The organism is Paenibacillus sp. FSL R7-0297, assembly GCF_038009025.1.
In the GTDB taxonomy this organism is placed as follows: Bacteria; Bacillota; Bacilli; order Paenibacillales; family Paenibacillaceae; genus Paenibacillus_AQ.
The window spans coordinates 1552784-1783469 of record NZ_JBBPAQ010000001.1 but is presented as its reverse complement, the minus strand read 5'-3'; the positions used below and the strand labels follow the sequence as shown (position 1 = coordinate 1783469).

Below are 230686 nucleotides of genomic sequence, written 5' to 3'. Positions count from 1 at the left end.
TGACGGATGCCAATATCAGGATCATCCTTCCCTGTACTCGTATCAAGTGTGTATCCCTCCTAAGATTTGAACAAAGCGAGCGGATGCATCCGGTACATCCGGAATGCCGGCCCCAGTGAGGACAGCAGACCAATGGCAATGGCGCCAAGGACGATATACCAATGCTCCGGCGTCCAATGGAAAGACTCTATTTGAATACCTGCCTGCGAGAATAACATATCCTTCAGCAGGTAGGCTCCGAGATGACCCAGCAACAGACCGGTGATCAGTCCGGTTACCGTCACGAGCAGGCCTTCAGTGGTTAACGTCAGCCATACATAAACCCTTGATTTTCCGAGAAGTCGTAAAATCCCCACATCCTTGGTCCGCTCTGAGGCAGCTGCAATCATGGATAATAAAATGGCAATGCCGGCGAGCAGCACGCAAATAGCCGTCAATACACCGAGCAGCCGGGAGCCCTGATCTACCGCATTCAGCACATCGGAGACCGCCTTGCTTGTATAAGCCGCCTGAACACCATTGCTGCCGTCAAGCGCCTGTTTCAGATCATGAGCTCCAAGCAAGCTGGACGGTTTGACCAGCACAGCAGTAATCTCCCGCTCCTCAGGTGCCAGCCCATGCACAGCCCAGGCGTAGTCCACGGTCGTAAACACCGCACGGTCATCCGGGGTGTGAAGTTCAGGGAGAATGCCTGCAACGGTGTATTGGAAGCTCTCGTGCGCATGCTCCTCGTCATGTTCTCCTCCATGCTCTTCGTCCTCCACATGTCCAGCTGCTTCCTCAGTCCCATGATCCTCCTCATGCTCCGTTTCTGCCCCCGCATGACCTTCGTCCTGCACAAGCCCGTGTGCCCCCGTAAAGGTATCTCCTACTTTCAGTCCCAGGGCCCGGGCCACATACGAACCTATAATCGTCTCTCCGGTATGTCCATACATCGTGCCTTCCTGAAGCTTGCTTTCACCATACCGGGTAAAGAAATAACCGGAATCCAGCCCGACAATCGGATAACCTTTGAAGTTATCTCCTGTTGTCATCGCAAAGGCTACATCGACAGACAGATCCTGCTTCGCTTGATCCAGAACTGCAAGCGGAATGTTCCCCGTGGGCGCACCGATATGATAAAAAGTATTGAGCACCAGCTGAGTCTCGCTGCCTGCCGCTCCTATAACAAGGTCGAATGGCCCATAGCCTTTCTTCGCCCCCTGCTCCACGCTCTCGCGGGATAGTGTCAGCAGAACGATAAAACCAACAGTGATGGCCACTGCACATACGGTAAGTAAGGACAGGAACCGCCGGTGCAGCACGTTGCGGAGGGTCAGTCTAAACAGACTCATAACGTCACCTTTTCCCGTTTCCCAAGAGGGACCTGCTGCTTAGGCAGTGCATCCCGGTGCACTTTATTAATCTCCTGAATGTTCAGACAGCGCGGGAAACGGTCCGCCATATTGAGATCATGTGTTACAACGATTAGAGTATGGCCGTGAGTCCTACTAAGGTCCAGCAAAAGCGAGGAAATCTCATCTGCAGTCTCCCAATCCAAGCTGCCCGTAGGCTCATCAGCCAACAGCAGCGGCGGCTGATTCACTAATGCCCTTACAATCGCAACCCGCTGTTGTTGTCCGCGCGACAGCTGGGAAGGAAGATGCTTGCTGCGGTCCGCCAGGCCCACCTGTTCCAGCAAGCTGTCAACAATCTGCTTCCTCTCCTTATGCGGAAGCCGCGAGGTCATAGCAATCTCGACATTCTGCCTGGCTGTCAGCGAAGGAAGCAGATGAAAGTCCTGCAGCACATAGCCGATAGCAGAAGCCCGGAAAGCATCCCGCTTCGACTCTGTCATATTGTGAAGCGGTTGGCCGTCCACAACAATCCCGCCGCTGTCCGCACTCATCATTCCGCTAATTAAATGCAGGAACGTGCTTTTACCGGACCCGCTGGGTCCGGTAATGGCTACGTGTTCTCCTTTTTCAACATACCACTGGGGGATATCGAGAATCGGCACAAATCTTCCGTCCACTTTGAACTGTTTTTTCAAATCCCGAATTTGGAGCAATAAGGCCACTCCTATCTCAATAGAATACGTTCAGACAAAGCATCCCAAGTTAAGGTTGTTCCCTTCAGCTGGTTGAATGCACTAAGCGGCAGGTACAGCACGCCATTATCAATATCTACTGTGTACGATGCTGCCTTGCCGTTCAGCTTGGCTGTCTTATCCGTCAGGTTAACATCAATCGTATTCTTCGCAAAAGTCAGCTTAGCAGCGGCTGTATCCCCTTTATAGGTTCCTCCAAGCGCTTTGGCCAGAGCCTCTGCCGGGTAGAGCACCTCATTGTCACGGCTGATCTTAAACTTCGGATACACATATTTGGACTGCAGCTCTGCCGAACGCTTATTCAAATCGATACCCAGTATACCTGCGCCTGCCGTTGCGATTTGAGTGTTGTCCACCTGACCCTTCACCTTGTCCGCAATTGGACCATACGCCCAGACTCCAACATCCACTGCGGAGTGCCCATGACCGGACCAGCCTACCAGTAGACGCTTGGAAATCACCGCATTATACGCCCCCTCACGTTTGTAAGAAGAACCGTCGCCATTCATGATCTGAGTAACTTCCTCTTCAGAGAGATCCGTAATCCATGTATTCGCTGTTACAATACTGCGGATCTCTTCGGGTGTCTGCGCTGCTTCAAGATCTGCTGCCAGGCTCTCGGAGGAATGTTTCTGCTTGTTCCACAGATCAATGTTGATTTCGTAAATATTGTCGCGCGAGAGTGACAGGCCGCCTGTTTCATGGTCAGCAGTGACTACCACCGAAGTGTTGCCATTTTTCTTCGCAAAATCAATGGCTGTCTTGAATGCAGCATCAAAGTCGAGCGTTTCCTGAACAAGCGTCGGCAGATCGTTGGCATGACCGGCATGGTCGATACGCCCGCCTTCAATCATCATGACAAATCCGTCTTTATCCGTAGACAAAATATTCAGCGCTTTAGAGGTCATCGCCGCCAGACTCGGAATTTCTGCAGTCCGGTCCGGGACATAGGCAACATGCGAGCTGCCGAACAAGCCCAGCACCTTGGTGTTTTTGGAGGTGAGCGCATTTAAGGCCGAAGTATTCTCAACCACAGTGTATCCTTTGGCTTTGAAATCAGGGAGGATGTTCTTGTCTGTGCGTTTACCCTTCTCATCTTTGGTTACAAAAAACTGCTTGCCGCCGCCCAAAAGAACATCTACGCCGCTCTCCAGATATTGCGAGGCAATCGCCGATTCATTATCACGGCTGCGGACATGAGAAGCATAAACGGCTGGTGTAGCATGAGTAATCCGTGCGGTGGTTACAAGGCCGGTGGCTTTGCCGCTGCTCTCAGCTGCTTCTATAATAGAAGCAAACGGTTTAGATACGTCCTCGTTAGAGACGCTGATGCCTGCATTGTAAGTTTTATGGCCTGTAGCAAATGCCGTACCGGCTGAAGCCGAGTCTGTGACGATCCCGGACACGATTTTCCCGCCGTCCTCACCGCGGTCTGCATATGTAGTTGCTTGTCCAACGTAGTAAGGATCGAGGTTCAGATGATTGACGCTTTTGGTGTATTGTTGAAAATATCTGGCCGCAGAAATTTGGGCCGGACCCATGCCGTCGCCAATCAGAACGATAAGATTTTTGGACTGGGCTTTTGCAGCTCCCGCTGTACCTGTCGCACTCTGCGCTGCTCCAGCGAGCGTCGCCCCCGAAACTACTGCTGCCGCCAATCCTCCAAAGACAATGCCCTTCATTAGCTTTTTCATCATATACCCCTTCCTCATTATGGTGATTCTTACCCAAGCATACCTTGGGAAGGTTATCCAATTGTCAAAATAACTACGGTATTGTATTAAATTATCAGTTACTCATATATTGCTATAACGTTTATCCGGAATTCTTTCACACAGAAAAAGCCCTGCAACCTTCGCTGCAAAGCGAATGATTACAGGACTCTATGGGTTTAACTGGTTATTTGGGAATGTCTGCTTACCTACATCTCCAAAAGCCGGATCAGTTCATCTTCATCCTCAATGACCTGAATGCCGAGTTGCTGCGCTTTAGCCAGCTTGCTGCCTGCCTTCTCGCCGGCAATGACCAGATCGGTTTTCTTGGAGACACTGCCGGACACCTTAGCCCCGAGAGCCTCCAGACGCTCGGCCGCTTCCTCGCGGGTCATTTTCTGCAGAGAACCGGTCAACACAACGGTTTTGCCGCTAAAGAAAGTATTCGTACTGACTACACGCGGAGCTTCGGGCGCCTTAGCCTCTACACCCAGCGCCAGCATGCGGTTAATGCTTACAACCACAAACGGGTCGGCAAAATAATTCACGATGCTCTCCGCCACAATCCCGCCGATATCCGGCAGACCCGCCAGCTCCTCCGCCGTTGCGGACATTACAGCTTCCAGACTGCGGTAGTGGTCAGCCAGCATTCTGGTGGTAGCCTTTCCGGTATTCGGGATACCGAGGGCATATAAGAAGGAAGCGAGATCCCGCCCTTTGCTCTCTTCCAGTGCTTGGAGCAGATTATCCGCCTTCTTCTCCCCGAAACGGTCCAGCTTCACCAGTTGCTCGAAGGTCAATTCATATAGATCGGCCGGCTCACGTACACTAAGCTCTTCATGCAGCTGAGCAGCCGTCTTCTCACTGAATGTCTCAATATCCATGGCATCGCGTGACGCGAAATGCGTGATCCGGCTAACAATCTGAGGTTTACAGTCCAGCTTGTTGTTGCAGAACAGATGCGCACCGCGCATCTCCAGCGGGAACCCGCAGGCCGGACAATTCTCAGGGAAAATAATCTCCCCGCCGTCACTCTCTTCCGTCACCTTGCCCAGAATCTCCGGAATAACATCATTGGAGCGGCGGATGAATACCCGTGTGCCCAGCGCGAACTTCAGGTTCTTGCGTTCAATGTCTCCCACGTTGTTAAGTGTGCAATTCTGCACAGTAACACCTGCCAGCTCCACAGCCTCTACCCGTGCCAGTGGCGTCACTTTGCCAGTACGGCCTACGTTCCAGCTGACCGACTCCAGGATTGTCGTGGTTTCTTCCGCCTCGAATTTATAGGCAACCGCCCAGCGGGGGAACTTATCTGTATAGCCTAGTGCTTCACGGATCCGGAAATCTGTCACCTTGATGACTGCCCCGTCAATCAGATAATCAAGGCCGGAACGGCTCTCTTCGATCTCAGCCAGCTGCTCGGTAACGTCATCGAAATTACTGAAGTAATTGAGATACGGGTTGACCTTGAACCGGTTGCTGCGAAGGAAATCCATCATTTCCTGGTGATCGGCAAACTGCACACCCTCCGAGTACCCCACATTATAAAAGAAGGCATTCAATCTGCGGTCTGCAGTCATCTTCGGATTCAGGTTGCGCAGTGCGCCGGCTGCACCGTTACGTGCATTCTTCAGCGGCTCCGCCGCACGTGTATTATAGTCAGCCAGAACAGACAGGTTCATGATCCCCTCGCCCTGCACTTCGATCAGCCCTTCCTTGAACGGGATGTTCAAAGGAACGGATTTGATCGTCTTCACCTGAGCAAGGATACCTTCGCCTGTTACGCCGTTGCCCCGTGTTGCCGCCTGGACAAGTACGCCGTCACGGTAGGTCAGGTTCAGCGTTAAGCCGTCAAACTTCAGCTCCACCGCATAACACGGGTCAGGCAGAGGATTCTCCGGATTCTTGGTATTGTAGTCATTCACCAGCTTCAGCACACGGGCGTTCCAGGTACGCAGCTGTTCAATGTTCTGCGCCTTGTCAAGACTCCACAATGGTGCCAGATGGCGGTGTGGCGTGAAGCCCTTCAGCAGTTCCCCGCCCACCCGCTGGGTTGGAGAATGCGGCAGTACAATTCCGCTCTCCGCTTCCAGCGCCACCAGCTTGTCGTAGAGCGCATCATATTCCTTGTCGCTGATCTGCGGCGCATCCATTGTATAGTAATGATAGTTATATTGATTCAGCTCGGCTACGAGCTCTTCCATCGTGAACATCATATCCATCCGGCACATCCCTCCGTCAAATAGGTTTCCTACGGTTAGCGTGATCCAAAAACACAATCGTTAATCGCAGCTTGCTTTATTCAACTTTGGTGATCGGTGCAAAGCCGGCCAGCAGCCGCTTCACGCCCACCGGCGCCGGGAAGGCAATCTGCAGCTCCGTATCGTTGCCGCTGCCCTTCACGGCCACAACGGTGCCTATGCCCCATTTGCCGTGGGAGACCTTGTCGCCCGCCTTGAAGCCGGCGGACGCTGCGGCCCCTGCTCCCGGAGCGCTCTGCGCGCCTCCGGTCGTCACTACGACACGGCCCGCGCCGGGCACCGCGCTCGCCGAGCTGCCGCTGCCGAAGCTGGCGGCCCCGCCGCCTGCCGGCGCATTCCCGGCAGCAGCGGTGCGGCTGCCGAAGTTCCCGCGGCTGCCTCCGCCGAAGCCGCGGCCGCCGTAAGCACCGCCAACCTCCGCGCCTCCGCGCCGGAAGCGGTCTGATTCCTTAACGGTGTCTTCCTTCAGCTCCTCCGGAATCTCCTCCAGGAAGCGGGACGGCGCATTCGCGGTCGTCCGCCCGAACAGCGTGCGCATCCGTGCACAGCTGAGGAACAGCTGCTTCTCCGCACGGGTAATGCCCACATACGCCAGCCGGCGCTCCTCTTCCAGTTCATCATTGTCCTGGAAAGCACGGCTGTGCGGGAACACGCCCTCTTCCATCCCAATAATGAAGACGGTCGGGAACTCCAGCCCCTTCGCGCTGTGCATCGTCATCAGCACGACAGCATCGCTGCGCTCTTCTTCGTCATTCACGCTGTCAATGTCAGCGATCAGCGCCAGATCCGTCAGGAAGGAGACCAGCGACTTATCCTCGTTGTTCTTCTCGAATTCCATCGTTACGGACAGGAATTCATCGATATTCTCCAGACGGGAACGGGATTCAAGAGTATTCTCATTCTGCAGCTCCAGTCGGTACTGGGACAGTTCAAGAATCTTCTCTGTCAGCTCCGTTACCGAGAGGAATTCCACCATCCGGTGCAGGGCTTCGATCATATCATAGAACTCCACCAGCGTATTACGCGTCCGGCCGGCAAAGCCCAGATCATCCACCGTCTGCAGTGCCCGGAAGATCGATACTCCCTGGGAAGCCGCTGCTGCCGCCAATTTACCGACAGTCGTATCCCCGAGGCCACGCTTAGGAACATTGATAATCCGCGTCAGGCTGATATCATCATCAGGATTGGAGAGCAGGCGCAGATACGCCAGCAGATCCTTGATTTCTTTGCGGTCATAGAACTTGATCCCGCCGACGATCTGATAAGGAATATCCGATTTGATCAGAATTTCTTCTATTACACGGGACTGGGCGTTCGTACGGTATAGAATCGCATGATTCTGGTACGCCTGGCCCTGCTTCACATTCTTGCTGATCTCTCCGGTGACGAAGTATCCTTCATCATGCTCGGAGTCCCCGCGGAACACCTTGATCTTCGCGCCTTCGTCCGAATCGGTCCACAGCTTCTTCGGCTTGCGTCCGGTATTCAGTGCGATAACACCATTGGCTGCGTTCAGAATATTGGAGGTTGAGCGGTAATTCTGCTCCAGCATAATGGTTTTGGCTTCCGGATAGTCTTCTTCGAAATTAAGGATGTTCGAAATATCCGCCCCGCGCCAGCGGTAGATCGACTGGTCACTGTCCCCGACAACGCAGATCCGGTGATGACCCTCGGCCAGCATCCGGCAGAGCATATACTGCGCCCGGTTCGTATCCTGATACTCATCGACATGAATGTATTTGAACTTCTTCTGATAGAAATCCAATACCTCAGGAACTTCCTTGAACAATTGGATCGTCTTCATGATGAGGTCATCAAAATCCAGCGAGTTATTGCTTCTCAGGCGTTGCTGGTACTTGGTATACACTTTGGCCACAAGGCCTTCGAAATAATCGCCGATCTTCTGTTCATACTGCGCCGGTGTAATCAGCTCATTCTTGTTTGTACTGATCACAGCCTGAATGGCCTTCGGCTCGAATTTCTTGGTATCAATGTCCAGATCCTTCATACAATTGCGGATAACGGATAATTGGTCCGTCGAATCCAGAATGGAGAAGTTCGAAGTGAAGCCGATCCGCTCAATATCCTTCCGCAGGATCCGCACACACATCGAGTGGAAGGTGGATACCCAAATATCCCGGCCCTCCGGCCCTACCAGCTTGGAGACACGATCCTGCATCTCCCGGGCGGCCTTATTCGTAAAAGTAATCGCCAGAATCGCCCAAGGCGGTGCCTTGCGGTTCGCAATCAGCCAGGCGATCCGGTGGGTAAGCACGCGGGTCTTACCGCTGCCCGCTCCGGCCATAATCAATAAAGGCCCTTCAGTAGCTTCTACAGCCTGCCGCTGCGGGGGGTTCAGCCGGCTTACGGCGTCGTGTATGTTAACAAGTTGCATGTGTGACATGCTCCTTTCTGAATATAAGCTTGTATAAACTGAGTTAAGATGTTTACTTAGCCTTAGTCGTCACTGCGGTGAATATTTGGACTTCCGGCCGCTGTTGTCTCCAGATTTCTTGATTGAATACCGCTTATTGCGGTTGAAATCCGGTGACAAAGGCGGTCGCTACCGCTCCTACAGTTCCAAATTCCCCCTCTGTTCCTTTCGGCTTTTATTAGTTTATAACCAGTCCAGCTGCGGCGTATTTCTCACTGCCTGAACGGTCAGCAGCGCCTGCTCCAGATCATAGTAAATAATATTGCCGACCACTACTGTATCACATAGAGCAGCTGCCTGCATGGCTTCTTCCTCACCTGTAATACCGCCTCCATAAAAAAGCTGGCTGTGCTCGACCATTGCCCTGACCTCACGCACAGTCTCCATATCTCCGAACCTTCCGCTATACTCCAGATAAACCACCGGCAGATTCATCAGCTTGTCCGCAATCTGTGCATAAGCCGCTGCCCCGTCTGCGCTAAGCGAGTGGTCTGCCCCTGTAAGCCGCGCTACGGATGAATCGCCATTGAGTACAATATAGCCCTCAGTCAGCAGCAATTCCCATGGAATCAGACTGCCGAACCGTTCAATTGCCCGGCGGTGATGGCCAAGAATCCATGAAGTATCGGCAGTGTTGAGCACCATGGGAATCATATACAGATCAAAACCGGGCACAGCGGCTTCCAGATCCGACACCTCCAGCGCACAAGGCAGATCATACTGCCGGATTCTCGAGAGAAGACTCACCGTATTCTCATAAGTCACGCCAGTGGAGCCGCCTACCAGTATTGCATCGGTTCCCGAGAGACAGACAGCCGCAAGTTCCCTATCAGCAAGCTCCCGGTCCGGGTCCAGCTTGAACACATGCCGCCACGGCTTGATCATTTGCCGCATTCCATTCATTATCGTCCATCCTCAATGTTCATCTAAGTAAATACTCTATTTCCCAGTATTTCAAAACAACAAATATACTCCTGCACACGCAAAAGCCGTATCTCTAGTCTAAGTCAGTACGAAGGCGGGTGTCAATTTAAAGCGAACAAAAATGCGAACATTTTTTCGTATTTTTAGAGTATAAGCTTTTGATGTACAGAAGCTTCACGTTCAACTGCTAGCGTATACCCTTGATCCGGCTTAAGTCGTCCTCAGAGACAAAATCGGTATAGAATCCGTCGACTCCCATCCGGGACAGACCCGAAATTTCCTTCTCGTCATTCACTGTATGCACATAGACTCTTGCACCTACTTTTTTCAGATTGCGTACGAAGCTCTTGGTAGCTCTTACCGTCGGCATCGTGATATCCACTCCGGCTTGCTTGGCGAATTCGATGACCACCTCGTCGCTGTCCTGCGTCTGATAAAGTGTAAAAATCACTTCAGGAAAAGCATACACCCGGTTCACTACATCCAGCATATCTCTGCTGTATATCTGCGGAACGATCCGCTTGAGCAGAGCAGGGTCCCGCTTCTCCGCCGCTTCCACGATAAGCTGAAACTGCTTCGTTACCCGTTCCGGTTCAAGCTCCTTCGTGTCCGTTACAATATAGGCATCCGGGTAGATCACCATCAGGTTCATTATCTTCTCAATATCCAGCGGAGAGTAGATCTCCAGAACCGGACTGTTCATGACATCCTCATAATTTAGCACGATCCCTTGCTTAGCGGCAGGAAGAACAGCCTGCTGGCCCAGCAGCTTGCTCATATTGGCAGTCCATTCATGGCGGGCAACCAGCTTGTCATCGCTTGTCAGCAGCAGGTCCGCCTCAAAAACCCGGGTTCCCTGCTCATAGTTAGCGATAAAAGCATCCAGAGTATTCGTATACGTATAGTTATGAATCCCTCCCATAGCATGAGCTACAATTCTATGGGCTGCAAAGCCGGTAGCCGGCTGTTTCTCTTTTCCCCCAAGAGTGAGTACAAGCAGGAGTGCGATAGCTACGATCATAATGACGGAAGCGATAATCTTTTTTCTATCCATGATGGCAGGTTTCCTTTGCAAGTGTTAGAGTAGTTGGCCTGAAAACAAGAAGAAACGGCTGTGTCGTCCTCAGGGGGGCAGCAACCGTTTCTATGGAATAATATAGTATGAGACCCGTCTATTAATAAGCGTTCTTGAAGCCGTTGCGGATGGTTTTGGCGATGATCCGGATGTCGAACAATAGTGACCAGTTCTCGATATAGAAAATGTCGTGTTTGATCCGGTCCTCAATCGACGTGTCCCCGCGCAGACCGTTGCTCTGAGCCCAGCCGGTAATCCCCGGACGCACATGGTGCTTCACCATATACTTCGGAATCTCACCGCGGAACTGCTCTACAAAGTACGGGCGCTCCGGACGCGGACCAACCACACTCATCTGGCCAAACAGCACATTAAAAAATTGCGGCAGCTCATCCAGACTGGTCCGGCGGATAAATGTCCCAAAACGTGTACGGCGTGGATCTTCACGCGTACTCCAGCCCGTATCCACTTCGCCGTCTGTCTGCATCTTCATCGAACGGAACTTGTACATCATGAAGTTACGGCGGTTAAGTCCTACACGCTCCTGCTTGAAAATAATAGGTCCGGGCGAGGTTAGGCGCACACCCAGCGCTACAATCAGCATTACAGGAGAAAGCATAATAATGGCGAACAGTGAAAATACCAGATCAAACACCCGCTTAGCCATTTTGTTCCCGGCCATATCCAGCGGAATGTCGCGTACGTTAATCATCGGCATCCCCGCAAAGTTATCGAAGTAAGGACGGGCCGGCAGGTAGTCGAAGAAGTCAGGGATAATCAGCGTCCGTACACCTGCCTTCTCGCACGTAGCGATAATGGTCGGATATTTCGAATGGGCATCCAGCGGAAGCGCCAGAATGACCTCATCGACCGGCAGCATCTCCAGCATGCCTTCCAGCTGATCCACGGTGCCTAGAATCGGCTTATACCGTTGCTCCTCAAGACCATCCCATTCATGGAAGTCATCCAGGAAGCCTATAGCCTCGTATCCCAGCTCAGGATACTGCTCCAGATTGTTATAGAATCTTTTGCCCAGCGTACCTGCACCGAGAATCAGTACAAACTGGCGGTTGAAGCCTTTTTCACGCAGCGATTTCAGCATCTTCTTCAGCACATAACGGTACAGCATAATGGAAAGAATATTGAAGCCCATATATATAGCGAGATATTGACGGGAGACGTCAATCTCCTTCAGGAAGAACATCAGGCCGAGCAGAATGAAGATACCCATGGCGTGAACCTGAAAGATTTTGATGAATTCGTCAATGAACCGTTTCTTGCGCTTCGGCAAATACAACTGAAGCACAATTCCGATCAGAATAGCGATGGCTCCATAGATAATACTCCAGTAAGCATAGGACTCTACAGGAAGGGTCCTGTAGGATTCCAACAAACCGCTTTTGAACTTCAGCCACCAGGCAGCCAGAAAGGCCACTTGAATGACCAGGAAATCGGCAACCATATATAACTGTGTTAGAAACTTTTGATTACGGCGGATCATAATCTCACCTCAGCATTCGATTCATTGCGTAAACCGGCTTCCCCGGGGACTGTCAGACTCTGTGCTGGTGTTGGAACCTTGCGTGGAGCAATCAGCGCATTGCGCAGCAGCGAAAGCGTGAACTTGACGCCGACTCCCGCATATACTGCTCCGTTTATCATACTGTTGTACCGCCTGCTATAATGCTTCTTATGGAATAAAATCATCGCCCGGTGGAATTCGTACACGATCTTAAACGGTCTGCGGCGCGCACTGCCACCTTTGAGATGCACGATCGATGTCTGCGGATAGTAATAAATCCCCCAGCCGGCCGCTTTGATCCGGTAACACCAGTCCAGATCCTCTCCATACATAAAGAACGTCTCATCCAGGCCGCCCACCTGCTCAATGGTCTCCCGCCGCAGCAGCATGAACGCTCCCACCAGACAATCTACCGGGTAGGAGTCATCCGGGTCCAGATAACCCAGCTGATAGCCGTTGAACCTTGGACGGTCCGGGAACAGCTTACTGAAACCAAAAGCATAATAGAAGGAGGCGGATGGCGTCGGGAATCCTCTTTTACAGGCCTTATCCAGCGAACCATCCGGCAGTATCACCTTACAGCCAGAAGCCCCCAGATCCGGACGGCTGTCCATAAAAGCAACCATCGTCTCCAGCGTATCCTTGCGGATCACTGTATCTGAATTCAGCAATAATACATATCGCCCGGAGGCAGCCTCCATCCCCTGATTATTACCCTTGGCAAACCCTACATTCTCTGAATTCGCAATCAGCAGCACATCCGGAAATTCCTTGCTGATGGTCTCTACCGAGTGATCGTGGGAGTTATTATCTATTAAAATAATTTCATAGGAGTAGCGGGTCTCGGAGTCATATACCGACCTCAGACAGTCCATCGTCAGGCGGCATGTGTTGTAATTAAGAATGATTATGCTAACATCTACATTCACTGCTATACTCTCCTGACAAATATAGTAATCTATCGACAATTATTATAACACAAAAACCTCCTTGATAGGCGGAGCCTGTTTAGGGAGGTTTTTACAGGTGTGAGGATAATGTAGGAGGAACAGTGCTAGCTGGCGGAAATCTGGAGAACAGGTGAGTTCATTTCAAAATATGCTGAGCCCTTTCTCTCGTTTCGCTTCATAATCCCTGACGCTTAGCCTTCTCCTGAATATAACGGCGCTTGCGTTTCAGATTAGCTCTCTGTGCGAAGAAGGATGACCATGCCCCCAGCAGCTTGGGTTCCTTTAACAGTGAATAGCCATGTGCAGCGAACTCGTAAGGCAGAGAATAGAGGAGGGTAAGCAGCAGCCTGCCGGAGGACTCGTTCTTGTAGATCATTTTATAACGGTTGATATATGAGATCCGCTTGATGAACATCGCCTTGCCGCTCCGTCCGGATGTTTTCCAGCCCCGTTCGTGGTAGCCTATAGCTTCCGCATCATAATAAGCTTGCCAACCAAACAATCCCGCGCGCCATGCCACATCCACATCTTCCTTATAGGCAAAAAAGTCCGCATCAAAAAACTCGCCTTCGACGCTAATATCCTCAATCATCCGCCGGGAGTACATCGCCGCCGCGCCGGATACGCCGAATACCACACCAGACTCGTTCCACAGATCAGCGGACTCTCCCGCTCCACGGTCAAACGCCCTGCGGGCTCTATTCATCCGCAGTCCCGTGCTGTCAACGAGTGAATGATCTGCCTTCAGCAGCAGTTTGCCTGTGGCACTGCCGATCTGGGGATTGGCTTCAAAGCAGGCGACTAGTCTGGATATATAATCCGGAGCCAATGTAAGATCGGGATTCAGCACCAGTACATAATCTGTATTAGTACCGGCAATAGCCTGATTGTGTGCGGGGGCAAAGCCGGTGTTATGTTCATTCTCAAGTAAGACAAGTGAAGGCGTCCGGGTACTGCTACCTGCAGAGCTGGGTGCCTGAGAGTCCGCTGTGTCTACTTTAGTTGAGTATGAATGTGGCTGGTTATAAAACGCTCTGACTTTATCCGCCGAACCATCTGTTGAGGCGTTGTCCACTATGACAATTTTTTTGACTGGATAATCCTGAGCTAATACAGCCGATAAGCATTCAACGATGTCATCTGCGCTGTTATAGGTAACGATATGTACACTGACTGTTTTAGGGTTCATAGGTGACCTCGAATTCCTGGTTTCATTATTGGAAAATCCATACCTAATTATAGCGAAAAGAAGAGTGATGGGCTATGGCAGGTTGTTGGAACCATGTAGCTTTTAAAGTATCCAACATTTTATGAGGAATATATCTGTGTTTCAATTCACAATAAAAACCTCCTATCCTGCTTCGGGCAGATTAGGAGTTCCGATTGGTGTCTCAGTTATTTTTAGCCAACCAGGCAGATCGCATTTGTATTGAGGACTGGACCAGAATCTCTCCAGGTCGTTTAGATTTACCATAGATACACTTAAGATTGGTATTATCATATCAATGGCAAGGCTGAAACCCTATACCATCGAATACATAATCCATGCTCATATGTACCTTGTTAATTAGAATTCACATCATTCCGGCTTACGCAGATATCTGTCTCTACCGGGTCTATTTCCCTGTAAGTAACTCAATCGGTAACCACATAAAGGACAGAGTCTCTAATTATCACATTTAGTATGTTTCTAATTTTGGTTGCATTCCATTACTTTAAATACTCGCTCTGTAGAATAAACCTCAAAAATCTTACTATTGAATTCATTTTAACAACGTTCTATATAGAACGTTATTAAGAAACTAACAAAGTCTCTCCAGTCGCCAAATCGGGTAATACATAGTAAATGAATCCGAGGCGGCGATGAAAATGAGCAACGAAGAGATTGCACGGTTGAATACAGCAATGAAACAAATCTCAGACAAACGGCTTTACGAAAGATATCTAGCGGTTCGCCTTCGTCTCGAAGGATACACCTTTGACGAAATCGGTGAGTTACTCAGCCGTGCGCGTCAAAACCATCAGTATTTATTGGCAAACCTACCAAACCCAAGGGCTAACCGGTCTGGAGATGGATCATTCTCCTGGACAACCGACAAAACTTACGGATAAAGAGCGTCATCGGTTAGCCGCGATGCTTGAGCAACACGCACCGGCCGATGTGGGTTTTGAGGCCCGGTATACCTGGACACTGCCGCTGGTGGCGGAATGGATTAAACGAGAATTTGACGTCACCATGAGCGTGCGTGGAATTAGCGCGATGCTGAAACGGATGAACTTTAGCTTTACTAAAGCCACTTATACGCTTGCTAATGCCGACGAAGAGGCTCAAGCCTTCTTCATAAAGCATACTTTTGCACAGCTCAAGAAGCAGGTGGAGGCTGAAAAAATCGACCATCTGCTGTTCGAAGACGAGTCCATGATTCGCTCGTATCAAGCCCTTCAATACAACTGGTTTCCTCGTGGTAAACAACGCAAGGTGCCAACGTACGGCAAACACGAAGGGGCCAAATTATTTGGTGCCATTAACTATGAAACCGGTCAGGTTCATCACCGAGAAGAAGAAAAAGCGGACACTGCAGCCTTTATTCGATTTCTACAGGACCTTCTCTCTGCCTATCCAAGCGGAAAAATTGCATTAATTTTGGATAACAGTCGTATTCATCACGCTACGGAGTTACAGCCGTTTTTAAAGGAACATCCGCGTCTGCAGTTGGTCTTTCTGCCACCTTACAGTCCAAACTTGAATCCGGTGGAAGGGTTATGGCTGTGGCTCAAAGCCGATGTGGTGAACAACATCTTTTTTGAAAAATTCTATAAAATCAGACTTCATGTGAGTCAACTTATGAATCGAATTAACAACCAACCGATGGAAACGATAGATCGTCTCCTCGTCAGATTATAGACTTAATTGCGGTTTATATAATTACTTAATAAGAGTTATAGCCCCGCATATAATAACAAAAATACCAAGAACCTTTTTAAAACTGATTTTTTCTGACAATAAGAAATATGAAATTACAATAGTCCATACATATGTAAATGAGGAAAGAGGATATAGCTGGGTATACGGAAGATATCGCAACAAAATAATATTAAATACTGCTCCTGCAACATATAAGCTCCCGCCCAAAAAAAAGAAAATAATAAATCCCTTATTGAGCCCTAGTTTATAGTAAGATAATCGCTTAAAACAATACCCTCCAAATGCTCCGAAAAGTGTCATCAAACAGAATAGGATCGCAATTAACATTATGTTAATTATCTCCACCCCCGATTAATAAAACTCCACATAGAATGATAAAAGTTCCTATTAGCTCCTTATAAGTAATCATTTCATGAAGTATAAATACTCCAAAGAAAAGGCCAAATAGGTAGCCTACACTAAGGAGAGGATGTAAAACAGATAACGAACCATAACGAAAAGCGATAATCATTAACAAAGCTCCAAGTGCATAAAGAGCAAAACCTAACAAAAGATATAGATATTGGTGATCATCGTACAATTTCCAAAGCATCTGACCAAATGAGGTACACAAAGCAGAAAAAAGGATGAACGTTATTCCCTTTTTGTTTTTTTTCATAGATTGAAGCATCTGATTAATCAAATCCCCACCCACTATCATTAACTTATCTAGAATTGCGCTACTGTTAATACGTTTGCTCCGCTTTTTATAGCAGCTTCAATCCCCGCATCCGAGTCCTCAAATATAATAGTTTGAGAAGGTAGCATATTAAAATGATTCATCGCCTTCAAGAAACCCTCTGGATCAGGTTTTACTTTATTCACATCATTATGTGTCAGTATTAGCTCAAAAATTTCTTTTTTTTCGAAAAACTCTAAAATATCTGTCGAATTTTTTCTTGAAGCAGTAGTTACTAATGCTACATAATATTCAAGTTTAATTAAGTCAATCAAACTGAATAAATGCTCATTTTCAGTAGCCGATCCAAGGTTATCGGGATATATCCTTTTTTTCAGATCATGAATTTCTTCCATTAATTCCTCACTTGGATTAGGAATCAGTAAAGGCAAATAGTCCTTATAGTATTTCCCATTACACTCTTGCGTGTAAAAATCATAGTCAAGAGAGTAGCCTTTTTGAGCAAGGGCCTGTCTGTAGGACAAATAATTTACTTTTTCTGTATTGAACAAAGTGCCATCTAAATCGAATATCGCTAATTTCTGTTTCATTTTCTAGTTTCATTCCCCGCTCTGTGTAGTTAAAGCTTATTGCTTATTTAGATCAGTTCCGTTGTGGAGGCAACAAATTCTTCAACTCTGTCTATAGTACTTGTATGGTTAGCACTAGCGTTTTCATACCAGTTAATAACATCATTTATTACCATGACCAACCCAGCATAGAAGAGGATTGCTCTTTTTCCGTTTTTTTCGATTTTATAAGGCAACAGACGTAACCAGTGTACAACTTCATGGAAGAATATGCTCTTTACTTGTTTTTTTGTAAACCTCTCATTCAGGTATGTCACGTAGAAAGAGAACATTTCATTATACGACTGAGAACGGGTAAGTAAGAAGTCAATACGATTTTTTGTAACTGTTACATTCTGTGTCTTCATTAAAAACTCGTATCCCCCATGTAGAGATTGCAGCAACTTTGCATAATCCAAGTAAGGTGAGTCATGCACATTTCCAGTATTAGGATCAATCAGGTAAAAACCCCTTTCCGACTCAACATCATCGACGCAGATAATATTTTCTATCGTCAAGTCCCCATGAATTTCAGAGTAAATATCATCCTTGAAAACATTATACAAATATTCTTCTTCAAGATAGCTTTCAAGGACAGAAAGATTCATATATTCTTGTCCATTAATTAACAGAGTTTGAAATTCATATATAGATTTTATTTCTCGAGCATTTTTAATTTTCTCAAGGTTCGCACTCACTTTGCCTCTAATATATTTAGATATCAATGCCGGTTCAGCAGGACGTTGATTACCTTTATAGAGATTGTCTGCCAAACTATCTAATGCTCTACGAATAATTTCTCGACTTTTTGCAATAGGTCTGGAGTGAATATAATTAAAAAAACCAACTGAAGTAGTACTATATTCCATATCAAAGCTACAATACCCATCTCCATGTTGTTCATTTAGAATCAGTGGTAAAGGTAGTACTCCTTCATACTGGCGCAACCACTGAACTTGTTGATAAAGCTTGTCTCCATCTTCCCCAAAAGCATACTTTCTATAAAAACTGCGGTTTTCATCCATACAAAGCATAACAGTAGCATTTGAACCCGCAGAATAATCCTGAATAATGCTGATCCTTTGATTAATCTCAAGATATTTCTCCAAATAAGCTCTTCCATTACCTGAAAAGTAGGCCTCTAAAAAATTAAGCCTATCGTCTTCGTTGACCTGGGGAAGCAAGTTCAAAGCCTTGCTTGGATTAGTTCCGTTATTTGTATATTGAAGTACAGCTTTCTTGAAACGATAAGGTAAAAAAGATAATAACCATAGAGCTAGCAGTGGAACAATCAGATATACAGCGAGTAAGGTTTGCGGCTTTATCGACATTGCTTGAATGCTATATGTTAAATCCACAGTACCAGAATCCAGGCTCCCATGTGAAAAAAGAGTAGTGAAAATGTCTGAGAAACCAGAAACATTCATTTCGCCCGAGAGGAACATTCCTAAAGTATAATAGGAAGCAAGATATGCTCCCCAGATACAAACGGTATACAAAGTTAGTCTTCGTTTGTCGATTTTACGAAAGATATCCTTGAATGAAGTGATAATTGACCAGCAGACAAATAACATCTTCAACTCTATACGTATATTAAAGATTGAACAAACTTTCTTAACAGCTATTTTTAAGAGCCTGCTATATTTCATAGCTAATGCTGATAATACTATTAGCACAACTGCCAAAACAACATAAAAAATAGTAGAGTCTAGTATTAAGGGATTATTAATTCCGATTAATGTAAATAAAGAGAAGATAATACTGACCACAAGAACATCCAAATATCTATCAACAAAAACTGTAGAAAGAGAAAAAGCGACCCCATTCTTCATCTTTCGTCCAGAGAAAATAATTCTAATTAAATCCCCTAATCGAAAGGGCAAACAAAAATTGACCATATAACCAAGTGAAAGTGACCGCAAGAGAACCCCCTCACTTGGTGTCTCATAGATCTCTACAAATTGTTTCCAACGAAGCATTTTGAAATAATGTCCAAGCATTAGTAAAATAATGGCTGATAAAAATAACAGAATACTCATTTATATAATCTCCTCAAACAATTCCGAGTCTTTAGCAATTTCATATTCTTCAGGAGTCCCGAAAGCTAAGTGACTATCAACTCTAAATCCTTTAATAATCTTGCCTTCTTCAGCCATAATATTATATACACCACTCATGAAAAACTCTTTATATTCACAGACCTTTAAATATTCAGCCGCAGCTTGTTCCAAAATCGCTCTATTCTTAAAGTAGTATGCTCCGCATATAGCATCATTACTAATTGCTTGCTTTTCCACAGTCTTAATAACATTTCCGACTTGATCGTAAAGCAAGAAACTAAATTTAGGATCATTAGACTCAAAAGTCAACAGTGCACCATCGACCGATTTATAATCTCCGTCATTACTATAATTGTAGAAAGAACTGCATTTAAACAAATGATCACAATCATTAAACACAATGGGCGCTTCATCTTCTATGTTTTTGACTCCTTCTAAAGAAGTAAGGAGCGCTCCATTTAGGACCTTTTCCAGCACTATAATCCGAGCGTCCGGAAAGTATTTCAAAATATGACGATCAATCCCAAAACAATCAATGTGCTCCCTAATAACCACAAAAGTCAAGCTTTTTAGAGTAGCAAACTTACGAATAGATTCTGTTGCCCAAAAGAAAAAAGGCCGTCCTTTTATTTCAATTAATGGTTTGGGAATGCTGTAGCCTTGATTATAAAACCTGGAGCCACTTCCCGCCATTGGCATAACTAGATGAATTCCTTTACTCATTTCTTCTCCTCCAATTATCTATTCCAATCTTGTGAATTCATGGTCTAATATAAAAGTCTCCTCCGATTATAGATACATATTGATGGGTGTGCAGTGGTGGATCTATCCACATAGAATCCATTCAGTTGTATCTATTCTGGCCAAAGTATCTCTCATTACTATGTATGCTCTCACTCTGCACTGTTAATTTTCTTAGCAGTATATTCGGATACCATAGTTACCCTAAACTCAGAATTCATATATTTTTTTTTATCCTTAGAAAAAAAATACCCGCTCGCAATCTTTAGTGTTCGCATAGCTTGGCTAAACATCCTCACGTTTGATACTTGGTCATCTTCCCTCCAGGATATCGGGAAAAACTTAACATTAAAATTCATTAATGCATTTGCAAGAAGCATGTAACAATTAAACATTAAATTATCAGAGAATTTCTGGTAGAATCTACTGTTCAATATATCAACTCTGTACATATTTAATCCCGAGCCTAGATCAAAGATTCGCCTACCAGTAGAAATAGAAAATAAAATATTGTATACTCTATTACCAAATGTTCTGAATTTAGAATATCCTTTAAGCCTAGAATCTTTCATAAACCGTGCCCCTAAACAACAATCAAATAATTTGTATTCTCCTGATTTAAGTATTGGCATAATATCATGAATATCACCCTGATCATCACCATGAAGAACTATAATATAATTAAATCCATTACTTTGCGCATAGTCAAAAGCAACCTTGTGAGATCCACCCAAACCATAATTTTCATCATTTCTCAATAATACAAGAGGCAACTTTACCTTAGAAACATAATTCAAAACCGCTTGCTCAGTATGGTCTGTGCTGCGATTATTCACAACGATCACTTCAGATATATATCGCAACATTTCATGATCAAGCTGACTCAATACTCTTGTAATTTGCCGTTCACAGTTGTATCCAGGAATAAAAAGTAGAATTCTATCCAAAGTTACACTTCCTCTTTTATAAGATATCATTTGTATAAGATTCACCTTGAGATTATAAGCACAATAATCCTTAACGTGTTCTCAAAATTCAAATACACCATTTTTTCTTTGATAATATAAACACACTTTGAAATACTTTGCTCTATCATCTTATTATATAGTAAACAGAGAGGATTCGGCTACACGCCTGTACATTAAACCTCTGAAACGTCAGTTCGCCCCAGAGGTTTAATTGTTGCCCTACTTTAATTCACGCAAGAAATCTCTCAGCCCTTCGCGCCAATGACGGAGATCTAGAAACCCATTCGTGTTGATGAACAGGTGTTCCATCACTGAATAGCGTGGGCGCGGTGCCGGACGCGGATATTTCTCGGTTGAACAAGGCTCGAGTATAGCGGTAATGTTTAAGCCCAAAATATCCTCCGCTTCTTCAAATATCGCCTGTGCGAACTCATACCATGTACAGAATCCACTGTTCGAGGCATGGTAGATACCATATTTCTCAGTTTGAATCAGCTCAAGTAAAAAGCGTGCTAAATCCACAGTGTACGTAGGCGATCCTTTTTGATCATTTACTACTTGTAGAAATGGCTTTTCCTGGCCCTGCTTCAAAATCGTTTTCACAAAATTATTACCATATTTACCGTATACCCAGGAGGTTCGGACGATAAAGTATTGGGAGGATAGCGACTGTACTAAAATTTCTCCGGCTCGTTTTGACTTTCCATAGATGCTCTGCGGATCGGTATTATCATATTCGTGATAAGGCTTCATACCCAAACCGTCAAACACATAATCTGTGCTGATATACACTAATTTCGCACCAATTCTTTCCGCAGATATCGCTACATTCCGGCTTCCTGTAGCATTAACTAGATAGGCTGATTGGATTTCAGTCTCCGCAATATCAACTGCTGTATGGGCCGCACAATGGATAACCACATCGGGGGCAAAGGTGCCAACAACCACTTTTGTCCGCTCAAGATCGGTAATATCCATCTCTTGGCGATCGCAACCCATTACCTCATGTCCCTGCTTCTTAAGTAGAAGCACTAGATCATGACCTAACTGCCCTGCCGAACCTGTGACAAGCACCCTCATGATTGACATTACAGTGAATCCCCCAAACGGCTACCATATTGCCGCGCAGCGTAGTTCTGGTATTCACTAGATTGATTGCGGGCCCACCAATCCTTGTTATCCAGATACCATTTTATCGTTTCCTTGATACCTGTTTCAAAAGAATGCTTAGGTTTCCAACCTAGTTCTGTGGTAATCTTGGTCGGATCAATGCCATAGCGAAGGTCATGTCCAGGGCGGTCCTGCACATAGGAAATCAATGACTCCGGCTTACCAAGCTCCTGTAGAATAGTTTTGACGATATGAATATTGGTACGTTCGTTATTCCCCCCGATGTTGTACACCTCACCATTAACCCCTTCATGAATGACCAGATCAATCGCAGTGCAGTGGTCTTCAACATATAACCAGTCACGTATATTTAATCCATCTCCATAAACAGGAAGTGACTGATCCGCGAGTGCACAGGAGATTATCAAAGGTATCAACTTCTCAGGGAACTGGTATGGGCCATAATTGTTAGAGCAGCGGGTGATATTCACCGGTAAACCGAAAGTTTCATGGTAAGCGCGCACGAGCAAATCTCCGCCAGCTTTGCTAGCAGAGTATGGACTATTCGGCATCAGCGGTGTTTCTTCAGTAAAAAGACCAGAAACGTCTAGCGATCCATAGACTTCATCCGTGGAAACTTGCACATATTTGGTCAAACTATACTTTTTTGCTGCATCCAACAGCACCTGTGTACCTAACACGTTCGTCTTCACAAACACATCCGGTTCCAAGATACTCCGGTCCACGTGCGACTCCGCCGCAAAATTCACAACAACATCCACACCCTTACTAAACACCTCATCCATCGCAGTTACGTCTCTAATGTCCGCTTTGATGAACGTGTAGTTCGGATGATTTTCGATCGATTCCAGATTCTTCAGATTACCAGCGTAAGTCAATGCGTCAACATTGATGATCTGGTACTCCGGATGCTGCTGCAGCATGTGTGTTACAAAGTTGCTGCCGATGAACCCGGCTCCGCCGGTGATGAGAAGTTTCATTATCTTCACCTTATCCATTCATAATAAGTATTTCTGCATATACTATTCTATGGATGAATAATTGGTGAATCATAATTATGAACCGTAAAAAAAAATGAGCCATATAGCCTCAGCCCACTTTTTAAAATGAAATTAAAGAACTGACCTATATTCCCGGCCCACCTTTGAAAATCTAATTATAGCAAAGATAAACACAAATACATATGTGAACAGATAAATTGGTTGATAATACATAAAGTATGGCGCTGGTGCGGTAATGAAAATAATAGGTAATGAACCTGAGATCAATATAATAGTAGAAGCCATGCCCCAGTTACGTTTGAAAAGATAATAGAAGAAAAAATAAATCGTCATTAAAATAGATGGCACAACATTATAAAATACATAATAGAACGGAGTCGGTAGGTAGTAGTTATCTATACTTCTAAACTCTAAAATTTTAATAACTCTTTCCCTTAATGATGCATTGATTGGTCCGTTTGATGGAAGTTCTACAAACTCTTTATACATAGGATTTTGATCATAAGGAGCAACAAGCTTTGTTAACTCAGATGAATTAAGAATAGTAGAGTTCGGAATTTTTTTCATTCCCGATGCCTCTTTAAAATTTTGTATTCTATTATCTAACATAGGTCCTATATTATGTAGAGTAAGATAAATATATGACTTCATCATGTTTCTATAATCTTTTTCGTTAAACCCTTCTCTGATACCATCATGGTAAAACAATGCAACCGCTCCTGATGAGTAATTTCTCATCAACTCTACATTGATAACCCTATCTATCTTTGCTAGATGTTCATCAACATTCTTACCGGCTAAAGGCTGCTTAAGTAATGCTGCCATTGGTTCTGCTATCGCTGTTAGTTTATATTTAAACTTATTATTCGTTTGCTTTTTAATCCCCTTTTCTTGAAAACCATTCATTAAACTAGTCATTGCTATAGATATTACAAGAAGAATAATCACTTTTCTGTAGCTTACTTTTTTGGAAAAAAGAAATAAAATTACAAAAGGAGCTAAATATGCATAGTATATTGCTTCACTTCTCCACGTCGCTAGTACAGAAATAAGAAAACTCCAAAGCACAATCCTACGCCAAGTTATCTTTCTTTGTTGTAGACGCATGTAGTATAGTTCAAATATAAATAAAAGGAGTATAAAGGAATATAGTCCTAGACGTAAGGGGAATAAATTACTATCAATAATAACCGGTGAAAGTAAAGGTACATATATTAAATATAGTAGCTTAGATTTAGAAAAGATTAACTGACCTTTAGTAATAATATATGCAACAATATTAGAAATTAAAAATATCTGCATTACTACAATACCAGCAGGAAAAGGTAAAATCATTAATGAAAAAACGTCAAAAACCGTTGTAATAAAATGTTGCCAATATTCAATCTGAAGATTCTTAGCTGAATTAAAAACAGCAATGTCATCACTTCTCCAAACACCAGGCCACACAAGTAATAAAAAAACAAACATGACAGTAAAATAAATAAAGAAATGCTTTGTATATAGCGCATATATCACATTTTTATCTTTTAACTGTTTTATAAACCAACCTACAGTTTGCCAAAATATAAATAGCGCTATAATTACCATAAATTTGATAACATAGAATTCTAGATTATTAAAAACTTTTGACCCATTAAAAATATATGAATCTCCAATTAAGGTAACTATACTATGAACAATCCAAACATAAAAAAACCTAATATCAAAATATATACCAAAACTTCTTATCCATGACTTCATATTTTAGCTATTCCTCCTTTACTTACATGTAATACTCACTGCGGTGTTAGCACCGCCATGTACGTTATCCTCTATCTACTTGTAAATAAGGATATGTTCATTAGACATGCAATTTCGCAGCCCGTTCACCTTTCTTTTTTGTATTAGAATCAATTAGAGGATACTTCATATTCAATAGGCGTGTATTGGTATTCTTTATCTTTTGAAACCACTATCAAGCTGAATTCCCCATACTTAAGCAACTCCGAAGTAGGTATATTACAAACAAATCCTGAATTAGTATATTCATCTTTTCCATATACTTCTGCGACACTAGTACGTGGTAGGCCATAAATGCCTGGATAATAATGATCACCCAATTTTACATAAACAGATCCAGCCACACTATTAGCACGAGGGTCTAGTGCCCAACCAACCAATGATGTCGAATCCCCTTTAGATGCGTGTAATGTAATATTATTTTGATCTTGGACCAAATCATTACCAATATAGTCCAGCCACACAAGTCCGTTTCTTTCATTAGTAACTTTAGGAAGAGCAGACAGATCTAATTCATTAAAATATTTTTCATCATAGGTAATAGAGTCCATGAACTGTCCAATTGCTGGTTCCATAAATTCTAAAAGAAATAAGTCTGGATTAAATAGATTTACAAAATCCTTTACTTGTCCCATGTTACTCCAATGAAGAAAGGTAACCTCTGAAAAACTTTCAGCTATGTTAGGTAACATAAATAAATAAATATAGCTATCACCCATTATTAATAGTTTAGGAAGATTTTCATTTTTTTCATTAATATACCTAAACGCTAAATGGCTATTACTTATATTCAATTTATCTAATAAACTACGATCCATAACACTAGCATATGGCGTTTTCAAAGTGAAATTATAATCAGTTTCCACAAATGGTAATACGCCGTATAAACCAGAAAACCTATCATAAGGAGAGATATTGAAATCTTCTAAATTTAACATTTGAATATCAGGTAGATAGGTTTTCATTTTTTTCATTAGTTCTTGGTAAGCAACGAATGCACCATAGTTATTCCAGTGCGATAAATCGTAATTTTGAGAATATAACACAGCATCATCTTTAGCCTTTAGCAGAGAATCCTTCGTTGAGAAAATATCCATGCTCCCATTTTTAGATAGATAACTCACCAAAAGATCTGTTCTGGAATTTGGATTAGCTTTTAAAATCGATTTTGGCATAAATTCTGGATATACAGTTTCCTTATCTGGATTAACCATCGTTACCATTGGTATATTTATATTCTTAAAATAATTATTTAGCTTACTAAATCTAGCAAGTTCATCTTGAAACTTATTATCTGAGGGAACATCTAGATTTTGGTAAGCCTTAAGCATCTCAGGTGTCATTAAATACAACCAGTTATCATTACCCATAATTGTGTCACTTCTTGTAAGTTTACCAAAAATGTTGTACTGCAGTTTAGTATTAGTCATTACAAGCTTATCTCTTAAGCCCATATTATCACTAAACCAATTTTCAAAATCTTTAATAAAATGAGTATTCAGAGTCCCCGCGGCTGTTTTAAAGTCAGGGTAGCCAGCCAGTGCTCTATTCTCAGCAACTGATATCTTCCCCGAGGTTTTGTTAACAGCGATTAACGGAACAGCAATGGCTGCAACAAAGATTACAGCGATTGTTATATTAAAAAACTTAGATGCTTTCATGTAAAGAACCCCTTTAGAATCGGAAATATATAAATGGGTTATATGTCGAGGTTGCCAAGAACATCATACATAGAACTAAAAGTATAATAATATAAAGATTTTGGATTACTATACTGAAAACAGTATGTTCTTCATACTGTCCAACGTTATCTCTTATATATTTTGAAATTGGAATCGACGCAATACATGCCAGTAACAAGATCGTTATAACCATAGGATTCAAATAGTATCCAACACTAAATCCGACATCATACGACTTCTGAACCCCAAACATTACTTTCAGATAATCTAAGGCCTCGGATAAATTGGAGGCTCTAAATAATACCCACCCTATAAGCACAATTACTGAAGTGTACATCCATGATATGAATTTTGGAATTGAAAATTTCATCTTCTTTTTGAAGAAACGTTCCAGAATAAGAAACATCCCGTGCCATAGTCCCCAAATAACAAAATTCAATGCTGCGCCATGCCATAAACCGGTAACCATAAATACAATTAGCAAATTAACATATAGATTCCCCTTGCGATTACCACCCAGTGGGATATATAGATAATCTCTGAACCATGATGAGAGGGATATGTGCCATCTTCTCCAGAACTCAGTTACTGATTTGGATATATAGGGAAAATCAAAATTCTCTTTAAATTTAAACCCAAACATCCTTGCCAGTCCGATTGCCATATCCGAGTAACCTGAGAAATCAAAGTAGATTTGAAAGGCATAGCAAATCGCTCCAATCCAGGCAGTGGCTAATGTATTTTGGTGAGGCGGCAGATTGAAAATATTGTCTGCCACCTGTCCCAAAGTGTTTGCAATAATCACTTTTTTCCCAAGCCCCATCACAAAACGTCTGATGCCATATGCAAAATCATCTATTGTGGTGACACGCTCATCTATTTGATCATGTACATCAACATACCTAACAATAGGACCAGCAATAAGTTGTGGAAAAAAGGCTTTAAATAAAGCAAACTTTAACAGATTGGTTTGAACTTCAACTTTACCAAGGTAAACATCAATTACATAGGAAAGTCCTTGAAAGGTAAAAAAAGAAATTCCTATTGGCAAGATGATGTGTTTTAAAGCCAAATCAGCTCCTGAAAGTTCATTTATACTCACAATAAAAAAGTCGAGATATTTGAAGTAAAATAAAAGCCCACAGTTTGCTGCAACGCCAACCAACATCACTATCTTGCTAAAAGTATTGTTGAGAGAGCGAGAATAATGAATGGCTATACCAAAAATATAATTTATTAGTATAGACAAGATTATAACAAAGACAAACTTCGGTTCTCCCCAAGCATAAAATGCTAAACTCGCTAACAATAAAAAGGTGTTTCTGTATTCAATTTTCAGTAAATAATAGACCAACAATACAATTGGCAGAAAGAAAAATAAAAATATGGATGAGCTAAAAACCATTCGATTGCCTCTTTCCGTTTATGCAACTGTAATATCGTTTCCAAACCTTACTTTATGAATGTTACTTCCTCATCAATCTAAACTTCACATTTTTCAATAGATCTATAATGGATTTTGGTAATGTTCTCTTCATTTTCATTTTTAATTTCTGTAAATATGATAGCCTTATTACCATATTACTTTTCATATTGGTAACCATGGAATAATGAATAGTTGGTCCACATTTTTCGAAATACACTTTGTTAATTTCTCTTATCATATAGTATAGATTTGTTATTTCGATTCTCGCAAATGTATCTGCAAGAACCCATCCAGAATAGTATCCTTCATGTTGAGCGACAATAGGGTAGATACGCTCAACCGCATGAAGGATTGAACCATCATTATGATTTGGCTCTTTCGGGAAATCTTCATATTTCCAGTCATGTTCTATGAGTGTTTTTAGAGCAGCCGGTCTGAACCAAAACATAGTTCCTAAGGGAGCAGTAGGCTCATCATTAGGATTAAGACTTACTTTGATTTTCAGCTTCTTGGCCAGATCTACAGTGTTTTGGAAATTGCCGCCCCATTCTGAACCAATGGTTGAATAGAAATGTGCATGATTAGGAGGCGGTGGAGTTAACAATCCTAATCTAGGGTTTTCTTCAAACGTATCAATAATATTGACTACTAATTCCTTGTTATGCAGAATATTCTCGAAACATTTGTAAGAGAATGATTCCCCCACTGAATTTGGTTCTACTTGTGTTGTTTTCTTGTCATGGGCAAAACAGACATAGTCATAATCAAGCAAGAATTTTTTGCTAGCCACCAATAAGGAACTAACATCTCTTCCTCTGTTTTCGATAACGATGACTTCCAATTTAGCACAATCAAGTTTTGCGAACACTTCCTGAATAGCTTTTTTCTTTTTCTCGCTATTAGTTGTTATATATACATCTGCATAAGTTGGCATAGATTGTGCGTAATTGTAGCAATAATCTATCAGATCCTCAAAATAGATATGCATAATCAATGCAATTTTTTTGTTCTTAGAAGATACATCAACAGGTTTGACCATATTTGTTGGAAGAATATAATTATGATGGAGGGTTCTTTTAATATCCGCTTGGTTATTCACACGTAGTATATTATCCCAGATCATATTCACATCGTAATCTAGGTTATTTTTTATATACTCAAAAATATCAATTGATTGCTCACCAGTAGTGTAATTCAGGAAATCGGCATAATGATGTATAAACGATCTTCTTTTAACAATTGGACATCTTTTGTTCTTTACTAAATCCAAAGCAGCCATTAATATTGGCGCATGAGAATGTTTCAACATATCAGTTGTATCTACATAAGCCTTCCACTTAAAACCTTTATCGTTAAATGTCTTGGTAAATATCGCTTCGTGATAACAAATAGCTTCCTCATATGAGGTTATCGGCCCCATGTCATCCCAATATTTTTTAAATTCATAACTAATTAACATATCATTTCTAACCACTATAAAGTGGGATTGAATATGTTCAGGTAAATAGCCATATTTTATTTTGCCAAAAGGATCATAAGGAGCTCCATGATACGTTGTTATCCCCCAGAAATCCAAATCCTTTTGATCCATCTCGTCGAACATTTCTTTGAATGGGTATAAAGGGCCGAAGATAGTGAAATTAAAAAAGATAACTTCATCATATTTACTGAGCTTCTCCCAACCATAATACTGCATCCCTTCTTTATATGCCCAAACATCAAATCCAGTATTATCACGAACGAAGATATCGCTAGTGACTTCCTGTAGCTTTTGTCTGCTTTCAGGAGTAACTTTTCCATTGCAAACAACCAACAAGTCCGAGACATTCTTCTTCATGTCTTGTAGCATATAAGTTATATAGTCATCAACAATTCCATCTTTATCGTAAAAGAAAAAAATCCCAAGTCTATTAATACTTTTCTTGTTTGCTAGTAACAAACCTCTTCCCCCATCCAAATTCAAAATAATTATTGTGCTTTATAGTTTTTTAGTATCTTTTGTATTTTGACATTATTCCCCCAAATGGCAGGCGAATCATACGGTCGATCAGGATAAGCACCGTATTCTAGCTTTATTGAAAACCCATTACGTTTAATAAAATCTTCAGCCATCTCTCCCAGTGAAATAGCATTACCAGAACAGCAATTTATGGTCCCAGTAACTTCAGTTTGAATTGCACTTAATGCTATTTGTTTAGAAAGTTCATCAACAGTTATAAAATCATACTTGTTCTTTCCAGTAGTAAACGGGAAAGATTCTTTCCCTGCATTCGCACTTTCAATAATCTTTGAAAAGATCGATTTGTTATTTAAATCGTCCCCATAAATATAGAATGCACGCAGCCATTGAAATACGACGTCTTTATCTTTCAGTAAAATCTCAAGCGACTGGCGCAGACTGTTTTTGGCAATACCATATAAAGAATGCGGATTAGTAGGAGTATCTGCATTGATTTCCCCCTCGTAATAACCTACCTCATGCATAGTTCCCATTACTACAATTTGTTTCAGTCCCCCGTCTACCATTCTTTTAACAAAGTTATAGTGGGAATACAAAAACTGCAGGTGAGCTTCGGAGTTATGCACGAACCCATCCCTCCAAGCCATATGCAAACAACAGTCCGGACTTCCTAATTCTTCAAATATTTTTTCATTATCAGAGAATATATTCACTTCCATCTTGTTGGCTCTAGCATCTATATTCTCCGTGTTGAAATCAACGGCCGTAACATTCACACCCATGTCTAGTAAACATCTGACAACATAACGACCGATATAGCCTCCCGCCCCAGTTACAACAATAGTCTTATTATTTGACAATATATACACTCCTTATCATTCTTTTTCATAATTTTTTTTAATGCTTACTGTACATTTCACAGACTTCTTCAACTGGACCTACACTCATTAATTCACCTTTGTTTATCCAAGCTGCGTTCTTGCATACTTTTTTCACTTGGTCGATTGAATGGGAGACCAGTATTAGTGTAGCTCCGCCTGCTGTAAGTTCACTCATTCGTCTTTCACACTTTTCCTGGAATGCTTGATCGCCTACCGAAAGTATCTCATCCACAATTAGAATATCAGGCTTTACAATAGTTGCAATCGAAAAACCTAAACGAGCAGTCATACCTGAAGAGAAATTTTTAAGCGGCACATCTTGAAAAGTATGCAGTTCTGAGAATTCTATAATCTCATCGTAGTTCTCCAGTATAAATTTCCTAGAGTATCCCAGCAATGCCCCGTTTAGAAAAACATTTTCTTTTGCAGTCAATTCCATATCAAAACCGGCGCCTAACTCAATTAATGGAGAAACACTTCCATGAACATCTGCGTTCCCTGTTGTTGGTTTATAGATACCTGATATAATTTTAAGTAATGTGCTTTTCCCTGAACCATTACTCCCCATTATCGCAAAGGAATCTCCTCTTTCAATATTGAATGTAACGTTCTTTAAGGCGTAGAACTCATCCCGGGTAATATCCTTTTTCAAAAGTCTAATCATATATTCTTTCAGACTAGTTATATTTTCCCGGCCTAGGTTAAAGCGCATTGATACATCATTAATTTCCACTGCATAATGTGACATGTTTTTACCCTTTCACAGCAAAGTTTAAATATGCAATACAAATTTATTCTGATTTTTATAAAATACTAGCAGTCCAATTAAGAAGGCTGAAAGCGAAAACACAATGCACATTAAATTAGTTTGCGTACTCGGTAGTTGATTGTACAATATTAAATCTCTAAATGATTCTACAAAGTAATACATCGGATTAGCATAAATTATACCCTTTACATAATCGGGAACTATGCTTATAGGATATATAATAGGTGTGAGATACATCCATACTGACAATAACACTGAATACAGATGTAGCATATCCCTAAAATAGACAGCAAGCACTGACATAATTAATCCTATTCCTGTAGCAAATATAAATATATATATAAGAGGAAGTGGAAATAGAAGAACATGTGGTGTCAGTTTCACATTAGTCGCGATAACAACAATAATTATGGCAACTAAAGAGAATAATAATGTTACGAAGGACGAAATCACGCGCGAAAGAGGAAATATATATTTGGGAACATATACCTTCTTTATCAATCCTCCGCTCCCAATAATTGAACTCATTGCCACGGTGGTTGCTTCCGAGAAAAAGTTGAAAAGAATCTGACCCGAAAGAAGATATATCGGAAAGTTAGGAATATCAAATTTGAATATACTTGAAAAAACTGCAGTCATAACAATCATCATTAATAAAGGATTTAATAAACTCCATAAATATCCCAAAACAGATCGACGATACTTTATTTTCAAATCCCTTACTACAAATTCCTTCAGTAAGCCTTTGTATTTCCAAAAATTATTAAAATATCCCATTTTTATCTTCCCTAAAATTTATTTTATTCTTTCCTGATTCCAATCTCAATCAAATAACGTTTTAAAGCATCCTTCCACTCTGGCAGCGGCTGAAAACGCCCCTCGTAGAGGCTTTTTTTTGACAGTATCGAGTTTTTAGGTCTTTTGACCACTGAAGGAAATTTATCAGAAGTTATGAAATTCACTTTTGTCTTAAGTCCGGATTGTTTGAATATTTCAACAGCAAATTCAGCCCAGCTACAGTATCCTTCATTAGTCACATGATAAGTTCCATAGTTTGTTGTTCCAATCATTTCAACAATACTTTTAGCTAAATCAATCGTATATGTAGGTGATCCCACCTGATCACATACTACATCTATCGATTCTTTTTCCCTCCCAAGACGTAACATTGTATTCACAAAGTTACTGCCATTTGTCCCAAAGGACCACGATGTTCTGACTACAAAATGTTCTAATATATTATTTCTGATCGATTCTTCACCTAATAATTTAGTTTTGCCATAGACAGATAGAGGTTCCGCACCACTATCTGTTTCATAAGGTTCCAAACTTTCACCAGAGAAGATATAATCAGTACTAATATATACTAATTTCGAACCAACTTTTTTGCATTGAATCGCGATATTAGTAGTAGCTTCAACATTTAACGCATAACATTTCTCAATCTCACTTTCAGCCAGATCAACATTCGTGAAGGCAGCACAATGAATCATAACATCAGGTTTGTACTCTTGAATAAATTGTGCTGTCAATTTTAAATCCGTTAAATCAAAATCCACCCTATCCACGCCCAAGCAATCAATATTTTGACTACTCAGACATATAAGTACATCATGCCCAAGTTGACCGTTAGATCCGGTTACAAGCACTCTCATATATTTTCTCCTAAATGGTATTACATTGAAATACCCAAGTGTTATTTTTCGCTATACATTTTAGAGTAATAATCCTTGTAATTCCCACATTTAACATTTTCCAACCATTCCTTATTATCCAAATACCATTTTATAGTTTTCAGTATACCCTCATCAAACATAACCTCAGGTTCCCAGCCTAATTCACGTTTAATTTTACTTGCATCGATGGCATACCTTCTATCATGTCCAGCTCTATCTTTGACATATTTAATTAATTCCTCGGATTTCCCTAGTTCTTTTAAAACAAGTTTTACGATATCAATGTTACCTTTCTCATTATGACCGCCAACATTATAAACCTCTCCGGCTCCACCTTTGTGTAATACCAGATCTATCGCTCTGCAGTGGTCCTCTACATACAGCCAATCACGAATATTCATACCGTCACCATAAACCGGAATTTCTTTATCCTCTAGTGCATTTGAAATAATTAAGGGGATCAATTTTTCCGGAAAGTGATAAGGTCCGTAATTATTTGAACATCGTGTAATCGAAGTATTTAATCCGAAAGTCTCATGATAAGCTCTCACAAACATATCCGCTGAAGCTTTACTTGCAGAATACGGGCTATTAGGTGCTAGAGGAGTGGTTTCTTCAAAGTAACCTGTTTCCCCTAAAGAACCATACACCTCATCAGTGGATACTTGAACATATTTTGCATCAGGTTTAGAACCCCAATGATTCTTTGCAGCGTCCAGTAGTGTCTGTGTACCTAGAATATTTGTTCTCAGAAAAACCTGAGGATCTAGTATACTGCGATCCACATGAGACTCAGCAGCAAAATTCACTACTGCATCAGGCTGGTATTCATCAAAAAGACTATTTACAAACTGGGCATCACAAATATCCCCCTTAACAAATACATGAGACTGGTTTCCTTCAATGCTTTTGAGGTTATCCAAATTCCCTGCATATGTTAAAGAGTCCAGATTAATTATCTTGTACTGTGGATATTTAGATACCATGTGAAGCACAAAATTACTACCAATAAACCCAGCGCCACCTGTAACCAATATAGTCTTGAAAGTTCCACTTTCTTGATTACCGTTCACCATTTGATCTTTGTTCATATTCAATTCATTCTTCCCCTTATTATTAAAATATTGAAACTCCTTAAGAACCCGTAGGTTTAAAACCCTAATTCTTTCAACGTTTTTAGTCCTTTATCTTTCTCAGAAAGAAGTACATCCTTAATATCATTTAGGTGCCAATCAATGTTTAACTCCGGGTCATTCCACAGTATGCCACTTTCAAATTCAGGACGGTAGTAATTAGTACACTTATACACGAATTCCGCTTCTTCAGATAAGACTACAAATCCGTGTGCAAATCCTTCGGGTACATAGAACTGCTTTTTATTATCTCCCGAAAGTAATACTCCATGCCACTGTTTGTACGTAGAAGATCCTTTCCGTAAATCGACAGCAACATCAAATACTTCCCCGGATAAGACTCTTACTAATTTACCCTGGGGATATTGGGTCTGGAAATGCAAGCCCCGGAGAACACCTTTTTTTGATTTCGACTGATTATCCTGAACAAAAATCATATTTAAACCTTCGGTTTTAAAATCATTATAATTATAAGTTTCCATAAAATATCCTCGATCATCCCCAAAAATCCGGGGTTCGATAACTACTAGATCTTCAATATGCGTTTTAACAAAAGTGAACTGTCCCATAATACCTCCTAAAATAACAGCTTATTCTTATTATAATGAGCAATATAAAATCTCAAATGAAATCTTCAGCAACTTGCACTAAATATTTGCCATAGTCGGTTTTCAAAAGTGGTTTCGCCAAAGTTAATAACTGATCCTTCGAAATATATTTTTTCTTGAATGCTATCTCCTCTAAACAAGCGACGTATAAGCCCTGCCTTTTTTGAATTGCTTCAACAAAATTGCTTGCTTCCAGCATAGCATCATGAGTCCCTGTATCCATCCAAGCCATGCCTCTTCCCAACAGTTTAACGTTCAGCATACCTCTGCGCAAATATTCATTGTTAATTTCAGTAATTTCAAGTTCTCCGCGTGCTGAAGGTTTAATCCCCTTGGCAATCTCTACTACCTGATTATCATAAAAGTATAGACCAGGAACTGCATAATTAGACTTGGGATTTAGCGGTTTTTCTTCTATTGATATTACTTTACCTTTCTCATCCGATTCAATTACTCCGTATGCCTCTGGGTTCTTAACAAAGTAGCCGAAAATTGTACCACCAGTTTGTATTTCAGCAGCTTCTTTAAGAAATTTACCAAAGCTCTGTCCATAAAAAATATTATCTCCGAGTATCAGTGAGACAGGTTCCCCTCCAATAAACTCTTCACCTATAATGAAAGCTTCTGCTAAGCCCCTAGGTTCATCTTGTATTGCATAAGAAATCTGCAATCCTAGATGGGATCCATCTCCAAACAACTCTTTAAAACCCTTGATGTCTCTGGGAGTCGAAATAATCAAAATTTCTTGAATTCCAGCAAGCATCAATACCGACATTGGGTAATAAATCATGGGCTTATCATAAACTGGAATAATTTGTTTGGATATGGCAATTGTTAGAGGATAGAGTCTTGTCCCTGAGCCTCCAGCTAATATAATTCCCTTCATAACAAAATAGACCCCTTTCGACAATCTAATATTTTTATGTATTTCCTCATTCTGTAAAAATCATATTTATACTAACTCTGAGCGCTTGCATATGTTAAAATATCCACGTACCTACAGGAAAAGGAGATTAAAACGTGTCGAAACCAGTATACGGTAAAAATGCTGTACAGTCGAGAAATGTTGAAAAGATATCCAGTTACATATGGGCTTTGGTTATTGGTTTCATTGTGTTTTTGGTTTGGACCCCGTTTCAAGTGGGCTTGTTTAATGGGCAGCAGGTCGACTTCGAGAAGCCGATCTATATGTCTTCGCTGCTGAGCAGCCTCTTGCTGCTGGTATGGATAGGCTTGTACTTCACAAAGTTCAAGCTGGAAGGACAGCGTGACTTGCTGGCTGTGGCCTCGCTGCTGCTTCCCGCTACGTACGCGTTGTCGCTTATTGGCGCTGTTTCGCATTATATGGCGATGAACCTGCTGTTTATACAGAGCATGTATGTCGCAATATTCATTATAGCGTTATATCTGCTCCAGCAAAAGCAACTAAATGTTGTCATTCAGAATGCCATTCTGGCGATTGCGTATTTCATTGTGGGCTTTGGGCTGTTAAACTGGCTCGGCAGCTCGAAATTCGCTGGCAGTCTGGTAGGCTGGTTCTCCAACACAGTACGCAGTGGTAAATATTTGGACGCCGTGATGACAGACTCCAACGGCCTGCGTCTGACTTCTATTTTCCAGTATGCCAACACTTACGCTGCGTTCCTCATGGCTTTCTTGTTTGTTGCAGTGTTTGCGCTCGTCCGCTCTAAGAAATGGTACGGCACATTGACTCACGGTTTCATGCTTGTACCGATTATTGTATCTCTGCTGCTGACCTTATCCCGTGGCGGGCTCGTAATGCTGCCGGTAGTTTTTATTCTGCTGTTGCTCTTCCTTAAACCTGCCCAGCAGATTCTCTGGATTATTCATCTTGCGATTTCTGGTATCGCTGCTCTGCTGGTTACCAACCCGCTAACCACGCTTGGAACTGAGCTGAATACTACCTTCACTTCGTCATCTGCGTTAAAAGCCTGGGCTTACCTGCTTGTGGCTTCAGCCGTTGTTGCAGCTCTTGGCTGGGCGATTCAGCGTTTCATGGCTCCATGGCTGCAAGAGAAGCTGGAAAGCTGGGAAACACGTAAAATGACTGGGCTGTGGATTCCACTCGGCTCGATTGTTCTTGTAGCGATTGTTGCTTTCCTGCTTATTGGAACAAGCGTACGTAGTATATTACCTGATAATATCGAAACCCGTCTGGAGAACATTAACTTCAAACAGCATAGTGTACTGGAGCGCATCACTTTTTATAAGGATGCTATGAAGGTTGTGAAGGATTATCCGATCATTGGATCCGGTGGTGGAGGCTGGGCTTCCCTTTATGAACATTATCAGAACAACCCTTATGTAAGCCGTCAGGTTCACAATTTCTTCCTGCAGTATTTGATTGAGGTTGGAATTGTCGGATTTATCGTGTTTATGGGCTTTATTGGATATATCTTCTATAAATATATCCGTGCTTACCTGAAACGGGACAAGGACGAGTTCAATAATGGATTTTTCTTCTACATTATCGCTCTATCCATTCTTGTTCACAGTCTGTTGGACTTTAACATGAGTTACGCGTTTATGGGGATTCTAGTTTTCATTGGTTTGGCAGGTATGGGAGCAGTTATGGACAACAAGCCTCTGCGCCAGAGCTGGAACAAGGCTGGACTGCGCTTCGGGTACTCTGCTGTGCTGGCCATCAGCTCTGTGTTCCTGCTCTTCCTGTCCATCAGCTATATCGGATCCAGTAATGCCGCACTTAAGGGCAAGAACCTGGTTAACGTCAGCCAATCCTATGAAGAGATTAAGACTCCGCTGGTCGAAGCACTGCAGAGTCGTCCTTTCCATCCGGAAGCGGCAATCTACCTTGCTTCCCTTGACCTGACGGTCTTTAAACAAACACAAGATGAGCAGTATCTGGCTGAAGCTTATAATGTTCTGAGCCGTGCACTCAAGGATGAGCCTTACAATAAAGATCTACTGAAACAATTGATTAGTTACTACGATCTCAAAGGACAAAGTGATCTGGGCTTCAATGTCTACCGCGACAATGCAGATAAATTCAATTGGGATATCGATTGGTATGAGGCATTGATTAGCCGTGCACAGGCTTTTGCAGCTGCAGCCAATGTGCAAAAAGACGAAGCTAAGAAACAGGAGTACCTGACTGCCGGTATTGAAGCATACCAGCATGTGGTTGACGGTGTAGAGCACCTGAAGACTTTGCCGCCTGAACAGCTGCAGGGCCGTCCGTTCTCAATCACGCCAACAATTGCATTGAATGCCGGCAAGCTGCAAATGCTGTCTGGACAAGCCGACCAAGCTGCTGCTACGTTGAAGCTCGGTTTTGCAGACAATTATGCAGATATCGTCAGTAGCACAACACTATGGGACACTAACTGGTATAGCTCTCTGATTACCCGTGCCTTCGAAATGGCTCAACAATCCTTCGCTCAGCAGGATGAGGCTAACAAAATCATTCATCTCAACATTGGACTCGATGCCTACAATCAAGTGGCATCTGATCTGCAAGGCCAGCCTCTTCCTTCGTCAATCAACTTGAACGCAGGAAAACTTCAGTATATGGCAGGTCAGATACAGGCAGCCGCAGCGACTTTAAAGCTTGCCTTGAGCGATGATTACAGTGATGCAGCCAACCGTGAAGCAGCCCGCTGGTATTTAGCTGCACTGAAGAAATCTGAGTCCGCGCAGGACCAGACAGTCTATGATAAGCTCATTGCCGCTGATCCTGCAGAGGCTGCAGAGATTGACATCATTGTGAATACACAGTACTAATCGTTCAAAGGAAACATCATAAGCACACATAGAGAAAAGCGGTCCACTGTCTGGGTACAGTGGGCCGCTTTTCTAAGAATAAATGATTATATTTCGCGCAAGAATTGTAGTTAATAATGATTCAACCTGCTACCTGCTGTACAGCTTCTCTTCATTCTCGATTACTTCTTTGAGATACTGCAACAGCCCTTCTTTGAGCTCCTCATGCTGAAGCGCATAATGGATACTTGTCTGGATGAATCCCATCTTCTCGCCGACATCATGACGTTTGCCTTCGAAATCATACGCAATAATCCGCTCCACTTCACTTAAGCGGGAGATAGCATCCGTAAGCTGAATCTCTCCGCCTACACCCACCTGCTGTTCGCCAAGCATGTCGAAGATACGCGGAGTCAGGATATACCGTCCCAGGATCGCCAGGTTGGAAGGAGCATCTTCTCTCTTCGGCTTTTCGACTAGGCGGTTGGCCTTGTAGACACGTTCTGCTAATTCAATTCCATCCACCAGTCCATACCGGGAAACTTCTTCCCACGGCACCTGTTGAACTCCCACAATAGAGGATTTGTACTGATCGTATACATCAATCATCTGCTTCAGACATGGCTTATCCGACTCTACAATGTCATCCCCAAGCAGAACAGCAAAAGGTTCATTGCCGATGAATTTACGTGCGCACCAGATGGCATGTCCGAGGCCGCGCGGTTCTTTTTGACGGATGTAGTGGATATCGGCCATTTCCGAGGATTTACGTACCGATTCCAGCAGCTCCCACTTCTGCTTCTCAGCCAGGTTAAACTCCAGTTCGAATGAGTTGTCGAAGTGGTCCTCAATTGCACGCTTGCCTTTCCCCGTCACAATAATGATATCTTCAATCCCGGAAGCTACTGCTTCTTCAACAATATATTGGATCGTCGGTTTGTCTACAATCGGCAGCATTTCTTTGGGCATCGCTTTGGTTGCGGGCAGAAATCGGGTACCCAGACCAGCCGCGGGAATAATGGCTTTACGGATCTTCATGACATAGCTCCTTCTGGCTTCTTGTTTTCACCACTAATTTCTTATAGAAAAATGGCATATTTGATTCAATTATAGCAGTTATAGCAGAATATTGGCAGACTGATTGTGTTGCAGCTTCGAACAGATGTAGAAAAAGCAAAGGCCAGATGTCCTGAGAGTGTATTTCTCCTCAAAGGCAGTCTGGCCTAGCATGTATTTATTAGATCCTGCATCAGTACATATACGTCTGAAGATTACACAAATTGCTTACTTCGCATTAACCAACTGCCCGCGTGTAACCCCAAGCTGGTTGGTGGCCTTCAGGCTTTTCCAAACCTGCGTTCCGGAGATTTCACCACGCAAAGCGCGGCTGTACAGGCTGATGACTTCAGCGACCTGTTCTGGTGTCTCCTCCAGAAACTCAACGCGGAAAGAAGATACGCCAAGCTCACGGAAGTGATTCAGGTATTCTGCGCCTGACTGCTCAACGGCGTTATAGACAGTGTTGCGGCAGCCTTCATCCACACGGACGGGATGGGACATGCCGATCCGGTCCTGCAGAGAAGCGCGGTGCTCCTCACAAGGGCGCCCACAGTTGGTATAGTCGGTGCCTTCACTCATGAAGGTACAGTATACACAGTGCTCGGTGTGGAACATCGGCAGATGCTGGTGGATAACAACCTCCATCCGCGAAGTATCACTGTGCCCGAGCAGATCGACCATCTGCTGGATGTTCAGGTCATACGACGGTGTGACTACGTCACAGCCGGCATCCAGGAACAGATCAACTGCTCTGTGGTTGGCGATATTCAGCGAGAAATCGCCGATCAGCCGGGGATGCACAGCATCCGGATGCTCCATCCGGTGGCGCAGGTAATAATACAGCGCGCCGGTATTGCGCACCAGCACAGCATCCGGCTGCAACCGCAGGATGTTGGCATGGTAGCCGTTCTCGCTGGGCATATGGATGCGTGGTGTGGCCAGCGTGATGCTGGCCCCTGCAGCCCGCACAGCGTCTACTGCCGCCGGGAACTGCTTGATGAACTCGAAATCGGCGTAAATGCTCGTCACGCCGGCTTCGAGCGCAGCCTGCACTTGCGGCAGGCTGCGGCACAGCGCGGTGAGCTCCGCTTCACCGCGCGCCTCTGCGGCGCCCCTACGGGAGGCGCCGCCGTAGACCTCCACCTCCCGTTTCACATACACGGGAGGCTTCGGGCGCTCGCCTGCAAGCAGCGCCACCGCCTGGCGGCGGATGCTGTTCAGCTCGCGCATAGGCACGATCACGTCGCCTTGCAGATGCGACTCCAGCGCTTCAAGCTGGAACACGGTTCCGCCCAGGCGGCCGAATTGTTCTTCCAGCAGCGCGGTGTCCATCGGACGCTTCTGCGCTGTCTCCAGCGCGAGCTCCGAGTCCACACGGACGGTTACCTTCTTCTGAATGTCCGTCCACCAAGTCGTCAGCTTCTCACCGGCGCAGCCTTGCACTCTCACATGAACCGGGAATACCCGGTACGGCTTCTCGGTCTCGAACGACTGGCGCAGCGCCTTGTCGAGTGCCGGATCATTCGTCTTCCAGATGCGGTCGCCAACATGGAGACGACGCAGATCCACGTCATTGCGGCCGGGCACGATGTCGATAACCCAGCCTTCGCCGGCTTCACCTTCCAGCTTGACGCCTTTACGGCGCAAATCGTAGACGCGACCGCCTTCTTCCTTCTTCGTCGGGTCTCCAGCATCGAACACAATCCCGTCACCGCGCTTAAGCGGAGCATGAATGCGGCAGACCACACCATCGCGCAGAATCTGTTCGACGGTTCCCATGAATACACCCCTGCTTTTCGGGAAGGTGCCATCTACTAATTTCTTATTGTTAGTTCCGTCCAGGAAACCATGAGTGAAGCCGCGCGAGAAGCTCTGCTGCAGCTCACGCATGTCCTCCTTCGAGGTCGGTGTCCAGTTACCGTCAAAATACTTATCAATCGCTTTGCGGTATTTACTAACCACATTCGCAACGTATTCGGGAGTCTTGAGCCGGCCTTCAATTTTGAAAGAGGTCACTCCTGCTTCAATCAGTTCAGGCATCAGATCAATAGCGGCAAGATCTTTCGGGGACAGCAGGTAGGTTACATCCCCCATCGGCTTCACTTCTCCGTCTACCACCAGGTCATATGGCAGGCGACAGGCCTGAGCACATTCTCCGCGGTTCGCAGAGCGTCCGCCCCACATTTCGGAAGTCAGACATTGTCCGGAATAGGATACACATAGTGCACCATGCACGAAGACTTCCATCGGCAGGCGGGCTTGTTCGCCAATCGTGCGGATCTGCTTCAGATTATTTTCACGGCCTAGTACCACACGCTCCAGCCCCCAAGGCTTCGTGAATTCCACCGCTTCCGGTGAAGTAATTGTCATTTGTGTAGAGCCGTGAATCGGGAAATCCGGAGAGATCTCACGAATCATCTGGACCAGACCCAAGTCCTGTACAATTACCGCATCCACACCGGCATCCACGCAGGCATCAATCAGTTCTTTGGCATCCGGCAGCTCATTCTCAAACACAAGTATATTAAAGGTCAGAAACCCCTTCACTCCATAGCTGTGCAGAAAGGCCATAATCTCCGGCAGCTCATCCATGCGGAAGTTGTTGGCTCTGGCCCGTGCATTGAATTTCTCTACGCCAAAAAAGACAGCATCCGCCCCGTTCGCCACTGCTGCACGCATGCAGTCCCAGTCTCCCGCCGGAGCCAGCAGCTCCACGTCTTCTCTGCGTAATCCTTGCTCTTTCATTTATATCCTCCTAAACCGCCTGTACGGCGGGTCATTTACAGCTTTTTAACTTATTAATTGTATCAAATATCACACCTCTGTGCCATCGAAATGGCAAGAATTATATGAATAATAGGAGGACAGAAGCATCCATGCTGCTTTTTTTCTTTTACATCGCAATTCTCCAGTGTACGAAATACTGTCCGGCTGTATTAAATTATATCTTTCCCAGAGTAAATACACCTTCCTCAAGCTCTTTCCCTTACATAAAAAAGAACGCCCCGCTGCCTACCGGCAACTGAGACGTCCTTAGTCATTGCTAATTTTACGCTGACATTAAACTATGAGGATTCCCCCCACCCAAACGACCCCAGCACCCTCTCCAACACCGCCTGCAGGCTGGCTGTTGCATTGGCATCGTTCAGCGTGACGGTGATCGTGTAGACCACATCATTTTTGCCGAAAATGATGTTTCGCGTGCTCACAGGGATACTGTTCTTGGTCTGCTGTACGGTGAGAATTGTGGCAGGCACTCCCGCAAAGGTGGTTTCCTCCACACTTTTCACCTGCGGCCCTTTCGGGTCTTTTTTGGTATTCTGGTAATAGCTCTGCAGCTGGCTGACGGCATATTCCATGGTAACATCCGGACTGGCGTAGATCTGGAACCGTCCGCCGGTGAAGCGGTATTCCACGGTCTGGCTCTCAAAAAGATCCTGATATGGCGTCCATAGGCGCGGAATATCAATGCTGTAACCGTAAGCTTTGGAGCTCTTAGGGATCGACTTTGTGCTGAGCAGTGCGTAATCATCGGTTTCCAGACGGCCAAAGTTCTCCTTGATCTGCCCAAAATCAATATCGATGGAGTTTAGCACATCTGTGAACCGCGCCTTGTCGTCATCCTGTCCCGATGCTGTCCGGTATTCAAAATAATAGCGATAGCCGTTCTTCAGCAGCAGAATTTGATATTCCGTACTCCAGCCGTTGCCTGGATTGAGTCCGATTTCATTAATCAATACCGGCTCACCGGAGACTTTGCCTGCAATGCCGTTCTTAAGGGTATAGGCTTCGGTCACATAGGTGTCACGCAGCTGCGACTCCAGTTCCCGGCTCCAGCTCTCAAGCGTTGAGCCCGCAGGGGCGGAGCTCACTTTTACACGCAGATAACTTCCCTGTTTGCTCTCATACAATAAATGCTGGTCATCCACACTCCAGTCTGCCGGCACCAGCAGCGAGATTCCGTAGTCTTCGTTATATCCTTCGCGCAGCCCGTTTGTGACTGTGGAGAGATCGCGGATGCTTTTGTCGGAAGAATTATAGGAAGGTTGGAAGGAGTCCAGCAGCACGGCATACTGATCCAGATCTTTATAGTTCACTGCGTTATCGTCCGTCAGATAAATTTCATACAGCCTGCCGTCAGCATAATATTGCCTGCCTTCCCATAGCGCTCCGCTGGAATCCTTGCTGACTATCCGGGCGTAAGGAACCTTGGCTTCAGGCACAACCTCCCGGTCCAGTACAGTCTCTCCGCCCTCCTCCGATGACCGCACCAGATTCTCCAGCAGCCCTTCCGGATCAAGCAGCACCTCCTGCGGTGAAGCATGGACCTCCAGATAATAATCATTCTCTGCACTCATAAAAGTCGCTACATTCTCATTCCCACCGCTGTCACCCACGACAAGTCCGGGAGGATAATTCATGCTCCATTCAAAATAACTGTTGCCGATCCGGGTCTTGCCGACATCACTGTCGATGCCGCTCTCCGGTTCTGCTGCCGCCTCCTTCTCCGAAGGAGTAAGTGTCACCAGTAATCCCCCGCCATCTGCCGCAGTAATCCGCGCACCGAGCACTCCGGTCACGAACCGTAGGGGCACCATCAGCACACCGGAAACCATCCGCGGCGGCGCAGCAAGCTTAATTTTGACGCCATCCTTCCAGGCAGTGGTACTGCCTATCGTCATCGCTCCGGTATGCGGACCGTACATCAGCTTCACTACATTGTTACCTTCAAGAGAGACTGTGCTGCCGAATGCTTTTTTGAAAATCCCCAGCGGTACCATGACCGCCCCGCTCTCCGTAAAAGGTTTCTGAATCAATATCGGTTCGCCGTTAACCTTTGCAGATGTACTGCCTACTTTGAGGCTTAGCTTTAGAATCGGAGTTTCTGCCGCATAGGCATTCATACCAGGAAATACAGCTAGCAGCAAAAGCACTACCAGCATGACAGACAGTCCACGGAGTATATAACCCATCCCCAATCGCGGCGTTCCTGCTTCTGCAAGCCTTCTACTCTTCCGCCTGATCATCGCCATCCCCCTCCGCCTCTTCCGTATTCACCAATGGATCACCTTGGCCCAGAACAAGGCTTCTGGCGACGATATCGCCGTCACTTTGCATGAGCAGCTTGACCACTGCACCCGGCTTGTATTGCTTGAACCATTCATTAATGTCCACAAGCGACGTGACCCGGTGGCCGTCTATCGCATACAGCACATCTCCCTCGGCAATTCCTGCCTTTCGTGCTTCTGCAGTGACCACCTTCGTAACCGTTAAAGGCTCCTGCGTAGGCAGCCCCACAATGACGGGCCAGCTCTCCTCCAGCTCCACCCCGAGACTCGGACGCCGGACCTCCCCGTATTTAAGGAGCTGATTCATAATGTACTGTACCGTATCTGCGGGGATGGAGAACCCCATATTCTCTACACCTACTGCTGCGTATTTTAAGCTGTTGATTCCAAGGACCTCACCCTTCATGCTGACCAGCGGCCCCCCGCTATTGCCTGGGTTAATCGCCGTATCGCTCTGAATAAGCCGGTAAGCCGCATCCACCGAACGATTGAGACCGCTGATCACGCCCACGGTAGCCGAATTTCTGAGTGAGAAGGATATCGGTGTCCCAATTGCTATAACCTTGTCTCCCACCTGCAGACCCGCTGAGGTACTGGCGAATGTTGCAGGCTTCAGGGATTTGGCCTTGATTTTGATCAGTGCAAGATCACTGAACTCATCCATATATGTATCTGTGATGTTATAGCTTGTACCGTCAGAGGTAACCACTACCGCATTTTGCAGCCCCGTCATGACATGCGCATTGGTAATGATCCACCCGTCCGCTTTGACAATAATTCCTGAGCCGTGTGTCAGATTGTAACGGTCATCCGGGCCGCTGGCATCCCCGCTTGCTTTACCGATAATGCCCACAACGGACGGCGAGACCGCCCGGATAATTTGTGGAACCGGATCTGCTACGGGCTTAGCCACTTGCTCCTTGTTCACAGGTTTAACTCCGCCTACTTGTCCAGCCGTTACAGGACCTGTCCCTCCGTACACTGCACCAAATGCTGACAGCGGATTACCCGTGAATCCCGATAATAACAACCCGCACAACAGCACAACCCCACTCCGGGCAACTGCATTCTTTCCCCCGTTCATCGCCTTCCCCCTTTCTCCTGTAGAGCTGATTCCTTTATCATTTAAAAAAAGACGCCTTTAGGCTCGCCGGGTGGCGGATAAAGGTGTCTTTGAAAGACCTTGCTTCTGAAGTTAGTTGTGCCTGAACTTAGCTGAACCAATTCATAATCATTGCATAATCAGAGACTGCAAAAACCAGCAGGCTCACCACTCCGAAGCCGATGGCAAATTTGTTCTTCTGCGGAGCTTTCAATAGCCGGACCACACCGATAAGAATCAGGATCGTGAATAGAATCATAAATACATCGAAGGTATGAAATGTAGACGGTTCTTGCGCGGCAGCTTCTGCAAGCAGCATGGCAATCCCTCCCTGAAAGTGTTGTCAAGCAAGTTCATCTAATCCATATCACCTTCTATGTTATCGCTACCATTTCAGTGACGCAATAGAAATTGTCTAAAAATTATGTATTTGTCATAAAAAATATTTCCAAAGCCGGAAATCAGCTGAAATACAGAGATATTTATCATTGACCGTTTGTTGTGATATGTGATTTTCAAGGAGCTGATTCCTATTGCAACGCAAACAGCCTCTGCTATCTATTCAACGCAAAACCCTCTCTTTGAATCTTACTGCGGACATGCTGTAGTTATGCCTGTTCTGCTTCGCTGCCGCCAGCTTAATTTTTGTCTGCACACATGAAATCGCATGCCACAACCCTCACTGTAAAACTCCGGACGACGATGTTATGATCAGTCATGCAGAACTGGAGGTGCCCGCCGGCTTGAAATACATCGAATTCGGATTAGGAAACACATGGTTTGTACGAACGGAGACTGAGCAGCCTGATGGTACAGAGACCGAATCAAGGGGAATTATCGGGCCTGTTAAATGCCGTTCCCTGTATATAAGAGTCTGGATCAGAAGAACGGTATGGATTCTGGATTCACAGGACGGCTTCAAGAAAACCACAAAACCGCGCAATCAATTCAAAGTGATCATTGGTATCCGTAGTGAGTTGTAGTAAAAAACAGCCCATGCCCCACCTCGCAGTGGACCATGGGCTATTTAAGCTTGTAGCTTCCTCCGGTTACACCGTATCAGAGGTCTGAAGTTCAAGCGCCTGAGTGCGTTCGGTGTCGCGGATGAGGACTGGCTTCAGATACCGGCCTGTGTAGGATTCCTCGACCGTAATCAGCTTTTCCGGCGTTCCGGTCGCAAGCACTGTTCCTCCTCCGCTTCCGCCTTCCGGCCCCATATCAATAATATAGTCAGCAGTCTTGATTACATCGAGGTTATGCTCAATGACCAGGACCGATTCACCAGAATCCACCAGACGGTGCAGCACCTCAAGCAGACGGCCAATGTCATCTACATGCAGGCCGGTTGTCGGCTCATCCAGAATGTACAGCGTCTTGCCGGTACTCCGGCGGTACAGCTCGGAAGCCAGCTTCACGCGCTGCGCTTCACCACCGGACAGGGTTGTCCCCGGCTGGCCGATGTTGATATAGCCCAGACCCACATCAAGCAGCGTCTGCATTTTGCGGTGGATACGCGGGATATTCTTGAAGAATTCCGTTGCATCCTCGACGGTCATCTCCAATACATCGGAGATACTCTTGCCTTTATATTTCACTTCCAGCGTTTCGCGGTTATACCGTTTGCCCTTGCAGACTTCACAAGGCACATACACATCCGGCAGGAAGTGCATCTCAATCTTGATAATCCCGTCTCCCCGGCAAGCCTCACAGCGGCCGCCCTTCACATTGAAGCTGAAGCGCCCCTTCTGAAAGCCGCGTACCTTAGCCTCATTGGTCTTGGAGAACAAATCGCGGATATCATCGAACACGCCTGTATACGTGGCCGGATTGGAGCGTGGTGTACGTCCGATCGGGGACTGGTCAATCTCAATTACTTTATCCAGATTCTCCAGACCGCGGATTTCTTTATGCACACCGGGACGGACCTTGACGGCCTTGTTGAGCTGGCGTGCCAGGCTCTTATAGAGAATTTCGTTAATAAGCGAAGATTTGCCGGAACCGGATACTCCGGTTACTGCTGTAAAGACACCAAGCGGAATCTTCACATTTACATTCTTCAGATTATTCTCTTTAGCCCCGCGAATCTCTATCCAGCGCTCATTATCGGTAGGCCGGCGTGTCGAGGTAACAGGGATGAATTTGCGTCCGCTTAAGTATTCACCAGTCAGGGAGTTCGGATCATCCATAATCTCCTGAGGTGTACCTTGAGCAATTACCTGTCCGCCATGTATTCCGGCACCGGGACCAATATCGATAATATAGTCGGCAGCCATCATAGTATCCTCATCATGCTCAACGACGATCAGAGTGTTGCCCAGGTCGCGCATATGAGCCAGCGTAGCAATCAGCCGGTCATTATCCCGCTGATGAAGCCCTATGCTCGGCTCATCCAGAATATACAGGACACCCATCAGACTGGAGCCAATCTGTGTAGCCAGCCTGATCCGCTGCGCTTCACCGCCGGATAACGAGCCCGCTGCGCGGCTAAGGGTCAGATAGTTCAGCCCTACATTTACAAGGAATCCTAAGCGGCTGCTGATTTCCTTAAGAATCAGGTTAGCGATGGCCGTTTCTTTCTCACTGAGCTTGAGATTCTCGAAGAAGTCCAGACAATCTCCGATCGAAAGATCCGTAACATCGGCAACATTCTGCTGATTAATCGTCACAGCCAGAATCTCTTTCTTGAGTCTTTTGCCTTTGCAGACATGGCATGGCTTGGCGCTCATGAAGCCTTCGATAAACTCACGGATGCCTTCGGAGGCAGTATCGCGGTAACGGCGCTCCAGATTCGGGATGATCCCTTCAAAAGCAACAAGTGCATCCTTGCGCTGGCCAAAGTCGTTCTCATAACGGAAGCGGATCTTCTCGCTGCCCGTTCCGTGCAGCAGCTTGGCCATATGCTCCGGCGACAGGCTGCTGACAGGAACATTCTGCGGAATTTTGAAATGCTCACATACCGACTTCAGGAACTGCGGATAGTAGTTCGATGTACTGCCTGTCCAGGCTAAGAATGCACCTTCTTCGATGGACTTCTCCGCATCCGGGATCAACAGATCCGGATCGACTACCATCTTCACACCAAGCCCGTCACATTCCGTGCAGGCACCAAACGGGCTGTTGAACGAGAACATACGCGGAGCAAGCTCTTCTATACTGAACCCGCAGATTGGGCAGGCAAAGCTTGCGCTGAATAAAAGCTCTTCCTGGCCCATCACATCGACCAGAATCTGACCGCCCGACAGCTTCAGTGCAGTCTCCAATGAATCGGTAAGACGGGTCTCTATATCATCCTTAATGACAATCCGGTCAACAACGACTTCAATTGTATGCTTCTTATTCTTCTCCAGTACAATATCTTCCGTAACTTCGCGAAGCTCACCGTCAACACGCACACGAACGAAGCCTTGCTTGGAGATATCCGTGAACAAGCCTTTATGTTCACCCTTACGGCCGGAAATCACAGGGGCCAGAATCTGCAGGCGGGTCTTCTCCGGGTATTGCATAATCCGGTCCACCATCTGTTCAACAGTCTGTGATGTAATCTCTATACCATGATCCGGACAATGGGGATGCCCTACCCGGGCAAACAGCAGCCGCAGATAGTCATAAATTTCTGTAACCGTACCTACGGTCGAACGCGGGTTACGGCTTGTGGTCTTCTGGTCAATCGATATTGCCGGGGATAGCCCGTCAATGGAATCCACATCCGGCTTCTCCATCTGACCCAGGAACTGGCGGGCATAGGCAGACAGCGATTCAACGTAACGGCGCTGGCCCTCAGCATAAATCGTGTCAAATGCCAAAGATGATTTACCCGAGCCGCTCAGTCCCGTCAGCACGACGAAGCGGTCACGCGGAATCGTTACGTCGATGTTCTTGAGATTATGTGCCCTTGCACCCTTGATTATTATACTTTCGTTCGCCAACGGTACCTCTCCTTTATAAAAACCTATTAAAATGGAAAAACATTTAGCAAAATATTTTCGATCCCTCCCAAACCCTCCCTTCCAAGGGAGGGCCCCAAGGGTTGCACCCTCTGGACACCCGCAAGCTCGGCGGAAAGAGTTAGGACTGGGATGGAATCGGCTACTGGGGCAATAGGAGCGCTAGTCCCTACGGGACCGCTATACTATAGGCGCAGGATAGGGCTCGCGGCATGCTGCAGCGGGCCGACAACCGCTGTTCCTGCGGAATGCGCGAACTGCAGCTGTCCCTACGGGATGCGCAAACTGCAGCTGTTCCTTCGGAATGTGCTAAGTGCGTAACTGCAAGCTGTCCCTACGGGATGCGCAAACTGCAGCTGTTCCTTCGGAATGTGCTAAGAGCGTAACTGCAGGCTGTCCCTACGGGATGCGCAAACTGCAGCTGTTCCTTCGGAATGCGCTAAGTGCTTAACTACAAGCTGTCCCTACGGGATGCGCAAACTGCAGCTGTTCCTTCGGAATGCGCTAAGTGCGTAACCGCGGCTGTCCCTGGAGGATGCGCGAAGGGCAATCTATCTTCAAAAAGAACGGCCAGTGAAGCGCCGTTCCGTGATCATTAAGTGTAAGTGCTGGCGGGGCCAGCTTACTCGGCCCTCAGTTCAAGCAACGCATCGCGCAGCTCGGCGGCGCGTTCGAATTGCAGGTTCTTGGCCGCGTCCTTCATCTCAGCCTCCAGACGCTGCATCAGGCTCTGCTTCTCTTTCTTATTCAGCTTGCCGCCGGCGCCGGTGAGGTAATCGGCCTTGGACTCGGCCACCTTGGTGGCCTCGATGATGTCACGCACTTTCTTATTGATTGTCGTTGGCGTGATGCCGTGCTTCTCATTATGGGCAATCTGAATTTCACGGCGGCGCTGGGTTTCGCTCATCGCCTTCTCCATGGAATCCGTAATACGGTCGCCGTACAGAATGACACGTCCATCAGAGTTACGGGCCGCCCGGCCGATCGTCTGAATGAGCGAACGCTCGGAGCGGAGGAAGCCTTCCTTGTCAGCATCGAGGATGGCGACAAGGGAGACCTCCGGCAGGTCAAGACCTTCTCTTAACAAGTTAATACCCACCAGTACATGGAACGTACCGAGCCGGAGATCCCGCAGGATGGCCATCCGCTCCAACGTCTTGATATCGGAGTGCATATAACGCACCTTAATCCCGATTTCCTTGAAGTAATCGGTCAGATCCTCAGACATCTTCTTCGTAAGTGTTGTAACGAGTACACGCTCATCACGCTCTACACGGTCACGGATTTCACTAATCAGGTCATCGATCTGACCCTCTGTAGGGCGTACTTCGATGATCGGGTCCAGCAGGCCGGTAGGACGGATAATCTGCTGCACCATAGTATCGCAGTGCTCCATTTCGTATGGTCCCGGTGTAGCAGACACATATACAATCTGGTTCACTTTCTCTTCGAATTCCTCGAACTGCAGCGGACGGTTATCCAGCGCGGACGGCAGGCGGAAGCCATGCTCCACCAATACTGTCTTACGCGCACGGTCACCATTGTACATAGCCCGGATCTGCGGCAGCGTTGCATGGGACTCATCAATAACAATCAGCATATCATCCGGGAAGTAATCCATTAAGGTATATGGAGTCGCTCCCGGCTCACGGAAGGTAAGCGGGCCGGAATAGTTCTCGATACCGGAGCAGAAGCCTACTTCCTTCATCATCTCAATATCATACCGCGTCCGCTGCTCCAGGCGCTGGGCTTCCAGCAGCTTGCCCGCATCACGAAGCACGGCCAGCCGTTCCTCAAGCTCCCGCTCAATGTTGATAATAGCTACACGCATTGTCTCTTCCTGGGTGACAAAGTGCGAAGCCGGGAAGATCGCGATATGATCGCGCTCGCCAATCAGCTCTCCTGTGAGAACATCAATCTCCGTAATGCGCTCTATCTCATCCCCGAACAGCTCCACACGAATCGCATGCTCCCCCTGTGAAGCCGGGAAGATCTCGACCACATCGCCGCGTACCCGGAACGTCCCGCGTACAAAGTTAATGTCATTGCGCTGGTACTGGATCTCCACGAGCCTGCTCAGAATCTGATTGCGCGGCTTCTCCATCCCTACCCGCAGTGTCAGCAGCATACTTCCGTATTCCTGCGGCGAACCGAGACCGTAAATGCAGGACACACTCGCAACAATAATAACGTCACGCCGTTCGAACAGCGAACTGGTGGCGGAGTGCCGGAGCTTGTCAATTTCTTCATTTATGCTGGAATCTTTCTCTATGAAGGTATCGGAGGAAGGAATGTACGCCTCAGGCTGGTAGTAATCGTAGTAACTGACGAAGTAGTCAACGGAGTTGCTTGGAAAAAATTCTTTGAACTCACTTGCCAGCTGCGCAGCAAGCGTCTTGTTGTGCGCAATGACTAGCGTCGGGCGGTTCAGTTTGGAAATCACTTGTGCGATGGTAAAGGTCTTGCCTGTACCTGTCGCTCCCAGCAGCGTCTGGTGCTTCTTGCCCTGCCGGATGCCGTCCAATAATTCTTCTATGGCATGAGGCTGATCGCCCTGGGGTGTATACTCGGACTCCAGTTCAAATGTCTTTGTACTGACGACAATATCACTCATTTGCCCGTCTCCCCTCTATCGTCTAAAATATGAATATATTATAATTGTGGCCCTAATGATTCCCCATCCATACCGTACTGAAAAATATGGAAGATAGGAATACACGTTCCCGTTTATTATACAGCGTTGACCAGATTGATGCAAACCATAATATATAGAAATTTAAGGAGCCTGAACTTATGGATATCACTTCAATTATCGGCCTGCTGGCAGGCATTGCCGCAATGATTGGCGGCTTTCTCTGGGAGGGAGGAAGCTTATCGGGCCTGCTGCAGCTGAATGCCGCGCTTATCGTATTTGGAGGTACGCTTGCCGCTGTACTCATCAGTTTCCCGGCCTCCAGATTACGCAGTGTCCCGGCGGCTCTGCGCCTGGCATTCGGCAGACATCCCGATACCACCCAGAAGAAGGCCGAAGAGCTGATCTCCATGGCTGCAATTACTCGGCGCGGGGGTGTGCTCGCACTGGAGAAGAGAGCGGAGGAGCACCCCGATACCTTTACCCGCGAAGGGCTGTTTCTTATTGTTGACGGCACCGATCCTGATCAGGTCCGGCAAATTCTTGAACTGGAGATGGACGCCAAGGAACTGAAGTATGAAGGTTATGCCAAAATTTTCGAAGCCGCCGGCGGCTATGCTCCCACTATGGGCATCATCGGCACCGTAATGGGGTTGATACGGGTACTCAGCAATCTGACGGACCCTTCTAATCTGGGGGCCTCGATCGCCGTAGCTTTTACAGCAACGCTCTATGGTGTAGCCAGTGCTAATCTTATATTTTTACCCATCGCTTCCAAAATCAAATCCCGCAGCCAAAGCGAACTGGGCAGCATGGAGATGCTGCTTGTCGGTATCCTGTCCCTGCAGAATGGGGATCATCCGCACCTGGTCCGCAAAAAACTGACCGCCTTTATTCCCGATGTCTCTCCGGGGCGCAGCAGCAAAAACAACCAGGGAGAGCCGCTATGAGACAAAGAAACCGCCGCCAGCGGCGTAATGGAGGTAAGGAGAGCAGGGACCGCTGGATGATTACCTATGCGGATCTGATTACGCTTCTGCTCATTTTTTTCATCATCCTATACGCCATGAGCAGTCTGGATACGCAAAAATATGCGATCGTTACCGGTTCATTATCTGATACCTTTAAGAGCGGCAGTTCTGTGCTTGAAGGCGGAAATGGAGTGCTGGATGGTAGTCAGGGGAACACCGGGGCAGCAGTCTCGAATGAACAAGAAGCAGGCGGAAGAACCGGTGGCGGTCTTTCTTCCGGGGGCAATGTGAAGGAGAATGGTTCGAACGGAACCGGGACAGGCACGGATACGTCCGGTCAAGAGGGGGAAACTGCAGAACACCAGCCTTCGGCGCGTGAGCTCGCTTTTCGTGAGCAGGAGGCCAAACTGGCCGCGCTTATGGGTGTAATCACCAAATACGTGGAAGATAATAACCTTGGCGAGCAGATCTTTGTAGCGGATAAACCGCAGGGCATTGCCATCACGCTTAGCGACCGTTTCCTGTTCGATGCCGGCAAAGCCGAGCTGAAATCACCTGCCCTACCGGCACTGCGCCAGCTCTCCGGCCTGTTCCGCGGAATCGGTGCCACGATCAGCATCGAAGGCCATACCGACAATGTTCCGGTAACCGCTGCTTCAGATTACACGGATAACTGGGAGCTATCCGGCGCCCGCGCACTCTCTGTACTGCGCTTCTTCCTGGATAACGAGGGGCTTAGCCCCGATACTTTTCAGTATGCCGGTTACGCGGATACCAGACCTGCCTACGATAACGCTACCGTTGAAGGGCGGCAGAAGAACCGCCGGGTTGAACTCATTGTCCTGCGGCAGCTTCAGGAGGAAGAATAACACGTATCTGCAAGCGAATCAGCTCAGAAATCTGCAGATGAGAAGGCACGGCAACCATTTGCTAGTATAAGGAGATTGAACGCTATGCAGACTACAAACGGAACGACACCGGATGCCACCCGTTTTCTCTATTTTCTGCGGCAGCTGGTTTCGCTGATCATGATTGTTTTTGCCCAGGGAATCATCACCTTCTTCATTGGTTTATTATCTGTATTTATGATGTTCTTCTCCTCCGATTACTTCTGGGGCGACCTAGCCCATGTGTATCCACCCGATAAACTGATGTATATAGGCATAGACTTCCTTATTGCCGGCGCAGCCTTTGCCCTGCCCTGGCTCGGGGTCTGGTGGATGCTCTACGGGCTGTCCGAGGATGGACGCATCCGCTGTTTCCCACTTCTTTTACTCTTTGCCTATCTGACATTTGTGATCCTCTTTCTGCAGATCAATCCGGTCTATAACCCGGAAGCCATGATCCCTTCCTCCGCCGGGGAATCCACCTTTCTGGTCTGTATGGGCATGTCTGCCGTGGTGCTTTTCCCGTTATATTCGGCCGGTGTGTATTACTTCGTACTTAAACCCAATACCCGTCCCAGAAAAAGATACCGGTTCCTATTGCTGTGCCTTATCTTTGCCGTTGCCGGTCTGGCTCTGCTGCCCGCCCTTTGGCACTTGGCGCCCAGTATTTATCCGGGGCTGCTTAGCTTTCCGGAGTGATACAGAAACGCAAAAAGACAGACCTCTCACATTAGTGACATCTAATGTAATAAGAGAAGCCTGCCATGTTCATCTGTTCGTAAAAACTATTCCCCAACCAATTCCTTATAAGCAGCCGCATCCAGCAGGCCCGATACTGCATCCGCGAACTCACCATCAAGCTCCAGCTCAAAAATCCAACCGCCGCCGTATGGCTGATCATTGATCAGCTCCGGGCTGGATTCGAGTGCGTCGTTGATCTTGGTTACCTTGCCGGATACCGGCGAGTACAGCTCCGACACCGTCTTGACAGACTCGATACTGCCTACGCTATCGCCCGCGGAAATGGCTGCGCCGACTTCAGGAAACTCAACAAACACGATGTCGCCCAATAAATGCTGCGCATGATCCGTAATTCCCACACGTACTACGCGTCCTTCACCCTGCTGTGCCCATTCATGCTCTTCGCTGTATAGCAGGTTGTTAAGCACTTCACTCATTTCCAAGCCGCCTCTTTTCCACATTTGGAGTTCTAAATTTAGTTATAGCCTAAGTTATCACCTTGCCTAATGTCAATATAACTGACAGGAAAATTAAATTTGTCATCTTTTTGACGTTTTTTGATTGACAGCGTGCTTGTAAACCCGGTTTAATGGAGTCAGTAGAAAAACATATAGTTTGCGAATGATGGCATAGGGAGAGACTGACCCTCAGGGGCAGCGCCGAAGGAGTAAGCCCGGGATGGGTGAATCTCTCAGGCAAAAGGACCTTTGCCGGACGCATCTCTGGAGAGCATCCACAGCCTGGACAACAGGAAACGGATCACCAACGGGGAAACCTGCGGGCAGGATAGCAGGGTAACTCTCAGGTACAAAGGACAGAGCGAAAGTCAATTTATGCGTTAGTGCATAATGGCTTTCGCCTGTCCTTTTTTATATTTTTAGCTGAAACAGATACTGCGCTTATAAGGCGGCATTACCGTTTCTGCTTACATGTAAACAGACTAAGGGGTGACACGATGGAGTCTTTGAGAAGAACGCCTTTTTATGATCTCTATGCCGCTTATGCGGAGTCCAGATGCATTGATTTCGGCGGCTGGGAGCTGCCGGTGCAGTTTACTGGCATCGTTAAGGAACATGAAGCAGTCCGCCAGCAGGCCGGACTGTTCGATGTATCGCATATGGGTGAATTCATGGTTGACGGCAGCGGCGCTGAAGCCTTCCTGCAGCAGATGACCACCAATGATGTCAGCCGCCTAGCAGACGGCGCTGCGCAGTATACCCTGATGCTCTATCCGAGCGGCGGAGTGGTTGACGATCTGTTGGTGTACCGCCTGGGCCATGAGCGCTACATGCTCGTCGTGAACGCCTCCAATATCGATAAGGACTTCCAGTGGCTTGCGGAGCATCTCACCGCTGAATTCAGCGGTGTCAGCCTGAAGAATGTCTCTGATGAGACGCTGCTGCTCGCTCTGCAGGGTCCGCTGGCTGAGACGATTCTGGCCGAAGTTACCTCTGCCCCGCTTGCAGAGCTGAAGCCCTTCCACTTCATCGAACACGCCGAGGTCTGCGGCGTAACTGTACTGCTCTCCCGTACCGGCTATACCGGTGAGGACGGCTTTGAGCTGTACGCCCCTGTCGATACAGCTGCCGCCCTCTGGAACGGCCTGCTGGCCGCAGGTGCTGCGCATGGACTGACTCCCGCCGGACTCGGCGCACGCGACACGCTCCGCTTCGAGGCCAAGCTGCCGCTGTACGGCCAGGAGCTCTCGGCGGATATTACTCCGCTCGAGGCGGGAGTCCAGTTCTTCGTGAAGCTGGACAAAGCCGATTTTCTAGGCCGCGATGCCTTGCTGAAGCAGAAGGAAGCCGGCCTGCCGCGCCGCCTGGTGGGACTTGAAATGATCGACCGCGGCATTCCCCGCTCCCACTATCCCGTGTATGCGGACGGTGTGAAGATCGGTGAAGTGACTACCGGTACACAATCGCCGACACTGAAACGGAATCTCGGACTTGCCCTGCTGGATGCTGCCTATACGGATATAGGCACAGAGGTGTATGTGGAGATCCGCGGCAAGCAGCTTAAGGCTGCCGTGATCAAAGCCCCATTCTACAAAAAGAGCCAAGGAGTGAAGCCGTAATGAAGCACCGCTATTTGCCTATGACGGAGCAAGACCGCGCTGAAATGATGGAGACTGTAGGAATCCAGTCCATCGACGAGCTGTTCTCCGATATCCCGCAGGCCGTCCGTTACCAGGGAACAATGCCGATGTCCGGCCCGCTGGATGAGTATGCGCTGCTGCGCCATATGAAGGGTCTGGCGGACAAGAATGCCGACTTTGATACCCATGCGAGCTTCCTTGGCGCCGGATTATATGATCACCACGTTCCGGTTGTTATTAACCATGTTATTTCCCGTTCGGAATTCTATACCGCCTACACCCCTTATCAGCCGGAGATCAGCCAGGGCGAGCTTCAGGCGATCTTCGAATTCCAGTCCTACATTTGCGAGCTGACCGGCATGAAGGTTGCCAATGCCAGTATGTATGACGGCGCAACTGCCTTCTCCGAAGCAGCCGTTCTTGCCGCGGGTGCCACCAAACGCAAGAAGCTGATTGTCTCGCGTACAGTTCATCCTGAAGCCCGCCAGGTGCTGCGCACTTCCGCCAATGCCTGGGGCCTGCAGATCGTGGAAATCGATTATGCAGACGGTGTAACTGACCTCGGAAAGCTGGCGGAAGCGATCGACAGCGATACTGCCGCCGTCCTGGTCCAGTCCCCTAACTTCTTCGGCGGCATCGAGGATCTGCGCCAGATTGAGCCACTGATCCATGCGGTCAAGGGCCTCCTCGTGGTCAGCGCGAATCCCATTGCACTCGGCGTGCTGGAAACCCCAGGCAAGCTGGGCGCCGACATCGTAGTCGGCGACGCACAGCCGCTGGGGATCGCCGCATCGCTCGGAGGACCAACCTGCGGATTCTTCGCGGTTGCTGAACCGCTGATGCGCCGCATGCCGGGCCGGATCGTCGGCCAGACCGTTGACCGTAACGGCAAACGCGGCTTCGTCTTGACTCTGCAGGCACGTGAGCAGCATATCCGCCGCGAGAAGGCGACATCGAATATCTGCTCCAACCAGGCGCTGCTGGCGTTATGCGCTTCCGTCTACTTGTCCGTGATGGGCAAGGAGGGCATGCGTGAGGTTGGCGAGCTGAACATCCGCAAGAGTCATTATGCCGCAGGAAGGCTGGCTGAAATCACCGGTGCAGAACGCGTCTTCACAGCCCCGTTCTTCAATGAATTTGTCCTGAAGCTCCCGGAAGGGAGCAGCGTCAGTGAAGTGAACTCCAAGCTGCTGAAGGCAGGTTATCTGGGCGGCTATGATCTGGGCCGCGAGTATCCCGAGCTGACCGGACATATGCTGGTTGCCGTGACTGAGAAAAGAAGCAAGACCGAAATTGACGAATTCGCCACTGCACTGGAGGGCTGTATATGAAACCGGAACAAACCCTGATCTTTGAATTAAGCCGTCCTGGCCGCTCGGCTTACTCATTGCCGCTATGTGATGTGCCTCAGGAAGAGAGCATCAGCTCACTGATTCCTGAGGGCTTGCTCCGCAGCGAGCCCGTAGTGCTTCCGGAGGTATCCGAAGTGGATGTTATCCGCCACTATACCGCCCTGTCCCGGCGTAATTTCGGGGTCGATAACGGCTTCTATCCGCTAGGCTCCTGCACGATGAAATATAATCCGAAGATCAATGAAGATGTCGCCCGCTTCCCGGGACTCGCCAAGATCCATCCGTACCAGCCGGAAGAGAGCATCCAGGGTGCGCTTGAGCTGATGTATACGCTGCAAAAGGATCTCGCCGGCCTGACAGGCATGGATGCCGTCTCCCTGCAGCCTGCAGCTGGTGCCCATGGCGAATGGACCGGCCTGATGATGATCCGTGCCTACCATGAGAGCCGCGGCGAAGTCCGCACCAAGGTCATCGTGCCGGATTCCTCGCACGGTACCAACCCGGCCAGCGCCGCAGCCGCCGGACTCGACACCGTCACCATCCCTTCCAATGATAAGGGAATGGTCGACCTCGAAGCACTGAAGGCTGCGGTCGGCAGCGACACCGCCGCGCTGATGCTCACGAACCCGAGTACACTCGGACTGTTCGAGACGCAGATTGTAGAGATCGCCGCGATTGTCCATGAAGCCGGCGGACTGCTCTATTATGACGGAGCGAACTCCAACGCCATCATGGGCATCACCCGCCCGGGCGATATGGGCTTCGATGTGGTCCATCTCAACCTGCACAAGACAATGAGTACTCCGCACGGCGGCGGCGGCCCGGGAGCCGGACCGGTCGGCGTGAAGGCGAAGCTGATTCCTTTCCTGCCCCAGCCGTCGGTTGTGCAGAACGAAGACGGCAGCTTCTCGCTTGACTCCGGCGGGCCGCAATCTATTGGCCGCGTCAAAGCCTTTTATGGCAACTTCGGGATTCTCGTCCGCGCTTACGCCTATATCCGTACCTACGGTCCGGACGGGCTGCGTGAGGTATCCGAGAATGCTGTGCTGAACGCCAATTACATGATGCACCGTCTCGCGCCTTATTTCGAAATTCCATTCCCGGGTGTCTGCAAGCATGAATTCGTCATGTCCGGCAGAAACCTCAAGCAGTATGGTGTTCGTACCCTGGATGTAGCGAAACGGCTGCTCGACTTCGGCTACCACCCGCCGACTGTGTACTTCCCGCTGACTGTTGAGGAATGTATGATGATCGAGCCGACTGAAACCGAAAGCAAGGAAACACTGGACGGCTTCATTGAGACGATGATTCAGATCGTTAAGGAAGCGCAGGAGACACCTGAGGTCGTTATTAATGCACCGCATACCACGGAGATCAGCCGTCTGGATGAGACCCAGGCCGCGCGGAAGCCGGTACTGAACTGCTCCTGCGGCTAAACCCCACTGACGGCAACGCGCAGGCGAAATAACTTCACCGCAAATAAATAGCCGGGCAAGCGATACGCTAGTATCACTGCCCGGCTATTCTTATGTATATATAGGCTTTGCGCGCCTTCTATGGCGTAAGCCGTTTGACGAACTGGAAGCGGTCATTCACCCGCATTTTACTGTAGATACTCTTCAGCATATTCCGAACCGTGCCTTCACTGATGCCCAGATCACTCCCGATGTGCAGCGCGCTTTTCTCAAGTAACCATAGCCGTGCTACATCCTGCTCCCGCGCTGTCAGCTTATATTCCTGTAAAGTCGCTTCCAGGCGGTATTGCTGCATCTCCGGGTTCTTCTCCATCCACTTCTCCATAATATTCTCGGCAATCTGCTGCACGAACGGAATCGCGAATTCAATCGGTTCTCCTCTATTAAAAGAAATGTCCACATATCCGAAGACAGTATCCTCATTCTGCAGCGGAGCACACACACAGTTCCAGTTCTGGAAGGCCTGGTCGGAATGCTCCGCTCCCCGCACTACCCCGATGCAATTCATCTCCATGGCCAAGGATACGGCATTCATGCCCGAGCGCTGCCTGCATAAGCTAACCCCCGGACGCAGCTCCGCCTGTTCCATCTCCTCCCGGGTAACCGGAGAAGAACAGACCAGCTCCAGAATGGTACCCGCCTTGTCCGTCAGGAATACAACATAAGGAATAGAGAGCAGCTGGCTTAATTTATTCATTTCACTGCGGATGGAAGATATCATGGCTCTATGATAGATGTGCTCTTTCGATTCTTCTGGAAAAGAAACCCCGGACTGCCCGCTATGTAATTCGATTTGCTGTGCATCAAGCGGCCGGAAAGCTTCAAGCTGCTGTGCTTCCAAATCTCCGGGCACGCTCCATGCTCTCGATTGTTCAAAGATTCTCACGACGATCAGCCTCCATTATTACCCTATCCTACTACAACCGATTTTAAAATAATGTATTATAACATACAATCACGGAATAAAGAACATTCAGCATTGGACCTGTAAATGAATCTGCAAGCGCTGTAAAATAGAAAAATCTGCAATCAAAATTCACAAGTGAAGACGGCTATATTGTCCTGTAATAAGGACCTTACCGTTTCAGTAAGGAGGTTCTACATGCTTCGCATCGGCTATATCTCGGTATTCCTGAATCTGGCAACCGCTATGGTATCGTTCATGCGCTTCGGCAATAATGATGCGCTGGCGATCATGATCAGCTACACACTAATGTTCTTCCTGGGTTACAGGCTGCTCCGCTCCAAAAGCAATCTGGCCCTAATCCCGCTGCTAACAGTCAGCTGCTCCTTCCTGATGTACAACGTGGTCTATGTTCTATTGAAGCAATTACAACTCATAGACCTGTACGCTATAGACTGGAGACTTGAAGTTCAGCTGGTACTGCCACTGTTCATAGGGTACCTCCTCAAAGCCATCCTCGAGCGAAGCGGCAAATCCCGGTTAGTATGATCAACACGGGTAGCCGCTTTTTTGCAGCATCATTCGCCATAATAATCTAAATAAATATATTCATTCGATGGATTGTGATAGTTTTCGACATTGCCGCAGTGATATATTTATTCATACGTCTTTTACATAGATTGGGATTCATCAATTTATATGCTGCAAACAAGCGAACGCGCTTTCAAAGTAACTTTCAGGAGGGTTAGCCTTGAGTATTATCGAAGCCAGAGGGCTGAGCAAGTCCTTTATGCAGGCAGTGAAGGAGCCGGGCCTCACGGGAGCGGTTAAGCACCTGTTCCTGCCCCGGCATATCGAGAAGATGGCGGTTAAACCGCTGAATCTGCGTGTGGAAGCAGGCGAGACGGTAGCTTATGTGGGCCCGAACGGCGCCGGCAAATCCACCACCATCAAAATGCTGACTGGAATCCTCATGCCCTCAGCCGGCACTGTTTCTGTAAACGGTATCAATCCGTACAAAAAAAGAATGGACAATGCCGCCCAGATTGGCGCCGTGTTCGGCCAGCGTACCCAGCTGTGGTGGGATATCCCGATTGTGGAGTCTTTCTCGCTGCTGAAGGATATTTATCAGATTCCGGACGTCGTCTATAGGGCGAATATGGAGCTGTTCACTGAAATGCTTGGAATGAGCGAGTTCATCCATCTCTCTGCCCGGAAGCTCTCCCTGGGTCAGCGGATGCGCGCCGATCTGGCCGCAGCCCTGCTGCATAACCCGCCGATTCTGTATCTGGATGAGCCGACGATCGGCCTTGACGTATCCGTGAAGCAGAAAATCCGCGAGTTCATCAAACAGATCAACCAGGAGCAGAACACTACAGTGATGCTGACCACCCATGATCTGGGGGATATTGAGGATCTGTGCAAACGGCTGATTATCATCGACCATGGGGCGATTATTTATGACGGCAGCCTGAGCGAGGTTAAGGCCCGTTTTGCCAAAAACCGTGTCATCTTCTTTCAGGTCGGATCACCGATGCCGGAGTTATACGCGCAGCTCGCGCAGACACCGGGAATGAAGCTTGCGCAGCAGAGCGCACAGGAATTCTCGGTCTCTTTTGACCGGTATGAATATACCGCCAGTGAAGTGGTGGGCCGGGTGATGAGATATGGCGAGGTTGTCGACTTCCGGATGGAAGATACGAATATTGAGCAGGTCATCAAGGCCGTCTATGACGGCAATCTGGATCTGACCGGAACCGGGGAATAAGGAGGCTAACACACGATGATGACTGCTGCCCAGTTTAAAATGTACAGGAGTATCGCGAACCGCTCCCTGCAGCATGTTTTGGCCTACCGGATTTCTTACATCATTACCTTTCTGGCGAACTCTATCAATCTGCTGGCCATTTACTTCCTGTGGCAGGGCATTTACAGCGGGCGGGAAGTGGTAGGCAGCTATACCTGGGACCAGATGAAAACCTATCTGCTGGTTACCTTTCTGGCCAACTCCGTGTTGTCCTGGTATTCGGAATCGGCTATTTCCGGCAAAATCCTTGACGGCAGCGTTGCTGTCGACCTGCTGAAGCCGATCGATTTCCAGACCGCAAGGTTCGCGGAAACCTTGGGCTCGAGCCTGCTTGAAGGCGGCATGAGTACGGTCCTGCTGATCCTGTTCGCCACCTTCCTGACCGGAGTCACCTTTCCGGGTTCGCTCTCTGTCTATATTTTGTTCGCAGTCAGTCTGCTTGGTGCAATCGTGGTGAAATTCGGCGTTGTCTATCTGGCGGCACTTTTATGCTTCTGGTCCACCGGATCGATGGGCATCGTCTGGACACGGATTGCTCTGACCAATCTCCTGTCCGGAGCTTTGGTGCCCCTGGCCTTCTTCCCGGACTGGCTGGAAAAGCTGGCGCTCCTGCTGCCCTTCCAGGCCATCATCCACACGCCGTCGATGATCTTTCTGCAGCAGGCCGATACCGGGGAGAGTCTGCGCCTGATCGGTATCCAACTTTTCTGGGGGGCAGCACTCTGGATTGCCGGCAAGGCAATGTGGAGCTGGGCGGTACGCCAGGTGACCATCCATGGAGGCTAAGGCTGGAGGAGGCCGCAGAATGAAAATGTCCCAGATGCTCTACCTCTACAAACGGCTGTATGTGCAGCAGCTTAAAGCGATTTTGGAATATAATAAGGACTTCTATATTTTGATGTGCTCTGCCGCCTTGACACAGATTCTGGGGTTTGTCTTCCTCTGGGTGATCTATGACCGGATTCCGGATATTAACGGCTGGAGGTTCTGGGAAGTTACATTTATGTACGCCATGATCTTTCTGACGGAGGGCATCGGCTCTTTGTTCTTCGAAGGCACCTGGCGTCTGGGCAGACTGGTCAACATGGGCGAGCTGGACCGTTATTTGCTGCGGCCGGTGCCCGTTGTCCTTCAGGTATTCTGCACCGGGATCGGCATCAACGGACTTGGCAATCTGCTGATCGGCGGAGTGATCGTCTGGCAGTCGCTCATTCATAGCCCGGTTCACTGGACGCTGGGCAAAGCGGCCATTCTAATCCTGCTGTTTATTACTGCAGTCATCATCCGGGTATCGATCAACCTCGCGGGGAATTCCGCCGCCTTCTGGATCCGCAATGCGGGCAACGCGTTTCCGCTGATGGTGCATAACCTGTCCGATCTGGCCAAATACCCGATTACCCTGTTTCCGCAGGCGATCCGCATCTTTATTTCTACTGCGCTGCCCTATGCGTTCATCAGCTTTTATCCGGCAACCTATATTTTCGGCAAAAGCGGATGGTCCGGCTGGTGGCTGCTCGCTCCTGTTGCGGCAATAGGAAGCGCGGCTGCGGCTTATGGTATCTTCCGGTATGGATTGTCTAAGTATGAGAGTACGGGGAATTGAACGTCCGTTAAGTTATAAAAAGTCTAGTTTTGGAGTAGGATCAGTGGTAGTTCATTGGTGAACGCTCCGCAAACGGAACGTTGTTCCAATCGCTGTTGTGTCCAGATTTTTTGATTTTACCTTATCGGTGAAAATCCGGACACAAAGGCGACCGCTAACGCTTTTACACAATCGTTCCGTCCGCTCCGCTGTTTAAGCGGGAATCGGGTTTACACCTTTAAACACATAAATGCCTGAACACCTGAACACTGTAAAAAAAGAGACCTCCCTATAAAACTGGAAGTGCTGGCATCCAGTTCAATAGGGAGGTTTCTTTGTGCATACTGATTGTATTTCTGCTTTGCCTACTGTGCAGTAAATTGTCGCTTACCCAGATCTAACTCATATACATGTGGCTCCGGTTCAGGATCACCGCCAGCGCCAACCGGCGGGTACACATCCGCTTCCTTGAAGCTGATCTTATCGAACTCCAGAACATGATCGGATAGCCGCACGAATAAGAATGCAGGCAGCTCCAATTTTAACTGATCCAGAGCTCTCCCCTGTAGATGGTGTCGTAGCAGACAACCTGCAATTCAAGCAAGGTATCCCGCTGCTGAAGTCGTATTTCCTGAAAATCCTGCCCAAAATACAACAATCTCCTCATCAAAACGGCTGTAATCCAAAATTGTTGTACAAAAGACAACAATCCTCTTCATCCCGACGCCTTATCGGGACAATTCTTGCATTTCATACAACAATCGTCATGATTACCCTGAAATCTATGGAGCCAAGTTGTAATACGTACAACATTTTTGCATACACAGTGTGATCTTGTGATTCTTCATCTCGCCAGCACCAGATCTGGTATGCATAATGAAGGATTCCACTGGTCAGACCCCCTTAGCGCAGGATCAGTTACTTGCTTCAAGTGGGGCTGTTTTGGACGAAGCTGACGAAGAAGACTCCACTGCCGCATCGCAGACGGCGAAGAGCAGTGCGGACAATCCCGCACTGCTCTGATTAATGCTCTCACTACTGCTACCAATTCCCATTGCTGTCCCAATAACTACTTTCCGCTACTACTTTCCGCTACTACTTTCCACTACTATTTTCATCAACTACTACTTCCAGCTATGTCCATCCCGTTCTCTTCTTGCAGCTACTTCCCCAATCAGCTAGGCAGATCCGTTGACGCCACAGTTCCGGCTGCGGCAGCCTTCTTGCGTTCTTTGGAGGATTTGCGGAAATAGAGCAGCTCATAGATTGCCGGAACTACGAGCAGCGTCAACAAGGTTGCCGCAGTCAGGCCGCCGATAACTACAATGGCCAGACTCTGCGAGACGATGCTGCCCTGCTCGGACTGCCCGAACAGGAGCGGCAGCATGGCGCAGACGGTAGCAATGGCCGTCATCAGAATCGGACGCATCCGCGTCCCGGCCGCTTCAAGAATAGCTTCGCGGACCGTCATATGCTCCTCATTATGCTTAATGCGGTCGATCAACACAATCGCATTGGTGACCACGATGCCGATGAGCATTAATGCGCCGAACAATGCGGTGAAGTCAGGGGTCACACCCGAGATCAGCAGGGCTACGATGGCACCGATTGCTGCGAGCGGCAGGGAGAACATGATCGCCAGAGGCGCACGCAGCGTCTTGAAGGTCAAAACCATGATCAGGTATACCAGACCAATCGAGATCAATGCGGTCATGCCCAGGTCGCTGAAATCTCCGGCCTGATCGGCCGAGGCACCGCCTGCGAACAAGGTTACTCCCTCTGGCAAGGTAATGCTGTCAGTCTCTGCTTTAATATCTGCACCGATCTCCGAGACCCGCTTCGGATCTGCCTCTGCGGTAATCCGTACATAAGGCTTGCCGTCTTTATGATACAGCATTGCCGGCTGGTCGGTGACCGTAAGCTCTGCCACTTGTGACAGCGGCTGCGGGCCGGCGGATGTCATAAGCGTAATCTTCTGCAGATCCTGCTGCGATGCAGGCTGGACCACTGGCTCCAGCACTACTGCGGCAGGGGAACCATCCAGCTCAATCTGGCCCAGCGGAACCGGGTTCAGCATCGCACTAAGCTGCATGGAGATTTCCTGGGCATTCGCCACAGCCGGATCTACTTTGAACGCAAACACCGGCTTGGTATCCTCCATGTTGCTGGCTACTTTCCCTACGCCTTCGATTGTTTTCACTTTGGCAGCGACTTCCTTGGCAACCGCATTAATGGCCGGAAGATCATCGCCCACAATATCAATGTATTCATTGGTTGAGCTGGAGCCCATCATACTGGCTGCTCCCACGGTCAATGTTGCTCCGTCATAGGAAGACTGCATACTGCGGACATGATCCATGAACGCCTGGGCATCGGTATCTTCCTTCATCATGACGGTATAATCCACTTGGGTCAGCGACACCACACTGCCCCATTGTGCCGAATCCGCGCTGTTGCCGGATTGCATAATGACGACCTCCGCCTGCGGCTGCTTCATCAGCTCAGCTTCCAGCTGCTTGCCGTTCTCCAGCACCTCTGAGACCGGAACATTATTCGGATAGACCAGTTGAACGGTTACTGTGCTGGCATCTGTAGCATCGAGCGCGCCTTTGGGCATCGTGACATAGGCGCCGATGGAACCCACGAGCAGCAGCAGTCCGAGGGATAACGTAATCCACTTCCGCTGCAAATTCCACTCCAGGAAGCGTCTGAACTTGCGGGAAGGCTCATGCTCCTTCAAAGAGGAGCCTTTCAGCAGCAAGGAGCTGAGCAGCGGTACTACCGTTAAGGCAACTATAAGCGAGGTCAGCAGTGAGTAGGTGACCGTCAGGGCAAACGGCAGCAGGAAGGCTTGCAGCCCACCGCGCAACAGGCCCATCGGCAGGAATACTGCCACCGTTGCAATCGTCGAGGTAGTAATCGCCCGGGCAACCTCCCCGGTTGCGCTGATTACCATCTCACGGGACAAGCTCTCTTTTTGCATCCGCCGGTAAATGTTCTCGATCACCACGATACTGTCATCGACCAGCCGTCCAACCGCAACGGCAACGCCGCCCAGCGTAACTATATTCAGCGTGATCCCGGACACCTTCAGCAGGTACAAGGTAACCGCCAGTGATAACGGAATGGAGATAGCCGTAATCAGCGTTGCCCGTACATTGCGAAGGAAGATCAGGATCACAATCGTGGCGAATAAAGCGCCGAGCAGCACCTCACGCAGCATGCTGTTTACCGAAGTCACGACCATATCCGAAGTGCTGAAGATCATGGATACCTCGGCATTTTTGACGCTGGTGCTAAGCTCCTCTGCTGTACTACGCACCTTGTCACCCACATCCACCGCGTTGGCACTTGCTTCTTTGGTGATAATGAGGAACAGGACATCCTTGCCGTTCGAGCGGCTCACACTCTCTTGGTCCAGCTTGGGCTCGACAGCAGCAATATCTCCTAGCGTTACTCCCGCTGCCACCGGCAGCTTTTGAAGTGTATCGACGCTCTCAATGGATGAAACCACGTTCACATTGCCCGTTTGGCCGCCAATCGTCTGCTCACCCACAGATGCCGATACGCTGCGGCCCTGAAGCAATCCCATAACCTGCGCCGTGTTTACTCCCTTCGCCGCCATTGCTGCCGGATCAAGCTTCACCCGGACCTGCGGAGAAGTTTTGCCGTAGAGGGCGACGCTCGCTACACCATCAATTTTTTGCATCTCGGGGAGGATCTTGTTCTCGGCAATCTCCAGATTCTCCTTGGTGAGCCCTTCATCGAACGATACAGTGACCTGCGACACAGGAATCATCGAGGTATTCAGCTGAATGATGAACGGGTCCATCACGCCTTGCGGGAATTTCAGGGCATGAACTGCCTTCTCAACCTCCTGCGCTGCTTCCTTCATATTGGTTTTGCCGTCAAAATAAATATCCACCTTGGCATAGCCGTCAGCGGAGGTGGACATCTGCTCCGTCTTGCCTTTCACCAGTGAGGTCGCAGCCTCAATCGGCTTCGTCACTTGTGTCTCCATCGCATGCGCATCCTGGCCCGGACCCAGGACCGCCACGGTCACCTGAGGATTATCTGCCTCCGGCATGAATTCCATCGGCAGCGAGGTATAACTCATGATACCGACCACAAGCGCCATAACCACCAGCAGCCCGACTGCCCCCTTATTGCCAAACGACCATTTCGTAAGCCATGTCATTTCTTTTACCCCTTCCATCTCATCAAATGTATTGAACTCTTTATGTCTGTTCTCTTATGTATGAGCTGCAGATTCTTGCTTAAGTGTAGAAGCTTTGGGCTGATGCCAAAACGGTCCGGCGGAGGGTTTCGTTCTCGGTCTTAAGGCGGGTGCCGGCTCCTCCCAGAGGTACAACGCACAAAAGCTGCCCTGCAGAGGACAGCCTGTTAAAGAATAACCTGGTAATCGCCGCATAGCAATTAAGGCGATTTCCGTACCGCTTCTTCCTGGAACACACTCTTTAGCAGCGGCGGTGTCACCAGTGTGCTGATAATTACAGCAATGATAACATCGGTGAAATATTGTGGCAGCAGCCCGTGCTCAAGCCCCGTGGCCGATAATTCCGGCCCCCCAATAACACTTAAAACCACGAAACATGTTAAAGCTCAAGCACTGATCCCCGCTTCATTCGGTCGCAGTATGGTGGAGCCAATCGTCAGCAGGACTGCCGCCATCAGACCTAATATCGCAAAAGGCAGCCACAGCTCGTTCCAGCCTCCGCCCGTTGCGGCGATATCTACCGCCTGGATGGCCCATTTCTGCGGTGTGAAATTAGCCAGCTTCTGCATATAATCCGGCATAATCGAGATTGGCCAGAAGCAGCCGCCCAGCATACAGGTCGGTGTAAGGATCAGCGAATTGAGCATGCCGGCATTACGCGGATTGCGGATCAGTCCTGCTACGGTGCTGGCAATGCCCATGGATACCAGCATGAATGCGGCCAGAACCAGGAAGTAGAGAAACATCGGCATCTCATAATCGTAGCGCAGCACCCATTTGCCCAGCGAGAGCACCACAATGATCTGAATAATCCCTACGAGAAAGCTGCCGAGGAAATTGCCGAGGGCAATTTCGTAAGAACGTACCGGGGCGCTGAACATCCGCATCATCGTGCGCCCCCGGCGGTCATCGTTGATCAGGGACACGGAGCTTGTCACCAGTGCCATCAGGAACATGAGCGTCAGACCGGTAATCACACCCAGCGTCTCCCGGGGATATAAATCATAATCCGTACGTATGCTGCCCACATGATGCTGCTCCGCTTGCTTCAGCACAGCAGCGAACTGCGTCTGCTGATCTGCTGCTGTGCCGCCGCTGAGCGCAGCAACGGCATGCGCAGCTTCAGCCATATTCCCGGCAATCGCATTGACCTTCATCTTGACGATAATGGAGCTCTCGCTCGCCCGAAGCTCAAAGATGCTAATCTGCGGCTCCTGCCCGGCAATCAGGGCGGTTGAATACCCCTCTGGAATCCATATTCCTGCCGTCCCCTCCTGCCCGATCACAGCTTCCTTCAATGCCGCCTCATCACTGCGCTGCTCAAACTTGTAATCGCCGGTCTGCTCCAGTTCGGAGAGCAGATGCTTTCCGGCAGCACCCGTATCCATATTGGCGTATAATACGGTCGCCGGACCATCGCCAACGCCCCCAGTGAGCGAAATAATTCCTGCAACTACAATACTGGGCAGCAGAATAAATATCAGCACCCCTTTGACAGTGCCAATACTGCGCCGGATCATATTCCAGGCAATGGTTATTATTTTATTCATGGTAGCCCACCTTCCGGTATGAGACAGTCATTACGCACAGCAGAACCGCACAAATCAGACACATCACCCATAAGTTCGGCAGAATCTGCTTCAGACCGGAATGGAGCATCATGCGGATAATCGCCTGCTGTGCCCAGTGGTTGACCGTGAATGCACCGATGCTGTTCACCCAGGAATCAGGAAGCGGAGCCATCCCCCCACTGACGAAGGTCATCACTACGGTCAGAACAGTAATAACATTCGTTGCGCTGGCCGCTGTTTTGCTGAACAGGCAGATCACCATGGAGAACGTCATGGATGCGATGATCATCAGCAGGCAGAACAACAACAGAAGTCCCGGCCGGTTGCCCCAGTAGACACCGAACAGCCAGTCTGACAGCACAATGATCGCCAGACACTGAAGGATGCTGACCAGGCCTACCCCCAGCATTTTGCCGATAAACAGCTGGGAGCCCTTGACCGGCATCGAATTGATCCGAAAAAGCGTATGGTTCTCTTTATCACTGAAGAGAGAGCCCGTCACCGTCAGCCCGCTGTACAGAAGAAACATCAGCAGCATGGAAGCCGCGTAGAATTGGGAGGCTGTATAGGTTTTACCCCCATTATTCAGATCACCCATCACCACTGCCCCTGTCTCTGCCGGTACCGGGGGAACGGCAAGTGCTTCCGGCCCAAGCGCTACCGCTGCCGACTGCTTGTAATTGATCGTACTGAGAAAATTGTCAAAAGCCGTTCCCGCCACCAGATTATCGGTATGATCCTTGCCGAGAATAAACTCCAGCCGGGCGCGCTCTCCGTGCTGCACCTCTTCATCGAAGCCGGAAGGAACAATGACTGCATAGGCGTATTTGCCCGTACGAAGCCCGCTTTCAGCCGCCTCCCGGCTCTCTGTCTTGTCGGCGATGATGAGATCCTTCACTTCCGGCGCCTCCAGAAAAGCGGTTATCATCGCAGAAGTCTCTGCTTCTCCGCCTGCGGCATTCACAACAGCTACCCGTACAGGATCGATTTCATCGGCTTCTTTCACGCCCACCACCCCGGAGAGCGAAGCCCCCAGCAGAAAGATCAGCACCAGCGGCAGCAGAAACATATTAAGCAGCATCGAACGTGAGCGGAACAATCTGCGCAGTTCATAGTTCATAATGGTCCAGGTATTCATCTTACTGTCCTCCCCTCTAATCCCGTAATGTCCGCCCGGTCAGACTGAGGAACAACGTCTCCAGATCCGGCTCTTCAATGTTAAGGGAGGCGATCACCCCTTCATGCTTGGCGAAAATAAACAGAATGTCCTGCAGCTCACTTTGTGAGGAAGGCAGATACAGCTCCACAGCATCCTGCACAGCCTCCACCCGGCTGATCCGGGGATGCCGGCTAAGCTCGTTAATTAGAGCTGGAGTGATATTCGCCGCCTTAACTACGATTTTCTCCTCATGGGCTACCCGCTCCCGCAGCTCGCTTTCCGTGCCGCAGGCTATAATATGACCTTTATCCATAATCGCCACCCGGTCACAGACCGCTGCTACCTCCTCCATATAGTGGCTGGTATAGATAATCGTTGAGCCCAGCTTATTCAGTGTTTTGACCGATTCCAGAATGTGATTGCGGGACTGCGGATCAATGCCGACGGTCGGCTCATCCATAATAATCAGGCGCGGCCGGTGCATGATGGCACAGGCGATATTGAGTCGCCGTTTCATCCCCCCCGAGAAGGTGGACGGCTTCTCCCTGGCCCGGTCGCTAAGACCTGTGAATTCGAGCGCTTCCTGGATCCGTTCCTTCAGCAGCTTCCCGCGCAGGCCATACAGCTTCCCGAAAAAGCTTACATTCTCTGCCGCCGACATATTCTCGTATAAGGCCAGCTCCTGGGGGACAAGCCCTATACGCTTCTTAACCTCCAGCGGCTTCTCCCTTACGGACAGACCATCGATCAGAATCTCGCCGCTGTCCGCCTTAAGCAGACCGCAAATCATGCTGATTGTTGTGCTTTTCCCGGCACCATTAGGGCCGAGCAGGCCGAATATTTCGCCTTCCTGCAGACTGAAATTCACATGATCCACGATCAGTTTGCTGTCATACCTTTTCACCACATCGGTTAATACCGCAAGTGCCATTTGCCATCGCTCCTGTTCCCTTAGTTCTCGTATTCTCATTGTAGCAAAGTAGGGGCGTGGCCGAAGGTACAGAAGGTCATCCTCTGGAGGTGACCAAAGTCATCTCCTGAACGATAGCACTCTTATGATAAGATGGAGATAGCTGAGAAGTAATTGATGGATAACTTATCGAGTAAATCATATAAATTCATATATTCTATAAAAAGGATGACCCTAATTGACCAGAGAACTGAATATGCTGCGTTACGGTCTCATTATCATTCCTGCAGTACTATCTATCTATGTCTATGAGTACGCCGACTATGAACAGTTCACTCTTCATTTCCTCTTGCTGCTCCTGATCGCGACGCTTGGCACAAAACTGCCGAAGCCCTTCCCTCTGCTCACCGGAGGCATTGAACTGATCTACACAGCCTGGCTGTGTTACCCGTACAGCACATTGATGATTTTCCCGGCCCTGTCGGCGGTACTGTCCTACTCCTGGCTGCAGCGTAAGAACATGGCAATTGCCTTCTTCTGTATTCATCTGGTGCTGCTCAATGTTGCCTTCCGCGATGCTGCCCCGGCTGTGCAGGCGTTCACGAACCTCACCTTCCTGCTGGCCGCCGCACTGAATATACAGCTGATCCGGACGGGACGCGGCCGCGCAGATACCTTGTTTCTCTACGATGAGCTGCGCAAGAAGCATTTCGAGCTTGAGGAAGCACGCTCGCGTCTGCTCCAGTTCACCACGCAGGTAGAGGTTGCCGCGCAAGCGGAGGAACGGGTGCGGATCGCACGCCAGCTGCATGATGATATCGGACACCGGCTAATCCGGGTCAAAATGATGACCGAAGCCGCCATCCATACGCTGCCGGCAGCTCCCGAAACAGGTCTTGGCATGATGCATCAGATCCGGGACCAGCTCTCGGCCAGTATGGACGATATGCGGGCTGCGCTGAAGCGGATCAACTATACGCCGCAGCTTGAAGGTGCGTATGCGCTCGACCGGCTGCTGGAGGAGGTAGGCCGTGATACCGGCATTGCAACCTCCTATACTGTGCAGGGGATTCCTTATCCGCTCTACCCGAGCATTCAGGTCGTGCTCTATAAAAACGCCCGGGAAGCCATCACCAATGCACTGCGGCACGGCAAGGCGGACTCTGTCTGGATTACCTTATCGTATAGGGATCACGAGATCATGATGGAGGCAGGAAATAACGGCCGGCTGCCCGAAGAAGACGCCCTGCATAAACTGCAAAGCGGCGGAGGCATGGGTCTAACCGGTATGACGGAACGCACCGTCCTGATCGGCGGGACCCTGGAGCTGCGGCCTGTGCCGCAGTTCACAGTCATCACCCGGTTGCCTGTGTACAGGCAAGGAGAGGATATTCAGTATTAGTTATGGGCTGGCGGAGCCCCAATTACAGTGAGAAGGAGCTAAGCATAGGATGATTAAAGTATTGATCGTGGACGACGACTCTTTTATCCGTGAGAGCTTGAAGGTACTGGTCGGGCTGGACCCTGAGATTGAGGTGGCCGGAACGGCAGGGGATGGCTTTGAAGCGCTCGCTTTGTTGGGGACGCCAGGCGGCGGGGCTGATGTCGCACTCATGGATATCCGGATGCCGGGGTGCGGCGGTGTGGAAGGCACACGCCTGATCAAAGAGGCTCATCCGCACGTAGCCGTTCTAATGCTGACTACCTTCGACGATGATGAATATATCATTGAAGCACTGCGTAACGGAGCCAGCGGTTATCTGCTCAAGAACATTCCGCCGGACCGGATCATTCAGGGCATCAAGACTGTACATGAGGGGAACATGCTCATTCATCCGGATATCGCCCGCAAACTGGCCGGCTTCCTCCAGCCGCCTGTCCGTCAGGAAGCCGCCCATAGGCAGGCTCTGGAATCCTACGGGCTGACTAAAGCAGAGCTGACCATAGTGTCCTCGATTGCAGAGGGACTTACCAATAAAGAGATTGCCGGGAAGCTGTTCCTAAGTGAAGGCACGGTCAAAAACTATATTACCGATATCCTCAGCAAGCTCGGGCTGCGGGACCGTACACAGATCGCCATTCTCTATTTGAAGAGTCAGGGGAACCGGTAGGGACTTGGTCGGGTAGGGGCTTGGGTAGCGGCTTGGGTATTACGTGCGGAAACGGCGATCCGTCCTCCACTGGGTAGTCTCGATTTCTGGACATATCAGATTTTTCAGGTGGAGAGAGAACGGGGACTTTTGTGGGACATTAAATTTGGCGTATACGAGATTGGAATGAATCATAGGGTGGCGGTTTGGCCTGGTTTGGGTAACCGGGGCACATTGTTGTATTTCATACAGGATTTCCGTCGGATTGGCGGGTTAGCGGGATGATGGCGTCTTCAAGTTGCATAATTAAGCAGGTAAACTCTCAACTATTTCTATAAAAAGGCCCGCTCTTCCTGGATGATAATCAGGAAGAACGGGCCTTTCACCGTTTCATTCAGCTATGCTGCCCTATCAGACTCCGGCAGATTTCTGCTTAGCCTCCGCAGAGGCGGCAGGCTTCTTCCGGCCCCGCCGCCCGGGCGTATGCCCCCGCTGGCGGGTTCCCGTCTGCATCCCGATGATGCTGAAGATACTGGACGGCTTGGCCTCTGCGGTCACGCTTCCGTCCGGCTCCGGCACCAGAATGATGCCGAGCTGATGGTGATCGCCATCGTAGATCGCGCGCTGGAGGTATTTGCTCTCGCCTTCGCGGTTCAGCACCTCCAGCTTGCAGAACGCCGAATTCATGCGCAGCGCCTCATGCAGCTGCGCCGCGCCGGTCAACAGGACCCCGTTGACCTTCAGCAGGACCTCGCCGGGCAGGATGCCCAGCTCCTGCCCCGGGCTGCCCGGCAGCACGGCCAGCACCTTGCGGCCGGCCGGGGGATGCACGAAGACGGGACTGATACTGCGCTCCTCCAGAGCGCTGTACCAGCTTAGCCCTTCGTGCAGCAGCACTGCAGTGAGCGCCGCGACCAGGGTCAGCGGGCTCCACCAGTCCGCAAGCAGGCTTAAGCCGAGCAGGACGATGCTGTATACCAGCAGCCGTCCTGAAGTGCGGGCCGCCTTGCGTCCGGGCAGCATGCCCTGGGTCATCTCGCTGAAGCCGATGATGACCGGCAGGGAGACCAGGCCCAGGCCCCCGCCCAGCAGCGGATGCCAGGGCAGTTCACCGATTCCCGCACCCGGGGGAATCAGCAGGAACAGTGGCAGCGGCCAGAAGGCCTGCAGCTGGTAGCCGCCGACCACCTTGCCGCGCTTGCCGGCAAGGAAGAGCGGGCTCGCCAGCCTGGCGCCCTGCCAGCGCGCCAGCAGCGCTTCAGCCAGATGGAGCAGCGCGGCCAGCACCAGCAGCGCCGGGATATCCATCTCCCGCAGCGCCCCGGCAATCGTTCCTGCGGCTCCGCTCTGCAGCGTATCCGGAAAGAACGAAAGAACAAACTGAGCAATTCCCAGCACACCTATAGAATACGCAAAGCATAAATAGCGCACACGAAAAAGCATTAATACCAGACTGACCACCCAGATACAGGCTACAGCCGTATAGGATAAGGAGATACCCAAGGCTACAGCTGCTAAGGAAACAACAAGTCCCGCAACCCCGCCAGTCCATACCGTCCGCCACGTTTCGCGGCCCCAGCTATGCAGCTTCACATGGATGAGCTTCCGCTCCAGCGCAACCTGCCTGCGGTAATAGAGTGCAATAAATATAAGAGCGATATAGTAATAAGGCTGAATCAGCAGATGAATGACCGCTGTACCCCAGCTAGCAAGCAGTTCCAACATCACATTCAAACCGTTCGTCACACTCCTTTTCGTCCGGGACTAGTGGAAATGTATTAGGTGTCCTCTAAAATGAGTCTATGTTATCGAAGCAGCAATACCCTGTATCGCCTTCAGCCCAAGGTGTACAACATAAACTTTCTTCTATTTGTAGAAAAAAAGAAGGCTGGAATCAGCCTTCTTACTTGTTCGACGCCGTAGCCTTGATTTCCTTCCGGATCTCTTCGATTCCCTTATTCCGCTGATTGTCTTTGGCCGGGTCCTGAATGACCTTGATCAGCGCCAGCTCCAGCGCTTCTGCGGTCTTGGCATCAATCACGCCTGTTGACTTCAGCTTAGCGGCGCTCTGGAATTTCTTGACCGCTTCCTTGGTACCGGCATCGAAATATCCATCCTTGCGGCCCGGCTTATAGCCCAGACCATCCAGCATCGTCTGTGCGCTTTTGACATCCGTGCTGTTCATGTTGTATTGAAGCGTTACACTCTTATTAATCGGCGCCACCGAGAAGTAATCTGGCTGGGCGACCGCAATATCTGGCTTGATGCCCTTGCCGTGAATCCAGGTGCCGTCTGGTGTCAGCCACTTGGCAATCGTAATCTTCAGCAGACTGCCGTCACCCAGCTGCTCTTCGAAGCTGGTCTGGACGGTGCCTTTCCCGAATGAGTCCTCACCGATCAGCTTCGCACCCGCAGATTGCTGCAGTGCTCCTGCCATGATCTCCGAAGCGCTCGCGCTGCCTTTATTCATGAGCACAACTACCGGATACTTTTTCCTGGAGCCCTTTGAGGTACTGACCTCGCGCTGCTTGTTTTTGTCTTCGACCTGTACGATAGCCTTGCCGGCCGGTACAAACTGCTCTGCCATTTCGATAACAACCGGCAGCACACCGCCGGGGTCATTGCGGACATCAATGACAAGTCCCTTCATGCCTTGCGTTTCCAGCTTGGTCAGCTCTTCCTCGAACCGCTTCCCAGTGTTCTGTGAGAATTGCGTAACCTCGATCACTCCGATATTGTCCTTCTCCATCGTAGCGTAGACCGTTTCCAGTCTTACATCATCGCGGGTAATGACGAATTCCAGCGGCTCCGCTGTGCCGGTACGTTGAATCTTCAAGGTTGCGTCGCTTCCCTTGGGACCGCGGATTTTGGCTACAGCATCATTAAGCTCAAGCCCCTCCAGCGATTCCCCATTAACGGAGAGGATTACATCCTTGGCCTGAATGCCGGCCTTCTCAGCCGGTGAACCTTTGATCGGCGAGACTACAACGACCTTGCCGTTATCCGAGGAGACTTCAGCACCGATGCCCGAGAAGGAGCCTTCGATACTCTCTTCGAATCTTGCTGCCGTTTCCTTGCCCATATAGTTGGAATAAGGGTCGCCCAGTGCTTCCATCATACCGTTGACAGCGCCGTCGATCAGCTTCTCGCGGTCCACGGTCTCATAATAATTGCTCTCAATCAGGCTGAGGGCGGTACCTAGCTTCTTGGATTCTTTGTCTTGCAGTCCGGCTGTCTGCAGGACTGTCGCAATTCCCTCGCCTGCCGCTTGTCCGAATACATGCGCATAGCCGGTCACGCCCAGGGTCAGCAGGCTGCCGCACAGCAGCGCGGCAACGATCATAAAGGCTGCGGTACTCTTCTTTAACATGATGTTCCCACCGTCCCTTCTTGTCCATCTTCTCACCCGCAAGGGTCCGTTCCATGAGAAACGGCATCTCTTCCAGTATATGCCGCTGAATGAAATTATATTTATTAGAGCTCAAATTTACAGATAAGGCATAGGATTAACCGTCTTGCCGTCAATCCGAACTTCGAAATGCAGATGCGGTCCGGTCACGCGTCCAGTGGCACCGGATTCGGCAATCGTCTGTCCGCGTTCTACCCGGTCTCCCGGTTTCACTTTGATTCCGCCTTCGCGGATATGGCCGTACAGCGTCCATACCCCGCCGCCATGGTCAATGATTACACAATAGCCGTAACCGCTCCACCATTCCGCCACCAGGACGGTACCGGAATCGGCCGCATGGATATTCGTGCCCTGCGGAACCGCAAAGTCCACACCGGTATGCATTTTGCCGACTTCACCCGTAACCGGATGCGTCCGGACACCATACGGCGAAGAGACACGAGCCGAGCCTACCGGCAGCAGGAAGGGCCCATCACCGCCGGCATATTCCTCTACGCTGGCAATGGAGCTTCTGCTGCTGCTCGCAGACTTGGCGGCCTTGGCCGCTTTGGCAGCCGCCGCTGCCGCCCGGCGTGCCGCTTCGGCTTTGGCGGCCGCTGCGCGGCGTGCCGCTTCCTCAGCCTTGAGCTTGTCCTTCTGCTCCTCCAGGGCAGAGCGGTTGCTGGCCAGTTGCACCAGCTTGGCATTCTGCTCTTCGGAGATCACCTCAGCCTCTTGAATCTCTTCATCGTAGTAAGCAATTAGCTCCTGCTTCTCCGCTTCCTTCTCCTTCAGCACACTTCGCTGGGACTCCAGATCGGTATACAGCTGCTTAGCCTGGGCGTATTGCCCCTCCAGCTCCTGCTTCTTCGCGATGACCGTCTGCTTGTCCAGCTTATGCTGCACCAGCAGATCCTGATCCTGATCCACGATCATCTTCAGAGAATCGGCCCGGTCAAGAAAATCCGAGAAGCTGGTGGAAGACAGCAGCACATCCAGATAAGAGACTGCACCATCCGTGTACATCAGGCGGACACGTGATTCCAGTAGTTTTTCGCGGGAAGCCACACGTGTCTCTGCATCGTCCAGTTCAGTTGCCGTCACATTAAGCGACTCCTCCGTACTGGCGATTTTACCGGAAATGGTCGTCATCTCACCCTTCACCTGGGCAATCTGGTCCAGCACATACTGGAGATTCAGCGTCGTCTTATTCTTATAGTGCTGCGCTTCCTGATTGCGGGATGCCGCCTTCTCCTGCGCCGCCTTGGCCGCCTGGACCTCCTGCTGCAGCTGCTTCAGCTGATTGTCAATCTCGGCAACACTTGTTTTCTTCGCATATCCGTCAGAGGGCCCGAACATTGTTACAGCCAGCAACATTACGGCTATTCCGGCGACAATCTTCTTCAACTCGCACTCCCCGTCCTTTGTTCAAATGTGAAATTCATCTATGCTATACCTTCAAGAATTTGCGGATCGACACCGTACTTCCCCAGACGCCAATTAATACACCGAGGCCAACCAGCAGTCCGCAGAGCAGCAGCCAAATATCCTCAAAAGGAATCAGCCGCAGCCCCAGCATCGGATCTCCCTGCACCGAAGAGACCAGACTGCTATAGCCCACATACAGCGCCCCCGAAGTAACCAGCGAGCCGATCAGCCCGATGAGTGCACCTTCAATAAAGAACGGCCAGCGGATAAAATAATTCGTTGCCCCTACGAGCTTCATGATGCCGATTTCCTTGCGGCGGGCGAGAATAGTTACGCGGATGGTGTTCGAGATCAAGAACATGGACATCAGCGCCAGACCTGCCACAAAAATAAACCCGATGTTGCGCACAGCCTTAGTCACTTTAAACAAGGTCTCCACCGAGCCTTTGCCATAATTCACTTTGTAGATCGGCTGCTCTTCAAGGGTCTTGTTCAGTGCTTCTATCTTCTCAGCTACAAACGGAACAGTGGTCGGCTCGATCACCTCTACGAGCAGCTTGTCCGGCAGCGGATTATTATCTTCATCGAAGCCTTCCAGGAGCTCGGCGGCATCCGGCCCCATATCTTCACGGAATTCCTTCAAACCCTGTTCTTTGGAGACGAACTCCACCTTGCTGACTTCCGGCATACTGCCGATTTCGTTTTCCAGCTTCTCCCGCATTTTCTGGTCCGTATTCAGCGTCAGATGCACATTGATCTGCACCTGGCTGTCAGCTTTGTCCGCTACTTCATTGACATTGAGCACCAGCAATATAAACACTCCGAGCACGAAGAGAGAGACAACGATGGACGTGATGGAAGCCACCGACATCCAGCCGTTGCGGAATACGTTTTTGAAGCCTTCCCGCACATGCCGCAAGAAGGTTTTAAAACTCATAACCGTAATCCCCTCTCAATTGGTCTCTGACAATCGTCCCGTTCTCAATAGCCAGCACCCGTTTGCGCATTTTGTTGACAATATCCCTGTTGTGGGTAGCCATTACGATCGTTGTTCCGCGAAAATTAATCTCATCCAGCAGCTGCATGATGCCCCATGAGGTCTCCGGGTCCAGGTTGCCTGTAGGCTCGTCCGCAATAATGACGGAAGGGTTGTTGACAATGGCTCTGGCAATGGCGATCCGCTGCTGCTCTCCCCCTGAGAGCTGTGAGGGCTCACGTCCCGCTTTGCTGCGCAGTCCCACCAGATCGAGCACTTCATTCACACGCTTCTTGATCACCTTCTTCGGCGCCTCGATAACCTCCATCGCAAAAGCGACATTCTCATAAGCCGTCATCTTCGGCAGCAGGCGGAAATCCTGAAACACCACGCCGATGTTGCGGCGGACATAAGGAATCTTGCGGGGCTTGAGCTTGCCGATATTGAACCCGCCTACAGAGATCTGTCCTTTGGTCGGTGTTTCTTCTCTATAAATTAATTTCATGAACGTTGATTTACCTGCGCCGGACGGTCCGACGATATAGACGAACTCATTCCGGTCGATTTTGACAGATATTCCTTGTAGCGCGTGGGTTCCGTTAGGATAGGTCTTCCATACATCCTGCATCTCGATCATCTTATCACTTCCCGATTCTGACATATTCCGCCGGGCCTTATCTTATCGACACCAAACTGCGGAAGCTTCCATAAACTGCATTATTATCGCAGGCGTATCTATTGTAACAAATCCCTAACCCCTTGAGTACCCGAAAGTTTTACCGAATCCTTACATATACATAAAAATATCAGGTTCACTCCAGCTTCTGTTCTTATATATATCGGTATTCCCAGGCGTTCTTTAAGACCTGATTCCATGGCCCGTGCCGCTTCCGGCGCAAATCCGCCCCTACAGAAGGAGATTGCTTATGAAAAAAGTACACGCTGCCCTCATCGCGGGTTTCGGCCTGATTCTGGCCGGCTCGCTGGTCGCCGGAGGGTTTCATTTATATGGCTCCCAGACCACCTTGCCCAAGGGAACAGCCATTGCCGGCTGGGATATCAGCGGTCAGGACATCGCCCAGGTGCGGGCCGCGCTGGAGGCAAAACTTCAGGCGCTGGAAGCTACGCCGCTCACACTGAAGGCCAAGGGGGATACCGGGCTGAGTGTCTCACTGCAGCAAGCAGGGGTGACCTATGAAGCCCAGGAATTCCGGCGCGCCCTGAAGACGCTGACGGATGGTCCGCTAATGGATCGGGTACAGGCCCGGTACAATTGGAACGGGAACTGGAATATCGGAATTCATCTGGAGATTTCGCAGCTTATGAACAGCCTAAGTCCGGCATGGGAAAAAGAATCCTTCGGCGTTCCTGTCGACGCAGTGCGGCAGATTACCAGTGATGACCGTGTCGTCTATACTCCAGGGACCACCTCCTTCGAGGTAGACTGGCATGCGCTGGAGCTCGCCCTGCAGGCGGCCGTACCCACCCGGCTTGCCGGCAACGGGGCACTGGAAGGGAAACGCATTTTGCTGGAGGTGCCCTTAACGGTCAAGCAGCCGAATGTCACGCTGCAGGCGCTGAGGGATCAAGGCATCGAGCGCAAAATCACCCAGTTCAGCACCTCACTCGGGGCCAGCGGACCCGGGCGCAGCTTCAATGTGGAGGCTGCCGCCAAAGCCGTCAACGGGACCATACTGCCGCCTGGTGCTATTTTCGATTACGGAAAAGCGATCCAGAAGGCCCAGGCAGAATATGGCTTCCGCGAGGCTCCGGTGATTGTCAACGGCAAGCTGCAGCCCGGCACGGGCGGGGGAATCTGCCAGGTCTCCAGCACTCTGTATAATGCCGCGCTGCGCTCCGGGCTTGAGATCGTTGAACGGCGCAACCATTCACTTCCGGTCAGCTATCTGCCCAAAGGCCAGGATGCCACTTTTGCCGAGGGCTATATCAACTTCCGTTTCCGCAACAATACCGGCAAACATCTGATAATCAAGTCCGAAGTGAAGGGCCGCACGCTGACCGTCAAGCTGTTCGGCACTTTTCCGAGAAACGTTACTTATTCCTTAGAATCCCGCACTGTTGAGGTACTTCCTCCCACCGACAAGTATGTGAGCGATGCCTCGCTCCCGAAGGGCGGAACAAGGGTACTGCAATCCGGCAAAACCGGCTATGTAGTGGAGACCTACATTACCCGTTATGTTGACGGTAAAGCCAAGGAGAAGACGAAGCTCTCCCGTGATGTCTACTACGCCCAGAAACGCGTCATTGCCATCAACCGTGGAGGCATGAGCAAATCTACGCTGCCGGAATCCCCGGGCAGACAGCTGGTGGAGGACGGGGTAAAGGGCCAATAAGCTGCTGCAAGTAAAAACGGCTGTGCCCTCCTTATAAAAGGGAGGCACAGCCGTTCGTGCGTAACATTCGGCGGAAACTTAAACTATAGCCCAAGCATGCTTTTTAATAAAAATGGCATCCTTTACATAAGGCTTACCGGAGAAGCCATTATAATTTACGATTGCGCGCTACAGTTGAAAGTAGAACCTATCAGAAAGGATGAATTCTATGATTACAGCATCAACGACTGACCTGTCCGCCCTCATCCGCCAAGCACCTTCCGTTTCGCCATCGATGACCTGCCGTGAAGCCCTGCGGGTACTGTTTCAGCATCCGGAATCCAAATGCATCATCGTCCGCAGTACAGATAATGAGCCGGTTGGACTGATCATGTGCGAACGTTTTTTCCTCAAGGCTACAGGACGGATGGGTATGGACAGATTCTACCATGAACCCGTATCGCAGCTGATGAACCGCAAACCTCTGGTGTCCGATATCTCCATCCCGGCTGAGTTACTCTGGGCCGAAGCCATGCAGCGTCCCGAACCGATGAGAAACGACTGCATTATCGTGACCGATCAGGGCCGGATTGCCGGTATTCTTCATCCTGCGGAGCTGCTGCACTGAGTGCGGCGGAGCTGCTGCGCTGATTGCGGCAGAGCTGTTGGCCTCTTAGTTATGCACAGTTCCTTACCATCCCCGAACTAGAAAACCGTAGCCGGCGATACATCAATTCTCCAGTATCCGCTTACCTTTTTGAGTTTCACCACTACATTCTCATTAACACCTGTCGTTCCTGCTGGCGGTACGCTGAGCTCGAACACTGCTGACTGTGCAGTTTTTGAAACCATCCGGGCTGTGGCTCTGCTGTAATCCAGCGTGTTGCCCAGATCTACATTAGGCTGCGCCATTCTTCCGTTATACTCCAGAAATTGAGTCTGCAGATAGAAGGCTGCGGCGTTGTGAGTGTATGCCCGTTTAATATAGTTCATCAGTTGCTGCTTGCTGCCAAGATCACTGGAGAGATAACGGTACTCTACTGTATTATAATTAAACAACTCAGGATTGAATTCACTGCCCCCCCGGCTTGCATACGCGTATATCGCCTTCGCATGAACCATGAGTGGAATAATACTCTTCTCGGTCAAATTATTGATTGTAGCGGGACCTTCCTTGCCTGGTGCAGACACCGCTACTGTTCTTACTCCCTCTATTCCCACCGCTGGCGAAGCCGCGAGCGCTCCGCTTCCCGCAGAAACCAGACCCAGTGATAGTGCTAATGAACCGATCAACATTTTTTTGTTCATTCTGAATGCCTCCTTGTAATCCTGTTTTATATATTGAAGAACTATTTCTCTCCAACTGCTGCGATAAGTACTATATAACTTACGATAGCCCGTAAGCTAAAATACCCAATACTACCCCATGTGTAAACGGTTAAACCCCAAAACAGCATAAAAAAGCTCCGCCCTCCTGTTTATAGGGGCCAGAGCTGGAATAAATGGAACTATATAGGGTAAAAAAGCACTACCTATGATTGCCTAAGCTCAGGGCTGTTGCTCTTGATCCAGAGCCGCAACTTGTGCCGAAGTTTCTGAGGGTTCTGACGACTTCTCATAGTAGGCCGTAAAAGTAATATTGGCTGAAATAATGTTGCCGGAATCGCTGGAGTGCTGGAAACTGAACGCGTCCACATTAATAATGCGGGGCAGAAGCTGTAGTGCCGTCATCCAGCTTCGCACATTAGTATAAGTTCCTTCCACCAGGGCCGTCATCTTCAGGGCCTTCACGGTAGGGAACACTACTTCGGAGGAACCGGTCATAACCTGAATGGGATTTGTATCATCCAGCGTGAACCCGATATCCTTCAGCCGAGCATTGGTCATTGTTCCGATGGCTCGCAGATCGAGAATAAGCTGCTCGCTGTCGTCACCGCGCGGGAGCTGGGCCAGAAGCGCATCCTGAGCCTCGTCATTCTCCGCCGAACGGTTCAGTTCTTCTATTTTGTTCTCCATGAGGCTGTTTTGCTGCTCCAGTTGCGACATCTCTGATTCTTGCTCCGCAATCTTGCTGTTTGTAGGCTGGAATCCCAGCAGGAAGAACGCGAACAACAGCAGGAACAGGACAAGAACCCCCAGTACAATAGGCGAACGGTATTTATTGATTTGTTCCATTCTCATCCGCCTCCCCCGGGTTAGCTGCATCAGTATCCTGCTGCGTGCTTTTCGCCAAATTCACATGATATATTGCCGTGTAGAATCTCGTTAGAGTCGCTGGAGATTGCGTACTTCCGGACGGATCTCCTTCAGACAGCTTCTGAATACTCACGTCAACCGTGAAGGACATTTTGCGCAGTTCAGCGAGATATTCGGAAGCATCCTCCATTTTGAGCATCTTGACGGTCAGATCAATGGAGGTGAGGTATGTGTAACCAATATTGCTAAGCGAAGCCCCTTGCGGCAGCCCGGAAGCCAGCTCATTTAATACAGAAACAATATTCAGCTTGTACTTCAGGATCTCTTCAACAACCGCTTTACGGTCCAGCTTGCCTGAACCGCCGTTATTAGCTTTGGCCAGCTCCAATTGAAGCAAGGCGCTCCGGTCCTGCAGACCCTGGATCTGCTCTGACTGATTCTTAATCTGCCCCTTGTTCGCTGCATAAAAGATCCCGGTGCCCACTATGCCCAGCAGCCAGATTCCGACCAGTGCAATGGCCAAATAGGGAAATAACATGGCCTCACGGTCTTCACGGGGCAAGAGATTAATATGCTGTGCACTTGAACCCAGTGCAGCTCCGGTTGCAATCCGGTAGCTGTTCAATTGCAGGTTCTGGCTTCTGGCTGCACTGGTCTCCAATTGATCCAGACTTACCGGAATAATCTCCTGTTCGGATAAGGACTGGCTAAGCTCCTCATGCAGCTGGCTGCGGATGCCCGGTGTCCCTGTAATCAGTACATTGCTGATCCGGGTACTGCCATCGTGCAAGCTGTACTGGTAGAAGTTCAGCATCCGCGAGATTTCAGCTGTAATCTCTAGCATCTGCTCGGGTGAGAGATGTTCCTCCACATTCTCAAGCGTAGCAGCTGCCTCCGACCTGTATTTGATCTCTTCCTGTACAGGCAGAGCCGCCGGCTCCGCTCTGCCCGCTTGCAGATCGGCAACATTAATCGTACGGATAAAGACTGGATTGCCATCACGGAACATATAGATATCCAGCAGTGACTGCTCCAGATGGATCAGCATCGTTTCTGCAAAGGCTTCGCCCTGATTCAGCATGATGCTTCTTGCTAACGCCGTAGCGGAAATCTCGACACTGCCCACCCGTAAACCTGCCGCTTCCAGGATATCGATATAATCCTGAATCGGCTTGCGAGGCGCGGCAAATACCAGCAGATGGCTCTGGTTTTCATCCACGCTTGTTGTAACGTAATCATACACCGGATTTTCAAAAGGCAGATGCAGACCCGTTTCTACCTCCAGCTTCACAAGCTGCTCCAGCTGTTTTTCATTAGTGCTGGGAATACTCATTTTTCGGATAATGATTTGAGCAGGCGGGATAGCCAGGGACACCTTCGAACCGCGAAGGCCTTGTTTTTTAACCCAGGGCTTAAGGATATCCAGCAGTGACTCACCGTCAGCAATCTGATTCTCGACAATCATGCCCGGATGCAGCGGAAGGACCTTCTTCTTGCGGACTTCCCATGTTTTATTCTTCTTCAAGCTGACGCAGCGGATGGCGGATTCTTCAATGGAAATCCCGACCGCTTGTTGACCTAATCTCAGCATCCGATGATGTTCCTCCTAACCGATAAACGAAAGATATGCGCCGATGATGTCCGGACCGAACAGATATGAGAGCAGTGAACCCAGAGCCAGGAATGGCCCAAACGGGATTGGCTGTTTGCGTTGCACAATGCCAAATAGCTGCAGAATCCCGCCAGTCGCAGCGCCCAGCGCACAAGCTATCAGAAACGCCACAATGACATTCGGCCAGCCAATGATCCAGCCCAGCAGTGCAAACAGCTTGACGTCGCCCATTCCCATTCCACCAAAAAGGGCCAGCAGAAGGAGAACGCCTCCACCACTTAAAGCGCCAAGCAAATGATACCATAGCGGGACTTCCGCCATGAAAGGAACCAGTACCAGAAATACCGGCGCAAAGAATAATAGCACCTTGTCAGAAATCAGCATATACCTCAGATCAGAGACTGTAATAATGACCGCCAGGCTGACCAGCAGCATCCCTATAATTCCCTCAAGCGTGAGGCCGAATTTCAGATACATCACCAGAAACAATAGTCCAGTTACGGCTTCTCCAAACAGATACACCGTTGACACCCGGGTTCCGCAATGCCGGCACTTCCCCCGCGATAACAGATAGCTGAGAACCGGGATCAGATCCAGTGGCGTAAGCCGCGTCCCGCACTTGGGACATTGCGATGGAGGATGCAGTAAAGACTCTCCTGCCGGTATCCGCAGCCCTACTACATTGAAGAAAGACCCCAGAGTTAGGCCTAGTAGAGTTATATAGAATGCGATAAATATAGTCATGATTGGTTGATGTCCCTTTCGGGGATTTTAAAAAAGGAATCGGAATGGTTCCGATTCCTTTTTTATAAAATCATTGAAATATGATTATTTAGTAAGAATAACAGAAGCTGCATAACTTCCATTTGTAACACCTGCAGGATTCGGTGTCAACACCACGGTCTGCAGAACACCATCTGTATTAAAGGTAACTATAGTCGATGCAGGAGTTAGCGGTAATTTTGTACTTGGTAATACAAGACCAACATCTATATAGTTGGCTGTTTGAAGAGTAGCCAGTGTTACAGAAGTGTTAGTGCTAAAATTACCATTTTGTTCTCCAATGACGTAAAGTCTGGCTGCCTCATAAATTTGACGAGCTGTGGCCAGATCCGCATTTTCACGTGAATTAGTAACGATATTACCAATCATCGGAATCGCAATAACCGCAATTATCCCCAAAATAACGATAACTGCCAATAACTCAATCAGCGTAAACCCTTTCTGATTCTCTTCCTTGCTGAGTCTTCTCTTAATTGCCTGTGCCAACATTTCGTTTCCCCCTTGATAATAGTAGTGTGTGATGTTCCGACAGAAATCTCATCCTATGTTGCTACCTTCCTGCTGTATTGCTCTTGGTATAGAAGCAGCTCTCTCCATCGTCCAGCACCTGCGGAAGCAGCTTCAGCTTCCGCTCCGCCTTTCCGGCGTCACCCCTCTCAATAATTGCAAGGAACCGCAAGGTTCACATATTACTGTACAGACTGAACATCGGAAGCATGATAGCTGCTACGATCACCCCGACTACTCCCGCCAGGAAGGCAATCAATAGTGGTTCTAATAGAGATTTTAGACGGTCAACTGTATTCTCTACATCCATCTCGTAGAAGTCAGCGACCTTGGATAACATCGTATCTAGCGCTCCGGTCTCTTCACCAATGGCAATCATTTGTGTAACCAGCGGCGGGAATACCCATGCCTTCTTAAGCGGCTCAGAGAGCGGATTTCCCTGTCTGAGGGAATCACTTGCACTGCGGATATAGCGCCCGATTACCTTATTGCCTGCCACTTCCTCTACAATAGCCAGGGATTGGAGGATGGGTACCGAACTGGCGTAGAGTGAAGAGAATGTCCGGGTAAACTGCGCAATCGAGCCCTTCTGATTCAACTTACCAAAGACCGGAACCTTCAGCTTGGCGTAATCAAGTGCATAGGCCCCTTTCTCTGTACGTTTAGTTATTTGATAGGCAACTACTAAGAGAAGTACCCCCAGAATCCAGAAATACCATTGCCCCTGAATACTTTTGCTGAGTGCCAGTACCATCTTGGTAATCGCCGGAAGCTCGGCATCAAAAGACTCAAACATGGTGACAAACTGTGGCACAATTGCCCATAACAGATAAATTACTGCGCCTATAGCCATCACCCCAACAGTAATCGGGTAAGTCAGCGCAGATTTTATCTTCTCGGTCGTTGTGTGCTGCTTTTCAAAAAACATCGCCAGCCGCTCCAATGTCCCTTCCATATTTCCCGATTCCTCACCGGCGCGAATCATGCTGACAAACAGCGGCGGAAATATCCGCTTGTGATCCTGGACCGCCTGGGAGAAGGGAATCCCCCGCAGCAGACTTGAACCAACATCCTGCAATGCCTTACGTAACGGCTTACTGTCCGTCTGCTCTGCCAGGATACGCGTAGCATCTACAATGGATACTCCGGCGCGCATAAGTGTTGCGAACTGGCGGCAGTAAATAATAAAGTGAATGGTTTTAACCGGATTGCCTATATAAATATCCATTTGCAGAATGGAAGTTTTACGTTCCACCAGCGAGAACACCGTCAGACCGCGTTTGCGGAGCTCATCCATGGCTGCCGGCTTATCCGTAGCGGTAAGCTTACCTTTGATCGGCCTGCCCGCCGCTGTTTTGACCTGATATTCGAATAATGCCATCAGCCACTCACCTCACTCATATACGCTTTGGCCGCCGCAGGGTGTATAAGCCCTCCCGCAAGATATTCACGGATGTTCATCTCCAGTGTGTGCATACCCAGCGCCTTGCTTGTCTGCATGACATTCTTCAGTTGATGCGTCTTCTCCGTCCGCATCAGGTTGGCAACCGCCGGCGTATTCACCAGAATCTCTGTTGCACATAACCGCCCGCGGCCCGAAGCTCTCGGGAATAAGCGCTGGCTGACTACAGCCAGCATCACCGAAGCCAGCTGGGAACGGATCTGATTCTGCTGATGGCCTGGAAAAGCGTCGATAATCCGGTCAATCGTCTGCGGCGCATCTGTCGTATGCAGCGTTGCTAATACTAAGTGTCCAGTCTCAGCAGCAGTAACGGCTGCTGAGATTGTCTCCAAATCACGCATTTCCCCCACCAGAATGACATCCGGATCCTGTCTTAATGCTGCCCGGAGACCGCTGGCGAAGCTGTTCGTGTCGCTCCCCACTTCTCTTTGGTCCACCAGACATTTGCCATGGCTGTGCAAGAATTCAATGGGATCCTCAAGGGTCACGATATGCTTGCTCTCGGACTGGTTGATGGAATGAATCATCGCCGCCAGCGTTGAGGATTTGCCGCTGCCCGTAGGGCCTGTCACCAGGATAAGACCTTGCGGCTTCTTTACCAGAGATGCCAGAATTGAAGGCAGGGATAACTGCTCCAGCGACGGAATCTCAGCGGGAATAGCCCGGGCTGCGATGCTTACTCCACTCCGCTGACGGTACACATTTACTCTGTAACGCACTCCATTATCAAGCGGGTAGGAGAAATCAATTTCACCGGTCTCATTGAAAATGCTGTTATGCCGCTCCTCCATAAGCACCTCTGCCATTGCCAGTGATTCCCCGGCTGTGATCTGTTCCCCTTCAACCGGATACAGGGTTCCATCAATGCGTATTACCGGCGCTGAACCTACAGAGATATGCAAGTCGGAAGCCTTGGAGGTATAGGCCATATGAAGCAGCTGTATAATGTCTCTCGTGAATGTCGGCACTGGCTATCCTCCTCAACGTTTTGTCAGCTTACTTAAGACTTGTTTACTGCGATACCGTTTCCCGCAGAACCTCTTGCAGCGTCGTGGTTCCCTGTGTAACCTTGAGGAAGCCATCCTCCATTAGCTGCACAAGCCCGCGTTCGCGCGCTGCAACTTTTAGTTCATCGACGGATGCCAGATCCGTAATCAATTGCCTCATATGGTCATCGATAGTTAACACCTCGTGAATGGCAATACGTCCACGGTAACCTGTAGTACTACAGCTGCCACAGCCCCGTCCGCGATGGAGACTGTCTGCTGGCAGACTGTATTTCCGCAGCATGATCGCTTCCTGCTCAGACGGCTTGTACTTTTCTTTACAGTCCGGGCATATTTTACGCACAAGCCGCTGGGCAACTACCCCTATTAGGGAAGAAGCAATAAGATAAGGCTCAACTCCCATATCCCTGAGGCGCGATATAGTGCTGATAGCATCATTGGTATGCAGCGTCGACAGGACAAGATGACCCGTTAAGGAGGCTCTGACTGCAATCTCCGCCGTTTCTGTATCACGAATCTCCCCTACCATTACGATATTCGGATCCTGCCGGAGAATCGAACGCAGTCCTGCTGCGAAGGTAAGGCCAACAGCAGCATTCACATGCACTTGATTGACTCCTTCAAGCTGATACTCTACCGGATCTTCAACCGTTATAATATTTGTGCTCTCCACATTTAATTGGTTCAACGCCGAGTACAAGGTTGTCGTTTTGCCGCTCCCTGTTGGTCCGGTAATCAACAAAATCCCGTATGGTCTGGCAATCATTTCTCTAAAAACAGCAGCATTCGACTCACTGAAGCCAAGACTGTCCACTGATTTCACGCCTGTGCTGAGATCCAGCAGCCGGAGTACAATTTTCTCCCCGTGCATTGTCGGCAGTGAAGAGACGCGGATATCAACCATTTTGTAATCAAATTGCATCTTGATACGCCCGTCCTGCGGAAGCCTGCGCTCCGCAATGTTCAGCTTCGCCATGATCTTCAGCCTGGCTGTAATAAAGCCCTGCATCTGTTTGGGAATTACACGTTCCGTACGCAGCGTGCCGTCAATCCGGTAACGGATAGACAGGTTATTCTCACCCGGGTCTACATGGATATCGGATGCCCGCAAGGCCACCGCCTGCTGAATCATCTGATTGACCAGCCGGACTATAGGCGAATCTTCATCGGTAATCTCCGTCTCTTCGATTTCTTCCTGGGTGGGCAGTTCAACCATCATCTGGCTCATAGAATCGCGCATGCCGTAATGCCGGGCAATCGCCCGCTGCAGCTCATCCCGGGTGGAGATCGCAGGTTCGATTCTGAACCCTGTACTCATCCGCAAATCCTCAATGGCGAAATAGTCCAACGGATCAGCCATAGCCACCATCAGCTTGCCGCCTTCCTTCATGAACGGAAGCACCTGATATCGTTTGGCCATACTCTCCGGAATAATCTGCGTAATGGCCGGGTCAATCTGATATTTGAACAAGCTTACATGAGGTATGCCAAGCTGGAATTCCAATACTTCAATTAGCTGCTGCTCGGTAATATAACCCTGCGAGATCAGCAGATCCCCAAGCTTGCGTTTGGTTTTGCGCTGTTCGGCTAGAGCCTCGGTCAACTGCTCCTGCGAGATAATGCCGTTATCTACCAGCAAGTCTCCCAGTCTTTTTTTTATGATTGGCAAAGTTACTCATCTCCAGCTCTCACCCGTTTAATTTTTCTTACCGGTTAAAACTCTCATAATCTAGCAAAAAAAGGATTCGAAGCTACTATTCTTCTGGAAACTCATACCGATTTCCTATATGTAGTCCTTTGCGTGTTACAGAAATCATTTTCCCGGAAATTCGATGGTTTACTAGTTCTAATTACTTAAATTTGAGGTAAATTTTTCATATATTATGATTGCCTATAGAGGTAAATTGTCCTAGAATGATATATAGCATATAACCGTTATTTTTACAATTAGGATTTCCAATACTTGGTCAATTTTAGCGAAAGTTTCGATAAATCTACCAATCGATTATTAATATCTTTACGGGGGAGATGCTAGATGAAATCATTCCGGCGGAGAACATGGTTTCTAGTTTCCGGGGCTACATTTGCGGCTATATTAATTGCTTTGTTTGTCCATTCTTTTGTTCTTTCAGTCAATGCAGTAGTAGATAGTTCGTATACCATCCGTATTCTTGAGATCACTGATCCAAACAGCACTGCAAGCTTGGCACTGGATGCCAATGATAAATACCCCAAGAGTGAACTCGATGGTCTTCAGGGATTAGCCAACGTCAAGATTGATACAATGACTATGAAACGCTTCGTATCCCTGCGTGATAACTGGGACGGCAAATACGATGCTGTCTATATCGGTAAAGGGGCATTCAACAAAAAGAAAGTTAACAGCACGGGGTCCTCTACCCCAGATGAGCGTATTGCAGCTCATAAGACCACTTCTGTCGAAAACGACATTACCAAACTCAAAGCTAAAGAGATCACCGATTACTATATTAGTAAAGGCTTGAATGTTATTCTTCGTGAAGAAACCTTTACCCAGCAAAATACCAAAGACACACAAGGTGTCCTGTATGAAACATTTAATCCTTACCGCACTGCAACTCGCACCAATATTATTTTTCTGAAGGACAAGGCTGCACTCGACACTTTTACAACTGAGGTAAAGTCTGGTAACTGGTCTAAAATGGCGACTCTTAAACAGAGGCCCAGATTGACCCTTACCAGCAAGCCCGCTAATTACAGCGAGAATCCTACTGAGGTGTTTGAATCCGGAGATAAACTGGACTTCTCCATCAGGCTTGATAATATCCCAGACTTAACTCAGGTTCGGATCAAATTATATATTAATGTGGATTCTTCTTTGCCTGTCACTGAAGACAATGTAGTTGTCAGTAAAGAAATCACCTCACTCTCAGATACTTTAAGCTATACTCTTCCCTCTACCTTCTCAGGGCCGCTGTATTGGAGGATTGAAATCAGCACACTGAGTGGACTTAAAGACTTTGACACAGGAAATATCCTCTATAAGGGCGTTAAGCCGGAGATTAAGGTTCTACAGATTATGCCTGCCGGCAAGACAGAAAGTGATTTGCTAAGCACCACTAACAAAAACATGAAAGCAGCTTACTTAAATAATCCCGACTACTATAAACTGATAATCACACCGCACGATATGACCTGGTTTAATAATTACATCGCCGAAAATGCTAGTACCACTGATAAAACCTCAGGACTGAACGGGAACTTTGATATGGTCGTGTTCGGTTTCCTAGACATGTATGACAGGGCTACCACACCGATGTTGTCCAAAGCAGCAGCCGATGCAGTCAAAGCCTTCGCTGAAGAAACAAAGCAAAGCCTGATGCTGACGCATGATACCATTTTCCGGGAGGTTGATTATATCACGAGTACTACGGAGCTTGATCCTTATCCGGAAAGTACAACAAACGGAGTCAAGAACTATAACTACTGGAGTTCCTATTTCCACTATATGGTAGGGCAGACGCTGCCCCGGACATATCTGGGCGGCAATGCTGTAAATACTTCTACTAAAGTAGTTCCGGTCAACCAAGGACTTTTGACCCAGTACCCATTCAATCTAGCCAAAGCAGGTAATGATTCGGGCAGATACACTGTTGCCACTACTCACGACCAATTCTTTCCGCTGAATCTCGAGCGTGCAGATGTAATTCCCTGGTACAACATATCAGGTTCAGAGCGGGATACAGATGATAGCTACAATCATTTCTATACTTATTCTGTCGGTAATATTACCTTCTCCGGTACGGGACATACAAGTAAAGGCTTCCCGGATTGGGAACAGATGTTGTTCGTCAATACCATGTACCGTGCGTTCACCGGCGCCAATCACGCTCCGAAGATTAATATTTATACACCGCAGGACAAGAGTACCAAGCCTTCATATCAGGATAAGCTCACTGTAAGTTATGCGGCTACTGACCTTGATCTCAAGGACAAGGATCTCATAACGTCCATTAACATCAGTAAGCTAATTGACAAAGAAAAGGGCACCTACGTATCGGTAGATACCATGAAGGAGACGACGGTCAAATCAGGTGCAACATTTTCTCATACCTTCAATAATCCGTTACATGAGGAGGGCACGCTGAAGATTGAGATTACTGCCAAAGACAAGCAAGGAGCTCTTGCAACCGAGACTATCACCATTGATGTACAGAAGGTAGAATCCAATTTGACTATCAGCCGTTCCTTATCTCCCAAAACAGTGGAGAAAGGTGAGCCATCAATTATTACGTATAATGTGAAACCTAACAGCATCCCAGCCAGCGCTGTGGAGCAAGGAGATCAAGGTGTTCAGAATCTGGAGATCTCAGATATCCAGTATTCCGAGGTATTCCCATCAAAGTTAGAATTCAGCGATTTATCGTCTCTAGGCCTTACTCAGAGCGGCACCCCCGCATCAGGCTACACACTTACCAAGAATCTTGGTAAACTCACGTATCATTTGTCAGCAGATGGTCTGACTTATGTACCTGATTTAGCTGAAGGTATCACCTTCACCGTCAAGGCAGTACCTACTGAGAAAGTTGCTCATTACCAGTTGGATAACTCTATTTTGAGCTTTGAGGATTTGCATTCAATGCAGACTGCTGCAACTACTCCGGTTCTAACAGATTCTACTAAAATTTATAACACGATAAATAGTATTAGCAATGAGTTTGTTGCCTTTATTCTGGGGCATACCAGTATTAATAGTGCCCAAACAAATGGTCGGATGGCTGTCGGCGGCAATGCACAATTTTCAAGCTATAGACTGGACAGACCAAATGGCGTAGGAAGTAATGCGTTGATTGTTGGAGGAAATTTCATATTTGATTCATCAAATGGTGCTTCAATCACAGGCGATGTAGTTTACGGCGGAACTTCCCAAGTAAGCCAGAACAATACTGCTACCAAAGTAACGCCTGGAAAAATAATAAATTTCAAAGAAACTGGGGAATATCTACAACTCCAATCAAAAACTCTGGCCTCACTAGCTTCCAATGGCAGTGTTGATAATCTTAGTTTTGTTGGTTCGCGTTCAGACATAAATATATTCGATGTAAAACCTGGCAGTTCCAACGATGTGCTCTTAAATAATGTAAAAATTAATGCACCGCAAAACTCGACGGTAATTATTAACGTCTATGGCGAAAACATCTCAATTCGCGGCGGTTTTGACTTAACCAATATCCAAAATAATCATATTGTTTTAAATTTCCCGGAAGCAAAAATACTAAATATTAGAGATGTAGCAGTGAGAGCTACTATTCTTGCCCCATTAGCCAATGTACAATTTGATAGCGGGAATATATATGGCACTCTTATCGCGAAGGAGCTCCACACTAACAATGGAGGTACTCTCAATTCCGGATTATTCGATGGTGCATTGCCACCAGTCGTAGTAGCTACACCTACACCAATACCAGCACCGGTGCTGCCACGAGCAACAATGAAATTTGATACTCTAAGCTTTGATTCCATTGTCAAAGTAATGAGCGTCACTTTGGCTCCAGCGAGAATCAGTATTAACACCAGCCTGAACATGAACCCTCTCGCTACATATCTTCCGGTCGATATCAATAAAGAAACTACAACCTTCAAATGGGAATCTCTTAATCCGGCGATTGCAACAATCTCCGACACTGGTATAGTCAGGGGGATTGCTGAAGGAACAGCCGAGATTAAGCTTACAGTAACAGATATCAGCGGCAAAACAGTGACGGATAGTGCTGATGTTGAAGTAATGACACCAGAACTCAATATCAGTGGCCCCAAAACGGTGCTGATAAACACTTCCGCCGAATATGTAGCCAGTTATAATACTGCAAATGATAACGTTAAAGAATATAAGTGGAGTATTAAAGAAGGAGACAATAATGCAGCAGGAGCTAAGCTCAGCGAGGATGCAAGCGGCACGCTTAAGGATCATGCTACATTAGCAGCTGATAAATCCGGCGAGGTTACCCTAATGGTAGTCGCCATAACTGATGCTTATCCAGACGGAACAGCTCCGAAGGAGTATAAGGTAACCTTCACTAATCCGGTTCGTGAGATTGCCATTTGGGGACCAAACTCAGTACATGTTGATGAGAAGATTGAATTAACCATTAAGGTAGAACTGCCAGAGGCTGCGGACCCTGCCGATTACAAATGGGAACTGTTAGACAATGGCGGTGAATATGTAGAAAAGATTGACAGACCAAACACCAGCAGTATTGAACTTAAAGGTCTAAAGATCACGGCTACTGACCATCCGGTGGGTATCAAAGCTTCCTTAATCGGAGCGCCGGAGGACTCTCCGGTTGAAGCCTTTTGGAACGTCACTGTGGGCAGCGGATTAACTGATCTTTCCCTGCCAGATACATTGAGTATCAAATTAGGTACTGAACATGACCTGTTCAGAAATGATCTTGGTGTGTTCCCTATAACTATGACCATTAAGGATGTAGAAGGGAAGCTGTTATGGAGCACTAGTGATCCAGCTGTGGTAAAGCTCACAGGGGAAGGAGTCATAACAGGTAAAACTAAAGGCACTGCCCAAATCACCGTTATTTCTAAAGAGAATTCCAGTATTACGGATACCATTCAGGTCACTGTAACTAATGAAGACCGCTATTAGATAAACGCAAACAAAGAGAAACGGATGCACTCCCTCTGGGAATGGCATCCGTTTCTTTGTTTACAAAACTGTTTGTGTATAACCCTGAAGAATCAATTGTTTTGACTATATACATTATGCCTATTCCAGCTTCAGTTCCTCTACCCGGATATTTATCGCTTTGACACGGGGAAGTCCCGCTTTCTGGTCAGTAAATATCTGATCATTGTAGATAGCCTTAAACCGGATCAAATTATTGCTTTGTATATTAATACCTAAATTATTACCAGTGGCTATGCCGCGAACTGCATTAATCGTTAAATCTCCCTTAGCGAAGAATCCGCCGCTGAGTGAGAATATGGAGCCTACCCCATAAAGCTTTGCATCAGAATCAGTATAAAAGAATGCTGCCAGTGGCTTCGGTTCATTATTATCAAAGGCTGCCAACCGATTGATTAGGATCTGCCCCTGGGAGATCAGGACCAATTCCTTGTTATTCAATCCTTTAATAGACGCATCCTCTACTATTGTAGTGAAATCTTCTATATCCTTTGTGGAATCCTTCAAAACATAAATAGTGGAATCAAACTCTACTTCCCCTCTAATCTCCACTTTGCCTGTCACCAAAATATTGGCGCGCACTTTAACGGAATTCGGACCACCCTCATTATCAATGGTTAAATTACCGTCAACAATATACCAGTAATGTGGATCCGTTGAACTACCGCCCCCCCCTTTATTCGTATAGTTAATCCCAGTAAGTTCCGTTCCATCCAGGGTTAAATCTCCTTTATATACCACTGATCGGGTGGGAGCAGTCAGACGGGTCTTGATATCATCATATTTAGCAATAAGCTCCTTCCCCGCATCTGAAGTATCCGTAAGATCTGGTTTAGGCGGCAACACTCCCGGATTTTCAAAAATTGCTTTATAACTACTCGTAAGGTATCCAGCCAATGTCCCGTTATCAATATTCTCCTGAATACGTTGTCTACTCGCCCCGCTACCTATAGCTTCCTCAACTTTATCAATAAAAGAGGACTTCACATTCACTTCAACAAAGCTCCGGTGGTTTTTGATTTTCACATTCGCTGCGGGGATAATACCTTTTTCTGAAACAGCATTGCCCGTGAATTTCTGGTTGCCTTTCATATAGACCAGCTTGTCCAACGCCTGCACATGCGCTTCACCAACTAATTCAAAAGGCTCTGAAATATATGCACGGTCGTTATTGTAGATGTAGCGAGCAGTATCACTGATCGTCAGCGTATTCCCCGCGTAGATATTCCCCTTAATATAAGGTGAACCATTGATAGTCAGATTCCCTTCGGAACCCAAAGTATACTTCAAAAAATCAGGATAGGTATCGATCACTACATTCTGTGTTAATTTGCGTATAACTCCATTGACTTCCGCTTGGGCGGTAAGGGTCAGTGTATAGCTTACGGAATCTCCTTGCTTTGTGGTGTGGGGGACTACATCAATAATTGTACCTACTGCTCTCTCCCCGCCGGCCTGCAGAAGGTCGGTACTGGCAAACAATGCACTGGACTTATCCGATTGATCCGGATCATCTATGCTGCCCTTTAGGCTTTTCAAAAACATATCTATTTCAGCATCCACTTCTGCCTGACTCATGTCTACGCTATCTTTAACCTTGCTATTCAAACTTGCCGTAATATATGCCACAGCCTCATCCAGCGTCTTCTCCGCCAAATGCAGACTTTGCACATCGTTCTTCCGTGTCTCCGTACGCTGCGCACCCCCAACGGCTGCCGTAAGCACGCTTAATCCCAGAATCGTAAGCAGCAGTACAATAAACATAACCAGCACCAAGGCTGAACCTCGCTCTTCCCGGAAACGCCCGCTGAATCTCTTCCATTTCCAAGATCTCAAATGACGCAATATCGGTCTAACTCCCGGCATCCGCTACATCCTCCTAAAATCCAAATTTGCTCTTCATCTCCATGGTGTAATCCCTGCCGTCATACTTCTGCGTCAATTTGAGGGTTATTTCGATTAGTCCGCTATCGCATGGCGCATCTTTGGTACAAGACCTACCGTCAGATGTTGCCGAGGAGATTGATGAACCGGTCAGATCCGATTTCACTGCCGTTCGGGACTCATTCGTAGGTACGTCTACTTCAGAACCAATGACAAGCTGGCCTTGTGTAAAAGCTATCTTGACTATATTTTTATAGTCGATATCTGTCTCAACCAATTTCTTCTTCAGGAGAATCCCGTCATTATTGTCCGTGCTCTCCAGCCGCTCCGGGGCAAATGTATATAATTCATTTATAATTGAAGACATAATAATATCCGCTTCATCTCTGAGAGAATTTTCGATTGTTATTTTATGATAGCTGCGGAATCCAAACATAGTGACCATAGAAATGATGCCCACAATCATTGAAAATAAGGTTATGGCGGCAATAAGCTCAATTAGCGTGAAGCCCTGCTGTGACTTTAGCCGGTCAACGTATTTTTTCATCGGTAATATAACCCTCCACTACGGTACTCGCTGAATGGCCATTAGGACCACCATCTCCGGTAACCTTTACCTGAATAGGAATTAGGTAATCGGCCATCTCCTTTTTACGGGCATCTATGCTTTCTGCACCATCAACAATAGTTTTCCCTGCCAGCATATCCTGATGCAGTTGCACTTGATAGGTTATTTTCACATGATATGGGATATTATTGATTACCGGATTCAGCACGTCAGGCATTACCCCTGGATTAATAATAAACGAACTGTAACTACAGGTTGTTGCATTAACACACTGATCCGCTTCAATACTTGGGTGTTCAGGTCCTGTGTCTTTTACAGCAAAATAGTTGCCCATAGCCTCAAAATCCTGCTTCTCCATATAAAAGAGCGCATTACGCGCCAGATTGACCATGATCGTCTTATTCTGGTTCGATTTCGAATAGGACAGCGCATTGGTGAAGTAGGAGGTTAGCACCAGGGAAACTATCGACAAAATCACGATGGCTGCCAGCACCTCAATCAGCGTAAATCCCTCTTCCTTGCCCCGCTCCCGGTTTCGGTTCCACTTGTCTCTCCAAGACATCCTGTTCGCTCCCCGTACTCTATTGAACTGCGTTCTTAAATAGCTGTTATCAGGAAAATTGCCGGATACAACAATCCGCTCCTGGGGAGCCCCCCTGTCTACAGTCCTGTACATTCCCCTGTCTCTCTGAATCTTTCTACCTACTTCCATTATATTCTTTCAACTCCAGCACCAGCAATGCTTACAAGGAATAAATCTAGAGATTTCTACAATTTATATCGCTTAGCGGCTGTGCTATTATTTGGGCTGAAAGGGGATATGCAAATGGCTTTAATCGAATGCAAGTTTTATTCGGAAGTGCTGGGGCTGAACACCTCGATGACCGTGATTCTGCCGCAGCAGACCACTACACAGATCGGAATGAGTAACGTGTCACGGGGGAACCTTCACCCTACACTGTATTTGCTGCACGGCTTGTCCGATGATGATTCAATCTGGCTGCGCCGGACCTCGATTGAGCGTTATGTAGCGCAGATGGGCATTGCCGTTGTTATGCCTCAGGTCCACCGCAGCTTCTATACCGACATGGCGGCGGGCGGACAGTATTGGAGCTTTATCAGTGAGGAGCTGCCGGCGCTGGCCCGTTCGTTCTTCCCGTTGTCGGCGAAACGCGAGGATAACTTCGTAGCCGGACTGTCGATGGGCGGTTATGGAGCGATGAAGCTGGGACTGCGCAAGCCCGAGAACTGGGCCGCTGCTGCTAGTCTGTCGGGGGCACTCGATATGGCGCATCATTTCATGAACTGGGAAGATAAATCACAGAAGACGAAGGAGTATATGCAGATTTTTGGAGACAAGGACATTGCAGGCACTCCTGAAGACCTGCTGTGGCTGCTGAAGGAAGCAGACCGCTCCAAAGGGCCGAAGCCCCTTCTCTATCAATGCTGCGGCACCGAGGATTTCCTCTATGAGGACAATCAGACGTTCCGTAAGGCCTGCTCCAAGACCAAGCTGTCACTGACTTACGAGGAAGGGCCTGGCGAGCATGAATGGGGATATTGGGATACCAAGATCCGTGATGTACTGAACTGGCTGCCACTCGGCCAAGTAAAGTCCGCTGACTTGTAAGCGGATACCCACAGCGTATGTGAATTATAACTTCATTCCTGCAAAAAAAGACTGTCCTCCCGCATCCTATCGATGCGGTAGAGGACAGTCTTTTTGAAAAGATAAGAATTTATATGCTTTGCACAATAAATGATCCTTATCTTTCTCGCTGAAACGATACCGACCTTATTAAAGGACGGTATCGTTTCCACTTGTTGATTCAGTTATATCCGCTGCCAGCCTAGCTGCTTCTTATTGTGCAGCATCCCCATGCTGCACAACCCATTCATTAGCCACCTGCAGAGCTGCCTCGGCCCGTTCAATCGCTGCCTGCACCTGAACAGTAGCTGTGCCGCCGTATACGTTACGGGCGTTCACAACCGCCTCCGGCTGCAGTACAGCGTAGATCTGATCATCGAACAGCGGCGAGAACTGTTTGAATTCCTCCAGGGTAAGATCCAGCAGGAATTTGCCTTCATTGATGCAGTACAATACGGTCTTGCCGATAACCTCATGCGCCTGGCGGAAAGGCAGGCCTTTGCCCACCAGGAAGTCAGCGATATCGGTCGCATTGGAGAAGTCGGTGTTGACGGCTTCGCGCATCCGCACCTTGTTCACCTTCATCGTAGAGATCATCGGCGCGAACAGCTGCAATGCTCCTGTCAGGGTGGCTACCGTATCGAACATGCCTTCCTTGTCTTCCTGCATATCCTTGTTATAGGCCAGCGGCAGCGATTTGAGCACGGTCAGGAGTCCGATTAGGTTGCCGTAGACGCGGCCTGTCTTGCCGCGCACAAGCTCCGGCACATCCGGGTTCTTCTTCTGCGGCATGATGCTGCTGCCGGTGCAGAAGGCATCGTCCAGCTCCACGAAGCTGAATTCCGTGCTGCTCCACAGCACCAGCTCTTCGCTGAGCCGGGACAGGTGAGTCATCACCAGCGCTGCGTTGGCCAGGAACTCAACGATGAAGTCACGGTCGCTGACAGCGTCCAGGCTGTTCTCATAGACGCTGTCGAAGCCAAGCTGCTCTGCCACGAAGTGGCGGTCAATCGGGAACGTTGTTCCCGCCAGCGCCCCTGCACCCAGCGGCAGCACATTGATCCGCTTGTAGCTGTCGGTCAGGCGCTCCGCATCGCGGCGGAACATGGACACATAAGCCAGCAGATGATGCGCGAACAGAATTGGCTGAGCGCGCTGCAGATGGGTGTAGCCCGGTACAATGGTCTCCACATTGTCCTTGGCTTGCCCGATCAGCGCGTCCTGCAGCTCATGCAGGAGAGCCACCAGCTCTACTACACGGTTACGCAAGTAGAGATGCATATCCGTCGCTACCTGATCGTTGCGGCTGCGGCCGGTGTGCAGCTTGCCGCCGACCGGGCCGATCTCTTCGATCAGATTCTTTTCAATATTCATATGAATATCTTCATCGGCTACAGAGAACACAATCTCTCCCGCACGCACTTTATCCAATACCTTATTCAGTCCGTTCTTGATCGTCTCCACATCATCCTGCGGCAGAATCCCGCATTTGCCCAGCATCGTAACATGCGCCAGACTGCCCTGCACATCCTCTTCCGCAAGTGCCTTGTCGAATCCGATGGAAGCCGTATACTCCTCCACCAGCTTGTTCGTTCCTTTGGTAAAACGTCCGCCCCACAGCTTGCTCACCTGTTGTTTCCTCCTCGATTGACGTTAGAAGGGCCGCCCCTGTCCGGATGGGAGGAACGGCCTTCTTCTGTCCGCTTATATTGTGTGATGCTGTATACATTCTTATATTTTGAAAAACCGCTAAGCGGCTATATGCTGCTACTTGTTGGACTCTGCTACGCCGGCCGATACCTTCAGGCGCAGAGCATTCAGACGGATAAAGCCAGTTGCATCTCCCTGGTCATATGCCTGTGTAGGATCTGCTTCCATAGTAGCGATATCCGGGTTGTACAGGCTGACCGGACTCTTCACACCGGCTCCGATGATGTTGCCCTTGTACAGCTTGACGCGTACAGTACCGGTTACGTTCTTCTGGCTTTCCTTCACCAGAGCCTGCAAGGCAAGCCGTTCAGGAGCAAACCAGAAGCCGTTGTACACAAGCGTGCTGTAACGGGTGATCAGACTGTCGCGCAGATTCATGACTTCACGGTCCATGGTGATCGACTCCATTTTGCGGTGAGCGGTGAACAGGATCGTTCCGCCCGGTGTTTCGTACACGCCGCGGCTCTTCATGCCGACGAAACGATTCTCCACCATATCCACACGTCCGATGCCATGCTTACCGCCAAGCTCATTCAGCTTCTCCATGACTTGCAGCGGGGATAACGGTTCGCCGTTCAGCGCTACGCAATCGCCCTTCAGGAAGTCCAGCTCCAGATATTCCGCTTCATCCGGAGCATCCTCCGGCGCATTCGACAGCAGGAACATTTCTTTGTTCTCCGGTGCGCTTGGATCAAACCAAGGATCCTCCAGCACGCCGCTCTCATAGCTGATATGTAACAGGTTGCGGTCCATCGAGTACGGCTTGGCTGCTGATGCTTGCACCGGAATGCCATTGGCTTCAGCATAAGCGATCATTTCCGCACGTCCCGGGAACTGGTTGCGGAACTCTTCCAGACGCCAAGGTGCAATTACTTTGATGCTTGGTGACAAGGCAGCGGCGTTTAATTCGAAACGCACCTGGTCATTCCCTTTACCGGTTGCCCCGTGAGCAATGGCAGTTGCGCCTTCGGCGATGGCGATGTCCACCATCCGCTTAGCGATCAGCGGACGGGCAATGCTTGTACCCAGCAGGTATTGGCCTTCATAAAGCGCACCCGACTGGAACATCGGGTAGATGAAATCATTCGCGAATTCGTCGCGCAGATCATCAATGTAGACTTTGGAGGCGCCGGTCGCCAGCGCTTTTTCCTCCAGGCCGTCCAGCTCTTCCTTTTGGCCGATATCGGCTGTAAAAGCAATAATCTCCGCGTCATACGTTTCTTTCAGCCATTTCAGAATGACTGAGGTATCCAATCCGCCGGAATAGGCGAGTACGATTTTTTCTTTTGCCATGGGGGTTTAACTTCCTTTCGTTGTGGGGGAGGTTATAAGATCAACTGCAATCTCATAATCGGGTTTTGGACGTCACTGCAGAGAATATTTGGACTTCCGGCCGCTGTTGTCTCCAGATATCTTTGAATATACCGCTGTAGCGGACAATATCCGGAGACAAAGGCGGACGCTAACGCTCCTACAGTTCCAAAATCCCCTTTCGATCCTTCTACCCCTCTTATTTCAATCCAGTTCATCTTATATAGGTTTGTATATAAGATAAGATCCAAACAGGCTTACCCCTGTTTTACTCTACGATTCAAACAACTAACAGGACTTATATAGGCTTAGTACAATGTCAGATTTAAACTAGTGAAAACTACTTTGGTAAATCGCTTGCTGAGGGTTTGCAGTAACCCGATTACGGTGTATATGCAGGTTTAATTGTACTTTATACAACTAAATCGTCTGATTTTCAACCGATTACCCATTTAGTTGTATTTCATACAATTATAATGCCCGTTGCACGCGGTTTTCACCTATTCGGGCAGATTTAGTTGTACAGACTACAGTTATAAGAGGCAAGCCTCCCTTTTCGCTGTTTTTAATTGCACAGTATACAACTATCACTGAATTTCACTTGGAACTGAATACATTCATTGCTCTGAATACATCCATTGCTTCCTTGTTGTATTAAATCAATTCTTTAGTTCTGGTTGTACTAGTCTAGCCCATCAAAGCAGCCATAAGCGCCTTCTGCGCATGCAGGCGGTTCTCCGCCTGATCGAAGATGACGGAGTTCGGTCCGTCAATGACACCGGTGCTGACCTCTTCCTCACGGTGGGCCGGCAGGCAGTGCAGGAACAGATAGTCGCTTTTGGCACCCTTCACGAGTTCCTCATTGACCTGATAATCCTTGAACGCCGCTTCACGCGCCAGCTGTTCAGCCTCAAAGCCCATGCTCGCCCATACATCCGTATAGATCACATCAGCGTCCTGTACCGCCTCCTGCGGGCTGCGGGTAACGGTGATGACCGAACCTGTCTCCTTAGCGATCTCGCGCGCCTCGGCCACTACAGCTGCGTCAGGCTCATATCCTTCCGGTCCGGCGATCGAGACATGTACACCCAGCTTGGCACCGCCGATCAGCAGGGAATGCGCCATGTTGTTGCCGTCGCCGATATATGCCAGCTTCAAGCCCTTCAGCTTGCCCTTGTGCTCGTATACAGTCTGGTAATCCGCCAGAACCTGGCACGGATGCGCCAGATCGCTCAGGCCGTTGATAACCGGAACAGATGCATAACGGGCCAATTCTTCCACTTTATCATGGCCGAAGGTACGGATCATGATACCGTCCAGATAACGCGACATCACCTGCGCCGTATCACCAACCGTCTCACCGCGGCCGAGCTGGATATCATTTTTGCTGAGGAACAGCGCATGGCCGCCCAGCTGATACATCCCCACTTCAAACGACACACGTGTGCGGGTGGAGGATTTCTCAAAAATAAGTCCGATCGTCTTGCCCAGCAGCGGCTGGTAGACTTCACCGTTCTTCGCTTTGCGTTTCAGCTCAATCGCCAAATCAATCAAATACGTAATTTCCTCCGGGCTATAATCATTCAGCTCCAGAAGATCACGGCCTTTGAGCTGTGCGGCAATAGCCTCTGTAACGCCCGTTGTTCCCTGACTCATGAATCTGCCTCCCCGTTTGCTCTATTAGCATAAGTATGAATGAGTTCCGAAAGGATGTCCACCGCCTGGTCGATCTCCTCGCGGGTTACGTATAAATTAGGCAGTAGACGAACAACATTCGGTCCGGCTTGGACGAACAGCAATCCGCGCTGCTGTCCCGCCAGCACAATCTCGGCTACTGGCTCTGCACATTCGATTCCGATCAGCAGGCCTTTGCCGCGAATATCCTTCACGAAGGTTGTGTCCGCCAGCTTCTCTCTGAGCAAGCCGGTCAGATAATCGCCCATCTCAGCAGCACGCTGCGCCAGCCCGTCTTCCAGCATCGTCTCAATCGTCGCTTCCATGACCGCCGCGGCCAGCGGTGTGCCGCCGAAGGTAGTCGCATGACTGCCCGGGCTGAATGCTTCACGCAGATATCCCTTGCCCAGCATAACACCGGCAGGGAAACCGCTGGCCACGCCTTTGGCCAAGGTGAAGATATCCGGCTCAATGCCATAATGCTGATGGGCGAACAGCTTGCCTGTACGGCCCATGCCAGTCTGCACTTCGTCCACGATGAGCAGCAGTCCATGCTCTTTGCACAGCGCGACTACAGCATCCAGAAATTCCTGCTGCACTTCAATTACACCGCCCTCAGCCAGCACCATCTCCAGCATAATTGCCGCTGTATGCTCAGTGATTGCAGCCTTCAGCGCCTCCAGATCATGGAGAGGCACAGTCTTGAAGCCTGCCGGAAGCGGCAGGAAGCCTTCTTTTACCTTCGCCTGACCTGTAGCTGTTAACGTAGCCAGCGTGCGTCCGTGGAAGGACTGCTCGAATGTAATTACTTCGTAGCGGTCCGCACCCTTCACCTTCTGATGATACCGGCGCGCCAGCTTAATCGCTGCTTCATTCGCTTCCGCTCCGCTATTACAGAAGAACACCTGATCCGCACAGCTGTTAGCGGTAAGCAGCGCAGCAACCCTGTCCTGGCCCGGAATGTGAAATAGGTTCGAGACATGCCACAGCGTATCAATCTGTTCCTTCAGCTTCGCGCCGACCTTCTCCGGAGCATGGCCCAGGCTGGTTACAGCGAGTCCGCACATGAAATCCAGGTATTTGTTGCCCTGATCATCCCACACCCAGCTGCCTTTACCTTTAACTAGACTAATATCATATCTGGCGTACGACGGGAATACCGCACTCAGCTTGGCAGGAGCAGTAGCGGCCCCCTGTTCCTTCGTTTCCACAGAACGTTCCTGCGGCGCCCCCGTCAAAGAATCCTTGCCCAACTTTGTAAGCTCACTCATTCTCAGTCACTCTCCCACCATGCTGCTGCCGGATTACCGTCAGCGCCTCTAATTTACTTTCTGCTCTACCAAGTACCTATCAGCCAGATGCCAATCAATTCAACATTGCACTATCTATCCCACTCTAGCAGTTTAGCTGCTAACTGCATAATTATCGGACAATCCGCGTCCCCAGCTCTTCACCCTGCAGCACCCGGCTGAGCACATTCGGCTCTTTGCCGTCGACAATGACAACCTCGGACACCTTGCCCTGAATGCAGTCCATCGCAGCACGCACTTTGGGAATCATTCCGCCGTAGATTTCACCATCCGCAATCAGCGCCTCAATCTGCGCCACCGTCACGGACGGAAGCACAACCTTCTCTCCGTCCAGCTCACGCATAATTCCCGGTACATCCGTAACCACGATCATCGTAGGCGATCCCACAAAAGATGCCACCGCTCCGGCAGCTGTGTCCGCATTAATGTTGTAACGTTGACCCCCGCCATCTACACCGATAGGTGCGATTACCGGGATGTAACCCATCGCGAGGATACCCGTCACAATCTCCGCTCTGACCTCGGTTACTTCGCCCACCATACCCAATACATCGCTGTTCGCAACCGGACGCGCCATAATCAGGTTGCCGTCAACGCCGGATAATCCGAGCGCCTGCCCGCCGATGGCTTGAATCCGGCGGACAATCGCCTTATTAATGCTTCCGGCCAGCGTCATCTCTACCACATCGAGCACTTCTTCCGTCGTCACCCGCAGGCCGTTCACGAAGCTGCTCTCAATGCCGAGCTTCTCCAGATTCCCCGAGATCGCCGGACCGCCGCCGTGAACAATGACAGGCTGAACCCCGCTTCGCTGCAGCTCCCGCAAATCCTCAAAGAACGAATCCGGCAGCGCAGCCAGCGTACTCCCGCCGCATTTCATCACGAACAGGCCTCTGCCCCGCTGCTTCTCTATAGGTTCTAACGTCATCTCTCAGTTACCTCCCTATAAGCTGAACTCAAGATACTAACTTAAAGTTCAGTCGTCACTACAGTGAATATCTGGACTTCCGGCCGCTGCCCTCCGCCAACCAGCGCAGATCAGGTTCGGTACGCGGCATTAATACGCACATAATCATAAGTGAGATCGCAGCCCCAGGCCGTGGCACTTCCGCTTCCGTCTGACAAGGTTACCGTAATCAGCACCGTATCACTCTTTTGCAGATAATAGAGAGCCTGCTCTTCGTCAAAAGCTACCGGACGCGACGTCCGCAGCACCTCTATATCTCCCAGCTTAATATCTACCTGCTCCGGAGATACCGGAACTCCCGCGCGGCCTACAGCAGCGATAATCCGTCCCCAGTTGGCATCCGCACCGAAGATCGCAGATTTCACCAGACTCGATCCGACTACGGTCTTGGCAATAGCTGCAGCACCTTCATCATGCACTGCACCATTCACCTGCACTTCGATCAGCTTCGTGGCACCTTCCCCGTCACGGGCAATCGCCATCGCCAGACTCCGGCATACATGCGTGAACGCTGCGGCAAAAGCCTCCCAATCCGGATGCAGACGCGTCAGCTTCTCATTTCCCGCCAGGCCGCTCGCCATAGTGACCAGCATATCATTCGTGCTAGTATCTCCATCCACTGTAATCATATTAAAAGTAGAGTTGGTCGCACTGCGCAGCAAGCTGAGCAGGTCCTCGGCATCAATGACTGCATCTGTGGTCATGAAGCCCAGCATCGTCGCCATATTGGGGTGAATCATGCCCGAACCCTTAGCGGCTCCGGCAATAACTACCTCTGTACCGCCCACCGTCAGCTTTACGCAGCTTTCTTTTTTGACCAGGTCCGTTGTCAGAATCGCCTGGCTGAACTCCTCCGCACCGGCAGCGCCGCCATCCAGCTTCTCCGGCAGTCCGGTGATGCCGCTGCGCACACAGTCCATCTTCAGCAGCTCCCCGATTACCCCGGTCGAGGCTACCGCAACATCCAGCTCGTTCACGCCCAAATAACGGGCAGCCGCAGCGCGCATCTCATACGCATCCGCTTCACCCTGGTCACCTGTGCAGGCATTGGCATTCCCGCTGTTCACGATTACCGCCTGCAGTGTCCCGTTCGCCAGACTCTCCCGTGTTACCTTCAGCGGAGCCGCCTGAAATACATTCGTGGTAAAAACCGCAGCAGCCGTCGCCGGAACCTCGCAGAGAATAGCTCCGAGGTCGTTACGTTCGGTCTTTTTGAGACCGCAATGCAGCCCTCCTGAAGTGAAGCCCTTAGGTGTAGTAATACTTCCGTCTTCCACGACAGTATATAGTTTGTTCTCGCTCATGTTATAGTTTGACCGCTGCACTTTATGGATACACTGGTGTGTAACCAAGACCGCGGGTTTCCTCCCATCCCATCATCAAATTCAGGTTCTGAATCGCCTGTCCTGCAGCGCCTTTAACGATATTGTCGATGACCGACACAATGGTGACCCGTCCGGTACGTGCGTCTGTCGCGAAGCCGATGTCGCAATAGTTCGATCCGCTGACTTCCTTCGTCGCCGGAACCACTCCGGGCTCGCGCACGCGCACATACGGTCTGCCTGCATAATACCTACGGTATAAATCTACTAGTTCCTGTTCACTATGTTCGCCAATCAGTCCGGCATACATCGTGCTCATAATCCCCCGGGTCATCGGCACAAGATGCGTAGTGAAGGTTACCGTTACTTTTTCTCCTGCGATATCGGTAAGCACCTGCTCAATTTCCGGGATATGCTGATGTTTGTTGATTTTGTAGGCTTTGAAGTTCTCATTGATCTCGGCAAAATGAACCATCAGGCTCGTTCCCCGCCCTGCCCCGGATACTCCGGATTTCGCATCAATAATGATGCTGTCCGGCTTGATCCAGCCTTCCGCAAGCGCCGGAACCAGTCCCAGCAGCGTAGCTGTGGGATAACAGCCGGGATTAGAAATGAAGTCCACACCGGCCGCACGCTCACCGTATACCTCGCATAACCCGTACACCGCCTGCTGCAGATAAGCTTCCGGAGGAGCGGGATGCTTATACCACTGCTCATACTCCGCGCCGTCCTTCAGCCGGAAATCGCCCGACAGGTCAACGACCTTGAGGCCGGCTTCGAGCAGCTGGGGCACCAGCTTCGCGCTCACTCCAGAAGGCGTAGCTGTGAATACGACATCCGCCCTGCCGGCAATCTCTGCCGCATCCACACCATCCAGATTGCGCTGCACAATTCCCGTCAGATGCGGGAAGCCTTCCTCAATCGGCGCACCGGCGCTCGAAGAAGATATTACTGAAGTAATCTCTATATCAGGGTGGCTCTGCAGCAGCCTGATCAGCTCCACGCCCCCATATCCCGTTGATCCGACAATCGCCGCTCTCAGCTTGCCTGTCACTGTCATCCCCGCTTCCCGTTTCTGCTTTATATCATTATTACCTGTGAATAACCGTTCTGCAAATATGTATTATTATACGACCGAATTAATATAAATACAACACGTAACGTTAACTTTCTTCGGAGGTTCCCACTCGAAACGACCATGCCTTTTATCAAAAGAAAAGCGCAGAGCTCCCCTAAAGGGAGTCTACGCTTCTCTTTTGAAACCTTCGCCCAGCACTTCATGGGCTTCCGTAATAATTACAAATGCACCCGGGTCTACCGAGCGGACGATCGCTTTGAGCCTCGTAATTTCATTCTGGCCTACTACGACCATCAGGACAGTACGATTGTCTCCGGTGTATCCGCCTTGCGCATTCAGCTTGGTCAGCCCGCGGTCCAGATCATTCAGAATCGCCTGCGAGATATCCTCTGTCTGATCGGAGATAATATACGCCACCTTCGTGGTGCTGAAGCCAACCTCCAGCGCATTGATTACCTTGCCCGTCACGAACAGTCCGATTAGTGCATACATTGCCTGCTCCATGCCCAGCACAAAAGCAGCCAGTGTAATCACCGTACCATCCAGCAACACGACGGACAGCGAGAAGCTGAAGCCGGTAAGCTTTTGAATAATCTGCGCGAGTATGGTCAGTCCGCCTGTTGATCCGCGTCCGCGAAAGACCAGACCGAGGCCCAGCCCCACACCGATCCCTCCATAAATAGAGGCCAGCAGCGGATTTGTAGTCGGCACCGGACCATCCTTGGTCAGGAAGATAAACAGCGGCAGCACAAAACTCCCCAGCAGCGAGCGGATACCGTACTGTTTACCGAGGAATAGTACCCCGAGAATAAAGAGCGGAATATTAAGCGCCCACTGGGTAAAAGCCGGCTCCGCCCCAAACCAGGCCTCGGCAAGCACCGACAACCCCGATACCCCTCCGGAAGCAATCTGGTTCGGGAGAAAGAACAGGTTGAATGCCAGCCCCGTAATCAGCGAGCCGATCAGAATGAGCGCAATATCCACGGTATGACGCAGCGGCCCGTTTAGCGGGATGAGCGGAGGTTTGTTGCGTGAATTGATTTTTTGCATAGTTGCCTGTGCTCCTTAGAAGTGATGTTGCTGTATAGCAAATCCAGTCCGATCATCAGAAAAAAATCCCTACACCTCCGAAGACGCGTAGGAATATCCATGCCTTTATTCAGTTTCCGTCTTGATCTGACTGCGCAGATAGCCGTCAATGAAGCCATCCAGGTCGCCGTCCATCACCGCTCCGACGTTGCCGGTTTCTACAGAAGTACGGTGATCCTTCACCATGCTGTAGGGGTGGAACACATAGGAACGAATCTGGCTGCCCCAGGCAATCTCCGATTGTTCGCCGCGGATCTCATCGAGATGCGCCTGCTGCTCCTGGATTTTGCGCTCATAGAGCTTGGAACGCAGCATCTTCATTGCTTGTTCCCGGTTCTTGATCTGTGAACGTTCATTCTGGCACGTTACCACGACTCCGGTTGGCAAGTGGGTAATCCGCACCGCCGAGTCCGTAGTATTGATATGCTGGCCGCCCGCGCCGCTGGCCCGGTACGTATCGATCTTCAGATCCTCTGTACGGATATCTACTTCCACATCATCCGCAATCTCCGGTACCACATCGCAGGATACGAAGGAGGTATGCCGTCTGCCCGAGGAGTCAAAAGGCGAAATGCGCACCAGACGATGTACACCCTTCTCCGCCTTCAGGTATCCATATACATTGTAGCCCTTAATCAGCAGCGTTACACTCTTGATGCCTGCCTCATCGCCCGGCAAATAATCAAGCACGTCTACCTTGAAGCCCCGCTTCTCCGCCCATCGTGTATACATGCGCAGCAGCATTTGGCCCCAGTCCTGGGATTCTGTTCCGCCTGCTCCTGGATGCAGCTCCAGGATCGCGTTCAGCTTATCGTAGGGCTGATTGAGCAGCAGCTGCAGCTCGAACTCATCTACTCTGCTGCTTACACTGCGAATCGTTCCGGCAATCTCAGATGCAAGCGCGTCATCGCCTTCTTCATCCGCCAGCTCCGCCATCATCGCCGCATCGTCATAATCCTGCTGCAGCTTATCGTATTGATCGACCACCGACTTCACGGCGTTCATCTCGCCAATAACGCTTTGCGCCTTCTCCGGCTCATCCCAGAACCCGGGCGCTGCCATCTTCTCTTCAAAGTTCGCTATTATCTCCAGCTTAAGGTCTAAGTCAAAGTGACCCCCTAAGATTGGTTAGTTTCTTGCCTATTTCACGCAGGTCCTGCTTCACATTAGGATCGATCACTTGGATCACATCACCTTTCAAAATAAAATATTGCGCCGGCCGCTGGGTTTGGGTGTTTTGCGGACAGGGGGAGATACAGCTTCTGCTCGCTGCATCATTGCTCTTAAGAAATGCCTATCGGTGTACGCCGTAACTGCGGGGAATGTTTGGACTTCCGGCCGCTGTTAGGATTGAATTTCCTCATCTAAACTGCTTATCGCAGTAGAAATTCAATCCTAAAGGCGGACGCTGACGCTCCTACAGTTCCAAACTTCCCCTCCGCCACTTCCACCTCAATTGCAGCTCTGCAGAGCCATTCCGTTCGCTTCGCTTGAAGCAATCGCCCCATTCCTGCAAACATCCAAAAAAGCGGCCGGGCCGCAAACGGGGAGTCCCCCGGGCCCAGCCGCTTTTATTGTCATTATAACCTAAGAACTTATGAGCAAGACTATTCTGTGAAAAGTATTCGCAGCTTGATGCCTGCTCATTATTTCACGAGAAACTAGCAGAATCAGCCGTGCCGTTCCTTTTATAGATAGCGCCGTTCCAGCGAGAGTTCACTTAACCCTGCAGAGCCGCAACTCTGTTTCTCTTACGCCTGACCGTGACAGTTCTTGTATTTCTTGCCGCTGCCGCAAGGGCATGGATCATTACGGCCGACTGTAGATTCCACATGTACCGGACGTTTCTCAGCAGGCTCAGCGTTCGTGGAGATCTTATCTTCTTCCACTACCGACTGACGCTCCTGGTTCGCCTCGATGTGCGCCTTCATGATGTAGGTCGCCACTTCTTCCTGAATGTTCGCCGTCATGGCATTGAACATCTCGAAGCCTTCGAACTGATATTCGCGAAGCGGATCGGTACCGCCGTAAGCACGGAGGTGAATCCCTTGACGAAGCTGATCCATAGCATCGATATGATCCATCCATTTGCTGTCTACGGAACGAAGTACAATGACCTTCTCGAACTCACGTACCAGCTCAGCGCCGAGACGTTCTTCACGTGCAGCATATTTCTCAAGCACACGGGCGAAGATGAATTCGATGATTTCTTCTACTTCCTTGCCCCATAGATCATCGCGGGTCAGGGAGTCTTCCTCCAGCAATTTGCTGTTCACATAATCCGCAACCTCTTGCAGCTCCCAGTTCTCCGGGATATCGTCACTGCAGTGGGCATTAACAATACGGTCAACAACCGGCTTGATCATTTCCACCACAACGTCTTTGATATTGTCAGACTCGAGAATTTCGCGGCGCTGCTTGTAGATAATCTCACGCTGCTGATTCATCACGTCATCATATTGCAATACGACTTTACGGATATCGAAGTTGTTGCCTTCCACCCGTTTCTGGGCAGATTCAACCGCTTTGGTAATCATACGGCTCTCAATCGGCTGATCCTCTTCGAATCCAAGACGGTCCATCATGTTCAGCACGTTGTCCGCGCCAAAACGTTTCATCAGTTCATCCCCAAGTGACAGGTAGAACTGTGTGGAACCCGGGTCACCCTGGCGTCCGGCACGTCCGCGCAGCTGGTTATCGATACGGCGTGATTCATGACGTTCTGTACCAATAATATGCAGACCGCCAAGATCGGTTACGCCTTCACCCAGTACGATATCCGTACCGCGTCCAGCCATATTCGTAGCAATTGTTACGGTTCCCGGCTGACCGGCATAAGAGATAATTTCAGCTTCTGCAGCATGATGCTTCGCGTTCAGCACCTGGTGTCTGACACCTTTGCGTTTCAGCATTTCAGATACGCGTTCGGAGTTCTCAATTGATACCGTACCTACAAGCACCGGCTGATTCTTTTTGTGGCGTTCCACAATTTCAGCGACTACAGCGTTGAACTTGCCATTCTCGCTTTTGTAGACCACGTCCGGCATATCGACACGCTGATTCGGTTTGTTGGTAGGTACCTGGAGGACTTCCAGACCGTAGATTTTCTTGAATTCCTCTTCTTCTGTCTTCGCAGTACCGGTCATTCCACCAAGCTTGCGGTACATACGGAAGTAGTTCTGGAAGGTGATTGTAGCCAGCGTCATGCTCTCATTCTGGACCTCAATCTCTTCCTTAGCTTCGATAGCCTGGTGCAGCCCATCGCTGTAACGGCGGCCCTGCATCAGACGTCCGGTGAACTCATCGACGATCATAACCTCGTCTTCGTTGACCACATAGTCGACATCCCGGCGCATAATTGCATTTGCCTTCAACGCTTGTACGATATGATGGTTCAGCGTAACGTGACTGTGATCATATAGATTCTCTATGCCAAAGGCACGTTCAGCTACAGCAACGCCCTTCTCGGTTAAAGCAACAGACTTCACCTTAATATCAACAGTGTAGTCTTCTTCGGCAGTCAGCTTCTTCACGAAACGGTCTGCTGCATAATACAGCTCTGTCGATTTCTCAGCTTGTCCGGAAATGATCAGAGGCGTACGGGCTTCATCGATGAGGATGGAATCGACTTCGTCAATAATACAGAAATACAGCGGACGCTGTACCATCTGTTCCTTATAGAGCACCATGTTGTCACGCAGATAGTCAAAACCAAACTCATTATTCGTGCCATACGTAATATCGCAGGCATACGCTGCTTGTTTATCATTATGGTCCATGCCGTTGAGGTTGACCCCAACCGTCATGCCCAGAAAGTTATAGATTTGCCCCATTTGTGCGCTGTCGCGCTGAGCCAGATAATCATTTACGGTTACGACATGCACGCCTTTGCCCAAGAGTGCATTCAGATATACCGGCAGTGTACCTACCAGCGTCTTGCCTTCCCCGGTCTTCATTTCGGAGATCCGGCCTTCATGCAGCGCCATACCCCCAACTAACTGAACGTCAAAATGCCGCATGCCCAGCGTCCGTTTGGAAGCTTCGCGTACGGTTGCAAATGCCTCGGGAAGAATCTCTTCCAAGGTTTCACCCTTCTCAAGACGGGCACGGAACTCTACCGTCTTAGCCTGCAGCTCTTCATCCGTAAGCGATACGAAATCCGGCTCCAAACCATTGATTACTTCGACCGTCTTCATGAGACGTTTGACATCACGTTCATTAACGTCGCCAAATATTTTTTTTACAAGTCCTAGCATGGTTAACCCCTTTCATGCAACACAGATGGTGGAACCGAGCCCATCCTCAACAAATTGAAAGGGCCATATATGATTTCGATTCCGCTGCTTCATAAATTGTAACAGTTTGTAAGAGAAGCCGCAATACAAGCTGCCGCAACCTTATTCTGCATAATGCCTTTTCATAGAAACAGATGAGGTATTCTTTCCTGTCCCTTCTGTATATACGCACAAGAGCCCTATTCGCTTAAAGCGAATAGGGGCTCGTCTAATTGTCCACGTCAGGCTGAAACGAAAGCCCTTCCTTATTCCAGCAATTTCCGGTTAGCAGGTTAGTTCTGTTCGATCAAACCATACTTGCCGTCATCGCGTTTGTAAACAACGCTAACTTCAGAAGTGTCGATGTTGGAGAACACGAAGAAAGTATGTCCAATCATGTTCATTTGCAGAATCGCTTCTTCCACATCCATAGGCTTCAAGGTGAATCGTTTGTTCCGCACAACCTCAAGATCATCATAATCCTGTTCCTGATCCTCAACAGCTACGGCGTTGGCCGAACCTTCTACGAACAAGGTCTTCAAGCTGCCTTCCTGGCGGAACTTGCGGTTAAGTTTGGTCTTGTGCTTGCGGATCTGACGTTCCAGCTTGTCCACTACGGCATCGATGGATGCATACATATCATCGCTGCGGTCTTCCGCACGAAGCGTCACACCTGCCAGAGGGATTGTAACTTCCACCGTATGAAGGCCGCGAACGACGCCAAGCGTCACATATCCTTCTGAGGTAGGGGGTGCATCGAAATACTTCTCAAGTCTGCTGAGCTTCTTATCAACATAGTCTCTCAAAGCGTCGGTCACTTCAATTTGTTGACCTCGAATGCTGAATTGCATGGGCACTCCTCCTTTGTTTACCTTTTCATTATAGCAAATTGTCAGGGCTAAGTAAAAAACAAATCATGACAGCCTTTACATTTAGCTAACAAAAGATGTCACAGCCTTGCCCTAAACAATAAACAGGTCCGGCTAGCGCATGAACTCGCCCTGGCCGGACCCATTACAGCTACAGTATTATCTCACTTTGAAGTCTAGATTATGAATGATTGCTGACATATTGCATATTGCAGACAGTAGCGTCTGATTTATTTGTCTTACTTATTTGGTCTGGATGCGCAAAATCTCTACTGGGGAGAAGTTACCATTAGAACCAGTGATGAAAAAGATTTTATAGGCTGTGTTGGAAGTCAGTCCGGTTAGCGTAAAGGTATGCTTTACACCTGGAGATACTGTAGAATTCGGACCCGCAAAAGTTCCCGTTAAGACAACGCCAGCACTATCCTTTCCTTCAGAAATTTGTTGTGCTGTAGGATCAGCTTCCGTTGCCTTGACCATAACATATTTCAGGGGTGTTGGTGTGTTACCACCGTATGTTGCATATACATCTGCAGTCACCGTTCCTATGCTAGTCACTCCAACCTGTGTAAGCGATGTGCTGCTGCTTGCTGCTGTTTTCAATCGAAGCGGTGTTACGCCAGACCAATTGCCTGAATTATCAGCCAGAGCGACATATACGGTATATTCAGTACCTGCACTCAGACCATATACAGAGAACGCAACGGTTGTATTAGCAGTTGTTGCGATTGTGCCGGAGTGAACGCCTGCTGTTCCTGCACTAGTCAATCCGTCTTTCACTTGCGCTGCAGTTGGTGCTGTTACGTTCATGCTGTAAGGAGCAACTACATAATATACTGCTCCTGTTACCGAAGGCGTAACATATACATCTGCAGCAACCGAACCCACATGACCGTAGGTCACGTTGCTTACAGAAGGTAAGGTAACGCTGCCGCCACCACCGCCGCCACCACTACCACCGGTAACCGGGGTTGCTGTTGGGCTGGTGCTTGGCACAGGTGTTGCTGTAGGAGCAGGCGTTGCCGTAGGGGCCGGTGTTGGTGTCACTCCACCAGTGCCTGCCGGTTTATAGACCACAGAGTTGCTGATGATTCCGACCGCTTCGGCCCGTGTAAGTGATTTCTTCGGTCCGAAGGTTCCGTCCGGATAACCATTAATAATCTTCTTGTCTGCTGCTGCTACAACCGCACCTTTGGCCCAGGCTGCCACTTGGGCACTGTCCTTGAACTTAAGTGTAGTAGAGCTTGTACTCAGCTTCAGGACTTTGGCTGCAATGACAGCCGCTTCCTGCCGGGTAAGCGGATTGTTAGCACGGAAGGTATTATTCTCATACCCGCCGATGTAACCGGCCTTTACGGCTTTGGCTACTTCGCTGTAGACCCAATTTGTGCTTTTGACATCCGTGAAGCTAATGGAAGCCGTTTCGGTGAACCCGAACAGGCGATTGATCAGTGCTACATACTCGCCACGGGTAATAGCCTTGTTCGGCTTCACCGTTCCGTCAGGATAACCGCCCAGGTATCCTTTATCCAGCCAGCTCTGCAATTGCTTCTGCGCCCAGTGACCTTGAATGTCTTTGGGGGTAGCCGCAGCTGACACACTGCCTAATGATCCGAGCAACATCGAAATACCAAGTAATCCGGCCATAAGGCCACGCCATGTTTTCTTCATTCTTTTGTTCATCCTCCTGAGTGTTTGATGGGCATAGGCTTCACTGCATGTCTTCTTATCTAGGTACTTTTCGGAAGCATACGCCTAAGCTAATAATGGGGTGCTATCTAGGCAACAATAAGCCCAACATCTCTCATTACCCATATTTTGGAGGGAACTAACGGATTCTTGAAATAAAACTTTACAAAGTGTCTAATGATGTGTCTTTTCCGCCTTATGTTGCGCGTCATTTATTATATGAACGTAAAAAAGACCCCGGGGAATATCCCCAAGGTCTAACGCTAGCGTTGTCTCAATTGCTAACCATCTACCATATATGTAGGTCGGCTTCGCCGGATGATTATAATTTGATGACGTTAGCTGCTTGTGGTCCGCGTGCGCCTTCAACGATATCGAACTCTACGGATTGGCCTTCGTCCAATGTCTTGAAACCGTCAGTTTGAATCGCGGAGAAGTGTACGAATACGTCGCCACCATCGGCAGTTTCGATGAAACCATAACCTTTTTCTGCGTTAAACCATTTTACTTTACCTTCCATTGACTAAACATTCCCTTCGTCATCAGATGAACGTGAGTCTTGCTCACAATTCGACTATACCACCGCTGCTTCTCTATTGTCAATTGGAATAGTAAATGATTACTTGCAATATTTTACCATCCTTAAATCTATCATAAAAAAGGCAGATTCTGTGATACAAGATACAAAAAAAGGAGCAGACGCTATTTAAATACCCGCCCGCTCCCCAGCTGAAACATCTGGAATCTATTATTTTTTTCGGTCCATTAGAATGCTGTCGGGGGTGTATCCCGCCTCGTATGCATTGCGCTGTATCTTGGCTTGCCCGCGCTTCTGCAGAAAGTTCTGGGCTTCCTGACGAAGAGCATTCATCCGGTCCAGCAGCTCATTATCGTATCCTAGAATCCGATGAATTTCTTGCTTATGTGCAGCCGACGAAGGATAAATTGCGACTTTTTCTGCAATGGAATCGACAAGTTTCTGCCGCTCCTCTACAAACTCTACAAGCTCCTCGTATGTTGCTTCCTGAAGCCTGCTCATCATCTCTCGGGTAAGCAGGTCCAGACTACGGATTAATTCATCCATTAGCAATCTCAGTCTGAGTCGCGGCAAGCTTAGACGCCTGCAGCCAGGTTTCGCGCAGATCCGTAAGGTAACCAATAGCTTCTTCGGCTTTCGCCGGGTTCTTGTGGATGTTGGCTTCGATCAACAAGTAGTTCGTATATTCGTATAGAGAGTAGAGACCTTTGGATACCTCAATCGAATGATCCAGAGTGCTCATTAACTCACTGATGATTGTCTGAGCCTTGCCGAAGTTCAGATTGGATTTCTCCAGATCCTGTTTGTTCAGCCCATCCAAAGCCGTCTTCACGAAACGGATTGCCCCGTCATACAGCATAATCACGAGTTGCGCAGGTGTTGAGGTCTGGACTGACGACTGGCGGTATTTATCATAAGGAGATTTAATCAATGTTGTCACCCTCTATTATAAAATATCTTAGCTGCTAGTGGAGAACAGGCTGGAGGACTGGGTCGTGAGCTTATTCATCGCTGTTTCCATAGCCGTAAACTGGTTATAGTAACGGGTTTCAGCGTTATTTAGCATTGTGATCATTGCGCTTATTCGCGTGTTATACTCTGTTAACTTCTTGCCCATAACACTTTCTGTTTTGTACGAAGTTGTGAGATCTGAAGAGTACCTGTCTGTGCCTGCACGTTTATTCAACAGGTCTATTGCACTGTCAGCTTTTTTACTTAGTTTATCAAAAATCCCGTTGTCAGGGGCACTCGCAGGTCCTTGAAGAATATCCTGTATGCCTTGAGGGTTGCTGATTATTGCTTCTTTCAGTTTTGCCTCATCAAGAACCAGTTTTCCGTTATCGTAGTATGAACCAGTTGTAATACCGTAGGTACTCAATGGCCCAATTTGACTAGTTATTATACTACGCATAGAAGCTAGGGCTTCCTTAATTATATCATCGTTTTTCAACAACCCGCTCTTAGCCTTTTCTGTCCAGGTAGCTATATCTGCTTCTTTCATTTCTGCTTTTTGCTCATCCGTAAGAGGGGCATAGTCACGATATTTCTCTTCAAAAATTTTAGTATTTAGAGAGGTAATAAGTGCATTATAATCTTCCACAAATGCTTTGATGTTGGTAATTGCGGTTGTAGGATCTGTATCAATGGTTATCTTGGAAGTAACACCGTTGGACTTGGCCTGTGCAGTGATGGCGACTCCATTAACTGTCACTTTATTATCATCTGGTTCATACGTTTGAGTCGCAGCTGAATCATTAGTGTTGGTTACTACTATTTTAGCTTTCGTAGCCACATTAATCTCACTCGCAGCAATTCCGATCAGATCCAAAAAGGGACTGCTCGATTTAGCAACTCCATCTTTATCGGTCTGTACAATATTATTCTTGGTGCCGTAATCTTTAGCAGTAATAGTGAGCTTCCCACTGAGATCATCAAAGGTTGCTTTTACATTGGCTGTCTTATCCCCATTAAGCTTACTTATCACAGAAGATAATGTATCTGAAGCATTGAAAGTAATCGTAGTATTGTTTATATACATATCAAATGTGGTTGCTGATCCAGCCCCATTTAGCTCACTAAGCTTAGTTGTTAGACTCGCTGTAGTAGTGGATGGAGTTGCAAGCTTAAGTGCATCAGTAGTCATATAGGACTTTGCAGCAAGTTCCTTAACTTCTACAGTCATCGGAGTACCATTAGCTGTTGTTGCCTCAGCCTTAATCGCACTGGTATTATCTGTAATTGTAGCTTTTTGTGAATTCAATGCAGAAGTTACACCATATTTATCCGTAAGCTTATTGGTCCGGAAATCTACTAACTTACTGTTGACCTCGCGATAACTGTCTCTTGTCCAGTTCAACAGAATCTTTTGCTGATTCAGTTTGTCAAGCGGCACCCGCTTGGCAGCCATCATGCTCTTAACCATACTATCTATATCCATGCCTGAGAATCCATTCACACGTGTAACCAAAACAGCACCTCCTGCTACTAAATTTTTTCGTCTACAAGTATTCCGGCAATCTCCATCATCTTGGCAACCAAATCCAATGTTTTCTCCGGAGGAACCTCACGTATCAGTTCACCAGTATCCTTGTTAAGCACCTTCACCATAATATCGTGTGTCTTCTCATGGATGCTGATTTCTAGAGTAGTCGAAGGACCCTGAAGTGACTTCACAGCACGTTCTATTGTTCGGATGAGCTGCTCCTCAGCAACAGAAACTTTCACACCTTGTTTCTCCTTCAAGTTCATATCCTTAGCATTCCGGATAGAGGACGCTTGACTTACAGGTGCTACTGGTGCAGCACTGGCTACTGTCACCTCAGGTTTATTCTGTCCGCTCGTTGTTGAACTGGCAGTAAGTGAAAACTGTACATTCATAACCCCGACCTCCACCAATACACATTTATTACTTTATATATCGGTTAGTTTCAGGGATAATTTAGGACTTTTATAAAAACAAGCCCCGATAATATCGGAGCTTTCAGAATAAATACAATCAATTAAGTTAACCTAATTCAATCGTAATAATTATAGCATGTCACGAGTGTTCATATTCCATAATTTGTCGCTCGCACAACTCTCTTAAATCTTCATTTTCTAAAAAAGCAGTAACTCCTTGAATTGTATAATCAAGCGCTTTGCTGAGCGACCAACGGGGGCTCCATCCCAGTCGGTTTCTTGCTTTAGAGCAATCCAGTATAAGTGTTTTTGCCTCGTGTAATTGATCCTGCATTGAACAAATTTTATACTCTGGCTGTTTATAAGGCCACCGTTTAGTCATTTCTTCTACGATCCATAGGACTGATTTAGCTTCACTATCTATAGGCCCGAAATTCCAAGCATCCGCATATTCCCCACCATTTTCATACAACTTCTGAGCTAAAGTTAAATAACCAGATAAAGGCTCAAGTACATGTTGCCATGGCCGCACAGCATCAGGTTGTCGTATTAGAACTTCAGTTCCGCTGGAAAATGACCGAATAAGATCAGGTATTAAACGATCCTGTGCCCAATCTCCCCATCCTATTACATTTCCAGCGCGTGCTGTCCCAACTGCAATGGAGTTCGCTTCAAAAAAAGAGTTTCGATATGCAGACGTTATTATTTCTGAGCATGCTTTGCTGCTAGAGTAGGGGTCATAACCTCCCAAAGGATCATTTTCCCTATACCCCAATTCCCATTCCTGATTAATATAACATTTATCTGTTGTCACATTGAGGACAGCATGTACCGAGTCGCATATACGTACGGCCTCAAAAAGATTTACTGTCCCCATTACATTAGTTGAGTACGTTAGTACAGGATTCTGATAAGATAATCTCACCAATGGCTGGGCAGCCATATGGATGACAATTTCAGGATCTGCTTCGTGCATAGAGCTCTTTAATCTTTCCGTATCCATAATGTCACCTATTATAGATTTTGTAATTAATCCTCCAACATTGCAAACTTCAAATAAAGACGGCACGGTAGGAGCAATTAACGAATATCCCGTAACACTAGCCCCCATATTATGCAGCCAAATTGATAACCAACTGCCTTTAAAACCGGTATGTCCAGTTAAAAATACCCTTTTGTTATTCCAGAATCCCCTATCTATCAATCCCAAATTCCCCATGGAGTTTCCCCTATCTTCCAAATTAATCTCCAAAAATTATTGAATTTATTACTATAAATGAGCAAATTCACTTCCAGTAAAATGTAAAACACAAAAGAATAGAGACAAAGTGCTTTCCTTGTGTTAAAAAGTAGTCACCACAACACACTTTTTCACGAAGGAGAAATCACAATGTCTCATACCGATATCGTACTCGAACACTCTGCCATTCGCAACTATTTATCTCAACATCGCCTGCCTCTCTATTACTCCAAACCGGTTCTGGCTCATCTGGAGACGTATATGGTGGCTGCGACAGCGAAAGGGTTTCGAGGAAAGGTCGTTGACCTTGCCGAGTATAGTCATTGCCATCGCACGTCTCTCGGTCATTTTCTAGCCGAAGGCAAATGGGACGAAAGCGTGCTAACACCAGGTTACTGTTGGGGCTCTGGCTCAGGTCAGGGAGATCTCTGAGCGCACCACCGAACCCCTATTTGTGATTCATGACGATACGATTGCACAGAAGACGAAGCCTTCGTCACAGGCACAGTCTCCCATCGAACGCACAGGCTTCCACCACTCGCACTTGCTGGGTAAAGTCGTATTTGGTCATCAACTCCAGGCCACGGTTGTAGCCTGTGCTGACCTATCCTTAATTCACTCCATTGATTTGTACGACAAGAACCATACGCATCCAGATGGCAAGGTCGTTACAAAAATTGACCGGGTGTGCGATTTGGCGAAGACACTGTCTCTTCCGCCCCACGGCGGATATTGTTTGGTAGATTCCTGGTTTACCTGCCCTCGCGTCATCGATGCATATGCTGCAGCAGGCTACCACTTTATTGGAGCACTGAAAACCAACAGGATATTGTATCCTCAAGGCATCCGAACTTCGGTGCAAGACTTCGCAATGCATATCCGAAAAGAAGACGTTCGCCTCGTTACCGTGAACGGTTCGTCGTACTGGATGTATCGTTACGAAGGAGCACTGAATGGAATAGCGAATGCCGTGGTCTTACTCTGTTGGCCGAAGCAAGCTTTTGGTGAACCGAATGCTCTGCGCGCCTTTTGTTGTACGGATATTTCACTGGAAACCGAAACGATTGCCACGTGCTATGCCAAACGCTTGCCCATCGAAATCTTCTTTCGCCAGTCCAAAAACAACTTGGGTTTTGACACCTACCAAGTTCGTTCCGCGAAGGCGTTTATCCGCTTATGGGCACTTTTGGCCTGGACACATTTGTATTGCACGGTCGGTTTGGGACAACCCGGTCCTTTTGGCGAAGGACTTCGCAGGGTACGAAAGCAGGTCCAGCAAGACCGACTTCGGTATGTCTACGACTGCGCCCAAAGGGGTATTCCGTTTCAGACAGTATGTGAGCGATTCAATGTTGGCTAAGTACTATTGGGATTTTCTGTATCCATTTTCGCTCATTTATAGTTTATTATTACATTTCCCCGAACAAAATCAATATTATTAGTTTTCATCCACGCAAAATATAAAACCTGAGCCTCTATATCACTGGGACTGTAAAGAATTTTTGTGCCCACGGTTGCTCCTTCTTTTTAACTTTGTTACAACCTGATTCATTGAAAACAACTGACTGCCTTTCAACATCTTTTTCATAAAGCATACAATTCGCTCCTATAGATACTCCATCTTCGATATTTGAGCGACCAATTACTGAGGAATTTGGCAGAAGGGACACCCCCTTACCTATTACAGGATATTGTCCATGATGAGCTCCTACAGTGGCACCTTGACAACACACAAAAAAATTCGAATAAGAAGCCTTGCCGAGTGTTGTACCTATTCCATGATGAATCAGAAAAATTTCTGGAAGCTTTGTATCATACATACATAAAAATGAATTAATTACTCTATTAAGGTAAAAAAACTTCTTTGCATAAATCTCATCTTCATATTCTTGCCAAAGCGAACTAGATAAAAACCAAAGAAACATAGTGTATTGATCAGAATGCAGATGACTAAAAGTTGTTATTCCATTTTTATTAAAGGCAGGCATATTAATATGTTTAAAACAATAATAAGTTCTGTCTAATGCTATATCAAAGGCTATTTTAAATAAAGGATCACCAGAAGGTGTTATCTTATCAGGAAACACATGATTAATTTGTGCTAATAAATATGTCATGAAATCACTTTTTTTCAGTGAAAGGTCCAGCATAAACTGCCCCTCCTTATGAAATACGATATATAAACTCTTTTGTTAGTAGTAGTTGCTTTGTTTCCGTTTGATGATTTACTTTTTGTGTTAATAATAAAAACATCTTAGCAATATAAGTATTATCGGAAACGATAATTGAAGCGACATCTATATGAGAAAAACATAGCTCGGAAACACTTTGTTTAATCACTGAGGTTGTATATACTTTCGTGCATGTTGCTGTGCCTTGTAGTAGCATGTACACATTCTCAAAATAAGAAGGATTATTTATTTTAAAAACAATTTGCCCCCCAGGAGCTAACATTTCTTTTAATCTTAATAATAGTTTTTTTATAGATATTTCCTCATATTCATCTATTGGCTTCTCAATTATAATAATATCAAATTGCTCCGCTTGATAAAAATTCAAAAGATTATTAATATCATCATCAAATATGACATGATTCGAGACTGTCTCTAGATCATTCCTGTATTTATCTTCTGTGGTAAACAATGAAATAGATACTGAATCTTGCCCTTGACTTCTTAGAATATTGCTCAAATGCAGGGGTGTTCCGCCACATTTAACATCGATCCCTAAAACTTTCTTCACCTCACCCTTGAGATTGGTCATATTTAAGAGATTTAAATCAAATCTTGCATCTCTCCAAGCATCTAAGCCGTACTTATTTTGAAATATCACTCTACTCACTTCAAGGGACTTATTTTCTCTCTGATCATCACCAACTGTAATATGCCCAAAATGATGAAGAACTGTGTCTTTACAAAAAATACACTTAAATCCAGCTCGGCGCACTTTAAAAGAAATATCATCATCCGCAAATTCCCCATAATAATAACGAGTATCATAATAATTTATTCTTTTTATTAAAGCTGTAGGAATGAAAAGAACATTGGGTAATAGAACAATTCGTTCTTCCCACTTTAATGGGTCAGAAATGTTGTATTTCCTTGCGAAATCGTGAAACTCTCCAATTCCATTAAATTTAACACTAACTTGCTGATGATTAGAAATATATGTTGCCGCTGGAGCTACATATCCGTAATTTTCATCGCTTTCAATACACTTCACAAGATTCCCCAGCCAGTTATGTGTGAATATAAAGTCATTGCAAAGCGCAGCTACGTACTTACCTTCTGCTACCATCATACCTATATTAAAACCTAATGTTGCCCCAATATTATATTTAAGATGTATCTTTTTTGCTTGAGGGATACTATCAAAGTAGGCTTCAGTACCATCTGTGGATCCATTATTAACAAGGATTAATTCATAAGTATAATCAGTAGTATATTTCAGAATACTCTCCAAGCACTGTTTTGTATAATCAAGCTTGTTATAAGCCAGCAATACTAAGCTAACAATTGGCTCACTTTCTTTTATTTCCTTAATTATGTCTTCTTTGTTTATAGAAAGAGATTCCGGATAAAAGTCAGGAAAATCCTCTTTATTTAGGAATCCCTCCATTAGAAAAGCAATTTCGTTTCTCAGTAAGGAATACAATGCAGGGAGTAGTAATTTTAATTTAAAATTTTTACTTTCATCATCATTTAAAGATTTACTACCTTGTATATCTTCAATAAGAAAAATAATATTTTTGACAACTTCTGGAAGTCTTGATAATGGTATTTCACAAATAAATGACTCAATTTCTTTCTCAACAGTGGAAACAAGTTCCTTAATATCTTCGAGTAGAAACTCCGCTTCTAAAAGCTTGCCTGAGTTATTTTTCAAAATCAAAAAATTTATAGCCTCAGAGCCAGTTTGGAGTAAGTTCATTGAAATTAAAGCACGTTGACTGTTATTCAACCCCATTTCATCACCCATTCTCATGTACTTAGTAAACTTATTAAGGGATACTCTCTAACAGTACGATTTTTATATTTAAATCAGAAACTAAGAGTCTTATCTCCTGCTCATAATTTGGATTCATGACTATAATTGTATTTATCCCCCGCAATTGGAGCTCTTGATATTTAATTACTGGATGCCCTGATCCCGGTATGAATTTCCCTTGTTTTTCAGGATTCAGATCCACTACACAATTTATCAATCTTCTTTCAGGATCTAATAGGTTTGCGAAGGTTACCCCTTTTGCCCCAGCCCCCCACAATGCTACATTATTCAAACTATATAAGATATCAAGCCACTTGCCCATATTATTCTTTTCATTATCCACGTAATATTCTAAGGTATCAATTTTAATTGGTTCAAAGGTTATATGTTCTTCGCCCTTTATCGAAGCTTCAAGCCAAAGATATTGTCCATTAAAAATGTGTTTTACTCCTTCAATATGGTATCCTGCTAACTCAAAAACTCTAGTCAACGAACGAATTGTAAACAAAGAACAGTGCTCATAAAAAAAATCCCAAAACGCATTATTTTCGAGAATCCATTCTACACAAGGTGTCTCAAAATAGACCCTAACATCTCTGGAATTCCCCAAAGACTTTTTTAAATTCTCTAGCATCTCTAATGGGTTAGAAATATGTTCTATAACGTGTCGACAGATAACTACATTAGCTTGAATATCACTGTATCTTGAATCAAAGAAATCCTTTATGAATTCCAAATTGCCTCCAAACAGATTATCAGATCCAACATAGCTGGGATCAAAGCCTAACCCTTTATTCCCCCGCCCTTCGGAGATTAACCGAGTAATGAAGTCCCCTTTTCCACATCCCACTTCCAGTATAGTGCTATTCTGAATATTTTGCTCTTCCACTAAATATTTGACTAATTCATCTACATACTGGTTAAAGGAAGGAGAGTACAACTGGCTGTTATTATAATTTTGATTATATTCCATCTTGCGATTATCAAAACTCTGATTAAATACAAAACCACAATTGTAACAAACCGTAAAATCCAGATCTCCTCTTGTTACTTGTAAAGCTTCCTTTTGCGTTTCAAGTAGGAGATTTTGATGAACTGGCACATTCTTTCGTGTCAGAAAAACTTTAGTATTATCCATCTGGCATATCGGACAGCAATTATTCATCATTACCTCCTAAACTGTGTTTCCAATATTGTAGTGTATTTTCAATACCTTCATCTAATTTTATTTTCGGAAACCAATCTAGTGCCTTATTTAACTTTGTAGTGTCTGCAATAACAAAAGGGGCTTCATCTTTTGAAGCATAGTATTGTATTAAATTCCTTTTGCCCATGATTTTCTCTACTCGATTTAATACCCCTCTAATTGTTATTGGTTGACCGGATGCAATATTTATTCTTCCATTAATATCACTTGAGAGAAGTTTAACAAAAGCAGATGCAACATCCTGAACATGTAAGAAATCCCTTGTACTTTGAGCATTACGACACATAAACTTATTATTTCTCAGAAGATTTTGGATTGCAGATGGAATCAGTCGGGATCCGTCTTCACCTGGACCATAAATCCAAAAAATACGTCCCCAAGCACAACTCATACCAACATTACCAGCAAAATCAGCTGTTAACTGTTGTAAAATGTTTTTACTTGCCGCATATGGATTTTGAAAGGATAGGTTTGTAACATCCTCTATCATATAATTACTTTTCCATTCATATTCTGCGCAGGTTCCTGACACAACAACTCTTTTCCCTCCAAACTTATTGAAAGAATCAATCAAATTAAAACTTGCTGATACCCATTTATAGTTATCTAATGAACTTAAATAATTTTTATGTGGAAGATCCCAGGCCAGATGAAGCAGATGGGTAGGTCGGAGGAATTCTATTAACTTGCTAATATCAAATGTATTTAATATGTCCGCCTGATGCCAATAATAGTTTTCTGCGATTTGTAATTTTCTACTCAATGCGTGTACTTCATATCCACTATTTTTTAATAACTCTAACGTATGTCGACCTATGAAACCGCTAGCACCTGTGACTAAAACTTTTTTCATTTTTCAAACTCCTGATAATCCTCGTCTTTTTCTGAGATAGTGATTCTCTTGTTAATAGGCCATTTTATGTTGAAAGCTTTATCATTCCATTTAATTCCCCTGGAACTTTCAGAGTGATGATACTCATTCATTTGATAAAAGATCTCAGTATTATCTTCAAGTGTCTGAAAACCATGAGCAAATCCACCTGGTATATATAACATGCTCCTATTATCAGCAGTTAATAAAATTGAAAACCAATCTAAATATGTTTTAGAATATGGGCGCAGATCTATAATCACATCAAATATTGCACCTTTTGTGCAACGTACTAACTTTACTTCTTCATACGGATAAACCTGATAATGCATTCCTCTAATAGTTCCTCTTTTTCTATTAAAGGAAATACTACATTGAACAAGATCAGAACTTAGCCCTTGACTCTCAAAGTCCCTCTTGCACCAAGTACGTGCAAAAAAACCTCTTTCATCCTCTATAGGCTCTGCATCAATAGTATAAGCACCCTTTAGAACCGTCTCAGAAAAGTCCATTTATACCACCATCACTTTCGGAATTGGAATAATAAACTCTCCACCCCACTGTCGAATAAACGATAACTGACTCATAATTTCTTCTTTTAGATTCCATGGAAGAACTAAGACATAATCCGGCTTAAATTCCAGAATACGTTCAGGGTTATAAATTGGAATATGAGTACCCGGAAGATATAAACCTTGCTTATAGAGACTCCGATCAACAGTGAAATCAAGAAAATCTTTCCCAATTCCACAATAATTAAGTAAAGTGTTTCCTTTTGCAGGAGCCCCATACCCCACTATAGTCTTGCTTTCATTTTTAGCCTTGATTAGAAAATCAAGTATATCACGTTTAACAGCCTTAACCCTTTGACCAAATTCTCTATAAACTCCCATATCCTTTAGTCCAAACTCTTCTTCTTTATCTAAGATTGATTGGACACGTCTATTAACTGTTTTAGAGCAATCTTCTTCATGCTTTACATAGATTCGTAATGATCCACCGTGGGTCAAGAGTTCTTCTGCATCAAACAGTTGTAACCCATGTTTCTGAAAAATTTGATTAACAGAGGTGAGAGAAAGATAAGAGAAGTGCTCATGATATATAGTATCAAACTGCACATTTTTTATTAATTCCAACAGGTGAGGAAACTCCAATGTTATAATTCCATTAGATTTCAACAGAGTTTTCATACCTGCAACAAAGTTATTGATATCCGGTACATGTGCCAGTACATTATTACCTAGAAGTAGATCAGCTTGTTTACCTCCCCCCTTCAAGTCAGCAGCTAATTTCTTTCCAAAAAACTCACAAACCGTAGGAATTCCTTTGTCAATAGCAACACTGGCCACATTTTCAGCTGGCTCAATACCTAAGACAGGTATATTATATTTTTTAAAATATTGCAGTAAGTATCCATCATTACTGGCAATTTCAATAACTTGGCTATTTATACCTATAGAGTAATCGGATATCATTTTATACACATATTGTTCTGCATGCCGAAGCCATTCTTCTGAATATGAACTGAAATAAGCGTAATCATGGAATATGTGATCAGGAGATTCGAATTCTTCAAGTTGTACTAAATAACAACTACTGCAGACAAATGCATGTAATGGCAGAAAAGTCTCAGCGGAATATAATTTTTCCGGTTTGATAAAAGAATTTGATAGCGGTGACATACCAAGATCAGCAAAATCAACTGATAATTGCTCCCCGCAAAAACGACATTCCTTCATTATTTTCGCTCCTCAATTAGCTGATCAAAGGATGACTTTAGTTTAAATCCTATATACATTACACTACCAAACCTTCCACGGAGCCTCTTTTTTATCCCACATTTCCTCTAATTTCACTTTATCCCTTAAGGTATCCATAGGTTGCCAAAAACCTTTATGTTTAAATGCAGACAACTGCTTTTCTTGAGCTAATTTCTCTAAGGGAGCAAGTTCCCAAACTGTTGTGTCGTTTTCGATAAATTTAAAAATCTCAGGTTCAAGAATAAAATAGCCACCATTCACCCAGTTTCCATCCCCTAGTGGTTTTTCTTCAAAGCTTGTTATTTTATTTTGTAGAATATCTAATGCCCCAAAACGGCCCGGGGGTTGAACTGCAGTTAGAGTTGCCCACGTTCCATGCAAACGATGAAACTCAATAAGTTCAGAAATATTAACATTCGATACCCCATCACCATAGGTAAAACAAAAAGTTTCACTACCGATGTATTTCCGAACTCTTTTCAACCGTCCTCCGGTCATAGTTTCCAAACCCGTATCAACTAAAGTTACTTTCCAAGGTTCACTACTATTATTGTGTATACTTATATTATTATCTCTCATATCAAAAGTTACATCTGACATATGGAGGTAATAATTTGCAAAATATTCTTTAATCATGTATCCTTTGTACCCAAGGCAAATTACAAAATCATTAATACCATAATGAGAGTACGATTTCATTATATGCCAAATAATGGGTTTACCTCCAATTTCAATCATTGGTTTAGGCTTCAAATGAGTCTCTTCGCTTATTCTAGTACCGTAGCCTCCTGCTAAGATAACTGCTTTCATATATCAATCACCTCCCAAACTATTTTGTGAGAAACCTATTTTCACACTGGAATCAACATTTATCCAATTAATATAATCTATGCCCCCTCCCAAATCGTAACCATTGTTAAATGCATATATAAAAAACTCGTACGCATCTTGATATAAATTCAATTTAAAATAACATAGGCCAATATTATAAAATAATGAAGCGTCCGCAGGGAACTGATGTTTATCTAAATGTTGCAAATAGTTTAAAAACTCTGATAGTGCTAACTCATAATTTTGATTGTTCAATAAAATCGTACCAAGCAATAAAGACATATTTGTTTTAAAATAGTGTTTAATGCCACTAAGTTCCTTAATCTGAACATTGTTACAAACTAATACAATTTCAGAAAATAAACCAATAAAAGATGGAATATCCCTATCTGATAAAACAAGCTTATGACCTATATAAACATCTAAGATCCGCTTATAAGAATCATCTACTATATTTCTCGCGTGAATTATATATTTATCATTACAGCTTAGAATTGCTGTCAGCACAATATAAACCTGAGCAACTCCATTTGGAGTTTCATCTTGTGAAGAATTTGTCAGCATTTTAAAGGACTCATCAAATTTCCCGTTTAAATATAATGTATAGAAGGTTATATTATCACTTTTCATATGTCGTTTACGCCATATACTGGAGTAATATAATAAAATATCACCTTTCCGAATTTCGCAAAGGTTTTCGACAAGAAAAGAAATATCTTCATGGCTCTTGTTATAAAACTCATTTAATAAATTTATAATATCATTAGTTGGATAATTTTTTATGTTATGAATAAGCGCTTTAAAAGCACGTCCTTCATACTTATTTTCTTGAAGTGATTTGATATAAAACTCAAAAGCGTTCAAACGGTCATTTTTCATTTCATATAACTGACCGATAAAATAATAGACTTCATAAAGGATTCCGGTTAGTATCTTCCCTTCAATATCTGTATAATTAGAATGTAATTCTATAGCAATTAAAAATGTAACTAAAGCTTGTTCATATTGTTTCATCTCTAAACATAGAAGCCCTCTATACCATTGAAAATCAGGATGCTGTGGGAATTTAGTAACTGCTTTTTCAATCCACTCTGACCTTTCAGAGTATTCATAATTCAGAGAATTCATCGAGCGGATTATATTATAATACGGTCTGGCATTAAATCCATAAACAAAGTGATTACTGTCTATAAATTTTTCCGCATATTGAATAGCAGCTTCCCCGTCTCCAAGAGCCAGATAACAATCTGACAAATATAAATTAGTCATTTCATTAGATTTTTTAATGTCGACTTCTTTTAATAGTAGTTCTAAATTCCTCACTGCCTTATCTTTAATGCGATCTGAGGAGTAACCGGAATGGTAAATTATGAGGTCATGCTTCACTCCATTATATATATTTAATTTACCATTAACTTTGTAAAGGGATTCGTGAATAGCGCCTTTGTATAGGCTACCTAATCTCTTGAAAATTCTAATAAGTGAGTTCGTTTGAATTATACTTTCTTTTATTTCATCGATACTTATATGTTTAAGAAAGATTGCGTCTATCGCTCTCTCATTTTTTTCAATTTTATGCAATAATTCTGGAATAATTCCACTCTCATTTGCAAGGAAGTATTCATCCGCGTCGAGAAAAATAATCCAGTCACCAGTAGCCTTGCTCAAAGCATAATTTCTTGCATTAGAGAAGTTATTATCCCATTCGTAAAAATAAACTGCAGCTCCGAGTTTTTTTGCGATTTCTACTGTTGTATCAGTCGAGCCAGTGTCGATTACTATAATCTCATTTACAATGTCTTTTACTCCTGCAATACATTTTCCAATATTATTCTCTTCATTTTTAGTGATAACACATAAAGTAATGTTCACAAGGCACCTCCGAATTATAAAAAAAAGAGCCAGAGCATAAAACTCTGACTCTTCTTCAATTGCTGGAATTATCTTAGAAGCTGAAGAACGCCTTGTGGTTGTTGGTTAGCTTGCGCCAACATAGCTTGTGCAGCTTGTGCAAGGATGTTGTTCTTAGTCTGTTGCATCATTTCCTTAGCCATATCAACGTCGCGGATACGGGATTCAGCAGCAGTCAAGTTCTCGGAAGCTGTTCCCAAGTTATTGATTGTGTGCTCCAGACGGTTTTGAACAGCACCTAGTTTAGCGCGTTCGCTAGAAACTGTGGAAGTAGCTTTATCCAGAACTGCGATAGCTTTGGAAGCATCTTCTCTAGTGGAGATGTTTAATGCAGCTTCTGATTTCACATCATTAGTACCGTTAGTTACGCTATTGGTTTTAGTGAAACCAGCTTGGCCTGCATTACCAGTTATTCCCAAAGCAGACGCACGCATATCATTTACATTCAAGGACATCGATTGACCCGTGTTAGCACCAATCTGGAACTTAGTGTTGAAACCAACGCCTTGAGCGCCAGCTCCTACAACTTGTTCTACGTTATCTACAGTTGTGAAACCAGTACCTAAAGCCGCCAGTGCTGTGCCGGATCCATTTTCAACTTTGATGTCTTTACCAGATTCAGAAATAAATTGAACCTTATTATCTTTAGACAAGGAAGCTGTTACTTTTCCATCAAGTCCAGCTTCTTGCAATGATGCATTAATGTCTTTAATCAAATCAGCCATTGCAGCATCTTTTTCATTCTGATCAGCCCCAGAGAAAGTTTTGTAAACCTTATCAGCAGTTGTACTGTTAAGTTTTACTTCAACCGCGCTCTCGTTGCCAACGGTGATCTTAATAGTTGCATCTTTAGCAATTGTAGCATCTGCCGTAGCTCCCAGTTTAGTGGTCGCTTCTAGCCCAGCACGTTCAACTGTAGTTGGGTCGCCTACTTTAGCATTAGTAGCGCCTGCATTAGCAGCTGTTGTGAGACCTAATACTGCACTATCTGCTGTGGCATTAAATTGAATACTGCTGGACGTACCTTCAGACTTCGCAGTGAATTCCAGTTTACCGCCTACTACTTTAATGTCCACAAGGTCAGACAGCTTCACTCCACCAGAGGTAATATTTCCAAGTTCATTTACGAATTCATCAGTATCAGCTTGTTCGATACCAGTTGTAGTTGCACCAAGACCGGTATCATAAGTAGCACTACTTAGGTCAAATGTCTGGTTGTCGACTGTAATGGAAACCCCAGTAACCGTTCCTGTCGCCAATGCGTTAGCAAGTGTAACTTTTGCACTTGTAGCAGCAGTAACCTTACCACTCTCGCCCGAACCAATACCACCATTCAGCAATTTCTGAGTATTGAACTCAGTAGTGTTGCCGATACGGTTGATCTCGGAAGTCAGCTGGTTCATTTCATCTTGCAGTGCGTTACGGTCAGTATCTGTGTTCGTACCATTCGCGGATTGGTTAGAGATTTCGCGCATACGTTGCAGAATGCTGTGGGTTTCGTTCAAAGCGCCTTCAGCTGTCTGAATCAAGGAGATACCGTCTTGAGCATTACGGGAAGCCTGATCCAAACCGCGGATTTGGCCGCGCATTTTTTCGGAGATTGCCAGACCGGCAGCATCGTCACCTGCACGGTTGATGCGAAGACCGGAAGACAGCTTCTCAATATTTTTGTTAGTTGCAGCAGTGTTAGCAGACAGTTGGCGGTGAGTATTCAACGCCGCGATATTGTGGTTAATAATCATTTGATATTTCCTCCCTGAAATTAAGTTAGTTCCACATCCATGTGGTAAACGCTGATCCGTTAAGGTCGGCCGCCCTGCCGGCTCAGCGCCTAATACATATATCGACGGCTTGCCCCCAACTGTTTAGAGCTTTTTTAGAGTTTTTCTATTTTTTTTTGCAGATTCATCTAAAACACAAAAACCCAAGCCAATAAAGCTCGCCTGGGTTCTCAATAACGTTCTGCGTTTTCTGCGTTTTCTGAGTCTTACTTAGGTATTCGATCCACGAAGTCGGTTGATCAATGCATTCAAGTCAGACTGCTGAGGGGCAACAGACTCCCGGTTCGACTCCTGTATAGATAAATAAACCTCTTTCCGGAAGATATCGACATGTTTTGGAGCAGAGATCCCTACCTTAACCGTATCTCCATCCACACTTAAAATCGTAAGTTCTATCTGGTCCTGGATGACTATGGTCTCTCCCTTTTTGCGGGATAATACGAGCATGTTACCCACCATCCTTTCCATCTATTACTGGCTGCTCCTGCAGTAGGCTATGTTTCGTATGATAAGGAGTTCTATGAATGACAATTTGTTTACCTGTCTGTCCGCCTGGATTCATTACAATAGGCGCTAACAGATTTATTGTCGAAGCCTCTACCTGTTCTTTCAAAGTAACTATACAGCGGACGAGCACTTCCGAATCTATCCCCAGTTCCTCCGCTTCATCATCAGGAAGTTCGAATTCATACGATGGGTAGAAAGCAAAAGGATCTGCAAGTACAAAAGAAAGGCCCTGTACCTTAATAGACTGCAATACCCAAAATGGAGAGTCATTCAAGGGAATAAGGGCAAAATCCGTCTCTTCCTCAAAACCAGGTATGCCTTTAGAAAAATGGTATACCTGTTCATCATTCACTTCAAGTGTACCCATTGATAGCGTTTCTATAATCAAGCTGTTCACTCCTTAATATTCTGAATAGATAACAGAAAAGCTATAGAAGTGCCCAGAGCACATCCATAGCTTATTACATTACATTTGTACATTCAATTCCGGTGGGATAAATTGAACTGAAGCATATTGCTGCATATAAATATTAAGTTTACCACGTGTATATTCCGTCTCCGGACGATGCCTTTCTACCTGAATATCAACCGTGGCTGCTCTGAAATTAATCTCCGGCGCTCGTGCTTCATAATGTAAGTCGACATTATCATAAGAAGCAGGTCCACAGGGCTCGGGAAATGAATTAGGTTCTGTGTCCATTCCATAAACTTCAGCAATGGTATTCCCAGGCTTGAAGAATTCAGCCATTCTTGTCCCTTGCTCCATCCGGCGCGCAATTGCTTGAAGATATAACTGTTGAATCCCTGAGTATATTCTCCGGTTCATATCTAATACGCTGCCACCATTATAAGCAGCACGTGCTCTTGTCTGGTCTATGGTAAGTTCCGGACGCGAGGATTGTACAGTCATCTCACCGGGTGTCGTCGTAATGTTAACTTCGGCCTTCGGTTGAGTAATAGAGAAAGCACCAGGATCTGCATCAATACCAATCCGTGCAGGTGTCTGTCGAATTTGCAAAATTGGCTGCATCAACAAGAACCACCTCCATTATCTGATAAAGTCTACAAGGGAAGTAGAAATTATCTTTGCACCTACCGACAGTGAAGCATTATAGATATTCTCTTGAATCTTAGACTGCATGATCAGCCCTTCGTAATCCGCGTCCTCTGTCTTAGCCTGCAGATCTGTAAGGTTAATATTTAGATCGCTTAACCGATCCTGCATTAATTCTACGCGGTTAGTCTTAGCACCAATTTCCGAGCGTGCAGACAAAATCGTTTCTGTACGTGTATCAATTTTTTCTAATTGGTTAGATATTTCAGTAGTATTCCCCGACTTTAGAGCAGCAGAAAGACTATTAATAATAGAGAACAGATTATCTGACTCTTCAGTATGACCGAACACATCGTTTCCAGTCATATTAATCGGCATCTGAACACCTTCACCAACAATATACTGAATTTGGCCGGAATCTGTAGTGACGGCTTGAGAGACATCATAAGTACCATCTGCCCCTTTGGCAAAATCATATGGTTTCACATTGTATTGCTCACCGTTAAAGATATATTTACCATTAAGTTTACTGTTAGCAATATCAACCAACTGTTCTTTAAGTTGTGCTACTTCTTCATTAATACTGTCTAATGCTGACTGTGGATTACTGCCTGTCGATGCCTTAACAGTGAGCTCACGCAGACGCTGAACAACATCCCCCGCCTGTCCCAATACCGTATCGTTATAATCCAACCATGAAAGAGCACTGTCCACGTTCTTCGTATACTGTTCATTCGAAGACAGCTCCGCACGGTAACGTAAGGAATACGTGATACCTACCGGATCATCGGAGGGCTTGTTGATTTTGCGGCCGCTTGCCAGTTGCAGCTGCGTATCATTCATAGTACGCGCATTACGGTTCAGGTTAAGCAGCAGCTGTGAGCTCATCATATTGGAGGTGACTCTAAGCATTGTATGTTCCTCCTTTATCTGCCGACTGTGCCGGTAGAATTAATCAATTTGTCTAGCAACTCATCATAGGTTGTCATGAAACGTGCAGCAGCGCTATAGGCATGCTGGAATACCAGCATGTTGGACATTTCCTCATCCAAAGAAACTCCGCTTACTGACTGCCGTCGGGAATTCACTTGGTCCACCAGATAATCGGCGTTGCTTGTCTGGCGTGTGGCTTCTTGGGATTGAATTCCTAATTGCCCGACCATTGAGCTAAGGTATGATCCTACAGTACCCGATTTGAGGCCATCTGCTGTAGTGAATGTACTGTTATCCTTCATATTGCTGAACAAAAGCGCCAATGTGTTATTCCCTTTAACGACGGATACATTCCCGGCACTGTCTGTAGTGGTGCGAAGAGAAGTCGCAAACAGTGTAGGATCAGCAGCGATTTCGGGATTAAGTTTGAGATTGGCTGCCGTGATGGCCTCTCCAGCGACAGAAGATGTAAAGAATGGCCGGCCTGAGCTTCCATTCATCGCATACCCCAGCTGATGCAGTCCATTCAGACCTTTGACTGTAGTTTTCAAATCACCCGTCAATGGGATAGGCACTGCGCTCCCTGCTGGAAGAGAGGTTTTGGTTCCGTCGGCATTAATGATTTCTGAATCTTTAAGTACGGTGGTTCCTGCAGGTAAAGTTGAGCCTGTTGGAATGGTTACCTGTACTTCGCCGTTTGCGATCGTGTTGGCCATAGCATCGAGTTGCTTTCTATAATCTCCCACATAAGTTCTACTGGAAAAGATCATTCCATAAGCTTCGCCAGCCTTCAGGTCACCAGAAGCGTAAGCAGTATTCAAAAAGGCGCTGTCTACAGCCGCAGTAACCGTTGCTCCTTGAACCAGTTGCTGTGTGCCCAGTGATATGTTATACCCGGCATCGGTCTCCAGGATTGTAATATTGGCAATCTTGGATAGCTTGTCGGTCATCAGATCACGCTGATCCCGCAGATCGTTCGCCTGATCCCCCATGCCTTCTATTTTAGAAATAGATTGGTTCAAGTCAGCGATAGAGCTGAGGTAGCTCTGTATTTCTTTCCCTTTGACATCAACGTTGGTGCTGAGATCCCGATCCAGATTACTTAACTGTGTACTCATATAGTTCATCGCATCAGTGAGTGACTGTGCAGTCTGTACTACAATTTTGCGGGCTGTTGGATCTTCCGGGTTCTTGCTGAGATCTGACCAGGATTTCCAGAAATTATCAAGAACGGTACGAATACCGGTATCCGAAGGCTCATTAACGATGGCTTCCAGCTTATCTAGCGTATCCGATTGGATGCTCCAGTTGCCGCTGGCGGAATTCTCTCCACGGTACTGATCGTCCAGAAACATCTCACGGATCCGCTCGATGGAAGTGAACTCCACACCAGTCCCCATCTGTCCCGGCAGTGTTGAGTTATTGAGACCATAGGCCTCGATAGGTATAGCCGCCTTCATATTCACACGCTGGCGTGTGTAGCCTTCCGTATTGGCGTTGGCTATGTTGTGGCCGGTTGTATTGAGCGCAGCAGTCTGGGTAAACAGGCTTCGTCTTGCAGTTTCTATCGAGTGAAATGTGGATGTCATGCTACTTGTTCCTCCCTTGTGATTGCTGCGGTGAAAGAGGCCATGAGGATAAACGGGTTATCCGCGGGCATCAAAAAGGCCCGGCCGAGTCACACTGCTGCCCTTGTCGGACGGATGATGGTATGTCATTTCCTGATTTGGTCTTCCGACAAGCAAATCCAGGGAATAATCTATAAAGGTAAGCGACTGCTCAATCAGCTTCTGATTCAGCTCATTGGCAAGTTTCAATTGCTGCAATGTGCCGGAAAGCTTCTGCTGAATATGCAGCAGGCGCGATTTGTCCTCAGGATCAAATACAAGGCGGGACAGCTCGGTAAGATTCAGATTCAGATTGGAACGGATTCCAACCCCCTGCAGAAAAGTAAATGCCGCTTCCGCGCGCTTTTCTTCCAGCTGTCCGATCACCTTCATAAGCTTGGACTCACGGTTCAGGATGTCGATGAGACCCTCCACCTTGTTGTCCATGATGGTCTGTTTCTTGACAGCGGCCAAATCCAGCATTTGCACATGCGCTTCGTCCAGCCGCTCTAGCAATTCTAATAATGTCGTAAGTGCCATGGGTGTGTTCACCTAATTCTCGGAGGATTGCTTAAAGTAGGGGGCGAGTGTCTCTGCGAGCTTAGCTGCGTCAACCTGGTAGGTACCTGCGGATACTTGCTGTTTCAGGCTCTCGATCTTGTTCGCACGTTCAGCGTCAATCTTGCCGCTTTTCTGTGCCTGGAGCAGCTTAATGGCTTCATCCGAAATCGATACCTCGTCCTTGCGTGTGCTCTTCTTCATTTGTTCCTGCCTTTGCGATTCCGCACTCCGTTGATACGGGTTCATCGCGTTAATTCGTCCGGTCTCGTTAATTTTCATAACTTCCACCTTCCTTCTGATATAAAAAAGCCGATAATCTTTACTAAGTTTATCGGCCTCTGTTGAAACATTCTTTATAGCTGCAAACGTTTTTTTGCAGATTTTATTAGTTCCGGAACTTGTCCACGGCGCGGTATGCGGCATCCGAAGTCTTTTTGGTACTGCTTTTGTCCACAGTTTCCTTGGCAGCATTTGCCAGATCCTTGGTCAAGCGGCTGCGGCAGCTGTCGCACATATGCCCGTCACGGATCAAGGTTCCGCAGACTTCGCAAGGGTACATCATGTTAGGTGCGTTCGCTATGGAAATCCGGCCCTCACGAATGAAACGGGTGATTTCCTTAATGGAGATCTCCGTGGCATCGGACAGTTCCTGAATATTAGTGCCTCTATTTTTGCGCAGGTAGTCTACACAGATTTCATATTCATGCTCTAAATCTTTGATACAAGGCTGGCACAGGTTCATTAAATTCTTAACATATAGCCGGCCGCATCTTGGACAATTATCTACATTCATTTCTACCGCGGCTCCCTTCCTTACATTCTGCACAGCTTATAAATATCTTATGCTAATAAGATTACATGATAGCTGAAGTTCCGTCTATGGTTAGTATCGGTTGTGGAGCAGGTTTAATTTAATTTGCGAACGGCCGAAACCGCTAAGAACGTGCCCATGTCAGACTGTATAACTCCACCGCATAGCCCAAATCACCAATGAGCCGGTGAAGTGCTTCAGCGCAGGCCCGTATTGTGCTTCCAGTGGTGTAGATATCATCGATAATAATGATCTGCAGGGGGCGCTGCTGAAGCGGGGGAGCCATTGAATCCATTTGTTCTTTCAAACTTTGCAGAATCTTAGGATCTGTATTCCCGGCAAAAACCTGCTTCATATCGGCCAGCCGTTCACTTCTGCTTTTGAAGCTCTGTTTGCCGGTATGCCGGGTACGAATCAGCAGCGGAAGCTGCGGAATCCCCCTCCGTAGAGATAATACATCTGCCAGTTGCTCCGCCTGATTAAACCCTCTTTCAGCCAGGCGGGCTGAGCTTACAGGCACAGGGACCAGCAAATCGGCTTGCCATAGGGCCGGGTGAATAAGAAGATAGTTTGACTTTGCTGAAAAAGGTTTACCCGGAGATATATCCAGTAGCGGAGCATTTCGCCCTACCTCACTCTGCTCTTGTTGAAGTATAGCATATGCTTTGTCCAGCATCAGGCCCAGTGTAGGGGCCAAGCGTTCATTCCCTCTGTATTTGTACTGACCCAGCAGCTCGCGCATCTCATTTGTATAGGCCACCGCGCTGCGGTTGCAGCGGATCGGTACAGGCTCGCGGCTGCGGCTGCAATCCGGACAGCCGACATGGCGACCGCAGGTCTGGCACCGGGGACAGCGGATCCATGGGATCCCTGTATGGCAGCTTACGCAAATTCCCGGCAGCCCGGATGAAGGACGGCCTCTTTTACCACAGAACAGACATTGAGGCAGGGTAGGAGCAATTAACAATTGGGCATTTTTAATCCATGACATTATGGAATTCATCTATAACCTCCTTCAGGTGATGTGCACATTATTATGACTAAAAGAGTAGGAAGCTTCTTATCTCACAGGTATCCCTGTCTATGGGCAATGGCGTTCATGCTGCGAATCTGTGAAATGGCTCTGCGCTGTGACTTGCTCCACTCAGCTGAAGCGAATACGACGTGGCCGTCCGGATCATCTTTAGAGCGTCCTGCCCGGCCCGCCATCTGCACCAGAGCTGCTTCGTCAAACAGGCTGCTGTCCGCATCCAGAATAAATACATCACTGCGCGGAATCGTAACTCCCCTCTCCAGAATTGTCGTCGTTACCAGGAGTGAAATCGTACAATTGCGGAACTCCCGAACCTTCTCTGCTCTATCCGGATCTTTGGAGGAGGTTCCTTCCATAGGAACGCCAGGGAAAATACGCCTTAAAAGCTGCAGCAGTCCAGCAATGTGGGCAATCCGCGAGACAAAGAGAAAAGTCTGTGCTTTGCGGTTAAGAGATCTTTGCAAGGCGCGGATCAAACTTCCAGGGAGTCTCCCCTGCTTCAAACAACGGTGCAGCGGCGGCATATGTAAATGCACTGGGACCGGCAAGGGATGACCGTGAAAGCGGACGGGTACTCTCGCATGAGGTAGTCTTCCTGAACGGGCGAGGCGCTGTAATTCGGCCGGTGGTGTGGCTGAGAGAAAAATGAAGGATCCAGAGGACTTACAAACCTGCCCGGCAGCGTAGGCCAGCATTGGATCATTGTGATAGGGAAAAGCATCGAGTTCATCGATGATGACCAGGTCAAAAGCTTGATTGAACCGCAGCAGCTGATGGGTTGTAGCCAGCGTTATGTTGCTCGCGCTCCAGCGGTCGTCGCTGCCCCCATACAGCACGGCGGGGATGTCCGCCGGGAAGGCCTTGGCCAGACGCGGCGCCAGCTCCAGCACGACGTCGCGCCGCGGCGTTGCAATCAGCGCCCGGCCTCCGGCTGCGAGCGCCGCCTCCAGGAGCGGGAACGTAATCTCCGTCTTTCCCGCTCCCGTCACTGCCCAGAGCAGAAACCGCTCTGGGCCGCTTACGGCGGAGCGCTCCCGCGGCTCCGCCAGGAACCCCAGCGCAGCGGCGGCCGCAGCCGCCTGCGCTGCGCTAAGCCCCCACCGGCGTGCCGCTACGGTGGGGGAGACGCCTGCCGTGCAGCGCACGGCAGGCAACGGCGCGCTGCGCAGCAGCAGCGCGCAAGCCCGGCTGCGCCCGAGTGCGAGGCAGGCCTCGCAATAGGCGCAGCCGGCAAGGCCGCACGCGGCGCAGGCCGTGCGGCCCGTGGGTACGCTGCCGCAGCGCAGGCAGCGTGGTGCCCCGCGGCGGGCGGCAGCGCCGCGCCGAGGCAGGCGAAGCAGCGGCAGCAGGCGAAGCGCTGCACCGCGCAAGAGGCGGCCGGTGACCAGTGGGAACCGGCCAACAGTCAGGAGCGGTCGGGAACCGCGCCCGGCAACTGTCTCGCTCATTCGCTCCATCACTCCCCCGCCTTGCTCCCGGTTGCTTATCCGCTCCGTCTCTTTCCCGTTCTGCTTCATCATCCTCCTCCACCCCAGCACTCCCCCGCCTTGCTCCCGGTTCTCTGTCCGCTCCGTCTCTTTCACGCTCTGCTTCACCTTGCTCCTCTGTCCCATCACTCCCCCGCCTCGCTTCGGGTCATTATAAGCAACTGCCGCCTCAATCCTTATCCGTCCCTGAAGATGCGACAGCTGTACGGCTGCGGGCCAATTCTCTGCCAACTCAGGCAGCCGTTCTGCCACCAGCGCATCCACTTCGCCCTGCAGCAGGGAACGGCCGGCAAGCACTGCTGCCAATTGATTAGCCGCCACTGCCAATGCAGCGGGCCCGCCCCATCCCAATAAGCTTTCCTTAGGAAATACCTGCTCACCACCGTAGTTCCCGGAAATTGCAGCCTCCTTCACATCTCCTCCCGCCCGGTCCAGCATAGATTCTCCACTGATATTTCCCTCAGTCAGCCACTCCGCCTCCCGGAAGCCACCCGCCGCCTGCTCTTGTCTAATTTCAGCCTTCAAACAGTTAGCAATGTAGCTTTTCCAATCCTCCTTCTTCCATAGACGCATGGCAGGGGAAGCTTTGAAGCCCTCGCGCAGCTGTACTCCCCAGCCTAACGGGAGCGATGGTGATAACAGCACAAGCCTGTCCGCTTGCCCGCCCCCCCAGCCTTCAACTCCATTTCCCTCAGCATTCCACCACAACCTGTCCACAGCCATGTTTAGCGATATCCTGATCTCCCAAGCGGCATTGCACTCTACCGCATATACTGCTACTCTCATCAAATCCCTCCCTCTCTCCATCAAAGTGGCTCATCACCGAGACCATAGATTGCGATTTCTCCCGAATCCACACTAAATTAATTGAACTTTTTATTTTTCTATTCCGCGATAGCCGTGACTACAGCAAACGTTTGGACTCCGGACACTATCAGGTTTGCATTTAGCTGTACTTGAACAGCAGGCAGCCTAACTGCATTTACTGCAACTATTTATTGCTGTAACGGCCTATCTATCCACTGAAGTGTATTTCGTACAACTAAAATCCGGGAAAACAGCAGTTTGGCCTCATGTCTGCAATAATAAGTGTACGAAGTGCAGCTATCTCCAGATATCCTGTCTAAATCTGAATAATAGCTGCACGAAATACAACTAAAGCAGCTGACCTTAAGTTTGGTGTCCGGCTGAATCACTAGGCAATCCGTGTTTGCTCATCAAACACCAAAAAGCACACTCCCCCATCACTGGAGAGTGTGCTTCACCCGTTGCCGACATATTTAATTATCATTCGCCATGCTTCGATCCGTATCCCCTGCTTCCCGGCAGCCGCATCATCTTCAGCGGAAAAGGCTGCTCCTGTATCCGCAGATCCAGTACGTTTTCCTTCCGGTGCTCCGCTTCGCTAAGAGTGTCGTAGTGCGGCATTACCGGAGCGAACCTGATAGACGAGCCGCTGCAGTCTAACCGTGAGGCAACCGCCAGCGTTCCATCCAAGGAACCATCATCCATCAAAGTGACATACAGCGGTCTCCCCATCCAAAAAGCATAAACTGCGAGCATTCGGATATACCATTCCACGACAGCTTCATGATTGCGGGTGATCAGAATATAATGAAGCCGCTTTCCAGGCCTCATTGCCCCCCGGCTCTCTTCCCTGCGATGCAGAATATGAACAAGGGCTGCTGCGGATGCATAGATAGACATAATCCAGATTAACTGGGCGATCATGGAGATGCACCTCCCTCTTATACCGACACTATATGCCGGTGATAAACGGACGGTGACAGCCCAGCCTGCCGGGACAGCTGACCCGGTTAGTCTCTATGTATCACAAAGCACAGAATTTCCGCTTTCCTGCAGTAAGACTGATTAAAGCTTCGTTTTCGGGTACATATTTAATTCAGCATTTTGCAAAATTCGAATATCATGCGGACTGAAACAATACTTTAATTGCAGCTAAACCGCTGCAATCAAGTTATGTACCGTTTTATAAGGATCATTAGGATTCTCCAAAACGCTCAGTTAAAAGTTTACGTGTGAATTATAATGTTACCCAGCCATATTTGATCGAATTGATGACAGCCTGCGTGCGGTCGTCGACTTCCATCTTTTGCAGAATGCTGCTGACATGGTTTTTGACGGTTTTTTCGCTGATAAAAAGGTATTCCCCAATCATCTTGTTGCTCTTGCCTTCAGCCATAAGGCGCAGCACTTCTGCTTCGCGGCGGGTCAGCGGATTATTGTCGCCTGCAACAAATTTCACGCCTGCTTCCTTAACCGGAGTCTCGGCCATGGCACCTGTCTCGTTAAGATACGTCATGCGGCGCAGCTGATTGATCAGCTTGCCGGTTACCTTGGGATGAATGAAGGCATGGCCTTCACATACAGAGCGGATCGCATTAATAAGCGACTCTGCCTCCATATCCTTCAGCAAATATCCATTCGCACCCTTGCGCAGGGTTTCGAATACGTAACTCTCGTCATCATGGATCGAGAGGATGATCACTTTAACATCCGGGAACATTTCCCGCAGCTTCTGTGTAGCCTCCACACCGTTCTCAATAGGCATATTAATATCCATCAGCACGATATCCGGCTTGTTGATATTGCAGAATTCAAGCACCTGGATGCCGTCACCGCACTCACCTATGACTTCAATATCGTCCTCCATATTCAAAATACGTTTAAGCCCTTCACGAAACAACTGATGATCATCCGCCAAAAGAACCTTTATGGGCGATTTTCCAGAATTCTGGTTTTCCATCACATTACTCCTTTCCTTTGTCCACATTCGTCGGAATGTGAATTATGATTGTTGTGCCCTGGTTCTCTGCTGACTGTATTTCCACTCTACCTTCCAGCAATTCCACACGTTCACGCATTCCCACCAGCCCAAAGCTTTCACGGTTGGCTTGCTCACTGATCTTTTTCACATTGAAGCCTAAGCCATTGTCTTTCACTACGATCTTAATTAACTGTGCCTGATACGTAATTTCCACCAGAACATAACTTGGATAGGCATGCTTCGCCGCGTTGGACAAAGCTTCCTGAACAAGACGGTAGACTGCAGCCTCCATGGCTGAGGACAGCCGGTGCTCTTTCCCCCTTGTTTCAAAAGAAGTGCGGATCTTCGTCTTCTCCTCATAATCATGCACGTATTTCCGGAGTGTCGGAATCAGTCCTAAATCATCGAGGGCCATCGGACGGAGATTAAAAATCACTTTACGCATTTCTTCCAGGCTGTACCTTACCTGCCCCTTTAAGTCTATTACTTCGGCTTGTACCAGCCCAAATTCCTGCTTTACCAGCATTCTTTCTACAATTTCCGTCCTTAGGACTAGATTTGCCAGCATTTGAGCAGGACCATCATGAATTTCCCGGGCAATTCTCTTCCGTTCTTCTTCCTGGGCCTGGATTATCTTGAGTCCAACCATTTGCGTGTTTTTCGCAGATTCGACAATTCTCGTCACTTGGCCTAGTTCTCCAGACAGATATTCCAGGACAACGCTCATTTGCGAACCAATCGATTCGGCCCGCTCCACAGAATTTTCGACACTGCGAGCCCGCATTTGCAGCTCATCCCGTCTGCTCCGCAGGTAGGCTTCCCTCTCCCTCGTCATCATCAGCTCTAACTGAAGCTCCGTCGCTTTCTCGTAAGCCACCCGGATATCCTTCTCCGTGTAGCGGACAAAGTCCCGGCTGACCTCAGTCAGCCGGATCCGGGAGCGGTGGTACTGCAGCTCCAGCTTGTCTACCTTTTGCAATGTTTCATCCGTTTCTTCCATAACCCGCTGCAGTTCTTTGGTGAGTGCAGCAAGCTCATCACGTGCAACCTGCAATATTTCAAAAATCTGATACTTGCTGCTCTCCATCACGTCGATGGTATTCTTAATGACGCGATCAATCGCATCGGCTTGAAATTCCACGGATGCTTGCCCCATTTCTATCGGATCGTATTAAAGGCTTTCCTTTATACTAACATATCACGATTCGATAGTTACGGTCTTCGTTATCTGTTCCCATTTTACAGTGAGTCCTAGCTGTTCTGTCACGAGTCTAAGCGGTACTAAAGTCCTGCCATTCAGGATTAAAGGCGCTACATCAGCACTCTGGCGTTTCCCGTTAAGCAGGAATTCCTTCTTATTTACCGTCAGATCTAGCGCTTTCGCTCCGCGAAGCACCATGATCTTCTTGGTATTCTGATCCCATATGGCATTCCCGCCAAAGGCATCAAGCACATATTTAATCGGCACATACGTGCTGCCATCCTTTACAATCGGCGCAACATCAATCGCCTGCTTTGTGCCGTTTACAAGCATCGACTTGGCTCCGATACTCATGGATGCCGTTCCCTTTGGCAATCCGGCTTCACTGGACAGCGAAGGCATAACGAAGGAAATATTATCAAAGGCTACCGTACCTGTCTTAGCCCGCTCATCCTGGCCTTCCTCTACATTTACCACGTAAATTCTCTTAAGGGAGGCTGGGAATTTAATCCCTGAACCGGAAAGATCAATATTGAGGTTCTTCCAGCCGTTCCAGTCGATCACCTTGGCCAGATCAATATACGCTGTTGCCCCGCCGGCATCCGTTACCTCTGCGCGCAGCCAGTTAAGACTCATATCACCCATCACGTCTACGGACATAGAAGTTGCCGCTGCCGGAATACTCTTGCCCGTTGTACCGTTGAACTGGGCATAAGCATACATCTTGCCGGTGCCGCCCGTCATGTCATAGCTAAGCGACAATACCTTCGAGCCAGCCCGTTCCGCACTGCCCGGGGCAACTGCTGCCGTTCCCGTTACCCCCGCCGCATTGGTTGTGAAGGCAAATGGATACGTGGCATTTTCGAAATTCTCCCAAGCCGTTGACGCCGCTGCAGAGAACACAACAGCTGTGCTGAAGCCGTCATAACGGGCAATGGCGTATCCGGTTGTTACCCCCGGATCCACGGATTCGACAGTAAGCTTACCGTCACCTACATTCCCTTTAAAGCCGATAAACTCCCATTTCAGCGATGCAGCCGGCACTGCAATCGTTGCCCCGCTCTTCGCCACCGCATGAACTGGAACAGATACGGAGGCTCCCGCTATAAGCGGCGCAGTAGTTGTGCTTGAAGTCAGACTTGTCAGGTCATCTCCGCCCAGAACGGTTACCTTGGTCTCTGCACTGGCCGAACCGCTGGTAGCCTTCAGGTTAACGCTTCCCGCCTTGACTGCGGTTGCTTCCCCTGCATTCACCGTAACACTGCCGCCGCTGGAGCTCCACGCAGGATTAGCTGCAGCTACATCAATTGGATTATAGTAAGTATCATAGCCTTTTAGAGAATACGTAGCTTTTTGTCCGATTAACAATACTGAATTGCCGCTGATCTTAATCCCTTTCACTTCACCTTGTGGAGCAGAAGTATATACACCAAGGCCGTTAACGATGCTGCGCTGCTCTGTGCCGTATTCTGTATTAAAGGTTAGAGTAGTGGAGGTTTCCGCAAGCGGACGATCTACCATGGTTGTAGAGCCCCCTCCGTCCAGGTTGATCCCTTTCCAGACACCGATATTGGTCATGAACGATTGCAGCTCCGTCATGGACAATCCTGCACTATTATTATTTTTCTCGGCTGCAATGACATATACATATCGTCCATCCTCTGAATAACCCAGAGCTGTGCGGGCACGATACCCGCCGATGCTGCTGGTGGAGCGGGAGAAGGTCGCCGCTTTCCCGTTATTTACCAGAATGGTGTGCCCCCCGATCATCATTTGCAGTGTGGAGGGGTCAAGCTCCTGCTGAGTAGTTTTGGAACGAAGCGTGTAGACACTGCTTAGCTTCTGGCCTACAACCAGATGAGCTTTTACAAATTGGGCTGCAAGCCCGTGAGTCCGCAGAATGTACGCCCCTTTAGGCACGGTTATCGGCAAGGCAGCGTCTGGGGAAATCTGGGTAACGATATCATTCTCTACCAGTACCTCTGTAGGTGTCGTAGAGCTGTTCTTAGGCCGCTCCAGTGCTGTCCAGGCATCTGTGTAGATATAGGCGGCATTGGCATGACTGTAGGTGGAACTGCCGCCCTCAGGGTTATAGGCCCCTTTATTGATGCCGGATAACGGAAACTGTGAACCATCCTCAGCAGTCAGCATACCTTCGAATGTATATTCATCAATAACCGGCTTACGGTCTTTAGTCACAGCAAAAGCATACATTCCATCAAGCTGCGAAGGTGTAGATACTACAACTCCGCCTGATACTTGACCACCGATCGGTGCACCTTCCCCGCCGGTATTGAAGTAATCCCCGTTAACTGCGGCCACTGCTCCGGTTTCTGCCGCCATACCTCCGGTACTTTGCCGCGTAGTCAGATTACCGCCTTTGCCCGTCATTACATCTACAGAGACATAGGGGTTATTCAGATCGACCCGAACCACGTCAGCCAGCCCTGTTACACTTTTGCCGGACCGCACGGTCGTAAATTTATATTTCATCATCATCGCGCCTGAAGTAATGACTTCTTCGCTCAGCTTTGTCACTGAGAAGGAAGCTGTAGCAGCTTGCGCTACTGAAGCGGAGCCTAGACTGAATAAGGAAGGCCCAGTGCTTCCAATAACCGGCATGATCCACAATACGCCTGCTAACGAGGCAGCAACCCACTTTTTAGAAGATAGACTTTTGTTTCCCCGTACCCACTCGCTATTCTTTTTCCCCATGAAAACTTCATTCATTTCAGTATAACTCTCCCATCTTATTTACTCTTAATGTATAAAAAAATATCTCTATCAATAGTTCCTGCTATTCCATTACATCTTTAATAGACTGGTTATAGCCTAAAAAGTTGCGGAAATTGGCAGATTCCAACTCTATTTGAACCGGGGAAGCACCACATTTCTATCCATAGAAAAAAGCGTCCGGCCAAGGCCGGACGCTCACAGAACAAATATGACTGCTATATTCGGTTTACAAAAAACCTGCCATCGAAAGCATACGCTGCAGCATCACTGCAGCTTGGGCGCGGGTAGCATTGCCCTGCGGCTGAAATTCGGTGGGTGTCATACCGAGAATAATTCCCTGCTGGACCGCTTTGGCTACAAATTCAGCGCTTTGATTCTGAATCTTAGTCTTATCCTTAAAAACAGATAATGCTACAGAAGAGGTTCCATTCAACGTAATCGGCTTTCCGGAATACTCCATAGCCCGAATAATCATGATTGCCAACTGTTCACGGGTAATATTATCATTCGGACGGAAGGTGGCATCCGTATTGCCGGTGATAATTCCTGCTTTAGCCGCAGCCCCGATATAATCACCGGTTTGTGTAGAGGGCTGCACATCTCTGAACCGCTGCGCCGTCTCACGGTCACCCAGCAGTCCCAGCCCCCGGCTGAGCATGACTGCAAATTCGGCCCGTGTAATTTTTTGCTCCGGCTTAAAGCTGCTGCCATAACTGCTGTCGATAATATTTTTAGCAGCCAGCAGGGAGACTATCGAATTACTCCAATGTTTGCTCATGTCACTGAACGTCCGGGTGGATAGAAATGTTCCAACCACCTGATTGCCGACTGTATTTGCCCGAATCACAGTATTGCTGCCAGCCGTGCTGATTTTGGTAGGCAGATAGGTAGCATCATAATAAGCAAGATCCAGCCTGGCTGCTGAAACCTGATTACTGTTTAGTGTAGCAGTCGTACGTGCAGCATACTCAGCTGCTACGCTGAGTGCGCTGGCATTGGCATAGTTGCTGCTGACTGAAGCCGTCAGACGGATATCTGTTAGGCCCGTAATAGCCTGCAATCCTTGCGATTGCAGCTTTTGCTCAAATGGCGTAAATGTGTCTGCCGGAACTTTTTCTATCCTTAATATAAGTGAAATATTGCTGCTGTCTGCCACCAGGCTTGCCGCAAGGCTATTCATATCGACGTTATTCAAAGGCAAGGTATAGAGATGATCTCCAAAGCGTATAACCATTGTAGCCTTCTTATCCCGGTTCACTGCATTTAGAAGCGGCTTCAGCGGCAAGATCACATAAGCTGCCATTTCTGTAGAGGGCACTTCAAAAGCAAGCCCGGAAGTTCCCAGCTTGTACAGGTAATCATAGCTTGCTGTCAAACGGTCAGCAGTTAGTATATATCTTTTGACGGACTGGCTATATACAGAACGGTCATCTGCAACCGTTGCGGAATCACTTTTGAGCAGCGGATATTCCTGGCCGAATTCACTGGCAGCAAGTGTCCCCAGATATGAAGGGCGGCTGGAAGTACCCGAAGAGGTTCCTGTCCCGTTGTAGACTGAGAGCGCAGTGAATGAAGGCAGCGGAATTCCGCTGGCATCCGTTATCGCTCCGGATCCGGCCATATACGACAGATCCACAACTTGCCCTATTTTAACTATGGTGGACAACGTCAGCTTCAGCACATTTCCCGAGACATAATAGGACTGAACACCAACACTACTGCCATCTACCCGGACTCCAAACTGATTCGTATAGAGTGAGGCAGAAGATGCTTGCATATTCTTACTAAAGGTGACCGTAATCTCATCCCCCGAGATTGTAGCCGAACTAATGTCAGGTACAGAGGTTCCCGTACTTCCGGATACCGATACTGCCTGCAGATTAAGATAAGCTGCACGGTTACCGTTCAGGTCGCTGAGACCGGCACTGCCCGGTACATACGAAAGGCTAGTATATTGATTAAGGGCAAGCGTACTCTGGAGCGTAAGTGTGACCTGGGTTCCGCTTACCGAAATGCCAGTCACATAATTGGGAGTACTGGTACTGCCCACTAGAACAGAGAATTGACTGTTTAGCGGCAACGCCGATGAGGCTATTCCTTCATTATAAGTCAGTACTATTTTATTCCCTGTTCCAACAGCATTCTGGAAGACCGGTGCAGTGGTATCACTGGTATTCCGGATATAGAAATCGTTAAAATTAGCAATACTCTGGCCGTACTGATCCTGAAGCGGATAGGAGCCGGCGTAGTATGAGACTCGTATAGTCTGTCCGTTGGATGCAGCATTATTTAGGCTGAGGACAACGGAGCTGCCGCTAGAGCTGATGCTGTTCACTCCCAGGGAACCACCATCCGCATAGACATAGAATTGGCTATAGGCATTGGCAGAGACCGGCTTTAGGTTATCATTGAAATTCAGTGTCACTGTTTTGCCGGATAAAACTCCATCCCTTGGTGTAGGCAAGGCAGATTGAATTGAATTCGTAACCTGTTGTGATGTAAAGGTGCCGGCTGAGTTGCCGTGGCTATCCTGAATCGTACGTAAGCCGCCTGAATAACTTATCTTCACGACTTGTCCAACGGCTATTCCTGTAGAAAGGGTAATGTATACACTGTCCCCTTGAACATACACACTTTCTATTGTGCGTTTCTCCTCATTCACCGTCACCGCGAAGCTTGAATAGAGGAGAGCTACCCCCGAATTAAGCGTTTCGTTATATTTCAGACGGATCGTACGGTTGTTATCCAGCTGTGCCGACACAAGTGCAGGAGCAGTGGTATCCATTACCTCCGTCTGAAAGCTCCATGACGTCTTGCCGTTTATTCCGTCATATACCAGTCCTGCAGTATTTGCGTCTGTAAATACGCCTTTGGCGATATCAACATAATACGTTGTGGCTGGATCGAGAGTCGTATTCGGGCTGATAATGAACTCTTTGGCCGAAGCCCCATTGCTCACGTTAACGGGAACTTTGATGCCACTGCTTTTATAGAGCGTCACACCATCAATAATACCCTTGTTGTAGGCTGCATCTCGGTTAAAAGTGATTGTCATGGCTTTACTTATCCCTACAGATTCACTCCTGTCAGCAGGCGACAAGGCAGCAGCAGCAAGACCAGAAAGCGGAGTGGTTGTAAAAGTCCAAGTGTACGGACCCGAGGCCGGAAACACATTTCCGTCCCGGTCATAAAAAGCCCCTTGAGGGATCGTTACCGTGTAAGTCGTTCCGCTTAACAACGGAGAATCATTCGTAGCTGGTGTGAACGCAATAGACTTCTCCCCGCCACCAACTACAGAGGTTGAGTTCACATTAATCCATCTGGTTCTGGAATCATCCAGTGCGCCTGGAGAGACCGTAATATATCCGGATGCCGGCATCATAGGACGGTCAAAGTTCAGCCTGAACACTTCCGTTGTAGGTACGTTCACAGCACCTTTATCCGGAACTGTAGTTATATTCTTCGCCTCTCCGCCTACTGTAGAGAAGCTCCAGACATTTCCGCTGGAGATTCCGGCAAAGGTTCGATTATCGTCTGCTTTGAATGCATAGGAATCGATAAGTATATAATAATTGCTCCCCGCTGCTACTTTATTCGCGGTTATTGTCAGCTTCACCGTTGTCGAGGAAGCATCACTTTGCACATCTACACCAGGAACATCATCCCATATTCTGAATTCCTGAACGATGTCATTGTTGAAAGAAGACATTAGCCGGACAGTTCCGCCGCCCTTCAGCAACTTTTTATTCAATTTGAAGCTCAATTGGGTTAGCCCCGCTGCATCTACTCTGCTATTGTTCGCTGGTGTAAGTTCACTTGCTGCTATTGAGGTATCATTCTCAGGCGCTGTGACAAACGACCAGCTGGTGGCTGCAGACCCGTTACCTTCACTGTCTTTGAACAATCCTTGAGGGATCAATGCCGTGTATTTAGTATTGGGAGCAAGCTTCTTGTCTCCACCCCACTTAATATCATAAGCATTGGAGGTGCCTACCAGTCCATAACTGCCAATAGGAATCTCCACAAAGACTTCCTTCGATTCACTATTAGTAATAGTAATTTTCCCGTTCTGCGGAATTACCTGACGATCGAAGCTCAGTCTTAGATTTGCAGCCGTGTTCACATAATAAGCTCCTGCCGCAGGGGATACCGTAATGCCGAATTCAGCGGCTGCATAGACTGCCTGGTTTGTGAGTCCGCTCATGGGCTGCCATGTTCCCATCATCATGCTCCCTGATAGCATAATTGCTGTCCAGATTGAAATTTTCCTTTTCATGCCGTGATAGACTCCTCTCAAGCCATACTTTCGTCTTTTCATATATTCTTATATTCGGTTAAAGGGCTTCCAAAGTTTAGAAAAGTGCTTGTCCGAATCCGTGAATGTTCGACAAGTCCATGAACACAAATAACCCGCAAAGGCTGCTCCATTGGCCGGAGATTCGCCTTGCGGGTTTCTAATAAACACTTCTTCGTCTGAAATGATGTCTCTATATTAAATCCCTGCCTGGGCTTTCAACATATCTGCTTTGTCGACACGTTCCCAAGGAAGGTCAATATCTGTACGTCCAAAATGGCCATATGCTGCGGTCTGTCTATAAATAGGCTTACGCAAATCCAGCATGGAGATGATGCCTGCCGGACGAAGATCGAAGTTGCTGCTGATAAGATTCGCCAGCTTCTCTTCACTGATCTTGCCTGTTCCGTATGTATCCACATTGATCGAGACAGGATTAGCTACACCAATCGCATATGCCAGTTGAATTTCACATTTGTCAGCAAGGCCTGCAGCAACCAGATTCTTCGCTACATAACGTGCAGCATAAGCCGCAGAGCGGTCTACTTTGGTTGGATCCTTACCGGAGAATGCTCCGCCGCCATGACGTGCATATCCGCCATATGTATCAACGATGATTTTGCGCCCGGTCAGACCGGCATCACCCTGAGGACCACCAATCACAAAGCGGCCTGTAGGATTAATGAAATATTTAGTAGCTTCATCCAGCAGCTCAGCCGGGACAACAGGTAGAATAACATGCTCTTTAATGTCCGCCTGAATTTGCTCAAGAGAAATTTCTTCCGCATGCTGCGTGGAAACAACGATCGTATCTACGCGAACCGGTTTCTCATCCTGATATTCAATGGTTACCTGAGTTTTTCCATCCGGGCGCAGATACTCAAGAGTTCCATTCTTACGAACCTCCGCCAAGCGGCGGGCAATCCGGTGCGACAAAGCAATCGGAAGCGGCATAAGTTCAGGAGTTTCATTAGTAGCAAAACCAAACATCAAACCTTGGTCACCAGCACCAATATTAGCCGTTTCTTCAGCTACAAGGGCAGGATTCCGATTCTCCAGAGCTGCATTTACCCCTTGGGCAATGTCAGCCGACTGCTCATTTAATGAGCTAAGCACAGCACAGGTGTTAAAATCAAAGCCATATTTTGCACGGGTATAGCCGATTTCCTTAATCGTGTTACGTACAATTGCCGGGATATCCACATATTCGGACTTCGTACTGATCTCACCAATAACAAGCACGAGACCTGTTGCTACAGCTACCTCGCAGGCAACCCGGGCATTGGGATCGTTAGCAAGAAATGCATCGAGTACCGCATCGGATATCTGGTCACAGATTTTATCCGGATGTCCCTCTGTTACAGACTCAGAAGTAAACAAATGACGCCCTTTAATAGACATGTACAACAACCTCCCATATTGTTAGTCTGACACTGTATAAGGGGGCACCTTAGTAAATAACAGGCCAAATATATTAAGTAGAATAATAAGACTGATAAGCCGGTTTATTCAAAAAATGAACCTTTTCCGCATGGAAAAGGTCTAAGGCTTTCCTCAAAAGCCATATTATCTTATTTACCGGGTGCTGTCAATTGAAGGCAGCTTATGTGAAAAGAGACTGTTCCGCCTGTTTGATCAACCTCTTTGTAATTTCCCCGCCTACAGATCCATTATCTCTGGAAGTAAGGTGTCCCAGATACGGAGTACCACCCGTTGCACCCGCCCCGCCCGTCATTCCCAGCTCAGAAGCAAATTCCGTGTCCATGCCACCGCCATATGATGCTCCATATAGTCCAAATTCAGAAGCGATCTCATATTGCATTTGTTTCAGCATTGCCCGGCTCTCTGGTACAACTGTACGATTAGTTCGTGCCATGTTACAGCACCTCCTGTGAATTTTTTAAGATTACAGGTAGTATTGTGTGCGAATTCCAAGGGCCTCAGTCCGCTCAATGTTTGTCAGCTGTGGGAATGAGTTCCGGGTGTATGTTCAAGCATATTACAGGGCATTCTTAATATAAGAAGGAAAAACATTAGTTTACAGCTTACCAGTGGAATGTGCAAATACTCACTTCAAAGTATATGAGCCGCGGACCATCACAACAAGACCTAATGTCTGACCGTTCTGTACCGTGATTCCACGTCCATCCCGTGGGAAAGATAACAGGTGATTCGTAGGAGCAACCGCGCCGTTTGCCAGATCCACACCATCTGTCAGATCTGCCACACCATTAGCATCCTGGGAATAAATAATCGCTTTACCTGCGCGGACAATAAATTCCGCACCTGCACCGGCAATTAGAGTCTGGCCGGGTTTTACATCAACGATTTCGCTGGCATTCCCGGTGGTTCCGGTATTTCCAGTACCTTGAGTTGGCGCAGGTGTCGGAGCTGCAGTTGCAGCAGGTGCATTCGTTGCAGTTGCACTTGGAGCTTGCGTTGGTGTAGTAATGGTCCCACCTTGCAAAGCCTTTTGAATCTGTTGATCTACATAACTCTTCGTTACAACAGGATCATCTGCTGTGCCTGGCTGTGAACCTACACCGGCACCTTCAGCTGTAATATTAAGCATCGAACCTGCCCATAGGCCACCAGCTAACAGTACCGCAGACATCGAGACTTTCCAAACCGTTTTCAACTAAATTCCTCCTCCACTCGGGATAAATGGCTATAAAAAAAGAATAGCCTCCGAAGAGGCTATTCTTTGCTTCGGTAATCGGAGATTACTTAGCGTATACTTCAGTATCAGCGGTAACATCATTACCAGCGATATCTTTGATACCTGTAGATTTGTTAACTGTAACCTTGATCGCATTTACATTGCTTGCGTTCAGGTCAGAGTATCCAGCCAGTGTCAGGTGCCATTTATCAGCGTCACTACCAGTACCTTCGTATGCAGAAGTTACATTAACAGCTGAACCGTTCACCAGGACAGTGAAGTCTCCACCATCAACATTCTTCACTTTTTCGGAGAATGTCAGTGTAAGCAGACCAGTGTTACCTGCATTAACAACAGCTGCAGTCAACTTAGGAGCTACACCGTCTGTCAGAACTGGCTTAAGAACAGCCTTATCTGTAACTGTTGCAACATTACCAGCAGTATCAGCAAGACCGAATGCTACGAATTCGATAGCTTCTGTTTTGGCGATTCCACCCTTAGGTACGAATACCTTAGCAATAGCAGTCTTCAGAGCGCTGCTAGCCGCACCACCATCAGTTCTTTGAATAAGAACGAATGATCCGCTTGGAAGAGCTTTGCTGCCAAGTGTATAGCTTGAACTATCTTGAAGTGTTGCAGCGTTCAAACCAACATTATCTTCTACGTGTACACTGAATTGAATGAATCCTGTTTCTTCAGAAGCACCTTCAGCATAAGTAATACCTGTAACTGTAGGTCTGTCTTTATCGCTGGAAGTTGTTGTTGCAGCAGTTACTACTACAGTAGTAGCAGCAGATTTGTTACCAGCTTTGGACATGTCCTTAACAAGATCTTTATCAATGCGGAGAGTGTAATCACCACTCAGACCTTTTACATTAGTGTAAGTCAATTTAGCGCCCTTTTCAGTATGAACACTGAAGTCAAGACCAGTGACATAAGTACCAGTAGCGTTATTGATTACTCTAATTGTAGCTCCGCTATTCAAGAAGGCAATATCTTCATTGAATGTAATTACAAGGCCTTTAGAACCGTAAGTAGCACTTGCCACAGAAGGAGCTGTGCTGTCTTTAGTCAAGGAAACCTGCTGAGAAAGAGCTGTTCCAAGCGTGTTGCCCAAAGTATCACGCACTGTTGCACCGAACTGCAGTGTGCCAGTGAATGTGCCGGAATCAGGGAAGCTAAAGTTTGAAGGAACCTGCAATTTGATTGTGTCACTATCTTCTTTAGTAACAACGTTCATATTACCGATTTTGTCTCCGTCAGCTCTGAGCAATCCAACGTTACCGGAGAAAGACTCGTAGCTAACTTTCTTATTGAATTTAACATTAACGTACTGATCGCTAGCAGGAGTGATGCTTACAATCGTAGGAGCGGCTGTATCAGAAACAACTGCTACAGTAGTCTTGATTGGGCTAGCAACATTGCTTGCGAAGTCAGAAACGTTAGTCAGGGATACATCATAAGTTGTACCACTGTTCAAAGTGCCGGCAGTCAAGCTGAATGTATCAGCCGATTCTCTGTATACCGATGCTGCTACGCCGTTAACAGAAGCAATGATACCAGCTGGTTTAACAGGCTCGCTGAATTGAACGTATACTTTGTTTGTTGTAGTTTTAGCTACTGAATTGATAGCTTTAACTGTTGGAGCAGTAACATCAGCCACAGAAATCAGCGTAGTGTAAGCAGCAACCGCTGTTCCAGAAGTAGTCTTAACCTCATCGCTAACTACGATTGTGTATTGACCCTTCAGGTAGTCATATTCATTAGCATTGAAAGTGATTGTCAATTCAGTGCCAGTTGTGTTCAAGCTTGCAGATGAACCAGCTGCTGTTACAGTTTGACCACTAACAGTAACTACTTTAATTACATCAGCAATCAACTTGCTGTCAGAGATTACTGATTCTGCATCAATCGCACGATTGAATTTAACAACCAGTTGCTTAGCGTTTGGAGCTTCTGCGGAAATAACCTTAGGAGCAGCCAATGTCACTTTTGCAGTGTAATCTTTTTCAAGATGTTTGAAGCTGATTGTTGTTTCAACGCCTTCTACAAGAGCAGTTGTCAATGCAACAGTTTGAGTTGTTTTGTCAGAGAATGTTACTACAACGCTTGTTGGGCTTACTGCTTCAGCAGAAGCTACAGTCAATGTAGGTTTTACGGACATTTGATCAACTGCATAAGCTGTAGAAACTACCAAAGAGCGGGTAGCGTTAGCTTTGAAGTTGGTTGTTTGAGCAACCAGACCAGCGTTGATAACTGCTTGAGCATAGCCCTTAGCCCATACAGAAGCGGAGTTATCAGTTGTAGTAGGTTGTTCCAGTTTCAAAGCGCGGAACAATACAGCCGCTACTTCTTCTACTGTAACTTTACCATTGTAGTCGAAGATACCTTTAACAGTATCTTTACCTTGCATCAAGTTAGCTGCAGTAACAGCCTCGATGTAAGGAACAGCCCAGTTAGTAGCTTTGTAACCTTTGTCTTTGTAAGACAACTTGCCAGTTACTTCAGTAAGACCGAACAATTTAGTAACGATCTTAGCGAATTCTGCGCGAGTCAGATCTTTTTCAAGGTGAGCCTGACCATCTGGGTACCCATTGAGAATACCTTTAGCTGCCAGAGCGTCGAATGCCTGTTGTGGAGTTGCTTGTGCTGTTTCACCAAATGCTACAGAGGCAAACATCGAGAATGCCATTGCTGTAGATAATGCTACGGATAAAATTTTCTTCATAACCTTTTTTTCTCCTCCTTGGACGTTCATGAACTGAGATTTTTCTTTAGTTGGGTAGCTCATGTCACTCATTAGCCGATGCACCCCCTTTCCCGAGTTGAGCATATTAAGTATAAATAATGTCTGTGACGGGTATCACAGAAACTTGTAAACAGGTTCAAGGCAGACTAATACTAGATTCCTAATTCTACCTAAGTATTATACAATGTGCCTCTAGTCACGTAAAGCTAATTTTTCCATCCGGCCGTATGCTTTCATTTCTTAGTGGCCATTAGGCAATTGCCTTGTGCAAGTGACTCTACACCTTAAACGCAATAGTTTCGAGAAAGTTGCGCTTTGTTCAAAAAAACTTTTTTTCTTTTTGTATCCCTGGCCCTGTTCCAATAGAAGAACCATATGTATGTTCTACTAACTATTGTTAATGTTGGGTGGCTACGGGAATCAGTATAGCATGACGCTTTCCAAACGTCATTAAGCAATATTTGTTAAGTTAATAAACATAATCTGCCTTCTTTAAACTCTACAGCCTCTTGACTTTGGCATAATAAAAAGCGCCGTTTCCGGCGCTCTTTTTTATGGCATATGAACTAACGGATCTTCATTGATAGTTGAATCAATTCCTGGCGTTTCTCAGGACTGGCATTTACATTCTCATACATAGCGTCAATCGCCCCGCGGTTCTCGCGGTAGCTCTTCTCATGTTTGATGGTGGAATGTGACCACTCAATCAATGCATTCTCGGCAATAACGAGGTCATTATATGCATCATGGAACCCTGTAAACAGTACCAGCTCTTCCATCAGTTCCTGTGAAATCTCCTGTAGCGCACGTTTGGCGGCAATTTCCTTCTCCAGGATTTTGGCTCTATGCTCAAACATATTCTTTGCTTTCGTGTAATCCAGCTGTGCTTTTGATAAAATCGGTTTCATCGATGGCTTTCACCTTTCAGAAAATATTATTTTCTAAGTTATTGTAACGTAAATCGGTGCAGATTACAAAAGTTAATGTGCACAGTATGTAATTAAATTACAATAAAACAGGTCCGCGAACAGTTTTTCGCGGACCTGCTGTTCAAGTAGTCACATTAGTTGAAGGTTTTTGGGAAGATGCTGGTGCTCTTCTGCAGCAGGGCTACAGCAATTTTACCGGCTTCCGCTCTTGTAAGCTTGCCCTTTGGATTGAAATTATATACAGGCTTAGCTTGACCGGTAATCGTTGTTGCATTGCCTTCCATAATCTTAGCTTTCGATACTGCCTCTATGGCAGGTCTTGAGTAGAAGTCCATACTGCCAGAGTCAACGAATGACTTCCCTAAGCTTGTTAACAATTTGGCATCGTTAGCAGACATCTTCAGCTTAAGGGCTCTGGCGATCATAACTGCAGCCTGCTCACGGGTCAGCGACTGGTCCGGACCGAAGAATCCGTCACTAAGACCGGTAATGATCCCTGCTCTTGCTGCAGTTTCAATGCTTTTGAAGTTCCATGTTGTTGAAACAGCTTCTGGTACGATATCGAAGAATGTTTGTTTGTTATTATCATAATTGAGCGGAATGCTTAGTCCTGTTACTAGCAATGTGGCGAACTCACCACGGGTAGTCGTATCATCAGCTCCAAAAGCATCGGATCGGATGTTGGTCATGATGCCTTTAGAATAGAGGCCATTCAAAATATTTCTCGCCCAAGGATGATTGGTGATATCCGTAAATCCTCTACGGAGCTTCATTACAGTATAATAACCAAATTCATCGAACGGTACCGTAACCGTATGGTTTTTGGTATCCACCTCTCCGCCGATGTTCTCCCACTTCCCTGCATCGGTATATCGGAAAACAGTAACAGTCGTCCCGACCTCATCCACTATGCTGGAGTTGAATTTTAAGGTCAGCTCACCGCGCTGTGACGGTACAATTTTACGTGTAGAACTGTATTGCGTGAAATATCCTTCTATTGAATAAGGGGCAATTCCGTTCGTCGCTGCCAGATAGGATTGGGAGCCTTGGGTTCCCGACTCGCCTAGCCCGCCGTTCAGCCAATAAATATCCGATACTCTGGAGAAATTATTGGTAGTAGCAGTCGAAGTGAATCGTAGTACAAGCTCTTGCGGGATGACCAGCGGAAGCTTGCCGCCAAGGGTCCGGCTGTCCGAAGGACTGACATTGATGATATTCCCGTAATCGTTAGTCCGCTCTACAACGCCGTCCACGGGATCGGCAATCCCAAACAGCAGTTTCGTATCCGGATAATATTTAGCGGCTCCTGTAGTTGTGTAGCCCTTCATAATTGTCCCTTTCGGGAATGCAAGCTGAAGCGCTTTGTTAAACACAGTATATTTCGTTGCAACCTTCTCAGCCATAAACTGAGTATCGATCTGTATAGCACTCGCATAATAAACAGAGATCGTATCATTCAGAGTGGAATCGGCCCGAATGATTTGAATTTTGATTGATGTTGCCTTGTCCGGCTTCAAGCCCACAAAATCATAAGTGAAGCGATTCTCCAAATCTGTACGTTTCACAGCCTCATACTTATCAATCATGACCTTGGTTGCACCTTCTGCTTCAATATCGAAGCGGACAAAGTTCTTATTCACTACAATCTGATCGCCGACCGTTGCTACAGGGGATAAGACTCTGTAAGGAGATACCTCACGTACAATTTCAAGCCGCTGCGTTGTTCTTGCTCCGGTCTTGTTGATTAGCTCCATGGTATATACGTGGCTTCCTGGAGCATCAAATTTGAAGTCCCGCAGACGCAGAATGAAATCATTGCTGCTGCCGTAATAATCATAATATATTCCGGTTGGATTAGACGGGACAGGGCCAAGCAGCTTATCCGTGGTACCCAGCATGTCCGCAGTACCTGTTGAGGTGAAAATCAGCTCTGACCCTCTATAGAGGTTCATGGTCGTCGCTCCACCACCTCGGAGCACCAGATCATAGCTCTCAGCATTGGTAGTGTACTTTTCATCTTTATAGACGAATTCTGCAGGCAATGCGAGAATTTTGTTGCGCTCAGTTTCATTGCTTAATGACTGGGTCGAGAAGGCAGTACGCCCGGTTCCTATCGCCGGATGAAACTGTGTCAAATTCGATACATTAGTATCAATAATATATATCTTCAGCTCTTTGGTGATAATCCGCTGATTCTGGCCATTATCCTGGGATATCCCGGTGAATACAATCTTATTCTCGCCATAGACCAGCGGACCAGACTGTGTGATCCACAAATCGAAACTGAAGGTCTGTTTGTCTTTATCTACACCTAAATCAAATTTATTAACGCGTGTTTTCCCAGCACTGTCTTTGGTATCGGGAAGGAGTCTACTGTCAATACCGTTAATCTGAACCTGAGCACTCACGAAATTCTCGAACCCGATATATTCACCTGAAACCTTCATGCTGGTCTCAGCAGCAGAATTAAACTCATAGGTCTGTCCATCCTGCAGACTGCTTACGTAGATATAGTTCTTAGATATATACGAAATATCTGCATTATAGTAGGAATTAGATGTCCCATAACGGAACTGTACCTTCTGTTGTCCGTTTGAGAAACCCGTGATTTTGTAAATGTACTCGTTAGTTCCCTGTCCAGTCATTCCGGTGATAGGCGGATCTGTCAAAGACAGCGCTTTGTTGCTGAGCGGGAGATAATTGGCCGATAATTTGGCTGTGTCGATGCCCACATTGGTTTTGACCAGAATGTAGAAGTTATCCTTCTCCATCTGTTGTCCGTTCAGAGGCAGTTTGGAGATGTTTGAGATGCTGCCCGAACCTGTATATCCTGGAAGGTAATACATATCGTTAATTACAACTTCTCCCGGCAGATATCTATAAGAGTAGACCAGCGAAGAGCTATAAGTGCCATAGTCTACAGCCAGGGTAAATTCGGTTAGTCCGGTGATAAGCGTTAAGTCAGCCTGTGTTTTGAATTTAACCAGCTTGTATGCAGGAGTCACTCCGTCAGCGCCGGGAATGGTTAACTCCTGATCAATCGATGCTATATTTACTGGAATAGGGGTCGTGGTGTTTTTGTTAATAGTAAGCTTTCCTGAGCTCGCAAATGTAGTGCTGCTATACGGGACCAGAATTTGACCGGAGAAGCCTGCCTTATTAGTAGAGCTATCACTAAGCGTAGGAATGTTGTTCAGAATATTATATGTTCCTGAACCGTGTACTATATTTAAGGATGCGTAAGGCTGATCTGTATCAAAGAAGTATAAGGAGCGTTCGATATCTATGGAATCGGAAGCGTTCTTAATAGCTATTTTAATATTGGTTAAGCCTGGCTTCAGTGTTAATGAAGGGGAGAAGAACGTGCCGTCCTCAAGCAGGGTTGTTGTCAGTGCAGTTCCGCCATTCACAGAAACTGTAACCTGCGTTGCATTCGTCGCCTTACCCTGCAGCGTAACTGTGTCGACGGGAACGACTACTTGTGTCCCTTCATTTAGATTAAGTGCTGCAGGACCACCGAGCACTTGAAGTGCAGAAAGATATGGAACTTTGTCGTAAAGGATATAAAAGGACTCCGACCGTGTCAGGTTACCCTGCATACCGGAGAAAGTAATTTTATTAAAACCAGCATATAAAACAACACCGCTAGTAGTAAAGCGATTGCTTGGACTATTGGCATCGGGTGTAACCGTACCTGTAGTCAAACGGGTAGAGTCTGTAGTCCACTTTCCGTTTGTACTTTGAGTCAGTTGCTCAACAGTAACCTTCATTGTAGATGAAGTTACTTGAGAATAGGTACCAGTAATAGACAGGTTTTGGTTCGTAGTCAGATACACACTGGATCGGCTGATTAGCCCTTCTGCACCTGCTGTTATTACATTCGGATCCAGAACAACGGTATCCCGCAACTTGAGCTCATCCGGACTGAAGTAAGTCGTGGTAGCTGCCGCCGCAAGGGGCGTATATTTGCCTGGAAACATAGAAACGATCAGTGCCGCCAGCAGCAGCCAAACGAATGGTCTCTTAAAGCGTAACATGTGTATATCTCTCCTTTGAGTTTATGTTCTGATAAACCTCACTTTGTACTTTATCGGTCTGTGGGGGGCATATTTTTAGAATAAAACAAAAAACTCATCCAAAAAGGATGAGTTTTGCTATCTTAAGGAAAAAAATAGAATTATTATTTCAGTTTGTTCTAAGATTTAGAACTGCGCTCAGGATCCAGCTTCATGCGCATTCTTAGGAATAAGTCTATGACCGGGCGTTTGGTTTTGCTGATCACACCAGTGATCTCTGCACCAATCTGCAGGAAGAAGAGCATGACGCAGATCACCACGAATGTTACCCAGTTGGCTTCATAGAGTGAAGCAGATGTCTGAATGACAGCCAGAATTCCGAAGAAGGCTGCGATGCCATAAATAATCAATACGGTCTGGCGGTGGCTGAAGCCAAGTTCACGCAGGCAGTGATGGAGATGGCCTTTGTCCGGTGCGAAGATCGGCTTCTTCTGCAGCTTGCGCCGTACGATGGCAAAGAACGTATCCGATAAAGGAACCCCGATAATCAGGAGTGGAGTAATAAACGATACCACTGCAATCTGTTTGAATCCGAGCAGCGCGAGCAGTGCAAGACAGAAGCCCAGGAACAGCGAGCCTGTATCCCCCATGAAGATTTTGGCGGGATGAAAGTTAAAGAACAGAAAACCGAGTATACTGCCCAGAAGCAGTAAGCACAGCAGAGCAACCATGGTATTGCCCATCAGGAAGGCCATTACGGCAATTGTGGCAATCGCGATACCGGATACACCGGCTGCAAGCCCGTCCAGTCCATCGATCAGATTCACGGCGTTCGTGACGCCGACAATCCAGAAGATCGTCAGAGGGATGGCAATCCAGCTCTCCAGTGAGGAATAGCTATTATGAAAAGGAATGTTTACGAAATCAACAGTAATTCCAAAACCGAAAACTACGATGCAGGCTGCGGCAATTTGGCCCAGCAGCTTCACCTTGGCTGATAGCTCAAACCGGTCATCGAGACCGCCGATCAGCACAATCAGACCGCCGCCACAGAGCAGCGCCTTGATGAAGTTAGCCTCCCGCGGAGTGAAGTCATACGGAATAATCGGTAATACGGCAAGCAGGCCTAACACAAACGCCAGAAATATGCCGAGTCCGCCAAGGCGGGGCATGATCTTCGTATGCACTTTACGGGCATTAGGCACATCTGTCGCACCGATCTTAATAGCAAACTTCTTAACGAGCGGTGTCAAAAGCAGTGCAAGTCCCATGCACACAATAAATCCGGCGATGTATATGATTAACATTTGTTCAGTCGACCCCCATTTCTCTACCGCATTGAATTATACGCTGAACCAAAAACAAATTCCAATACCGTTTTTAGGCTGTTACACGGATTTTTTCAGTAAATACCCTCAAATTACTGGTCTTTTGTCACTTTATCTTTCTCTCGTACCACTTTTACTGCAAATTTCGGCAGCGCAAGCATTCTTTTGTAACGTGTAGGTTCTTTAATCAGCCGGTATAACCATTCCGCCCTCAATTTCTGGAAGACTTTGGGAGCACGGCGGCTCTTACCTGAGATTACATCAAAGCTTCCGCCGACACCCATCATAACCGGAATCTGCAGCCGGGACTTGTATTTAGCAATCCACGGCTCCTGGCTGTCTGCCCCTCTGGCAACGAAGAGCAGGTCAGGCTTAGCTTCGAGAATTCCAGCGAGAATCTGCTCATCCTCATCCGGACCAAAGTACCCGTCATGATAGCCTGCAATGACTATGCCGGGATATCCAGTTTGTAACCTAGAAGTCGTCTCGCGAATCACCTCGGGGGTTGAGCCCAGTAAATATACTCTCCAGTTGTAGCTTTCACCCTGACGCAATAATTCATGTAAAAGATCAAAACCTGCTACACGCTCAGCAACTGGCTCTTTGCAGTAATCCGCTGCCCACACTACACCAGTCCCGTCGGGAACTACAAGCTCTGCTGATTTCATAATCTCCATATACGACGGATTCTCGAGGGCAGCCATGACCATGATCGGGTTAGCGGTAATGACCTGGTGTGGAACACGATTATGAACCGCCTCCGTCAAATAAGAAACCGTTGTCTTCATATCAACCTTGGATACTCGGATGCCGAAAATCGGCACTGTAGGTATCGCGCTATCTGCTTTCACTTGTCACTCATCCTTTACGGCGGAAATATTGGGCAACTTGCCGGGCCGGAGCCTCAGCTTCTTCAACCAGCGAAGCTATCAGCGGTTCACGCTCACGCTTCCATGCCTCTCCTGATTTCAGCAGTTCCAGAAGTCCCGCTGTAACCATATCACCTTCCAGCGTAGCTGTGGAACCTACCGGCCGGCACCCGATTCGTTTAAGGAAATGGTCGATCTTCGGATCATAGGAGACTCCCATCAGCGGAACCCGTCTTCCGGCAGCATAGATCAGGCTGTGAAGCCGCATGCCAATCAGCGCCTGGCACTGTCCTACTTCACGCAGCATCTGCTGCGGATGGAGCGCATCCTCGCAAATACTGACGGCTCCCCCATACTCCTCTACACCTTGTCCCAGCTTCTGCATGACATAACGTGAAGCCTCATTGTCCGCAGAATGATGGAACGGCAGAAAACGTAAATGAAGCGGCAGCTCTGCTGATGCCTTCACCAGTCCTTCAGCCAATGCATCCAGCTCTTTGCGCGACTGCTCCCAGAATCGGACGGAGATGCCTACGGTATAAGGCGCTGTCTGCAGAATAGAGTTATCTGAATCATGGACATGCGCATTCCCCCTGCCCGGCTCATGTGTTTCTGTACGTGCATCTTCCGGGAGCGTCAGGCCCATAACCGGATCAGGGACCACATCTATTTTGCTCGTATCCAGACCCATAGACTGCAGCAGCAGGCGGGATTGCTCATCCCGCACGGATACATAAGCACATTTACGGAAAACCGATTTGATCAGGGGATGAAACAGCTTGCGGTTCACCGGTCCGACTCCCTGAGCATAGATGAAGGTTGGCTTGCCCATCCATTGGGCCAGCTTAAGGATGGCCAGATAGTACGGAATAGTCTTGCTGCTTGTTACATCCTGTAGCAGACTGCCCCCGCCGCTTATCAGCCCGGAACTCTCTGATATTGCCTTCCGCACTTCTCCCAGCTTCATCCGGTGCACGGATTCGACACCGTAAGTAACGTTTGTCCATTCCGGATCAATGGAGAGCACCACGGGCGTCAGCGTTATTCCAGCAGCCTCAGACTGCTTACGGAGTGCGTTCAGAATGGACTGTAGAACCGCCTCGTCTCCGCTGTTGCGGAATCCGTAATAACCCGAGATTATAATTTTTTGAGCAGCGGCGACCATCGTTTCCAACACCCTTCCGCAATCTGCCATACCCCTATAGCGATAATGCCGATGATAAGACCGAGTCCCAGACCCAGAAGGCCGCGGACCAGCGAGATCAGAACCGGCGAATGAATATGGGCAAAGGTATCTACCATGGACAACTGGCCGATAACTGCAATAATCATGATAAAAGCAGCATTCCGGTATTTATAGGCCATGAATGCGCCAAGGATAAAGAGCGGATGTGCCAGCAGGAACTCTTTGTTACGCGGTCTTACACCGACTGTGTTCTCCAGGAAGGTGCGGAACGACATTTCGAGTGAGCTTACACTACCACTGTTGCCTGTACGGCTTAAATAGTACATCCCCAGAATCCCCAGTACGCCGGCAACAATTACCATTGCGAGGGTGATCGGCGTCCGCAGCAGCTTCCCGGTCTTGTTGAAGGCAAACTCCCCACGGTATAAAAGCACATATAGCGCAGTGAGTCCAATCGGTGCTAAATGAAGCAGACTTACGCCGCGGAACTGATTGAGCACCAGGGCATAGGTGACATTATTCAAGAGCGCAATTACAAAGGGTACTGCACTAAACGAGATAAGCGCTGTTTTGACGTAAAGAACCAGACTATGCGTCAGCCTGCGGCGCGGGCCCATCACAGCAAAGGTCAAGGGATTGGCGCGCAACGGCGGTCCCATTTCATTAATCTTGCGGACAGCCAGCACCATAGCCACGGTAGGCGCACTTATAGCCACTGCAAGCGCGAGTGCCTGTTCAAATAACGCCGGCTTCAGAACCATGAGTCCTGCACTCCCCAGCAGCCCCAGCACCCATGCAGGCAGTGTAAGCCAAGGAACAAAGTAGGAAACCAGGAGTGCAACCATGGCTACAGCTCCGATTACCGCAATTAATTTGAAATAACGCTGGAAAGAGGAATCCACCACGTCAAACGCAGTAGCTTGTCCCATTTCAAAACCGTTAGCTTCAATTTTTGCAACCGCACCATCAGGACCGCTAAGGCTCGTAACCAGATTGTCGAGCGTATCGGTAACCTGTGCCTTGGATGTATCCCGTGAAGGAATCGTATTGAGATAGATCATCCGGATGTTACGGTCTTTCGTAGCCAGTGCAAAGCGGTCGGCAATCACTTCTGTGGACAGGCCGGAATCAGTCTCACTGAGCGAGTACAGCCGCGTCACGTTATAGTCCAGCAAATAGGCCAGTTTGGTGAAGCCTTTTTGCTGTACCTTAATATTCTCAATGGCTGCAATCCCCATCCCGCGTTCCTTCAGCAGATCAGCGAATGCAGTGATACTGGCCAGATCGGCATCATCGGAGTAGCCTTTAACAGACTCGCCTTCGAACAGCAGACGTTTGACTCCAAGCTCCGCGTAACGGTCCAGCAGACTCTTAACGGCTTCCTGATTATACGCCAGCGAATCCACAAGGCGCGGCACAATATTGAAGCCTTTCTCATGCAGCATCTCCAGTGTGGACGGATCCGGCTGCAGCGGCTTGAGCGTTGCATTCTCCAGGGGAGTTTTGATAATCAGGCCCTGTTGTCCGCGGTAGGTCCATTCTTCTGTTGCAATATCCAAGCCGGCAAATGCATCCCGGATGATCGGTGAGAGCGTTCCACTGTTCTTCGCACTGGTAAAGAGGACATATGTATAGTTCTCATTCTCAGGAATTACAGTATCGGTCAGATTAGCGATATCAGCCGCTCCCCACAGCATCAGGCGGCGGGCCTTGCGGAAGTCCTCCAATGTGCTTTCGTATATTGCCATACTCTGAACACCGGCAGACTTCAGCCGGTCGAGCTGCTCGGAGATATAATCCTGCGGATTCCCCCGGTAGCTGGCTACTTCCACCAGATCACGGTAATCAAAGACAAATTCAACCGTTTTGGAAGACTTCTCCGTCTGAAGACGGTCATACACAACCGGGAGAGCAGCAAGCAGGCCAATCACCACGATAATCCACAACCATTTGCGCGAAGCTATATTCCAGCGTTGCCATTTCTGTTGCACCAAAAGTACCTCCTCTTTCCCTTTAAAGCTAAGTGCCATTCCGTCAAAATAAGCTCAAACACTCTTGCTGTGGTCAAATTTAAGCGGAAACGGATGTCCCTATACCAGGAGCAGCTCCGTTTCCGCAGGCATGTTCTATATTTAGTATTATTTCCCGTCTACACGGGCCATAACCTGATTAGTCAATTCAGCCACTTTGTCTTTGGCATTCTGAAGCGATTCGCCAACGACGGCAAAATAAACCTTGATCTTCGGCTCGGTGCCGGAAGGACGCAGGCAGAACCATGAGCCGTCGGAGAGCAGATATTTCAGCACATTCTCCTTAGGCAGACCGTTCAGTCCGAGTGAATAGTCGAGTACCTCTGTAACTGAGGCTCCGGCAATTTCATGCGGCGGGCTGGTGCGCCAGTCATTCATGATTCCCTGAATCTGTGCTACACCGTCTTTACCTTTAAGGGTGCGCGATTCGAGGCTCTCGAGGAAGTAGCCGAATTGTGCATACAACTCCTGAAGCACATCGTACAGCGTCTTGCCCTGGGCTTTGTAATAAGCCCCTGCTTCAGCGATTAGCATCGCAGCCAGGACAGCATCCTTGTCACGGGCATAATTGCCGGCCAGGTAACCATAGCTCTCTTCATATCCGAAAAGATAAGTGTATTCGCCGGACTGCTCGAATTGGTTCATCTTCTCGCCGATATATTTAAATCCTGTCAGCGTGTTGAACACAGTAGCTCCGTAATGGCTGGCTACAGCCGCTCCCATCTCACTGGTCACAATAGTTTTAACTACCGCACCATTGCTTGGCAGCTTGCCTTGCTCCTGCAGGCGGCTCAAATAATAATGAATCATGAGTGCGCCCGACTGATTACCGGACAAGACCACAAACTTGCCTTCATTGTCCCGCACAACCGCGCCCATACGGTCTGCATCGGGGTCTGTACCAATTAACAGATCGGCATTCAGTTCCTCACCCAGCTTCATAGCCAAGGTGAAGGCTTCACGCTCTTCCGGGTTCGGGGATTTCACCGTGGAGAATTCTGAATCCGGCTGTTCCTGCTCGGGCACCACATGTACCTGGGTGAATCCAATCTTCTCAAGTACACGGCGGACCGGAAGATTGCCTGTCCCATGCAGCGGTGTGTAGACAATCGAGAAATCACGGCCAAGCGTAGAAGCAATCTCTTCACGGCCGACACTGACTGCGGCTACTGTATCCGTAAACGCTTCATCCTCAGCTTCACCCAGCCAGTGCAGCAAGCCTGCACTCTCTGCGGCTTCACGGGAAATACGCTTTACGCCGTTAAAGGAGTCTACTTCCAAAATATTGGCAATTACCTTCTCCGCTTCGTCAGGCACCAGCTGTCCGCCTTCTGCGTTATACACTTTGTACCCGTTGTACTCAGGCGGATTATGACTTGCAGTAATTACAATGCCTCCTGAGGCCTTCAGATGGCGAACTGCAAAGGACAGCTGCGGTGTGGACCGCAAGGATGGGAACAGATGTGTCTCAATTCCGTTGCCGGCCAGCACAAGTGCAGCTTCCAGCGTGAATTCCGGCGAAAAGCGGCGGGAATCGTGGGCAATGACCACGGAAGGACGTCCTTCTCCTGTATGCTGTCCCAGAATATAATTAGCGAAGCCTTGTGTCGCTCTGCCTACGGTATATCGGTTAATCCGGTTGCTGCCGGCGCCGATCACTCCGCGCAAACCGCCTGTCCCGAATTCAAGGTCTCTATAGAAACGTTCCTCCAGTTCCTTCGGCTCATCCGCAAGAGCCTTCAGCTCTGCCTTGGTGCTCTCGTCAACGGAAGGGTCCTGCAGCCAGCGTGTTAAGGTTTCTGCGGCCTTTGGGCTTAATCCAGTCATGTGAATCTCTCCTTCTCCATCTATAATTTATAATTTTATAACAGGAACTAGCTGAGTGCGAACATAATTTCCCCGGAAGCCACAATCTTGCCTTCCACTTTAGCGGTAGCTTGGCCTTTGCCGATGCTGCCTTTAAGCCGGGTAATCTCCACCTCAAGCACAAGGGTATCGCCAGGTACGACCTGGCCACGGAAACGGAAGCCGTCGAGGCCGGCCAGGAAGCCGATTTTACCGCGGTTTGCTTCCAGCCCCAGTATAGCTACTGCGCCCACCTGAGCCAGCGCTTCCGTGATTAGCACACCCGGCATTACCGGATATCCCGGAAAATGTCCGGTGAAAAACGGTTCATTCACCGTCACATTTTTGATGCCGACAGCCCGTTTGCCCATTTCTATTTCAGTGATTTTGTCCACCAGCAGAAATGGGGGCCGGTGGGGGATGATTTCTTGAATTTGATTGATATCCAGCATGATCAGCAAAGCTCCCTTCGGATGTAACCGCGTCTATAAAACCTCCGCCTACAACAGCGCTTTTGTTTTATTCTTCACCGCCCTGCATAAATATGGGCAGCTTCGGCAAAAACTATAACTATCCTTCACCACCTGCAGCAGTGGAGGTTAAGATAAGGGGCTTTCTCCACCGCACGCGGCAGCATGGCGGAGAGGGCCCTTTTTGGCGCTCTTAGGGCACGCCATCATTATACATTTTTCAGTATAAAAAAGAAAACTCCCCTGCACAACAAGGGAGCTTCCGAAATCCTATATTTAGGAATTATTTATGGTGCAAACACCAAATCATATACATGCTTCCAGGTGCTCCAGAGGAGCACATCGCTAAATTCTTTTTGGCCGAGAATCACGTAACCGACGACCAGGCCGCCTCCAAGCGCGGCAACAAGCAGCAGGGGAATCAGGAACCACTGGATAATGGTCCATGCCGAAATTCCGCGCCGCCTTACCGGCTGCTGCTGTTGTTCTTCTTCCGGTTTGTTGATCTTCTCACGACTCATTCCGTCACCTCACGCACGCATGTTATTAGCCAGGCCCAGCATCTGGTCACTGGAGGACAACGCCCGGGCAGCAAGCTGATAGGTGCGCTGAATCTGCATCATCTCGGTCATTTCCTTACTTAGATCCACGTTGGATGACTCCAGATATCCGGTACGTACGCCTACATCCTTCGCCTCACCTACGGCTCTTTGCACAAACGCCTGCTGTGCAGTCACACCATCGGCAAGTGTATAGAAGTTGCCGTCCACAGCCCGCAGAGCCTTCTTGCTCAGCGGCTCTACAATCATAATTGTGCCCGCTATAATAGCAGGATCATTCTCACCGGTCTTGGTAAGTACCCGGCCGCTCTCGTCAATAGCAGCACTAACATTGGCCGGCACTGTGAGCGGATTCCCGTCTGTGTTCAGCACAGGGTTACCGGTATTATCTACAAGCATCATATTGTCAGGATTCGCGGTATCCGGGGTGAAATGGAAATCACCCTGACGGGTATACGCAGTAGCTCCGTTGACCTGAACTCCGAACAATCCATTACCCTGAAGCGCCAAATCCGTTGGATTCCCCGTTTCCTGAAGAGTGCCCTCTTCCCAGTTGCTTGTAACCGAAGGCACACGGACCCCAAAGCCGATGTTGAAGCCCAAAGGCATACTGCGGCCAGGCTGGTCATAGTCCTTAGATTGCTGCTGCACACGTGTGAGCACGTCCTCGAAAGAGCCTTCTTTACTCTTATAGCCGTTTGTGTTCATATTGGCAATGTTATCCGCTATGATATCCAGCCGCTGCTGCAGGCTGGACATGGACACAGCGGCACCGATTGTCGAGTTGTTCACAGATCAAACCTCCCAAAAGCTTAATAACTTAAGAAGAAACCGGTTCACTTCATCAGTGCACCTGCAGCCTATACTCTGCCGACATCATTAACAGCCTTCTGCAGGCTGCTGTCATAAAACTGGATTACCTTCTGATTCGCTTCATAAGCCCGGTAGGCGGCGTTCATATCCACCGTTACCTGAGTGGCATCCACATTAGAGTTCTCCAGATACCCCTGACGCAACTGCAAATTATCGGTTGCATTGGAGTAACGGATTTCTGCAGCCTCCGCGTCATCGGCATGGAAAACGCCGTTCCCGTCACGTACCAGCTCCTGCGGTCTTGTAATTACACTGATCCCGATCCGGGTTCCTGAAGGCAGTCCGGTCGCATTGTTAATCAAGTTACCCTGCCCGTCCACTTTAAGGCTATCCTCAGGACCTGTCAATCTCAGCGGATTACCGTTACTGTCCAATACGCTGAATCCCCCGGAGCTAAGCACCTCTCCAGTAGGTCCTACTGTAAAACTTCCGTTACGTGTATATAAATTGTTACCCTCATTATCCTGTACTGTAAAGAACGCCTGCGGACGGTAAGTTACCTCGCCGTCAGGACTAATGTATTTACCTGAGCCGTCAAAAGCAAGATAAGTGCCCGCATTATCCGGGTCCTCTACCTGTAAATCGGTTGACAGCGCGAAATCTGCGTTTTTGCCGCTTTCGATGAGATCGCCCTGCAAATACTGGGAAACAGACTGTTCGGCAAAAACCCCTGTGTTAAGCCGGCCGACAGGCTTCGTAACGCCACCGCTCATCGCCGAGATCAGCACATCGGGAAATGCATGACTGACGCTGTCGACCTGCTTGTACCCCGTAGTATTCAAATTGGCAATGTTCTGTGTCGCTGTATCATGTCTGCGCTGCTGTGTTACCATTCCTGCAGCCGCCGTATATAATCCTCTTAGCATGAGGTCAGTCCCTTCCTGAATCTGCTGTTAACTTATTATCGGCAGACTAGAACTTTTTCTTAACAACCTTATCTAAATGGTCAAGCATAATCCCCGTCCCCTTAACAACACAGTGCATCGGATCTTCGGCAACCCAGACCGGAACATGCAGCTGTTCAGAGAGCAGCTCGTCCAATCCGTTAAGGAGTGCCCCGCCGCCGGTCAATACGACCCCGCGGTCAATAATATCTGCCGACAGCTCCGGCGGTGTACGCTCCAGCACCGACTTGGCCGCAGCCACAATAGCGGAAACCGGATCCCACAGCGCTTCCTTAACCTCTCCGGATGTAATGGTCAGGGTCTGGGGAAGTCCGCTCACCATATCACGTCCGCGTATATCCAGCTCAGCCTTCATGCCGCCCGGGCGGACGGACCCGATAGTAACCTTGATATCCTCAGCTGTGCGTTCACCGATCAGGAGTTTATATTTCTGTTTGATATATCTTAAAATGGCCTCGTCGAACTTGTCCCCTGCGACCTTAATCGAAGAGGCGGTAACAACGTCGCCCATGGACAATACGGCTACATCCGTTGTTCCCCCGCCAATATCGACGACCATATTACCGCTTGGCTGATAAATATCCATCCCTGCTCCGATTGCCGCAGCTTTGGGTTCTTCTTCCATAAAAACTTCTTTGGCTCCACTGCGTTCCGCGGCTTCACGGATTGACTTCTGTTCAACGGATGTAATATTGGTGGGCGCGCAAATCAAAATACGGGGCCTTGAATACCAGGTCCGGCCCCCGACGCGGTCGATAAAATATTTCAGCATCATTTCTGTAATCGCAAAATCGGCAATGACTCCGTCCCGGAGCGGACGAATCGTAGTTATGTTTCCAGGTGTGCGCCCAACCATCCGGCGGGCCTGTTCACCAACCGCAAGGACTCTCTTCGTATCACTTTCAAGCGTGACCACGGAAGGTTCATCCAGAACGACTCCCCTTCCCTTGACATGAATGAGCACATTGGCTGTGCCGAGATCGATTCCGATATCCTTGCTAAGCATAATGAAAGAGCCCCCAAAGTGTTATTTTAAATGAGAATAGTTAGATAGTACCAAATTTAAAAATACCATACTTTAGGGGGTGTACACAATGTAGTAAAGCTGAATTATTACTTAAAATTCCGAAAATCTTATGGCTTTGCTGCTACGGCTACCTCACGCTTTTTGCCTGTCGTTTTCTTATATTTGATTTTTGTGGCTTCTCCCCCCCGAAGATGACGGATTGATTTGTGATATTCGAGAATGTGCTTCACCTGATCGGCCAGATCCGGATTGATTTCCGGCAGCCGTTCGGTTAAATCCTTATGCACTGTGCTTTTTGAAACGCCAAATTCCTTGGCTATGGTCCGGACCGTGTGCCTGGTTTCCACGATGCAGCGTCCGATTTTGATCGTACGTTCCTTGATGTAATCGTGCACGCTCCCGCCTCCCAACTGTGGATAGTTTGGTACATTATATGAGGGGCGGGCCTATATATTCGCGCTTTCAAGACATGACAAGCTCCGGAAGGCCCATTTTATTTCTCGGACAACCTATTTATGAGCCGTTTGCAGTTCCATTCTCTATATAGAACCGGCCCCACCGTCCATTCCGGGTTGAAAAATAAAAAAACAGGAGGCTTTCGCCCCCTGCAGATATTTCGGATTAGCGCTGTGGAAGCAGATCCGAAGGATTCACAATCTTGCCATCCTCGTGCACTTCAAAATGCACATGGTTGCCGAGACCTTTCTCCAATTCGCTCTGTCCCGCTGTTGCCAGCGTATCGCCCTGCTTCACTTCATCGCCCTGCTTGACTTTGGTATCGCTGAGACTCTGGTAAACTGTCTTCAGATCACCCGGAGATGTAACCTCGATCACTTTACCGAGTACTGCCACATCTTCGACTCTGGTGACTTCACCGCTGAGAGCTGCCTTAACGTCAAACGTCTTGTTGTCCTCGCGGGCAATATCGATCCCGGTGTTGGTAATAAAGGTGTTATTGTACTGCACCATCGCCGCCACATGATTTTCTTCTGTGCCATTTTCATCATAGTACGGTTTGACCACTTCGACTTCACTTGGGCTCGCTACCGGCCAAGCCAGGCTTTCTGCTGAAGCTACGACTTCCAGGGCTTCCGGATCACCGGTCAGGGCTCCGGTTTCATTACCGGCAACACCTTCCTGTGATACGACCGCGGCGGTGTCCGGATTCAGCGGCTTCTGGCCGGCATCCTGATAGACCCACACCAAGGTTAGTATAATTGCCGCTGCTGCCGTGTAGACTGCCGGGAATACCCAGCGTTTGGATAACAGTCTGGTCCATGAAGAAGGCTTAGCGCCTGAATCTCCCTGCTTGTTTTTGAGAGATTCATCATGGTTTGGTTTGTTTTTGTCTTGTTCATTCATATGGTTATCACCTCAGTAACCAGTGTTACCGGGCGCTTCGCTTTTATACGTATCTTGCAAGTTATTTTTTCAGGAGAGTTGAGATTCCCGTAAAAGAGACCCCGCTGTAATAGTGTTTGAGAATCTGCGTGGCTGTACTTCCCTGCTTCGCCATACCATTCGCCCCCCATTGGCTCATGCCGACGCCATGGCCGTTTCCATAGGTTGTGATCAGCACCTTCCCGTCTTTCCGCTTCCAGGTGAACTGGCTCGAACGAAGTCCCAGCTTCTCTCTTACCTCCCGGCCTGTGAACACAGTGCCTCCGATAGAGATCTTCTTGATCCGGTGTCCTGCAGTCAGCGAGATGACTTCTGCAGGCAGTCCGGCCGAAGATGAAGAGACTTGCAAGGTCTTGCCTGAGGCAGCCAGATTCGCCGCAGCGGGAAGTTCCTTGGCAGTAAGACCCAGCTTGCTGCGGAGCTCCGAATTGCTGAAAGTATAGGTGACCGCGAGGTTCGGGGTAATCTCCCGCTCCCAGGGGCTGGCTACACTGCGCAAATAGGGAACCTCAGCATTCCAGTAATCCTCGGAGTTCTCCGTATACCCTCCACTGGAGGCGAAAAAGGAGGCCGTGATCGGCTGCCCTTTATAGGTCATGATGATCCCGCGCGTCTCTAAGACCGCGCGGCGGAGCTTCGCCAGTCCGGCACGCTTGCTGCCGGACGCAAAGTCCCGTTCCAGCACGGCCTGCGAGATGTAAGCCTGATGGCTTACCGTATCGCTCACATCCGCCTCAGGAACGGGTACCCCGCTGTGGTCGCCGGCCAGCAGGCGGCGGGCAATGAATGTGCGGGCGGCAACGGCCTGGGCCTTGAGCGCTTCGAGCTCAAAGTCCGCAGGCATCTCCGCCGCCAGCACGCCGCTGACGTAGTCCTCCAGCGGCAGGGTCTCAATTTGTCCGCTCTGCGACAAATAGACGGAGACCTCCGGCAGCGGCGCTTCCGCAGCAGCCGTTCCCGGCGGTGCCGGCGCGGCCGTGGCCTGCGGCACGGCCGGAGGTGCTGGCTGTTGTCCCCCGCGCAGCAGGACAACAGCCAGCGGCAGCAGCAGCGCCGCCAGCAGCGGCGCTGCGAGCCAGGCGGCGGGGGCCAGCCGCCTGATCCGGGGCGCGCCGCGCCGCGCACGCGCTACGCTGCGCGGGCGCTTCAGGATGCGCCGCAGCAATCTTAACTCTTTCATCTCTATGGCTCCTTCCATAAGCACCGGTGATTCTTATAGATATGAATTTCCGGCACCTGCTAGAACGTCATTCTGAGAGAAAGAGAGTTTCCAGATGTACATTCGAAGTCGTCTTCGCAGCCATTCGCTCCAGCTTTGCAATATCCGTTTCATGTCGGCTACATAGTAGTAACCGATCCATCCGCGAATGTAGAAAAAAAAACTTTCCGTTACTATGGCCTCTGCTGACTTCTCACAGCAAGCTTTACTCCGTCTTTTGGATTTTTTTCCTACTGGGCGTCTGTGAGATCTCCCCGGGTAAGAGCGATAACTTTCCCCTCATCCATCTGCCACATTTACATCCTGGGATTTGGGCAGTATTGGACTTCGCTTTGTTGAGCAAGCTCGTCCGTCCCAGCATGCCTTCTATGTGATTCCTGTTCGTCAGACCGATGGTTTGCCTCCGGCTTCCTTCAGATTCCACCTCGCGGTGGACACCCTTGCCTTCAGCTAACAGTTCCTATTGCCAAGCCTGTAGCGGACTTTCACCGCCAAGTTATCGCCCATGCCGGGCGCACTCAAAAAAGGGACCAGCCGCTTATTCGCGGGCTGGTCCCTTCAGGTTAAAAATTGCTATTATACCCAGGACGGCTGAATCTGAAAGCACGGTTTAACCTCATCGCTCTTGAAGGATTCGCTTCTCGCCGGTTCCGGCTTCAGCACTTCTTCCTTCGCAGCTGCAGCAGGAGCCGCTGATTCTTCCATGGAAATACGCCATATGTCCGCACCAAGACCCGACAGCTTCTCGGCCAGATGCACATATCCACGGTCAATATGATGCGTTCCGCTAACTTCTGTAGTTCCTTCTGCCACTAGCCCTGCCAAAATCAGCGCAGCGCCTGCACGCAGATCCGTAGCACACACCTTGGCACCGACAAGACGGGCATTACCGGTAACGATGGCGGAACGGCCTTCAATCTTAATCTCAGCATTCATGTTATGGAATTCATCCACATGCATGAACCGGTTCTCAAAAACAGTCTCTGTAACTACAGAGGTACCTTCGGAACGCAGCAATAACGCCATCATCTGCGACTGCATATCGGTAGGGAACCCAGGGTATGGCAACGTCTTGAGATCCACAGCCTTCAGCGGCTTGTCGCTGATGACACGGACACCGTTCTCGTCTGGAATAACCGTAACGCCCATCTCTTCCATCTTGGCAATAACCGGGCCCAGATGATCAGCAATGGCGCCTTCCACATATACATCGCCGCCCGTAATCGCTGCAGCTGCCATATAGGTTCCAGCCTCGATACGGTCCGGAATGACATGATGTCTTACCCCATGCATACGTTCAACACCTTCGATCCGGATCACTCCGGTGCCTGCACCGCGCACAATACCACCCATGCCGTTCAGGTAATTCGCAAGATCAACAATCTCCGGCTCTTTCGCAGCATTCTCGATTACAGTAATGCCTTCGGCAAGTGCCGCAGCCATCATTATATTTTCGGTTGCACCTACGCTGGCCACATCCAGATAAATCTTGGCTCCGCGCAGCCTTCCGTTACTTTTCGCATCAATGTAGCCCTGGCCCAGACTGATCTCGGCACCCAGTGCTTCAAACCCCTTCAAATGCTGGTCAATCGGCCGAGTCCCGATGGCACAACCGCCAGGCAAGGAAATACGTGTATGCCCCATACGGGACAAGAGTGGACCCATTACCAGGAAAGAAGCCCGCATTTTGCGTACCCATTCATAAGGTGCTTCGCAGGAAGTAATATTTCTGGCATCAACCTCAATGATATCGTTCTGGTATGTAATACCTGCTCCCAGAGATTCCAGCACTTTGCTAATCGTGATTACATCGTCTAGCGGAGGTGCGTCCACAATGACGCTAACTCCTTCTTCTGCCAATAGAGAGGCGGCTATGATCGGTAGTACGGAATTTTTTGCGCCGCTAACTTTCACGCTCCCGGTCAATCTGTTGCCACCGCGGACGATAAATTTGCTCATTTTGGTTTCCCTCCGCGTCCATTATTTCTGAAATTAATTTGAGTTTGAAATTCGTCAGTTAAAATATTGAATATTCCGTCACTGCGCCTAATGTGCAGACGCATTCCTTAAACTTCAGTGTTGACATAATAAAACCTTATTATTCGACACTTTTTTCACTGCATTGGCCTACGACAGATATAACCAAACCAACCGTCATTAAAACATCCGGGCGATAAGTCCGCTCCAGCCCAGATAATCCAGCAGAAATCCGGCCACGAAATGGCCGAGGACAATGGCCAGCAGCAAATGCAGCAACCTGCCCTGAGGACTCTTGGGATATCTTATGACCAGATCGAGCTTTAGGTTCTGAAGTGCCCACCAGGATAATACGACACAGACTAGAGAAACTACCATCGAAATTAAACTGCTACTGCCGATCGCACTTGACAATTCAGCGGATAAGCTTGTGTTCATCATTAGCCCCCCGTGTAAGGTTACTCGGAAATCGACTCTTATATCATACTTGCGCAGGGGAAAAGAATCCAGTACTTTTACGAATTTTTAAACAATTGGCGTATTATCTGCCTAAGTGTTTACGATATGTTCATACTCTGCTAGATTCAGTTAAGCAAAAAAGCAGTCAAGCCCAGGGCTTGACCGCTTCTCTGCTACTGTTGTCCTTTTCCGGTCGAAACTTTGATCCGCGTTACAGCGCGCTGCAAGGCCAGCTCAGCACGGCGGTGATCAATTTCATCTTGCTTGCTTTGCAGCTTAAGACGGCGCTCAGCCCGTTCCTTAGCCGCTTCAGCGCGCTCCACATCAATATCTTTGGGCAGCTCGGCACTTTCAGCCAGCACCGTTACCTTATCTTTGTGCACTTCAACGAAACCGCCATGAACGGCGATAGATACCGTTACGCCGTCTGCTTTGACGCTAAGCGGAGCAACCTGAAGCGGAGTTACCAGCGGAATATGTCCCGGCAAAATACCCAGTGCACCATTCACGCCACGTACCGTCAAGCTATTCACTTGCTTGGAGTAGACCAGATGCTCCGGAGTGACAATTTCGAGCAAAAAGGTATTCACTTCCATTCCTCCTCAAAGCTTTACAGAATAAAGCTCACTACCCGGCCATGCCGAGGATTACAACGTTTTGGCTTTTTCCACTGCTTCTTCAATCGTACCTACGAACAGGAACGCTACTTCCGGAAGATCATCGTGCTTGCCTTCCAGAATTTCCTTGAAGCTGCGTACCGTTTCTTTGATCGGCACGTATTTGCCTTTGAAGCCTGTGAACTGTTCTGCTACATGGAAAGGCTGGGACAGGAAGCGCTCAACCTTACGGGCGCGGGACACAATGACCTTATCCTCTTCACTCAGCTCATCCATACCCAGGATTGCAATGATATCCTGAAGCTCAGTATAACGCTGCAGCAGCTGCTTAACGCCTTGTGCCACGTTATAATGCTCTTCTCCGACGATTTCAGGTGCCAGCATACGCGAGCTTGAAGCCAGAGGGTCAACCGCAGGGAAAATCCCTTTTTCGGAGATTTTACGCTCCAGGTTGGTAGTCGCATCCAAGTGGGCAAACGCAGTAGCCGGTGCAGGGTCTGTATAGTCATCCGCAGGCACGTAGATCGCCTGGATTGAAGTAACAGAACCTTTCTTAGTGGACGTAATACGTTCCTGCAGCTGACCCATTTCTGTAGCCAGTGTAGGCTGGTAACCTACCGCAGAAGGCATACGGCCAAGAAGGGCCGATACTTCGGAACCCGCTTGGGTGAAGCGGAATATGTTATCGATAAAGAGCAGCGTATCGCGGCCTTCCACATCACGGAAATATTCCGCCATGGTCAGACCGGTCAGAGCTACGCGGAGACGCGCGCCCGGCGGCTCATTCATTTGTCCGAATACCATCGCCGTTTTCTTGATAACGCCGGAATCCGTCATTTCATGATACAGGTCATTACCTTCACGGGTACGCTCACCAACACCTGCGAATACGGAGATACCGCCGTGTTCCTGTGCGATGTTGTTGATCAGTTCCTGGATGGTTACAGTTTTACCTACGCCGGCACCGCCGAACAGGCCGATCTTACCGCCCTTGGCGTAAGGAGCCAGCAAATCGATAACCTTAATGCCGGTTTCCAGAACTTCCGCCTGAGTGGACAATTCATCGAATGTAGGGGCCAGACGGTGAATCGGGTTTCTTGCAGCCACCACTTCAGCGCCGTTATCGATTGGATTACCAAGTACATTAAATACGCGGCCGAGTGTTGCTTCACCAACAGGAACCGAGATCGGTCCTCCCTGGTCAATGGCATCAATACCGCGTACCAGTCCATCTGTGGAAGACATGGCGATACAACGCACCAGGTTATCTCCAAGATGATTGGAAACTTCAAGAGTCAGATCCATGTTACGGCCATCGCTCAGCGTCGCAACAATTTTGATAGCGTTGAATATCTCGGGCAGCTGGCCGCGTTCAAATTCAATATCGACAACCGGACCCATAATGCTCACAACGCGTCCTTTGTTCATCTTCATTTCCCTCCTCGAAAGCTGTTACATATGGACCTTAAGCCCACTCATATTAAGACTGCGCGTTCGCACCAGCCACGATCTCGGTAATTTCCTGCGTAATGGCCGCCTGACGGGCACGGTTGTACGTAAGTCTTAGTTCTCCGATCATTTTTGACGCATTCTTTGTTGCACTGCCCATCGCTGTCATCTTGGCTCCCAGCTCACTGGCCTTGCCGTTCAGAAGAGCACCGTAGATTAAAGTTTCGGCGTATTTAGGAAGCAGAACTTCCAGCACGCCTTCAGGAGAAGGTTCATATTCATAGGCAGCTGTTGCTCCGTGATGCTCGCCCTTTCCTACACCATCCATAGGCAGAAGTCTGTCTACAGTCGGAACCTGGCTGATCGCATTGATAAACTGGTTGTAGCAAATGTACAGCTCATCGTAGACGCCTGTCTCAAACTGGTTTACCGCCGAATAAGCAATCGACTTGATGTCGGCAAACTTCGGGGTATCGGACAGCTCGGTAATTTCCTCTACAATGGGGTACTCACGGCGGCGCAAAAAGTCACGGCCCTTGCGGCCGATAACAAACAGCGCATACTCATCCTTGGACTTATGCCGCTCTGCGATCAGCATCGTTACTTTACGCAGAATGTTGGCATTGTAGCCACCCGCAAGACCTCTATCCGAGGTGATGATCAAATACCCTGTTTTTTTGACAGGACGGCTGACCAGCATCGGGTGCTGAATATCCTGCGTACCGGCAGCAATACTCGAGACCACCTCTTTAAGCTTCTCTGAGTAAGGGCGCGCAGCTTCCGCTTTCTCCTGCGCTTTGCGCAGCTTGGAGGCAGCGACCATCTCCATCGCTTTGGTGATCTGTCTGGTGTTCTGAACGCTTTTAATTTGACGTTTAATATCGCGCATGCTTCTTGCCATGATTTCACCACCTCTGTGCTTTGGCGTAGCCAAAGCTAACATCGTAAGCATAAGCTGAGCTTTGACGTAGTCAAAGCTCACTTCGTAAGCATAACTGAGCAAACTCTATATATTAGCTTGTAGCAAAGCCTCTTTTGAATTTCTCGATCGTTTCTTTGAGCGCTGCCTCGTTGTCTGCTGTCAGATCCTTGGTATCCGTAATGGATTGCAGGATTTCAGTTGCACTGCTGTCGATAAACGCCAGGAATTCCTTCTCGAAACGCTTCACGTCTTTGACAGGAATATCATCCAGGTGTCCTTTGACAGCGGTGTACAGACTGAGCACTTGGTGCTCAACATTAAGCGGCTGGTTTACGCCTTGTTTCAGAATCTCCATCATACGTGCACCGCGGTTCAAACGGGCTTGCGTAGATTTATCCAGATCGGAACCGAACTGGGAGAAGGCCTGAAGCTCACGGTATTGAGCCAAATCCAGACGCAGGGAACCGGCAACCTTCTTCATGGCTTTGATCTGCGCGGAACCCCCTACACGGGATACGGAGATACCAACGTTGATCGCCGGACGCTGACCCGAGTTGAACAGATCGGATTCCAGGAAGATTTGACCATCGGTAATCGAGATTACGTTCGTAGGAATGTAAGCCGATACGTCAGAAGCCTGTGTTTCGATGAAAGGAAGGGCGGTTAATGAACCTCCACCAAGCGCATCGCTGAGCTTAGCCGCACGTTCCAGCAGACGGGAGTGCAAGTAGAATACGTCACCCGGGAAAGCTTCACGGCCCGGTGGACGGCGGAGCAAGAGGGACAATTCGCGGTAAGCCGAAGCCTGCTTCGAAAGGTCATCATAAATAACAAGCACATGCTCGCCTTTGTACATGAAGTATTCGCCCATTGCGCAGCCTGCGTATGGAGCAATATAGAGCAGCGGAGAAGGCTCGGAAGCCGACGCGGTTACAACGATAGTATATTCCAGCGCGCCGTGACGGCGGAGGGTTTCTACTACCTGTGCTACTGTAGATTGTTTTTGACCAATCGCAACATAGATACACTTCATGCCGTTGCCTTTTTGGTTGATGATCGCATCAATAGCGATTGCAGTCTTACCGGTTTGACGGTCACCAATGATCAGTTCGCGTTGTCCGCGGCCGATTGGTACCATGGCATCGATCGCTTTCAGACCTGTCTGCATCGGTTCATGAACCGACTTACGGTCGATAACGCCCGGTGCATTATGTTCTACAGGACGGAATTCAGTCGTTGCAATTGGACCTTTGCCGTCAAGCGGCTGACCCAGTGCATTAACTACACGGCCCAGCATGGCTTCACCAACCGGAACCTGCATAATTTGTCCTGTACGTTTGACTTGATCGCCTTCACGAATGGCTGTGTATTCACCCAGGATAACAACACCGACGTTGCTTTCTTCCAGGTTAAGCGCCATGCCTACTACACCGTTGGAGAACTCCAGCAGTTCCCCTGCCATTGCGTTTTCCAGACCGTAGACACGGGCGATACCGTCTCCGACTTGAATGACGGTGCCAATTTCGGCCACTTCGATATCGGCTTTATATTGCTCAATTTGATTTTTGATCAAAGTGCTGATCTCTTCAGGTCTGATGCCCAATATCCTCACCCCTATCTTCTTTGCTTATCATTAAAGGATTTCTCAAGACGCTCCAGCTTGCCGGATAGACTGCCGTCATACAGCGTATCGCCGATGATGACCTTCAGTCCGCCTAGCAGGCTCTTATCCACCACATTGGTAACACGAATCTTGCGGTTTGTAAGCTGGCTGAACTCTGCCGCTACACTATCCTGTTCCTCTTGATTCAGAGAATAGGCGGAGTATACAGTAGCATCGCCAATGCCAAGGGCGTCCCCTTCTATCTTGACGTACGTGGCCAGCAGTTCTGCGAAAATATCGGTTCTGCCCCGCTCTACCAGCAGTTCTACCATGTTCATTACCGCTTCCGAGACTTTACCTTTAAGCGCCCCGCGCAGCACATTCAGCTTGTCGGATTGCGAGATGCGCGGTGCCAGAATAAACTGTTTCACCTCTGCATCATAATGAAGCACTTCGACTACTAACCTAAGCTGGGCTTCCACTTCAAGTGTAATGCCTTCATCCACTGCTGCACTGTACAAGGCTTTGGCATAGCGTTTGGCAACTACCGTATCGCGGCTCATGGTCGGCCTCCTACCTCTTTGAGGTATTGATCAACGAGTTGTTCCTGTTCGCCGTCAGCCTTAACTTCTTTTTCAAGCAGCTTGGATGCAATGCGGACCGATGCTGTACCCAGCTCGCTGCGCAAAGCTTCCACAGCCTTGTTCTTCTCGCTCTCAATATCACGGACCGCTTCGTCCTTAAGGCGGGTAGCTTCAGCTTTAGCCTGATCCAGAAGCTTGTCAACCTGATTGTTGCTTGTAACCTGGGACTGCTGAATGATAGCCTGCGCCTCTTGGCGTGCCTGCTGCAGAGCCTGTTTCTGTTCTTCTACGTAAGCGACCGCCTGTTCTCTGGTCTTGGCTGCTTCATCCATTTGCTGCAGCACCATTTCGCGGCGCTTCTCCATAATTCCGAACAGCTTGCTGAATGCAAACTTGCTGAGCAGGAAATACAGGATCCCAAAGGCGATAATGGAAAACAATATATTTGTCCAAACGATAGTCACTGAGGTCACTCCTTTCCGTTACCGCGGCATGCGGACATATACAAAAGTAAGGCGCGGATGGCACTTGCCCTCCCCGCCAAACCGTAAAAACGGTTTATTAAGTAAACATGATCAGGAATGCGATAACTGTAGCGGCCAAAGGAATAACTTCCACGATACCTACACCGATAAACATTGTTGTCTGCAGTGCGTTACGTGCTTCCGGTTGACGAGCGATGGACTCAACTGTTTTGCTGACGATCATACCGTTACCAAGACCTGCACCGAGTGCGCCTAAACCAACCGCGATTGCTGCTGCCAAAAATTCCATTTGTAAATATCCTCCTTTAATTTCGGTTCTTTTTGTAATGACTTAATGATATAAAAATCTCCCGCGAAGAGTATTCCGGCGGCTGCCGCTATCCTCACGGCAGTTCATTAATGTGCTTCTTCCTCGTGGATCGTCATCTGTGCGATGTACACCATCGTCAGAATCGTAAAGATAAACGCCTGAAGCGCACCAACAAAGATACTGAAGCCCTGCCAGACAGCCAGGAACGGGATACTGAATATGCCCAGCTTCAGAATTACGGTGATCAGAACCTCGCCGGCAAAAATATTAGCAAATAGACGAATGGCAAGCGCCACCGGCTTCGCCAGGTTCTCAATGATGTTAAGCGGCAAGAAGATCGGGAACGGCTCAATATAGTGTTTGAAATAATGTTTGCCATTCAGCTTGATACCCAAATAGTTCATTAGCACAAACACGACAATTGCCAGCCCGGCGGTTACATTGATATCTGCAGTCGGCGATTTATACCACAGAATCTCTACATGCTCGCCATGCGCCAGATTTTTGGTCGCTTCGATAACATGTCCAAAAATGTGAACCGGCTCATGGGCTTCTGTAATGAAGGAAAACGGCAGACCAAGGAGATTGGAGACGAAGATAAACAGTATCAGCGTCAATCCCAGTGATATGTAAGGCTTCCCTTTCTTCAAATCCATGGCGCTGCTGATCAGTCCCTGTACAAATTCAACGACCCACTCCATGAAATTCTGGAGTCGTGACGGATTATCAACAGACAGGTTGCGGACGGACAGCATAACCAGAGCGAACACGATTACTGAACTGATTACCAGCATCAGCACAGCGGACAGGTCAATCGGTATTCCGCCAACATAGATTAAAGGCATTTCGTGCATAGTATCATCCCCCTTTCTCTTTAATAATGGCTACAGCTTATTCTTGATTCCTAAATATATCCCCACGGGAATAGATAGAAGCTGGGGGATGAACAGGCCGGCAATCGTTGCCTCCAGCGAGAAATGCTCGATCTTGACCGAAAACATAGTGACCAGAATAGCGAAGCTGATTCTTGTAGCGAAACCAAGGCTGAAAGAATTTTTCTGTTTATCCGCAACCGCCTGTGTCACCCTTCTTACTTTGAGGGCAAGATAACGAAAGTTAACGAGTCCTGCCAGCAAGCCCAGCGACATTCCCAGAGTAACTGCACGGGTCTCATGATGAAGAGCCCATCCCATTAACAAACCTGCCATAATGATTACTGTCACCCTGGTAACGGTATTGATTACGGGAGTCATATTATCCATTTTGCTCCCCCAGAAATTTTTTGATTAGCAAAGCAACATTCACAACCCCGAGAACCATCCCGGAAATTGTTCCGATAGCCAGCCAAAGCTTAGGTCCGTCCATCAGTCTCTGCAGCCACCTTGCCACAAAAAAACCTATAACAATGTAAGCGGCAAGCAAGCTGCCTGCACCCCCGAGAACCAATGCAATACGTCCAAGTCCCGCCTCGTTCTTTTGTTCCTTCATAGGCTACAATCCCAACTAATTTTACTGAATATCAAGACTCTTTGTCAATTCACAGAAAATTGCCCAAAATCGCATGAAAATATGAAAATAATCACAGCAAAACACACCAAAACCATATAAACCGTACAGTTTAACTGTATGCTGCTTTTATTTACTTTAGTATATTAGTTGTCGTGCCATCATTTATTATTTGTGAACATTCTGTGAAACTCTTCCGGACGTTCTTTAACAGCTCCGAAATGGTGCAAAATCGCATTGACAATTCTCTCGGAGGCTTTGCCGTCTCCATACGGGTTGGCGGCCCGGCTCATGGACTGATACAGATTCTGATCGGTCAATAGAGCATGTGTCCGTTGATACACCTTCTCCTCGTCCGTCCCCACAAGCTCCAATGTTCCGGCCTCGATCCCTTCCGGGCGCTCGGTTGTATCACGCAGCACAAGCACAGGAACTCCAAAGGAGGGAGCTTCCTCCTGCAGGCCGCCGGAATCGGTCAATATCAGGTGGGTATGCGGATAAAAATTATGCAGGTCAACGACATCCAGCGGATCAATCAGCTTAATTCTAGGGTGTCCGCCGAGGATCTCATGCGCCGGTTCCTTCACTGCAGGACTCGGGTGCACAGGATACACAATGGCTACATCTTCAAATTCATCAGCGATTCTTTTGACAGCACGGAAAATATGACGGTGCGGTTCGCCTTGGGATTCTCTGCGGTGCGCCGTCATCAAAATAAGTCTTTTTCCTGAAGCAAAATCCAGTACAGGATGCCGGTAGTCCGGCTGTACGGTATATTGAAACACATCAGTTACAGTGTTGCCTGTGATATAAATACTTGATTCTTTTTTGTTCTCGTGTCTCAGGTTGCCGGCTGACCAATCGGTCGGGGCAAAGTGCAGATCGGCAAGCACGCCGGTCAGCTGACGGTTCATTTCCTCCGGATAAGGCGAAAGCTTGTTCCATGTCCGAAGACCTGCTTCCACATGCCCAACCTGAATTTGCTGCAGGAAGGACGCGTAGCTGGCCAGGAAAGTGGTCAGTGTATCCCCGTGTACAAGCACCAGGTCAGGTTTGACCTCGCGAAGCACCGGCTCTAGTCCTTCAAGCACCCGGATAGTAATCTCATTAAGGGTCTGCCGGTCCTTCATTACGTCCAGATCATAATCCGGTGTAATTTTGAATACCTCCAGTACCTGATCAAGCAGTTCACGGTGCTGGGCAGTTACACAGACAATGGATTCAATCTGCTCAGGGTGCCTGTTCAGTTCCAGAACCAGAGGCGCCATCTTGATCGCCTCGGGGCGCACTCCGAAAATCGTCATTACTTTAATTTTGGACATAACCCCTACCCTCTCTTCTGAAGACTACAGAAATTGTGTTTGTTCTATTAATACCTCAAGGGTATTATTACTTGGTTCCATACAGTCTGTCACCGGCATCTCCGAGGCCTGGGACAATATAACCATGCTCATTCAGATGATCATCAAGTGCGGCTACATAGATGTCCACATCCGGATGTGCAGCCTGCACCGCAGCGACGCCTTCAGGGGCAGCAATCAGGTTCATCATCTTGATCTGGGTGCATCCACGGTTCTTAAGCGAGGTAATGGCCGCAATGGCGGAGCCGCCTGTAGCCAGCATCGGATCAATTACGATCAGCTCACGTTCCTGCACATCTGTAGGAAGCTTAATGTAATATTCAACCGGCTGAAGCGTTTCCGGATCACGGAAAAGCCCGACATGTCCTACTTTAGCCGCCGGAAGCAGCTTCAAGACACCCTCCAGCATGCCAAGACCGGCGCGCAGAATCGGAATCAGTCCCAGCATTCTTCCCGAGATCACTTTGCTCTGCGTTTCAGCCACCGGTGTCTGCACCGTAATGGTCTCAAGCGGAATATCACGGGTAATCTCATAAGCCATAAGTGTTGCTACTTCATCGACATGCTCTCTGAATTCTTTCGTGTTGGTCCGCACATCGCGAATAAATGTTAATTTGTGCTGAATCAATGGATGATCGCAAATCACCAATTTTCCCATTTTGTCCCTCCGGTAATTGTAAGTCTTATTTATAGCCAGAGTAAGCGCTTTGCTTCCCGCATGGCTAAATCTTGTCTATTATATCATCACCAAGGCCGCTTTTCACCTACAGAAGGGGAAAAGCGCCTGCAAAGGCAGTCTTCCCAAATTTCACAGCTGCAGGGAAAGTTTAGGAAATCCCCCAAACCTCTGGATATAAAACAAAACTTAGTTTGTGCCATTAGGCACTTTTAATACTATTCACATTTCTTTCACTACTTTTATTGAAAATTCCATGAACTTTCATGATTATTACATGATAATTCATACCATTTTCTTACTATAATTTGTGAACATTATGCAACAGAAACCGGCCATACAACATTTGAAATCGCACCTATCAAAAAAACCTTTGCGGCATCCGGTGGTACCGGACCCGCAAAGGCAGAATAAGCAGCATAATATTAGTACTGCAGACCAGGATAGATCGGATACTTTTCAGTAAGCTCGGCCACCTCACGTGCAGCCTGGGTCAAATTAGCGTCATCTTTCGGATTCTTCAGCACATTGGCGATAATCCGGCCGATCGCTACCATAGCCGGCTCGTCCATGCCGCGTGAAGTAACAGCAGGTGTACCGATCCGGATACCGCTTGTTACAAACGGACTGGTAGGATCGAACGGAATCGCATTCTTGTTGACTGTAATTCCGATCGAATCAAGCACCTTCTCCGCATCCTTGCCGGTAATGCTCAGATTACGGGTATCCAGCAGCATCAGGTGGTTATCCGTACCGCCGGAAACAATATTAACGCCTTCGCCGATCAGCGTATCCGCCAGAACCTTGGCATTCTTCACTACATTCTCGGCATAGGTCTTGAACGATGGCTGCAGCGCTTCACCGAAGGAAACGGCTTTGGACGCAATCACATGCATGAGCGGTCCGCCTTGGGAACCCGGGAAGACCGCTTTATCAATAGCAGCAGCCCATGGCTGTCTGCACAGAATCATCCCTCCGCGCGGGCCACGCAAGGTTTTGTGCGTAGTTGTAGTGACGAAGTGGGCATGAGGAACCGGGCTCGGGTGAACACCGGCTGCAACCAATCCAGCAATATGGGCCATATCGACCATGAATAGAGCACCTACGTCATTCGCAATAGAACCGAGTGCAGCAAAATCGATGGTCCGCGGATACGCGCTTGCTCCGGCAACAATCATTTTGGGACGGTGTTTGAAGGCTGCTTTACGCACTTCATCATAATCAATCAGGAAAGTATCCTCCTGTACGCCATAAGCTACAAAGTTATACAGGATACCGGAAGCATTAACCGGACTACCGTGGGTCAAATGGCCGCCATGCGCCAGATTCATGCCCAGTACGGTATCGCCAGGATTAAGCGCGGCAAGGTAAACGGCCATATTGGCCTGTGCACCGGAATGCGGCTGCACATTGACATGCTCGGCACCAAACAGCTGCTTGGCACGGTCACGGGCCAGGTTCTCCACGATATCCACATCTTCACAGCCGCCATAATAACGTTTGCCGGGATAACCTTCGGCGTATTTGTTCGTAAGCACGGAGCCCATCGCTTCCATTACGGCTTCACTTACAATATTCTCTGAAGCTATGAGTTCAATGTTTGCACGCTGACGGCTTAGTTCTAAGCCCATTGCTTCCAGTACTGCCGGGTCACTCTTACGTAGTTGTTCCATGTTTCTTATTTCCTCCCTGTTATTCTAATTTATGTGGTGTTAAGACAAAACCAGTGATATACGCTGCTCTCAGTCACAATTCGCGGAGCCGCTTGTCTCCGGCGTACGGTACACTGCCCGTTCGCCGCCGATCAGCGGCGGTCTGCTCCATGCTGCGTTCACCCGGGCTGCCCCGATATAGCGCAGGCTTGGCCGGAAAGGTACGGCTACGCGGCGGAGGTGCATGCCAATTAGTGTCTCCCCGATATCAATGCCGGCGTGGGCCTCAATCGTCTCGGCCAGTACCGGATCTGTCATAGAGCGGTAAGCGGCGGCAGCCATGGACCCTCCGGCCCCCGGAACCGGCACAGCCGAAACCTCCTTAAGCCCCAGCGATTCCAGCAAAGAACGTTCCATCACCAGCGAACGGTTCAGATGCTCGCAGCATTGGTACACGGGATGAAAACCAAATTCAGCAGCAGCCTGCGTAATTCCCTGCAGCAGCAGCTGTGCAACCTCAAGCGCACCCCCGGTGCCGATCCGCACACCCGCCACTTCACTGGTGCTTGCTCCAACCACCAGGATTTTACCGGGACCAAGCTTCCCCGCTTCCGCCAGTTCGCGGACTACCGCCGCAGCTGCGGCGTCCAAGGTCAGCTCTGCGCTGCCCGCTTGTTGCCCGGCTGCTGAAGGCGCACCGGACGCGCGCTCTTCCCATAGACCCTGCTTCCGGACTTCGTCCATCTTACCGCCCCCTTCAAGCATTGATAACGCCTCAAATTCCACTACAGATACGACATTTAAACAAAAAAGAGCAGTCCGCAGATTTAGCTGCGGATGTGCTCTTTTGCCCAGGCGACCGGCCGTTTATTCCAGGTGCTCCATCGTGGTTTGATCCACACTTGTCGCCAGTTACACCGGAACCGGATAATATTTATTTCATCTTAAGGGATAGGCGGCGAAAAATCAACCACCTTCACAACCGCCGTAAGGATTCCAGCTTATCCAGTAAACTGTACAACGCAGTCCGGATCTCAGCAGCCGTCAGCTCATAATCTTCACGGGAGCCGCCGAACGGATCACTGATATCGAAGCTTGGAATCCGTTGCCGGATCTCAATAATCCGCTGCAAATCAGCGGCGCTCGGCTCTCCGCCCAGCGAAATACTGAGTTCGGCATCTGCATATAGGCTATCCAATTCACGGATATCGGCGTTCACAGACTCTTGCGTATGCACATATTCCTTAAGCGTATACGTCTTGTTAACGGCGTCAGGGAAATATTGCAGCAAATGCCGCTTATGCCCTCCGGTCAGGGTAAGCACCAGATCAGCCCAGGCGACAGCCTCTCCAGTCAGTTGCGAGGATACTATACGATCGTTAATGCCTTCATCCTGCAGGATTCCGGCAGCATGTCTGGATATGGAAGTACCTGAAATGGCGGAAACTCCGGCAGACCGCACCTCCACATCGATCCCCCGCTCCCCCGCAAGCTTCCGCAGAAGACCTTCAGCCATGGGGCTGCGGCAGGTATTTCCTGTGCAGACGAATAAAATATGCAGCATACTTTCCACCTCCGGTAAGAATATAATTTCGGATTAATCCACAACTTCCGATGAACTGAACCATGGAATGTTCTATTTATTTGTATTGCCGTTATTGTATCAGAAGATGAACAGCAAGCCAAACGCCAGAAGTATGGCGCCGCCCAGTGCTTCACCGTAATCACCGAGCCCGCGGCTTACTCTCCTGCCCAGCAGTAGTCCGGTAATAGACATCATGCCGCCGCAGACACCGAAGGCCAGCACTGTAATAACTATGCTATTCACAAACATTCCCAGTGAAACCCCAACCGAAAAGGAATCTACACTTACACTGAGCGAGATTAGCAGCATACCCCATACCGTCCGGTGATCTACCGCCCGGCTCCCGCCGTCACCCTTGCGGAATGAATTCAGAATCATATGTCCGCCCAGCAGTACAAGCAGCCCCCCGGCGGCATAGGCGGTCACCTGACCCAGCAGATGGCCGACATAGCTGCCTGTGAACAAGCCGAGCAGAGGCATCAGCACATGGAAAAAAGCAATGAGCAGGCTGAGCTGCAGCACATGCAGCAGACGGATCCCCTTCATCCCGATCCCTACACCGAGCGAGAACGCATCCATTCCAAGCGCAACTGCCATAACGGCAACCGTTACGAGTTGGCCCCAGCCCTCATAAATTCCGCCTATGCCCATGAAATATACCCCCAAAGTCCGTAAGTTCTTGTACAACAACGATATGCGGACAAGATGGTATTCATGACTATGAGGCGGCGGATAGCAGGGTTCAGGGGCGGTAACGAGGCTGATAATTTTAGATTAAAGATATCAGGTCACACCAGATTCTATTGGCACGCGTAATGAAGGATATTATACAACACACTCTAAGTTTGTAACGGACACAGCAGCGCTTATTTCTTGTAAAACCAAATTTTATGCGGGCTAACGGACACCAGCGCACTTATTATGAGGACATCCACTTAAAAAAACCTCCTGGAGATACCATAAGCGCAGTATGGTCCGTAAGGATCAAGGGGAATGACGAACCTAAACCAAAGCACAACGTAAAGCACAGGGTGCACACGAGGGAACAGTCCATTGACGCTCTACCAGATATCATAGAGATTAACCGGCGTCGATCACCGATTCACCGGCGGCTTTCATCAGCCGGTTCATAATGGCAGCGCCGAGGCCCGTGACCGGGCAGGCCTCGGCCAGAATGTAGGTCGCTCCCGCTTCATCGAAGCGCCGCAAGGCGGCATACAGGGAGCGGGCCGCTTCCTCCGGCGAGCCGAGCGAGCCGAGAGAAACGACGCAGGCGGCCGTGAGGGCGGGATACAGGGCCCTATGCTCCTCGAAGAGGAGCAGGCCCGTGATCTCGCCCTCCCGCTGCGCCGCCTGCAGCAGGCCTGCGGCGGTCTCCGCCACGCGCTGCGGGGAGGAGCCGCGTACGATGCCAAGCGCGCCGCGCGGGGCATAGTGCGTGTACTTCATGCCCGGCGCGCGCGGCGCCGGGCTGCTGTCCTCGGCGGCTTGCGCAGCAGCGCCGCCCGTCCCGCCGCCGCTCACCTGCGGCGGCAGAGCCGGGGACTGGCCGCCGGGATGTCCGGCGGCAGCGTCCGCCAGGGCCGGGGCTGGGGCCACAGCCCCGGCACCCGCCACCGCCGCGAGCTGCTCGGCGGTGATGCCCCCGGGACGGAGCACCGCCACCGTCCCGTCCGGCTGCACCTGCACCACGGTCGACTCCAGGCCGACCCCGGCCGCGCCGCCGTCCAGAACCCCGCCGATATATCCGGCGAGGTCTTCCATCACATGGGCGGCCAGCGTAGGACTCGGCCGCCCGGAGCGGTTGGCGCTGGGCGCGGCAACCGGGCATTCCGCGGCGCGCAGCAGGGCCAGCGCCACCGGATGACCCGGCATGCGCACGCCGACCGTATCCAGCCCGGCCGTAACCAGCGGCGAGAGGACGCCGGGGCGGACCGGCAGCACCAGCGTCAAGGGGCCAGGCCAGAAGGCATCCATCAGCGCCGAGGCGACCGGATGCACTTCTATGACCAGGCCCTCCAGCTCTTCCCGCCGGGCTATATGCACGATCAGCGGGTTGTCGGAGGGGCGGCCTTTGGCCGCGAATACCGCTTCTACAGCGGAGGTATTCCGGGCATCCGCCCCCAATCCGTAGACCGTTTCGGTCGGAAAAGCAACGGTGCCCCCGCTCCGCAGCATAGCTGCCGCAGCAGCGATTGCCTCCCTGTCACTCTCTGCTGATGGAACAGAAGGCATGTCCTGCCCCGCAGCAGGTCCGGGTCCGGTACTCCCGGACGTCAAACTCCAATAAAGGGTTGCATCTATATTGCCGCTCCGGCGCTGAACCGCAAACGAAGAATCCTTAGGCTCTGTCATTTCATCACAAGCTTTCCTGTTTAATCACTTCACACTTCAATACTGCATCGTCCGGAAAAAGCCAAAAACGGCTCCACCAGGTGGAGCCGCAGCCACTTCCGCTCAAGTTCTGCATTTATCGTACCATATCCGGCAGGAAAACTGTAGATTCCGTAAACCGCCATTCCGCAAATCCCCGGAAGCTTAGCCGAACAATCCGCAGATCCAGCTCCACAAATTCTGCAGCAGCTCCCATACGAAGAACTTTACCTTCGGCGCTTCTGCATCAGCGTCCGCAACGCCGTCCCCGCTGGCAGAAGCCGTAATACCGGAAGCAGTCTGATCAACCCCGCCATCCGCCGTTTTCACCTTGGCTCCGTCTCCGGAAGCTTTAGCGGAGACCGCCGAAGCCTTCTTGTCTGCAGCGGGTTCCGCAGCTGCCGCATCACCGGAGCCGGCATCAATGAAGCAGAGCGGCGGAAACAGCACACACCACCAGTTCTGACCTTTGCCTGCGCCAAGCGTGACCCGCAGCGCTTCATATTCCCCGGCAGGATAGACCCGGCCGCCATACATTTTCGTCGGAAAAGGTACGGTGCCCAGTTCGACTGTATAGCTATAATCAATCCCCCGCTGCGCAAGTTCTCCGCCCACCAGGTCATTCAGCTCCGGGAGATGACTCTGAATCAGCGCACGCGCCTGCTCCAGACTCTGGGGATCCTCCAGTCCGGCCACCCACTGGTTAATCTGCTCGACCACCTGGTCGCGGATCTGGCGCTTAACCAGCTGATCTCCCGTACCATCCGAATTCGCCAGAATACGCAGACGGATCGACTCCTGCGGAATAGATACCTCCGCTACGGCAGCATCGCTTTTTTGCCCTTCCCAGGCCATCATCAATATCATAAAAAAACAAATTAAAATGGCAGTATACTTGAATGTAATCCGCAGGGAATCCCTTTTATCCAGCTGATCGTTATTCATCTTGCGCAGCCCCTCTCCCTCTGAAACTCTTATGTTCCCAGTATGTCCGGGAATGAGAGACTGCAAACCTAGTAATCTATGATTTTAAGAATAAAGTAGTCTCATCCTTCAGCTTGGGCAGCGGAAGCGGCAAATCATCCTCCACATCCTGCCCGTAGAGCCGCACACTCATGGCAATCCCCATACAGGCCATGTTAATCAGAATCGAGGTCCCCCCATAGCTGATAAACGGAAGCGTAATCCCCGTCAGCGGCATCAGCCCGGTCATTGCCCCGATATTCTCCAGAATCTGATACAGCAGCATAGCTACGATCCCGACAATCAGGAGAGGGCCGCCGCGGTCTCTGCATTCCAGAGCAATCACAATTAATCTGTGGATCAGGATAAAAAAGAGCATCAGCAGCACCGCTGCTCCCAGGAAGCCGAATTCTTCGCCGATCTGCACAAAAATCGATTCAGAATACAGATAAGGCACCCGGTCGCTTTGCACAGTGCCCCCCTGGAGATAACCTTCACCGCTGAGGCCGCCCGACGCAATAGCCGTCTTGGCATTCTTGGTCTGATAGCTCGCATCGCTGCTCGCCAGATCCGGTACCAGCCAGGGGTCAAAGCGCCTGACGAAGTGATCCCGGCCCAGCGTCTGCTCTATGAAGCTTACCGTCTGCTCATGATAGTGGATATAGCACAGAATGAAGCCCAGCACCGATCCCGCCAGAATAATCATCCCGATCAGAGCATGTGAGAATTTAATATTTCCGATCCACAAAAGCCCCAGCAGAATCACGATATAGCTGAGCGCATTGCCCAGATCATTCTGGATGATGACAAGCGCAAACGGCACCAGGGCGATTAGGCTAAGCGGCACCACGTCACGCCAGAAGCGCAGCGGATTTCTTTTTTTGCGGACAAGTACAGTGGTCAGAAAAAGAATCAGGATCAGCTTAAACAGCTCCGCCGGCTGAATGCTTAATTCACCGATGCCGATCCAGCCCTGGGCGCCATTTTTCACTTTGCCGATAAAGCTGACCAGCAGCAGAATACCGATCCCAAGGATGTAAATATAGAGTCCATACCGGACCAGAAGGCGGTAATCAAACAGGGTAAGCAGAAAAAAAGCAATAAAACCCAGCACATAATACTGAATCATCCGTATGTGTGTGCCATCCAGCTCAACTCTCCCGTGAGTCACGCTGTATATCGAGAAAATACTGACACACATCAGCAAGAGTAAAATCAATACAATGGAGCCATCAATCCGTCTGATTCTCTGTAACATCGGAATACTCCTTAACCTACGCGGATTATGGACCGGCCTGCTGCAGCATCCCCAGGGAACCGAATCCACTAATTTCCATTGTAAGACAAGTGGGGGCGTAAATACAATTTATGCGATCCTTGCCAGCCGGGAATAGCGTCAGCTTTAAACTAATAAGGTGAAAGTTATACTGGTGAATCGCTTGCTGAGAGGCTTGCAGTAATCCAATCTCCGCAATTACGGGATATGTGGTAGCTTAATTGCACTTTGTACAGCTGTACATTATACAACTATCACTGAATTTCCCCTTGGACCTGAACATGTCCATCGCTGCATGGTTAAGTCAACTCATTTCTTAAGTTCCGATGCTGACGTACTAGCGTACAGACACACAAAATGCCGGAACCCTTCCTTTTCGAAGAGCTCCGGCATGCGGATTACCTCTGATTGAATCAGAGATATTACAGTATACAGTTAGCCTTGCTTGGCCGGAGAAGAATAGATTGTAGGACTCGGCAAATCTTCCTCTACCTCTTGACCATGCAGGCGTACGCTCATTACCAGACCGATACTGGCCATGTTGATCAGCAGGGAGGTCCCCCCGAAGCTGATGAACGGCAGCGTGATCCCGGTTAGCGGCATCAGGCCGATGAAGGCACCGATATTCTCAAAAATCTGATAGAGCATCATCGCGACAATGCCGACAATCAGGAACGGCCCTCCCTTGTCCTTGCACTCCAATGCAATCAGAATCATCCGGTGAATCAGGATAAAGTAGAGCAGCAGCACCAACGCCGATCCGACAAAGCCAAATTCCTCGGCAATCTGTACAAAAATCGAATCAGAGTACGTATACGGCACGCGATCGGTCTGCACCGAGCTGCCCTCCATATAGCCTTCGCCGCTCATACCGCCGGAGGCTATGGCCATCTTGGCGTTTTTGGTATGATAGCTTGCCTTGGCCGTCGCTTCTTCCGGCACCAGCCACGGATCAAAGCGCTCTACCCAGTGGGAACGGCCGATATCTGTCAGGAAATCCTTAATTTCATCGTGGTAATGAATATAGCTCATGATCCCGGCAGCGGCGCTTCCGCCAATAATTAACAGCCCGATCAGCGCGTGGGTGAACTTGATATTGCCGATCCAGAGGAGGCCTACCAGAATTACGATATAGGAGAGCGCATTCCCGAGGTCATTTTGGCTAAGCACGATCAAAAACGGCAGCAGGCTCATTAGACCGAGCGGCACGACATCGCGCCAGAACAGCATCTTATTCTTATTCTTGCGGACCAGTACCGCAGCCAGGAACAGGATCAGAATCAGCTTAAACAGCTCGGCAGGCTGGAGACTGAAGCCTCCGAATTTAATCCAGCCCTGTGCGCCATTCTGTTCTGTACCGATAAAGCTGACCAGCACCAGAATCCCAATGCCTGTAACGTAAACATATAACGCATATTTAACAAGCAGACGATAATCCACGAAGGTCAGCCCTATGAAGGCGATAAAGCCCAGGATATAATATTTGATCATTTTGATATGCGATCCGTCCAGCTTGTCGCGCCCGTGGGTAACGCTGTATATGGAGAAAATGCTGACTACCATCAGCAGCACAAGAATGACCAGGATGACGCCATCTATCTTCTTAATCTTCTGAAGCATATTCTGTCTCCTTACTCAGTACTGGTTCCTCTTGTCACCTGGCCGCAGCCGTATACAGAGGTCCCGTCATTTCTATTGTAAAGGAAGGGGCAGCATAAATACAATTTCACCGTTTGGAGGCTCCTGCCGAATGGAAGCCGCATCCAGGATGGGGAGGCTAGCGGGCGATCCCCAGCACATGCCGGGCAATTCCGGCGAGATCCTCGATTGTGATGATCTCGTTCCAGTGACCGGCCGCCCGCAGCAGCTCAGCCACCTGCCCGGCCTGTCCCTGGCCGAGCTCGAAGCCGACCAGGCGCGGCGGAGCCGGGAGCAGCGGCAGCTGCTCCATCATGCGGCGGTAGGGATCAAGCCCGTCCCCGCCGCCGTCCAGTGCCGTGCGCGGCTCATGGTCGCGCACCTCTCGCTGCAGCCCGGCGATGTCGCCGCCGGGAATGTACGGCGGGTTGGAGACGAGAATATCCGTCTCCATCCCCGCGAACGGCTCGAGCAGATCGCCGAGCCGCAGGTCAACGGACGTGCCGAGCCGCTGCGCATTGCGCCCGGCCACGGCCAGCGCGCCGGGCGAGATGTCGCCGGCGCAGACCTGCCACGCCGGCGCTTCCGCCGCCAGCGTGACGGAGATCGCTCCGCTGCCGGCGCCGATGTCGACGGCGGTCAGCGGACGCACGGCGCGTGGGCGCGCCGCCTCACTGCCCGCGGCTCTCTTCCCCGCCGGCCTGTCAGCTTCTTGCGCAGCAGCTTCGCCACGCGCAGGCCCCGCCGCCTGACCGCCCGCGGCTCTCTCCCCCGCGGACCCGCCAGCTTCTTGCCCGGCTTCGCCCCGCACCGTCACCGTCCCATCCGGCCACAGCTCCGCGCCGTAGCGCAGAATCGCCTCGACGAGCAGCTCCGTTTCCGGGCGCGGAATCAGCACATCGGGCGTAACCTCGAAGGCGCGGCCGTAGAATTCCTGCTCGCCTATGATGTACTGCACCGGTTCACCCGCCGCCCGGCGGGTGACCAGCGTTTCCCACTGCGCCTTGACCGCTGGCGGGAATGGATCAGCCAGCGCCATATAATATGCCGCTCCGGACAAGCCCAGCACATGCTCCAGCAGCAGCTGGCTGCTGCGCTGCGGCTCATTGCATCCGTGCCCGGCCAAAAAAGAAGAAGCCTCCGCAAAGGCTTCCCGGATGCTTTGCAATTCCGACATGACGTAAGAGTCGTGTTTCAAAGCATTATTCTCCTTTTTCCATCAATTCCGCTTGTTCCGCAATAGACAGTGCCGAGATGATCTCGGTGATATCCCCGTTCATGACCTGCTCCAGACGGTGCAGGGTAAGGCCGATCCGGTGATCCGTTACACGGCTCTGCGGGAAGTTGTAGGTACGGATACGCTCACTGCGGTCCCCGGTTCCTACTTTGCTCTTCCGTTCCCCGGAGTACTTGGCTTCTTCTTCCTGACGCTTCAGATCCGAGATACGGGCACGCAGTACTTGCAGCGCCTTCTCCTTATTGGAGTTCTGGGACTTGCCGTCCTGACAGGTAGCTACGATACCGGTAGGTACATGGGTTACACGCACCGCAGACTTGGTCGTATTAACGGACTGTCCGCCCGCGCCGCTGGAACAGAAGGTATCGACACGGATGTCCTTATCATGAATTTCAATTTCGAATTCTTCCGCTTCCGGCATAACCGCAACGGTAGAAGTTGAAGTATGAATACGTCCGCCGGATTCGGTTGTAGGAATACGCTGCACACGATGCGCACCGCTTTCGAACTTCATTTTGCTGTAAGCGCCGCGGCCGTTGATCAGGAAGATAACTTCCTTGAATCCGCCGAGATCGTTCGTGTTAACATCCATCAGCTCTACGCGCCAGCCCTGGGTATCGGCATAACGGGTATACATCCGGTACAGGTCAGAGGCAAACAGTGCTGCTTCATCCCCGCCGGCTGCGCCGCGGATTTCCACGATTACATTCTTATCATCATTAGGGTCTTTGGGGAGCAGGAGCAGACGGATCTTCTCCTCCAGAACCACCTGGCGCGAGGACAGGTCGTCGATCTCCATCTTGACCATTTCCTTCATTTCATCATCAAGCTTCTCAGCCTGCATCATCTTGGCGGCTTCGAGCTCTTCCATTACATTTTTATATTCGCTATACGCCTCAAAGGCGGGCTGTAAGTCGGATTGTTCTTTGGAATAGTCCCTCAGTTTCTTACTGTCGTTTGCAACATCCGGGTCACAAAGCAGTTCACTGAGTTTCTCATAGCGGTCCGCCAGGGATTGCAATCGGTCCAACAAGGGAATTCACCTCTCCTGATTCAAATTCTTCGGTTATACATACTTAACATTGTCGATACAACAAAAATAGATATACGACTTTATATTATACCACCACTCCAGCCAATTGGCTACAGTACAAAGCGCCGGAATCAGGAAATCTTTTGAATCCTGAGCTGCGCCCACCTTATGATGTAAAAGCTGCAGCCAAGTTATGCATCAGGCGCGTGTCCTAATTACAAAATAAGCCGGTACTGAATAAATATCTGATGCCGCTCCCGGCCTCATTCCCATGAATAGTAGTAGTTGTATAGATTGGCTGTCATATGGCGATTATACGGCGGTCATAGGAGGAGGAGCCACTCTGCATGAATAGTTGGAAAAACGTATCTTAATTTCGATGTTTTGCAGCGTTAAGGGGAATGAATTGGATAAACGTCATTAAATTTCAGGCGTTTCCTCGAAAGTGATCTGTTTGCTGAATATTAAGTGCCGTTTTTCTAACTACTTCCTGACAAGGGTCCCTCTGTTCATGAGCAAGTGGAGATTATCCAACTGCTTTTCCGCCGCAGGCGGCAGGCGGTAGTGACAGACCAGACGGTAGACCAGACCGCAGACACTCGCGTCTGCCACTGACCCAGCCGAACCCTTGTTCATCGTACCCGGCTTCTGAAGCCGCCTTTTCGGGTTTTCCACAAATAGGAGCTGACCCTTATCCTTATCCTTATCCTCATTCAAAAAGAAACCATTCAGCAAGTAAACAACTCTACTTCTGAAGGGTTCCTCTGTCCTAAATTATAAATGGTCTATACGTTGAAGCGGAAATGCATAACGTCGCCGTCCTGCACCAGGTATTCCTTGCCTTCCAGACGCAGCTGGCCGCGTTCTTTGGCACCGTTCATCGAGCCTGCTGCTACCAGATCCGTATATGCTACAACTTCAGCCCGGATAAATCCGCGTTCGAAGTCCGTATGAATAACTCCGGCCGCTCCAGGGGCTTTGGTGCCTTTGCGGATAGTCCACGCACGGACTTCCTGCACGCCCGCTGTGAAATAGGTGTAGAGGCCGAGCAGTCTGTATGCCGCTTTGATCAGGCGGTTAAGCCCCGATTCCTGCAGACCCAGCTCTTCCAGGAACATCGCCTTGTCTTCGCCTTCCAGCTCGGCAATCTCAGCTTCCACTTTGGCACTAATCGGCACTACTTCAGCATTCTCAGCCGCTGCGAATTCGCGTACCTGCTTAACATACGGGTTCTCTTCAGCAGTCGCCACTTCATCCTCGCCCACGTTCGCCGCATACAGCACCGGCTTCAGGGTCAGCAGGTGAAGATCGCGCACGATCAGACGCTCGTCATCGGATAATTCCAGGCTGCGTGCAGGCTGATCCAGATAAAGAGCTTCCTTAACGCGCTCGAGTACTTCTACTTCCTGAGCGAATTTCTTATCGCCGCCCTTGATAATTTTGCGGGAACGCTCGATCTTCTTCTCGACGCTTTCGAGGTCGGCCAGAATCAGCTCCAGGTTGATCGTCTGGATGTCGCTGATCGGATTCACCTTGCCGTCCACATGCGTTACGTTCTCATCGACGAAGCAGCGTACCACATGAACAATAGCATCCACTTCCCGGATATGAGCCAGGAACTTGTTGCCCAGACCTTCGCCCTTGCTCGCACCGCGCACGAGTCCGGCAATATCTACGAATTCAAAAGCGGTAGGAACCGTCTTGTTCGGCTGCACCAGCTCGACCAGCTTATCCAGACGTTCGTCCGGTACTTCCACGACACCCACGTTCGGGTCAATGGTGCAGAAAGGATAGTTGGCGGATTCCGCCCCCGCTTGTGTTATAGCATTAAATAATGTCGATTTCCCAACATTGGGAAGTCCAACGATTCCAGCTTTCAAAGCCATTTATATGACAACTCCTATTTTCGGTTGAATTGATCACCGCATGAAATACCGACTGATCTAAACCATTATATATTAGAACAAAACCTCCAGCAACAGCGGATGTCAAGGGGATGTGTCTAATCTCCATACAGTGAAGCTTTAGCCCGAATAATTATCCCGTTACTTTCCAGGAACCCGGAGCCTATCCGTTCAGTATGAAGAAACGGCTTCGTCGTCCTCTGAAAGAGGCTGCATCCGTTTCTCCAAAATAGAAGGATAATTGATAGCGTGAAGCATAAAAATTCTTATATTTCAAAAAAGCCCCCTCGCGGAGTCTCCATATACGATAATAGCGGACTCTCCATTTCAAAGCAGAATCCGCCTGTCTGCTGTCTGTCTGACTAGACTGAAGAACTGCAGCTAATTGTCCTGCACCTACAGCGTTTTGGACATCGTAATATCCGTAACCAGGAAGCCCATTTTCTTATACAGCTCAAAAGCACGGTCATTCTGGCCAAAGACATGCAGTCCGATCTTGGTCACATTCATCTTGCGGGCTTCTTCATCTAATGCCGCCAGTGACTGCTTACCATACCCTTTGCTCTGGAAAGGTTCGAAAATATAAAAGTCATAGATGAACGCCTCCCGGACTCCCCGGTTCTCGTTCACATTAAACCAGATGTACCCGGCTTGGGTCTCAGTCTCAGTCTCTACTATTGAATAGAGGTAAGCTCCCTCTGTGTAGAGTCCTTTGGGCAGGAAACGTGTCATTTCTTCCTGGGATAATTTCATGGCGGTCTCCGCATCCCAGGCTCCAGCCTTAATTTTGTCCTCTGCGTAGTCACGGGTGGATTGTCTTAAGAAAAATTGAAAAGTCGATTCGTCCATTTGGACCAGTTTAATCATTGTTTTTTAGCCCTTCCTTTAATTCCATATTCATCGGCTTGCTTCTAACGCCGGATAAGACGCGGGGTACCGCGCAGGGAAGCAAGATCCGGCGCGCCGATGCCGAACATGACCGTGCGCAGCTCCAGTTCAACCTGTGCCAGCGCCTGGTCCAGCGCCTCCTCGGAGCTGACGGCCGGACCAAGCAGATTCCGCCCGAAGCCGGCCAAGTCGGCCCCAAGCGCCAGCGCCTTGGCGGCATCCACACCGTGCTTCAGCCCGCCGCTGCCGATCAGCGCGCCGTGCGCAGAGACCGCGCGCACTTCGGTAATACATTCCGCCGTGGGAATCCCCCAGTCCGCGAAGGCCTCCGCAGCCGCGCGCCGTACCGGGTCCGTACTGCGGAACTTCTCCACCTGACTCCAGGATGTGCCACCCGCACCTGCAACGTCGATAAAGGCAGCACCAGCATTATACAGCAGGGCTGCGGTTTCTCCGTCAATGCCCCAGCCTACCTCTTTGACACCTACCGGTATCTCAAGGTTACGGCATAACGCCTCTATCCGCTTCAGCAGGGAAGCGAACCCTGTGTCTCCCTCCGGCTGGAATACCTCCTGCAGCCCGTTCAGATGCAGAACCAGCCAGTCTGCCCCGGCAATCTCTACCGCGCGGCGGCACTCTTCTACACCGAAGCCGTAGGAGAGCTGCACCGCACCGACATTGGCTATAACCGGAATTGTGGGAGCCTTATCGCGCACATGAAAAGAAGCCGCCAGCTCTGCACGCTCTACAGCGGCGCGGACAGAACCCACGCCGAGGGCCCAGCCCCTGCGCTCGGCTGCTTCGGCGAGCCGGGCGTTAATGTGCCCGGTCGCCTCGCTCCCCCCGGTCATGGAGCTGATCAGCAGCGGTGTCCGCAGCTCCCGGCCGAGAAATTCCGTACCGAGCCTGATCTCCTCAAAGTCCAGCTCCGGCAGTGCGTTATGGCGGAACCTGTACTGCTCGAAGCCGGTTGTAATTCCGCTGCCGGCAACGTCTTCATTCAGGCAGAGTCGCACATGTTCAATCTTGCGCTCCCCGGTTCTGGAGTCAGGCAGCAGAGATTTATGTCCCTCAGTGCCTGCTGCCCGCGATGCTGACCCGTACTCTGTGCCCGGCTGCTGCTCCGGACTTCGCGGCACACCGTCCTGCGGCATATGATTCATGCTGTCTTCCTCCGTTCTACCCTGTATTCATATATGTCCGGTAGCGTGAGACGCTACTTATAGGCTTCTTAAGCACAAGTACATTTCATTATAGCACAACACCGCCCGGCAGTTGACACGGGCGGATTCCTTCTGTCTTTTATTGACGGCCGGCAATATACTCACCCACCAGCCTTCCGGACAAGGATACAACCGGCGTCCCTCCTCCGGGATGCGTAGTTCCGCCGACGTACCAGAGCCCCTTAACATCTCTGGAGCGGTTCCCCGGGCGGGAGAAGGTCTGCCGCGCTGAATTGGAGGATATCCCGTAAATGGCCCCCCGGTGGGCGAGAGTATCGTCAGCGATATCCCGGGGGGTATAACGCTGCAGGACATCCGCTTGGGATAACCCTGTAATTCCATGGCCCTCGAGCACGGACAGCACACGTTCCCCGTAATCAGCGGTTTCTTCATTCCATTCACAGGCAGCGCTCAGATACGGCGCATTGGCCAGTATAAAAAGATTGCTGCCGCCCGGCGGCGCCAGCTCAGGCTCGGAATAACCCGAGTGGCATACATAGACCGCAGGCTGCTGCGGAGGACGTTTATGCTCAAAGATATCCTTGAATTCCTGTTCATAATTCTCAGGAAAAAAAACCGTATGGTGCAGCAGGGTATCATATCTGCGCGGCACTCCCGCCAGTGTCACCAGCCCGGACAAGGACGGCTCGTAGGCTTCAATCTTGCGGTCTGTCATGCCCGGACGGTTCTCTTCGGGCAGCAGCATACGGTTGATGCTCAGCACATCACCGCCGGCTATAACAGTCTTGGCCGGATAGAACCCTTGAGCCGTATCCACACCTTCCACAGCGCCGGAAACTACCGAAATCCCCGTAACCTCGGTGCCTGTAATCAGCTGTACGCCAAGTTCCCGGGCAAGTGTAGTTAAGCCTTTGACCAGCTCATAGGTCCCTCCCCTGACACCGTAGACCCCTTCCCTGATCTCCAGATGTCCAAGCATCGCAAATATCGAAGGCGCACGATACGGCGAGGAACCGACATATGTGGCATAACGTCCCAGCATAGCCAGGGTGTTCGGATGACTGAAATAACGGAGCAGCAGGGCGTGCAGATTTAGAAAAGGCCTGACGCGCAGCAGGTCCCGTACAAGAGACGGCGATAATTTGTCCCGCCAGGACAGCAGCAGCCTGTTCAGGAACTGCTGCCCGCTGAGCTCGTATAGACGCGAGGCCTCGGCCAGAAAGTCTGGATAACGCACAGCATCTTCAGGACTATAAGACGCAATTTGCTCCTGCATAGCCCCGATATTGCGGGAGAAATCAACGATTGAGCCGTCAGTAAATACATTGCGGGTTCGCGGCTCCAGTTCATACAGCTGGACATACTCCTCCATGCGGGTCCCGGCAAGCTCATACAACGAACGGAAGACATGCGGCATCGTAATGGTGCTCGGGCCACGGTCGAACATGTATCCTCCCGCTTCGACACGCTGCAGCTTGCCGCCCGGCTGCTGCTGCCGTTCCAGCACGGTTACTTCCCAGCCTTTGACGGCTAGTGTTACCGCACAGGACAGCCCTCCGAATCCGGCACCTATAATCACAGCCTTCGGTTTCATAAATAACGCCTACCTTTCCATTCGTAGCCCCCGCGGGACCGGCCTCCGCGCCAGGATGCCACGGCAATTAAGGACAAGCAGAGTATACCGGCCGGCAAAAGCAAACAGAACCAGACCGGCTGCCTGCCTGCCGCATCACTGGTCCGCTTGATGGCGATACCGGCCAGCACTGCAACAGCCGGCATAACTGCTGATGAAGGCTGCCCGGTCATGCAATAGTATAAGACTGCCGCAACCGGCAGCATATAGAGTGATAAATACATCGTAAGCACAGCCAGCAGAAGCACGGGGCTGCGGCCGATACCGGCAAAGATATTCTTGCGGTAGCCGTTCCACACTTCTCTGGCATTGTGATACATCCGCATTGAAGCATGACCGGTGATATCTGCGAGGGTCACCGGTTCTCCCGCCAGCTTCACCGCACGGGCCAGAGCCATATCATCGACCAGTTCACCACGGATCGATTCATGCCCGCCGCAGCGGGTATAAGTATCCCGGTGGATCAGGATGAAGCCCCCATGTGCCGCAACAAAACGCGGGTCTCTTGAACCGCGGACAAGCGGGACCGGCAGGTGGCAGATGATCGTGAAGACCATCAGGGGAACCACCAGCCGCTCCAGCCATGAGCCGGTAACCTGGCGGGGAAATCCTGTAACCATGCCGCCGGCTTGAGCTTCGGCCGCAGAGAGGGCCGCCTCCAGAGCCAGCGGCTGCAACCGGACATCCGCATCCAGAAACAGCAGCCAGTCACCCTCTGCCGCCTCCGCCAGTTGGGCACAGGCATGGGATTTGCCCAGCCAGCCTTCCGGCAGCTCCCGTCCTTGCAGAACACTTGCCCTGTCTCCAAGGATGGCAGCGGCAATCGCTCCTGTGCCGTCTGTCGAAGAATCATCCAGCACTCTTACTTCCACTTCCCTTCCGCTGGAGCTGCAAGCCAGTACAGAGGAAAGGCAGTCCGCAATATTATCCGCTTCATTCCGTGCGGGGATCAGCACGGACAGGCGCCGTACTGCTGATGCTGCCGGCACCCGATGTAATTCTGAATCCCCTTGGCCCGGCCCACCCCCCAGCTTAGGAAGCTGCGCTGCATTCCACACGGCAAACAGCAGCTGGAGCAGCAGCACAACCGATATGATCTGTAAGACCGTGATCATCGCTTCCTCCTGCCCGGCCTTAGCATGTCAAGCCATTCATTCGTGGATCTTCCTCTCTTCAGAAGCGGCCTGAATTCCTCCGGCATGTGACCTTTATGATTAAGAATCTGATTGCGGTGTGCCTCCAGTTGTTCACCGAGTGCAGCCTCCAGGCTGCGGGCAATGTCTGAGCGGTCCATGTCGGCCCAAGGCAGCAGCTGCGGGGTTCCGGCCAGTAGTGTCGCTTCCGGTTTGGTATGGCGGAACAGGCCATGATATAGCGTTACCGGCACTACCGCAGTCAGCGGACTGAGACGCAGAACAAGCGCTGCCCCCTCTCTCAGAATCAGCGGACGATGCTCCAGTGGCAGGATCTCACCTTCCGGATACATCCAGACGCTCTCTCCCGCCTGCAGCAACCCTGCTGTATAACGCAATGAAGCCCGCAAGTCTCCCGTACCGGCGGAGTTAATGGAATAGGCGCCAAGCTTCCGGAAGAAGGCATATTTGCGCAACTGCTCCTCTTCCATCATGAAGTAGTGCCTGCTTCCGGCCAGTTTCCCTGCCGCATGATAGGCGAGCAGACCATCCCACCAGGAACTGTGATTCATGAGATAGAGAATACCTCTACCTGCGGCTGCTGCAGGCTGCAACTCCCCGCATATTCCGATGGAATGGAAATGCCTGCGCAGCAGATAAAGTGAATTATAGCGGTAGAACAAGCGGTCAAAGCTTCCCGACTTGACGGCTTCCAGCATAACGCAAGCTCCCTTCCGCCAGAGCAATGCCTGCTCCGGCTATCACTGCACAGAACGGCAGACCCTCTGTAAGACTGATAAGACCGAACAGAATCAGAATCGCCTGATACAGACGGGTACCGCGGCGGGCCGTCAGGCAGGTAACCGGCACAGCCGGCAGCAGCATGGACAAGGCAGCGCCGGCAATCAGCCAGCCCCCGAAATTGCTCCAAGGCACATGATAGAAGCCGCCGCCGCCCTCCCAGTGCCAGAAGTTTCTGGCATGGGCAACGGGATCAAGCACCAGATCCAGAAGCACCGTCCAGAAGCCGACCTGAACGGCCCGCAGCAGCAGCAGGCGCAAGCCGCGCTGCCCGAAATCATAGCTGATAAGTACGGCATTACAGACGACAGCGATCCAGGCGAAGCCCAGCGTAACAGGCACGCCAAACAACAAAGGTCCGAGCACCGTAGAATAGTGATATTCGCCGAACAACCGGCCTGAATGAACGCCGACCCATTCGACAGCCATTCCTCCCATCCAGATCAGACCTGCAGCACGCCACATGGAAAGGTTACGGCGGCGTTCCACAGCTATGACTGACCAGTCAGACATGAAAGGCAAAGCCTGCCCGGAAGATAATACATGCGCAGCATATGCAGCATATAAGACTAGAAACAAACCATTGGAAAAGCTCAGACTTTCCGGAATCCCCAACCAGATCAGCAGCAGAGCGCCGACTCCATACCAGATCCAAAATAGGGTTCTGATCATGATTACACCACCACGGTTTCAATACCGGTATAGCGCACTACCGTACGCCGGAACAGCTTGAGCTTGGCTTCATCGCTGACAAAAGACCGCTTGTGGAATACGTCATAGCCGTCAGCCTCTACCGCATCAAGAATGGCGGCATAGAAGGCGGCAGCGAGTTCAATTGCCATACCGCTCTCCCAAGGATACGTATGCACATTCTCCAGGCCCTTTTCAAACCAGTGCAGTGCCTCCGCTCTGAGCTCCTGAAGCACAGCGATAAATGGCTCATTAACCTCTCCGGCTTCCAGCTCCTGCTGGCTGTAACCATGCCTCTCCATAACCTCAAGCGGCAGATATCTCCGGTCTCTCTGCAGGTCCTCGCCTACATCACGGATGATATTCACCAGTTGCATGCCAATGCCCAGAGATATCCCTGCGTCACGTGCCGCTTCATTCTGATCATCCCGCAGAACAGGCAGCAGCATTTCCCCTACGGTCCCCGCTACAAGATAGCAGTAACTCTTCAGCTGCTCCATCGTTTCGTACCGGGTGAAGGAGAGATCTCTGACCTGGCCCTCCATCTGCAGGTGAAAGGGCTCGTGCTGAAGCTGCGGGAAGCAGCTGAACAGCCAGCGCAGCGCCGGCCAGATGAAATGTCCGTCCGCTTCCTCCAGATCCCTGAAATGCGCCCTCAGTTCATCAATACTGTACGGCGAGCTGTCGGGCTCATCCACACTGTCATCAATAATCCGGCAGAAGGCATAAATAACATGCACTGCTTCACGTCTGGGACTTGGCAGATAATTAAAAGCCTTATAAAAGGAAGTAGACCCTTTCTTCATCAGTTCTTCACATTGCTGCAATATCCTTTCATTCATGACCGCTCATCTCCTTTATCAGCTCTTGAACTGCCAGCTTGGCTCCCTGCATCACAATCGGCACACCGCCGCCGGGATGGACGGATGCTCCTGCGGCATACAGGCCCTGGAGCGGATAAGGCTTCGGCTGGGGCCGGAATACACCGGATTGGCTTAACATCGGGGCAATACCGAAGCTTCCGCCTCCGTACATCCCTTCCTTACGGGCATCCGCCGGCGTTCTTAGCCTGCGCCAGACTATACTGGCGGTTAGCCCCGGGAATCCGCGCTTCTCGGCATCCCAGAGCACCTTGACGGCCAGTGCTTCGGCAATATCATTCCAATCTTTATCCGGTGCTGCCGGAACAGGGACAAGGAAATACAGCATACTTTCTCCGGGAGGAGCCGCACTGTCATCCAGCACTACCGGGTTGAACACATAATAAGAGGAATCCGCTGGGATCCGTCCGCGGTCAAACACCTCATGGAGACTGCTATCCAGACTATCCGGCAAGAAGAACTGGTGAACCTGAGACTGCGGCCAGCGCTTGGATACAGCTGCATAGATGAGCAGGCAGCCTGAGGAAGGTGTGAAGCTGCCGTGCCGGATCGGTTTATCAGTAGCGCCGCTTGTCTTATTTGTAGTTCCGGCTAGATTCTTGTCCCGCTTGAACAATCCGGATGGAAGCAGCTTCTCAATATGCGGGAAGTCACCGTTGTACAGCACGGCATCATAGGTTATCTGCCTGCCTTGAACGACGACCCCGCAGCATCTTCCGCCTTCTACCCTCAGGGAATCAACCTCTGTACTGGTATGAATCTGTACTCCGCGGCCCTCCAGCTCCCGGGCAATGATCTGCGGCAGGGTGCCATATCCCCCCTTCAGCATCCAGATGCCGAAGGCATGCTCCGCGTAGGGAAGCATCGTATAGATTCCCGGTGTGCGGAAGGGGGCTCCGCCGATATACAGGCTCTGCAGGGAGAAGGCATCCCTTAGCTCCTCATTCCTGAAATATTGCCCGACAGCAGAGCGCAGACTTCGGTACGCCCGCAGACGGACCATCAGCGACACATTGGCCGGGCTGAAAAATTCGCGCCCGTTCTTATAGCCTCTCTCCAGAAACGAAGCCCTGCCCTTTGGATACAAGTGTGACATATCTTCCATAAACCGCAGGAAGCCCTTTCCTTCTCCGGGATAAAGCCGGTCAATCTCCTCTGCCTGCTCTGCGGCCCCCGCGAATTTGGTCAGCACGCGCCCGCTCCTGAAGTGAACCCGGTAAAGCGGATCACAGCGCAGCAGCTCCAGACTTCCGCGCGGCAGCCCGCCTTCCTCCAGAATATCCAGAAGCATCTCCGGCAGCAGCACAATGGTAGGCCCGCGGTCAATCCGGTAGCCGTCCTGTTCTTCAAAGGCAACGCGCCCGCCCACCTGCTCTGCGCGCTCGTACATTACAACCTCATGCCCCTGCCGGGTAAGCAGCAGTGCTGCGGTCAGCCCGCCGATCCCGCTGCCCACAACGGCTACGCGGCTCATAGCGGAACCCCTGCGCCCGCACCGGGAGCGCCGGCTGGCACGGTGATGCTGCCCCGCTGGGCCTGGTCATGCTCCCGCAGCAGCCGCGCACTGATCTTGGCCGACTCGAAGATCGTCGGCAAGCCGCTGCCCGGATGGGTTCCGCCTCCGACCAGCCAGATGCCCCGCACCTCCTCGAAGGTGTTGTGCGGCCGCAAATGCATCATTTGCCCCAGATTATGGGCCAGATTAAAGGTTGCGCCATTGTATACATTCAGCTTGTTCTGCCAGTCCAGCGGAGAGAAGAATAAGCTCTCTTCCACCCGCCCGGTTATTCCCGCAAGCTGGGTAATCTGCTCCAGGCGCTCCATCATCCTGGCCTGGATCCCGGCACTCTCCTGCTGCCAGTTGATCTCTGCACTCAGATTAGGCACCGGCATCAGCACATAGAGTGAAGACTTGCCCGGAGGCGCCAGCGTCTTATCGATAACCGAAGGATTATGGACGTATATGGAGGGGTCTTCGGATAATACCCCAAGCTTAGTGATTTCTTCGACATTACGCCGGTAATCGGCGGAGAAATGAACCGAATGATGACCCAGCTCCACCTCTCCATCGACACCCAGATAGAGCATGGCTGTTGAACAGGAGTATCTTTTCCGGGCAACCTTGCGGGGGGTGTATTTCTTCAGAATGCCGGGCTCGAACAGCTGCGTCATCGCAGAGCCGAAGTCGGCCCCGATCACAACGTAATCCGCATCCACCCGCTCCCCGTTCTCCAGCAGCAATCCTGCCGCATGCCCGTTCTTGACCACTATGCGCTTCACTCCGCTGGAGGTGTGCACATGCCCGCCATATTCCTGAATCACCTCAGACATCGACTGAAGGACACGGTTAATTCCGCCTATCGGATGGTACAAGCCGTAACGGTGCTCCATATAGGACAGGATTGTGAACGTACCGGGACATTCCCAGGGCGACATCCCCAAATATTTGGCCTGAAAGGTAAACGAGAACCGCAGACGTTCATCATCAAAATACCGGGACAGCCGGTTGTATACGTTATCTGCGGCGTTCAGCTTAGGCAACGCGTGCAGTACATCTCTTTTCAAATAGTCACCCAGGGATTGAAACGGACGCTGCAGCAGGGGAATAACTCTCTCCAGCTTGTCGCCCTCATCGGCCATAAACCGGCGGTAGCCGCTCCCGTTGCCGGGAAACAGCCGCTCAATCTCTCCGGCAGTCTGCTCCTGATCCGTAGAAGGCGTAAATATGGTGTCTCCGAAATGCAGTGAATATAGCGGATCAAGCGGCTTCAAGGACACATAATCATGCACGGAACGTCCTGCCAGGGCGAACAGCTCCTCCAGCAGATGCGGCATCATCAAAAAGGTAGCCCCCCTGTCAAAACGGTAGCTGCCCAGCTTGAGCTCTCCCGATCTTCCGCCAACTGTATCCTGCTTCTCATAGAGATCCACTGCGTAGCCTTCGGCGGCCAGCAGCATAGCTGCAGCCAGTCCGCCCGGTCCAGCGCCTATTATTGCAACTTTCGCGGTACGTTTGGGTCCAGTCAAGCGCCTTCCTCCTTATACCTGTCTGTCTTGAGGCAGATAACTCTTTTCAAACATTATACAAAAACTATACAATCATGATACAAATATCATACATACTTTGCGGCGTCATGTAAATATCTGCAATCCGACTTCCAATAATTAGAGTGCGCAGCCTGTAAAAGCAAAAAAAACCGGCCGGCTCCCAAAGGGGACCGATCGGTTCTAATAGCTATATTCTATGCTTCATTCGGGCAAACTCCCGGTCAAACCAGGCTTGCCACTGCTCAGGGGGCTCATCCATCTTATAGGTCGCCCTGGTGGCCTCTGGACCGGCCGTTCCATATCCTTTGCCGCCGACAATAAATTGCAGCTCCGGGTGCATGCTGCCGAGCCGTCCAAGCAAATCTTCACAGTACGGCACAAGCTCTTCATCCGTAACGGACAAGCAGACCACCCCGATCCGGCCTTGCTTCTCCAGCATATCCATAACACCTTCCTCCGGCGTATTGGCCCCCAGATAAATGACCTCAACCCCGTTCTTACGCAGGAAAAGCGAGAACAGCAGCAGCCCTATCTGATGATGTTCTCCCGCGGGACAAAAGGCGAGCACCTTCGGCAAATGCGCATAAACGGGGAATACATGAAAGAACTGGGACAGCCGGTTAGAGATCATATGCGTCATATAATGCTCCTGGGCTACCGTTGCCGTTCCTTCTTCCCAGGCGTCGCCAACCTTGACCAGCACCGGCACAAGCACCTGATATACCATAGTCTCATAGCCGTACAGTGAGAACCCGAAATCAATTAATGCATCCGCCCGCTCGCCCTGGATTTCATGCAAGGCTGTATAGATCTGCTGCTTCATTTTGTCAATAGCATCTCTGGGATCGCCGCCCGCCGCGTTCAAACGTTCATCCAGATGTTTCTGCTTACGCATCTTCAGCATCCGCACGGCATGGGAAATACTGATGCCCTGCTTGTCCGTCTGTTCCTTCAACCAGCGAAGGTCCGCGATATTCTCCTGGCTGTACAGCCTGTAGCCCGATTCGGTACGTTCCGGAACAACAGCCTGGTACCTGTTCTCCCACGCCCGCAGAGTGACAGAAGGAATATCGAGCATTTCGACGACCTGTTTGATGGAATACACGATGTATCTCACGCTCTTTTCCTATTTACACTGAATACTTCTGAAGATTCAAACCTTATACAAATTATTTACACTCATTATACATTTGCTTCTGCTGTATGTCATTAGAACTTGTATAACCCGGCTTTACAGGAACGATACGGTATAAATCCGGCGACTTTAGCAAAAATAAATCTTTCAGATGATTTTGCAGTCAACTGCTTCACTTCTCCTCAGCGGGCGTTAATAGGTAGTTACAATGCCGGCGCCAAGACCTACGGACTCTGGCTCCGCAGCACCCAGGAGGATCATCCCATGAATCAAGGCAGCCGCTCCATTACGCCCGAACAGTCGCAGCTAATTATAGCTTCCGGTGCGATTACGTCACCCCGCAAGCGCAAACCGCAGTTTATGCTGCGCCGCTCCAAGATACTGATTGCCTTCATCCTTCTTTTGGTATGGCTTGCCGGGGTAATGATCTACCAGACCCATAAACCGCTGCCCCCCGGGATTTCCGTGGAGAGTCCTGCGTATAAGGTGGAGAATGTGGCCTTCTGGCACGACTTGACCTATCAGGACAGCAACGGGGCCGAAGCAAGGGAAGAACAGATTCTCCCGAGAATTCTGCAGATTATTGGAGAAGCCAGAGAATTCCTCGTAATCGACCTGTTCCTGTTCAATGACTATACCCACACCGACCAGCAGTTCCCTGCAGTCAGCCAGGAGCTTACTGATAAGCTTATCGCCCAGAAAGCGGCCTATCCCGGGATGGAGATCGCCTTCATTACCGATGAGGTGAATACGAATTACAGCTCTGCGCCCAATCATCTGCTGGAAGAGATGAAAGCCGCCGGAATCAAGGTTATTATGACGGATGTGGATACGCTGCGTGACTCGACCCCGGCCTACTCCGCTGTATGGCGGACCTTCATTCAGTGGTTCGGACAATCCGGCAAGGGCTGGATTCCGAATCTTATGGCCAGCGGAGGACCCGATATTACCGCGCGTTCGTATCTGAAGCTACTCAATGTCAAAGCCAATCACCGTAAAGTGGTGCTCAGTGAGAACACCGCGCTGATCTCTTCGGGGAATGTGCATGACGCCAGCGCCTATCACTCTAACATTGCCTTGGAGGTGCAGGGTCCCATTCTGGCTGACATTCTGCAGAGTGAGCAGGCTGCCGCGAACCTCTCGGGAGCGGGCCCTTTGCTGAGCAGGACACCGGACTTCAAACAGCAAGCCCTCCCCGCCGGGGAGCCGCAGCTCGAGGTCCGCTATTTGACCGAAGGCAAGGTGTACAAGTACGCTCTGGATGATATCCAAGCAGCAGGGCAGGGGGATGTCATCTGGATGGGTATGTTCTATCTGGCGGACGACGGAATTATTGATGCCCTGCTGGCAGCTGATGCACGCGGCGCAGAAGTAAGGCTGCTGCTGGATCCCAATCAGAATGCCTTCGGACGGGACAAGATCGGTATCCCGAACCGCCCGGTTGCGATGGAGCTGAACCGGAAGTCTAAAGGGAATATCGCAATCCGCTGGTACAATACGGGCAAGGAGCAGTATCACAGCAAGCTGTTGTTCATCGCCAAGGCGACCGGCAACTCCATCGTTCTGGGCGGATCAACGAATTTCACGGCCCGTAATCTGGATGACTATAATCTGGAGAATAACCTTTGGGTATCCGTGCCGCAGGGGCAGCCGCTATATGCTGAAATGGAGAGCTACTTCAACCGTTTGTGGAATAACGAGGGAGCCGAGTACAGCCTGCCGCTGGAGGAATATCAGAGTGAGATTACGTGGATTAAGTATCTCCTCTACCGGATGCAGACCCGCCTCGGGCTCACTACCTTCTGATGATGCCAGACAAAAGACCGCCGGAGAGAGCAGCAGCTCCCTCCGGCGGTCTTTTTAGCTATTCTCCTGGCTACAGCAGCGGAGACATCAGGCGGGCTGCCGATTCCAGCAGCCGCTCCACCAGCCTTTTATCCATGAAGGTCTCATGGACAATCTGCCGTGTGGACAGCAGGTCACGCTCGAAGTCTGCGACAATGCGCGAGACACTCTCGGTCTGCAGCAGCAGCGCATTCACCTCGAAGTTCAAGTGGAAGCTGCGCATATCCATGTTGGCTGTGCCGATGGTAGCAATCTCCCCATCCGCAATCAGCAGCTTCGAGTGGATGAAGCCCTTCTCATATTCATAGATCTTCACCCCGGATTCCAGCAGTGCCGGGAAGTAGGAATGCGAAGCCAGGAACGGAATCCACTTATCCGGCTTGGCCGGGAACAGCAGACGGACATCCAGACCCGACATCGCCGCCACACGCAGCGCGGTCAGAATATCCTCATCGGGGATGAAGTAGGGGCTGGCGATCCAGACCGACTTTTCGGCCGAGGCAATCATGGAGAAGAAGATATTCTTGAGTGCACGCCGCTCATTATCCGGTCCGCTGGCAATAATCTGGACCGCTCCGTCACCGGTCGTGAAGCGCAGCTGCGGGGAGAGATAATCCTGCTCCAATATTTTCTCACCGGTGGTGTGCATCCAGTCCTGCAGGAAGATAATCTGCATCGTCCGCACCGCTTCACCTCTCAGCAGCATATGCGTATCCCGCCAAAAGCCGTAAGTCTTGCTGCGGCTCAAATATTCATCGCCAACATTAAGTCCGCCCATGAATCCGACATCGCCATCGATGACGACAATTTTGCGGTGATTCCGGTAGTTCACCCGGCTGGAGAAAAAGGAGGTCGAGTTGCCATAGGCAGCTACCTGAACGCCGGCGTCACTGAGCTCCTTAAGGAAGGCCTTGGATAGCTGAATGCTTCCGACAGCATCATACATAAACCGGACAGCTACGCCCGCCCGGGCTTTCTCGATCAGAATCTGCTGTATGCGTGTCCCAATATGATCCGCCCGGAAAATATAGTATTCCATATGGATATGGTGCTGGGCCTGACGCAGCTCGAGCAGCAGGGTCCCGAAGGTTTCTTCACCGTTGGTCAGGATACGCGTCTCCGAACTGAAGGAAATCGGCGTACGCCCCAGTCTCTGCGACAATCCCAGCAGCTTCTGGCGTCCTGGACTGAACACCGACCAATCCTGGTGCATGCGCAGCGCGTCATTCTCAATCCGTTCATAGGCCATCAGGTCGCGCTGGGCCTTCTTATCATATTTGCGCCGTTTGAACACATTCTGTCCGAACAGAAAATAGAAAACAAGTCCAAGCACCGGAATTAAGGCCAGCAGCAGAATCCAGGACATTGTGGTAGAAGGGTTACGGTTCTCCATGAAGATACCCAGCCCGATAGAGATAACCGTCAATGTGGAAAAAATACTGATGATCGTTCCGGCCGTACTTCCAAAAATACCAAACCCAAAGTAATAAAAAGCCAGCATAGCCCCTATGATGACTAAAGCCTGCAGTCCTCTTCTCATATGCAACCTACCTTCTCGTTCTACCATTCATCACTAAACTGACACATTTATATATTACATGAAGACACCGTTTCTTCCTACTGGAATCCTATACGAAACTTGAATTGCAACAATACTGTAACCTCTTGGCAGGAAGCTGAACCTGTAGCAACAACAAATAAGGCGCCCTTCCACTTCGGAAGGACGCCTTAATTATTCAGCTGTTTAGACCATTTCCGCCGCGCTGCTCTCCAGCGAAGCCTTCCAGGCGCGCAGCATATGCAGATCCTGCGGCAGGAATTCCTCCAGCATGTGGCTGAGTCCAAGATATAGCGGGCTGTCAGTCGCTGCGTTCAGCCGTTCACAGAACTGCGGTGTCCATTTCAGCAGATGATCTTCAAGGAAGTTCTCCTGGATCTCCAGAAGCTCCATTGCACTGCGGATGGAGAAGCTGTTGTACAGCATCCGTTCATGCAGGACTGCCATGAATTCCAGTTCAATGGCGATATGGTCGTCAGCTTCCCCGCTGCATTTCTTGAACACAATTCCTGCCGAAGCATATACATCGGAAAGTACGTTACAGAATTCTTCTTCACGGCCTAACTGGGCAGCTTCCCGGGCCACAAGGGTACTGGCAGCACGCTCATTCATCAGCCGCTTATATTCGAGCTTCTCTTGCTCACAGATGGCCGGCAGCATTGCTGGCTCCTGGCTGCACAGGTAACGCTTCAGTTCACGTCCGCCTTCGGTCATCTCTGCAGCGATGCTCATCTCACGGTTGCGGCTCCACTGGGCGACCAGTGAGAGCGATGGTTTTCTTCCGTAGAAATCAACCAGAAGCTGATATATTAATCCCCGACTCTCCAGCCAGCGGCTAAAAACCTCCGGCACGACAAGTGATGGAACTGTAGGTATAGTCATTTTGCAAATCCTCCCTATTGGTTTGCCGGACGCCGGGGCTTCCTGGAGGTCGCCGCCTGAACCTTCCGGTATCATAGCTGTGTTCTTCGCAAAAGTGAAAGGTTATAAAGTTTGAATCTTCCGCACCTAAATTATATCGAAATTGTTAAGCGCTTTCGGTGAGCATTCTATGACCATTCCTTGAAATTGTCGTACTTTTGTCAAAATTAGGCTGCGCCTTTCATCTTCCGTCACATATTATTTAGGTTGTCCGTTTCTTATGCTGTATGCATTCCCTCCTCTTCCATAATTGCGAATTGGGCCAGCTGAAGCGTTAGACATTGACGCAGAGGAATGAAGTCTTTAAAATTTAAAATAAAACTGAACAGGTGAAGGAGTAGTGCCATGGAGCCGCTGACCGATCCTTTTGGACGGATACATGATTACATCCGCATTTCGGTTACAGACCGCTGCAACCTGCGCTGTATTTATTGTATGCCTGCGGAAGGAATGCAATTCCAGCCGCAGGACGAGATTATGAGTTATGAGGAAATTACCGCTGTAGTGGAAGCAATTGCGCCGCTGGGCCTGCGGAAGGTCCGGCTGACCGGCGGAGAACCGCTGGTCCGTAGGGATCTGGAGAAGCTGGTATCCATGATCTCCGCTATACCCGGTATTGAAGATATATCGTTGACTACGAATGGTCTGATGCTTCCCGCCAAAGCCGCTGCCCTGAAGCAGGCAGGCTTGTCACGGGTGAACATCAGCCTGGACTCCCTCCGCCAGGAGCGGTTCTCCATGATCACCCGCGGCGGCGATGTCGCCAAAGTGCTGAAGGGGATTGAAGCCGCCGAAGCGGCCGGCCTGTCACCGATCAAGCTGAATGTTGTGCTGATGAAAGGCATTAATGATGATGAGATCAAGGATTTCATCGCCCTGACGCTGAACAGCCCGCTGAATGTACGGTTCATCGAATATATGCCAATTGGCAGTGCAAGCGATGCCTGGCGGCAGACCTATCTCCCGCTCGAAACGGTAGTAGAAGCCTGCAATGAAGCAGGCTGGACTACCGAGGAGGCCGATATGCCTTCCGGAAATGGCCCCTCCCAGAACCGGCGTGTCACCGGGGCGAAAGGAACCTTCGGACTGATTCATCCGGTAAGCGAGCACTTCTGCGATAACTGCAACCGGCTGCGCCTCACCGCCGACGGCAACATCAAAGCCTGCCTTTACTGGGAGGATGAATATAATGTGCGGTCACTGATAAGTGATACAGCTGCGGTGCAGGCTCTTGTCCGCCAGGCGCTCGGCAACAAGCCGCATAATCACGAAATGGCGCTGGCCCTAGAGCGTAAAGCGCAGAGCCATACGCCTACCGCACGCCGCATGTCACAGATCGGCGGCTAACCGCAGGCGGGCATTACCGGTTGAACAAATAAACGGCTGAGATTCCCTGGAGGGGCTCTCAGCCGTTTTGCATGAATATACAAAGGGAATGCCATTCCTGAATCCTCAGCCGAGTTTAGTGATATCCGAAATCGATATCTCAAAATCCACGGATATAGTTCCCCGGATCACATTACGTTCACAGTCTATTTTGGCGGACAGGTCCACGCCCTGCATGATTACGTCACCGCCTTTATAACGTCTGCGGGCCAGATAATAGTTCGCCAGCTCGCGGCGGAACTGGGCATGGCTGTCTTTCAGCATCAATATATTGCGTTCACCAAAGACGCTGGAATAATTGCGGTAAGGGATATAATTGGCGAATCTGTGCAGGATATGATCCACATCCCAATTATAACGGTTGGCCGATTCAATAATTTTGAATAGTGCCGTAAAGATCTCATTTTCCCGGGTAGAAATGTATTCCACGTACTCATCCAGCACTTCGATTTGTCCGTCCATCAAGCGGTAGAGATAGGTATTAGCCGTTCCCCATTCCTGGTATTGGGCGATTATCCGCCTTGCTTCCTCAGTGTCTTCCCGTATCCAGCTTCCATCCATATATAAGGGTATAATCTCCAGCGCAGATTTATATTCCCCGTACTGCTCTAATACATAGGCACGAAGTAGCTGGGCGTATAAAATATATGCATACAACGGTCTTTTATGTTCTTGTCCATTATTTGGCATACGGCCTGATATTCTATGCAGCTCGTACAGATGAGAAGCAATCCTGAGCATTTCCTCCGCCAGCTCACCCACCTTCTGCCACTTATGAAGTGAGGCATACGTATCGGCCAGCTGTTTCAACGCATCCAGCTGATTGACCTCATCCAACCTGCCCACATAGCCCTCACACAAGGTAGCTGCTATCAAATTATTGTGCGGATCGTCTCCCAGATTAATCAGAAACAACCGATATTGGCAGAGCGCCAGACGCTCGGAATGCTGGTATTTCTCGCTGGCGCCCACATTTTCATAGATTAATGAGGCTGCTTGCCAGTTCTTTTGCTCGAATAACTCCTCGGCCACTTCAAAGAGCAGCGGTACATAGAGCAGATTATCAAGCAAATTCTGTATAATCCGCTCAATACAGTCCAGACGTGACAGCGCCGCACATTGCAGCAGGAATGGCCGCAGGCGCCGCCAGGTTGGTGCCGAATCATACAGACATTCATCTACATACTTACTGTAAAAGTAGTCCTCGGGAAGCCCCATCCCGCGTGTAACACGGATCAGATGATTCATCGCCAAAGCCTGCTGACCCTTCATCACCCGGCTGAGTGTACCGGAATGTATCCCGCTGATGATAGCAAACTGATTAATGGACAGGTTATGCTTGAAGAGATACGCTGCTATTTCGTCCCGGATTTTGACTGTATGCTCCACAGTATTTATCACCCTTTTCACACGCTTATCCATAGAATGTTAGATCTAACTTATCTGTTGTTTCAATTCATCTCTTAAGTTACTGCTAAGCAGGCGGCCTTTTCTTCATCCGGTAGGTATGATCATAAGAATTAAGTAGCTCATCCAGCACTACAGATTGCCGTAGTACCTCAGGATGACATAAACCGCCATATTGGACTTGCAACTTATGAAGCTTGCTTCTAGCTCTCTCAATACGAATTCTGACACTTGCCGGACTATACATGGAAATCCCGCCTCCTTATGAAATATTATAGATTTTTATGTAAAAATACAAAATATTGGACTGATTGCATTATCTGTAAAAGTTAATATATTAACAAAGCTCTGGCGAAATTGGAATTGTCCATAAAAAAGACGTCCCTGCATTAGCAGAAGACGCCGAAGACGATACTGTATAACTGCAGACGCTGATTCTAGGCGCCCGTGCCATGTCCCATTGTTTGAATCAGTTGTTGTTGTACAGGTTCGCCAACTATCTGTGCTTCAGGAATAGCAATCAGTACAACAATACTACATGAGGCTAGCAATAATAGGAGTTTTCTTTTCATTTGCATCCCGCACCTCTCTGATTAGGATTTTGTATTGCCTCTGCTCATCTTCTCCAGCAATATGCCTGTTCTGCTCGAATAGATCAACACATTTGAAGATCATGCTCTCATTCTTAAGTTTAGAAGATGATTCTAAACCTTTTAGGATATATCCAATGCCTTCACTTCGCTTATTTCGCAGATAATAGACTCCCAGTTCAACAAGAAATCTGGCATGTTGGTCAGCCTTAATCTGCTGATTGTACATTCCGAACTCATTGAGATGTATCCTATAGGGCATGTAATCAGAGAAACGTTCTAAAATAGAATCTACATTCCAGTTATACAGATTTGCAGATTTTACGATATAAAATAAAGCTGTGAAGATCTCCCCTTGTTGCGAGGAAATATAGTTAACATATTCAGCTAACACCTCTAGCTGCCCAGCCAGTAAGCGGTACAAATAAGTATTAGCCTTGCCCCATTCCTGGAATTGCGCTACAGTCCTCTTCGCCTCCTCACTTTCTTCATGTATCCAATTTACGTCCGAATATAAAGGTACAAGTTCAAGAGCCATTTTGTAGTCTCCATATTCCTCGTATACATTTGAACGCATTAGATGGGCATACAATATATAAAAGCAAAAAGGTCTTTCTCCGCTCTTCACCGTCTCTTTATGTTTCGAGCGACAATAAAGATCATATTGAATTGTAGCAATCCGTAGTAATTCAAGAGCAAGCTCATTTACTTTATTCCATAATTGCATTGTATAGTAGACATGCATCAAATCTTTCAGCGCATCCAGCTGATCCGCCTCATTCAGGCGCGGGAAGTAGCTCTCAAACAGAGTAGCAGCCCGCAGGTTCGTGCTCTGATCATCTCCAAGTGCAATCTGGAACAGGCGGTATTGGCACATAGCCAGCCGTTCGGAGTACTGATATTTCTCGCTGGCGCTTACATTCTCGTAGAGCAGTGCCGCCCCCGGCCAATGCCCCTGCTGAAACAATCCTTCCGCTACTTCAAACAACATGGGAACATAGGTCAGATTATCAAGCAGATTATGCACCAGCAGCTCGATACAGTCCATGCGCCCAAGCTCTGCACACTTTACAATAAAAGGCCGAAGCCGCCGCCAGGTCGGTGCCGAATGATAGAAGCATTCATCTACATATAAACTGTAAAAGTAGTCCTCGCATACCCCCATCCCTGCAGTAATTAACTCAAGATGGCTCATGGCAATCGGCTGATGACCATTAATAATCCGGCTTAATGTCCCGGAATTAATGCCGGATCTTATGGCAAAATGATTGATGGACAGCTCATGCTTTGATAAATAGTCCACTAGCTGATCTCGAATCGTGGCTGCAGGCTCCAAGGAAACACCACCTTTCCAAATCCCATAATTTAGAATTTTATGTTTATATCTGTATAGTAGGCGATTATAATCCAATGGTCAATAGACTAGATTCAGATAAATTATGAATGTGTGAAGTTTTCGAAACAGTTTGGCAATCTGGTTGCCAAATCGGGCTCTGCAGGGCTAAATTGGCGTTAAAAGCTCCTCCACAGCTGTATTCCCATGTAGGCGGCGATCGCCCAGATCAATAATGCTGAAGCGGCATTCAGCCTCTTAATCACTTTACCGGAGGCATCCATCCTGCCGAGCAGGCGGCCCGCAGCGGCAAGACCCAGGAACCAGATCCAGGAGACGGCTACCGTAGCCGCCGCGAAAGCCCAGCGCACCATACCGTCATACTGCAGCGAGCTCGTACCGATGACGCCCACCGTATCCAGCAGCGCATGCGGATTCAAGAGGGAAACGGACAGTGCATACAGCATCTGACCCTTCGGAGAGAGGCGCCCCGACTCTTCCTGCGCCGGAGCAGAGCGCCAGATTCTCCAGCCCATGAAGCAGAGAAACAGGATTCCCGCACTATAGATAAGGGGTGTGACCCAGTGCAGCGATAGAATGACCAGAGAAATACCGCCTACTGCTGCGGTTATAAGCAGCGTATCGCATGCCGCTGCCGTCAGAACTACAGGCAGCACACTGCGGAATCTCGCGTGCTGTGCCCCTTGATTGAATACGAATATATTCTGCACGCCCAGCGGCAGAATAAGCCCGAACGCCAGAATGATTCCATGTACAATGGCTTCCGTCACAACTTCTTCCTCCTTCAAATAAACTGTGATGCTGCCGGATGGACAAGCCTCCACAGCTTCTTGCTTCTTCCCGGTTAACGCATTCTGATCGTACTCTGGTGCAGAGGCTGCCGTAACCATCCAAGTTGTCCGTCTCATACCCAGCCAAGCTTAATAGACGACTATGAACCATGGTACACTCAAGAAAAGAAACCACAAAAGAGGAGCCGGTCCCTTGACACATCAGCATCCGCCAGATCATCCAGAGGTAAGCGCTGCCGGTCCTTCCGGTCATCCTGAAGCTCCCGCACCTGCCGCTCTTGAAAAGGAGCCGGACGGCTCACTCTCTGTCCTGCAAGGCACATGGAAGCCGGACCCGGCTTCCCCGCTGCCGCTTCATAGTCAGATATCCGCCTACTTCCTCGCCAAGATCAGCAGCGGGGCCTGGCCTCCCGGCATGCGGCTGGCTCCGCAGCGTGAGCTCTGCCGCATGCTCGGTGTTAACCGCAGCACGGTGGTCACGGCGCTGGGCCAGCTGACAGCACTGGGCCTGATTGAGGGCAGACGCGGCGGAGGTACCGTAGTAGTAGCGGATGCACGTTCCGGCATCCGGCCCGCCGGTGAATCCAACATGGTCACAGCTCCGGCAGAACCGGAGCGCCGGGGCAACTGGAATGATTATGTGGAGGAGGGGATTCACTATCCCAACCTGCCTACCGTACAGGATATCAACCGGCTCGAATATGAGCCGGGTCTGATCCGCCTCGGAACCGGCGAGCCTGCGCCGGAGCTGTTGCCCGGCGCAGCGATGAACCGGGTGCTGGCCGGACTCTCGCAGCGGATTCTTCCACCGCTCTCTTATGAGGAACCGCTCGGCAATCCGGCGCTGCGGGCTGCGGTCAGCCGGATGCTGGCCCGAAGCGGCATTGCAGCCGACCCCGCCTCCATTCTTATCACCTCCGGGGCACTTCAGGGACTCCAGCTTATTGCTCTAGGCCTTCTGCCGCGCGGCTCATCGGTCCTGCTGGAGAAGCCTTCCTATCTGTATTCGATTCATGCCTTTCAGTCTGCCGGCGTGAAATTCAGCGGGCTGCCCATGGACGGACGCGGCCTGATCCCGGAGTATCTTACAGCTGAGGCTGTCCGCAGCAAGGCGGCGATGCTCTACAGTATCCCTTCCTTTCATAACCCTACCGGGATTCTGATGGATGCCGGGCGGCGCCGGGAGCTTATGCAGGTCACAGGCAGCCTTGGGCTGCCTATTCTCGAGGATGGCGCCTATCAGGAGCTGTGGCTAGATGCACCGCCTCCACTGCCGCTGAAGGCGCTGGACCGTGAGGGAAGGGTGCTGCATCTGGGTACCCTGTCCAAAGCAGCCAGCCCCGGCCTGCGCATCGGCTGGATTGTCGGCCCGGAGCCGGTAGTCCGGCGGCTGGCCGACATCAAAATGCAGAGCGATTACGGCGCAAGCTCCCTGTCACAGCTGGCTGCCGCCAGTTGGCTTGAGGACGGCTATCATGAGGAGCATCTGCAGGTGCTGCGCGGCAGACTCCGGGAGCGCCGTGATCTTGTACTGGAGCTGCTGCAGCTTCATTGCGCCGGACTGGCAACCTGGAATGTACCGGCAGGCGGATTCTACATCTGGCTGTCCCTCCTGCATCCTGTGCCTCCGCGCAAGCTGTTCACTGCAGCCCTGCGCGCCGGATTGCTGCTGAATACAGGCGATCTGTACGACCGTAGTGACCGCGGGCATCTCCGACTGTCTTACGCTTATGCTTCTCCGGCAGAATTGGAACGCGGAATCGCCCTGCTGGCAGATCTACTTAGGGAAGCTCCATGAATCACACGAATAGCGGATAACAAATAGCGCATGACAAATGACAATAATAAATATTTGTCATTTGTCATGCGCTATGTTATGCTTCTTGCACAGGAAGGGGAAGTTACCCGTGAATAAATTAAGCTCTTTTTTGAGCAGAACAGAAATCCTTAATGCCGCTGAACAAACCCTGCGCAAATACGGGCCGGACAAGGCTTCTGTCACTGATGTAGCCAAGCTGCTGGGCGTGAGCCACGGAACCCTGTACCGGCATTTCCCCAGCAAAGCTGCATTGCGGGAGGCGGTGACGGAACGCTGGCTGGAGGAGATGATTGTGGCTCCCCTAAGCGAAATTGCCGGGATGCCCGCAGATAATGCCTTGGGGCAGCTTGGAGATTATATCGCTAAGCTCGTAGAGCTTAAGCAGCATTATGCCGCACAGGACAGCGAGATGTTCAAAATGTATGCAGCCGTCACTGAAGAATCGGCAGCGCTTGTTGAAGTCCATATCCGGAAGCTTCTCGATCACATTGACCTTCTCATTGCCCAGGGCATGGAACAAGGTCTTATATCACGGAGTATCCCGGCGGCGGTACAGGCACGTTCAGTCCTCTATGGCACCGCACGCTTTCACCATCCGGCGCACGCCTATGAGTGGCGCAGCCCAGGCATCATGCAGGAATTCGCCCAGCTCTGGACACTGCTGGAAAGAGGATTATCCGTACATTAAATCCAAGGAGGAACTGCTAATGACACAATCATTGCAAGGCAAGGTGGCTATTGTAACAGGCTCATCGAGAGGAATCGGGCGGAGTGTCGCTGAGCGGCTGGCGGAGCAGGGAGCTTCCGTCATCATCAACTATTCGAGCAGTCCCGCCCAGGCAGATGACGTAGTAACGGCCATTCGGGCGGGCGGCGGAACAGCCGCTGCCCTGCAGGCAGACATCAGCAAGCCTGCCCAGATTGAACAGCTGTTCAAGGAGACCAAGGCGCTCTATGGAAAGATCGATATATTGGTCAACAATGCGGGAATTATGATGAATTCCCTGATCGGAGAAGCTACTGAGGAGCAATTCGACAAGCAGTTCGCCATCAACGTCAAGGGCACCTACTTCTCCTGCCAGCAGGCCTTCTATCACCTCGAACAGGGCGGGCGGATTATTAATTTCTCCACTTCCGTCAACGGCCAGATGTTCCCGGCCTACAGTATTTATGCCGGCACCAAAGGTGCGGTTGAGCAATTCACCCGCCAGCTAGCCAAGGAATTCGGCAGCAAAGGCATCACCATCAATGCGGTGGCACCAGGACCAGTAGCCACAGAATTGTTCCTGGAGGGCAAATCAGAAGCCGTACTGGAAGGGCTGAAGAAGGGCAATGCCTTCGGACGTCTGGGCCAGCCGGAGGATATTGCCGGCGTGGTCAGCTTCCTGGCCGGAGAAGACTCCGGGTGGATTACCGGCCAGACCCTCCGCGTCAATGGCGGATTCATCTGACTTGCAGAGGTATACGTACGACTGAAGCCGTCCCCTCACCGGGACGGCTTGTTATCTGTATGCTGCCTTCGTGAAGTTCAACAATTTTCTTCACCAGCGGCAGTCCCAGCCCGCTTCCGCCGCCCCCGCTGACGCCTCTGGATTTGTCCACTTTATAGAAGCGTTCGAAGATCCGCGGCAGCTCCTCTTCGGCAATGCCGATTCCGCTGTCCTTCACCTCCACTTCAATCCACTCCTCTGAGATACGCAAGGAGACGGTAATCCGTCCGCCCTGCGGGGTGAACTTGATGCTGTTATGCAGCAGGTTGGTCCACACCTGGCTGAGCAGGTCTTTTACCGCAACCACGGTGGTTTCTGCAAGATCTGCCTCTACCTCAATATCCTTGCCCAGCCACTGCGGCTCTGAGGCCAGGATCATCTCCTGCAGCTGCTTATCCAGCCTGTAGGGCTTCCGCTCGAACGGGAAGCTCTCTGCCTCCAGTGCCGACAGCTTCAGCAGATTGTCGCTCAGGCCGGACAAGCGGCGGCTCTCCGCTTCAATGATATCCAGGTAATGCTTCCTGCTCTCAGTACTGAGGCTGTCATCCTGCAGGGCTGCAGCGAACCCGCGGATGGAGGTCAGCGGCGACTGGATCTCATGCGATACGTTAGAGATGAAATCCTGGCGCAACGTCTCCATCCGGCTAAGCTCGTTAGCCATTTCGTTAATCCCCTCCACAATACCGCCAAACTGCCTGTACTGTCTGCTGTTCTCCAGTTCGATTTTGAAATCACCTTTGGAAATCTGCCGCATCGCCGTCAGGATCGGCACATAGAATCTCTGGTCCTGCCCACGGGTAGCGAAAGCGATGGCGCCAGCCACGCAGAAGAAGATAATCACCTGCATGCCCATAATAAACAGATGATACCCGTATTCGGAGAAGGACCAGCCGAAATGCCTGACCAGCAGCCTTGAGCCGAAATAGCTTCCGTTCCAGGAGATAAAGAGCATCGCCAATATGCCGGCTATAGGCGCAATCACATTGATTATCTTCCATACTTTCTTAATCCTGCTCAGCATGCTTATCCCTCCAGCCGGTAGCCAAGGCCCCGGATTGTGCGGATGGCGAACCCGAATTTATCCCGGGGAAACCGCTCGCGCAGACGGCCCACATGCACATCCAGCGTCCGCTCATTCCCTTCAAAATCATAACCCCAAATCTCTTCAATCAGCCGGTCGCGTGTCAGCGTCTGACCCGGATAGCTGGCCAACTTGAACAGCAGTTCAAATTCCTTAAGCGGCAACGTAACATCGCCATGCTCGGATACAACCTCGTATGTTCTGCGGTTCATCCGCAGGCTCCCTACGGTAACGCTCTGGGCGGCAGAAATTTGGTACCGCTTCAGCAGCGCTTTCACTCTGGCGATCAGTACGGGCGGCTCGAACGGCTTGACCAGATAGTCGTCTGTACCGAGCTCGAAGCCTTTGACAATCTGTGAGGTTTCACCTTTGGCTGTCAGCATCAGGATCGGGAAGTCATACTGCTTGCGCAGCTCCCGGCACAGCTCCCAGCCGTCCATATTCGGCATCATGACATCAATAATCGCCAGATCGGCCGGTGTCTCTTCGAGCAGCCGCAGCGCCTCCAGCCCATCGGAGGCACTCAGCACTTCTTCCATGCCTTCAGCTCTCAGAAAGACTCCCACCAATTCGCGGATGTGCGGATCGTCGTCCACTACCAGTATTTTGGCCATATCCTGTAGAACCCTCCTCTATCACACTGCCCTGAAGCTCCGGCGTATTCATCTGCAGCTGCTGCTCGGCAAATTCACGGTACAGCTCATGATCCCGCAGCAGCTCTTGATGTGTTCCCTTGCCGGTTATCCGGCCCTTTTCCATAAATATAATCTGGTCCGCATTGACGACTGTAGCCAGTCTGTGGGCAATGACAATCGTGGTCCGGCCCTGCATCAGATTGCCCAGTGCCTTCTGTACAACGGCTTCCGACTGGCTGTCCAGACTGGACGTTGCCTCATCGAGCATGAGAATCTTCGGATCGCGCAGCAGCGCTCTGGCAATGGCGATCCGCTGCCGCTGTCCGCCGGACAGCTTCACTCCGCGTTCGCCGACGTCCGTATTGTACCCGTCCGGAAGCTCTGCAATGAAGCCGTCAGCGTATGCCATGGCCGCAGCACGCTGCAGCTCCTCCTTACTGATCTCGCGGTCCAGTCCATATCCCAGATTCTCGGCAATCGTTCCGGCCAGCAGCGGACTTTCCTGCGAGACATACCCGATCCGCTTACGCCAGGATTTCAGCGAGAACATCGACACTGGCTTGCCGTCCATCCGGATAACACCGCTCTGCGGCTCATAGAATCGTTCCAGC

At 48.9% G+C, this 230686-nt stretch carries 191 protein-coding genes, 1 pseudogene and 3 riboswitches (2 of these 195 cut by a window edge); of the genes and pseudogenes, 25 read left to right on the top strand and 167 right to left on the bottom strand.

Going from position 1 to position 230686, the window contains the following annotated elements; all coding sequences use genetic code 11:
- The 11 genes from MKZ24_RS07725 to MKZ24_RS07675 all read right to left on the bottom strand — a co-directional run.
- Nucleotides 1–46, bottom strand: the start of a protein-coding gene (locus tag MKZ24_RS07725) for a hypothetical protein (protein ID WP_340781920.1). The gene continues 899 nt to the left of window position 1, outside the view; only the first 46 of its 945 coding nucleotides appear in the window; the start codon lies at nt 44–46; its stop codon lies beyond the left edge, outside the window.
- Between the two features lie 13 nt (nt 47–59).
- Nucleotides 60–1334 carry an ABC transporter permease gene (locus MKZ24_RS07720; protein WP_340781919.1) on the bottom strand — a complete coding sequence of 425 codons (1275 nt, stop codon included), beginning with the start codon at nt 1332–1334 and terminating at the stop codon, nt 60–62.
- Entirely contained in the window at nt 1331–2059 is a 729-nt protein-coding gene (locus tag MKZ24_RS07715) for an ABC transporter ATP-binding protein (protein ID WP_340781918.1), read from the bottom strand. The genes MKZ24_RS07720 and MKZ24_RS07715 overlap by 4 nt, the downstream gene beginning before the upstream one ends.
- Nucleotides 2060–2061: 2 nt before the next feature.
- Entirely contained in the window at nt 2062–3783 is a 1722-nt protein-coding gene (locus MKZ24_RS07710; RefSeq protein ID WP_156123505.1) for an alkaline phosphatase, read from the bottom strand.
- 227 nt (nt 3784–4010) lie between these two features.
- Entirely contained in the window at nt 4011–6023 is a 2013-nt protein-coding gene (gene ligA, locus MKZ24_RS07705; RefSeq protein WP_042240045.1) for an NAD-dependent DNA ligase LigA, read from the bottom strand.
- A gap of 76 nt (nt 6024–6099) precedes the next feature.
- A complete protein-coding gene (pcrA, locus tag MKZ24_RS07700) occupies nt 6100–8457 on the bottom strand; it encodes a DNA helicase PcrA (RefSeq protein ID WP_340781917.1) in 2358 nt (785 codons plus the stop codon).
- A 222-nt stretch (nt 8458–8679) separates the two neighbouring features.
- Nucleotides 8680–9390 (bottom strand): heptaprenylglyceryl phosphate synthase, encoded by a 711-nt coding sequence (locus MKZ24_RS07695; protein WP_340790098.1) that lies wholly within the window; start codon nt 9388–9390, stop codon nt 8680–8682.
- 217 nt (nt 9391–9607) lie between these two features.
- Nucleotides 9608–10474 (bottom strand): phosphatidylinositol-specific phospholipase C/glycerophosphodiester phosphodiesterase family protein, encoded by an 867-nt coding sequence (locus MKZ24_RS07690; protein WP_340781916.1) that lies wholly within the window; start codon nt 10472–10474, stop codon nt 9608–9610.
- Nucleotides 10475–10595: 121 nt separating this feature from the next.
- Nucleotides 10596–11996, bottom strand: coding sequence for an undecaprenyl-phosphate glucose phosphotransferase (locus tag MKZ24_RS07685; RefSeq protein ID WP_340781915.1), 1401 nt, complete (start codon nt 11994–11996; stop codon nt 10596–10598).
- The gene (locus MKZ24_RS07680; RefSeq protein ID WP_445324187.1) at nt 11993–12892 is read right to left on the bottom strand and encodes a glycosyltransferase family 2 protein; all 900 of its coding nucleotides are present in this window, start codon (nt 12890–12892) and stop codon (nt 11993–11995) included. The genes MKZ24_RS07685 and MKZ24_RS07680 overlap by 4 nt, the downstream gene beginning before the upstream one ends.
- Before the next feature lie 250 nt (nt 12893–13142).
- Complete coding sequence (locus MKZ24_RS07675) at nt 13143–14156, bottom strand: glycosyltransferase family 2 protein (protein WP_340781913.1); 1014 nt, start codon at nt 14154–14156, stop codon at nt 13143–13145.
- Nucleotides 14157–14830: 674 nt separating this feature from the next.
- On the opposite strand from MKZ24_RS07675, the gene MKZ24_RS07665 reads away from it, so the two are divergent.
- A protein-coding gene (locus MKZ24_RS07665; protein WP_340781912.1) for an IS630 family transposase occupies nt 14831–15872 on the top strand; the annotation gives its coding sequence in 2 pieces (ribosomal slippage) (nt 14831–14980 and nt 14982–15872; 1041 coding nt in all).
- 21 nt (nt 15873–15893) lie between these two features.
- Here the strand turns inward: MKZ24_RS07665 and MKZ24_RS07660 are convergent.
- The 19 genes from MKZ24_RS07660 to rfbA all read right to left on the bottom strand — a co-directional run bounded on the left by MKZ24_RS07660 (nt 15894) and on the right by rfbA (nt 35884).
- On the bottom strand, nt 15894–16220 hold the full coding sequence (locus tag MKZ24_RS07660) for an EamA family transporter (protein ID WP_445324154.1): 327 nt from the start codon (nt 16218–16220) through the stop codon (nt 15894–15896).
- A 4-nt stretch (nt 16221–16224) separates the two neighbouring features.
- Nucleotides 16225–16551 (bottom strand): EamA family transporter, encoded by a 327-nt coding sequence (locus MKZ24_RS07655; protein ID WP_340781911.1) that lies wholly within the window; start codon nt 16549–16551, stop codon nt 16225–16227.
- Nucleotides 16552–16601: 50 nt separating this feature from the next.
- Nucleotides 16602–17162, bottom strand: a complete 561-nt coding sequence (locus MKZ24_RS07650) for an HAD family hydrolase (protein ID WP_340781910.1) — start codon at nt 17160–17162, stop codon at nt 16602–16604.
- A 47-nt stretch (nt 17163–17209) separates the two neighbouring features.
- Nucleotides 17210–19219, bottom strand: coding sequence for a lysylphosphatidylglycerol synthase transmembrane domain-containing protein (locus MKZ24_RS07645; protein WP_340781909.1), 2010 nt, complete (start codon nt 19217–19219; stop codon nt 17210–17212).
- Nucleotides 19220–19963 (bottom strand): hypothetical protein, encoded by a 744-nt coding sequence (locus MKZ24_RS07640; RefSeq protein ID WP_340781908.1) that lies wholly within the window; start codon nt 19961–19963, stop codon nt 19220–19222. It abuts the gene before it with no gap.
- A gap of 170 nt (nt 19964–20133) precedes the next feature.
- Nucleotides 20134–20928: a glycosyltransferase family 2 protein gene (locus MKZ24_RS07635; protein WP_340781907.1), complete on the bottom strand. Its 795-nt coding sequence runs from the start codon at nt 20926–20928 to the stop codon at nt 20134–20136.
- Between the two features lie 240 nt (nt 20929–21168).
- Nucleotides 21169–22029, bottom strand: a complete 861-nt coding sequence (gene rfbD, locus MKZ24_RS07630; RefSeq protein WP_340790095.1) for a dTDP-4-dehydrorhamnose reductase — start codon at nt 22027–22029, stop codon at nt 21169–21171.
- Between the two features lie 8 nt (nt 22030–22037).
- Nucleotides 22038–23060 carry a dTDP-glucose 4,6-dehydratase gene (rfbB, locus tag MKZ24_RS07625; protein WP_340781906.1) on the bottom strand — a complete coding sequence of 341 codons (1023 nt, stop codon included), beginning with the start codon at nt 23058–23060 and terminating at the stop codon, nt 22038–22040.
- A 132-nt stretch (nt 23061–23192) separates the two neighbouring features.
- Nucleotides 23193–24824 carry a hypothetical protein gene (locus MKZ24_RS07620; RefSeq protein WP_340781905.1) on the bottom strand — a complete coding sequence of 544 codons (1632 nt, stop codon included), beginning with the start codon at nt 24822–24824 and terminating at the stop codon, nt 23193–23195.
- A gap of 149 nt (nt 24825–24973) precedes the next feature.
- Nucleotides 24974–26524: an alginate O-acetyltransferase AlgX-related protein gene (locus MKZ24_RS07615; protein WP_340781904.1), complete on the bottom strand. Its 1551-nt coding sequence runs from the start codon at nt 26522–26524 to the stop codon at nt 24974–24976.
- Nucleotides 26525–26537: 13 nt separating this feature from the next.
- Complete coding sequence (locus MKZ24_RS07610; RefSeq protein ID WP_340781903.1) at nt 26538–27950, bottom strand: MBOAT family O-acyltransferase; 1413 nt, start codon at nt 27948–27950, stop codon at nt 26538–26540.
- Nucleotides 27951–28011: 61 nt separating this feature from the next.
- Nucleotides 28012–29910: a rhamnan synthesis F family protein gene (locus MKZ24_RS07605; RefSeq protein ID WP_340781902.1), complete on the bottom strand. Its 1899-nt coding sequence runs from the start codon at nt 29908–29910 to the stop codon at nt 28012–28014.
- A gap of 29 nt (nt 29911–29939) precedes the next feature.
- Nucleotides 29940–30791, bottom strand: coding sequence for an NAD-dependent epimerase/dehydratase family protein (locus tag MKZ24_RS07600; RefSeq protein WP_340781901.1), 852 nt, complete (start codon nt 30789–30791; stop codon nt 29940–29942).
- Nucleotides 30792–30828: 37 nt separating this feature from the next.
- Nucleotides 30829–31560, bottom strand: coding sequence for an ABC transporter ATP-binding protein (locus MKZ24_RS07595; RefSeq protein WP_340781900.1), 732 nt, complete (start codon nt 31558–31560; stop codon nt 30829–30831).
- A 24-nt stretch (nt 31561–31584) separates the two neighbouring features.
- Nucleotides 31585–32358 (bottom strand): ABC transporter permease, encoded by a 774-nt coding sequence (locus MKZ24_RS07590; RefSeq protein WP_340781899.1) that lies wholly within the window; start codon nt 32356–32358, stop codon nt 31585–31587.
- Nucleotides 32359–32381: 23 nt separating this feature from the next.
- On the bottom strand, nt 32382–33236 hold the full coding sequence (gene rfbD, locus MKZ24_RS07585; protein ID WP_340781898.1) for a dTDP-4-dehydrorhamnose reductase: 855 nt from the start codon (nt 33234–33236) through the stop codon (nt 32382–32384).
- A gap of 41 nt (nt 33237–33277) precedes the next feature.
- Nucleotides 33278–34348: a dTDP-glucose 4,6-dehydratase gene (rfbB, locus tag MKZ24_RS07580; protein WP_340790092.1), complete on the bottom strand. Its 1071-nt coding sequence runs from the start codon at nt 34346–34348 to the stop codon at nt 33278–33280.
- A 59-nt stretch (nt 34349–34407) separates the two neighbouring features.
- A complete protein-coding gene (gene rfbC, locus MKZ24_RS07575) occupies nt 34408–34959 on the bottom strand; it encodes a dTDP-4-dehydrorhamnose 3,5-epimerase (RefSeq protein WP_340781897.1) in 552 nt (183 codons plus the stop codon).
- Nucleotides 34960–35011: 52 nt separating this feature from the next.
- Nucleotides 35012–35884 (bottom strand): glucose-1-phosphate thymidylyltransferase RfbA, encoded by an 873-nt coding sequence (gene rfbA / locus MKZ24_RS07570; protein WP_340781896.1) that lies wholly within the window; start codon nt 35882–35884, stop codon nt 35012–35014.
- A 134-nt stretch (nt 35885–36018) separates the two neighbouring features.
- Here rfbA and MKZ24_RS07565 point away from each other — a divergent pair, with 134 nt between their 5' ends.
- Nucleotides 36019–38760 carry an O-antigen ligase family protein gene (locus tag MKZ24_RS07565; RefSeq protein ID WP_340781895.1) on the top strand — a complete coding sequence of 914 codons (2742 nt, stop codon included), beginning with the start codon at nt 36019–36021 and terminating at the stop codon, nt 38758–38760.
- A gap of 129 nt (nt 38761–38889) precedes the next feature.
- On the opposite strand, the gene galU is transcribed toward MKZ24_RS07565, so the two are convergent.
- The 5 genes from galU to MKZ24_RS07540 form a co-directional block, all read right to left on the bottom strand.
- Nucleotides 38890–39777, bottom strand: coding sequence for a UTP--glucose-1-phosphate uridylyltransferase GalU (galU, locus tag MKZ24_RS07560; protein ID WP_042240096.1), 888 nt, complete (start codon nt 39775–39777; stop codon nt 38890–38892).
- Between the two features lie 246 nt (nt 39778–40023).
- Nucleotides 40024–42543: a DUF3656 domain-containing U32 family peptidase gene (locus MKZ24_RS07555; RefSeq protein WP_340781894.1), complete on the bottom strand. Its 2520-nt coding sequence runs from the start codon at nt 42541–42543 to the stop codon at nt 40024–40026.
- A 320-nt stretch (nt 42544–42863) separates the two neighbouring features.
- Nucleotides 42864–44825: a copper amine oxidase N-terminal domain-containing protein gene (locus MKZ24_RS07550; RefSeq protein WP_340781893.1), complete on the bottom strand. Its 1962-nt coding sequence runs from the start codon at nt 44823–44825 to the stop codon at nt 42864–42866.
- A complete protein-coding gene (locus tag MKZ24_RS07545; protein WP_340781892.1) occupies nt 44806–45951 on the bottom strand; it encodes a S1C family serine protease in 1146 nt (381 codons plus the stop codon). Before MKZ24_RS07545 ends, MKZ24_RS07550 begins: the two co-directional genes overlap by 20 nt.
- Before the next feature lie 127 nt (nt 45952–46078).
- Nucleotides 46079–46288: a DUF2759 family protein gene (locus tag MKZ24_RS07540; protein WP_039307102.1), complete on the bottom strand. Its 210-nt coding sequence runs from the start codon at nt 46286–46288 to the stop codon at nt 46079–46081.
- A gap of 424 nt (nt 46289–46712) precedes the next feature.
- Between MKZ24_RS07540 and MKZ24_RS07535 the strand changes: the two genes are divergently transcribed.
- Complete coding sequence (locus MKZ24_RS07535; RefSeq protein WP_340790090.1) at nt 46713–46952, top strand: DUF3977 family protein; 240 nt, start codon at nt 46713–46715, stop codon at nt 46950–46952.
- Between the two features lie 66 nt (nt 46953–47018).
- Here the strand turns inward: MKZ24_RS07535 and uvrA are convergent, their stop codons facing one another.
- Together uvrA and uvrB are read right to left on the bottom strand one after the other, a co-directional pair.
- Nucleotides 47019–49895, bottom strand: coding sequence for an excinuclease ABC subunit UvrA (gene uvrA / locus MKZ24_RS07530; protein ID WP_042240115.1), 2877 nt, complete (start codon nt 49893–49895; stop codon nt 47019–47021).
- Nucleotides 49896–50535: 640 nt separating this feature from the next.
- Nucleotides 50536–52527, bottom strand: a complete 1992-nt coding sequence (gene uvrB, locus MKZ24_RS07525; protein WP_340781891.1) for an excinuclease ABC subunit UvrB — start codon at nt 52525–52527, stop codon at nt 50536–50538.
- Between the two features lie 179 nt (nt 52528–52706).
- Between uvrB and MKZ24_RS07520 the strand changes: the two genes are divergently transcribed.
- The 3 genes from MKZ24_RS07520 (at nt 52707) to MKZ24_RS07510 (ending at nt 55102) form a co-directional block, all read left to right on the top strand.
- Entirely contained in the window at nt 52707–53495 is a 789-nt protein-coding gene (locus MKZ24_RS07520) for a flagellar motor protein (protein ID WP_042240117.1), read from the top strand.
- Nucleotides 53492–54385, top strand: coding sequence for an OmpA/MotB family protein (locus MKZ24_RS07515; RefSeq protein WP_042240120.1), 894 nt, complete (start codon nt 53492–53494; stop codon nt 54383–54385). The genes MKZ24_RS07520 and MKZ24_RS07515 overlap by 4 nt, the downstream gene beginning before the upstream one ends.
- A gap of 84 nt (nt 54386–54469) precedes the next feature.
- Nucleotides 54470–55102, top strand: coding sequence for a hypothetical protein (locus MKZ24_RS07510; protein ID WP_340781890.1), 633 nt, complete (start codon nt 54470–54472; stop codon nt 55100–55102).
- Nucleotides 55103–55188: 86 nt separating this feature from the next.
- On the opposite strand, the gene gcvH is transcribed toward MKZ24_RS07510, so the two are convergent.
- Nucleotides 55189–55581, bottom strand: coding sequence for a glycine cleavage system protein GcvH (gcvH, locus tag MKZ24_RS07505; protein ID WP_340781889.1), 393 nt, complete (start codon nt 55579–55581; stop codon nt 55189–55191).
- Nucleotides 55582–55765: 184 nt separating this feature from the next.
- Nucleotides 55766–55861, top strand: a riboswitch (glycine riboswitch).
- A gap of 3 nt (nt 55862–55864) precedes the next feature.
- Nucleotides 55865–55964: riboswitch (glycine riboswitch) on the top strand.
- 135 nt (nt 55965–56099) lie between these two features.
- Between gcvH and gcvT the strand changes: the two genes are divergently transcribed.
- The 3 genes from gcvT to gcvPB are packed head-to-tail and all read left to right on the top strand — an operon-like array spanning nt 56100 to nt 60030.
- Complete coding sequence (gene gcvT, locus MKZ24_RS07500) at nt 56100–57221, top strand: glycine cleavage system aminomethyltransferase GcvT (RefSeq protein WP_340781888.1); 1122 nt, start codon at nt 56100–56102, stop codon at nt 57219–57221.
- On the top strand, nt 57221–58573 hold the full coding sequence (gene gcvPA / locus MKZ24_RS07495; RefSeq protein ID WP_340781887.1) for an aminomethyl-transferring glycine dehydrogenase subunit GcvPA: 1353 nt from the start codon (nt 57221–57223) through the stop codon (nt 58571–58573). The genes gcvT and gcvPA overlap by 1 nt, the downstream gene beginning before the upstream one ends.
- The gene (gene gcvPB / locus MKZ24_RS07490; protein ID WP_340781886.1) at nt 58570–60030 is read left to right on the top strand and encodes an aminomethyl-transferring glycine dehydrogenase subunit GcvPB; all 1461 of its coding nucleotides are present in this window, start codon (nt 58570–58572) and stop codon (nt 60028–60030) included. Before gcvPA ends, gcvPB begins: the two co-directional genes overlap by 4 nt.
- A gap of 118 nt (nt 60031–60148) precedes the next feature.
- On the opposite strand, the gene MKZ24_RS07485 is transcribed toward gcvPB, so the two are convergent.
- Nucleotides 60149–60955 (bottom strand): helix-turn-helix domain-containing protein, encoded by an 807-nt coding sequence (locus MKZ24_RS07485; protein ID WP_042240135.1) that lies wholly within the window; start codon nt 60953–60955, stop codon nt 60149–60151.
- Nucleotides 60956–61171: 216 nt separating this feature from the next.
- On the opposite strand from MKZ24_RS07485, the gene MKZ24_RS07480 reads away from it, so the two are divergent.
- From MKZ24_RS07480 to MKZ24_RS07465, 4 genes are all read left to right on the top strand, one after another.
- A complete protein-coding gene (locus tag MKZ24_RS07480; protein ID WP_042240138.1) occupies nt 61172–61522 on the top strand; it encodes a hypothetical protein in 351 nt (116 codons plus the stop codon).
- 202 nt (nt 61523–61724) lie between these two features.
- Nucleotides 61725–62741, top strand: a complete 1017-nt coding sequence (locus tag MKZ24_RS07475; RefSeq protein WP_340781885.1) for an ABC transporter ATP-binding protein — start codon at nt 61725–61727, stop codon at nt 62739–62741.
- Nucleotides 62742–62756: 15 nt separating this feature from the next.
- Nucleotides 62757–63566 (top strand): ABC transporter permease, encoded by an 810-nt coding sequence (locus tag MKZ24_RS07470; RefSeq protein WP_340781884.1) that lies wholly within the window; start codon nt 62757–62759, stop codon nt 63564–63566.
- A gap of 19 nt (nt 63567–63585) precedes the next feature.
- Nucleotides 63586–64383, top strand: a complete 798-nt coding sequence (locus tag MKZ24_RS07465; RefSeq protein ID WP_042240144.1) for an ABC transporter permease — start codon at nt 63586–63588, stop codon at nt 64381–64383.
- Nucleotides 64384–64727: 344 nt separating this feature from the next.
- On the opposite strand, the gene MKZ24_RS07460 is transcribed toward MKZ24_RS07465, so the two are convergent.
- From MKZ24_RS07460 to MKZ24_RS07435, 6 genes are all read right to left on the bottom strand, one after another.
- Nucleotides 64728–64901, bottom strand: a complete 174-nt coding sequence (locus MKZ24_RS07460) for a hypothetical protein (protein ID WP_197073002.1) — start codon at nt 64899–64901, stop codon at nt 64728–64730.
- 635 nt (nt 64902–65536) lie between these two features.
- Nucleotides 65537–68560: an efflux RND transporter permease subunit gene (locus tag MKZ24_RS07455; RefSeq protein ID WP_340781883.1), complete on the bottom strand. Its 3024-nt coding sequence runs from the start codon at nt 68558–68560 to the stop codon at nt 65537–65539.
- Nucleotides 68561–68799: 239 nt separating this feature from the next.
- Nucleotides 68800–68970: a hypothetical protein gene (locus tag MKZ24_RS07450; protein ID WP_340781882.1), complete on the bottom strand. Its 171-nt coding sequence runs from the start codon at nt 68968–68970 to the stop codon at nt 68800–68802.
- 15 nt (nt 68971–68985) lie between these two features.
- Nucleotides 68986–70149, bottom strand: a complete 1164-nt coding sequence (locus MKZ24_RS07445; protein WP_340781881.1) for an ABC transporter permease — start codon at nt 70147–70149, stop codon at nt 68986–68988.
- Entirely contained in the window at nt 70142–71308 is a 1167-nt protein-coding gene (locus MKZ24_RS07440) for an ABC transporter permease (protein WP_042240151.1), read from the bottom strand. Before MKZ24_RS07440 ends, MKZ24_RS07445 begins: the two co-directional genes overlap by 8 nt.
- 16 nt (nt 71309–71324) lie before the next feature.
- A complete protein-coding gene (locus MKZ24_RS07435; RefSeq protein ID WP_340781880.1) occupies nt 71325–72260 on the bottom strand; it encodes an ABC transporter ATP-binding protein in 936 nt (311 codons plus the stop codon).
- A 217-nt stretch (nt 72261–72477) separates the two neighbouring features.
- Here MKZ24_RS07435 and MKZ24_RS07430 point away from each other — a divergent pair, with 217 nt between their 5' ends.
- Nucleotides 72478–73641 carry a sensor histidine kinase gene (locus tag MKZ24_RS07430; protein ID WP_042240157.1) on the top strand — a complete coding sequence of 388 codons (1164 nt, stop codon included), beginning with the start codon at nt 72478–72480 and terminating at the stop codon, nt 73639–73641.
- Nucleotides 73642–73690: 49 nt separating this feature from the next.
- Nucleotides 73691–74350: a response regulator transcription factor gene (locus MKZ24_RS07425; RefSeq protein ID WP_042240160.1), complete on the top strand. Its 660-nt coding sequence runs from the start codon at nt 73691–73693 to the stop codon at nt 74348–74350.
- Nucleotides 74351–74740: 390 nt separating this feature from the next.
- On the opposite strand, the gene MKZ24_RS07420 is transcribed toward MKZ24_RS07425, so the two are convergent.
- From MKZ24_RS07420 to ftsE, 5 genes are all read right to left on the bottom strand, one after another.
- Nucleotides 74741–76063: a PDZ domain-containing protein gene (locus MKZ24_RS07420; protein ID WP_445324152.1), complete on the bottom strand. Its 1323-nt coding sequence runs from the start codon at nt 76061–76063 to the stop codon at nt 74741–74743.
- A 169-nt stretch (nt 76064–76232) separates the two neighbouring features.
- Nucleotides 76233–77699 (bottom strand): S41 family peptidase, encoded by a 1467-nt coding sequence (locus MKZ24_RS07415; RefSeq protein ID WP_042240165.1) that lies wholly within the window; start codon nt 77697–77699, stop codon nt 76233–76235.
- A gap of 117 nt (nt 77700–77816) precedes the next feature.
- Nucleotides 77817–79124: a murein hydrolase activator EnvC family protein gene (locus tag MKZ24_RS07410; RefSeq protein WP_340781879.1), complete on the bottom strand. Its 1308-nt coding sequence runs from the start codon at nt 79122–79124 to the stop codon at nt 77817–77819.
- A 43-nt stretch (nt 79125–79167) separates the two neighbouring features.
- A complete protein-coding gene (ftsX, locus tag MKZ24_RS07405; RefSeq protein WP_042240171.1) occupies nt 79168–80082 on the bottom strand; it encodes a permease-like cell division protein FtsX in 915 nt (304 codons plus the stop codon).
- The gene (gene ftsE, locus MKZ24_RS07400; RefSeq protein WP_039302777.1) at nt 80072–80758 is read right to left on the bottom strand and encodes a cell division ATP-binding protein FtsE; all 687 of its coding nucleotides are present in this window, start codon (nt 80756–80758) and stop codon (nt 80072–80074) included. The genes ftsX and ftsE overlap by 11 nt, the downstream gene beginning before the upstream one ends.
- A 289-nt stretch (nt 80759–81047) precedes the next feature.
- On the opposite strand from ftsE, the gene MKZ24_RS07395 reads away from it, so the two are divergent.
- Entirely contained in the window at nt 81048–82475 is a 1428-nt protein-coding gene (locus MKZ24_RS07395; RefSeq protein ID WP_340781878.1) for a VanW family protein, read from the top strand.
- A gap of 208 nt (nt 82476–82683) precedes the next feature.
- Entirely contained in the window at nt 82684–83082 is a 399-nt protein-coding gene (locus MKZ24_RS07390) for a hypothetical protein (protein ID WP_340781877.1), read from the top strand.
- 77 nt (nt 83083–83159) lie between these two features.
- Here MKZ24_RS07390 and MKZ24_RS07385 read toward each other — a convergent pair whose 3' ends face one another.
- From MKZ24_RS07385 to MKZ24_RS07350, 8 genes are all read right to left on the bottom strand, one after another.
- Nucleotides 83160–83762: a DL-endopeptidase inhibitor IseA family protein gene (locus MKZ24_RS07385; protein WP_052416762.1), complete on the bottom strand. Its 603-nt coding sequence runs from the start codon at nt 83760–83762 to the stop codon at nt 83160–83162.
- A gap of 240 nt (nt 83763–84002) precedes the next feature.
- Nucleotides 84003–84629, bottom strand: coding sequence for a type 4a pilus biogenesis protein PilO (gene pilO / locus MKZ24_RS07380; RefSeq protein WP_340781876.1), 627 nt, complete (start codon nt 84627–84629; stop codon nt 84003–84005).
- The gene (gene pilM / locus MKZ24_RS07375; protein WP_340781875.1) at nt 84613–86241 is read right to left on the bottom strand and encodes a pilus assembly protein PilM; all 1629 of its coding nucleotides are present in this window, start codon (nt 86239–86241) and stop codon (nt 84613–84615) included. Before pilM ends, pilO begins: the two co-directional genes overlap by 17 nt.
- Nucleotides 86242–86256: 15 nt before the next feature.
- Nucleotides 86257–87006, bottom strand: a complete 750-nt coding sequence (locus MKZ24_RS07370) for a prepilin peptidase (RefSeq protein ID WP_340781874.1) — start codon at nt 87004–87006, stop codon at nt 86257–86259.
- Nucleotides 87007–87090: 84 nt separating this feature from the next.
- Nucleotides 87091–87534 (bottom strand): type II secretion system protein, encoded by a 444-nt coding sequence (locus tag MKZ24_RS07365; protein WP_340781873.1) that lies wholly within the window; start codon nt 87532–87534, stop codon nt 87091–87093.
- A 193-nt stretch (nt 87535–87727) separates the two neighbouring features.
- On the bottom strand, nt 87728–88933 hold the full coding sequence (locus MKZ24_RS07360; protein ID WP_340781872.1) for a type II secretion system F family protein: 1206 nt from the start codon (nt 88931–88933) through the stop codon (nt 87728–87730).
- The gene (locus tag MKZ24_RS07355; protein WP_340781871.1) at nt 88933–89982 is read right to left on the bottom strand and encodes a type IV pilus twitching motility protein PilT; all 1050 of its coding nucleotides are present in this window, start codon (nt 89980–89982) and stop codon (nt 88933–88935) included. The genes MKZ24_RS07360 and MKZ24_RS07355 overlap by 1 nt, the downstream gene beginning before the upstream one ends.
- Before the next feature lie 43 nt (nt 89983–90025).
- Nucleotides 90026–91690: a GspE/PulE family protein gene (locus tag MKZ24_RS07350; RefSeq protein WP_340781870.1), complete on the bottom strand. Its 1665-nt coding sequence runs from the start codon at nt 91688–91690 to the stop codon at nt 90026–90028.
- 366 nt (nt 91691–92056) lie between these two features.
- On the opposite strand from MKZ24_RS07350, the gene MKZ24_RS07345 reads away from it, so the two are divergent.
- On the top strand, nt 92057–96661 hold the full coding sequence (locus MKZ24_RS07345) for a DUF5057 domain-containing protein (protein WP_340781869.1): 4605 nt from the start codon (nt 92057–92059) through the stop codon (nt 96659–96661).
- A gap of 120 nt (nt 96662–96781) precedes the next feature.
- On the opposite strand, the gene MKZ24_RS07340 is transcribed toward MKZ24_RS07345, so the two are convergent.
- From MKZ24_RS07340 to MKZ24_RS07330, 3 genes are read right to left on the bottom strand one after another with little or no spacing between them, the layout of a single operon-like run.
- A complete protein-coding gene (locus MKZ24_RS07340; protein ID WP_340781868.1) occupies nt 96782–98566 on the bottom strand; it encodes a hypothetical protein in 1785 nt (594 codons plus the stop codon).
- A 13-nt stretch (nt 98567–98579) separates the two neighbouring features.
- A complete protein-coding gene (locus tag MKZ24_RS07335; protein ID WP_340781867.1) occupies nt 98580–99131 on the bottom strand; it encodes a type II secretion system protein in 552 nt (183 codons plus the stop codon).
- Nucleotides 99115–99714 (bottom strand): type IV pilus modification PilV family protein, encoded by a 600-nt coding sequence (locus tag MKZ24_RS07330; protein ID WP_076246430.1) that lies wholly within the window; start codon nt 99712–99714, stop codon nt 99115–99117. The genes MKZ24_RS07335 and MKZ24_RS07330 overlap by 17 nt, the downstream gene beginning before the upstream one ends.
- Nucleotides 99715–99978: 264 nt before the next feature.
- Here MKZ24_RS07330 and MKZ24_RS07325 point away from each other — a divergent pair, with 264 nt between their 5' ends.
- Entirely contained in the window at nt 99979–100782 is an 804-nt protein-coding gene (locus MKZ24_RS07325; RefSeq protein ID WP_340781866.1) for an alpha/beta hydrolase, read from the top strand.
- 231 nt (nt 100783–101013) lie between these two features.
- Here the strand turns inward: MKZ24_RS07325 and argH are convergent, their stop codons facing one another.
- The 18 genes from argH to rfbG all read right to left on the bottom strand — a co-directional run bounded on the left by argH (nt 101014) and on the right by rfbG (nt 122748).
- Nucleotides 101014–102429, bottom strand: coding sequence for an argininosuccinate lyase (gene argH / locus MKZ24_RS07320; RefSeq protein WP_340781865.1), 1416 nt, complete (start codon nt 102427–102429; stop codon nt 101014–101016).
- A gap of 138 nt (nt 102430–102567) precedes the next feature.
- Complete coding sequence (locus tag MKZ24_RS07315) at nt 102568–103803, bottom strand: argininosuccinate synthase (protein ID WP_039302739.1); 1236 nt, start codon at nt 103801–103803, stop codon at nt 102568–102570.
- 705 nt (nt 103804–104508) lie between these two features.
- Nucleotides 104509–105477: an ornithine carbamoyltransferase gene (gene argF / locus MKZ24_RS07310; RefSeq protein ID WP_042140216.1), complete on the bottom strand. Its 969-nt coding sequence runs from the start codon at nt 105475–105477 to the stop codon at nt 104509–104511.
- Nucleotides 105474–106766: an aspartate aminotransferase family protein gene (locus MKZ24_RS07305; RefSeq protein WP_340781864.1), complete on the bottom strand. Its 1293-nt coding sequence runs from the start codon at nt 106764–106766 to the stop codon at nt 105474–105476. The genes argF and MKZ24_RS07305 overlap by 4 nt, the downstream gene beginning before the upstream one ends.
- A 151-nt stretch (nt 106767–106917) precedes the next feature.
- On the bottom strand, nt 106918–107733 hold the full coding sequence (gene argB, locus MKZ24_RS07300) for an acetylglutamate kinase (protein ID WP_340781863.1): 816 nt from the start codon (nt 107731–107733) through the stop codon (nt 106918–106920).
- 110 nt (nt 107734–107843) lie between these two features.
- On the bottom strand, nt 107844–109076 hold the full coding sequence (gene argJ, locus MKZ24_RS07295) for a bifunctional ornithine acetyltransferase/N-acetylglutamate synthase (RefSeq protein ID WP_340781862.1): 1233 nt from the start codon (nt 109074–109076) through the stop codon (nt 107844–107846).
- A gap of 22 nt (nt 109077–109098) precedes the next feature.
- A complete protein-coding gene (argC, locus tag MKZ24_RS07290) occupies nt 109099–110154 on the bottom strand; it encodes an N-acetyl-gamma-glutamyl-phosphate reductase (RefSeq protein WP_445324151.1) in 1056 nt (351 codons plus the stop codon).
- 183 nt (nt 110155–110337) lie between these two features.
- The gene (locus tag MKZ24_RS07285) at nt 110338–111222 is read right to left on the bottom strand and encodes a YitT family protein (protein WP_340781861.1); all 885 of its coding nucleotides are present in this window, start codon (nt 111220–111222) and stop codon (nt 110338–110340) included.
- A 105-nt stretch (nt 111223–111327) separates the two neighbouring features.
- Nucleotides 111328–112441 (bottom strand): peptide chain release factor 2 gene (gene prfB, locus MKZ24_RS07280; RefSeq protein ID WP_152679813.1). Its coding sequence is split into 2 segments (ribosomal slippage): nt 111328–112368 and nt 112370–112441, totalling 1113 coding nucleotides; the frame shifts between segments, so codons are not numbered across the junction.
- Between the two features lie 571 nt (nt 112442–113012).
- Nucleotides 113013–115517, bottom strand: a complete 2505-nt coding sequence (secA, locus tag MKZ24_RS07275; protein WP_042240217.1) for a preprotein translocase subunit SecA — start codon at nt 115515–115517, stop codon at nt 113013–113015.
- 311 nt (nt 115518–115828) lie between these two features.
- Entirely contained in the window at nt 115829–116386 is a 558-nt protein-coding gene (gene hpf / locus MKZ24_RS07270; RefSeq protein ID WP_340781860.1) for a ribosome hibernation-promoting factor, HPF/YfiA family, read from the bottom strand.
- Nucleotides 116387–116647: 261 nt separating this feature from the next.
- The gene (locus tag MKZ24_RS07265) at nt 116648–118075 is read right to left on the bottom strand and encodes an S-layer homology domain-containing protein (protein WP_340781859.1); all 1428 of its coding nucleotides are present in this window, start codon (nt 118073–118075) and stop codon (nt 116648–116650) included.
- Between the two features lie 340 nt (nt 118076–118415).
- Nucleotides 118416–118613, bottom strand: coding sequence for a cold shock domain-containing protein (locus MKZ24_RS07260; protein ID WP_019915069.1), 198 nt, complete (start codon nt 118611–118613; stop codon nt 118416–118418).
- Between the two features lie 228 nt (nt 118614–118841).
- Entirely contained in the window at nt 118842–119177 is a 336-nt protein-coding gene (locus tag MKZ24_RS07255; protein ID WP_340781858.1) for a flagellar protein FliT, read from the bottom strand.
- Entirely contained in the window at nt 119170–119562 is a 393-nt protein-coding gene (fliS, locus tag MKZ24_RS07250; protein ID WP_340781857.1) for a flagellar export chaperone FliS, read from the bottom strand. The genes MKZ24_RS07255 and fliS overlap by 8 nt, the downstream gene beginning before the upstream one ends.
- Nucleotides 119563–119589: 27 nt before the next feature.
- Nucleotides 119590–121098 (bottom strand): flagellar filament capping protein FliD, encoded by a 1509-nt coding sequence (gene fliD, locus MKZ24_RS07245; RefSeq protein WP_340781856.1) that lies wholly within the window; start codon nt 121096–121098, stop codon nt 119590–119592.
- A 17-nt stretch (nt 121099–121115) separates the two neighbouring features.
- A complete protein-coding gene (locus tag MKZ24_RS07240) occupies nt 121116–121508 on the bottom strand; it encodes a flagellar protein FlaG (protein WP_340781855.1) in 393 nt (130 codons plus the stop codon).
- Nucleotides 121509–121668: 160 nt separating this feature from the next.
- Nucleotides 121669–122748 carry a CDP-glucose 4,6-dehydratase gene (rfbG, locus tag MKZ24_RS07235; RefSeq protein WP_340781854.1) on the bottom strand — a complete coding sequence of 360 codons (1080 nt, stop codon included), beginning with the start codon at nt 122746–122748 and terminating at the stop codon, nt 121669–121671.
- Nucleotides 122749–122919: 171 nt separating this feature from the next.
- Between rfbG and MKZ24_RS07230 the strand changes: the two are divergent.
- Nucleotides 122920–124129 (top strand): annotated as a pseudogene (locus tag MKZ24_RS07230) (IS701 family transposase).
- A gap of 115 nt (nt 124130–124244) precedes the next feature.
- Here MKZ24_RS07230 and MKZ24_RS07225 read toward each other — a convergent pair.
- From MKZ24_RS07225 to MKZ24_RS06835, 79 genes are all read right to left on the bottom strand, one after another.
- Complete coding sequence (locus MKZ24_RS07225) at nt 124245–124919, bottom strand: hypothetical protein (protein WP_340781853.1); 675 nt, start codon at nt 124917–124919, stop codon at nt 124245–124247.
- 13 nt (nt 124920–124932) lie between these two features.
- Nucleotides 124933–126747, bottom strand: a complete 1815-nt coding sequence (locus MKZ24_RS07220; protein WP_340781852.1) for a glycosyltransferase family 2 protein — start codon at nt 126745–126747, stop codon at nt 124933–124935.
- Between the two features lie 22 nt (nt 126748–126769).
- Nucleotides 126770–127924: a class I SAM-dependent methyltransferase gene (locus MKZ24_RS07215; RefSeq protein WP_340781851.1), complete on the bottom strand. Its 1155-nt coding sequence runs from the start codon at nt 127922–127924 to the stop codon at nt 126770–126772.
- On the bottom strand, nt 127914–128816 hold the full coding sequence (locus MKZ24_RS07210) for an NAD-dependent epimerase/dehydratase family protein (protein ID WP_340781850.1): 903 nt from the start codon (nt 128814–128816) through the stop codon (nt 127914–127916). Before MKZ24_RS07210 ends, MKZ24_RS07215 begins: the two co-directional genes overlap by 11 nt.
- Nucleotides 128813–129346 (bottom strand): dTDP-4-dehydrorhamnose 3,5-epimerase, encoded by a 534-nt coding sequence (gene rfbC, locus MKZ24_RS07205; protein ID WP_340781849.1) that lies wholly within the window; start codon nt 129344–129346, stop codon nt 128813–128815. Before rfbC (MKZ24_RS07205) ends, MKZ24_RS07210 begins: the two co-directional genes overlap by 4 nt.
- The gene (locus MKZ24_RS07200) at nt 129347–130573 is read right to left on the bottom strand and encodes a class I SAM-dependent methyltransferase (RefSeq protein WP_340781848.1); all 1227 of its coding nucleotides are present in this window, start codon (nt 130571–130573) and stop codon (nt 129347–129349) included.
- Nucleotides 130574–130636: 63 nt separating this feature from the next.
- Complete coding sequence (rfbF, locus tag MKZ24_RS07195; protein ID WP_340781847.1) at nt 130637–131404, bottom strand: glucose-1-phosphate cytidylyltransferase; 768 nt, start codon at nt 131402–131404, stop codon at nt 130637–130639.
- 3 nt (nt 131405–131407) lie between these two features.
- Nucleotides 131408–133297: a glycosyltransferase gene (locus MKZ24_RS07190; protein WP_340781846.1), complete on the bottom strand. Its 1890-nt coding sequence runs from the start codon at nt 133295–133297 to the stop codon at nt 131408–131410.
- Between the two features lie 68 nt (nt 133298–133365).
- Nucleotides 133366–135078: a flagellin N-terminal helical domain-containing protein gene (locus MKZ24_RS07185; protein WP_340781845.1), complete on the bottom strand. Its 1713-nt coding sequence runs from the start codon at nt 135076–135078 to the stop codon at nt 133366–133368.
- Nucleotides 135079–135327: 249 nt separating this feature from the next.
- Entirely contained in the window at nt 135328–135564 is a 237-nt protein-coding gene (gene csrA, locus MKZ24_RS07180) for a carbon storage regulator CsrA (RefSeq protein ID WP_340781844.1), read from the bottom strand.
- Nucleotide 135565: 1 nt separating this feature from the next.
- Nucleotides 135566–136021 (bottom strand): flagellar assembly protein FliW, encoded by a 456-nt coding sequence (gene fliW / locus MKZ24_RS07175; RefSeq protein ID WP_340781843.1) that lies wholly within the window; start codon nt 136019–136021, stop codon nt 135566–135568.
- 69 nt (nt 136022–136090) lie between these two features.
- Entirely contained in the window at nt 136091–136654 is a 564-nt protein-coding gene (locus MKZ24_RS07170; RefSeq protein ID WP_340781842.1) for a DUF6470 family protein, read from the bottom strand.
- A gap of 18 nt (nt 136655–136672) precedes the next feature.
- A complete protein-coding gene (gene flgL / locus MKZ24_RS07165) occupies nt 136673–137590 on the bottom strand; it encodes a flagellar hook-associated protein FlgL (RefSeq protein WP_340781841.1) in 918 nt (305 codons plus the stop codon).
- 14 nt (nt 137591–137604) lie between these two features.
- Nucleotides 137605–139200, bottom strand: coding sequence for a flagellar hook-associated protein FlgK (gene flgK / locus MKZ24_RS07160; RefSeq protein ID WP_340781840.1), 1596 nt, complete (start codon nt 139198–139200; stop codon nt 137605–137607).
- 57 nt (nt 139201–139257) lie between these two features.
- The gene (locus MKZ24_RS07155; RefSeq protein ID WP_042240241.1) at nt 139258–139758 is read right to left on the bottom strand and encodes a flagellar protein FlgN; all 501 of its coding nucleotides are present in this window, start codon (nt 139756–139758) and stop codon (nt 139258–139260) included.
- 12 nt (nt 139759–139770) lie between these two features.
- Nucleotides 139771–140058, bottom strand: coding sequence for a flagellar biosynthesis anti-sigma factor FlgM (gene flgM, locus MKZ24_RS07150; RefSeq protein ID WP_039302663.1), 288 nt, complete (start codon nt 140056–140058; stop codon nt 139771–139773).
- A gap of 106 nt (nt 140059–140164) precedes the next feature.
- The gene (locus MKZ24_RS07145; protein ID WP_042218081.1) at nt 140165–140572 is read right to left on the bottom strand and encodes a TIGR03826 family flagellar region protein; all 408 of its coding nucleotides are present in this window, start codon (nt 140570–140572) and stop codon (nt 140165–140167) included.
- A gap of 142 nt (nt 140573–140714) precedes the next feature.
- The gene (locus MKZ24_RS07140; RefSeq protein WP_340781838.1) at nt 140715–141593 is read right to left on the bottom strand and encodes a ComF family protein; all 879 of its coding nucleotides are present in this window, start codon (nt 141591–141593) and stop codon (nt 140715–140717) included.
- Nucleotides 141594–141655: 62 nt separating this feature from the next.
- Nucleotides 141656–143896: a helicase-related protein gene (locus MKZ24_RS07135; RefSeq protein WP_340781836.1), complete on the bottom strand. Its 2241-nt coding sequence runs from the start codon at nt 143894–143896 to the stop codon at nt 141656–141658.
- 501 nt (nt 143897–144397) lie between these two features.
- The gene (locus MKZ24_RS07130; RefSeq protein WP_052416769.1) at nt 144398–144841 is read right to left on the bottom strand and encodes a hypothetical protein; all 444 of its coding nucleotides are present in this window, start codon (nt 144839–144841) and stop codon (nt 144398–144400) included.
- A gap of 313 nt (nt 144842–145154) precedes the next feature.
- Complete coding sequence (locus tag MKZ24_RS07125) at nt 145155–145877, bottom strand: response regulator (protein ID WP_039303779.1); 723 nt, start codon at nt 145875–145877, stop codon at nt 145155–145157.
- A 4-nt stretch (nt 145878–145881) separates the two neighbouring features.
- Nucleotides 145882–147039, bottom strand: a complete 1158-nt coding sequence (locus MKZ24_RS07120; protein ID WP_042141753.1) for a sensor histidine kinase — start codon at nt 147037–147039, stop codon at nt 145882–145884.
- Nucleotides 147040–147096: 57 nt separating this feature from the next.
- Complete coding sequence (locus MKZ24_RS07115; protein WP_340781834.1) at nt 147097–149829, bottom strand: stalk domain-containing protein; 2733 nt, start codon at nt 149827–149829, stop codon at nt 147097–147099.
- A gap of 232 nt (nt 149830–150061) precedes the next feature.
- On the bottom strand, nt 150062–154111 hold the full coding sequence (locus tag MKZ24_RS07110; protein WP_340781833.1) for an Ig-like domain-containing protein: 4050 nt from the start codon (nt 154109–154111) through the stop codon (nt 150062–150064).
- A gap of 216 nt (nt 154112–154327) precedes the next feature.
- Nucleotides 154328–155530, bottom strand: coding sequence for a methionine adenosyltransferase (gene metK, locus MKZ24_RS07105; RefSeq protein ID WP_042240251.1), 1203 nt, complete (start codon nt 155528–155530; stop codon nt 154328–154330).
- A 202-nt stretch (nt 155531–155732) separates the two neighbouring features.
- Nucleotides 155733–156005: an alpha/beta-type small acid-soluble spore protein gene (locus tag MKZ24_RS07100; protein WP_042240253.1), complete on the bottom strand. Its 273-nt coding sequence runs from the start codon at nt 156003–156005 to the stop codon at nt 155733–155735.
- Nucleotides 156006–156197: 192 nt separating this feature from the next.
- Nucleotides 156198–156767 (bottom strand): hypothetical protein, encoded by a 570-nt coding sequence (locus MKZ24_RS07095; RefSeq protein WP_340781832.1) that lies wholly within the window; start codon nt 156765–156767, stop codon nt 156198–156200.
- An 85-nt stretch (nt 156768–156852) separates the two neighbouring features.
- Nucleotides 156853–159588 (bottom strand): hypothetical protein, encoded by a 2736-nt coding sequence (locus MKZ24_RS07090; RefSeq protein ID WP_340781831.1) that lies wholly within the window; start codon nt 159586–159588, stop codon nt 156853–156855.
- Between the two features lie 515 nt (nt 159589–160103).
- Nucleotides 160104–160445 (bottom strand): hypothetical protein, encoded by a 342-nt coding sequence (locus MKZ24_RS07085; RefSeq protein WP_340781830.1) that lies wholly within the window; start codon nt 160443–160445, stop codon nt 160104–160106.
- Nucleotides 160446–160600: 155 nt separating this feature from the next.
- Nucleotides 160601–164503 carry an S-layer homology domain-containing protein gene (locus MKZ24_RS07080; protein ID WP_340781829.1) on the bottom strand — a complete coding sequence of 1301 codons (3903 nt, stop codon included), beginning with the start codon at nt 164501–164503 and terminating at the stop codon, nt 160601–160603.
- A 158-nt stretch (nt 164504–164661) separates the two neighbouring features.
- Entirely contained in the window at nt 164662–165789 is a 1128-nt protein-coding gene (locus tag MKZ24_RS07075; protein WP_039303756.1) for a glycosyltransferase family 4 protein, read from the bottom strand.
- Nucleotides 165790–165902: 113 nt separating this feature from the next.
- Nucleotides 165903–166661: a WecB/TagA/CpsF family glycosyltransferase gene (locus tag MKZ24_RS07070; RefSeq protein ID WP_042240265.1), complete on the bottom strand. Its 759-nt coding sequence runs from the start codon at nt 166659–166661 to the stop codon at nt 165903–165905.
- 7 nt (nt 166662–166668) lie between these two features.
- Complete coding sequence (gene csaB / locus MKZ24_RS07065; RefSeq protein ID WP_340781828.1) at nt 166669–167844, bottom strand: polysaccharide pyruvyl transferase CsaB; 1176 nt, start codon at nt 167842–167844, stop codon at nt 166669–166671.
- A complete protein-coding gene (locus MKZ24_RS07060) occupies nt 167817–169856 on the bottom strand; it encodes a DUF5693 family protein (protein WP_340781827.1) in 2040 nt (679 codons plus the stop codon). The genes csaB and MKZ24_RS07060 overlap by 28 nt, the downstream gene beginning before the upstream one ends.
- Nucleotides 169857–170003: 147 nt before the next feature.
- Nucleotides 170004–171722 carry a phospho-sugar mutase gene (locus MKZ24_RS07055; protein ID WP_039303744.1) on the bottom strand — a complete coding sequence of 573 codons (1719 nt, stop codon included), beginning with the start codon at nt 171720–171722 and terminating at the stop codon, nt 170004–170006.
- Nucleotides 171723–171769: 47 nt separating this feature from the next.
- Nucleotides 171770–172192, bottom strand: a complete 423-nt coding sequence (gene fabZ / locus MKZ24_RS07050; RefSeq protein WP_039303787.1) for a 3-hydroxyacyl-ACP dehydratase FabZ — start codon at nt 172190–172192, stop codon at nt 171770–171772.
- 305 nt (nt 172193–172497) lie between these two features.
- A complete protein-coding gene (locus MKZ24_RS07045; RefSeq protein ID WP_042240276.1) occupies nt 172498–172731 on the bottom strand; it encodes a DNA-directed RNA polymerase subunit beta in 234 nt (77 codons plus the stop codon).
- Between the two features lie 9 nt (nt 172732–172740).
- A complete protein-coding gene (locus MKZ24_RS07040) occupies nt 172741–173562 on the bottom strand; it encodes a flagellar hook-basal body protein (protein WP_340781823.1) in 822 nt (273 codons plus the stop codon).
- 68 nt (nt 173563–173630) lie between these two features.
- On the bottom strand, nt 173631–174509 hold the full coding sequence (locus tag MKZ24_RS07035; RefSeq protein WP_042240282.1) for a flagellar hook-basal body protein: 879 nt from the start codon (nt 174507–174509) through the stop codon (nt 173631–173633).
- A gap of 46 nt (nt 174510–174555) precedes the next feature.
- A complete protein-coding gene (locus tag MKZ24_RS07030; RefSeq protein WP_042140244.1) occupies nt 174556–175554 on the bottom strand; it encodes a rod shape-determining protein in 999 nt (332 codons plus the stop codon).
- Nucleotides 175555–175682: 128 nt separating this feature from the next.
- Nucleotides 175683–175970, bottom strand: coding sequence for a sporulation transcriptional regulator SpoIIID (gene spoIIID / locus MKZ24_RS07025; protein ID WP_038597396.1), 288 nt, complete (start codon nt 175968–175970; stop codon nt 175683–175685).
- Nucleotides 175971–176196: 226 nt separating this feature from the next.
- On the bottom strand, nt 176197–176937 hold the full coding sequence (locus MKZ24_RS07020; protein ID WP_039303727.1) for a M23 family metallopeptidase: 741 nt from the start codon (nt 176935–176937) through the stop codon (nt 176197–176199).
- A gap of 61 nt (nt 176938–176998) precedes the next feature.
- Nucleotides 176999–178156, bottom strand: coding sequence for a stage II sporulation protein D (gene spoIID, locus MKZ24_RS07015; RefSeq protein WP_340781820.1), 1158 nt, complete (start codon nt 178154–178156; stop codon nt 176999–177001).
- 33 nt (nt 178157–178189) lie between these two features.
- Nucleotides 178190–178345, bottom strand: a complete 156-nt coding sequence (locus tag MKZ24_RS07010) for a group II intron maturase-specific domain-containing protein (RefSeq protein WP_269322121.1) — start codon at nt 178343–178345, stop codon at nt 178190–178192.
- A 426-nt stretch (nt 178346–178771) separates the two neighbouring features.
- Nucleotides 178772–180154, bottom strand: a complete 1383-nt coding sequence (murA, locus tag MKZ24_RS07005; RefSeq protein ID WP_340781818.1) for a UDP-N-acetylglucosamine 1-carboxyvinyltransferase — start codon at nt 180152–180154, stop codon at nt 178772–178774.
- A gap of 198 nt (nt 180155–180352) precedes the next feature.
- A complete protein-coding gene (locus MKZ24_RS07000) occupies nt 180353–180610 on the bottom strand; it encodes a DUF1146 family protein (RefSeq protein WP_042240294.1) in 258 nt (85 codons plus the stop codon).
- A 194-nt stretch (nt 180611–180804) separates the two neighbouring features.
- Nucleotides 180805–181221 carry a F0F1 ATP synthase subunit epsilon gene (locus tag MKZ24_RS06995; protein WP_039309326.1) on the bottom strand — a complete coding sequence of 139 codons (417 nt, stop codon included), beginning with the start codon at nt 181219–181221 and terminating at the stop codon, nt 180805–180807.
- A 57-nt stretch (nt 181222–181278) separates the two neighbouring features.
- Entirely contained in the window at nt 181279–182676 is a 1398-nt protein-coding gene (gene atpD, locus MKZ24_RS06990) for a F0F1 ATP synthase subunit beta (RefSeq protein WP_042218112.1), read from the bottom strand.
- A 52-nt stretch (nt 182677–182728) separates the two neighbouring features.
- Nucleotides 182729–183598, bottom strand: a complete 870-nt coding sequence (gene atpG, locus MKZ24_RS06985; RefSeq protein ID WP_340781817.1) for an ATP synthase F1 subunit gamma — start codon at nt 183596–183598, stop codon at nt 182729–182731.
- Nucleotides 183599–183710: 112 nt separating this feature from the next.
- Nucleotides 183711–185222 carry a F0F1 ATP synthase subunit alpha gene (atpA, locus tag MKZ24_RS06980; RefSeq protein ID WP_039309314.1) on the bottom strand — a complete coding sequence of 504 codons (1512 nt, stop codon included), beginning with the start codon at nt 185220–185222 and terminating at the stop codon, nt 183711–183713.
- Between the two features lie 11 nt (nt 185223–185233).
- Nucleotides 185234–185785, bottom strand: coding sequence for a F0F1 ATP synthase subunit delta (locus MKZ24_RS06975; protein ID WP_042140251.1), 552 nt, complete (start codon nt 185783–185785; stop codon nt 185234–185236).
- Nucleotides 185782–186270 carry a F0F1 ATP synthase subunit B gene (gene atpF, locus MKZ24_RS06970; protein WP_039309309.1) on the bottom strand — a complete coding sequence of 163 codons (489 nt, stop codon included), beginning with the start codon at nt 186268–186270 and terminating at the stop codon, nt 185782–185784. The genes MKZ24_RS06975 and atpF overlap by 4 nt, the downstream gene beginning before the upstream one ends.
- Before the next feature lie 97 nt (nt 186271–186367).
- Entirely contained in the window at nt 186368–186580 is a 213-nt protein-coding gene (gene atpE / locus MKZ24_RS06965; RefSeq protein WP_036699216.1) for a F0F1 ATP synthase subunit C, read from the bottom strand.
- 107 nt (nt 186581–186687) lie between these two features.
- A complete protein-coding gene (atpB, locus tag MKZ24_RS06960) occupies nt 186688–187455 on the bottom strand; it encodes a F0F1 ATP synthase subunit A (protein WP_340781815.1) in 768 nt (255 codons plus the stop codon).
- 30 nt (nt 187456–187485) lie between these two features.
- A complete protein-coding gene (locus MKZ24_RS06955; RefSeq protein ID WP_340781814.1) occupies nt 187486–187863 on the bottom strand; it encodes an ATP synthase subunit I in 378 nt (125 codons plus the stop codon).
- Nucleotides 187856–188089 carry an AtpZ/AtpI family protein gene (locus tag MKZ24_RS06950; RefSeq protein WP_340781813.1) on the bottom strand — a complete coding sequence of 78 codons (234 nt, stop codon included), beginning with the start codon at nt 188087–188089 and terminating at the stop codon, nt 187856–187858. The genes MKZ24_RS06955 and MKZ24_RS06950 overlap by 8 nt, the downstream gene beginning before the upstream one ends.
- 179 nt (nt 188090–188268) lie before the next feature.
- The gene (gene wecB, locus MKZ24_RS06945) at nt 188269–189429 is read right to left on the bottom strand and encodes a non-hydrolyzing UDP-N-acetylglucosamine 2-epimerase (protein ID WP_039309304.1); all 1161 of its coding nucleotides are present in this window, start codon (nt 189427–189429) and stop codon (nt 188269–188271) included.
- A gap of 67 nt (nt 189430–189496) precedes the next feature.
- Entirely contained in the window at nt 189497–190126 is a 630-nt protein-coding gene (upp, locus tag MKZ24_RS06940) for a uracil phosphoribosyltransferase (protein WP_020426095.1), read from the bottom strand.
- A 443-nt stretch (nt 190127–190569) separates the two neighbouring features.
- Complete coding sequence (gene glyA, locus MKZ24_RS06935; protein WP_340781809.1) at nt 190570–191817, bottom strand: serine hydroxymethyltransferase; 1248 nt, start codon at nt 191815–191817, stop codon at nt 190570–190572.
- 69 nt (nt 191818–191886) lie between these two features.
- Entirely contained in the window at nt 191887–192540 is a 654-nt protein-coding gene (locus MKZ24_RS06930; protein ID WP_081956726.1) for a TIGR01440 family protein, read from the bottom strand.
- A 98-nt stretch (nt 192541–192638) separates the two neighbouring features.
- Nucleotides 192639–192722, bottom strand: a riboswitch (ZMP/ZTP riboswitch).
- Between the two features lie 50 nt (nt 192723–192772).
- On the bottom strand, nt 192773–193360 hold the full coding sequence (locus MKZ24_RS06925) for a low molecular weight protein arginine phosphatase (protein WP_042240300.1): 588 nt from the start codon (nt 193358–193360) through the stop codon (nt 192773–192775).
- 99 nt (nt 193361–193459) lie between these two features.
- On the bottom strand, nt 193460–194032 hold the full coding sequence (locus tag MKZ24_RS06920; RefSeq protein WP_042240305.1) for a manganese efflux pump MntP: 573 nt from the start codon (nt 194030–194032) through the stop codon (nt 193460–193462).
- 429 nt (nt 194033–194461) lie between these two features.
- On the bottom strand, nt 194462–195616 hold the full coding sequence (locus MKZ24_RS06915) for an L-threonylcarbamoyladenylate synthase (RefSeq protein ID WP_340781808.1): 1155 nt from the start codon (nt 195614–195616) through the stop codon (nt 194462–194464).
- A 303-nt stretch (nt 195617–195919) separates the two neighbouring features.
- Nucleotides 195920–196699, bottom strand: coding sequence for a stage II sporulation protein R (gene spoIIR / locus MKZ24_RS06910; RefSeq protein ID WP_340781806.1), 780 nt, complete (start codon nt 196697–196699; stop codon nt 195920–195922).
- Between the two features lie 76 nt (nt 196700–196775).
- Nucleotides 196776–197975 (bottom strand): FtsW/RodA/SpoVE family cell cycle protein, encoded by a 1200-nt coding sequence (locus tag MKZ24_RS06905; protein WP_042240315.1) that lies wholly within the window; start codon nt 197973–197975, stop codon nt 196776–196778.
- 453 nt (nt 197976–198428) lie between these two features.
- Nucleotides 198429–199613: an FtsW/RodA/SpoVE family cell cycle protein gene (locus MKZ24_RS06900; RefSeq protein ID WP_042240319.1), complete on the bottom strand. Its 1185-nt coding sequence runs from the start codon at nt 199611–199613 to the stop codon at nt 198429–198431.
- Between the two features lie 157 nt (nt 199614–199770).
- Entirely contained in the window at nt 199771–200829 is a 1059-nt protein-coding gene (locus MKZ24_RS06895; RefSeq protein WP_340781804.1) for a N5-glutamine methyltransferase family protein, read from the bottom strand.
- Nucleotides 200830–200833: 4 nt separating this feature from the next.
- Nucleotides 200834–201901 (bottom strand): peptide chain release factor 1, encoded by a 1068-nt coding sequence (prfA, locus tag MKZ24_RS06890; protein ID WP_039309100.1) that lies wholly within the window; start codon nt 201899–201901, stop codon nt 200834–200836.
- Between the two features lie 785 nt (nt 201902–202686).
- Nucleotides 202687–203787: a redox-regulated ATPase YchF gene (gene ychF, locus MKZ24_RS06885; RefSeq protein WP_340781802.1), complete on the bottom strand. Its 1101-nt coding sequence runs from the start codon at nt 203785–203787 to the stop codon at nt 202687–202689.
- 414 nt (nt 203788–204201) lie between these two features.
- The gene (locus MKZ24_RS06880) at nt 204202–204672 is read right to left on the bottom strand and encodes a GNAT family N-acetyltransferase (protein WP_231637739.1); all 471 of its coding nucleotides are present in this window, start codon (nt 204670–204672) and stop codon (nt 204202–204204) included.
- A 44-nt stretch (nt 204673–204716) separates the two neighbouring features.
- Complete coding sequence (gene fni / locus MKZ24_RS06875) at nt 204717–205856, bottom strand: type 2 isopentenyl-diphosphate Delta-isomerase (RefSeq protein WP_340781801.1); 1140 nt, start codon at nt 205854–205856, stop codon at nt 204717–204719.
- 139 nt (nt 205857–205995) lie between these two features.
- Nucleotides 205996–207471 (bottom strand): phytoene desaturase family protein, encoded by a 1476-nt coding sequence (locus tag MKZ24_RS06870; RefSeq protein WP_042240325.1) that lies wholly within the window; start codon nt 207469–207471, stop codon nt 205996–205998.
- Nucleotides 207468–208625: a glycosyltransferase gene (locus MKZ24_RS06865; RefSeq protein WP_340781800.1), complete on the bottom strand. Its 1158-nt coding sequence runs from the start codon at nt 208623–208625 to the stop codon at nt 207468–207470. The genes MKZ24_RS06870 and MKZ24_RS06865 overlap by 4 nt, the downstream gene beginning before the upstream one ends.
- Entirely contained in the window at nt 208622–209362 is a 741-nt protein-coding gene (locus tag MKZ24_RS06860) for a lysophospholipid acyltransferase family protein (RefSeq protein WP_340781799.1), read from the bottom strand. Before MKZ24_RS06860 ends, MKZ24_RS06865 begins: the two co-directional genes overlap by 4 nt.
- Nucleotides 209331–210116, bottom strand: a complete 786-nt coding sequence (locus MKZ24_RS06855; RefSeq protein ID WP_042240337.1) for a carotenoid biosynthesis protein — start codon at nt 210114–210116, stop codon at nt 209331–209333. Before MKZ24_RS06855 ends, MKZ24_RS06860 begins: the two co-directional genes overlap by 32 nt.
- 2 nt (nt 210117–210118) lie before the next feature.
- Nucleotides 210119–210976, bottom strand: coding sequence for a phytoene/squalene synthase family protein (locus tag MKZ24_RS06850; protein ID WP_042240338.1), 858 nt, complete (start codon nt 210974–210976; stop codon nt 210119–210121).
- Entirely contained in the window at nt 210969–212489 is a 1521-nt protein-coding gene (locus MKZ24_RS06845; RefSeq protein ID WP_340781798.1) for a phytoene desaturase family protein, read from the bottom strand. The genes MKZ24_RS06850 and MKZ24_RS06845 overlap by 8 nt, the downstream gene beginning before the upstream one ends.
- Nucleotides 212486–214042, bottom strand: a complete 1557-nt coding sequence (locus MKZ24_RS06840; protein ID WP_340781797.1) for a phytoene desaturase family protein — start codon at nt 214040–214042, stop codon at nt 212486–212488. The genes MKZ24_RS06845 and MKZ24_RS06840 overlap by 4 nt, the downstream gene beginning before the upstream one ends.
- A gap of 208 nt (nt 214043–214250) precedes the next feature.
- Nucleotides 214251–215180, bottom strand: a complete 930-nt coding sequence (locus MKZ24_RS06835; RefSeq protein WP_231637740.1) for a MerR family transcriptional regulator — start codon at nt 215178–215180, stop codon at nt 214251–214253.
- Nucleotides 215181–215462: 282 nt separating this feature from the next.
- On the opposite strand from MKZ24_RS06835, the gene MKZ24_RS06830 reads away from it, so the two are divergent.
- Nucleotides 215463–217004, top strand: a complete 1542-nt coding sequence (locus MKZ24_RS06830; RefSeq protein ID WP_445324150.1) for a phospholipase D family protein — start codon at nt 215463–215465, stop codon at nt 217002–217004.
- Between the two features lie 70 nt (nt 217005–217074).
- Here MKZ24_RS06830 and cls read toward each other — a convergent pair whose 3' ends face one another.
- Entirely contained in the window at nt 217075–218583 is a 1509-nt protein-coding gene (gene cls, locus MKZ24_RS06825; RefSeq protein WP_042240349.1) for a cardiolipin synthase, read from the bottom strand.
- Nucleotides 218584–218787: 204 nt separating this feature from the next.
- Nucleotides 218788–219483, bottom strand: a complete 696-nt coding sequence (locus MKZ24_RS06820) for a TorD/DmsD family molecular chaperone (RefSeq protein WP_042240353.1) — start codon at nt 219481–219483, stop codon at nt 218788–218790.
- Nucleotides 219484–219867: 384 nt separating this feature from the next.
- Between MKZ24_RS06820 and moaA the strand changes: the two genes are divergently transcribed.
- A complete protein-coding gene (gene moaA / locus MKZ24_RS06815) occupies nt 219868–220869 on the top strand; it encodes a GTP 3',8-cyclase MoaA (protein ID WP_340781795.1) in 1002 nt (333 codons plus the stop codon).
- Nucleotides 220870–220974: 105 nt separating this feature from the next.
- Here moaA and MKZ24_RS06810 read toward each other — a convergent pair whose 3' ends face one another.
- From MKZ24_RS06810 to MKZ24_RS06795, 4 genes are all read right to left on the bottom strand, one after another.
- Nucleotides 220975–222297: a helix-turn-helix domain-containing protein gene (locus tag MKZ24_RS06810; RefSeq protein ID WP_052416772.1), complete on the bottom strand. Its 1323-nt coding sequence runs from the start codon at nt 222295–222297 to the stop codon at nt 220975–220977.
- Between the two features lie 85 nt (nt 222298–222382).
- Nucleotides 222383–222562, bottom strand: a complete 180-nt coding sequence (locus tag MKZ24_RS06805; RefSeq protein ID WP_042240357.1) for an aspartyl-phosphate phosphatase Spo0E family protein — start codon at nt 222560–222562, stop codon at nt 222383–222385.
- Between the two features lie 287 nt (nt 222563–222849).
- Nucleotides 222850–224241 (bottom strand): helix-turn-helix transcriptional regulator, encoded by a 1392-nt coding sequence (locus MKZ24_RS06800; RefSeq protein WP_197073003.1) that lies wholly within the window; start codon nt 224239–224241, stop codon nt 222850–222852.
- A 176-nt stretch (nt 224242–224417) separates the two neighbouring features.
- Nucleotides 224418–225029, bottom strand: coding sequence for a LysE/ArgO family amino acid transporter (locus MKZ24_RS06795; protein WP_042243688.1), 612 nt, complete (start codon nt 225027–225029; stop codon nt 224418–224420).
- 331 nt (nt 225030–225360) lie between these two features.
- On the opposite strand from MKZ24_RS06795, the gene MKZ24_RS06790 reads away from it, so the two are divergent.
- The 3 genes from MKZ24_RS06790 (at nt 225361) to MKZ24_RS06780 (ending at nt 228320) form a co-directional block, all read left to right on the top strand.
- The gene (locus MKZ24_RS06790) at nt 225361–226848 is read left to right on the top strand and encodes an aminotransferase-like domain-containing protein (protein WP_445324186.1); all 1488 of its coding nucleotides are present in this window, start codon (nt 225361–225363) and stop codon (nt 226846–226848) included.
- 109 nt (nt 226849–226957) lie between these two features.
- Nucleotides 226958–227557 carry a TetR/AcrR family transcriptional regulator gene (locus MKZ24_RS06785; RefSeq protein ID WP_340781792.1) on the top strand — a complete coding sequence of 200 codons (600 nt, stop codon included), beginning with the start codon at nt 226958–226960 and terminating at the stop codon, nt 227555–227557.
- 19 nt (nt 227558–227576) lie between these two features.
- Nucleotides 227577–228320 (top strand): SDR family oxidoreductase, encoded by a 744-nt coding sequence (locus MKZ24_RS06780; RefSeq protein ID WP_340781789.1) that lies wholly within the window; start codon nt 227577–227579, stop codon nt 228318–228320.
- On the opposite strand, the gene MKZ24_RS06775 is transcribed toward MKZ24_RS06780, so the two are convergent.
- The 3 genes in view from MKZ24_RS06775 to MKZ24_RS06765 are tightly spaced (at most 2 nt apart) and all read right to left on the bottom strand, a layout consistent with a single transcriptional unit that may run on beyond the window.
- Nucleotides 228313–229380 (bottom strand): sensor histidine kinase, encoded by a 1068-nt coding sequence (locus tag MKZ24_RS06775; RefSeq protein WP_340781788.1) that lies wholly within the window; start codon nt 229378–229380, stop codon nt 228313–228315. The two genes, MKZ24_RS06780 and MKZ24_RS06775, sit on opposite strands and share 8 nt — an antisense overlap.
- Nucleotides 229381–229382: 2 nt before the next feature.
- Nucleotides 229383–230054 carry a response regulator transcription factor gene (locus MKZ24_RS06770; protein WP_042240366.1) on the bottom strand — a complete coding sequence of 224 codons (672 nt, stop codon included), beginning with the start codon at nt 230052–230054 and terminating at the stop codon, nt 229383–229385.
- Nucleotides 229984–230686: the 3' portion of an ABC transporter ATP-binding protein gene (locus MKZ24_RS06765; protein WP_340781787.1), read on the bottom strand. The gene runs 1163 nt beyond the window's last position; the window shows 703 of its 1866 coding nt (coding positions 1164–1866); the start codon falls outside the window, past its right edge — the gene reads right to left on this strand; the stop codon is at nt 229984–229986. Before MKZ24_RS06765 ends, MKZ24_RS06770 begins: the two co-directional genes overlap by 71 nt.

Bases quoted from the DNA above. Each gene is read 5' to 3' on its own strand.
- MKZ24_RS06915 (WP_340781808.1), bottom strand. From the start codon at position 195,616: ATGCCTTCTGTTCCATCAGCAGAGAGTGACAGGGAGGCAATCGCTGCT.
- hpf (WP_340781860.1), bottom strand. From the start codon at position 116,386: ATGCAATTCAGCATTCGAGGTCAACAAATTGAAGTGACCGACGCTTTG.
- flgL (WP_340781841.1), bottom strand. From the start codon at position 137,590: ATGCTTAGAGTCACCTCCAATATGATGAGCTCACAGCTGCTGCTTAAC.
- MKZ24_RS07185 (WP_340781845.1), bottom strand. From the start codon at position 135,078: ATGATTATTAACCACAATATCGCGGCGTTGAATACTCACCGCCAACTG.
- MKZ24_RS07520 (WP_042240117.1), top strand. From the start codon at position 52,707: ATGGATATCACTTCAATTATCGGCCTGCTGGCAGGCATTGCCGCAATG.
- MKZ24_RS06820 (WP_042240353.1), bottom strand. From the start codon at position 219,483: ATGACTATACCTACAGTTCCATCACTTGTCGTGCCGGAGGTTTTTAGC.
- MKZ24_RS07455 (WP_340781883.1), bottom strand. From the start codon at position 68,560: ATGACATGGCTTACGAAATGGTCGTTTGGCAATAAGGGGGCAGTCGGG.
- MKZ24_RS06855 (WP_042240337.1), bottom strand. From the start codon at position 210,116: ATGATCAGAACCCTATTTTGGATCTGGTATGGAGTCGGCGCTCTGCTG.
- MKZ24_RS06850 (WP_042240338.1), bottom strand. From the start codon at position 210,976: ATGAATGAAAGGATATTGCAGCAATGTGAAGAACTGATGAAGAAAGGG.
- MKZ24_RS07125 (WP_039303779.1), bottom strand. From the start codon at position 145,877: ATGGAAAACCAGAATTCTGGAAAATCGCCCATAAAGGTTCTTTTGGCG.
- MKZ24_RS06950 (WP_340781813.1), bottom strand. From the start codon at position 188,089: ATGAAGGAACAAAAGAACGAGGCGGGACTTGGACGTATTGCATTGGTT.
- MKZ24_RS07055 (WP_039303744.1), bottom strand. From the start codon at position 171,722: ATGACTGGATTAAGCCCAAAGGCCGCAGAAACCTTAACACGCTGGCTG.
- rfbC (WP_340781849.1), bottom strand. From the start codon at position 129,346: ATGGACTTTTCTGAGACGGTTCTAAAGGGTGCTTATACTATTGATGCA.
- MKZ24_RS07685 (WP_340781915.1), bottom strand. From the start codon at position 11,996: ATGATCCGCCGTAATCAAAAGTTTCTAACACAGTTATATATGGTTGCC.
- MKZ24_RS07470 (WP_340781884.1), top strand. From the start codon at position 62,757: ATGATGACTGCTGCCCAGTTTAAAATGTACAGGAGTATCGCGAACCGC.
- MKZ24_RS07655 (WP_340781911.1), bottom strand. From the start codon at position 16,551: ATGAAAAAAAACAAAAAGGGAATAACGTTCATCCTTTTTTCTGCTTTG.
- spoIID (WP_340781820.1), bottom strand. From the start codon at position 178,156: ATGAAAGAGTTAAGATTGCTGCGGCGCATCCTGAAGCGCCCGCGCAGC.
- MKZ24_RS07335 (WP_340781867.1), bottom strand. From the start codon at position 99,131: ATGAAAAAATACGTTGACCGGCTAAAGTCACAGCAGGGCTTCACGCTA.
- MKZ24_RS07240 (WP_340781855.1), bottom strand. From the start codon at position 121,508: ATGAATGTACAGTTTTCACTTACTGCCAGTTCAACAACGAGCGGACAG.
- rfbA (WP_340781896.1), bottom strand. From the start codon at position 35,884: ATGAAGGGAATTATATTAGCTGGAGGCTCAGGGACAAGACTCTATCCT.
- pilM (WP_340781875.1), bottom strand. From the start codon at position 86,241: ATGCTGAGATTAGGTCAACAAGCGGTCGGGATTTCCATTGAAGAATCC.
- rfbG (WP_340781854.1), bottom strand. From the start codon at position 122,748: ATGGGGAATTTGGGATTGATAGATAGGGGATTCTGGAATAACAAAAGG.
- MKZ24_RS07595 (WP_340781900.1), bottom strand. From the start codon at position 31,560: ATGTCACATTATGCAGTGGAAATTAATGATGTATCAATGCGCTTTAAC.
- MKZ24_RS07045 (WP_042240276.1), bottom strand. From the start codon at position 172,731: ATGAGTCGTGAGAAGATCAACAAACCGGAAGAAGAACAACAGCAGCAG.
- MKZ24_RS07285 (WP_340781861.1), bottom strand. From the start codon at position 111,222: ATGCAAAAAATCAATTCACGCAACAAACCTCCGCTCATCCCGCTAAAC.
- MKZ24_RS07360 (WP_340781872.1), bottom strand. From the start codon at position 88,933: ATGGCATTATTCGAATATCAGGTCAAAACAGCGGCGGGCAGGCCGATC.
- MKZ24_RS06925 (WP_042240300.1), bottom strand. From the start codon at position 193,360: ATGCTGCATATTTTATTCGTCTGCACAGGAAATACCTGCCGCAGCCCC.
- MKZ24_RS07085 (WP_340781830.1), bottom strand. From the start codon at position 160,445: ATGAAACCGATTTTATCAAAAGCACAGCTGGATTACACGAAAGCAAAG.
- MKZ24_RS07305 (WP_340781864.1), bottom strand. From the start codon at position 106,766: ATGAGTGAGCTTACAAAGTTGGGCAAGGATTCTTTGACGGGGGCGCCG.
- MKZ24_RS07615 (WP_340781904.1), bottom strand. From the start codon at position 26,524: ATGAAAGCATCTAAGTTTTTTAATATAACAATCGCTGTAATCTTTGTT.
- MKZ24_RS07650 (WP_340781910.1), bottom strand. From the start codon at position 17,162: ATGAAACAGAAATTAGCGATATTCGATTTAGATGGCACTTTGTTCAAT.
- MKZ24_RS07340 (WP_340781868.1), bottom strand. From the start codon at position 98,566: ATGCCGGGAGTTAGACCGATATTGCGTCATTTGAGATCTTGGAAATGG.
- MKZ24_RS07325 (WP_340781866.1), top strand. From the start codon at position 99,979: ATGGCTTTAATCGAATGCAAGTTTTATTCGGAAGTGCTGGGGCTGAAC.
- MKZ24_RS07680 (WP_445324187.1), bottom strand. From the start codon at position 12,892: ATGGACTGTCTGAGGTCGGTATATGACTCCGAGACCCGCTACTCCTAT.
- moaA (WP_340781795.1), top strand. From the start codon at position 219,868: ATGGAGCCGCTGACCGATCCTTTTGGACGGATACATGATTACATCCGC.
- MKZ24_RS06860 (WP_340781799.1), bottom strand. From the start codon at position 209,362: ATGCTGGAAGCCGTCAAGTCGGGAAGCTTTGACCGCTTGTTCTACCGC.
- cls (WP_042240349.1), bottom strand. From the start codon at position 218,583: ATGAGAAGAGGACTGCAGGCTTTAGTCATCATAGGGGCTATGCTGGCT.
- MKZ24_RS06865 (WP_340781800.1), bottom strand. From the start codon at position 208,625: ATGATCACGGTCTTACAGATCATATCGGTTGTGCTGCTGCTCCAGCTG.
- MKZ24_RS07345 (WP_340781869.1), top strand. From the start codon at position 92,057: ATGAAATCATTCCGGCGGAGAACATGGTTTCTAGTTTCCGGGGCTACA.
- MKZ24_RS06845 (WP_340781798.1), bottom strand. From the start codon at position 212,489: ATGAGCCGCGTAGCCGTTGTGGGCAGCGGGATCGGCGGGCTGACCGCA.
- MKZ24_RS06905 (WP_042240315.1), bottom strand. From the start codon at position 197,975: ATGTTACAGAGAATCAGACGGATTGATGGCTCCATTGTATTGATTTTA.
- MKZ24_RS07080 (WP_340781829.1), bottom strand. From the start codon at position 164,503: ATGTTACGCTTTAAGAGACCATTCGTTTGGCTGCTGCTGGCGGCACTG.
- MKZ24_RS07170 (WP_340781842.1), bottom strand. From the start codon at position 136,654: ATGCAGCCAATTTTGCAAATTCGACAGACACCTGCACGGATTGGTATT.
- atpB (WP_340781815.1), bottom strand. From the start codon at position 187,455: ATGCACGAAATGCCTTTAATCTATGTTGGCGGAATACCGATTGACCTG.
- MKZ24_RS07415 (WP_042240165.1), bottom strand. From the start codon at position 77,699: ATGTTAAAGAAGAGTACCGCAGCCTTTATGATCGTTGCCGCGCTGCTG.
- rfbF (WP_340781847.1), bottom strand. From the start codon at position 131,404: ATGAAAGCAGTTATCTTAGCAGGAGGCTACGGTACTAGAATAAGCGAA.
- MKZ24_RS07130 (WP_052416769.1), bottom strand. From the start codon at position 144,841: ATGATCGCCCAGTTAATCTGGATTATGTCTATCTATGCATCCGCAGCA.
- MKZ24_RS07435 (WP_340781880.1), bottom strand. From the start codon at position 72,260: ATGGCACTTGCGGTATTAACCGATGTGGTGAAAAGGTATGACAGCAAA.
- MKZ24_RS07225 (WP_340781853.1), bottom strand. From the start codon at position 124,919: ATGCTGGACCTTTCACTGAAAAAAAGTGATTTCATGACATATTTATTA.
- MKZ24_RS06775 (WP_340781788.1), bottom strand. From the start codon at position 229,380: ATGCTGAGCAGGATTAAGAAAGTATGGAAGATAATCAATGTGATTGCG.
- argF (WP_042140216.1), bottom strand. From the start codon at position 105,477: ATGAGTCAGGGAACAACGGGCGTTACAGAGGCTATTGCCGCACAGCTC.
- atpG (WP_340781817.1), bottom strand. From the start codon at position 183,598: ATGGCAAGAAGCATGCGCGATATTAAACGTCAAATTAAAAGCGTTCAG.
- rfbD (WP_340781898.1), bottom strand. From the start codon at position 33,236: ATGAGAGTGCTTGTAACCGGATCTAACGGTCAACTTGGGCATGATGTA.
- MKZ24_RS07440 (WP_042240151.1), bottom strand. From the start codon at position 71,308: ATGAATACCTGGACCATTATGAACTATGAACTGCGCAGATTGTTCCGC.
- flgM (WP_039302663.1), bottom strand. From the start codon at position 140,058: ATGAAAATTAACGAGACCGGACGAATTAACGCGATGAACCCGTATCAA.
- MKZ24_RS07090 (WP_340781831.1), bottom strand. From the start codon at position 159,588: ATGAGTGACATGAGCTACCCAACTAAAGAAAAATCTCAGTTCATGAAC.
- gcvPB (WP_340781886.1), top strand. From the start codon at position 58,570: ATGAAACCGGAACAAACCCTGATCTTTGAATTAAGCCGTCCTGGCCGC.
- MKZ24_RS07140 (WP_340781838.1), bottom strand. From the start codon at position 141,593: ATGAATTCCATAATGTCATGGATTAAAAATGCCCAATTGTTAATTGCT.
- MKZ24_RS07515 (WP_042240120.1), top strand. From the start codon at position 53,492: ATGAGACAAAGAAACCGCCGCCAGCGGCGTAATGGAGGTAAGGAGAGC.
- MKZ24_RS07220 (WP_340781852.1), bottom strand. From the start codon at position 126,747: ATGGGTGATGAAATGGGGTTGAATAACAGTCAACGTGCTTTAATTTCA.
- MKZ24_RS07265 (WP_340781859.1), bottom strand. From the start codon at position 118,075: ATGAAGAAAACATGGCGTGGCCTTATGGCCGGATTACTTGGTATTTCG.
- MKZ24_RS07445 (WP_340781881.1), bottom strand. From the start codon at position 70,149: ATGAATAAAATAATAACCATTGCCTGGAATATGATCCGGCGCAGTATT.
- MKZ24_RS07610 (WP_340781903.1), bottom strand. From the start codon at position 27,950: ATGGTTTTTAGCTCATCCATATTTTTATTTTTCTTTCTGCCAATTGTA.
- flgK (WP_340781840.1), bottom strand. From the start codon at position 139,200: ATGACATCCACATTTCACTCGATAGAAACTGCAAGACGAAGCCTGTTT.
- MKZ24_RS07555 (WP_340781894.1), bottom strand. From the start codon at position 42,543: ATGAAAGAGCAAGGATTACGCAGAGAAGACGTGGAGCTGCTGGCTCCG.
- MKZ24_RS07035 (WP_042240282.1), bottom strand. From the start codon at position 174,509: ATGCTAAGAGGATTATATACGGCGGCTGCAGGAATGGTAACACAGCAG.
- MKZ24_RS07255 (WP_340781858.1), bottom strand. From the start codon at position 119,177: ATGGATGAATTAATCCGTAGTCTGGACCTGCTTACCCGAGAGATGATG.
- MKZ24_RS07480 (WP_042240138.1), top strand. From the start codon at position 61,172: ATGCTTCGCATCGGCTATATCTCGGTATTCCTGAATCTGGCAACCGCT.
- MKZ24_RS07210 (WP_340781850.1), bottom strand. From the start codon at position 128,816: ATGAAAAAAGTTTTAGTCACAGGTGCTAGCGGTTTCATAGGTCGACAT.
- MKZ24_RS07545 (WP_340781892.1), bottom strand. From the start codon at position 45,951: ATGAACGGGGGAAAGAATGCAGTTGCCCGGAGTGGGGTTGTGCTGTTG.
- MKZ24_RS07215 (WP_340781851.1), bottom strand. From the start codon at position 127,924: ATGATGAATAATTGCTGTCCGATATGCCAGATGGATAATACTAAAGTT.
- MKZ24_RS07720 (WP_340781919.1), bottom strand. From the start codon at position 1,334: ATGAGTCTGTTTAGACTGACCCTCCGCAACGTGCTGCACCGGCGGTTC.
- MKZ24_RS07550 (WP_340781893.1), bottom strand. From the start codon at position 44,825: ATGATCAGGCGGAAGAGTAGAAGGCTTGCAGAAGCAGGAACGCCGCGA.
- MKZ24_RS07395 (WP_340781878.1), top strand. From the start codon at position 81,048: ATGAAAAAAGTACACGCTGCCCTCATCGCGGGTTTCGGCCTGATTCTG.
- MKZ24_RS07590 (WP_340781899.1), bottom strand. From the start codon at position 32,358: ATGGGATATTTTAATAATTTTTGGAAATACAAAGGCTTACTGAAGGAA.
- MKZ24_RS07075 (WP_039303756.1), bottom strand. From the start codon at position 165,789: ATGTTAATCATATACATCGCCGGATTTATTGTGTGCATGGGACTTGCA.
- MKZ24_RS07260 (WP_019915069.1), bottom strand. From the start codon at position 118,613: ATGGAAGGTAAAGTAAAATGGTTTAACGCAGAAAAAGGTTATGGTTTC.
- MKZ24_RS07640 (WP_340781908.1), bottom strand. From the start codon at position 19,963: ATGAGTAAAGGAATTCATCTAGTTATGCCAATGGCGGGAAGTGGCTCC.
- MKZ24_RS07135 (WP_340781836.1), bottom strand. From the start codon at position 143,896: ATGAGAGTAGCAGTATATGCGGTAGAGTGCAATGCCGCTTGGGAGATC.
- uvrB (WP_340781891.1), bottom strand. From the start codon at position 52,527: ATGAGTGATATTGTCGTCAGTACAAAGACATTTGAACTGGAGTCCGAG.
- glyA (WP_340781809.1), bottom strand. From the start codon at position 191,817: ATGGAACAACTACGTAAGAGTGACCCGGCAGTACTGGAAGCAATGGGC.
- MKZ24_RS07100 (WP_042240253.1), bottom strand. From the start codon at position 156,005: ATGGCACGAACTAATCGTACAGTTGTACCAGAGAGCCGGGCAATGCTG.
- MKZ24_RS07200 (WP_340781848.1), bottom strand. From the start codon at position 130,573: ATGAAGGAATGTCGTTTTTGCGGGGAGCAATTATCAGTTGATTTTGCT.
- MKZ24_RS06920 (WP_042240305.1), bottom strand. From the start codon at position 194,032: ATGGGCATAGGCGGAATTTATGAGGGCTGGGGCCAACTCGTAACGGTT.
- murA (WP_340781818.1), bottom strand. From the start codon at position 180,154: ATGAGCAAATTTATCGTCCGCGGTGGCAACAGATTGACCGGGAGCGTG.
- MKZ24_RS07510 (WP_340781890.1), top strand. From the start codon at position 54,470: ATGCAGACTACAAACGGAACGACACCGGATGCCACCCGTTTTCTCTAT.
- MKZ24_RS07385 (WP_052416762.1), bottom strand. From the start codon at position 83,762: ATGAACAAAAAAATGTTGATCGGTTCATTAGCACTATCACTGGGTCTG.
- MKZ24_RS07115 (WP_340781834.1), bottom strand. From the start codon at position 149,829: ATGAATGAAGTTTTCATGGGGAAAAAGAATAGCGAGTGGGTACGGGGA.
- csrA (WP_340781844.1), bottom strand. From the start codon at position 135,564: ATGCTCGTATTATCCCGCAAAAAGGGAGAGACCATAGTCATCCAGGAC.
- MKZ24_RS07365 (WP_340781873.1), bottom strand. From the start codon at position 87,534: ATGTTGGCACAGGCAATTAAGAGAAGACTCAGCAAGGAAGAGAATCAG.
- MKZ24_RS07620 (WP_340781905.1), bottom strand. From the start codon at position 24,824: ATGAAGTCATGGATAAGAAGTTTTGGTATATATTTTGATATTAGGTTT.
- MKZ24_RS07330 (WP_076246430.1), bottom strand. From the start codon at position 99,714: ATGTCTTGGAGAGACAAGTGGAACCGAAACCGGGAGCGGGGCAAGGAA.
- rfbB (WP_340781906.1), bottom strand. From the start codon at position 23,060: ATGAAACTTCTCATCACCGGCGGAGCCGGGTTCATCGGCAGCAACTTT.
- argB (WP_340781863.1), bottom strand. From the start codon at position 107,733: ATGACGTTAGAACCTATAGAGAAGCAGCGGGGCAGAGGCCTGTTCGTG.
- MKZ24_RS07675 (WP_340781913.1), bottom strand. From the start codon at position 14,156: ATGAACCCTAAAACAGTCAGTGTACATATCGTTACCTATAACAGCGCA.
- gcvH (WP_340781889.1), bottom strand. From the start codon at position 55,581: ATGAGTGAAGTGCTTAACAACCTGCTATACAGCGAAGAGCATGAATGG.
- MKZ24_RS07540 (WP_039307102.1), bottom strand. From the start codon at position 46,288: ATGCTGCTTGCAGAAGCTGCCGCGCAAGAACCGTCTACATTTCATACC.
- MKZ24_RS07155 (WP_042240241.1), bottom strand. From the start codon at position 139,758: ATGGCACTTACGACATTATTAGAATTGCTAGAGCGGCTGGACGAAGCG.
- secA (WP_042240217.1), bottom strand. From the start codon at position 115,517: ATGCTAGGACTTGTAAAAAAAATATTTGGCGACGTTAATGAACGTGAT.
- rfbC (WP_340781897.1), bottom strand. From the start codon at position 34,959: ATGGGACAGTTCACTTTTGTTAAAACGCATATTGAAGATCTAGTAGTT.
- metK (WP_042240251.1), bottom strand. From the start codon at position 155,530: ATGTCTATTAAAGGGCGTCATTTGTTTACTTCTGAGTCTGTAACAGAG.
- MKZ24_RS07465 (WP_042240144.1), top strand. From the start codon at position 63,586: ATGAAAATGTCCCAGATGCTCTACCTCTACAAACGGCTGTATGTGCAG.
- pilO (WP_340781876.1), bottom strand. From the start codon at position 84,629: ATGGAACAAATCAATAAATACCGTTCGCCTATTGTACTGGGGGTTCTT.
- galU (WP_042240096.1), bottom strand. From the start codon at position 39,777: ATGAAGATCCGTAAAGCCATTATTCCCGCGGCTGGTCTGGGTACCCGA.
- MKZ24_RS06900 (WP_042240319.1), bottom strand. From the start codon at position 199,613: ATGCTTCAGAAGATTAAGAAGATAGATGGCGTCATCCTGGTCATTCTT.
- MKZ24_RS06975 (WP_042140251.1), bottom strand. From the start codon at position 185,785: ATGAGCCGCGATACGGTAGTTGCCAAACGCTATGCCAAAGCCTTGTAC.
- rfbB (WP_340790092.1), bottom strand. From the start codon at position 34,348: ATGAACAAAGATCAAATGGTGAACGGTAATCAAGAAAGTGGAACTTTC.
- MKZ24_RS07690 (WP_340781916.1), bottom strand. From the start codon at position 10,474: ATGGATAGAAAAAAGATTATCGCTTCCGTCATTATGATCGTAGCTATC.
- MKZ24_RS07145 (WP_042218081.1), bottom strand. From the start codon at position 140,572: ATGAATGTAGATAATTGTCCAAGATGCGGCCGGCTATATGTTAAGAAT.
- ligA (WP_042240045.1), bottom strand. From the start codon at position 6,023: ATGGATATGATGTTCACGATGGAAGAGCTCGTAGCCGAGCTGAATCAA.
- atpE (WP_036699216.1), bottom strand. From the start codon at position 186,580: ATGGAATTTTTGGCAGCAGCAATCGCGGTTGGTTTAGGCGCACTCGGT.
- csaB (WP_340781828.1), bottom strand. From the start codon at position 167,844: ATGGTCGCCGCTGCTCAAAAAATTATAATCTCGGGTTATTACGGATTC.
- MKZ24_RS07645 (WP_340781909.1), bottom strand. From the start codon at position 19,219: ATGAGTATTCTGTTATTTTTATCAGCCATTATTTTACTAATGCTTGGA.
- MKZ24_RS06830 (WP_445324150.1), top strand. From the start codon at position 215,463: ATGAATCAAGGCAGCCGCTCCATTACGCCCGAACAGTCGCAGCTAATT.
- MKZ24_RS07425 (WP_042240160.1), top strand. From the start codon at position 73,691: ATGATTAAAGTATTGATCGTGGACGACGACTCTTTTATCCGTGAGAGC.
- ftsE (WP_039302777.1), bottom strand. From the start codon at position 80,758: ATGATCGAGATGCAGGATGTATGGAAGACCTATCCTAACGGAACCCAC.
- MKZ24_RS07695 (WP_340790098.1), bottom strand. From the start codon at position 9,390: ATGCGGCAAATGATCAAGCCGTGGCGGCATGTGTTCAAGCTGGACCCG.
- MKZ24_RS06805 (WP_042240357.1), bottom strand. From the start codon at position 222,562: ATGTATAGTCCGGCAAGTGTCAGAATTCGTATTGAGAGAGCTAGAAGC.
- MKZ24_RS07660 (WP_445324154.1), bottom strand. From the start codon at position 16,220: ATGTTAATTGCGATCCTATTCTGTTTGATGACACTTTTCGGAGCATTT.
- MKZ24_RS07000 (WP_042240294.1), bottom strand. From the start codon at position 180,610: ATGAACACAAGCTTATCCGCTGAATTGTCAAGTGCGATCGGCAGTAGC.
- fabZ (WP_039303787.1), bottom strand. From the start codon at position 172,192: ATGCTGGATATCAATCAAATTCAAGAAATCATCCCCCACCGGCCCCCA.
- MKZ24_RS06955 (WP_340781814.1), bottom strand. From the start codon at position 187,863: ATGGATAATATGACTCCCGTAATCAATACCGTTACCAGGGTGACAGTA.
- atpD (WP_042218112.1), bottom strand. From the start codon at position 182,676: ATGAACAAAGGACGCGTTGTGAGCATTATGGGTCCGGTTGTCGATATT.
- MKZ24_RS07030 (WP_042140244.1), bottom strand. From the start codon at position 175,554: ATGCTTAGCAAGGATATCGGAATCGATCTCGGCACAGCCAATGTGCTC.
- ychF (WP_340781802.1), bottom strand. From the start codon at position 203,787: ATGGCTTTGAAAGCTGGAATCGTTGGACTTCCCAATGTTGGGAAATCG.
- pcrA (WP_340781917.1), bottom strand. From the start codon at position 8,457: ATGCAACTTGTTAACATACACGACGCCGTAAGCCGGCTGAACCCCCCG.
- fni (WP_340781801.1), bottom strand. From the start codon at position 205,856: ATGAATCATATGCCGCAGGACGGTGTGCCGCGAAGTCCGGAGCAGCAG.
- MKZ24_RS06870 (WP_042240325.1), bottom strand. From the start codon at position 207,471: ATGAAACCGAAGGCTGTGATTATAGGTGCCGGATTCGGAGGGCTGTCC.
- ftsX (WP_042240171.1), bottom strand. From the start codon at position 80,082: ATGAGTTTTAAAACCTTCTTGCGGCATGTGCGGGAAGGCTTCAAAAAC.
- MKZ24_RS07710 (WP_156123505.1), bottom strand. From the start codon at position 3,783: ATGAAAAAGCTAATGAAGGGCATTGTCTTTGGAGGATTGGCGGCAGCA.
- gcvT (WP_340781888.1), top strand. From the start codon at position 56,100: ATGGAGTCTTTGAGAAGAACGCCTTTTTATGATCTCTATGCCGCTTAT.
- MKZ24_RS06770 (WP_042240366.1), bottom strand. From the start codon at position 230,054: ATGGCCAAAATACTGGTAGTGGACGACGATCCGCACATCCGCGAATTG.
- argJ (WP_340781862.1), bottom strand. From the start codon at position 109,076: ATGAGCGAGAACAAACTATATACTGTCGTGGAAGACGGAAGTATTACT.
- MKZ24_RS07020 (WP_039303727.1), bottom strand. From the start codon at position 176,937: ATGAATGAACAAGACAAAAACAAACCAAACCATGATGAATCTCTCAAA.
- spoIIR (WP_340781806.1), bottom strand. From the start codon at position 196,699: ATGAATAACGATCAGCTGGATAAAAGGGATTCCCTGCGGATTACATTC.
- MKZ24_RS06780 (WP_340781789.1), top strand. From the start codon at position 227,577: ATGACACAATCATTGCAAGGCAAGGTGGCTATTGTAACAGGCTCATCG.
- MKZ24_RS06930 (WP_081956726.1), bottom strand. From the start codon at position 192,540: ATGGACGAAGTCCGGAAGCAGGGTCTATGGGAAGAGCGCGCGTCCGGT.
- MKZ24_RS07110 (WP_340781833.1), bottom strand. From the start codon at position 154,111: ATGAAAAGGAAAATTTCAATCTGGACAGCAATTATGCTATCAGGGAGC.
- MKZ24_RS07315 (WP_039302739.1), bottom strand. From the start codon at position 103,803: ATGGCAAAAGAAAAAATCGTACTCGCCTATTCCGGCGGATTGGATACC.
- gcvPA (WP_340781887.1), top strand. From the start codon at position 57,221: ATGAAGCACCGCTATTTGCCTATGACGGAGCAAGACCGCGCTGAAATG.
- MKZ24_RS06880 (WP_231637739.1), bottom strand. From the start codon at position 204,672: ATGATTAAACTGGTCCAAATGGACGAATCGACTTTTCAATTTTTCTTA.
- upp (WP_020426095.1), bottom strand. From the start codon at position 190,126: ATGGGAAAATTGGTGATTTGCGATCATCCATTGATTCAGCACAAATTA.
- MKZ24_RS07370 (WP_340781874.1), bottom strand. From the start codon at position 87,006: ATGACTATATTTATCGCATTCTATATAACTCTACTAGGCCTAACTCTG.
- argC (WP_445324151.1), bottom strand. From the start codon at position 110,154: ATGACAGTGACAGGCAAGCTGAGAGCGGCGATTGTCGGATCAACGGGA.
- MKZ24_RS07390 (WP_340781877.1), top strand. From the start codon at position 82,684: ATGATTACAGCATCAACGACTGACCTGTCCGCCCTCATCCGCCAAGCA.
- wecB (WP_039309304.1), bottom strand. From the start codon at position 189,429: ATGTCCAAAATTAAAGTAATGACGATTTTCGGAGTGCGCCCCGAGGCG.
- rfbD (WP_340790095.1), bottom strand. From the start codon at position 22,029: ATGAGGGTGCTTGTCACAGGTTCGGCAGGGCAGTTAGGTCATGATCTA.